This is a genomic window from Paenibacillus terrigena DSM 21567, from assembly GCF_000374845.1.
In the GTDB taxonomy this organism is placed as follows: Bacteria; Bacillota; Bacilli; order Paenibacillales; family Paenibacillaceae; genus Paenibacillus_K; species Paenibacillus_K terrigena.
Genome location: NZ_KB895413.1, coordinates 346,030 through 576,715 on the forward strand (window position 1 = coordinate 346,030; position 230,686 = coordinate 576,715).

Consider the following 230,686-nt stretch of genomic DNA (forward strand, 5'->3'; position numbering starts at 1 on the left):
TGGATATTGTGCTTCGGGAGTGCGGCGTTCAAGTGCTTGATAATGAGGCGATATGGCTGGAAAAAGAAGATCAAGGTGTGTGGCTCGTCGGTTTAGATGATCTGCTCACGGATCGGGCGAATTTGAGGCTAGCTTTTGCTGAGCCGAGATTACAGCCAGCCTTTACGATCATGCTCGTTCATGATCCCGGCATCATTCAGCAATTGCATGACGAACCGATTCATCTGATACTGGCGGGTCATACGCATGGAGGACAATTTCGTTTGCCTGGGATCGGCCCACTTGTAACACATGGGATATACCGTCAATATTCGTGTGGATTATATACACTAGACAGAATTATTCGTAAGGGAAGCGACAAGCTTATCCAGGTTTTCATTAGCAGAGGGTTTGGTACATCCCATCTTCCACTTCGTTTATTTTGTCCTGCAGAGGTCCATATCATTACGCTCCACCAAGAAGAAAAGCAATCCAAAACACCTTAATTAGAGGTTCTGGATTGCTTTTTTTATTTCATGACCTTCTCGAAATCAATGGCTAGCGGGTTGACGAACGTGTACCCTTTGTCTTCTAGTTTGGTCAGTAATTCATCCAAGGCTTCAACGGTCCAAGGCAATTCGTGCATCAGAATGTTGCTGCCAGGATGGAGCTGCTCCAATACATTTTTAATTACCGCATCAGGTTTGTTTTTGTTCTTCGAATCCCAATCGAGGGATCCATTCGACCATGTCATGAACAACATCCCGTTGTCCTTGACAATTTTGCGTACCGTGTCGTTACCAATACCGAATGGGGGGCGGAAGAACTTCGGTGCTTCTCCGATCGTATCTTTTACAATTTTCTGTACATCTTCAATTTGTTTTTTGATATTGGCCTCGGATTCCTTCTTCAGATTAATGTGATCCCAGCTATGATTGCCGATGATTTGTTCCCGGTCGTGGATTAACTTTAACAGCTCCGGATGTGCTTTGACACGATATCCATTGACAAAAAATATAGCTTTGGCTTGATGTTTGTCCAAAGTATCAATCAGACTATTGATCATTTTCTCATCTTTTGGACCATCATCGAAGGTCAGCAGAACTACCTTCTTCTCAATCCCTTCCTGTGCAGGAACAATGTTATAGACTTTGTTCATAACGTAAGATTTGGCGATTGGGGCTTCTGTGCTTGCAGGCTCGTCAGTTGGCTTCTCTGATGATGGGGTTTGGGTATCGTTCGCAGGTGCTTGAGTTTCAGTACTGGCAATTGGCTGCACCGGAATTTTGTCTTGTTCAACACTTTTTTGGCCGCAAGCCGTGAGGCTGATGACGAGGGTGAGCAGAATGAACCATTTTGAGGTTGCAGGCTTCATGTTTGTTAGCTCCATTTCCTTATTTTAAACGGGATGAGTTTTAACTGAAGGGTCACAATATGTAATGATCTTATCATAAAGAGGAGGTTTTCGTCGTGAAAATGACAGCTTTTATGATTGGCGGTGTGCTTGGTGCGGCTGCAGCCGTATATATTAGCAATAACAAGCAGATGATGATGGCCAAAGCAGGTGATATGGGTCAATCCGTGAATGACTGGATGAGTAAAGCGAAGGATAAAGTAATTGAAGTGACGCTAAGCCCAGCGTTCGGGGATGCGACAGCTTCCTCAGCAACTTCAACAATGTCATCCTCAAGCCAAGCCCCAAGTAGCTCTGCATCGTCTACACCTTCTTCATCAGCCACTTCCAGCTTTGCATCCTCAACCATGTCTGATACCGAATTCGGTTCAGATCAGTCGTCAGGAGCAAGCGCAAGCAGCCATACTCAGCTGAAGGATCTGATTAATAAATCAGCTTCTGTCAAACGTGAAGTGGACGCCATTCTGAAAGAAAATAACACCTCCTTATAAGATGCACCAAGAAGATACGCTTATCAGCCTTAGTCAGGCGATAAGCGTATCTTCGGATTTATAAGAACAGTTTATTCGTGAGTAGCGTAAAATCATATAGGTTGAAAAAGAATCATGTTGCACATGAGAAATGTGTGATATGATTCTTTTTTTGTGCGTTTTTATTTTATCCTCGGTTCGAACTTACTAGTGCAAACGAGGAAATTTAGTGTTACCATGATATTTGAGGGCGTTTGTGAGCACACATTATATGTAATTTCATAAGCTGTTATAACCGATGCTTTCAATGGTATAATGGAAGATGCATTTAATGATTTCTATATTATCAGCATGATTGTTTAAGGAGGATCCTGTCATGAAAATAGAACGTCTAAGTACAAATAAGATACGGATTTTCCTTACGTTCGATGACTTGTCAGAGCGCGGAATCCAAAAAGAAGATATGTGGAGAGAAATCCCCAAAGTTCATGAATTATTCAGCGAAATGATGGATCAAGCCTATACAGAGCTAGGATTTGATCCAACAGGACCGTTGGCTGTTGAAGTGTTTGCACTGCCTGCACAAGGAATGGTGGTCATCGTGACCCGTGGAAAATATGATGTCCCTTCACTAGGTGTGAATTTAGAAGATGAGTTAGAAGAGGAAGTCTATGAGATGGAAGTAACCATGGAGCAAAGCGATACCATTATGTATGCATTCGCCGACTTCGAGCACCTCATCGATCTGGCCCATTTGATAGCGTCGCATGTCGAGGAGGAAGGAAAGTTATATTATTACAAAGATCGTTATATTCTACATCTAGAGCCCAAGGATTTAGAACAAAGCGCTTATAATGCGCTTATTGCTCTTCTCGCGGAATATGGAGAGGCGACTTCTGTGACCCCAGCGGTACTTGATGAATATGCCAAAGTCGTTATGCCTTCCAATGCGATTGGTACGATTTGCGCTCATTTCACACCGCTGCAATAATCTTACGAAGTCAGTTTTGCTTCGCAAAACTTGGTTTATGCTTACGAAGTCAAAGTTTTACTCTGTAAAACTAAGCTCATGCTTACGAAGTCAGTTTTGCTTCGCAAAACTTTTAGGAGGTCATATTCGGTGCCTTTGTTCTCAATTCTAACGGCAGCAATCGCGCCGGGTATCGCGTTGCTTGTATATTTTTATCTCAAAGATCGATATGACAGTGAACCGATCTCCATGGTGGTCAAAATATTTTTACTCGGATTTCTCATTGTACTGCCGATTATGGTGATCCAACATGGGATACAGCTGTGGTTAGGAAATAATCCTTACTTGTTCTCCTTCGGTATTTCTGCCGGGGTTGAGGAAGCTGTCAAATGGTTCGTGATCTATCATATTGTCTATAATCATACGGAATTCGATGAACCTTATGATGGTATCCTCTATACTGTCGCGGTCTCGCTCGGATTTGCAACCATAGAGAATTTACTGTATGCATGGTATAGCCATCCTTCGTTTGGTACCTTGCTCGTTCGCGCTTTGCTGCCTGTTTCTGGACATGCACTTTTTGGTGTCATGATGGGGTATTATTTCGGTAAAGCGAAATTCTCAGAAGGAAAACGCAAGAGACGGTACTTACTCTATGCGGTGGTCATCCCGCTCTTCTGGCATGGTGTGTATGACTACGTCTTACTCACCGTCAAAACGTATTGGATTTGGTACATCGTTCCTCTCATGGTGTATTTATGGTATCGCGGAATGATGAATGTGAGGAGCGCGAACTCTCGTTCTCCTTTTCGTCTATTAAAACGTGAAGAAATACAAGATTAAACGATTAAAATCCGGTTATACTTCATAATGAGGTGATCGGATGCGGGTCAAAGTTAGAATTCGGTGCAGGAACTGCGGAGAGAAATTTGTCCTCCGAGGGAAGAAAGAACGCGGCCGTATTGAAACAGGATTCAAACAATGTCTTTGTAATAATACCCAAGATTTTGAAATCGAAGAAGACCGTTATTAGGGCGATCGATCGGGAAATGCATAAAGCTTCCTTTTTTGAATCACACTAACGTCAGTTTGTGATGAGAAAGGAGCCGTTTGTACAATGTATAAGCGAATGAGTGCAGTGTTATTTCCGATTGTCGCCCTAATTTTGATTGCGACTGCTTACTGGGGATATCAACAGTACAAGCAGAAAAATGCGGTCATTTTAAAGGCGGAGAGCCAGTATCAGAGAGCGTTCCATGATCTCTCGTATCATGTTGAGAAATTACATAGCGAATTAGGTAATGCGCTCGCAGTAAATTCAGCTTCTCAAGGGATGCATCGTAAGAGTTTGGCTAATGTATGGAGAATTACAAGCGAGGCGCAGAGCGAGATCAATCAACTTCCATTGACACTGCTGCCTTTTAGTAAAACGGAAGATTTTCTGTCCCATATTTCGAACTTCTCGTACAAGGCTTCGATGCGTGATATGACCAAGGAGCCTTTGTCGAAGGATGAAATGAAAATGCTCAAGACACTCTATAGCAATTCGGAGCAGATTTCGAACGATCTTCAAAAGGTGCAGGCAACGGCACTGAAGAACAATCTGCGCTGGCTGGATGTGGAGCAAGTCATGGCGAGCAAGACTCAGAAGCTGGATAATTCCATCATCGATGGATTTAAAACCGTTGACAAAAAGGTCGGTAACTATCCTGAGATTAACTGGGGACCAGCCGTAGCGAGCGTGTATAGCAAACGTTCCGTTACGATGCTGTCAGGCCAGAATGCGACGAAGGAAGAGATTAAGAAGAAGGCATCCACGTTCCTCGGCGATCATAAGATTACGGATGTCAAAGTGGTTGAGAACGGGGCAAAGACAGAATACGCCTCTTACTCGGTTACAGGGAAACGCAAAGATACGCAAACGGTCGTTCATTTGGATTATACGAAGCGTGGCGGACATTTGATCAGTTATATGGATACACGAGACATTGGCGCGAAGAAGATTTCGAAGGATCAAGCGATGGAAGCAGCGCAGAAATTTTTGAATGAGCATAATTATCCGGAAATGGTGCCGGTAAGCTATGACGAATACGATAATATTGGCAGCACGATCTTTGCGCACAAGCAGCAAGGGATTATATTCTATCCAGAACGTATTACGGTACGTATTGCGCTGGACAATGGCGAAGTGACAGGGATTCAAGCGAGTGACTATGAATACAAGAAGCATGTATTTGATAAGAAAAATACGAAGCCGAAGCTAAGCGTCGAACAAGCGCGGAAATATTTGAACCCGGATCTCAAGGAGAGATTCAACCGCTTGGTGATGATTGAGAACGAGCTAGGAAAGCCGACCCTCTGCTATGAGTTTGTCGGCGATGTCAACAGCGCCACCTACCGGATCTATCTCAATGCGAATACAGGCATGGAAGAGAACATTGAAGAGCTTAAAGGGATGAAACAGAAAAATCCTGCTTCATAAAAAGATCCAACAGAGCCTTTCGACAATCCTGTCGAAGGGCTTTTGCTATTGACGCAATATGTTATAATATGGCTAGATTTTTGTATTCATTGATCGAGGGTTAGACGAGAAGAAATTTAGATATGGCAGGTGATTCGGTTGTTACCTCGAGTAAGTGATCTGGTTTATATTCAAGTGGCTTCAACAGATGAACAGGAAGCGAACCACGAATATAAGTCCCGCATTGTAGAAATGGATGAGACTAATCTATTCATTGAAATTCCGTTAGATGAGCGAACGGGGCGATATAAGCCGCTTCATCTAGGTGATGAGCTCTCTGTATATTTTCTTACGGAAGGCGGCGTTAAGAACTACTTCAATACTTATGTGTGTGGGACACGTCAGGATGTTGTCCGAATGGTTGCCATTAAGAAGCCGGAACTCGAATCCATTTCGAAGATTCAACGTCGTAATTTCTTGCGCGTAACAGCTGAATTAGAGCTTGCCGTGAAATTAATGGATCAAGTGCAGTTCATCGCGATTACGGAAGATGTGAGCGGGGGAGGTATATCGTTTCGCTGTGACGCGAAATGGAATGTGAAGCCGGGTCAGCAAATATCTTGTTGGTTATTGATTCCTTATCGTAACGGTGCGGTTGAACACGCACAGTTCACTGCTGAGGCCGTACGTGTCAAGCCACTCACGCATGACAAGCAGCTCGTGATGATGAAGTTTAGTGAAGTCAGCGAGACGGAACAGCAGAAGATCATTCGTTTTTGTTTTGAGAAACAATTTGATTATCGTAAAAAATAACAGGCATAATTCATACATAATTTGGAAACAATAGCCTCCAATTCGTGTTGGAGGGTGAATTAGATGCGTAGGAATAAAGATCAGCAAGCGGAACAATATGTGCAATTATTTATTCAATTTGCGAACCGTATTGAGAAGCATTTGAAAAGATGGCTGTGGATATGCTGCTGCCTGCTCATCGTGTGTCAAATTCTGCTTCGAATCCCTATGGTACGCGGGTTTATCTCAGGTGTCGATCGTTTGGAAGGGGTTCCGATTTCAAGCCAAAAAATACCGAACAAATCGCTTCCATAGCGGATTATTTTTTGCATCTCTCTTCTTTGTGTGGTATAATTTTCACGTCGCAGGCAACGCCTGCTTTTTTCTTGAAATTTAAGGATGAATGAAGTCGTTTCGACTTGAGGAACGTTTTGAGGAGGAGCAACCTGTTGTTGAATGCGCAGCAAGGTACACTAGACAAGATCAACATTGCAATTGATGGCCCTGCAGGAGCAGGGAAAAGTACGGTAGCTCGTCAGGTCGCGAAGAAGCTTTCTTATGTGTATGTTGACACAGGAGCGATGTACAGAGCTGTAACATGGTTTATGATGGGCCACGGCATTTCAGCAAGTGATACCGATCGTGTTCTTTGTGCCATGAAAGAGCTACATATTGAATTAATTCCCGGTGAACTGACACAACAGGTTATCGTGAATGGTGAAGATGTAACAAGCTATATTCGTACGAACGAGATTAGTCAGCATGCATCCAGTTATGCGAAGATTGGTCCGCTTCGATCCGTCCTCGTCGACATTCAGCGCCAGATGGCTGCGAGCAAAGGCGTTGTGATGGATGGCCGCGATATAGGTACACATGTGTTGCCACAAGCTGAACTGAAAATTTTCCTCACAGCAAGTGTTGAGGAGAGAGCTCAGAGGCGCTATCAAGAGATTAAAGATAGTCAACAGATTACGCTGGAGCAGCTCATGCATGATATTGCTGCACGTGATCGCCAAGATGAACAACGCGAAATTTCACCGCTCGTCTGTGCTGAAGATGCGATTTCATTGGACACAACCTCTATGAACATTGATGAAGTTGTGGATCAGATTATTGACTATTGCATAACCAAAACGGATGGAGCGAAGTAAATTATGTTGTATAATTTTTGTAGAGGCCTTTTACGCGGATTATATCGGTTATTATTCCGTCTCGAAGCGATTGGCATAGAACATGTGCCGTCTGAAGGTGGCGTATTGCTCTGCTCGAATCATGTGAGTCTATTCGATCCGCCAACGGTGGGGATATGTTTGGAGCGCAAAGTGCATTTCATGGCCAAGCAGGAATTGTTCAAGATTCCGTTACTCGGGAAATTAATTCATGAGCTAGGTGCGTTCCCAGTTAAGCGTGGTGGGGTGAGTAAAGAGTCGATCAAGATCTCACTCAATATCCTGCGTGATGGCAAAGTAATGGGGATATTCCCAGAGGGTTCCCGGCATTCTGAAGGTGAAGGGAAGAAAGGGGCTGCAAGCTTTGCACTTCGAAGCGGCGCCGCTGTCGTACCTGTAGCTATTATCGGGAGCTATCGGTTATTCGGTAAAGTGAAGGTGGTATACGGCAAGCCAATTGACGTTACTCCTTTCCAGGAAGATCCGAAGACTGCAGTGGATACACTTACAGATGAGATCATGAATCGAATTGATCAATTAAAGCATCAATATCGATGATTTCATGCATGATTTTTTATTTTGGAAAGATACTACATTTTAATGGTTTTGAACGCTGCCCACTGTGGCAGGTTTAAATAAATGGGGCTTTGAACTGAGGAGGTATAACGAATGTCGGAAGAAAATGTGCAAGTTGAAGCAGTTGAGAATCAAGCAGATCTCGACAACATCGTATCCATCAAAAAAGGGGACACGGTGAAAGGAACAATCGTTAAGATTGAGGATAACCAAGCCATTGTTAGCTTTGGATATAAATATGATGGTATTATCCCGATTCGTGAGTTGTCTTCTGTACAAGTTGACAATGCAGCGGATGCGGTACAAATTGGCCAAGAAGTGGAGTGTAGAGTTGTGACAATTGATGATCAAAACGAAAAAATGGTATTATCCAAGCGTCAAATCGATAGTGAGAACGCATGGGAGCAATTGCAAGCAAAACTTGCCAGCGGAGAAGTCTTCGAAGTTGTTGTAGCAGATGTCGTTAAAGGTGGCCTTGTTGCTGATGTAGGCACACGCGGATTCATTCCAGCATCGATGGTTGAGCGTCATTTCGTTGAAGATTTCAGCGATTACAAAGGTAAGACGCTTCGTGTGAAAGTTAAAGAATTGGATCGGGAGAACAACAAAGTGATCTTGTCTCAAAAAGACGTATTGGATCAAGAGTTCGAAGCGAACAAATCAAACATCATTGCAAACATTCAAGAGGGCCAAGAAATTGATGGTACAGTACAACGCTTGACGCAATTTGGCGCATTCGTTGATATCGGTGGCGTAGACGGTTTGGTTCACGTGTCAGAGCTTGCTTGGACGCATGTTGAGAAGCCTGCTGATGTGGTTCAAGAAGGTCAAAGCGTACGCGTTAAAGTATTGAAAGTAGATCCTGCGAACGGCAAAATTAGCCTTAGCATCAAAGCTGCTCAACCAGGTCCTTGGGATACAGCAGCTGGACAATTCAATATCGGCGATATCGTAACAGGAACAGTTAAACGTCTTGTGAACTTCGGTGCATTCGTAGAAATCGCTGCAGGCGTTGAAGGCCTTGTACACATTTCTCAAATCGCTCACCGTCATATTGGTACTCCGCATGAAGTATTGAAAGAAGGACAAAGCGTTCAAGTGAAAATCTTGGATCTGAACGTTGCTGAGAAACGTGTAAGCCTCAGCATCAAAGAAACAGAAGAAGCTCCTGCAGAAGCTCCTAAAGCTGAGAAACAACCAAGATCTTCGTCTAGAGCGCCTAGAGAAGAGATTAAATTGAACAACCCTAACGTATCGCTTAGCAACGAAGGCATGAGCTTCTCTCTTGCAGAGAAATTCGGCGACAAACTAAGCAAATTCAAAAACTAGAACAATTCATACGGGGGGAATGGAGAGATGCGTGTTTCGCGCAAAGTTGAGCATTTGCAGCATGCGCTGCAAACGGGTCAGAGCGGAAAACACGGACTTTCGGATATCCGGTTTGTGCATCAATGTCTGCCTGAGCAGTCTCTCTCTTCCGTGTCACTCGAATCGTACATCGGCGAGCTCAAATTGAGTTCGCCGATTGTTATTAATGCGATGACTGGAGGAGCACGTGAGACAGAGGCAATTAACCGTGATCTAGCAATAGCGGCGAGAGAGACAGGTATTGCCATGGCGGTCGGTTCGCAAATGTCTGCGATTAAGCATCCGGAAGTACGGTCTAGTTATACGATTGTTCGAGAGATGAACCCGAGTGGTCTGGTATTCGCTAATTTGGGAAGTGAGGCAACCGTTGAGCAAGCGAAAATGGCTGTCGATATGCTTCGTGCGAATGCCTTGCAAATTCATATCAATCCGATGCAAGAGCTCATTATGCCGGAAGGGGATCGGGATTTTCGAGGTGTCCTTGAACGCATTGCTCAAATTGTGCGCGCCATCGATGTTCCTGTCATCGTGAAGGAAGTCGGATTCGGAATGACCGTTGAAGCGGGCAAAAAGCTTCGAGATGTTGGGGTATCCGTGATCGATATCGGGGGATTTGGCGGAACGAATTTCGCTGCGATCGAGAACGCTCGGCGTGAGGAGTCGATAGGATGGCTGAATGACTGGGGAATTCCGACAAGTTGCGCTTTGTTGGAAATAGGACAGGCTATTCTACCGAACCGGATTATCGCTTCCGGAGGCATTAACAATGCACTTGATCTATGCAGAGCGCTGTCGATTGGAGCCGGAGCTGCAGGACTTGCAGGAACGTTCTTAAAGACATTGAACCAAGAAGGAATAGATGCGGTAATTCAGCAGATTACCAATCTCAATGATCAGCTATCACTCATCATGACCGGGCTTGGCGCATCAAGAATCTCCGATTTGTGGGATGTACCGATGATCATTGGTGGGGAAACGGCGCATTGGTGTTACGCACGAGGAATCGATATTAGGGCTTACGCCCAAAGGCAGGATCCTCGGTTAAAATAGACTCGATTGACAGATAATAGGAGCAGTTGAGGTGATCCTATTGAACGCTGGTACAATCGCGTTATTGGTGTATTTAATTGTTCTGATATTACTTAGCAGTGGTTGGAGAGAAGTATTTATTTCATCATTGTCCTATCGATCTTGTTTGTTGTTTATGATTCTTTTTCCCATTGCTGCGTTATTTACGATACCTATTCACTCTACCTTGACCTTGAATATGGGGGTGGTGGTTCTACTTGTAACAGCAGTATATTGCTTGGATAAGCTGGAACCATGGTATCGTAAAATCTATGTCATAACGGTTACCTTATTAATTGGCGTCGTATATGCGCTGTTCGGGCATTTCGTCATCTTGGATCCGATCTTTATCTGGGTGTCATCGCGATGGGATCCCGTTATCGTATCGGTGGCTTGCGTTCTTCTTGCGGTACAAACCATTGAAGAACAGCTAATCATTATCACGGTTGGTTTCTTGTTTGGTGATGCTATTATGCAAGGAATGACAGGTGGGGCAGGAATCACGTTGGGGACGGCTGCATGGTACGATCAATGGTGGATTTCAATCATAACAGCAAGATTATGTGCGTGGTCTTTGGAGAGCGTCATGCTGCTCGGTAAGAATACGGCTGGTTTTTTCTACGAACGGCTTAAGAGCTGGAAGAAATAAAAAAGACCCATCAAAGTGAAGAGAAGCTTTGCAGTTGATTCCGAATACTTTGGCGGGGATCAGAAAATTTAGTAGGAATTTAGCTTCATGATAACAGTGAAGCATTCGATATAGGAGGAAATGGATTATGTCTAGACCCGTAGTAGCCATCGTGGGACGTCCTAACGTTGGTAAATCGACGATTTTCAACCGAATTATCGGGGACCGTCTTGCAATCGTTGAAGATAAGCCTGGGATTACACGTGACCGTATTTACGGTACAGCGGAATGGAATGGTGTTCCGTTTAGTGTAATTGATACAGGTGGTATCGAAATCGATGGCGAGGATGTTATTTTGAAGTCGATTCGTGTACAAGCTGAGCTTGCGATCGAAGAGGCTGATGTGATTGTATTTATGTGTGAAGCGAAGAGTGGCCTTACGAATGCGGATGAAGAGGTAGCTCAACTATTGTTCCGCTCCGGTAAGCCGATTGTTTTGGCCGTTAATAAAGTCGATAATCTAAGCCGTATGGATGAGATTTATGAATTCTACAGCCTTGGCTTAGGAGATCCTGTTGCACTATCGGGTTCGCATGGAACCGGGCTTGGCGATTTGCTCGATGTCGTTGTAGAGCTTCTACCTGAGAAAGAAGAAGAAGTATATGAAGAGGATGTCATCCGCGTCGCATTGATTGGGCGTCCGAATGTCGGAAAATCATCGCTCGTGAATGCAATTCTAGGGGAAGAACGCGTTATCGTTAGTGATATTGCGGGGACTACTCGGGATGCGATTGATACACCATTTGAACGTGATGGACAGAAGTATGTTCTTATCGATACGGCAGGTATGCGTAAACGAGGTAAAGTCTACGAATCGACAGAGAAATACAGTGTCATGCGTGCGATTAAAGCCATTGAGCGAGCAGATGTTGTACTCGTCGTCATCAATGGGGAAGAAGGAATTATCGATCAAGATAAGCATATCGCAGGATATGCGCATGATGCGGGGAAAGCGTCTATCTTTGTCGTGAATAAGTGGGATGTTGTCGAGAAGGATGATAAGACCATGCAACAATTTACGCAAAAGATTCGCGATCATTTCCTATTCATGACGTATAGTCCGGTTGTCTACTTGTCCGCGCTGACGAAACAGCGCCTTCACAAGCTTCTGCCTGTTGTTCAGCATGTATCCGAGCAGCATGCACAGCGCATCCAGACGCATATTCTGAATGATATTGTCTCAGATGCGATTGCGATTAACCCTCCACCGACAGATAAGGGTCGCAGAATGCGGATTAATTACGTGACACAAGTGGCCGTGAAACCACCGACTATTGTCGTCTTCGTCAATGATCCTGAACTTATGCATTTCTCATATGAACGGTACCTTGAGAATAAGATTCGGGCTGCATTTACGTTCGAAGGCACACCGATTCGTATCTTTACACGGCGGAAGACCGATCAAGAATAGAGGATTAAAGGGAGGAGAACCGTGGTTCTAGCGATTATCTCAATCATTCTAAGTTATCTCATCGGTGCGATTAGCTTCAGTGTCGTCATTGCCAAATGGCTGAAAGGCATTGATATTCGCCAGCATGGTAGCGGCAACGCAGGTGCAACGAACACGTTACGAGTCCTTGGTAAAGGGCCGGGAATTTGTGTATTATTGCTGGACATGGCCAAAGGTGTCTTAGCAGTATGGCTAGGCAAGTGGATGGGCGATATTTCGGCCTGGGTTCCCGTTCTATGTGGTATTGCGGCGATTGTCGGACATAATTGGCCTATCTATTTTCGGTTCAAAGGCGGGAAAGGGATTGCGACGACGATTGGTGTCATGGCAACCCTTGCCTTCTTGCCATCCTTATTCGCGGGAATTACGGCGATTATTGTCATTGCTGTAACAAGGTATGTATCACTTGGTTCATTAATACTCTCCGCGGTATTGCCTATTCTACTCATTGTGATGAATCGTCCGTATGAAATATTATGGGCGAGCCTACTCTTGTGTGTATTCGCATTCGTCAGACACCGTTCGAATATCGTGAAGATTGTTCAGGGTAAAGAGAACAAGCTGGGTGCGAAGAAAGGGGAACGTCGCGTTGTCTAAAAAAGTAGCTGTCCTTGTAGCAGGAAGCTGGGGTACTGCACTAGCCAGCGTCCTTGCCAATAACGAGCATCATGTCATGTTGTGGTCGCGAAATGCCGATCAAGTGAACCAGATTAATGAACAGCATCGGAATGAACGTTATTTGCCCGGGGTTGATTTATCGCCTCGGATCGAAGCGACGACTTCGATGGAAGAAGCTGTTCGTGATGCGGAGGCTGTCTTGATTGTTGCTCCGTCATCTGCAATGAGAGCTGTGGCACGTGAGTTGAAGGCGTTTCTTCAGGCTGATACCTTGGTTATTCATGCGACAAAAGGCTTCGAGACGGAGACGCTGAAGCGTATGTCTACCGTGATCGCTGAAGAATTAGAATGCGATGCTTCAGATATTGTTGTTTTATCCGGGCCAAGCCATGCGGAAGAAGTCGTACGGTTGTGTCCGACAACAGTTGTCGTCGCGTCGGCAAATCTTCAAGCAGCTGAAGAAGCACAAGATTTATTCATTAACTCCTTTTTCCGCGTCTATACGAACCCGGATGTGCTAGGAGTCGAGTTATCGGGTGCGCTCAAGAATATCATAGCGCTCGGGGCAGGACTTTCAGATGGACTCGGCTATGGAGATAATGCGAAAGCAGCGCTGATAACTCGTGGATTAGCTGAGATTGCAAGATTGGGTCTAGAGATGGGTGCGAATCCGATGACCTTCGCAGGACTTGCTGGTGTCGGAGATCTTGTTGTGACATGTACAAGTCAACATAGTCGAAACTGGCGGGCAGGGTCGAAGATCGGGCAGGGCAAATCGATTGATACCGTGCTGCAGGAGATGGGTATGGTCGTCGAAGGCATTCGAACCACCAAAGCTGCTTACGCGTTAGCGCGTGAGTATCATGTGGATATGCCAATCACAGATCAACTCTATCAAGTGCTATTCGAGAATAAACCAAGCAAACAAGCTGTGGAAGCGCTCATGGGTCGTGTGCGAAGGCATGAGATTGAGGAAATAGCGAAGACACAGAAGGAAGATTGGCTTAGAAAATTGTAGGCTCTGTTCGTACGCCTACACCAAGCAGCTTTCCCCCTCATATGATGTGTAGAAGTTACGTCAGAGGAGGGGTACGATGGCCAAAAATGTGTCTAAGGATATATTAAATAAAGTGAAAGAGAAGACCGGTAAAAGTATAACCGAGAATCAAATTAAAAAATTAGCCAGCAATGTGAAACCTAGTACGATGCAAAGCGAATCCCAGCTGCGGGAACTCATTAAGCAAGTATCGAACATGGCTAAAATTCCAGTATCGGAAGCAACCGTCAATGACATCATTAAATCCGTAAAGAACAGCGGCGGCTTGAGCAATATGGAGTCTGTGATGAAGATGTTGATGAAGAAGTAGGTTCCGAAGAACAAAAGTGGACTCTGAGATTGGAAGAGTCATCTTTTGTTCTTTTTTTTTGAGTGCTATAATGTTGTGGGGCCTGTATGATATAAATAGTTGACAGCAGAGAAATGGGGGCTATTATGGGACAAGCAATACAGTTAATCGGTAAAAAAGTCACAAAATCAATCGAAGCAGAAGTTGGAAAGTCGATCCTCGACTTGGCGATCAAGCATGATGTGGACTGGGGTTTCTCCTGTACACGGGGTACTTGTGCACGCTGCCGGTGTTCTATTGAGACAGGTACAGAGTTCCTGGAGCCGCCGACGGATGCGGAACGGAATCGTCTGGATGACGAAGAGATCGAAGAGGGTTATCGACTCGGCTGCCAAGCGATCATTCGTGAGGTAGGCGCCATTACCGCCAAGAACAAAACATACTTCTAGTCATGAAGTTCACAAAGTGAGGCATAACCGATGCAGTGCGAAGTAACATTTGAACCGGAACATCGAAAAATACAAGTGAGACCTGGCATTTCCATATTAGATGCAGCACGACGCGCCAAAGTCGCCATTCGTACGCGATGTGACGGAAGGGCTTCTTGCCTAATGTGTAAAGTTGAAGTGCTGAATCAAGAAGGGCTAATGCCTCCGACGAAACAAGAAAAATTAAAACTGGGCTCGCTCGTCGAACGTGGTATTCGGCTTGGTTGTCAAGCGCGAGTTAGCGGTGATACGTCGGTTAACGTCCCGGAAGATCCGCTCAAAGCAGCGATTCGGAAGCAGCTTGCCCGTCAGAAACAGGAGGATGACTGGTTGTGATTGCAAGAGCACGTATCAAGTACATACGAACAGCCGGGATCATGGTGGTGCTCATCATGCTGGCCTTATCAACAACGGGATGTCTGTATCCCAAGGAACTCCGCGCGGAGAACCAGGTCTCTTATCGTGAGACGGTTTTGCTTGTGCAGAATGCAGTAGAGGCATATCAGAAAGAGAAAGGTATATTACCCATTATGACGAGCGGTACAGATGTTCCGAAGTTCGAGAAATATCGGATTAACTTCGAACCCCTGGTAGATGGGAAATATTTGAGCGATGTGCCGAATGCTTCTTACGAAAAGGGCGGTCCAGGTTACTTCATCATTATCAACGAGGAAACCAAGCCTGCAGTAAAATTGATGGATCTGACGGTCTACCAACATATGAATGATATTCAGAAGCTCGTCGATCAGTTCGCGAAAGCGCATCCAGATACCTTGCCGCTGGGGAATGAATTGTATCCAGATTTCTATCAAATCGATGCAAAGCAGCTAAACGGTAAAATGCCAGAGATCAAGAGCGTCTATTCCGGGGAAGCGGCACCAATCATGATCGACAAGAAGGGGAAAGTCTATGTCGATTATGCTGCAGATATTGTAACTGCAATCCAGAAGGCAGGGGGAAATGTGAATGCTAAGGTAGACGATTTACGTGAATATTTGGTCGAGGCGTCCTTCTATTCACCGGTAAAATCAACAGCATATCATTGGGTGAATGAGCAGCCCGTTCCTGTGCGAAGTAAAGAATAAATCATTGGAGAGGTGACCAATATGGGCGAGAGCAAACTTAAGAAAAATTCGTCAACATATAAGGGGAATAAGTCAAAGTCGAAACCGAACAACAAATTTTTTGGATGGTTTCTAGGGATTGTCGTTGTGTTACTAATTGGAGCATTAGCAGCCATTAATGCCCTCTCCCCATCCAAAGCGGATGAGCCGCCAGTCGAAGGCAAGAAGTATGAGATCTCGACTGTAGGGCAGCCGGTCTTAGGAAATAAAGATGCCAAAGTAGAAATTGTGGAGTTCGGTGACTTCAAGTGTCCATCCTGCCGACAGTTCGAAACGGATGTGTTCCCGAAACTGAAAGAGCAATATATCGATACGGGTAAAGCGAAAATAAGCTTTATCAATTTCTCTTTCATGAGTGAAACATTTAAGCTGTCAGATAACGATTCGAAGCGTGCTTCACTGTTCGGTGAAGCGGTATATAAACAGAACCCAGAGGCATTCTGGACGTACTACCAACATCTATACGAGCAGCAAGGTGATGAACGTGAAATATGGGCAACAGAAGAGATGCTCTCGAATATCGTGAAGGATATCCCGGGCATTGATGTGGAGAAAGTCAAGAAAGAGGTTCAAGAAGGGCTGTACGATAAAGAATTGGAGAACGATCATAAGATTGTAGATCAGCTTGGCATTACGTCAACCCCGACCATTTTTGTCAATGGTCAACCGATTGACAAACCATCTCTAGAGAGTGTCTCCAAATTGATTGAAGCCGAGCTGGCGAAATAACGGAGGGCTCTTCATGAGACAATGGATGCTGAAGTATGGGCTCTATGTTGCGTGGCTCATTTCCATCATTGCAACCGTAGGAAGTCTATACATGAGTGAAGTACTGTTGTATGAACCGTGTCGATTATGTTGGTTCCAGCGCATCTTGATGTACCCACTCGTAATTATTCTAGGGATTGCCGCTTATGAACATAATACACGTATTACCCGATATGCACTGCCGCTTGTCCTGATTGGCGGCTCCATCTCGACTTGGCATATTCTCGAACAGAAGATTCCTGGAGTTGCACAGCTGGCACCATGCAAAGTGGGTATTCCATGCAATTTTGACTATTTGAATTGGTTCGGATTTATTACGATTCCTATGCTGGCTTTAACAGCATTTGTTCTTATTGCCATCGTACTTATCATTATCGGACGCGGAGCGCGTGACCAAGAGGCCGATAATTAATATTCTAGCAAGTCCTTCCTACGGGTAACCGTATGGAAGGGCTTTTTATTTTTCTTGAGGCAAATAAGATGAATATGGTTGCCATTCCGCTCATATATCATACTTGGAAGGCTTCATGGACGGTAACACCTCGAAGAGAGAGATGACGAGAATCTATTTTTTTACAAACAAACGTCATATTTTTTCCACTCGCTCATAAGATGTTACTAGTCCAAATGCATGTACGAGTTAACGTCGCATTGCGCGCATTTCGCATAGTTGATTCCTAGCGGCGGCAAACACTGGCGACAACGGCAACAGCTCATACGTTGCAGTGAATAGTGATCAAGTTTTCTGGTAGATTCGTCTATCAGAGAAATTTTAGGAGGGGATATCAGTGGAAAAAGTGGACATTTTTAAGGACATTGCTGAGCGTACCGGCGGGGATATTTACCTCGGGGTCGTCGGTGCGGTCCGCACGGGAAAATCAACCTTTATCAAACGGTTTATGGAGACGGTTGTTTTACCCAACATAACAAGTGATGCAGACCGCGCTAGAGCGATTGATGAGTTACCTCAGAGTGCTGCGGGCAAAACGATTATGACGACTGAACCGAAATTCGTACCGAACAATGCGGTACAAATCCGGGTCGCTGAAGGCCTTGATGTGAATGTGCGTGTTGTGGATTGTGTGGGCTATGCGGTATCGGGTGCCAAAGGATATGAGGATGAGAATGGACCTCGCATGATCTCTACGCCTTGGTTCGAAGAACCGATTCCATTTCAAGAAGCAGCAGAGATTGGTACGCGCAAAGTCATCCAGGAGCATTCGACGTTAGGCGTTGTCGTAACGACAGATGGTACGATTGCTGAAATTCCTCGCAGCTCCTATGTTGAGTCCGAAGAGCGAGTCATCGCTGAATTGAAGGAAGTCGGCAAGCCGTTCGTCTTAATCATTAACTCCACGCGCCCTCGAAGTGATGAGGCATTGCAATTACGCACCGAACTCGCTACCAAATACGATATTCCTGTTATGACGCTCAGCGTCGCCACGATGGGTGAAGAAGATGTGATGGGCGTACTGCGCGAGGTACTCTACGAGTTCCCAGTGCATGAAGTGAACGTCAATCTTCCGAGCTGGGTGATGGTGCTGAATGATAACCACTGGCTCCGGAGCAACTACGAGAACTCTGTTCGCGATACGGTGAAGGACATTCGCCGGTTGCGTGATGTAGATCGCGTTGTGGCTCAATTTATGGAATATGATTTTATCGATCGTGCAGGACTGAGCGGAATGAATATGGGTCAAGGAGTTGCCGAGATTGACCTATATGCACCGGATGAACTGTATGATCAAATCTTGATGGAAGTCGTCGGCGTTGAAATTCGTGGGAAAGACCATCTCTTGCAGTTGATGCAGGAATTCAGCCATGCGAAGCGGGAATATGACCGTTTCTCCGAAGCGCTGGAAATGGTCAAGACGACGGGTTATGGAATCGCAGCGCCGACGCTTGCTGAGATGCAGCTCGATGAACCTGAGCTCATCCGTCAAGGTTCAAGATTCGGTGTACGCTTGAAGGCAACTGCACCGTCCATTCATATGATCCGTGTGGATGTTGAATCAGAATTCGCACCGATCATCGGTACCGAGAAACAGAGTGAGGAACTGGTACGTTACTTAATGCAAGACTTCGAGAACGATCCGATCAAGGTATGGGATTCAGATATGTTCGGTCGCTCTTTGCACTCCATCGTGCGCGAAGGCATTCAAGGCAAAATTGCGATGATGCCGGATAATGCCAGATATAAACTGCAGGAGACACTTGGACGAATCATCAACGAAGGCTCAGGCGGTTTGATCGCAATCATTTTATAGGACCATTTCATTCTATATTTAAGCAAAGAGGCGCTTACATAAGCGTCTTTTTGTCGTTTTCCGGGAAAATTAGCCAAAAACTTTCATAAAACCAATTTACAAGGTCGGAATTAAAGGTTATAGTATTGCTTAACGAATCTATGGGAAATGGTTCCTGTAGATTACTAGATTAAGAACTTGTTACGGGGGGAAATGAAAATGAAAGCAAAGCTTGGAACAGTAAGTAAAAAGTTGACGTTAATTTCCTTGATCTTGATGTTGTTTATCATCAGTGCATGCGGTGCAAAGGATACAGCAAGTGATGTCAAAGCAGATGCCGGCTCAGAGAAAACAGCAGATGCATCGAAGGATCTACCGCTTAAAGGAAAGAAAATCGCACTCGTGATGCAATTTAACATCGGTACATTCTCGCAGCAATATATCGAAGGCGTGAAGGAAGAAGTGAAGAAGTTCGGCGGTGAAGTGAGCGTATTCGCTGCAGATAGTGACTTGACGAAAATGGCTTCGAATCTGAATGTTGCGATTACACAGCAGTTCGACGGGATTCTAACGGATCACGGAACGGCTGAAGCGCTTCAGTCGGGCATTCAAAAAGCTGTAGATAGCAAGATCCCCGTGGTTGCTTTTGACGCGGATGTCAAAATTCCCGATGTCACTGTGCTTCAGCAAGGCGATCAGAAGATGGCAGAAATGACGCTTGAGCAAATGGGCAAAGATATCGGCGGTAAAGGTAATATCGTTAAAGTATGGGTTGCAGGTTTTGCTCCAATGGAACGCAGACAAGTCGCTTATCAAGATTTCCTGAGCAAAAATCCGGATATTAAAGAGGTTGCAACGTTCGGTGCAGCGTCCGCGAATACAGCGCTCGATACGCAAGCTCAAATGGAAGCGATATTGAAGCAATACCCGAACAAAGGTGACATTTCAGCGGTATGGACAGCTTGGGATGAATTCGCGAAAGGTGCATCACGTGCCATTCAACAAGCAGGCCGCGATGAGATTAAAGTATATGGTATCGACATGAGCGACGAGGATTTGCAGATGATTCAAGACAAAGCGAATCCATGGGTAGCATCCGCTGCAGTAGATCCGAAGGATATCGGCCGCGTCCAAGTTCGTTATCTCTATCAGAAACTGCATGGTGACACGACAGATGATACGGTAGTACTTGACCCTGTATTCGTTCACCGTGATGCGCTTCCTGCGGAGCAAGTATCGACGACTGATCTGTCCAAATATATTAAAGGTTGGGGCAGCAGTTCCCAAGGATTACAAGATTGGATGAAAGATTACGAGAAATAAGGAATAGTACATTGAACAACAGAGCGAAATGAGGTTCGAATGCAATGACTGCAAACCAAGAGACGTTACGTCTAACGCGCATCACGAAGTCGTTTGCGGGAATTCCGGCGCTCAGCGAAGTGGATTTCACCGTTCATTGCGGTGAAATTCACGCGCTTCTCGGCGCAAATGGAGCTGGCAAAAGTACATTGATGAAAATATTGTCCGGTGCCTACACCCTAGATTCCGGATCGATCACGATTGGTTCACAAGAGATTCAGATGCAGTCGCCATCGGATGCGAAACGACAAGGCATTCATTGTGTATACCAAGAGGTAGATACCGCGCTTGTGCCGCAGATAACCGTTGCCGAGAATATCCTACTAGACCGACTTTCCAACAGGGAAGGCGGTTTATGGCATTCTTGGGGACAAATCTATCAGGAAGCAGAAGCAGCGTTAGCCAAATTAGGCGCATCGATCGATGTTCGTCAAAAAGTAGAAGGACTGAGTCTTTCCGAGAAACAAATGATCTTAGTCGCGAGAACGTTGGTGGAGAAAGCGAAGTTTATTATTTTCGATGAACCAACGGCACCGCTCAGCCATGAAGAGACGAATAATCTATTCCGTGTCATGAAGCAAATGAAAGAGGAAGGGATTGGTTGTATCTTTATTTCTCATCGATTGCCGGAAGTATTCGAGCATTGTGATCGCGTGACGGTTATGCGCGATGGCAAGCATGTGTATACGGAATCCACGTCGAGATCTTCCATTGATGAGGTGATCGGGCAAATGCTCGGCAAATCCTTCGATGAAGAGTTTCCGAAGCGGACGGTACCTATCGGTGAGGTCTTGCTCAAGACTTCTCAATTGACTTCGGGAAACAAGGTCAAGCAGGTCAATCTTGAGGTTCGTGAAGGAGAAATCGTGGGCGTGGTCGGACTTGTCGGCGCAGGAAAGACGGAGCTGTCGAATGTGTTATTCGGCTCATTGCGAAGTGACAGCGGACACGTACAGTTACGAGGGACTTCACTTAGGCTGAAAGATCCTACAGATGCGATAGATGCAGGGATCGTGCTCGTGCCTGAGGAGCGTCGCAAGCATGGGATTATGGTTGAAGACTCCGTACAGCACAATCTAAGCTTGCCGCTGCTCAAGCAGCTTAGCCGATTCGGCTTCGTTCGCAGCGCGATGGAACAGGTACATGCGGGTCGCCTCATTGAGCGTCTGGGTGTGAAGACTTCTTCCATGAAGCAGCAAGTGAAGTTTCTAAGCGGCGGTAATCAGCAGAAGGTTGCGATTGGGAAATGGGTAGAGACCAAAGCGGATGTATTTCTCTTCGACGAGCCGACGAAAGGTGTCGATATTGGGGCAAAGAGCGACATTTTCCGATTGATTGGGGATCTTGCTGAGCAAGGCAAAGGCATTCTTTATTTCACTTGTGAATTTGCTGAAGCCATCGGTATTGCGGATCGGATTTTTGTGATGTGTGAAGGCAGAATTGTGAAGGAATTCCGTCAAGAAGAGGCAACACAAGAGAAACTATTGTATTACGCAAGCGCAGGTCGGGAGGAACAGGCATGAAGAACAATGTGCTGCAATTATTATTTCGGTATGGATCATTATTTGTCATTTTTGGTGTTATACTCTTTTTCTCATTAACACTTCCACACTTTTTCAGTTATGCGAATTTGGCTGATATTCTACGTTCGATTTCAATCGTAACCTTCGTAGCGATCGGGGTAACCCTTTCGCTAATTGTGGATGGATTTGATTTGTCAGTAGGATCGACCGTTTCGATCTCGACCGTCGTTGCGGCATCCTTGATGGTATGGTACGAGCAACCACTCTATATCGTCATTTTGGTTCCGCTGTTGATCGGGGCCGTCATTGGTTGTGTCAATGCTTTCTTTATCGTGAAAATCCGCATTCCAGACTTACTCGCGACGCTTGCGGTCATGTATATCGTATCTGGATTGCATAAGACATACACGTCCGGCTACTCCATTTATAACAACATGCAGTTCCAAGATGGTACGAAAGCGCCGGGTAAATTCAGTGAATCGTTCTTATGGCTAGGACAAGGCGAATGGCTTGGGATTCCGATTCCCGTCATCTTGCTTATTATCGCCGTAGCCGTTGTTCATATTTTCTTGACGTACACGCGCTTCGGCAGACAAATGTATGTCACTGGTGGGAATGAAGAGGCTGCACGGTTGTCTGGGATTAAAGTCAAAAAAGTACGTACGCTTGCTTATATCGCTTCCGGGATGTTCGCAGCATTTGGAGGTGTCCTGTTCGCAGCACGGATTGGATCGGGGCAGATCGATGCGGGTGCGCCACTCCTGATGGAAGCTGTTGCAGCGGTATTCGTCGGATTCTCCGTAATGGGCGCGGGGAAACCAAATGTGATCGGGACATTTTTCGGCGCTGTCTTGATTGGGGTACTTGTGAACGGATTAACGATGATGAATGTGCAGTATTTTATGCATGATATTATTAAAGGTATCGTCCTTATCCTCGCTCTTGCAGTCACGTTCTATTACCTGCATCGGACCAGATCAGGGAAGAATTAAGCAAAGTTTTGGGTTTTTCAATCGTATTATGCGCTAAAACGGCCGTGGGCACTTGAAATTCTGGGCACAGTGTATTACTATAAGTTTGTTCCTGCCTGCACGAAGGTGCCGGGCCGTTTTGAGAAAGACGAATATCCAAGCAATATGTATAATTTTTAGCGAAACGGTAAAGACAGTATGATATTGGAGCATAATCCTTCTGGGGAGGTGAAAAGAGCATGAACAAATCTGAATTGATTGCACAAGTAGCTGAGGCAACTGAGCTTTCGAAGAAAGATGTGACTAAAGCAGTAGATGCAGTATTTGATGCCATTTCTGCAGCACTTCAAAGCGGCGATAAAGTTCAACTCGTTGGCTTCGGTAACTTCGAAGTACGTGAACGTTCCGCTCGTAAGGGTCGCAATCCGCAAACGGGTCAAGAAATCGAAATTCCAGCTAGCAAAATCCCAGCGTTTAAACCGGGTAAAGCACTTAAAGACGGAATTAAATAAACGATTGTACATATTAGAGTGTTTTAGAATTAGTCCGTGACTGTTGTTCACGGCTTTTTCTTTTCTATTCGATGGATGAGGGAGAAGAACCGAAGATTCGAAGGGAGTGTCATGCAGGTGGAAGAGAAAAATAACAGCAACGCCGAGTATATTATCGTCAAGGCCAAATCCCAAGGCGTCCAAGTCATTGGCTTAACGCGTGGACAAGATACAAGATTCCATCACACCGAGAAGCTGGACAAAGGTGAAGTGCTTATCGCGCAGTTTACAGACCACACTTCAGCGATCAAAATTCGCGGCAGTGCAACGGTATTGACCAAATATGGTACGGTGGAAACAGACAGCTAGAAAATTTGCAGGCATAGCCTGCTTTTTTTGATTGTACAATGCAGTAGGGGTTATTCATGGACGAACAGGTCCATGCGAAAGGGGCGCTATTTATGCGTTTAATTAGACCGATCTTACTTGCATGTACAGGATCACTGATGGTTACACTAATGATTTCTTTGCTCGTACATGGGGATATGCAACCTCCTTCTGATCATAAGACGCTGCCGGTATTTTCCGAGGCAGCACCGATCGACATTCAATCGAATAATCTGGTAGATGTCCTTGCAGAGCTGCCTCTTCAAATGCATATTGGTCGTGTGGTCTGGAGCGGAACTACGCTTACCCTCGATCTAAATGTGGGGAATACACCGGATACGGCTCAAGACATCTATAAGCATATGCATCAGATTATTTTATTCAGTTTCACCCAAACAACGAATGTGAAGCAGCTCTTTCTACGATTTGTAACGCCGGATGACGGATCCACCTCGACGAAGCGTCTACTTCTTGCAGCAGATGCAAGCCGAGATGATTGGGATCGTGCGGACTTGGAGATGCTTCGTACATTAACGATCGGACTTTCTCCTGAAGTTGAAGAAAAGCTGCATTTACGATATACCGCATTATGGAATAAAAAATTCGGATCTAAGGATTAATTTCTGTCAAAAAAAGCGAATGAGATTCAGTGCGTGGGTAAATAACTTATGCTATAATAATTTAGATTGCTCGGTCTACAGAATTTTGTACTCGCAGTATGCTCGGAGGCATCTTAATGAAACGATATCGGATTCCAGAATTGGCCGAAAAGGCTATGAAACATGATATGATCAGCAGCAACATGGAGATGCCCGATTTCCCGGACGCTCGCATTCGTCTGTTGTTTGTTTACTTGGATAAAAACCCAACTATCAAGCGGAATAGCGAGCTATATGCACTCGCTTCTTCTTTGGTGCAGATGGGTCTTGACACCCATGACCTGATCGATACCGATGACGAGAAGAAATCGGAGCGAGAGATGCGAACGCGTCAAGTTAACGTACTAGCTGGAGACTTCTTCAGTAGTCGATTTTACCAGTTGCTCGCACAAGCGGGTGAAGTGAATATGGTGAGGCAGTTAAGTGATGCTGTGTGTGAGGTGAACCGGCAGAAGATGAATTTATACATGCGTGTGAAGCAATTGCTGCTCTCAACCGATGAATACTTATCACTTCTCGTTCAGCTCAAGATGTATTTGCTCACCGCTTTCCAGTCCGTCATGGATGAGGTGAATCAGAAGACTTGGCCGGATATGCTCCGTGCTTTCACACAATGTGAAATTGTTCGTGAAGAAATGAACAAGAATAACGAATTACGTTCGTTCAAAGGCTCATGGGCCTATTGGCATATCCTGCAAGAGGGAACAGAAGAAGACCAACTGTTGCTGCGGGATAACAAAGTAGAAGTTCGTCATATCCAGTCCTTATGGACGAAATATAATATACACAATTTATTATTAGACAAGCTTCGTCAGACCATTGCTGATATTCAGAACATGCTTCGCGAGCCCGTCTCAGAGAAGATTCATCGAGACCTTATGAGTATTGCAGAGCCATTCCTTCGAATAACGCATGAGCCTCTGACAGTCGTGAAGGAAGGTTGAGGAAATGATGGATACGAATTCATCCAAAACAAAGGAACAATTCGTTCACGCCGTCTTCGAGAATATTGCACCGAAGTACGATATGATGAACGATGTCCTGAGTTTTAGGCGCCATAAGGCGTGGCGTAAATTTACGATGAAGAAGATGAATGTGAAACCTGGGGATACGGCGATTGATCTGTGCTGCGGTACCTGCGACTGGACCATTAGTATTGCAGAGGCTAGTCAGACAGGGAACATTGTCGGTCTTGATTTTAGTCAGAATATGTTGGATGTAGGTAAAGTGAAAGTGGATCGCGCAGGAAAAACCCGGCAAATTGATTTGGTACAAGGGAATGCGATGGAACTTCCTTTCGAAGATAATCAATTTGAGTATGCGACGATCGGCTTTGGCCTTCGCAACGTCCCGGATTTGAAACGGGTACTTAAGGAGATGCAGCGAGTTGTTAAGCCAGGAGGGATGATCGTATGTCTCGAATTATCCAAGCCGACCTGGCAGCCATTCAAAGGGATTTATTATTTCTACTTCCAAAAGGTTCTTCCACTCATTGGCAAATATCTTGTGAAGCGTTATGAGCAGTATAAATGGCTTCCAGATTCCTTAGTTGCTTTTCCAGGTCGATATGAACTAGCGGAAATATACCGCGAGATTGGACTGCATGATGTTCAAGCTTATCCACTGACCGGTGGTATTGCTGCGCTTCATATTGGGATGAAGGAGCGTAACAATGTTTAAGAAAATTGCTATATTTCTAGAAATGATCAAGTTCGAACATACATTATTTGCACTACCCTTTGCATTCATGGGCTCCATTCTTGGCTCGGTTGTCGTGCATCATCATTTACCTTCTTGGGCGCAGATTGGTTGGATTTTACTCGCTATGGTAGGGGCAAGAACGGCAGCGATGTCCTTGAATCGTCTGATTGATGCAGCGATTGATAAGAAGAACCCGCGTACGGAAGGTAGAGCTATTCCAGCGGGGTTGCTCAAAATCGGAGAGGTCGTATTATTTACCATCGTTTCATTCGGATTATTATTTTGGGCGGCAGCTGAACTCGAACCGCTTGCAATGCGCTTATTGCCAATTGCGGTCTTTTTTCTTGTGTTCTATTCTTATACGAAACGCTTTACTTGGCTATGCCATGTGGTACTTGGACTCACCATCGCACTCGCTCCCTTAGGCGGATGGGTGGCTGTTACGAATAGTGCTGATTGGTCGGCCATTGTATTCTATCTTACCGTCGCATTCTGGACAGCGGGCTTTGATATTATTTATGCGTGCCAGGACTATGAGTTTGATAAGTCGCAGGGTCTTCATTCTATACCTGTTCGCTTCGGGCTGAAAGGTGCACTATGGATCGCTCGCGGTTTTCATATTCTAACAGCGATTGGATTCATCTCGTTATACCTGATGACAGATTTGAGCTGGATGTACTTTGCCGGCATGATTATTGCCTATGCGATTCTTTTCTACGAACACAAATTGGTGAAGCCGCATGATTTAAGCAAAGTGAACACGGCTTTCTTCTCGATGAATGGAATCTTAAGCGTCGTCGTATTTGTGTTTACATTCCTTGATTTGGTGGTGTTCCACTAAGATGAACATCATGCCGCAATCGAAACGATGGGCTGTCGGAATCACGGGTGCTAGCGGCTCGATTTATGGAATTCGGTTGATCGAGGTCCTGCTTGCAGCGGGGTTTGAAGTGCATATCATCATCACGGATGCCGGATGGCGTGTGATCAAAGAAGAGCTCGGGTGGGAAGTTGTTAAGCGCCAAGATGTATTGAACCAGAAGTTCGGGCATTATGAAGGTCACTATATCTATCACCCGATACAAGACATCGGCGCGAGCATTGCAAGTGGATCCTTCCGCGCAGCCGGAATGTTTATTATGCCTTGTTCGATGGGGACGTTATCGTCCATCGCTCACGGAGCATCAGATAATCTGATGGGACGAGCTGCTGACGTGATGCTCAAGGAAGGGCGTCCGCTCATCATCGTTCCACGTGAGACACCACTGCACGCAATACACTTAGAAAATATGTTGAAATTGGCACGGCTGGGCGTTCGAATCGTACCGGCTATGCCAGCATTCTATTATGGGCCTCAGACCTTGGACGACATAGTGAACTTCCTTGTTGGTAAGGTGCTCGATCAGGTCCATATCGATCATGAATTGTACATCAGATGGGGGGATTCGGATGAGCAGCAAGTCAAGCAGTCCGATTCGCATCGGAGAGATTAATTATACGAATGTCTGGCCGGTGTTTTATCATTTTTGTCCAGAGCAACTAAGAATTAACGTGGAGACGACGCATCAAGTCCCAGCACAGCTCAATCAAGCAATGCTCGAAGGAAGAATCGATTTGGGCCCGATCTCGTCGTTTGCCTATGGCGCATCTTGGGAGAAATATGTTCTTTTCCCTGATTTATCAGTAAGCGCATTTGGTCCTGTTCGATCGATTCTATTGTTCTTGAAGAAACCGCTTGAAGAGGTGCTGCATGGTACGATCGCACTAACGAATACCTCAGCAACATCGGTAAATTTACTCAAGATTATTATCGAGAAATTCTATGGCGGTTCACCCACTTATCTCGTGATGGATCCGTCGCTCCCTGAGATGATGGAACAAGCGGATGCGGCCCTCCTCATTGGAGATCATGCGATTCGAGCAGATTGGCAGCATACCGATTATGAAGTGATGGATCTGGGTGAACGTTGGAATGCTTTTACTGGCGAGTGGATGACTTTTGCGGTCTGGGCTGTGTCTCGTCAAGTGACGGAGAACTATCCAGAAGAGATGCGTTCGATTCTGCGAGCATTCCATGACAGCAGAGAGCGAATTAAGCAAGATGTTGAGCCGATCGTACGTAAAGCTACCATTGAAATTGGAGGTACACCAACTTACTGGCGTCGATATTTTGGAGGATTATGCCATGATTTTGGACAATCGCAGCAAAATGGGTTAGAATTGTATTTCCGATATTGCAAGGAACTCGGGCTTATCGATAAGGAAGTTGAAATCTGCATTTGGTCAGATAATACGGTCACACAGGTGAAAGAATGAAACTAATGGAACTCTATACGACGATGAAGAAAGACGTGCAATTCATCGAGAATCAGCTTGAGTCGGAGATTCGCTGTGACCATGAGTTGCTGAGCGAAGCGTCATTGCATTTATTTAAGGCAGGGGGGAAACGGCTTCGCCCTGTCTTCGTACTGCTGTCTGGCAAGTTCGGGACCTATGATCTGGAGCAGCTGAAGTATGTTGCTGTTCCACTCGAGATGATTCATATGGCTACGCTCGTTCATGATGATGTGATTGACGATGCGAATACAAGACGGGGACAGCTCACGGTCAAATCCAAATGGGATAATAAAATTGCCATGTACACGGGGGACTACCTCTATGCCAAGGCATTGACCATTGTCACCCAATTACATAATCCAAAGGTTCACCAGATCTTGTCGAAGGCCATTGTCCAGATGTGTATCGGTGAATTGGAGCAGTTAAGAGATTTCTTTAATACGAATCAATCGATACGTAACTATTTGCTCAGAATACGGCGTAAGACAGCCTTGTTGATCGCAATAAGCTGTGAGCTAGGAGCAGTAGCTTCGGGCGCTTCTGAAAAAATTAGTGCAGCTTTATATCGATTCGGTTACAATGTAGGAATGGCTTTCCAAATCCGCGATGATTTGCTCGATTTGTGCGGGACGGAGAAGCAAATTGGCAAACCGCCTGGCAGTGATATGCGTCAAGGCAACATTACATTGCCAGTCTTGCTCGCGCTCCAAGAAGACAAGCTTCGGGAACCATTGCTGTCCGAGATCGCAGAGATTCAACGACAGGAAGGCAATTATGATGCGTCCACTGCGATTCGAATGATTCGTGGCAGTCAAGGTCTTGATCTGGCTGAGCAAATGGCGGATCGATATATCGCCAAGGCATTGCGTGCTTTGGAAGGATTGCCGAATAGCAAGGCGAAGAAGAATTTAACCGACATCGCTCACTTTGTTGCGAAGCGTTCCTACTAACATGAAGGTAGTGAACGATTGCATATATAGTTTTTTTTGACTAATTTGAGGGGTGAAAGTTGTGGAGAGAACATTTTTAATGGTTAAGCCAGATGGCGTACAACGCGGTCTCATTGGGGAAATCGTAAGTCGTTTTGAGAAGAAGGGGTTTCAACTTGTCGCGGCTAAATTAATGGTAATTCCGCGCGAGAAGGCCGAATTTCATTATGCAGAGCATGCGGCGAAACCGTTTTTTGGAGAACTCGTCGATTTTATTACGTCTGGCCCTGTTTTCGCCATGGTATGGGAAGCAGATCAAGTCATTCCATTAGCTCGTGCGGTGATTGGAAAGACGAATACATTGGATGCGCTTCCAGGGACGATTCGCGGAGATTTCGCTGTCCACACGGCTTTCAATTTAATCCACGGCTCCGATTCACCAGAGAGTGCAGAGCGTGAGATTAACAACTTCTTTGAACCTCATGAATTAGTCAGCTATGAGAGAGCAATTAAACCTTGGATCTAGTCCGAAAGGTGATGTTTGGATGGAGAACCTATTAGAGAGAGATGAAGACTATACTGTATTTATACGTAAGATTAAGGAGAAATCCGGTATTGATCTTGCGCAATATAAAGAGGCACAAATGAAGCGTCGTCTAACGACGCTTCGCCTTAAACATGGATACAACACGTTTGTCGCTTTTTATGATGCGATGATGAAAGACAAAGTGTTGTTCTATGAGTTTTTGGATCGGATGACGATCAATGTATCGGAATTTTGGCGAAACCCTAATCGGTGGGATGTTCTGCGAACGAATATTTTGCCGACATTATATAAAACTAACCCACGGTTGAAATTATGGAGCGCGGCGTGTTCCACGGGTGAAGAGCCTTACTCATTAGCGATGATCTTGGCCGAAGCGGGCTTGCTCCGGTCTAGTCAGATTCATGCCACGGATATTGATGATGGCGCTTTGCAGCGTGCGAAAGATGCGTTATATCAGGAACGGTCCCTAAAGGAAGTTCCGCCGAATTATGTAGAGCGTTATTTTACGAAGCAAGCCGATTATTATCATGTCAAACCTGAACTTATCCAATCCATTCAATTTAAAAAACAGAATTTACTCGAGGATACCTTCGATTCACAATATGATTTGATCATTTGCCGCAACGTCATGATTTATTTTACGGAAGAAGCGAAGTCGAAGCTGTATCACAAGTTCGCTAAAGCATTAAGACCAGGCGGCGTATTGTTCGTAGGAAGCACGGAGCAGATCTTCACACCAGCGCAATATTCGCTTGAATCCTCAGAGACATTCTTCTATCGAAAGAAATAATTCCACATGGATGTATAATACGCGGGATTCCTGCCAATACTATGGTCAAGTGCCAAATTTGGAGGGTTCGCAGAATGGACAAACGGAAAGTCATTGCTGCATATCGTCGTGGATTCCTTACGATTCAAGAATGTGCGCAAATATTAGGCGTTGAATCTGTGCAGATGAAAGGGATCATGAATGATCCGCAATTCGCGGATGTTCCGATTGCACTTAAGAAACATTCAGCTAACGGATAGCAAGGCCCTCATGGAAAATGAAATCGGATGATGAACACCTTCACTTACGCGAGTTTGCGTGGTGGAGGTGTTTTTGTATCGCTTGGTTGTCAAACGTATCCGCCTATACTATAATGAGTCAAGATATTAACGGATTTTAGCCAATTGCAGTTTTACAGTTTAAAGGGGGAAAGCAACGTGAGTTTACGTTATTTGACAGCTGGAGAAACCCACGGACCACAGCTTACAGCAATTATTGAAGGACTGCCTAGTAATTTGACGTTAGATTTCGAAGAATTGAATTTCCAATTGCATCGTCGTCAGAAAGGTTACGGCCGCGGACGCCGGATGCAAATAGAGAAAGATACAGCGAATATTGTAGGCGGTGTACGCCACGGGAAGACAACAGGAGCCCCTGTTGCGTTGGTTGTCGAGAATAACGACTGGAAACACTGGACGAAGATCATGAACATTGAGCCGATGGAAGGTACGGACGAAGAGAAGCGTCGTGTACATCGTCCACGCCCAGGGCACGCGGATTTGAACGGTGGCTTGAAATATAATTTGAAGGATCTGCGCAATGTGCTTGAACGATCAAGTGCTCGCGAGACGGCAGCACGTGTGGCTTGCGGTGCGATTGCTCGTCAGCTGTTAGCTGAGTTCGGCATTAAAGTAGGTGGGCAAGTGATCCGTATTGGGGAAATTGAAGCCCCTGCGAATGATTTGCCGCTCAATGAACTCATTCGACTTACAGAAGAGTCTTCCGTTCGCGTTGTCGATCAAGAGACAGAGAAGAAGATGGAAGCTTATATTGATCAGATTAAGGCGGAAGGCGACTCTATCGGCGGGATCGTGGAATGTATCATTGAAGGCGTACCCGTTGGACTTGGAAGCCACGTGCAATATGATCGTAAATTGGATGGACGCATTGCACAAGCGGTCATGTCTATCAACGCATTCAAGGGCTGTGAGATCGGAATTGGCTTTGAAGCTGGCAAGATTCGTGGTTCACAAGTCCATGATGAGATTCTTTATAACGAGGAACAAGGTTACCATCGTGCAACGAACCGTCTGGGTGGGTTTGAAGGCGGAATGACCAATGGCATGCCAATCGTCGTACGTGGTGTGATGAAGCCAATTCCAACGTTGTATAAGCCATTGGCTAGTGTGGATATTGATACGAAGGAACCGTTCACTGCACAAGTTGAACGTTCGGATAGCTGTGCTGTTCCTGCCGCAAGCGTCGTGATGGAGCATGTTGTTGCGTGGGAAGTGGCGAGAGCATTTTTAGAGAAATTTGGTGGCGATTCCATCGAAGAAATTCGTGCCAACTTGAACAATTACTTAGCACAGTTGGAGAGTTACTAATATGAGAGAACTGATAGTTGATTTAGGGGAAAGATCTTATCCGATCTATTTTGGTGAAGGATTGCTCCACCAAGCGGCGCAGTTCTTTACGAAACGTGGCATTACATCGAAGAGTCCAATCATGATCGTAACAGATTCATCGGTAGCGCCTCATTATTTGTCGGTACTCGAAGCTGCTCTTCAATCGGGTGGCTATCGTACGGTTAGCTATATTGTCCCATCGGGAGAGAAGTCGAAGTCGTTGTCTCAACTCGAAGAAATTGTGACCGTGGCGCTCGAAGCAGGGCTGGATCGCTCCTCGACCGTGGTTGCCTTGGGTGGCGGTGTTGTCGGAGATCTTGCAGGATTTGTGGCTGCGTCTTATATGCGCGGCATCAAATTCGTACAGGTGCCAACGACAATCCTTGCACATGACAGCAGTGTTGGCGGCAAAGTTGGTGTGAATCATGCACTTGCGAAGAATATTATCGGCGCATTTCATCAACCGGAGATGGTGCTCTATGATTTGAATACACTTCGCACCCTTCCAGCCCGTGAAGTGGCTTCGGGACTTGCGGAGATGATCAAGCATGGTCTGATCTGGGATGCTGAGTTTGTTGCATGGATCGATGGGCATGTGCAGCATTTGCTGGTGTTGGAACCAGAATCGTTAAGCTATGGATTGTACAAAGGATGCAGTGTAAAAGCGAGCGTCGTTGCTGAGGATGAACGTGAAAACGATTTGCGCGCGATTCTGAACTTAGGGCATACGATCGGTCATGCGCTTGAAGCGGTGTCCGGTTATAATGAGTTGCTGCATGGGGAAGCCATCGCAATTGGTATGGTGGGTTCCGCGCTGATTGCGAAGCACTTAGGATTTGATGCATCGATCCATGAAGAGACGAAGCGGATTTTCACGAAATTTGGCTTGCCGACATCGATCCCTCCGCATTTGAATGTGGAGCAGATCATGGATGCCATGATGCATGATAAGAAGTTCAAAGAAGGTTCGATGGTTTTCGTCGTACCGACTGCGATTGGACAGGTGGAGATTATGAAGGATATCTCTGCGGAACTCGTCCGTCAAGTGGTAATAGAATTGAAGGAGGAAATCTAAGTGATGGTACGCGGCATACGTGGTGCGACGACCGTAACGGCGAATGATGATCAAGAAATTCTGTCCGAGACAATTGTGCTGTTGAATGAAATTGTACGGGTGAACGATTTCGTTCCTGAAGATATTTGCTCTGTGTTTGTGACGATGACGACGGATTTGGATGCTACATTCCCCGCAAGAGCCATTCGGCAAATGAATGGATGGGAGCTTGTCCCTCTCATGTGCTCCATTGAAATACCTGTTAAGGGTGGATTAGAGCGCTGTATCCGACTCATGGTTCAAGTAAATACGACAAAACGTCAAGATGAAGTCCGCCATGTCTACTTGAATGAGGCGAAGCGTCTTCGCCCGGATCTCGTAGAACAGATCTAGCCTATTTGGAACCTGGTCCTTGAGGATCAGGTTTTTTTGTTATTTCAGGATGCATCAGATTTCACCCATTCATTTAAATTCTTGGGAACGGATTGACGGTATTCCTCAGATACGTTATAGTGTTCATATTATGTAAGTGTTTGTGAGCAGAGCCAGAGCAGAGCTAGTTTAGATGAGTTGAGATGAGCAGTGTCCAGTCGAGTTTAGTTATTTTTTGAGATGAGTACATGGGAATAATGTATAGTTATAGTTCTTGTCGTATCATGGCATGGGCTTAGCTTGTATTCCGCATACTCCTGGGCAATTATTATCGAAGTCTAACCAACCTCTACCTTTGGTAGAGGTTTTTTTGTATACCCTGCGGCAAATACCACGAATGTGAGGAGTGAATGGATATGACCAATACGAGTTTAGAACAAGTCATGCAATATGCTGAGAAGTATAACCTCATACCTGTGGTTCGTACGATCATGGCGGATACCGAGACACCCATTCGGATCTTCCAACACTTCTATCAAGAGCCGAGAGCGTTCTTGCTGGAGAGTGTCGAAGGTGGTGTGAAATGGGCAAGGTACTCTTTTATTGGAACAGATCCTTTCCTGATGATTCGTGGTAAGAATGGTTCAATTGAAATCGAGAAGAATGGTCATGTGGAACGGGTGAAAGAGAAGCCCATTGAGACATTGAAAGCTTATCTGCGTTCCTTCCGATCTCCAGCCAATGAGCAAATGCCTCCCTTCACAGGTGGGGCGATCGGGTTCTTCGGATATGACCTGCTGCAATACTATGAGAACTTACCGGCGCATGCTGTCGATGATATGAACATGAATGATATCCAGTTTATGTTCTGCGACCAGGTCATTGCGTTCGATCATATGAAACAACAGATTCAAGTTATGGCTAACATTCATATCCCGGAATTTGCCTTAGATAATGATATTAAGACGCTCTATGAGCAAGCGGTTCGCAAAATCGAATCCATGATGGATCGCTTAAGACAGCCCATTCCACATGCTATGATGAGCAGCCAACCGATTCCAGAACAAGTTGACCTTGGCGACGTCGCCTCGAATATTTCGAAAGAGCAGTATATCGCGAATGTGCACCAAGCCAAAGCGTTGATACGAGCAGGAGATATTTTTCAAGTGGTCTTATCGCAACGCTTCCATTTGGAGACAGAGGTTTCACCGTTGCAGGTGTATAGAGTGCTCAGGACGATGAACCCTTCTCCTTATATGTATTATTTAAAAATGGATGATGAGGTTATTGTAGGTGCGTCACCAGAGGCGCTCGTAAAAGTGAAAGATGGGCGGATCGAGACGAAGCCGATCGCAGGCACGAGACCACGGGGAGCGACACCGGAAGAAGATGAAGCATTGGAAAGCGAACTTCTCTCAGATGAGAAAGAGCGAGCTGAGCACCTCATGCTGGTTGACCTAGGTCGGAATGATATCGGGCGTGTATCCGAGTTTGGAACGGTACGTTGCGACACATACATGGAGATTGAACGTTATTCACATGTGATGCACATTGTCTCGAACGTATCGGGTCAGCTCAGACGAGATAAAGATTTCTTCGATGCGCTGCTCTCCTGTATGCCGGCGGGAACCTTATCTGGTGCACCTAAGATTCGAGCGATGGAGATCATAGCCGAGATGGAGCGGGAATCACGCGGTGCGTATGGGGGGGCAATCGGCTACCTTGGGTTTAACGGCAATATGGATACATGCATTACGATTCGGACGATGATCTTCAAGAACGGCAAGGCTTATGTGCAAGCAGGCGCCGGTATCGTCTGGGATTCTATCCCCGAAAATGAGTACCAAGAGACAGTCAACAAAGCCATGGGCTGTTTGAAAGCCATTCGGATGGCAGAAGCGATTTTCCCGAACCAACGTAAAGATGAAGTTCAATATACGAATTTGGATTATTTCGTAAGAGCATAGCCCGTAGCTGAGATAAGTTTGAGGAGGAGCAGAGATGAGTAGAGAAGATCAGGTTATTATTGATGCGATTGATAAACTGATAAGTGGTCATGATTTAACGCGTGAAGAGGCGCAGGGGATCATGAATGAGATTATGGAAGGGCGTGCGACATCAGCCCAAATCGGCAGCATTCTCACCGCTATGCGGATAAAAGGAGAGACGATTGACGAAATCGCTGGCTTCGCGGAAGTGATGCGGTCCAAATCGAACCGTGTGTTGACAGAACAGCACCAACTGCTTGATACTTGCGGTACAGGCGGCTCAGGAATTCATAAATTTAACATTTCGACGGTATCTGCAATCATCGCTTCAGCGAATGGCGTACGTGTGGCGAAACACGGCAATCGTACGGCATCCGGCCGTGTAGGCAGTGCTGATGTGCTGGAGGCGCTAGGCGTTAACATTCATTTGACGAGTGATGCTGCAGCCCAATGTCTCAATGACATTAACATATGTTTCATGTTCGCTCAGGTCTATCATCCTTCGATGAAGCATGCGGCTGGTCCGCGTCGTGAGCTGGGTGTTAGAACGATCTTTAATATACTCGGTCCACTGACGAACCCGGCAGGTGCTGACCGTCAATTGCTTGGTATCTATGATCGTTCCAAGACGGAGACGATTGGCGGAGTATTGAGTCAACTTGGACTTAAACGAGCGATGGTCGTGTCGAGCTACGATGGACTGGATGAGATTAGTATCTCAGCTCCTACGAGAATTACAGAGCTTCGTAACGGTGACCTACAGACCTATGATATTGATCCGGAGCTGCTGGGACTACGTACTCATTCGCTAGAAGCGGTGATGGGCGGGGATGCAGAGACCAATGCCATGATCATACGGAACATCCTTCAGGGTGAGCAGGGGGCATATCGTGATATTGTGCTTGCGAATGCAGGAGCTTGCATCTATGTGTCAGGACAGACTTCGACAATGCAGGAAGGCGTGAAATTAGCTGGTGATCTGATTGATTCAGGCAGAGCCCTCGCCAAATTAGAACAACTTATTAAGACGACAGGAGAAATCGCATATGTTTCTTGATCGGATCGTAGCAACGAAGAAGTTGGAAGTGGAACAACTAGCGGAATCATTTCAGTTATCGATTGCAGAGCGGCAGATTGCAGCCATGCCGGCATGTTTAGGGTTTGAGAAAGCTTTGTCGACGGGACGTCATCGCGCAATGGGATTAATTGCTGAGGTGAAGAAAGCCTCTCCGTCCAAAGGATTAATTCGTCCGGATTTTCATCCGGTCGCTTTGGCAAAAGGTTATGAAGAAGCGGGAACTGATTGCATTTCTGTACTGACCGATACGCCATATTTTCAAGGAAGCAATGCTTATTTAAGCGCCGTACGGGAAGCGGTAAATGTACCGATACTCCGGAAAGATTTTATTATCGACGAACGTCAAATTTATGAGGCACGCTTAATCGGTGCGGATGCCGTGCTCCTCATAGCTGCGATTCTTACGAAACAGCAGATCAATAGCTATCTTGCAACAGCGAAGTCCATCGGACTCGATGTGTTGGTCGAGGTACATGACCGTGCGGAACTTGAGACGGTACTTGATTTGGGGACAGCAACATTAATCGGGGTAAATAACAGGAATTTGCATACCTTCGCGACGAACATTCGAACGACGGAAGAATTGATTGGACTCATGCCGCAAGGGATTACGAATGTAAGCGAGAGTGGGATCTCAAGCTCAGCCGATATGACATATTTACAGTCTATCGGAGCCCATGCCGTATTGATCGGTGAGCATTTCATGCGTCAGAAATCAGTAGAACAAGCTATCGTTGATCTGATGGGCGAAGTACAATGAAAGGGGCTGCGCTCATGAATGTAGAACAACTCGTCCAAGTTCCCACCGTGAAAATTTGTGGACTTCAAAGCGTTGAAGTGCTAAAATCGATGATACACTTACCTATCGATCAAATTGGATTTGTATTCGCGAGAAGTAAACGACGAGTTAGTCTCGAGCAGGCCGCCCAGATGATCGCCTATATGCGTGAGCAGAATATGTCTAGACCCTTAGCGGTTGGCGTGTTCGTGAACCCCGATCTGCATGAAGTCGTGGAATTATTACGTACGGTTCCGCTGGATGTCGTGCAACTGCACGGACAAGAAAGCCCCGAGTTCTGCAAGGCATTGAAAGATAATTGCAATGTTCAAATTTATAAAACACATTCGATGAAATTAGATCAGGAGGATGACCAAGGAGCTGAAGCATGGGATGCCTACCGAGGTGTCGTCGATGCTTTTCTCCTGGATAGTTACGATCCTGTATATATTGGTGGATCCGGCAAGACCTTTAATTGGGAACTAATTGCTCCTTACCAAGCGTGGGCGAGAGCAGCAGGTATTAAATTGATCGTTGCAGGCGGGCTAGACCCAGATAATGTTCGGCGATTAATCGTAGAACGAGCGCCAGACGGGGTAGATGTATCCAGCGGCGTAGAGACGGATGGCGTGAAAGATATCGCGAAAGTGACAGCATTTGTAGAAAGGGTGAAGTTACAATGAACCAGGTACCAGATCAGAATGGACGTTTCGGTGAATTCGGAGGGAGATTCGTTCCTGAGACATTGATGAACGCATTATTAGAATTGGAAGCAGCTTATCATCAATATACGCAAGATCCAACATTTATCGAAGAGTTAAATTATTTGCTTAAGCAGTATTCCGGCAGACAGACACCACTCTATTATGCAGAGCGTTTATCTTCGCATTTAGGCGGAGCTAAAGTCTATCTGAAACGCGAAGATCTGAATCATACGGGAGCACATAAAATCAACAATACGATTGCACAGGCACTGCTCGCCAAACGCATGGGTAAGACGAAAGTAATTGCAGAGACAGGCGCAGGGCAGCATGGGGTAGCTACGGCAACGGTCGCAGCACTGCTTGGACTTGAGTGTAAAGTGTTTATGGGTGAAGAAGATACGAAACGTCAGCAATTAAATGTTTTCCGTATGAAATTACTCGGCTCAGAAGTGATTTCTGTGACATCCGGCTCGAAAACATTGAAGGATGCAGGAAATGAAGCGTTAAGATACTGGGTTAGTAACGTGCAGGATACCTTCTACATCCTCGGTTCTGTTGTAGGTCCGCATCCATATCCAATGATGGTTCGGGATTTCCAACGTGTCATTGGGGATGAGGCGAGAGCACAGATCCTGGAGGCGGAAGGACGTCTGCCGGATGCGATTGTGGCTGCGGTTGGCGGCGGCAGTAATGCGATGGGAATTTTTTATCCGTTCGTGCAAGACGAATCCGTTCGATTGATCGGCGTTGAAGCTGCAGGCCGAGGCGTGAACACAGAGTTTCATGCCGCAACGATGACAAAAGGATCCAAGGGTGTCTTCCAAGGTTCGATGAGTTATCTACTACAAGATGAATATGGACAAGTTATCGAAGCCCATTCCATTTCAGCGGGGTTGGATTACCCAGGCGTTGGACCTGAACATTCCTATCTCAAAGATACAGGAAGAGCTGAATATGTTCCAATTCGCGATGATGAAGCATTAGAGGCTCTGCAATTATTATGTCGGACGGAAGGTATTATTCCGGCACTAGAGTCAGCGCATGCGATCGCTCAGGTTGTTAAGGTCGCTCCGACGATGGGTAAGGATGAGATTATTGTCGTGTCTCTATCTGGGCGCGGTGATAAGGATGTTGAATCCATCATGAAATACTTGGGAGGTAGCGCGGATGCAAACGAATCGCATTGATCAATCATTTGAGAAGCTGCGGGCGGCAGGAGAAACAGCACTTATTCCTTTCTTAACGATCGGGGACCCCGATATCCCAACTTCGATTCAAATTATTAAGGAGCTGGAAGCAGCAGGGGCACATATGGTAGAGCTAGGAGTTCCTTATTCAGATCCTCTTGCGGATGGACCGGTTATTCAACGTGCATCGTCCCGAGCATTGAAACATCGGATTACCATTCTGGATTGTATTCATGTTGCGAGGGAAGCTAGAGAGCAGGGTGTAAATTTACCCTTCATTTTGTTCACTTACTATAATCCGGTGCTTCAATTAGGTCTAGAGCGGTTCTTCGAGTTGCTTGCTGAGAACGATATCAGCGGCATTATTATTCCGGATTTGCCCGTAGAAGAAGATCATCATGTCCGTGAATTGGCTGTTAAGACGAATATTCACTTAATTCCGCTCGTTGCACCGACATCGCAAGATCGGATTGAACGCATTGTTCGTAATGCTGGCGGGTTCATTTATTGTGTATCCTCACTTGGGGTTACGGGTGAGCGTTCGTCCTTCCATGAAGGGATCGAATCCTTTATTCAATCTGTGAAGGCAGCGTCGAACCTGCCTGTTGCTGTTGGCTTCGGAATTTCAAGTAATGAACAGTTCCGTATGTTCTCACAAATGTGTGATGGTGTCGTCGTAGGAAGCGCCATTGTGCGGAAAATTGAAGATGAGCTGCCGAACCTTGGTTCACCGTCGACAAGGAATGCAGCGTTCTTGCATATCCAAGATTTTGTGCGACAATTAAAGGCATAAATTTGAAAGGATGATTACGATGCAGCCTAAATCAAATATAGTAAATTTACCGGTGTACCAACCGGGTAAACCCATTGAAGATGTGAAGCGGGAGTTAGGCTTGGCGGAAGTGATCAAGCTGGCGTCCAACGAGAACCCATTCGGTTGCTCAGAGAAGGCGAAGCAAGCAATCGCGAATGAACTATCGCAAGTAAGTATTTATCCGGATGGCTTTGCCGTAGAATTATCCGCAGCGATAGCGGCGCATTTCAATGTGAACCCGAATCAGTTGGTGTACGGTGCAGGTTCGGATGAGATCATTCTTATGATTGCCCGCGCATTTATCGTTCCGGGTGACGAGACGATTATGGCGGACCAGACGTTCCCGCAGTATAAGCATAATACGGATATTGAGGGCGCCGTATGTATTCAGGTCCCACTTATTGATGGAAAGCATGATCTCCCTGGCATGTTAGCTCGGATCACAGAGAAGACGAAGGTTGTCTGGGTCTGCAATCCGAATAACCCGACAGGTACAATTGTATCCAAGGAAGAGTTAGTCACATTCCTGAATCAAGTGCCGAAGCATGTGTTGGTTGTACTTGACGAAGCCTACTGTGAATATGTGACAGATCCGTCTTTCCCAGATGGTCTTGAACTCTTGCCGCACTATGAGAACCTCATTACATTGCGTACGTTCTCCAAAATTTATGGCCTAGCTTCCTTACGGATCGGCTATGGAATCGGACATCCTGAGGTTGTGAAGCTGATTAATCAGGTTCGTGAACCCTTTAATACATCGCGTTTCGCTCAAGCTGCTGCTCTTGCTGCACTTGGTGACCAAGATTTCATTCGGCAGTGCCGTGATTCGAATGCTGCAGGAATTGCTTATCTGCAAGCAGAATTCGCTCGTCTTGGACTGTCGTCGTTCCCTGCACACGGGAATTTCGTTATGTTCGATGTACAGCGTCCTGCCATGACCGTCTTCAACGAGTTGATGCGTAAAGGGATCATTGTTCGTGCAGGGCATAAATATTATCCAACCTATATTCGCGTGACTGTAGGCAGTGAAGAACAGAATCGCAAATTTATTCAAGCACTAGAAGAAGTATTGCAGGAAGTTGCTGTAGAAGCATAGATTTCCTAGAATCTTTAGCGTGACTATATTTCATAAAAGAAGTGAACTGACATGTCGATCAAAATTGCAATTTACGGTGTAGGACTGATCGGTGGATCTCTGGCCTTGTGTTTCAAAGGCAAGCCAGGGATCACGGTGATTGGTCACTCCAATAACCCCAAATCAGCTCAGAAATATTTAGACCGCCATGTCGTCGATATAGCGACGACGTCGTTTGAAGAGGCGGCGCTGGATGCTGATTTTATTTTCATCTGTGTCCCTGTAGGTAATCTCGAAGAGTATTTGCGGCGGTTAAGCGAGCTGCCACTCAAGTCAGGCTGCGTTATCACGGATGTCGGCAGTACCAAGGCTTCCATTGCCACATGCGCGCGGCGGACTGATTGGAGCAGCATGGGTGTCACCTTCATCGGCGGCCATCCCATGGCAGGTTCGGAACGATCCGGCGTTGAGGCGGCTTCAACCTTATTGTTCGAGAATGCGTATTATGTGCTCACACCAGAAGAAGATGTCGAAGAAGAGGCTTACCATCGCCTAGAAGAACTTCTGAAATATACGAGAGCTCAAATTGTACGGGTAGATCCGAAGCTTCATGATGATATTGTCGGTGCGATCAGTCATTTACCGCATCTTATTGCGGTTGCGCTCGTGAATCAAGTTCGACAATACAATGACACCAACCCGTTATATCAGAGTCTGGCGGCTGGTGGTTTTCGTGATATCACACGCATAGCGAACAGTGATCCGTATATATGGCGTGATATTCTACTCAACAATAAGAATGTCTTGCTTGGGTTGTTGAAGGATTGGAACGATCAAGTGGCGTCCTTTATCGATATTCTGAATCGTGAAGATGGGGAGGGGATCATTCAGGAGTTCACGCAAGCGGGAGCCTTCCGCAGTCAGCTGCCTGAACGACGCAAGGGAATGATCACTTCGCTGTATGACGTCTATGTTGATGTGCCGGATGAGCCGGGTGTGATTGGTCATATAGCGACTGAGCTCGGGAATCAACACTTGAACCTCAGCAATCTGCAGATTATCGAGAGCCGTGAAGATGTTCCGGGCGTGCTCCGTTTGTCGTTCCGCAATGAGAAGGATTGGGACCGTGCTCAGCAGGTTTTGCCAATACTAGGCTTCACAGTATACGTCTAAATTTTTGAAGAAGTATTTTTTTGGCAAAAGTATGTTGACAAAATGAAAACGGATACATATAATAAAAGTACAGTATGGTTTCTCTCCACTCCTATCCAAATAATTGCACTTTGTGCAACCGCCTACAAGTTAGGCGGTCTTTTTTTTGTTCATTTACATAATTGATGTGATAAATTGCGATATCCGTGGTTTATTGGTTATATTTAATGCCTTTACATTGTGCGATATTTAAGATAACCTGTTGACTTACCCATAGCCATCATAGCTAATAGGTATCCGCGATTTTAACTCAGATCATGACCTTTATCTACGTCTTATAACCATCTTATGTATTTACTTCCATTGTCGCGGCTTTTTAGGTCATATCACGCAATAGTTACTATTTTTTCATCGAATGACGTGCAATTCTTAAAAAATCTTTATCTTTGAATAGGATAAGATATGATACAATAAAATTTAGGTATCTTACCCTAATATCTGGATTAAATTATCAAAAACGTAAATAAAAGTGCGGATTTCGAATAAAGTGATGAATGCACCGCAACTTTTTATACTCAGTTCGGTATAACTATGTAACGAGCTGGGATGTTCTTGGAAAGGCAAGGAGGGTCGTATTTCATGACCGATTCCCAGATTATTCGTGAAATTAAAGAGGGGAACGTCGAGCTCTATGCAGAGCTAATGAGGCGTTACCAACGCAAGATTGTTGCATTTATTTTTCATATGCTCAAAAGCGCGCAAATGGAATTGCTAGCTGAGGATTTATGTTCCGAGACGTTCTACAAGGCTTTTCGCAGCCTGCATTCGTTTCGTGAGGTGGATGCTTCTTTTTCGACATGGTTGTATACAATTGCTCGAAATACGGTACTAAGTGAATTGCGCAAGCAGAAGGCTGCGAGTATATCTCTAGATGAGAGCGGGTATGTGCCTGTTGCGTCCAGTGATATTGTTCCAGAGCAAGAGGTGCTGCGCAGTGAGAAAGTTAGCTTAGTCCGCGAGGCGATTAACAATCTTCCAGAGAAGCAGAGATCGGCCCTAATATTAAGAGAATACGATCAGATGGATTATCAAGAAATCGCTAATATTCTCGGGCAAACGGTGAGTTCCGTTAAATCCTTGTTATTTCGTGCACGAGCAAGTGTGAAGAATCAATTGGAACCCTATTTTGCTGAACCGATTTACGAGGAATATGAAGGGATGAAATCCAGATGAAGTGCGAAGAAGTCCAAGAATTGTTAGGGGAGTATTGGGATTTGCCTGAGGATGATGCTGTTCGTCTCCATGTAGACCGACATCTTGAACATTGTGTGGATTGTACTCAGCAATTCAGAATATGGGAAGAAAGCCAGACGCTGATTCAAGAATTTACGGCGCCCGTTGACACAATCTATGGAGCCGATATGGATTTAAGCAGAAATGTTATGGAGCGAATTTATACAGAGTCAGATTGGCTGATGCCTGTCTCGAGTCGAAGTTACTCGTTCTCAATGAAGCTAAGACGGAATGCAACGGCATGTATTGCTGGATTTATGGCTATATTCCTATGTAGTTTTCTATATTTAATGATTGCTGGCGGGCCATCGGATACAGACCAACTGAATCAGATTAATGCGCTCGTTGGTGGAGATATGAACATTTCAACCAATTTTAATTTGAGTCAAATTGCAGTAGCTTACGCCGGCGATCCGCCGATCCTAGAAGTTGTGCCTACATATCCGCATTATTGGATCGCTCTCTCATTGTTAGGAATTACTTTTTCCTTGCTGCTCTTGAACTGGTTAGCAAGAGTCAGAAAATAGGAATTCTTAGGACGACATATGCAAATAATCAATTTGTTTATATAGATATAGATTCAAGATCAGTTTAACAGCTGATTATTGATAAACTGTATAAGGGAGACGGAGATCTTGTTAATTGGCTTAATACGACACGGTCAGACCGACTGGAATTTAATTGGGAAAATACAAGGCCGGACCGATATTCCGCTGAACGAGAACGGAAGAAATCAAGCGAAATTACTGGCGGATCGACTCTCACAGGATACGTATACATGGGATTATGTCATCTCCAGTGGGTTGCAACGTGCAGAAGAGACGGCATCGATTATCGCCAAGTCATTGAATATTCCTTTACTTCCTCCGGATGGACGACTAATAGAGCGTTCCTATGGACAAGTTGAAGGGACAACGCAAGAAGAACGTGTTGCGCGTTGGGGAGACCAATGGCGGGACCAGGATCTTGGTCAAGAGACGAATGATGAGGTACGTGCTCGGGCGATGCAATTCCTGCAGGATATGAGCGGACAGCATTCGAATTCGAACATCCTCATGGTAAGTCACGGTAGTTTTCTTGCGCAGTTGTATCTCGCGCTCTTCCAAGAACGATTCCAAGAGAATATTAAGAATCTTTCCTTTACCGTACTGGAGAAGAGAGATCTTCAGTGGAGTCCAATCCTTTATAATTGCACGCGACATTTAGAAGAGACGAACGTCTAGCTCATGAGGAGCTGGACGTTTTTTTACGTTCTAGGGAATAAAATTCGATAAAAACCCCATAATGGTATGTAAAAGACCCTGTTTTACACGGAACATGAACCGTAGTTAGCGACCGACCGGAGGAACCCGAATGAATTTTGCAGACATGCTTAGTTATGCTGATATTCATCAACTCACGAGAATTGCACAACACTACCAATGCGAATGCAATGAGAACTCGAAGAATGAGCTAATCCAGTCCATTCTTTCCACCGTCAGCCGTAAGGACATCTTTGAGGATCATGTAACACGGCTAAATATAGAAGACTTGCGATTTTTGAATTCTATTCTGTTCGATCATCGCGAGACATTAAGTCTAGAAGAGCTGGTCGCCTATGTTCAGCAGACGAAATTCGATCTACCTGACGCGATACTTTCGTCGAATCCGAGGGATACCATTGTGAAATTTAAGTATTTAGGATGGCTATTTAACGGCTTCTCTCAACAGACGCGTTATTTGTTCCAAGTTCCTCTAGATCTTAAAGACCGCTTCCGCTCGGTTCTGGAACGTAAATTTCAGTCCGAGCTGCATTATACCTCTGAACCACCCGTCTATCGGGATGAGCAGATGCTGATTGTTGAAGATTTGCATTTACTGCTTAAATTCGTACATAACCATACGATCCCATTAAACGGAGAGGGCGTCATGTACCGGAGAAGTCAACAGCAATTGCTTGAGAGTCTCTCGGTAACAGAATCACTCGTCGGTAAAGGAGGATGGCGATTCGGTTACGGTCTAAGGTTTAAGGAATATCCCAATCGATTGTCATTTCTGTACGACTATGCGATTTACCAAGGGTTGCTGGAAGAGCGGGAGGAGCGCTTAATTCTGACTTCGGCCGGTCAAGATATGCTTGCACTCGGGAAGAAGGAACTGCTCACGAATATGTATCGATTCTGGCTCCGTCTCTATAAAAATGCTATTCCCAATTTGCTATCACTTGTCCATTGGATTGAGAGTTGTACTCGGGAATGGGTAACTGTACAATCCTTACAGCAAGTTATTGGACCGTTCATTAAGCCGTTCTATTATGACGATGCTGCTTCGATTATGGAACAGCGAATTCTGCGAATGATGATGCATCTGGGGCTGCTTCGATTCGGTGAGGATGAATCAAATGGCCAGATGGTCCAGATGACAACAATGGGAAGAGCTGTTGTACAAGGGGTTTACGTTCCCCATGAAGATAAAATTGTGCTGCCATCACATTTATAAGATTGTGTATCGCTTAGGCGAGAGTACATTCAAAGCAATGGGGGGCGAATGCACTAAACGGTCGTGGAAACGCTGAATATGCTTTATTAAGGGCAGTTGGTCGTGCCACCCGGTAAACGAATTTTCTGCCTATACTCTTTCTCTAGGTTCACCCGCCAAGGTCGTCCAAAAATGGCAGATGATGATTGGGCATAAGCGTCGAACAATGGAAAGATGCGGTGAGAGGAAAGGAATATAGGATCTCTTGGACGTAAGTGTGGAGGTGTATCCTATGGATAAAATGAAAGTTACTTATGAAGCGATGTTAAGTTTAACAGCTGAAATGGTGCTTGATGAGGCACTGCGCAAATATCGAACTGAACAAATTTATCTGGAGATTGACAAAGCTTTGGCAACCGGGGATCGGATCTCCTTCCGCATACTGACGGATGAGCTGAAATCCATGAATTGAAGAGTCGCGCCAGCGGCTCTTTATTTTTGTTAGAACTTCTATGCTAAAAATTTTATGAAGATCTGAATGGTCTATCTTGTCCCTGGGAAAATTATGTTTATAATGGATGGGAGAGGAGTGATACCATGAAATTTAGTGAAATAGCAAGCGATCAATGGGAAGAATTGCAGCCGTATCTTGACACCTGCCTCCTCCCTGTCACAGGATTAACCGGTAAGGAATCGCCATATGAAGCAACATTGGCATTAGAGCAGCTAAGGGATTGGATGGACGAGGTAGAAGTTCCGTTCAAAGGACGGATGGTAACTTATCCTGCTTTCCATTATGCTGAAGAGAAAGATTGTGAAAGAGTCAATGCATTTTGTCAACATCTCAAAGAAGGTGGATTTACCTACGTAGTTCTGATCTCAGCGCAATTATCTCTCACGGAAGCAATGGTTAAGAATGCTGATCTGGCGCTGTCTCCAGCCACTGTAAACCCATCCGAGGAAGAGAATATTAGCCATATCATGACCCGCAAAATCCAGCAACTTTGGCACAAAAATGTCTAGACTAATTGTGACAAATTCGCAACATTTACCTGTGGCTTTCCGTGAACTTCCTAGAAATGTATTGGTAAATTCTTGACGCTATACAGGTCCTAAGATATTATAATTATGTCCTAGTTAGTGTGTGATTTTATTCATTGAAACGTAAGGAACTATGGTTGGCAAAGGGGGTTGAACACAGAATGAGTAACCATAATGAACATGAGAAGAAGGGGAACGCAAGAAAGGAGATGACACGTCGTCAATTTCTTGCGTATACACTTGGGGGTACGACGGCATTTATGGCTGGCGGTGTAGCAATTCCGATGATTCGTTTTGCCGTAAATCCGTTATTGGAAAAGAAAGAAAAAGGGTCGTTCATTAAGGTTATCGAAGAAACCAAAATAACGAATGAACCTCAAGAATTCTCTTTCCAAAGACACCAAGTTGATGGTTGGTACGAAAGCGATGCCAAATTATCTGCTTACATATCTAAAAGTGAGGACGGTAAGATTTTTGCATTGTCCCCGATTTGTCAGCATCTAGGCTGTACGATTGGTTGGAACAATGATAAGAATTTCCCGAATGAGTACCACTGTCCTTGTCACGGGGCTCACTACACCAAAGACGGCAAGAACTTGGCTGTTGCACCTCGTCCGCTAAAAGAGTATCAGATGAAAATCGAGAACGGTTTCATCTACTTGGGCGATTTGATGGATAACACAAGAGTTAAATAAGGAGGCGTAAAATCAGATGGCTAAAGGTATCTACAACTGGATAGATGAACGTCTTGATATTACGCCGATGTGGAGAGACGTTGCAGATCACGAGGTTCCTGAACACGTTAACCCTGCGCATCACTTCTCCGCATTTGTATACTGTTTTGGCGGATTGACGTTCTTTATCACTGTAATTCAAATTTTGTCCGGTATGTTCCTGACGATGTACTATGTTCCGGACATAATTAATGCCTATGCGAGCGTTGAGTTCTTGCAGACCAAAGTCGCATTTGGTCAAATCGTTCGCGGGATGCACCACTGGGGTGCGAGTCTTGTTATCGTAATGATGTTCTTACATACGCTCCGCGTATTCTTTACAGGATCTTACAAAGCGCCTCGCGAAATGAACTGGGTAGTTGGCGTATTGATCCTTTTCGTAATGCTCGGACTTGGTTTCACAGGGTATTTGTTACCATGGGACAACAAAGCATACTTCGCAACAAAAGTAGGTATGCAAATTGCGGATTCCGTACCGGTCATTGGTCCGTACGTAAAAGAATTCCTGCAAGGGGGAACAATCGTCGGAGCACAGACGTTGACGAGATTCTTCGCTTTGCACGTCTTCTTCTTACCGGCTGGACTCCTTGCACTCTTAGGCGGACACTTCTTCATGATTCGTAAACAAGGGATCTCGGGACCACTATAAGAGAGGAGGAAGCACGCGTGGCACATGGTCATAATTCGAAAGAAAAAGTTGTCTATGTTGGAGATTCGCGTATTCGTAAAAGAAGCGAAATTGCGACTCCGCCGGACTATACATCCTATCCGGGTAAATCCGAAGCCTTCATTCCGAACTTTCTACTGAAAGAGTGGATGGTAGGCTGCGTCATGTTAGTCGGTTTCCTCGTACTTACGATTTCGGAACCGGCACCGCTTGGTTATCCAGCGGACCCAACGAATGCATCGTTTATTCCAGTACCAGACTGGTACTTCTTGTTCTTGTATCAGCTTTTGAAAATGCCCTATGCATCCGGAGACTTTGTCGTTCTTGGTGTTGTTGGTATTCCGGGCGTATTGTTCGGAGCACTTCTGCTTGCACCGTTCTTGGATCGTGGTAAGGAAAGACGGTTCTATAGAAGACCGATCGCTTCGTCGCTCATGTTCCTAAGCCTTATCGGGGTAATCTATTTAACGGTTACTTCTTGGATGGGATATGAAGATGAATTGAAGCTTACTGGAACAACGCCTGAGCATATCGTACGTGAAGAAGAAGCTAGAGAGCGGGCTCTCGAAGGACTGCCTCCGAAGAGCAATGCGGCAAAAGGCACGGTTGAAGTTGCCCTCGTTGCACCGGATGATCCTGCTATGGAATCGATGAAGACTGCAACCTGCTTGAGTTGCCATGGTACTGATTTGAAAGGTCAAGTAGGACCTTCCCTTCGCGGGATTGGCGATACGCTCACTCAAGACGATATTCTAGGTGTCATTAAGAATGGTAAAGGCAACATGCCTGCCATGTATGATACGGCGAAATCGAGTGGGCTATCCGATGAACAGATCACGGGTATTGCAGCTTGGCTTGCTAAGCAAAAAAAAGCACAGTAAACTTATAGTTAGACAGAACCTGATCGTATAGGCGGTCAGGTTCTCTTTGTATGGAAGGAGACGCGTACGTGAAATCTTTCTTGTGGTACTGCAAGCAGATCTTATTGAATCGATTGATCTTATGGGCCTTGTTTATTTCGAATGGGGTTGGGACGATCTATGGCTATTACTGGTATAAGAGTCAATTGATTGAAACGCTGAATAATAAGCCGTTATGGCAGATTATATTCGTTCCAGATAGTCCAACGGCTTCACTGTTTTTTACCATAGCTGTAGGGTTCCTGCTCTTCCCGCCAACGTCTAAGCTATGGCGAGGGATACGCAAGCTGGTTGAAGCGTTAGCTGTAGTGACTTCGGTCAAATACGGCATCTGGGCCATTACGATGATTCTTGCTGGAGCGGCACTTGGCGATCCACTTGTATGGCAACACTGGATGCTTATGGCTTCACATTTAACAATGGCTGTGGAAGCTCTGATTTATATCCCCTTTTTTACTTTTGGGCTAGCTACACTGGTTATCGCTTGTTTGTGGACGCTGCTAAATGACACCATGGATTATACTTTTGGCATATATCCATATCTTTCAAATCGTTTAGAGTCGTATATCACAGTCGTACGTAACTTTACATTTACCCTCACGATTGTTAGCTTTCTGATGGGATGGATGACATATTTTGTTGCTCGTCCACAACGGAGCAATCACCGTTCCAAACGCTAACAACCTTTCTCACGGTAAGTGTTCTAAGTGCGGACAACCTCACATAGGGTAAGTATGGGAGGGGATGTCCATGTTCTCAAGATTTTTTATGGTCATTATATTATGCGGTTTGTTAGTGGGCTGTCAGCCAAATGCTACTTCCAAATCGGATTCGAATACAGAACTCCGACCTGTTGTCGAACAAGTCGTGCCAACAAAGAAAGATCAGCAGGTGGTTTTGGAACAGTTCGCAGCAAAGGCGGAGAAGGTTTATAAGGGAGCCATATCAGGTGAAACGATTCAGGTTCGTGAGGAAATCGCGCAGATTGAACTCATGCTGAAGCAGATCCCGCTAGGTCAGTTGACTTCCGTCGAAGGTATCAGAGCATTGACGAACACCATTATAGAGACGAAGCGAACTGTAAATGCGGTGAGTCTAAATCCAGATCGTTGGTTGCTCACGACGGCCAAGATGAGGCTTGCTGTAGATGCACTGGTGAACGCTAAGCATGGGTTGTGGACACAATATTATAAGGCATTTATTGAGGATATGGATCAGTTAGAGGCTGCTGCCAAAGCACCGAGTAAGGAGAAGTTCGCTTCAGCCTTTAGAGGATTACAGCAGCATTACGAACTCATTCGTCCAGCTGTCATTATTGTACATCCAGCGGATTTCGTCGAGAAGTTCGATTCCTATGTGTCCTTCTTGCAGACGGCAACCCAAGCTGAGCCATTCCAGGGGCAACAAGCATCGGAGGCCATATCCATTGGCAAACCGTTAATCCAAGAGTTATTTATGAAACGAACGGATAAGCCGACATTTGTTCCGCCAGTTGGTACAGGTCAAGACCCTTGGATCTGGATCGTAGGCATTGGAGCGGTTGTTGTCACTGTTCTGACCTACGTGGGCTTTCGCAAATATCAGTATGAGCAGGAACTTGCCCGACAGAAGAAGTTACGTAACCGCACGGATCGTAATAAATAAATTTTATGATATAGAAAAAAGCCTCTGGAATGCCACTGTAAATCGTGGCTCCTGAGGCTTCTTTTTTTGGAATGCAGGACGGAGTCGTTATTCTTCTTTAAATCCTTCACCATGGACGTCATGCACATCATTAATAATAATGAAGGCGCGTGGATCTACGGACCGGATGATGCCTTGTAAGGTTCGCATTTCGGATCTGGCTATAACGCAATAAGCCATATGCTTCGCCTGCTTTGAATAGGCGCCAATCGCGGGGATTAACGTCACCCCACGCTCCATTTCCTTCGTAATAATATCGGCAATCGCAGGAGCCTCATCGCTTATTATGGTAAAGGCTTTGGCTGCATAAGCACCTTCTTGAATGAAGTCAATCAGCTTAGAAGCAATGAATACCGTCACGAAGGTATACAGAATTTTTTCTTTCGGAACTAAGAATAAGGCGGATCCAATGATGATAACATCGAACATGAGGATGATTTGACCCATGCTCCAACCAAAATTACGATTTAGAATTCGCGCGATGATATCTACGCCGCCTGTCGTTCCTCCGAATCGGAATACGATTCCAAGGCCTGCCCCAAGCGTTACACCCGCATATAAGGCAGCTAGAATGATATCATGCTCTGCGTTGAATGGATCGATGACACCGTTTGCAATGAGCAGTTCAATTAACCAGAGGAAGAAAGATAACGATAACACGCCAAGAATCGTGTAGGCCATAGAACGTTTGCCTAATATTTTTAGCCCCACGAAGAACAGAGGGATATTAAGCAGTAATGTTGATAATGATGGCTTGACGTTAAAGGCATAGTTCAGGATAAGCGCAATCCCTGTCAGACCGCCTTCCATCAACTGATTCGGAATAATGAAATACAGGAGTCCGAAAGCATAGATTGCCGTACCGCATAGGATTGGAATGACGGTCTTGATTGTGCTGCCTAAGTTATGTAATTTCATGGGATCCCTCTCTATATTGTTCATAATATCTTTAGTATACCTTCTTTATGTTGTTTAAAAAATGATTTGTTTTCAAAGGTGCTTTGAAGTAACATATGGATAATAGTACATGTTCATAAAGTGGTCAAAATGAGTTAAATGAATTGACAACAATGCGATAGGAGTAAAGAACCGGATGGAAGAGAAATCATTAGCTGACATTCAGCGTGAAGTCGATCAGTATATCTCGCAGTTTAAGGAAGGGTATTTCAGCCCGCTCGCACTACTCGCACGGATGTCCGAAGAAGTCGGGGAATTGGCGCGTGAGGTGAACCATGAATTTGGCGAGAAGAAGAAAAAAGCATCCGAAGCCGATAACTCCATTGAGCTGGAGCTCGGAGATATTTTATTCATTACGGTTTGTTTTGCAAATTCATTAGGCATTGATCTGACCGAGGCGCATAATAAGGTCATGCATAAATTTAATACACGAGATGCAAACCGTTGGACCAAGATTGAGAACGCAGCAAAAGAATAAGGTGGAGGATACACCGAAACCATCCTCGCATCATATGCTTAACCAAGTGTACTGATAGAGAGGTGAGCGTATGACTGCGGAGGAGTGTATTCATAAAGCATTTCAATCCATATTACAGAACGACTTCGAACAGGCGATCGATTGGTTCGAGAAGGCTATCAAGCTTGATCCGAATAATCCCAATCATCATTATAAACTCTCGATGACGTATATGCGCAGCAACCGTCTGTCGAATGCGCTCGAACAGGCGCGATTAGCTTTGCAATATGACCCGAGCAATGAAGGATTTCGCACGCATTTGAATTTCCTTCTGGCAAAGCAGCATACACAGGAGGCAGAGAAGGTGCTCACACAGACAGTTCGTGAGACCCATTATGCCATTCTGCTGCTGCGAGAAGCCGTTCAACTGGATCCGCTCGCAATTGAGTCATATATCATGCTAGCGATGGCTTATGCGGAGTTGAAGGATTATCACCAAGCCATTCAAGTGATCAAAGAAGCCCAGCAATTAGATCCTTATAATAGGGCGGTTGAAAATTTATTGGAACAGTATAAAGATCATTTACATTTGGATCTGAACAATATATCGAAGGAGAGTTACTATGTCACAGACGATTAGCGTGGCGGTTGTTGGAGCAGGCGGCCGTATGGGTAGAGAAGTCGTTAAAATGGTGTTAGAGGATGAGAAGCTGCAGCTTGTTGCAGCCATTTCCCCAAGCAAGGTCGGGCAAGACGCAGGAACGATGGTTGGCATGCCGGCTTGTGGGGTGGAGGTCACAGGGGATCTTGAACTTGCACTGGTGGAATCGAAACCTGATGTGATGGTAGACTTCACAACCCCACATACGGTCCTTGCCAATACTCGCTTAGCCATTCAGCATAAGGTTCGTCCGATCATCGGTACGACCGGGTTCACCCCAGAACAAATTGCAGAGTTGGACGAGCACTGTAAGCAGCAGGGCATTGGAGGACTCATCGCCCCGAATTTCTCAATTGGCGCGATTCTCATGATGAAGTTTGCTGCACAAGCAGCAAAATATTTCCCGAATCTTGAGATTATTGAGTATCATGGCGATCAGAAGCTCGATGCACCATCAGGTACAGCGGTGAAGACGGCGGAACTAATTGCGGAGGTTCGCGAGGAACTGCGTCAGGGCAACCCGAATGAGCATGAGACGATCGAAGGGGCACGTGGCGGATATTATAATGGATTCCGCATACATAGCGTACGCCTGCCGGGTGTATTTGCTCAACAAGAAGTCATTTTTGGCGGATTTGGCCAGACCCTCAAAATTCGTCACGATTCTTATGAGCGTGCGGGTTATATGCCGGGTGTCAATTTAGCCGTGCATAAAGTAATGGAATATACAGGACTCATTTACGGTTTTGAACATTTTATTGATTGATCCAGCATGAGGCTGGAAATAGATAAGAGAGTGGAGAGATGAGACATGTTGAAGATTGCATTTATCGCACATGACCGCAAGAAAGATGAAATTGTGAATTTCGTTATTGCCTACGAGCAGGTTTTTAAAGGACATCATTTATATTCGACTGGGACGACAGGACTTCGTATTATGGAACAAACTGAACTCGATATCCATCGTTTCATGTCGGGTCCGCTTGGCGGAGACCAGCAAATTGGTGCGCTTGTAGCTCAGAATGAGATGGATCTGATTGTCTTCTTGCGTGATCCATTGATGGCGCAGCCCCATGAACCGGATATTATTGCTTTGCTGCGTCTATGTGATGTACAAGGCATTCCTGTTGCGACCAATATTGCAACAGCGGAGATTCTTGTGAAGGCGCTAGGCCGTGGGGATTTTGCATGGAGAGAGCTTGTCCATAAATATAAACCAGGTGTAGAAGAATGAGTGTAGGTTTAGATATCCTCGTGTTCGGTGCGCATCCAGATGATGCGGAGATCGGCATGGGGGGGACAATTGCGAAGCATACGAAGGCAGGGCAGCGTGTTGGGATTTGTGATCTAACCTTTGCCGAAATGTCCTCGAATGGGAATGTAGAATTAAGACAACAAGAAGCACAGGCTGCGAGCCAAGTATTGCAATTGTCAGAACGAAGCATTCTAGGACTACCGGACCGAGGACTTCGTTCGGTTCTGGAGCAGATCGATCAGATCGTAGCAGAAATTCGTCGATTGCGTCCGCGAATCGTGTTCGCACCCTACTGGGAAGATCGTCACCCCGATCATGTTCAATGCGGACGGTTGGTCGAAGAGGCTGTATTTAATGCCAAGCTTCGTCGCTATATGCCTGAGGTATCTCCATGGACGGTAGAGCAGTTTTATTTTTATTTTATTAACGATCTAGGACCTGCGACGATGATGGTGGATGTTACAGAAGTGTACGATCAGAAGATGGACTCTCTACGTGCATATGGCTCTCAATTCGAAGCGCCAAAGGCAGGGAATGATATCGTTGCTACACCGCTGAATCAAGGGTATTTGGAGCGGGTGGAGGCTCGTGACCGGATGCTTGGGCAGAAGCGTCTTGTCGGCTATGCAGAGGGTTTTGTGAGCAAGCCACCTTATTTGGTTAATCTTTTTTAGAGAATGACGGAATATAATTTTGTAGCTAAGACCCTTTAGTTATTAGGAGGACCGAGAGTATGGGAGAATCGTTGAAAATTGGAATAACCTGTTACCCTTCTCTAGGCGGTTCGGGTGTTGTGGCGACAGAATTAGGAAAACTATTAGCAGAAAAAGGACATCAAGTTCATTTTATTACGCACAGCATTCCGTTTCGCTTGGGAGCATTTCAGAAAAATATTTTCTATCATGAAGTCGAAGTGAACGATTATTATGTATTCAAATATCCACCTTATGATCTTTCGTTAGCTTCGAAGATGGCTCAGGTTGCTAAGATGCAGCAGCTGGATATTCTCCATGTTCATTATGCTGTGCCTCATGCGGTATGTGCTTATCTCGCGAAGCAAATGGTTGGTGATCATCCTTTGAAAGTGGTCACGACACTACACGGCACCGATATTACGGTACTTGCTCAAGATGAGTCCTTGAAAGACCTGATTCGGCTTGCAATTAATCAGAGTGATGCCGTCACAGCGGTCTCCAAGGATCTGATTCGTGAGACGCATGAGTTGCTTGATATCACGAAGGACATTGATCTCACGTACAACTTCGTGGACAAACGTGTATATTATCCGCGTAACTGTAACGGATTGCGTAAAGAGTTTGCCTTGCCTAACGAGAAGATCATGATGCATATCTCGAACTTCCGTCCCGTCAAACGCGTTAGCGATGTAATTGATGTGTTCGCGAAGGTTCAGAGCAAGACCCCGACACGATTGTTGCTGGTTGGCGAAGGTCCGGATTTACCGAAAGTTCAGTCTAAAATTCGTGAGCTCGGCTTAGAAGATCGCGTGACATTCCTAGGTAAACAGGACGATGTCGCACAGGTGATCTCCCTTGCAGACCTGTTGTTGCTTCCTTCGGAGAAGGAAAGCTTCGGTCTCGTTGCATTAGAAGCAATGGCGTGCGGTGTTCCAACGATTGGTTCAATCGCTGGAGGAATTCCTGAACTCGTCACGCATGGCGAGACAGGTTACTTGGCAGAGATTGGCCATGTAGATGATATGGCAGATTATGCGCTGCGTCTCTTAACCGATCCGCAACTGATGGAACGATTCAGGCTAAATTGTCTCAATCGGGCTCGCAATGTCTTCTGTAATGATCTTATTACAGCTGAATATGAGAAAATCTATTATCGTGTACTTGGGCGTCCCATTCCAGAGTCCTTGATAAAGGTGGGCTGCACGTAAATGTGGGATCAAATTCAAGCGGATGCATCTTTGATTGCGGGAGCGAAATCCGTGCTTGTGCAGTTAAATGAGGCTGGATTTGAAGCCTATCTTGTTGGGGGCTGTGTTCGAGATACCATTCTCCATAAACCCATTCATGATGTAGACATTACAACCTCTGCGTTACCAGCAGAGGTTATGTCTATTTTCGACCATACCATTCCAACAGGGCTTCAGCATGGAACGATTACGGTGGTAATCGACGATAACTTGTTCGAGGTAACCACATTCCGCGAAGAATCTGAATATGAGCAATATCGACGACCAACGGAGGTTGCTTTTATTCAGAATCTTGATGGCGATTTGCAGCGCAGAGACTTTACCTTTAATGCCCTGGCATTAGATGTCAAAGGTAAGCTCCACGATCCTTTTCAGGGGCAGAGTGATTTGATGCATCGTATTGTCAGATGCGTCGGTGAGGCAGATGCGAGATTTCAGGAGGATGCGCTTCGGATGCTTCGTGCGATCCGTTTTGCAGCCTGTTATGATTGCAAGATCGACGAACCGACTTGGCATGCGTTGCAGATGCACCGAGATAAGCTGCAATTTATTGCAATGGAGCGCGTGCGTACGGAACTGGAGAAGATCGTAGAGAAGTCTCTTTTGAGCCTTGTACGAGGGATGAAGCTTCTCGTTCGAAGTGAATTATTATCTTGTACCAAGTCATCTCTATCCGAGCTTGTTATAGACGATGATATCTTCCAATCTCGGATTGAACTGGCCAGCGATACGGTATCTAGAGAATCATGGGATGGTTCAGCAGATGCTATTACGCGATGGGCTCTACTCTTCACACGCTGTGAGGTCTCACCCGGGACGGCAGGAAGTCTGATGCAGCGATTGAAATTTGCTAACCATACGGCTGCGAATATCGTCCAGCTGCTGCAGATGGTAGAGCGAGTCGAGTCTGCACAGCAATTAGGTGTACAGGGACTGGTACGTCCAATATGGACGCGTGCGATCGTGGACTATGGCAAAGTAACTGCAGGAAGAATGTTAGATCTACTTAAGGCTGATCAGCTATTTGTACTGCGCCGGTTCAAGGATAGTGAACAAGAAGGAACCTTGATCCATGAACTGAATGTACACGGAGCAGCATGGTTAGCGGCACTTGAGATCAGCCAGTTAGCTGACCTTGCCGTGCGAGGACAAGATATTGTTAAGCATCTCAAGAAATCGCCTGGGCCATGGCTTGGGAATCTATTGAAACAAATGTTGTACCGCGTTGCGACCGGAGAGATTCCGAATACTCGCAGCGCAATCCTAGACGAAGTGAATCGAGTGATCCATGAATATGAGTGAACCCTTATTACAATTGTTGTTAGCCAATACGAACTCGTACATCTCAGGTGAGGAAATTAGCCGACAGCTGCAAATTAGCCGTACGGCGGTATGGAAACAAATCAACAAACTGCGGAATCAGGGGTATGAATTCGACGCTATTCCGCGTGTCGGTTATCGTCTGAAGCAGAAGCCGGACCGATTAAATACACTTATGCTGCTCAGTCAGTTGAAATCATCGGTGATGGGTCAGCAGATCAAATTGTTGGAATCGACACCCTCAACTCAGATCATAGCTCAGCAAATGGCTGAGCAAGGAGCGCCGGAAGGAACTCTAGTCATCGCAGAAGAACAGACGTCTGGGCGAGGCCGTATGGGGCGAGCGTTCCATTCTCCATCCGGTAAAGGAATCTGGATGAGTCTGATCCTGAAACCGCAGACATCTTTACAGTTCACACCACAATTAACATTACTTATTGCCGTGGCATTATGCCGTGCCCTTCAAAGACTTGTTCCGATATCGATCGGCATCAAATGGCCGAATGATCTCCTCGTGGGAACGAAGAAAATTAGCGGAATTCTGCTCGAGTCAAGTGCAGAGGATGAGCGGGTCCGCTATTGTATCGCAGGCATAGGTATTAGTGTGAATTTGGATCCGGAAGACTACCCTGAGCCGCTGCGAGAGGTTGCCACTTCGCTTAAGATTGAATCTGGCTCTAAGGTAGATCGTACAGCGATTATTACGGAATTCCTGGCGGAATTCGAGACGCTGTACGCGCTCTATAACGAACAAGGCTTCGCGCCCATCCGTACATTGTGGGAGGCATTATCTATCTCACTGCACCGTCCGATTACCATTAATACGCTGCAAGGCAAGGTGATAGGGATCGCAGAGCAGCTGGACGAGCTTGGCGCACTATGGATTACCGAATCGGCAACAGGCGAACGACGCAAAATTTTCTCAGGCGATGTGGAATTTCACAGATGAAAATATGCATTGAATTTGTTATACTGGTCTGTATAGAGGCAGTATCAATCTCATATTGAACTGCACTCTGACAGATTCGTACTAGCATTCCAATTGAACTCTATATTTTAGTGGACTATGGATTCTGCTCTGAGCCGAAGGGACCGAGACAGAAGGATCAGCACCATGATTCTTTTTTGTACGGTGACCTTTTTAGTGGAAATGCTAAAAGGTTTTTTTGTTTTGCGCACAATACAAAAAAGAAGGGATGATGAACATGACAGAAATGAAACGTAAACAACGACTGACAATTCCGAAGTTCAAACAAATGAAGGTGGATAAGAACCCCATCACCATGATTACAGCGTATGATTATCCATCTGCGATTTTAGCGGAGGAAGCCGGGGTAGACATGATCCTCGTAGGAGATTCCTTGGGGAATGTGGTTCTTGGTTATGACTCAACACTTCCGGTGACGATCGATGATATGGTCTATCATACCCGTTCCGTCGTTCGTGGTGCCCAGGACACCTTTGTGGTCGCTGATATGCCGTTCATGACGTATCACGGCAGTGTAGATCAGACGCTTCGCAATGTGGCGCGGTTGATGCAGGAAGGTAGAGCGCATGCGGTTAAGATGGAGGGCGGGTCAGAGATTGCCCTTGCTGTGGATGCGGTCGTCAAAGCAGGCGTACCTGTCGTCGGACATATTGGCTTAACACCACAGTCGGTTCATCAAATTGGCGGATTCCGTGTACAAGGGAAGGTCCCGGAGGATGCAAAGCGATTGCTCGAGGATGCCAAAGCATTGGAACGTGCCGGTGCATTTGCCATCGTCTTGGAGCTTGTAACGGAAGAAGTGGCGACATACATCTCAGAGCAGCTAAATATTCCAACCATTGGCATTGGCGCAGGGCGCGGATGTGATGGGCAAGTGCTCGTATTCCATGATGTGGTCACCTATGCATCACCTTATCGAAATAAGAAATTCGTCAAAACCTATGTCGATGTTGGATCGTTAATCCGGCAGGGCATTTCACAATATGTGCAAGAGGTCAAAGAAGGCAGCTTCCCAGCGCCTGAGCATGTCTTTACAGCGGAAGATACCGTTGTAGAGAGCCTCTATGGCGCACGCAAGCAGGAACGAAAGGCGGAAACCGTGCAATGATCGCAATCGAGCAAATTACAGAGCTACGCCATCAGTTAGCTCATTTACGTCAAGAGCGTTCAAATGAAGGACGTATCTCAACAGTCGGCTTTGTGCCGACGATGGGCTATTTACATGAAGGCCATGCAAGTCTAATACAAGCAGCGAAAGAGCAGTGCGATATCGTAGTATTGAGCATTTTCGTCAATCCGATTCAATTTGGCCCGAACGAAGATCTAGATAAGTATCCTAGGGATGCGGAGCGTGATTTAGCACTCGCTAAGCGGTTAGGTGTGGACTTTGTCTTCTTGCCAACGGTGGATTCAATGTACCCGACACCTACGAAGACGAAAGTCAAAGTCGATGAAGTGACGACGCTCCTGTGCGGAGCTAGACGCCCTGGACATTTTGATGGCGTTACGACGGTCGTCTCCAAATTGTTCAATATCGTCCAGCCTGATTATGCTTTCTTCGGCATGAAGGATGCACAGCAAGTGGCTGTTATCCAGCAAATGGTCTCTGATTTGAATTTCCCAGTAACGATCGTGCCATGTCCGATTATTCGTGAAGAGGATGGCCTTGCACTTAGCTCACGCAATGTCTATTTAACGGAACAACAGCGTCAAGAAGCACTTGTCTTATCACAGTCCTTATGCCGGATTGATGCGTGGATGCAATCCGAAGAAGTCTCAACCGTATCCCAATTACGGGATCGTATTATCCAACATATTGAGACATCGCCTTTGGCCGATATCGATTATGTTGAGATCTTATCTTTTCCACAATTGACGGAGCTGGGAATTAATGCATCGCTTCAAGCACATAAAGGTCAAGCGATCATCGCACTCGCGGTTCGATTTGGCACAACACGCTTAATCGATAACCGAATTTTATAAGGGGTTGACGGAATATGATGAGAAATATGATGAAATCGAAGCTGCATCGGGCGACAGTAACCGAAGCGAATTTGAACTATGTTGGAAGCATTACGATTGACCGCGATTTAATGGAAGCAGCGGATTTGTGGGAGAATGAGCTTGTACAGATCGTGAACAATAACAATGGCGCACGACTAGAGACATATGTCATCCCTGGAGAGCGGAGGTCAGGCGTGATTTGTCTGAATGGCGCTGCCGCAAGACTTGTTCAACCAGGCGATCAGGTCATTATTATTTCGTATGCGATGATGTCGAATGAAGAAGCCAAGAATTATAAACCACAAGTTGTAATTCTTGGTGCGAATAATCAAATCGTAAGCCAGACCAATCAGGAAATTCACGCCACCATTCTTTAATCGTTGGTTTCCAGTATGAAAAGCCCCGCCTTTACGAAAAATGAACATGTAGCTGTTGTACATCATCATTATTTCACTTTCGCTAGAGGTGGGGTGCATTTATGTTTCAACATTTATTTGCGACGATGAACGAAATGTTGGATGAGATTCTTGTGCATTATCCAAAGGCTCAAGGTGGGGCTAAGCAGGACTTGCAGCAAAAATTAACCTTGCTGAAATCCATGAGTGACGGGATTGTCGAGGAATGGCTCCGGTTCGAAGAGAAGATGGGAGTGCTGCGTGAAAGTCAGCCTGATCATGCATCGGTGACAGTTCTTCCTGAGAGCCAGAGTGAAGCTTTTCAACGTGGACAAGGTTATTACAAATTATGTATGTATGATTTGTCCGCTGAAGCGTTCGAGCAAGTGATCCGGCATTATCCCGATTCATTGGTTGGACGTATTTATTTGGCCATGGCTTACCTGCAGCTGAATGAGTTCAATGATGCTTATCGACATTTTCAATTTATTATTCCCCTTACCGAGAGCAAGAAGCTGAAGGCCATCTCTTACAATGCTCTAGGCTGTATTCAAGCGCAAAATCAGAATATCGAGAAAGCGCAAGAATATTTCCATCATGCCCATCAAGCAGATCCGACCTTTCAAGAACCGCTCACCAATTTGAAGCTATGCGAAAGCACGGAATACGAAGGCGCTTATCAGTATGGCAGCGAATTAACTTCCTTTATGTAATCCATTCTGATTCCAAAATTCCGGGTGATCTGTTATGCTTAAGAGATCATTGGAACGAAGGGACCTTATTACGATGAAATTCGCAGTTCTCGATTTTGAGACAACAGGAAACCAGCCCACCGATGAAATTATTCAGGTTGGGCTTGTTATTATAGATCATGATTTATCCATAGATCGAATTTTCACTTCTCTTGTGAAACCAAGCACGAATATCCCACCTTTTATTACCCAGTTAACCGGGATATCAAATGATGATGTGGCTGATGCACCAACGCTAGATGATGTGATGATGGAGATGGTATCTCTCCTTGGTGATGTCGTGCTGGTGGCACACCATGTCGCATTCGACTTTAACTTTCTGCAGCAGGCACTGGATCAGACGGGTTATTTGCCATTCACAGGTCGAATCTTGGATACGATCGATTTCTTGCGGATTTGCTTTCCTGCATTAACGACGTATCAATTAAGCGCAGTAACATCGTGGTTCGATATTCCGCACGAGCGTCCTCATCAAGCGGACAGCGATGCCTTAGCTACTGCTCATGTATTACTGAAGTGTCTGGAGAAGTTGGATGATCTTCCGCTCTTAGCTATTCAACGATTAGCTGATTTGTTCGCGCAAGATGACAGCGATCTGAACTGGTTCATGCATGAACTGCTGGCTGACCGAGAGATGCGTCCGGTCATTACCGATGATAGTGGTCGTTCATTTCGTCAGTTCTCGCTCCATATTGAGGATTGGACGGAGATTCCTCCGCCTCGAGAAGAACTGCTTACCAACCCGCTAGAAGGTCAGACCTTCGAACAGTTCTGTACCGATTCGATTGATCGTCTACGACAATTCCTTCCTCAATTCGAACAGCGTGAAGCGCAGAATATTATGTTCCATGAAGTGAATTCAGCGCTAGAGGATGATCATCATCTTCTGTTGGAAGCGGGTACAGGAACGGGTAAATCCTTAGGGTATTTGATCCCTTCGATTTATTACAGTGTCAAGAATGACAATAAAGTGGTCGTCAGTACACACACGATTAATCTGCAAGAACAGATTCGACAGCGAGACGTGCCGCTTCTCAAGACGATATTACCGGTTGATTTCAGAGTATCGGTATTAAAAGGTCGCAGCCATTATTTGTGCTTGCGGAAGTTTGAACATAAAATAAATACAAAAGATTTCATTACGCCAAAGGAAGATATTATTACAGCAGCACAGATGCTGGTCTGGATTGCCGAGACAGAGCATGGCGATAATGAAGAGCTGCATTTTGGCAATAAAGGAGCCGATTTCTGGGATACGGTTGCTAGTGATACGGATTCTTGTCTGAATCGAGCTTGTCCTTGGTTCCGCAAATGCTTCTACCATCGCGCTCGCCATGAAGCAAATATCGCAGATGTGATTATTACGAATCATTCCTTATTATTTACAGATATCAAGGTGGATCATCGATTCTTACCTGCTTATGATCATCTTGTCATTGATGAGGCCCATCATCTCGAGGAAGTCGCCGGGAAGCATCTCGGTCTGCATGTGAAATATTTCAGTCTTGTTCATACCTTGCTGCGCTTGCTTAAGGATAGTAAGAATGGACAATTGCCGACGCTGCGCAATCGTCTCCATGTTATTCCTGATGAGAAGGCGCAAATGGCATGTGAAATTATTGAAGATTCCTATACGCAGCTTGTTGATGCCAAAGAGATGTGGGATAAGTTAACGGAAATTCTGTTCAGTATGATGCCGCAGCGGACAAGTGATGCGAATCAAGAGCAGGGCCAATATGTATATCGACTTCAGACAGAAAAAATGCCAAATGATTGGGATGCTGCTTCTGTACTCGAAGATCAGCTGAATGCCCTCTTGAACGAAATCGTTCGTAAATCTGAGCGATTGCTGCAAGATCTGCGGGATATACAGGAGGAATATGGGATTCAAGCGGCCGTGACGGATTTATCCGGAACGGTGAAGGATTTGGCGCGTGCGCGTGATGATATCCGATACTTTATGAAAATGAAGGAGCCGAATGTCGTATTCTGGATGGAAGCGAGCAGTCATTTCCGTAGTAAATCCTTGCAATTATTCGCTGTTCCAGCAGATGTCAGCGCTCAGCTGAAGGAATATTTCTTCGATGCGAAGAAAAGTATCGTGCTCACATCAGCAACCTTATCGGTTGATAAATCTTTCCAATACATGATTGAGCAGTTAGGATTGCAGGAAGCACAGGATCAAGGACGGCTTCAGAGCATGGTGCTCCCATCGCCCTTCCAGTATCGTAAACAGGCGCTAGTGGTGATCCCACGCGATTTCCCGATGCTCAAAGGATCGAATCCGGATGCACATTTCGTGCAGACCTTAGTGAAGTCTCTGGCTGACGCAGCCGTGGCTACGCATGGCAGAATGCTCGTCCTGTTCACATCGTACCGGATGATGAAGCAGGTGTACGATCCACTCAAGGAGCTTCTAAGCCCGCATCAAATTCAGGTTATCGGACAAGGCATTGACAGCGGGAATCGGAGTAAGTTAACTCGCAGGTTCCAGGATCAATCGGCGTCCGTTCTCCTCGGTACGAGCAGCTTCTGGGAAGGCGTCGATATTCCTGGTGATGCGCTAACCTGTCTGGCGATTGTGAGGCTTCCGTTCCAGCCGCCGAATCATCCGCTCATTGAAGCGAAGTCGGAGCTGCTACAGAAGGAGAAGAAGAATCCATTCATGAAATTGTCAGTTCCGCAGGCGGTTATTCGCTTCAAGCAAGGGTTTGGGCGATTGGTACGTACCGCGCAAGACCGTGGGATCGTCATTATTTATGACACACGTGTTATTGAATCTTATTATGGCAAGTATTTCTTATATTCTTTACCAGGTCCGAAGATGGAGCATATGCGGCTAGATCAAATCGTGCCTCGAATGCAAGAATGGCTGTCGGACGAGGAAGAGAGGGGAGTCATCCATGAAAACAATGAAAATATCTGAAGCAGTTGTACGCCGTCTTCCCATTTATTTGCGCTATTTGAGTGAATTGCAGCAGCGTGAAGTCCTTACGGTCTCCTCGCAGGATCTCGGATTGAAGCTGGATTTAAATCCAGCTCAAATCCGTAAAGATTTAGCGTATTTTGGCGAGTTCGGGCGTAAAGGGATTGGCTATGATGTTGCTTATTTAATTCAGAAAATCCGCCAAATTTTGAAGCTGAATCAGCAGATTAATGTCGCTCTTGTCGGGGCAGGTAATCTTGGCCAAGCATTAAGTAACTACAATACATATCTTAAGGATAATATGAAAATTGTAGCTGTTTTTGATGCACATCAGCCGAAGATCGGCAGCAAGATTAATAATATTGTTGTTCAGCCGATGGAGGATTTAGAAGCGACTGTTCGTGAGCATAATGTTCGTATCGGTATTATTACCGTTCCTGCGATGGAAGCACAAAATGTGGCAAACGCTTTTGTGAATGCGGGTGTAGAAGCAATTCTGAATTTTGCACCGGTCATCTTAAAAGTGCCTCAGCATGTGCGTGTGCACACAGCTGATTTTACAACGGATTTATTGAGCTTGGCGTACTACTTGCACAATGGGAAGGATATGGACGAAGATGAAGAAGAATCTATGGATCATTAAGAACGGCTATTTCGCCGTTATGAACGCAGATAAACCTGTAATTCACGGGGTTATGGTGATAGAAGGGGATCAAATTCGGTATGTAGGCGAGCAGCTTCCAGCGGATTTGGTGATTCCTGAAGATGTAGAGGTTATGGATGGCAAAGGGCTATTGTTCTTGCCTGGTTTAATGAATACGCATGGTCACGCAGCAATGTCCCTGTTGCGCGGTCATGGTGATGATCTTGCATTGCAAGTATGGCTCCAAGAGAAAATGTGGCCGATGGAAGGCAAATTCACCTCGAAGGATGTCTATTGGGGTACATCGTTATCTGTCCTGGAAATGTTAAAAGGTGGAACGACAACCTTCCTCGATATGTACGATCACATGGATCAAGTAGCAAAAGTGACAGACGAATCAGGTATTCGCGCGGTGCTGATGCGTGGAGCAATTGGTCTATGTCCTGAGGATGTCCAGCTGGCGAAGCTTGCGGAGGCGGTTCAATTTGCGAAGGATTGGCATGGCAAGGCGGATGGCAGAATTACGACGATGATGTCGCCGCATGCGCCTTATACCTGTCCTCCTGCGTTCATTGAGAAGTTCGTACAAGCAGCGCATGATCTAGACCTGCCAATGCATACGCACATGTCGGAGACGGCAGCGGAAGTACAGCAGAATGTGAATGAGTATGGGCTTCGTCCTGTGGCGCATCTAGAGAAGTTAGGTGTATTCACACGTCCGACGCTTGTTGCGCACGCGGTACATTTGACAGATGATGAGATTGAGACGCTTGCACGTTACAACGTAAGTGTATCGCACAACCCTGGCAGCAATTTGAAGCTAGCGAGCGGTGTTGCGAGAGTACCGGATTTGTTAAAAGCAGGCGTAACGGTATCGCTTGGTACGGATGGCGCAGCGAGCAACAACAACCTCGATATGCTTGAAGAAATGCGTCTTGCTGCACTAATTCATAAAGGGGTATCGGGTGATCCGACAGCTGTGCCTGCCTTGGAAGCCTTGCGCTTAGGCACGGAATATGGAGCGAAATCAATTGGGCTGGATAATGTGACAGGATTGCTTCGTGCAGGGATGAAAGCCGATTTCATCGCTGTTAACATTGATCAGCCGCACTATAAGCCGCATACAGATCTGATCTCCCATGTGATTTACTCGGGTGCAGCACAAGATGTTTGGCATGTATGGGTAGATGGCAAACAGGTCGTCAAGAACCGTGAATGTCTAACCCTCGACGAAGAGAAAATTATGCGTGAAGCACAAGCTTGCTTCGACGGATTGTTAGCGCGTTAAGGGAGTTACAGATGCAAAGAAGATGGATCGTTATTATCATATCTGTCATTATACTGATTTTGCTCGGACTACATTTATATTATCGGAATGTACAGAGCGGTGAATGGCTTGCAGAAGATCGGGCAACGAAAGCTGCCTTAGAGCAATCATCCTTGAAGAAGGTAACAGGGATACAGAAGTCTGTATGGGAAGATGTATATTATATCGTCAATGGACTGGATGAGCAGGATCAGAATTTAGTGGTGTGGGTCAATCAAGAGGGAACTTCCGTACATACGGAGCAACTGAAGCAAGGTTCGACGAAGGAAGCGATACAAGCGAAAGTATTAAGTCGATCGCCTGGCGCAGATATCATTACAATCGTACCAGGCATTTGGGAACAGCAGTATGTATGGCAAGTGTTCTATAAAGCGTCCAAACCGAACGAAAACGTACACTACTACTATGATTTTTACCGTTTCTCGGATGCAGGGTATTTGACAACGTATACCTTGCCTAATCGGTAAGAAAACCTTCGGAAAAAATGTATTCTAAAATAAGGATCTCGTCGATATACTAATCCCGACCGAGTAAGGTCATATTGATCGGAAGGGGTTGGTTCGATCCATGGGCGTTCGATTTCTGAAGATTGGCGTGCTGTACTTTATCTTGTCAATGGGTTTGGGGATGTATATGTCAATGGCCAAAGATTATGTGCTTGCAGGTGTTCATGCGCACGTAAATCTAATCGGTTGGCTATCTATGGCGGTATCTGGCGTGATCTATATATTATTCCCTAGGGCGGATAACAGTGCTCTGGCGAAGTGGCATTTTTGGTTAATGAATTTAGGTGTCATCATTATGATGGGCTCTCTAATCACCTTATTGCTTACAAAAGAAGAGACGCCGTGGGGACCGATTATTGGTGCAGGTGGTGCACTACTTATCCTTAGCGCCATTTGTCTCTTGATCAATCTCTTTAAAAATGTGAATATCAATGAGATGCGTACATCGAGAAATTCGAAGTGACAGCGGAATTTGAAGAGCTTGCCTTCTAAGGCAGGCTCTTTTTCAATTGTTCGAGCGATGGTTGGCAGGGCTTCCACACATTACATTCTTCAATCGTATATATCCTATGATATACTGTGTGATATACGAAATGAAGGAGGGCGTTACATTGAAAATACGTGTTAAACCACTTGTCCTGACACTGGTCGGATCGATGGCCGTCCTTTTTGGCGGCTGGTTCTTCTATCAGAATGTAGCTGTACAAAGTCCTGTAGAGAAGGTAGCCAAAGAAGTATCGACAGTATCTGCTGCGAAAGCAAACATTACGCGAAATGATGTTCAACTCGTCATTCAAGTTCAGCCCGATGCGAATTTGCGAGAAATCGTTCAACATATATATCAGTCCGGTAATAAAGTCATTGGTGATAAGAAATTGAATATTACCGTAAGTAATCCATCGTCTCCACTGCTTGATGATTGGTGGTCTCATGCTTTGTTCGGCGTCGCACAAGCGATGGAGAATAAGCAATACTCAGAGATTCCACAAGTATTAGAAAAGACGAGCAAGTCGTTAAACCTAACACAAGTTCACACATCTGCTGAGATGGATGAACGAAATGTATATGTTACCATTACCGATGGCAAGGCAAGCAAGTATATTATTCTTCCTCGCAAGGGTGAGCCCGTGGGGGTGTGGCCTAATGCTTAAAGGGTGGAGAGAAGTCGTTATTGGGTTTGTGATCGCGTTATTTATTTTTCTCGGCATCATTGGGGTGAACATCTTGCCTTTTGTTGGTGTCGCCCTTGTGATCGGAGTTATCTATTTAGCCATGAAGAGCCGTGGGGGCAGCTTGACGGTTGGAAGACAACAACGACGAGTAGGCGGGTCGTCTAAGCCTAGTTACTTGACCTTTGAACAGATTGGCGGTCAAGAACGTGCGAAGCAGGAATTGATTGAAGCGTTGGATTTCCTCATCAACCACGAGGAGATTAAGAAGTTCGGGATCAGGCCGTTGAAAGGTATTCTATTAACGGGCCCTCCGGGAACCGGGAAGACGTTAATGGCAAAAGCTGCAGCGCATTATTCGAATGCGGTGTATGCTGCAGCTTCCGGCAGTGAGTTCGTTGAGATGTATGTCGGGGTTGGTGCAGGCCGTATCCGTGATTTATTCAAGCAAGCAAGAGATCAAGCCGTGAAAGAGAAGAAAGAAAATGCGATCATATTCATCGATGAGATCGATGTCATCGGCGGGAAGCGGGAAGGCGGCCAGCAGAAGGAATATGATCAGACGCTCAATCAGCTTCTAACCGAAATGGATGGGATTTATTCGAATTCTACCCCTCGTGTGCTCGTGATTGCTGCGACGAACCGGAAGGAAATGCTCGACAGCGCATTGCTGCGTCCAGGCCGATTTGACCGCCATATTCGTGTCGATTTGCCGGATAAAAAAGGTCGATTGCACATCCTGAACATTCATGCAGAAAATAAACCAATGGATAATTCGGTGCAGCTGGACACGATTGCCGTTCAGTCGTTTGGATTCTCCGGCGCACAGCTCGAAAGTGTCATGAATGAAGCTGCAATCTATGCGATGCGGGAGAAGCTGGAGCAGATCGAGCAGCGCCATTTGACCATGGCGATCGATAAAGTCATGCTCGGTGAGAAGACGGATCGTGAAGCGACGAATGAAGAACGCAGACGTGTCGCCATTCATGAATTGGGACACGCGATTATCGCTGAAATTGTTAGACCTGGCAGTGTGGCACAAGTGACCGTTAGTCCGCGTGGACAGGCGCTTGGATATGTTCGACATAATCCATTAAAGGATCAATATCTGCACACCAAAGAGTTTCTAGAAAGTCAGATTATGATTGCGCTAGGCGGAGCTGCAGCGGAAGAAATTTTCTACGGCGGACGAAGTACAGGATCTTCGAATGACTTCGAGCAATCGCTGCAAATTGTCGAGACAATGATGAATGCGGGATTGACCAATTTAGGGATCACCAATGTTCAGATCGTGACGCAAGAAGAGCGAATGAAAGAAAATGAACGAATCATGAATGAGCTCTTCGAACGGACGCGCAATGAACTCGAATCCCATAAAATGGTATTTGAGAAGGCTTTGGAATTCCTTATTTCGGAAGAAGTAGTATCTGGCGACCAATTTAGAAGAATATTTTGTGACAACATACAATTACCAGCGTAAAATGTGCGCTGGTTTTTTGTCTAATTTTTTTCGACATGTTAAAATAGATGGCGGAGTTCTGAGAGATGATATATACAGAGTTGTCGGAAAGGATGGTTTATAACCATGCAATTTAAGAAAATTGGCGTCATTGGCGGGGGAACCATGGGTCAAGGGATCGCTGAAATGTTGGCGGTTCGTGGACTTGATGTATTATTAGTGGAGCAATCGGCTGAGAAATTAGATTACGCATACAGCATGATTGAATTAAGTCTGGATAAACAGCTTGAGAAGTGGGGCATTACGATATCGGAGAAGAAGATAATTCTCTCCCGCATTCAAAAAGTATCGCATTTTGCAGAGCTTGGAACGTGCGATATGGTCATCGAGACAATTTCGGAAGACTTGGAACTGAAGAAGCAAGTATTCGCAGAACTGGATGCTGTATGTCCAGGTCATATTATTTTGGCGAGCAACACGTCTACACTCAGTCTTACAGAGCTTGCGAGCTCGACGAAATATCCATCGCGTGTGATCGGTATGCACTTCATCTACCCTGTTGCGAAAGTGGATTTGGTGGAAATTATTCGCGGTCTGAAGACTTCGGATGATACATTCATCCAGACGAAGCACTTTGTTGAAGAAGTTGTGTCGAAAAAAGGCATCATGGTCTACGAATCTCCTGGATTCGTAACATCGCGTATTATTCTAACATTGATTAATGAAGCATTGCATGTCTTGCAAGAAGGCGTTGCAACAGCAGACGATATTGATGATGCGATGCGTATCGGTTATGCATTCCAACATGGGCCGCTTGAGATGGCGGATCGTTTTGGTCTGGATTCCGTATTAGCAGCGATGGAGCGTATGTTCCGTGAGTTTGGCGATTTGAAATACCGTCCATCGGTACAGCTGAAGAAGATGGTTCGTGCCGGTCATTTAGGCGTGAAATCAGGCGAAGGATTTTTCAAGTACAATAAGGATGGGGATCGAGTATGAAGATTTTAGTTATTAATGCAGGTAGTTCTTCGGTGAAATATCAGTTGTATGATATGACAGATGAGTCTGTTCTTGCGAAAGGTCTTGTAGAACGTATCGGAATGGATTCTTCAATCCTCACGCATGAGCCGACTGACGGCCAAGAAGTGAGCGAAGTAAGCGAAATTCTCGAGCATACAACAGCGGTTCGTAAAGTCTTGGATATGCTCGTACATCCGCAGCACGGTGTGATTAAATCCATCGATGAAATTGAAGCTGTAGGGCATCGTATCGTCCATGGCGGGGAATCATTTAGCAAGTCTTCAATTGTTACGCCGGAAGCGAAGTCAGAAATCCGCCGTCTGTTCGACTTGGCGCCTCTTCACAATCCAGCACATATGTCCGGTATTGTAGCGGTAGAAAAGAATATGCCGAACGTTCCGCAAACCGTTGTGTTCGATACGGCTTTCCATCAAACCATGCCGGAAAAAGCGTATTTGTATGCCATTCCGCGCGTATTGTATAAGAAGCATAAAGTTCGCCGTTATGGCTTCCACGGAACATCTCACAATTTCGTAAGTGCGAAGGCTGCTGAATTCTTGAACCGTGATATTAAAGACATGAAGATTATTACATGCCACATTGGTAATGGCGGTAGTGTAACAGCGATTTTGAACGGTCAATCTGTCGATACGTCGATGGGGATGACACCGCTTGAAGGCTTGATGATGGGTACACGCAGCGGGGATTTGGATCCTGCGATTGTTCCTTTTGTCATGAATAAAGAAGATCTAACCGTGAATGAAGTAAACTCGATGTTGAACAAACATAGTGGATTACAAGCCATCTCTGGCGTGAGCAGCGATATGCGTGAAATTATCGACGGCATGCTGGCAGGAGAACCTAATTCGACATTGGCTTTTGACATGTACGAATATCGCATTCGTAAATACATCGGGTCATACGCTGCAGCAATGAACGGTGTAGATACCATTGTTTTCACAGCTGGTGTGGGTGAGAATGCAGTTGTATTACGCGAACGTGTCCTTGAACAATTAACATTCTTGGGCATCGAGCTCGATATAGAAGCGAACAAAGTACGTTCGAAGCAGCCTCGACTGATCTCAACTCCTAATTCGAAAGTACAAGTGCTTGTCGTACCGACGAATGAAGAATTAATCATCGCTCGCGATACACATCGCTTGGTGTTAGAATCGAAGTAAGCAATATCAATTGTTGTTAAAGGGGAGAATTAGGATGGCTGCACAAACTGTCATTCGTCAAGTAAGTCAGCACGTCGGACAGCCTGTTAAAATCGGCTGCTGGGTGCACAATAAGCGTTCAAGTGGTAAAATTCAATTCCTGCAATTGCGTGACGGCACAGGCTATATACAAGGGGTTGTCGTTCGTAGTGAAGTGCCTGAAGAGGTATGGGATGCGGCGAAAAGCTTAACGCAGGAGAGCTCTCTGTATGTAACGGGTGAGATTCGTGAAGAGCCTCGCAGTCAATCAGGCTACGAAATGACGGTAACGGGGATTGAAGTGATTCATATTACGGAGAACTACCCGATTACGCCAAAAGAGCATGGCATCGATTTCTTGATGGATCATCGCCACCTATGGCTTCGTGCGCCGAAACAGCGTGCCATTCTGGTAATTCGTTCGCAAATTATTAAAGCGATCCAAGATTTCTTCGATAATAACGGATTTACGCTAGTCGATCCGCCGATTCTTACACCTTCTTCCTGTGAAGGTACTACGAACTTGTTCCATACGAAATATTTCGACGAGGATGCGTATCTGACACAAAGTGGTCAGCTCTATATGGAAGCTGCAGCGATGGCCCTTGGTAAAGTTTACTCCTTCGGACCAACGTTCCGTGCGGAGAAATCGAAGACACGCCGTCACTTGATCGAGTTCTGGATGATCGAGCCAGAAATGGCGTTCGTAGATCATGAAGAGAACTTGCGTGTGCAGGAGTCGTTCATTGCTTATGTGGTGAAATCCGTTCTGGATAACTGCCGCAGCGAGCTCGAGACGATTGGCCGCGATATTTCCAAATTGGAGAAAATCGTGGGACCATTCCCGCGCATCACGTATGATGATGCCATTAAATTCTTGAATGAACAAGGTCATGATATTCCTTGGGGTGAAGATTTCGGTGCGCCGCACGAGACAGCCATTGCGGAGAAATATGAGACACCGGTATTCATCACGCATTACCCAACGAAGATCAAAGCATTCTATATGAAACCAGATCCGAGCAATCCGGATGTTGTACTATGTGCCGATATGATCGCACCAGAAGGTTATGGTGAGATTATTGGCGGTTCGCAGCGTATCGATGATCCTGCATTACTCGAAGAGCGCTTCACCGAGCATGAGCTTTCTACAGAAGCGTATCAATGGTACCTGGATCTTCGCAAATATGGTACGGTACCTCATTCCGGCTTCGGTCTTGGGCTTGAGCGTACGGTCGCATGGATTTGCGGATTAGATCATGTTCGGGAGACGATTCCGTTCCCACGGATGCTCTATCGTTTGTATCCATAAGCCTCAATCGATGATATGATGAGGGGATGGAGGTGAGCTGACATGAGCAATGAAGCATGGCGGGCATTTGCCAAGGGGATTACGCTGGGTATGGAAGTGGGTACGATTCACTTACCATACGCGCTTCTTCGATATTATCGCCGCATGAAGCTCAGTGACACGGAAATGATGCTCATTCTTCAATTAACCGGGTTCCAGCAAATGGAGCAGAATGCATTTCCGACGATTGAAGAATTGCAGGATCGCTTGGGCGCTTCACCGGATACAGTCATCAAAGCCATACAGAAGCTCATGCGCGAGAAATACTTATCGATTGATGAAGAATTCGATCCGCAGACGGGGATTCAATATGAGCGTTACAACCTTTCAGGAATTTATGAGAAGCTGGGACAGCTTTTATCCGATGATGTAAAGGAAGAACGGAAGCAAGAACAGCGAAGCGGCAAATCTCAAGGAAGCGGTACAGCTTTTGCAGCAGGGGAGAGTGAAGAGAGTAATCTCTTCATTATTTTCGAACGCGAGTTCGGCCGTCCGCTGTCGCCGATGGAGTGTGAGACGATCTCGGGGTGGCTCGATCAAGATCAGTATCCTGAGGAACTCATCTTATTGGCACTGAAAGAAGCGGTATTCGCAGGGAAGGTTCACTTCCGTTATATCGACCGTATCTTGCTTGAATGGATGCGTAACCGCGTCCGAACGGCAGAGGATGCAAGAGCCTATGCACAGAAATTCCGCGGAGCACGAGGGAATTAAGAGACAGTCTGAGTCACATGGATCATGTGGTTCAGGCTGTTTTTTTGCATAAGGATGGATTATGATGGTAACAGGTATACAGATCATGGAGGGGGCAGAATATGAAACCGAATATTTATGTCGCACGACCGGTACCAAGTGAAGTAGCGCAATATTTGGAGACACATTGCGAGGTTCGATATTGGACGGGGGAAGAATCCATTACGAAAGATCAACTCGTTCATGAAATTGGCGATGCTGAAGGCTTGTTATTGAGTGGGACGCCGGTCACGGCCGAAGTGATCGAGGCTGCACCGAACCTGCGAGCGATCTCGAATATTGCCGTAGGCTACAACAATTTGCGGCTTGATCCCATTATTGCCCGTGGAATTCTGGCGATGCATACGCCTTATGTACTCGATGAGACGGTTGCTGATCTGGCGTTTGCATTGATTCTAGCTGCTGGTCGACGTGTCACGGAGCTGCATGAATGGGTACGAGAAGGCAAATGGGAGAAGGGGCAGGAAGAAGAATTATATGGACTCGATATTCACCATACCACGCTTGGCATTATTGGGATGGGGCGGATCGGTGAAGCGATTGCTAGACGTGCTCGACTCGGATTTGAGATGAATGTACAGTATTATAATCGGAATCGGAAGCCGGATATCGAAGAGAAGCTGGGTGTCACATATGCAGAATTGGACGAGCTGCTTGCGACCTCGGATTATGTGCTGCTTATGTTGCCCTTGACGCCGGAGACGAGAGGGTTGATCGGTGCGCGCGAGTTCGATCTCATGAAGCGGACTGCCGTATTCGTGAATGTCGCACGCGGTCCGATCGTCGACGAATCCGCCTTGTACGATGCGCTCGTGCAGCGTAAGATCTACGCCGCCGGCCTCGATGTATATGCACAGGAGCCGATCGATCCAGCGCACCCGCTGCTTACGCTTACGAATGTCGTAACCTTGCCACATATCGGATCTGCCACAGCGGCGACACGTCTTGAAATGGCAAGTCTAGCAGCCAGAAATCTAGTCCATGCGCTGCAAGGCAAGCCGGACATTGCGCTTATACCGGAATTGCGGAACGTATAAGGCAGAATAGAAATGAGACCCCCCTTGACTCTTGGTCGAGGGGGATTTTTGATATGCGCTTCGATTTTATTGTCCAATGGTTGGTGAAGAAAACGATGGAGTGGATGGTTACGATCATACCCTGATCCGATACGATCAATGAGCAACAAGCAATCGTTTTTGAAAGGAAGTAGAACCAACATGAATGACAACGAGACAATGCTATTGAGGGTATTCGCGCATCGTACTGTCGATGGAAGAGGGGGAATCATATGATATCTTCCCGTTATCGATGGTTAGCTTGGTCGACATTTATTGGGATGTTCCTCGTGCTGCTGGCAGGAGCCTTGGTGACGAAGACAGGTTCTGGCCGAGGCTGCGGTGATGATTGGCCTTTGTGTAATGGGAAATTTGTACCTGCTTATACACTAGAGTCTATGATTGAGTATTCCCATCGTATGGTGACGGGAATTGTGGGGATCCTTGTCCTCATCACATTTATATATACATGGCGTTACCTGAAGCATCATACCGAAGCCTTAATCTATGCTGGTGGAACGTTGTTGTTCACCGTGATCCAGGCGATCATGGGAGCGGCAGCGGTCATTTGGCCTCAGCAGCCAGCTGTGATGGCACTGCACTTCGGGATCTCATTGCTCGCTGTTTCTAGTAGCATGCTGCTGGTCGTCTGGATAAGGCGGCAGGAACGGGCTGGCGATTCAGATGTCTTCGTGACGATGCCGAGATCGATTTATCTGATGTCTTGGGGGATATGGATCTTTTGTTATGTTGTTGTCTATCTTGGGGCGTACATTCGGCATATGGATGTGGAAGCGGGATGTATGGGCTGGCCGTTGTGTAACGGGCAAGTCATCCCCTATTTGGAGGGTGCTTCAGGGATTGTCTTCCTCCACCGTGTTGCTGCAGCGATTTTATTCCTGCTCATCGCCGCATTCTATGTTCTTGTTCGCCGAAGTGAATCGGCAGGACAGCATTCCGTCATGAGGAGGGCTGGGATGTATGCACTTATTTTCGTGTTGGCGCAAATTTTAAGCGGCGGACTGCTTAATGCGACGATCAACAACGAAGATGTGTATCTATTTGCGAGTCTGCTCCACAATGTACTGGCCACGGCCTTGTTCAGCATTCTGACGGATATCGCCATCCGTTCGTGGAAACATCGTATACGATAAATCAAGAGAGTTCTTCATTTTGAATGAAGAGCTCTTTTTTTTTTGAAAATTGGGCCATGATTTGTTTCGAAACCTTGAACATGGTTGGTTCAACGGCTCTTGTAGTGGTTGGTGACATTTATCACAATCCCTCTTATCGTAAGACGTGGCTATAACGTACTTATGCAAATCGAAAGGAGCCGCAAACATGAAATTACCTAAAGCACGCCGCTGGTTCGCTTCTTTATCTATGCTGCTGATCCTGCTGCTTACGGCCACCGGATGCACGGAGAAAATGATCATTCTTAATCCGAAAGGGCCAATTGCCGAACAGCAGCGTGATTTAATGCTCACTTCATTGCTACTGACATGTATTGTCATCGTACCTGTACTGATTTTGTTCGCGATTATTGTATGGCGTTACCGAGATCGAAAGGGTAGAACATCGAAGTATACGCCGAACTGGGAGCATAGCACGAAGCTAGAAGTGATCTGGTGGGGGATACCGATCATTATTATTACCATTCTAGCGGTCATTACCGTGAAGTACACCTATGCGCTGGAACCCTCTAAGCCGCTAGCATCCGAAGAAAAACCGCTGACCATCCAGGTGACATCGCTGGACTGGAAATGGTTATTCCAATATCCGGAACAAGGCATTGCAACGATTAATTACATCCAGATTCCAGAAGATGTACCGATTCGATTTGAGATCACAGCCGATTCACCCATGAATTCATTCTGGATTCCGCAGCTTGGCGGTCAGATGTATGCGATGTCCGGCATGGCGATGACATTGCATTTGCAAGCGGATGAGCAGGGAGATTTTTGGGGATCAGGCGCCAACTTCACCGGGAAGGATTTCGCGAAAATGTATTTTGATGTGAAATCGACTTCGAAGGAAGCATTCAACACGTGGGTAAGTGAGGTGAAGGCGTCATCGCCTGCATTGACATTGGACGGTTACAAGAAGCTGGTTGAGCCTGCAGCATCGGATGTCAGAACGTTCTCGGCTTTCCCAGAAGGATTGTTCGAGATGACCGTGACGAAGTATGCCTCCTCGCACAACCATGGATTGTCTTGGAAGGACATTCAGAAGATTGACAAACAAGAATAACGGATTTTTGATCCGACACGTAAGGAGAGAGAATCATCCATGTGGGAAAGAGTGAAAACCTTTGCCTCTGAGTTTTTTGTAACGGGAGATCCGTTAATATATGGGGCAGATGTTAGCATCGTCATCACCATCTTAGGTATTGTAATTGGACTGACGTACTTCAATAAATGGGGCTGGCTATGGCGGGAATGGCTGACGACTGTCGATCATAAGAAGATTGGCATCATGTACATTTTAGCTGCCTTCATCATGTTATTCCGCGGTGGGGTCGACGCGCTTCTAATGCGTGCACAGCTGGCCGCACCAGAGATGAACCTACTGCCGCCGGACCACTATAATCAGATTTTCACGACGCACGGCGTAATCATGATTTTGTTCATGGCGATGCCATTTATGTTCGGATTGTTCAACGTCATGGTGCCGCTGCAAATCGGCGCGCGCGACGTGGCCTATCCGTTCCTGAATGCGCTAAGTTTCTGGCTATTCTTCTCAGGCGCCATGCTGTTTAACTTATCCTTCGTCATTGGTGGTTCACCAGATGCGGGTTGGCTGGCCTATCCGCCATATTCGGGCATTATGCATAACCCAGGCGTCGGACAAGACTTCTATATTTGGGGGATTCAGATCTCAGGGATCGGAAGTCTGATGACGGGGATTAACTTTATCGTCACCATTCTGAAGATGCGTGCACCGGGTATGAAGTTAATGAAAATGCCGATGTTTCCTTGGTCGGTACTATCCAGCTGTATCGCGATCATATTTTCGTTTCCGATTTTGACAGCAACGCTAGCACTACTATTCCTAGACCGCTATGCAGGTGCGCATTTCTTCACCTTGGATGGCGGCGGAAACCCGATGATGTATATTAACCTGATCTGGATGTGGGGACACCCTGAGGTGTATATTATCGTATTACCTGCCTTCGGGATCTTCTCGGAGATCGTATCTACGTTTGCGAAGAAGAAGCTGTTCGGTTATAAATCGATGGTGTATGCCATGATGATCATCAGTATTTTGTCGTTCCTCGTGTGGGCGCACCATTTCTTTACGATGGGTTCCGGCGCGGATGTGAATGCCTTCTTTGCACTGACGACCATGTTGATTGCAATCCCGACAGGGGTGAAGGTGTTCAACTGGCTCTTTACGATGTTCCGCGGGAAAATTACTTTCGAAACCCCGATGCTGTGGACGATGGGCTTTATTCCTTGCTTTATCGTAGGGGGACTAACAGGGGTTCTACTGTCGGTAGCACCGGCTGATTTTCAGTTTCACAATAGTTATTTCCTAGTCGCGCATTTCCATCAAGTCATCATTGGCGGTGTCGTATTCGGATATTTTGCAGGCTTATATTATTGGTGGCCTAAATTGTTCGGCTTCAAGCTGAATGAGCGGATAGGCAAATGGGCCTTCTGGTTCTGGAATATCGGCTTCTATCTCTGCTTCATGCCGCAATATGCGCTCGGACTGATGGGGATGACACGTCGTGTTGTAACCTATGGATGGGACAAAGGCTGGTGGGAAATGAACTTGGTATCCACCATTGGAGCGGGGCTCATGGGTATAGCGTTCTTGTTCCAAGTGTGGCAAATCGTATATAGCGTGAAGCATCTACGAAAAGATGAAACGGGAGATCCATGGAACGGACGGACCTTGGAATGGTCAATTCCTTCACCTGCGCCGGTGTATAACTTCGCAACCCTGCCTCACGTTACATCTCAGGATGAGTGGTGGGAGGAGAAGCAGCGAAGATTGCAAGGACATCCTGCTCCTGCACCAGTGAAGATAGAACCGATTCATATGCCGAAAAACTCTGGAATCCCAATCGTGATGTCCATGTTCTGGTTCTTCACCGGATTTGGCTTCATATTTGATTGGCTCTGGTTAGCGATCCCCGGACTTGTAGGCGTAGCGGCATGTATGCTGGTTCATTCCTTTAATTATGATACGGATTACTACATCCCTGTTGAAGAAATTAAGCGAACAGAATCTGCGATAAGGGGGGTTACGAGCTAATGGCTCAATTACACGATTCCGGATTAACCGGTCACCAGGTGTCTCATACGGAACATCATGACCATCCGGATATGGAAGAAATGCGCACCTTCGGCTTCTGGATCTATCTGATGACCGATGTCATTATATTTGGCACATTGTTCGCTGTCTACATTGTGCTGCAAGGTAACACAAATGGCGGACCCGGTCCGAAAGACTTATTTCAAATGGGAGGTATTATCGCAAGTACCTTCATTCTATTAACGAGCAGCTATACAAGCGGTCTAGCGGTGCTCGCGATGCACAAGGGGAATAAGAAAGCCTTGTTGGGTTGGCTTGGGGCAACCGTATTACTCGGTGCGACCTTTATCATCATGGAAATCAATGAGTTTACGCATCTGGTGCATGAAGGAGCGACGATCAGTACGAGTGCATTCCTATCCGCATTCTTTACCTTGGTTGGCACGCATGGACTTCACGTCCTGCTTGGATTGGTGTGGATGATTGCACTGATGATGCAGATTGCGAAGCGCGGGATTACACCGGTTACGAAACGTAAAGTCAATGTCATTAGTTTGTTCTGGCATTTCCTTGATGTGGTCTGGATTTTCGTCTTTACAATTGTTTATTTGATGGGGGTGAGCTAGATGCAGCATGACATGAGTCCTTCCCATGCGGACAAGAACCATGGCTCCTTAAAGTCGTACACCATTGGATTTGTATTCTCGATCCTGCTCACGATCATTCCGATTACCGTGGTGATGAGTGGTTGGCTCGCTGGGAAGGCAAGCGCGATCATTCTGATGGTAACGGCTGTATTGCAGCTCGTTGTTCAATTGATATTTTTTATGCATCTGCGCGAAGAGAAGAAGCCGCGATATAACCTGCTGACGTTGATCCTAGGTTTGATTATTTTACTAGTTATCGTCATCGGATCCATGTGGATCATGATGTACAATATGGTCGCACTATGATCAGAGATTGGATCGAGCTGACAAAGCCGCGAATTCTTCAGTTGAATCTCGTTGCTGCGTTTGGCGGGTATTGGCTAGCATCGAAGTGGACGGTGGATTGGGGTGCCCTGTTGTGGGTGCTCTTAGGCACCGTACTCACGATGGCCTCCTCGTGCGTCATGAATAATGTATGGGACTGGAAGCTGGACCAGCGGATGGATCGAACGAAGGATCGACCATTAGCAACGGGACGTTTGAATAAGTGGAGCGTACTGGTTTACGCCCTATTTCTAGGGATATTGGGTGAAATGATCTTGTTTATGAAAGTGAACGTCCTGTGCGGATGGCTCGGGGTCCTTGGGATGTTCGTTTATATCGTCGTATACACGATGTGGCTCAAGCGGACTTCAACTTGGAGCACATCCATTGGCGGCATATCGGGAGCGATGCCGCCGATCATCGGCTATTGTGCCTTTACGAATGAAATAGATGCCGGAGCCGTACTCTTATTCGCGCTGCTGTTTCTTTGGCAGCCCGCTCATTTCTGGTCGCTTGCGATTCGCAGGGTGGACGAATATCGGGCGGCAGGTTTTCCGCTATTGCCCGTCCATAAAGGTGTAAGGCGGACAAAGCTGCAAATGATTCCTTACGTCGTCCTACTACTTCCCACAGTCGTATTGATTTACTCGTACGGATACGCAGGCACTGTCTTTCTCACGGTCTCTGTGGCAGCAGGAATTGTATGGACTTGGCATACGTTAAAGGGTGCTGCATCAACGAACACGGAGAAATGGGCCAAAACGAACTTCCTGATTTCGGTGAATTATTTGATGGTTGTATTTCTGATGATGATTGTCGATACGGCGGGGCGTCCATTTTAATGCAGAAGGTTGGAGGAATCGGAATGAAGGCAAAAATGACAATATCTCTTATTTTGTTGACTTTACTCGTTCTTCCTGCGTGCGGACAAGGTACCAATTCGCAGGGGATGGATGTTGGAACAACAGCTCCTGAAGATGCGAATGCCGTAGCGTTGTACAAAAAGTCATGTCTATCCTGCCACGCTGCCGACCTAAGCGGGAGAATTGGACCGAGTTTACAGGAGATTGGCTCCAAATTGTCACAAGAGCAGCTGTACACGATCATACATGATGGCGCAAAAGGCATGCCGGCGTTCCAAAAATCGTTAAGCAACGAGGAAATTGATGCGCTTACCCAATGGCTCTCGAAAAATAAATAGCTGCAAGGGGGGATAAAGGTGAAAAAAGCAGCCTTGGGCGTGATATTTGGTCTGATGATTCTCGTTATTGCCGCGTGCGGCAATGGCAAGTCCAAACAGCTGAATATGCAGGTTCAACCCTTTGAATTCATCAATCAGGACGAAAAATCGGTCGCTTTGGCTGATTTAGAAGGCAAGGTTTGGGTTGCAGACTTTGTGTTTACCTATTGTTCAACGGTGTGTCCGACGATGACGGCAAACATGTCAGAATTGCAAAAGCGATTAAAGGCTGAAGGCGTAGAGGCGGAGTTGATCTCTTTCTCCGTTGATCCGGAGCGGGATGATCCTGTTGCACTGAAAAACTATCTATCGAAATTTAATGCCGATTTCTCGAATTGGCATGCATTGACGGGCTATGATTTTGAATCGATTAAGACATTTGTTCTTAAATCATTTCGAGCGACCATCGCCAAAGATATGGCATCGGATCAAGTCATACACGGTACATCGTTCTATTTGGTCGATCAAGCAGGTATGGTCGTTGCCAAATACGATGGGATGACAGATACGCCTTTCGATCAGATTATGAAAGACATCAAAGCGCTGCAAGAGTAACATAAACAAGAATAAAAAAGGTGAATGAAGCACTTGTACTTAGCGACAAGCTCTCATTCACCTTTTTCATTTAGCCAAGAACACTGCGAAGTGCCGCAGCAAACTTGGATATTCCTTGCACAATATCTTCCGTATGTGGTCTTGCATAAGTGAACCGAACATACCCTGAATCGGATCCGTAGACGCTGCCGGGTACGAAGATGATACCTTGTCGAATGGCTTCCTCCAACAATCGATGATCATTCACTTTGGGGATGATTTTGCACCACAGATGTAAGCCCCCTTGAGGAATAGAGAATTGGACAAGGTCTGGCAGCTCCTTCTGAAGTGCTTCGATTAATAAATCCCGCTTATACATGAGATTCATCCGCAATCGTTCCAGATGGGGCTGGAATAACGGAGAATTCAAGAACTGCGCAGCAACCTTCTGAGGAACAACACTGAGTCCGTAATCCATCTGCTGCCTAGCATCGGCGAGCCGCTCAACAACCGAATGCGGAGCAACCATCCATCCCACGCGTAACCCGGAAGCTGCGATTTTGGAGAACGAGCCAATGTACAGTACGGAACCGACGGTGTCCATCGATTTAAGCGGCATCGGGGGCACGCCGTCATAGGCTGTCAAGCTGAACGGATCATCCTCTACGACGGGCAGTCCGAGTTCACTTGCTACATTGAGCAGTTCGATTTTACGTTCTTGAGCCAGTCGAACACCTGTGGGATTCTGAAAGTTCGGATTTAGGAACACCATTTTAATCCGATGCTTCTTATAGAGCGCACGAACATCTTCAGGCCGGGCTCCATGTTGATCTACAGGAAGTCGGAACAACCGAAGACCTGCCGATTGGAACATCGGTAACGAATAGTTATATGATGGATCTTCAATCGCAACGGCATCCCCTGGGGTGAGCAGACATTGTGTGATCAAATACAAGGATTGCTGGGATCCGGATGTAATGAGGATGGAAGATTCTGCCGTCTGAATACCCCGATATCGACTTAGATAACTGACGAGTGCTTCTCGCAGGGGAATGAAGCCTTGCGGGTTGTTATATCCGAGATATTCGGTATGGTGGTTCTCAGCCATGAGCATATTGATTTCTGTAACGGGTGAAATATCTGCTCCCAACTCGCCACTAGCAAAATCAATCAATGAGTTGTCCTGTTGAAGTGCTTCCCGGATGCGGCGCAAGAAAGGTAAATTAGGCAAAAAATTGCCGCCTTCCACATACCGATGCCAGTTCGGGGTATGCTTTGGCGTTGCTTTCCATTTATATTTACTAACCCTCGTACCGCTACCCGTACGACTCTCGATGATTCCGAGGGCACGAAGCTCCGCATAAGCAAGAATAACCGTGCTTCGGTTCACTCCCAATTGCTCGGCTAATTTGCGTTCGGAAGGAAGCAGGCTGCCTGGTGGGAACTCCCCGTAAGATATTCTTCGTTCGATTTCATCGGCAATTTGTTGATAGATAGGAAGGCTGTTGTAACGATCGGGCTTCCACATGATTGCTCCTCCTAGCCTTGTGTTATGTGTGATGATTGTCACGAAATCATTCTCATCATAACATTCGGCAAGTGAAAAACGTGCTTTACTTTTCATCAAAAGCATGTCGAATATATAGCAATCTCATGAACATGGATGGTGTTTCGATGGATGAATTGGAGGGTCTCGATCAGCCAATTCATCGTCGGTATAGTGTGAGCGATATGGAATGAAATTACCCGGTGCATGGAAGGTTGGAAGGCTAGGGATTTGATTTTGAGGATTGAAGAGAAAATAGAAGAGGGCTGATCGCCCCCTCCTATTTGTGCTGTTATGGATTTGGTCTTCTTAACGCTTAAGTAGCTCTGAGCGGTAGACGTATTCGAATAGGAATTCGAACGCTTCGAGGTGACGTTTCGCTTCGAATGCATTGGCACCCCAGGCGTAGATGCCGTGATTACGTAAGATGATACCAGGAATTTGTGGATTGAGCTTCTCTGTCACATGAGGGACAATGCTTGGAATATGCGCGAAATTCGGCACAATTGGAATCTCAATCTCCGCATCTTCTGTCCAGATATTGAAGGCTTTGATCAATTCAACGCCTTTCACAGGGATGGATCCGCGTTCATGGAACAACTCCGAGACCAAGTTATTGAATACCGTGTGTACGTGGAAAATCGCACCGCAGCCTGTCATTCGATAGATTTCACAATGAATGAGTGTCTCAGCGCTTGGCTTAAGGCTAGTGGCTTCAGCAGGTTTGCCTTCAGCATCCACGAATAAGAAGTCTTCCGGCGTATTCACGGATTTATCTTTGCCGCTCGCGGTAATCGCAAAATGGAAATCATCCGGTGTATGCTCACCGACACGAATGGATAAGTTGCCGCTTGTGCCAGGGAACCAATTTCTTGCTGCGAACTGGGTCTTAATCTCACGCAGCTCATGCAAGGCGCGCTGCTTCTGTTCTAATGGGATCTTTGCAAATGTCATGATGATGCTGCACCAACTTTCATCGCTTCCATATGACGGATAATGTCAAAGAAATCGTTATAAGGTACATGTGCTAACCCAAGCTGCTCACATTTCGTCGTGAGGTGAGAGCGGGAGTAGACATGTTCAACCAATTTTGCTCCAGCAAAATCGGTAATGCTATCGCCAATAATATATCGATCATACTCGCTATTGGAGTAGGAACGAATAATCTTCGTCTTGCACATGCCGCAATCATTGTCGCAAACATCATCACAAGCATTAGGCCATAGAATTTCGATATGCGAGCCGGAGAAATCACTGGTATTGCAGAAGATGCGTTCCTTTGGAATATCGAAGCGCTCCAAGATCGGATAGATGAAGAAGTCAATTCCACCGCTTGTGACATAGAATTCGATTTGCTGCTCCTTGCAGAACGTAAGAAATTCAGCGAAGCCAGGACGGATTTGAACTTGGTCGATGGCGAAGCGGGTAATTTCTTCACGTTGTGAAGTGGGCAGCAATCGGAACATCTCGCCGACGCCGACGCGAACCGATTTACGCTCCGCGATGACATCGTCCACAATGGATTTCCAACCGGGTGGATCGAAATGTTGGATGATCGCAACGATATTATCATTGATTGTTATTGTACCGTCGAAATCACAGAAGACGATAGGTTGCTTGGATCCGTTCTGTATCATGATCTAACCCCCCAGATGTCAATCGCAGCATGGAGTTCAGGATGGGTTACGGCATACTCTTGCAACGAAATGCCCTGCAATGTCGCATCAATCGCTTGATTGAAGGCGCGTCCGCCAGCTGCAGCTCCTTGTGGATGACCGTGAACGCCACCACCAGCATTGACCACCACTTCACGTCCGAAATCACGCAGAATTAGGGGGACAAGTCCCGGGTGAATGCCCGCGGAGGGTACAGGCATTGTTGTGCGGAGTGATAACTTATCACTTCGCAGCGCATCTCGAATGCCCATATTCTCTTCTTTTGGCATGACGACAGAGCCATACGGTGAAGGGAAGAGGGATAGATCGGCTCCGGCGATACGCATCAGCTTACCGAGTAAGAGTGGAGCGGCAATCCCGTAATGCTGAGATGGATAGAATGCTCCAGCCAGCGCTGGATGCGCGGCGATGGGAATGTTAATCGACGAATCCGAACTTAACTCATGCAGGACGTCGAACCCATAGGACAACACATTGAATAATAGCGCATTTGCGCCTGCATCAATGGCTTTGCGCGCTTGAACCGCGAGCTTCGAAGTGGGCCCCGTTAAATTTACAGCATAGAGCAATTTCTTGCCTGTCTGTTGTTCAGCTTGCTTCGCTGCGTCCATACAGACTTGCACGCGCCGCTCAATTGGCGTTAGAGGGTTCTCGAATAGAATCTCGTCATCTTTGATGAGATCGACACCGCCAAGCGCCTGCTGATAGAACTGCTCCCGTAAGCCATCGAGATCATGGCCGATCACGGATTTGAAGATGCTCATGAGCAGAGGACGGTCATGAACGCCGAGTAGGCTGCGAATACCTTCGATCCCGAATTTCGGACCTGGGAAAGCGGACAAGAAATCTTCTGAGAGATCCAAATCCATCAATTTGATCTTGCCGTCCATCGACAGCTTGCCGAATACGGTAACCAATAACGCAGGGATATCGCGACTGAAGTTGACGTCAGGATAAGCAATTTGGATATCCGCATATCGCTCGTTACTTTCCATTGCAGGATGTTCTGTCACTTGGACCACTTGCCCCAAATGACGCTCCATTTCCTTTTTCTTCGCTTCAGGCAGCTCTGTCCAGCTTCCGACCGTTAATCCGACTGCGATGGATACAGCTTTCTTATGGAAATCTGCTTTATCGTCATAGCAGCGGTAGGTAGCGATGCATGTGTGTCTCATTTCCTTATTTCCTCCCGATCAGAGCGCCCATCTCACCTGCACGATCCGCAGCGCGGTGTATGGCAGATATTAATGCTTCGGTGAAATGGAACGACTGTAGTGTTTCAATAGCTGCCTGCGTAGTTCCTCCCGGGGAAGTCACTTTTCGTCTGAGTTCAGCTGGGTCTTCACCTGTTGATTGTACCATATGTGCAGCGCCAATCAGCGTTTGTATGGTTAAATTTCTAGCTTGTTCGGTCGAGAGTCCGCCTTGTATTCCGGCTTCGATCATCGATTCGATGAGATAATAGACGTAAGCAGGACCGCTGCCAGAAACACCCGTCACGATATCCATCTGCTTCTCCTCAACAATGCTGACGACGCCGATGGCTTCGAACATATTTAACGCGATCTGTTGTTGGATCGCATTCACGCTTGCTGAGAAGCACATGCCCGTTGCTCCAAGCCCAATCGTACTTGACGTATTCGGCATCGTACGCACGATTGGATTGTGAGACTCGAGCAGCTCCTGCATGGTTCCGATCGATAATCCAGCAATGACCGAAATGATAAGCTGTTGCGGATTTACGAGTGGGCGTATCTCCATTAACGCCTCGGCTGCATCTTTAGGTTTCATAGCTAGTACGATGATCGATGCTTCGCGTAGAGCTTGCTCTTTTGCCGCGGGTTCATTCGTCGTCTGCACGTGATAACGCGCTTCAAGCTCATGAAGACGTGCTTGGTTCTGCCGATTGAGCAGCGTCATTTGCTCTGGGGCAGCGATATTTTTATCGAGTAAGCCTCGAACGATTGCTTCCGCAATCGAACCTGCACCATAGAAGCAGATTTGCTGTCCTGCGATGGATGATTTCATAGCTACTTCACCTGATTCTTCTCAAAATAGTAGTTTCGATTACAACATAACTTGATATTATTGTCGGATCTGGCCCGTGCCGTAAATCCGATATTTCGTCGACGTCAACGCAGGGAGGCCCATCGGACCGCGCGCATGTAGTTTCTGGGTACTAATGCCGATCTCGGCACCGAAGCCGAATTCGTAACCATCCGTGAATCGTGTGGAAGCATTATGGTAGACCGCAGCAGCATCAACTTCTTGCAAGAAACGTTCTGCATGTGCTGCATTCTCCGTCACGATACATTCGGAATGCATGGTTCCAAATTGACGAATATGCTCCAATGCTTCGTCGAGATCGTTCACTACTTTAATGTTCAAAATATAATCGTTATATTCGGTCGCATAGTCTTGCGCTGTAGCGTTCTGATCGAGCTGGATATAACGCGCTGTACGCTCACAGCCACGTAATTCAACATTGTTGCTGCGCAATTGATCAGCGATCGTACCCAAATGAGCTCCAGCGAAATCTTCATGAACGAGTAGGGTTTCCATCGAGTTACAGACGGAAGGACGTTGGACTTTTGCGTTGATCACAATCGGCGCGGCCATATCAAGCTTCGCCGTTGCGTCTAGATACGTATGGCAGATACCTGCGCCAGTCTCGATCACAGGAACGGTCGCGTTCTGGACAACATTTTGAATCAAGGAGGCGCCGCCGCGAGGAATGACGACATCAAGCAGTCCGTTCAGCTTCAGCATTTCATCAACGGATGCGCGATTTGTATCTTCAATCAATTGAAGGGCTGCTACTGGGATGGCTGAATTCGCAAGAGCTTGCTGCAACACCTCGACGATGCGTTTGTTGGAGCTGATCGCAGATGAACCACCGCGCAGAACGACGGCATTTCCCGTCTTAAGACAGAGGCCTGCTGCATCGACCGTTACATTGGGACGCGCTTCGTAGATGATCCCGATCACGCCAAGCGGAACTCGAATTTTCTCAATCTTCAGTCCATTGGGTCTCTCGATATGCTCGAGTTCATCACCGATGGGATCCGGCAGTTCTACAATTTGACGTAACCCTTCCGCCATCCCCGCAATTCGGGATTCATTCAATGCGAGTCGGTCAAGTAGCGAAGAGCTGGTCCCATTCGCACGACCACGCTCTAAATCTTCTTGGTTCGCTGCAATAATCGAATGCTGCTTCTCGACTAGTGCGTCTGCCATTTTCATCAAAGCATCATTTTTCTCCGCTGCAGTCAAACGATTAAGTGTAACTAGCGTTCCTTTCGCTAACGACGATTTCTCCCGAACTTCACTCATATTTTTCAGCCTCCCTAATGGTTTATCCTAGTTCATTTCAATGAAATCCATTCATCTCGGTGGATCACTTCAATGCGAGGAACCTCGATACGTTTCTGTACTTCATCGGTGCTCAGCCCTGCGACGTTCCGCATTTGGTCGGCTGAATAATTGACGACCCCGCGCCCCACCAATTGGCTATGGAGATTATATACTTCGATCACATCACCCGCATGAAAGTCGCCATCCACTTCTCGCACACCCACGGGGAGCAGGCTTTTGCCTCCAGCTAACAGGGCTTGTTCGGCGCCTGCATCTACACAGACTCTTCCGCTCGGTGTGGAATGGAAGCCTAGCCACTGTTTCTTCGTGGAGAGCGAATGGAGCTTTGTATCGAAATACGTTCCACGTCCGTGTCCCTGCGAAGCCATATCGAGGTCACCCGGCTCAAGAACACGACCTACAAATGCCGGCACACCGCCACGCATCGCGATACGCGCTGCTTCAACCTTGGAGCGCATGCCGCCCGTACCTACGAGAGATCCAGAGCCACCGGCACCTGCGATAATATCCTCGTTGATCTCTTGAACACGCTCGATGCGCACTGCATCGGGGTTGTTTCGAGGGTCAGCGGTATATAGACCATCTGTATCCGTAATGATTATGAGTCCTGTTGCTCGAACGAGGTTCGCAACCAAGGCTGATAATGTATCGTTGTCGCCGAACTTCAGCTCATCCACGGAGACGGTGTCATTCTCATTAATGATCGGGATGATCCCTTGCTTCAATAACTCTTCAACCGTCATTTGAGCATTCTGGATACGTTGCCGATTACTAAAGTCCGATCGGGTTAGTAGAATTTGAGCTGCACCGATCTGCTGCGCACCAAATGCTTCCTGGTATGCACGCATTAGCAGTGCTTGCCCGACAGCGGCAGCAGCTTGCTTCTCATGCAGCAACTTGGGCCGTGTTGTATATCCGATTTGTCGAAACCCTGCGGCCACGGCACCTGAGGTAACGAGTAAGACCTGAGCACCTGAAGCATGGAGCGCTGCTAGCTCGCTGGCGAAGAAGTCGACTTTTGAGCGATTCAGGCCACCCTCGTCAGAGGTGAGGGAGCTGCTGCCAATCTTCACTACAATACGCTGCATTTCATCACATCCTTATTCATTTGAAAATCATTGCATATGAGAAAAACCTCTACCGAGGTCGATTCAAAGATGAGCGACCTACAAGTTTTGCTTGCAAAACTCGCTTCGGAAGCAGGTGGTTTTTATCGCCAATAGGAAAGTCATTATACGCTTCAACGCTTTAATAAACTTTCCTATGTGGTGACAAAAAAAGCCTTCGTCCTTTAAACCTAAAGGACGAAAGCTTCTGCTTCCGCGGTACCACCTTAATTGATGAATTGCTCATCCAACTTGAACGCCTTGTAACAGAAGGCACTGTTCAGCTTTTCAGCCGACCGTTCGAGGATAGGGTTCTGAAAGCGTGGGCGGCAAGCTCTTACAGCCGATGAAGCTTGCTCTCTTATCGTCACGTCTCTTTCATACTGGTCCTGTCAATACGTTTAGATCTTCATTTCCTAATAGGATACATGGAAAATTGAGGTTTGTAAAGGGACGAATTCGGCGCTAAAAAAGGCCAAGTCGACCGATCCGTTCCACCGCTTCTTCAAGTCGAGATTCTGATGCCAAAAGACCAACGCGGACATAACCTTCGCCATGTTCACCGAAACCAATGCCAGGTGCGACGACGACATGCGCTTGTTCGAGCAGCAGGTCAGCGAATGAACTAGATGTAAATCCTTCAGGAACCGGCAGCCAGCAGAAGAAGGATGCAGGCGTACGCACGGCTCTCCAGCCAATACGATCTAGCGCATCGTAAAGTGCATTCCGACGGTTTTCATACGTTGCGACAAGCTCTTCCACACAAGTCTGAGGAGCAATAAGGGCCGTCGCTGCGGCCGCTTGAATGCCACCGAAGAGACTCACATAATAATGGTCCTGCATGAGATTAATTAGCTTGATGACTTCCGAATTGCCAAGTGCAAAGCCAACGCGCCATCCTGCCATATTATACGTTTTGGATAGTGTATAGAATTCGACGCCGACTTCCTTGGAACCCGGTAATTCTAGGAAGCTCTTAGGTTTTTTGCCGTCGAAACCGATCGCGCCATAGGCGAAATCACTCGCTACAACGATATTGTGCTGGCGAGCGAATTCGATGGTCTTCGTATAGAATGCTTCATCTGCGATGGCTCCGGTAGGATTGTTCGGATAATTTAAAAACATCAATTTGGCTTTTTCCAGCGATTCTGCAGGGATTGCACTGAAATCCGGAAGAAATTGATTTTGCGCAACGAGCGGCATGAATACCATTTCAGCACCTGCTAGTGCAACACCGGACCAATAATCAGGGTATCCCGGATCAGGAACGAGACACACATCACCGGGATTGAGAAGAATTTGACTGATCTCGACAAGGCCTGTTTTGCCGCCGAATAGAATGGCAACCTCCGTCTCCGGGTCGAGCTCGACACCGTAATCTTCACGGTATCTTGTTGCTATGGCTTCCTTCAAGAAGCTGTATCCGCTAAATGGCGGGTATTTATGATACATCGGATTTGCAGCAGCTTCCTGCAAGGCCGATACAATGTGGGTAGGTGTAGGCTGATCAGGATTTCCTTGTCCTAAATTAATGACATCATGGCCTTCTGCTGCTTTCGCATTCGCGCGTTTCACGAGATTCGCGAAGAACTGAGCGGGCAGTCCTTGCATTCGCTTCGCGGGTTCAATGTGGACCGATGCTGCGTTATCGCGTCTATCCGGTTGCTCGCTTTTCTCTGTCGTTAACATGTCTTACTTCACTCCATATCCTTCGAGATGTACAATACACCTAATTTAGCACGATTTACCTAAGGTGTATAGAGTGAGGGACAAGCGTGAGACGCGGCATTACTGGGCTTTATCGACCATGGTAATGAACGGCTTCACATCTGCACTGAACGTGAGCAAGAAAGGTTTGCGTTCTTTATTAAAGACGAGGATAAGCGGATCTTTGGTTGGGCAATAGATCAAGAATATTTCGCTCACAACAAACGTAAGTCCTTTGAACTCTTTGGTGATTTCTTCCTTCAGCGGCACTTTGTAAATGGATCCGCATTTGTCATCCAAGCTGAGCTGAGTCGATAATCCTGTTGCGGAATTCAGCCAAGACAGTGCTTCCTTCTGAAAGGCGTCATTGTTCGGAACAACCTTGATAATTTTCTCTGATTTCAACTCGAACTGCTGGACGGGCTGTAACTCATTGGGCTGAGCGATCGTTGCGGCAGCGTAGGATGGAGGCATGAACATCCCCATGCCTAACGCCATCAATAAGAAGCATAGAGCTAATGATTTGTACCACGGATTTCGTATCATTACATAGTCTCCTTTAGTCAGGTTTACAAGCTTCGGTTCTATAGTACCCATCTTGACAGTGAACCATCACACGTTATGATTATTACAAAGCATATTGGCATTTTTTATAAGGAGTTCGTATGGAACTAAGGGAAGGACGAGATCAATGAGCGAGCAAAAATGGAAGTTGTCCGTTCTGCAAATGGATGTTGCGATTGGGCAGCCAGATGAGAATTATAAGAAGGTGGAGCAGCTATTACAACAAGCAGTTCAGACAGATGTGAAGCCGGATTGCATTCTATTACCTGAAATGTGGAATACAGGGTATGCCCTTGAGCAAATTCATGAGCTTGCGGATGTCCATGGGGAACGTACCAAGGCGTTAATTTCTTCATTCTGTAAGGAGCATGAAGTGCATGTGATCGCGGGTTCCATCGCAGAACGTCGTGGTGATCAGATTTACAACACGATCTATGTTTTTGACCGCGCTGGCGAAGTGGTGGCGGATTACTCCAAAATTCATTTGTTCCGTTTGATGGATGAAGAGAAGTATCTAGCGGAGGGTAATCATATCGGCACGTTCGAAGCTGAAGGCGTGCAGGCTGGGATGATGATTTGTTATGATATTCGATTCCCGGAACTAGCACGGAAATTAGCTTTATCAGGTGTGAAAATATTGTTCGTGCCTGCTGAGTGGCCTAACCCGCGTCTGCATCATTGGCGTACCTTACTTACAGCGCGTGCCATTGAGAATCAAATGTACGTTGTATCCTGCAATCGTGTCGGTACGAGTGGTACAACGGAGTTTTTCGGTCATTCGATGATCATCGATCCGTGGGGCGAGGTATTAGTGGAAGGGCAAGGTCATGAAGAGATCCTTACAGCGACGATTAATTTGTCCTTAGTTGATGAAGTACGTGGCAGAATTCCTGTGTTCGAAGACCGCAGGCCGCAGCATTATTAGAATCGTATTGTTCCACACCAAAAAAGCTGCAATCCGCTCGCGGATTGCAGCTTTATCTTTATCATTGTTGCTTAACCCAAGCGTTAAGCGCATCATGCTGCTGCCAGAGGTGCATATGTGATTGCACATATTGTACCATTTCATTTTTGAAGGCAGGCATTTTCTTCGATTGCAGTAAATATTCAGATACGATTGGATGAGCTTGAACTGCCTCAGTCCACAGCGCAGTAAGCTGCGGTGTAATGCCATTCGCTAAATATTCGACGAGTACACGATTATAGACGAACGCAACCGATTTGTCCGAAGCGTAGGTCTCAATGAGATGTGTTGCGGATTTCAATTGATTCATTTCGATAAAAGCTGTAATTAAAGGATTATGCACATGCAGATGATCTGTTGGATCAAGTCTGATAATTTCTTCGTTATGCAGAATTGCTTCTTTCATACGTCCAAGCTCCATGCACTTGCGAGCGAATCCTGCTTTGGAACGAAGGTATGGGCGAATTCGAACACTGCCCCATGCTTGTCCCTTGTTCTGTTCAATAAATGATGCGCCTAGTGCACTAACGCCAACGCGCATTCCTTCTTCATAATATCCGATAGCTTCCTCAGGTGTTGTCACAGCGCTCTCTGCAAGAATGTTGTATGCATCGCAACTATTCGCATCGAGCTCGAGCGCCTGCTTCGCAAGCTCCGTACGACGAACAGGTGAAGGCTCTTCCCAAGCTTCGTAGAGCAATTCTTGTGCTTCCTCAGCAACAGTTTCCGTCTTCATGCCTTGAGTTATCTTCCCTTGATTGATAAGCTGTAGCATATAGTCTTTGGCTTCATCAATCGAAGCGAATTTCTGCTCTGCAAGAAGCTTTTCGATATGATGCATTTTGGATTCCGTTAGCATATGTCGAAGTTGTGGAATGCGTTGATCTAACGGATCATAGCACGGATGCTCATTCATATATTCGCGAATTTGCTGAACGCGTTGGGACACGGTTCCTGGGGATATACTATATTTCGTGCCAAGACTGGATTGAGTCACTTGCTCAAGACCATGCGTCTGGGCTACATAATATTCGATCGCCGCGGTTAACGTTTCTGCTTTCCGAATCGTCGGAGACGTCTGGGTTGCATAAGCGTGCCAGATATGAAGTGCTTCTGTAATTTGATCCCAGCTGTAGCTGACTTGCATATGCTCGACAATTTGCTCTGCGACCGTGTGGTAGGAAGGAGATTCTGCGAACCATTCTTCCACAAGAGCTTGAACGCTTTGTGCATTCTTATGCGCGACAGGGATAATAATCTTCGTATCCTGACTTTGCTCTTCACTCTTGTTCATACAACATTTTTTGTACTTCTTACCGCTGCCGCAATGGCAAGGGTCATTTCTTCCAACTTTATGAATCACGAGTACGAGTACCTCCTAGAAAAAAGGGCTAAAAGGAAATTATAGCATATATTCCGTTTTAAATAAATTCATATCGTTAAATCTTGTCGAAGGATGTGGGGAAATTGCGAAAAATAATGCTTATCATCGCGAGTGTCTGTCTTATTGTCGTCATCTCGGCTATGGTTTATGTACAAAAGCCCGCGTGGATATTCGGTCAGACGTCAGCACAACAGGCAACAAATATAAATAACTCAGGTCATTCAGGCAACCCTTCAGAGACGAAATCTGAGGAGCCATCTCATACTGAACCATCACCAGATCCCGCGGATCTTGAAATCCAAGCCCAGCTTACGTCCATGACGCTTGCTCAAAAAGCTGCTCAAATGATGATCGTCGATCTAGACACGTTAGAACGCGAAGCCGATCAGGCGGTGGGATCCCAACTTAGGAAGCAGCAATATGCCGGGGTGATCTTGTTCCAACGCAATCTGAAATCAGCTGAACAGACCGTAAAGCTGATCACGGATTTGAAATCCGCTTCGACGAAAGTGCCGATCTGGGTTGCCATTGATCAGGAAGGCGGTGTCGTGACACGTCTCCCATGGCTGCCGCGATTTGCCGGCAATATGGCGCTAGGAGCAACAGGGAATGCGGACTACGCGGAGCAGACGGGTAAATTGATCGGGGAGCAGATCGAGTCGTTCGGGTTTAATCTCAACTTCGCACCTTCATTAGATATAAATAATAATCCCGACAACCCGGTCATTGGCATTCGATCGTTCGGCTCGGAGCCTGAAGAAGTTGCCGAGATGGGGATTGCTATGGTGAAAGGTTTGCGAGAGGTGGGGATGCCTTCCGTCGTGAAGCATTTCCCAGGGCATGGCGATACTTCGATGGATTCCCATCTTGGACTGCCGTCCATTCCATATGATCGAAATCGTCTAGACCAAGTAGAGCTTGTTCCATTTCGTGAGGCAATGAATCAAGGTGTAGATATGATGATGACGGCGCATATTACATTCCCAAAGATTGAGAAGAAGACGGTTATATCGAAAAAAGACGGTGCAAAAGTTCACATTCCTGCGACATTATCGCATACGTTTCTAACCAAGATTCTTCGAGAAGAGCTTGGTTTTGAAGGCGTAATCGTAACTGATTCCTTAGAGATGCAAGCCATCTCATCGAATTTCGGTGAAAAGGAGGCCATATTGCAGGCGGTTCAGGCTGGGGTTGATTTGTTATTGATGCCACCGAATCCTGATGCCTCCGTCAAGTGGCTAACAGACGCGGTAAAGCAGGGTGTCATTACAGAGGATCGTATCAATGCCAGTGTGGCGCGAATCTTGAAATTGAAACAAAAGTACGGCTTGCTAGAAGCCCATAAGCCAGCCTCCTATGTTGATCAATTCCGCTTAGCTCAAAAAGCGATGCAAGACCAAGAAGCAAGACAGACAGAGCTTGCGATTGCGGAGCATGCTGCGACACTGCTCAAGAATCAAGATCATCTCTTGCCTTTCACAATCAATACAAACACCACATTGTACATTCTAGGTCCATCGGCTTTACTGCCAGAAATGCAGCGACAGTTTAGTGCGATTATTGCGAAGGAAGGACAGGCACGATTCAAGAAAATTGTAACCCTTCCTATCACAAGCGGATTAACAGCCGCACAGCAGCAGCAGATCGGAGCATCGGATTCGATCCTCCTTGTAACAAGGAATCTGAACACGGATAAGAAGCAGCGAGATGCGGTGCGCAAGGTATGGAATCAGCTTCGAAAAGCAAAGCAAAAAGCGGCCGTCCTCGCAGTCGGCGCGCCTTATGATATTCGATATATCCCTGATATTCCTGCATTCGTCGCTGTCTACGGGGATCGTGCAACGGCGAATCTACCCGCAGGTGTTCGTACATTGCTCGGATTGAATATGCCGACGGGTAAGCTACCCGTTCGAATTCCTGATCAAAGCGGTCAGACGTTGTTTGATGTAGGTTCAGGTCTATCTTATGAAGATTGAAATTGTTGTTGAATGGTCGTCTTGAACACTTCAATGAATGCTTCGGCGGCTTTGGAAAGATAACGTCCCCTCCGATAGGCAATAACGAGCGTTCGTTTGGGCGACGGATCTTCCAGTGGCAGATAGGTTGGGATGAACTCACTACGGCGCGCACGTGCGATGAAGTGAGGGACGAATGCAATGCCCATGCCGGCGGCGACCAGCGACTGTACCGTCTCCATATTGCTGCTCTCAAAGACGATACGCGGTGTAAATCCGGCCGCTTGGCATAATTCAATCGTAATCTGACGGAAGCCTTGCCCTTTCTTCAGGATGATGAATGGCTCGTCCTTCAGATCTTCGATGCGGATGAGCCGTTCCGGATTGCAATTGGAGAGAGCAGCAAGGATGTGGTTCGGCGGCACGGCCAGATCGATTTTTTCCTCAATAACAGGCTCGTATGCCAAAGACGGCTCTTGGAGAGGCAAGGATAGCAGAGAGAAGTCGGTCTGACCGTTGGCCGTCAATTTCTCCAAATCTGCGGATGTATCCTCGACAAGAACCATTTCGATATCGGGATATTTCTCCTGAAAGACGGGCAGTACATGCGGCAAAATATGAGAACCCGTGATCGGCATGCTTCCAACGACAACTTTTCCTGTTCGTATATTGGAGATATCCGCCATTTCTTGCTTCAATTGATCGACGGCATCGATAATTTTCTGTGCTTGATTGATAAACGCTGCACCGGCATGCGTTAGCTCGACGGAGTTGGTGTTCCTTTGAAATAAGAGGACACCGATTTCCTTCTCGAGCTTCGAGAGCTGTTGACTAAGGGAAGGCTGTGCGATATGAAGCTTCTCGGCAGCCCGGGAGAAATTTCGCTCTGCGGCGATTTGAATGGCATATTGTAATTGACGTAATTCCATTATGGGGTGAACCTCCTATTTGAGACAAATAATTACGTGTTCAAAAAGTCGGCATTTCAGCACCTGAAAGTTTTCGAAGAAAACTTACCTCGGAAGCATATGCTAAGATTGCGAGAACCTGAAGCCATGCTTCCGTAGCGAGTTTTTCTTCGAAAAACTTTAAGGAGGAACGGAGTTTAGGCGAAACCTAAATGAGTACCGGACTTCGAAGGTGAACGCAAGATTCGATGTCGATAATGCTTCTTGAATGACTTCGTGATCAAATGATGACTTTTTGAACTTCCTCTATAAGTAAAACCTATAGCACTTATAGTTATTATATACTGGAGCAATCGAAATGGAAATGCTATGATTCATTCAAAGAAAAGATTTGCGTACGGAAATCAGCAATAACCGCAAATCTATATGGTTTCGATTCGATGAAGAGGTGAATGATAATGGCGAAAAAAACGATGTTTGAGAAAATTTGGGAAAATCATGTGATTCATCAAGAGGAAGGCAAACCAAGTGTTTTGTATATTGATCTTCATTTGGTTCACGAAGTAACATCTCCACAAGCATTTGAAGGACTTCGCTTGTCCAATCGTAAAGTACGCCGTCCAGAGCTGACTTTTGCAACGATGGACCATAACGTACCAACGAAAGACCGTTTTAACATTACTGATCCCATCTCGAAGCAGCAAATCGATACATTATCGAAGAACTGCGCAGATTTCGACGTCACTTGCTTTGACTTGAACAGCTTGGATCAAGGGGTTGTTCACGTAATGGGTCCAGAACTTGGATTAACGCATCCAGGTAAAACGATCGTATGCGGCGACAGCCATACATCAACGCATGGCGCATTCGGCGCATTGGCATTCGGGATCGGTACGAGTGAAGTAGAACACGTACTTGCAACACAATGTCTACAACAAGCGAAAGCCAAAACGATGGAAGTTCGATTTGTCGGCAACCGTAAACCAGGTGTAACGGCAAAAGATATGATTCTTGGCGTTATCGCGAAATACGGTACAGACTTCGCAACAGGCTATGTTATCGAATACACAGGTGAAGCGATTCGTTCCTTGACGATGGAAGAACGTATGACGGTCTGCAACATGTCGATTGAAGCGGGTGCCAGAGCGGGTCTCATCGCACCGGATGAAGTAACATTCGAATATCTGCGCGGCCGTGAATACGCACCGCAAGGTGAAGCCTATGATCAAGCGGTAGCGGCTTGGAAACAGCTTGCATCCGATGATGGCGCAACGTATGACCTAGTTGTTGACTTCGATGTCGACAGCCTGATCCCTCAAGTGACTTGGGGAACAAGCCCAGGAATGGGTACAGATATTACGGCAACGGTACCGAATCCGAATGACTTCTCTTCCGAGAATGAACGTAAAGCAGCTGAGAAAGCTCTTGAATATATGGATCTGAAACCAGGAACACCTATTTCTGAGATCGGTATTGATTATGTCTTTATCGGCTCTTGCACAAATGGTCGGATTGAAGATTTGCGCGCAGCGGCAGAAATCGCTCGGGGTTACCAAGTATCGAGCCATGTAACTGCGATTGTCGTTCCAGGTTCTGGTCGTGTTAAGATTCAAGCCGAGAAGGAAGGTTTGGACAAAATCTTCACAGCAGCAGGATTTGAATGGCGTGATGCAGGATGCAGTATGTGTCTTGCGATGAATCCAGACGTATTACAACCTGGACAACGTTGTGCTTCGACTTCGAACCGTAACTTTGAAGGACGTCAAGGACGCGGTGGTCGTACGCACTTGGTATCTCCAGCGATGGCAGCAGCAGCGGCGATCAAAGGACATTTCGTCGATGTGCGTGATTGGGAACTAAAAGCAGCGAACTAATAGAATAGATTCGGAAGATGATGGACGAGAGGGGAAATAATCGATGGAACCATTTAAACAGCTAACAGGGATTGTCGGACCGGTCGATCGCGTAAACGTGGATACGGACGCTATTATTCCAAAACAATTTTTGAAACGTATTGAGCGCTCTGGCTTCGGTCAATTTCTATTCTATGAATGGAGATTCCATGAGAATGGCGATGTGAACGCAGCGTTTGAATTGAACAAACCGCGCTACGAGGGAGCTTCCGTTATGGTCTCTCGCGTGAACTTCGGCTGCGGATCATCCCGTGAACATGCACCGTGGGCAATCTTGGATTATGGCTTCCGCTGCGTAATCGCGCCGTCTTTCGCAGATATTTTCTACAACAACTGCTTCAAGAACGGGATTCTACCGATCAAATTGTCAGAAGAGCAGGTGGAAGATTTATTCAAGCGTACAGCGGAACACGAAGGTTACCAGCTATCGGTTGATCTTGAGAATAAGAAAATTACAGATGAGTTCGGTCTGGAAATTCAATTTGACTTGGATGAGCACCGCCGTCAATTCTTACTTCAAGGACTTGACGATATCGGTCTAACACTGCAGCACGAAGATAAAATCTCAGCTTACGAGCAAAAGCGTAATCTTGCATAAACGATCAATTTTTATCTATTGAATAGAAAGAGTTTCAATCCTTTCACAATTAGAGGGTTGAAGCTCTATTTTTTTTGTTTTATATTTACTATAACGCGCAACTTTTGTAAAGTTTTGGATGTCTATTCTTGTGAGAAGGTGTCATGTCTTATCATTTTTGTGTTGATAGAATATAAATCTATGAAGATCAGGAGAATCGGATGAGAAAAATAGGCGCTATCGTATTGTTCTGTTGGATGTTGTTCTTGTTGCCGAGTATGATGCATGCGGAAGCGGGGTTGCAGTTATATCTCAATGGAGAGTCTGTCTCGCCGTCTGCAGAAGCGCAAATGATTAAGGGGTCAACCATGATCCCGATCCGGGTTGTCGTCGAAGAGCTTGGCTTCCAGGTAGATTGGAATAAGAAGACGCGCATGGCCTCTATACATAATGATAAGAAGACGATTCAGCTCGTCGTTGATCAGAAATGGGCGACAGTGAACGATAAGAAAATCACACTGGATATGCCGCCGTCACTCAAAAAGGATACGACGCTTGTTCCGCTCCGTTTTGTCGGAGAACAGATGGGTCTCGTCGTCAATTGGGAAAATGAGAGTAAATCGGTTTTTTTATTTTCCTCCGACTTTAGTTCCGATGTGACGCAGCCCACGCCACCGACAACATTGCCAGAGCCAGATCAGGGCGGTGTAGTAGATCCTGCAAATTCAGGAGCATCGAGTGACAAGGATTTATCTGAAGAGGTGAAGATGGGTGAACTCACAGACGTACAGTCTGTCACATTCGAGGATAACCGTCTTATTATCGGCGTCAGTAAAGGCAGTTTACTACCTAAGCAGGAACGGTTGACGAATCCGGATCGTGTTGTCATTGATCTACCGAACGCGAAATTTGCAGATTCGTACTTCAAAAGCGCTACTTTTGGCATGAACGGACAAGGAGAAATCCAAGTGCCAAATCATGCCGTTGTCAGTAAAATCCGTTTCTCGCTCTTCTCCAACAATCCATCGACCGTGCGGATCGTGCTGGATTTGAACCAAAACCAAAATTTTAGTCTATATACCGCGAATGATCCCAACACAATCATCGTTGATTTTAATCAAGCGAATGTTGACGTAGGGACAAACCCAGGTGCGGGACAGCCTGTTACTCCACCGCAATCAGGCAAATATATCGTCGTCATAGATGCAGGGCATGGCGGTAATGATCCGGGTACGAGCAGCCCGAACAACCGACGCGAGAAAGATTTCAATCTACCAGTAGCCCTTAAAGTCGCAGATTTATTCCGTGATGACCCGAATGTTCAAATTATTCTGACGAGATCAGACGATACATATCCAACACTGACTGATCGTGTAGCGTTAGCGAAGCAGGTTCAGGCGAACTTATTTGTGTCTATTCATGGGAATAGTATAGAGAACAAACCTACAATATCCGGGACAGAAACCTATTTTACGCGAGAGGATGCCAGTAAAGCATTCGCACAAGTCATGCATGCCAAGCTGGTTCAAGCGACACAGCTTCCTGATCGCGGTGTACGCCAGAAGAGCTTGCATGTGACGCGTGAGACGACTATGCCAGCCGTGTTGTTAGAGGTTGGGTACTTATCGAATCTCTCGGATGAGGCGGCGTTATTTTCGGAAGAGTTCCAAAATCGCGTTGCGCAATCGATTAAAGACGGGATAAATGTTTATCTAGGATTTCAAGCATAATTCGATTTGATAGATTATGGAAGAGCTTCAATTCCTTTGGAGATAAAGGGTTGGGGCTCATTTTTTTGTTGAGTTACCGCAACTTTTGTCGACAAATGGACGTCTAATTATTTGTTAGGTGTCGAGGCGTTCGATACCGTTGTTCACGCAAGTAAATCTATGAAAAGCAGGGGTGAAGGATGAAGAAAATTGGTACGTTGGTGTTTTTTTGTTTGATGTTGTTCATGTTACCGAGTTTAAGTCATGCGAGTGCGGGATTGCATTTGTATCTCAATGGTGTGTCACTCTCTCCGTCCGCAGAAGCGCAGATGATTAAGAGTACGACGATGATTCCAATTCGTGTAGTCGTTGAGGAACTTGGCTTCCAGGTTGACTGGAATAAGAAGACGCGCACGGTAACCATACATAATGACAAGAAGACGATAGAACTCGTAGTGTCCCAGAAATGGGCAACAGTCAATGGCAAGAAAGTAAACCTTGATGTAGCTCCAATCATTAAGTCAGATACAACGCTCGTTCCCCTTCGTTTCGTTGGTGAGACGATGGGACTTGTTGTAGATTGGGAGAATGAGACCAAGTCGGTATACCTCTTCACATCGGATTTTGGATCTGAAGTAACGCAGCCGAAGCCGCCGGTAACACAGCCGGACCCAGATCAAGGCGGTTCGACAGGTACAGGCAAAGATGAAGGAAATAATTCTTCGAACAATGGCAACGCAGGCAATGATTCAAAAGTGGACTTGTCCGAAATCCAGACGATGTCCTTTGAAGATAACCGATTGATTATTGGGGTGAGTAAAGGGGATCTGAAGCCAACGCAACAACGGTTGACCGGTCCTAATCGTATCGTCGTCGATATTCCGAATTCAAAGTTCTCGGATACCTTCTCGAAGACGCAGAATTTCGCCTCGAGTGGACAAGCTGAATTCATTGTTCAGGATCATCCTGTTGTTGAGAAAATCCGTTATTCGCAATATAGCGATAACCCAGCCACAGTTCGGGTCGTCATTGATATGAAACAAAGTCAAAACTTCTCCGTATATACAACGAAGGATCCTAACACCGTTGTCGTTGATCTGAATGGCAGCAGTCCGGACCCGGGAAAGGACAATGGAACGGGAACGCTCCCGCCGCACTCTGGCAAATATATCGTTGTGATTGATGCAGGGCATGGTGCGAAGGATCCTGGAGCGATCAGCCTTAATAAGCGGAATGAGAAGGATTTCAATCTGGCACAGGCGCTGAAGGTGGCAGAAGTGTTCAAGAACGATCCTGACGTAGAGGTCATTCTTACGCGTACGGACGATACGTTCTTGGAACTTAAAGAGCGTGTTGCATTTGCGAAGCAGCATCAAGCGAACTTATTTGTTTCCATTCATGCGAACAGTATTAACAAGTCATCGATCAGTGGTACGGAGACGTATTACTCCAGAGATGATGAGAGCAAGGCATTCGCGCAAGTGATGCACAACAACCTTGTAAAAGGCACCGAACTCCCGGATCGAGGCGTTCGCAAACAAAGTCTGCATGTAACACGTGAGACCAATATGCCGGCATGTTTGTTAGAGGTAGGTTACTTAACGAATCAAACCGATGAATCGGCTCTCTACCAGGAAGATTTCCAGTATCGTGTGGCCCAATCCATTAAAGATGGGATTAAACAATATTTGGGATTAAAGTCCTAATACGAGGTGAGAATTTTGAAGAAAACGATTCTAGTACTTAGCACACTATTATTAACGATAGCCATTGCGGCTGGATGCGGACAGAAATCTGCCGATCCACAGCCGGGAGATCAGACGGAGGTTGTGCAGCCAGCTGAGCAGACATTGAAAATTCAATCATTCTATACGGATGATCAGATCTTGAATCTCGTACCGAAGGACACGGAAATCAAGTTCAGCGATGCGAAAGCTAAGTATCTGGCTGCATTGAAGACGTTGCAACAGACGGATGACGAGAAGCTGATTGCATTGTGGGATAAATCCGAATTCCTATCTGCAACGCTGAAAGATGATGGTGCATTAACCGTTGATGTGAAAATTCCAGAAGATGCGCATTTGGGTGCATCAGGAGAAGATTTGGCACTTCAATCGCTGCTCAAGACGAGCTTTCAGTTCGATGAAGTGAAAACAGTGGATATTCTTGTTGATGGAAAATCTGTCGATTCTTTGATGGGTCATGTCGAATTAGAACATCCTTTTAGCAGAAATTAAGAGAAAGAAGCAGGATCTTCCTGCTTCTTTGTTGAATTTATTATACTTAGCATTTTTTAATAGGTTACATAGAGAGAGGAGTCACATCATGTCTAAAAAGTTCGTCACATTGTTTCTATCAGCGGTTCTCGTATTCGGTGCGGCAGGAAGTGCATACGCAGCGGTGACACCGGCTAATGGAAATTCATCTACTTCGACAACGAATAGCAAAGATAATTCGACATCAGATGCGAATAAAGGGAACACAGGAAATACAAATAACACAAGTAATACTGGAAATACAGGAACTACAAACGGATCTTCAACCAATACATCCGTAGGCAGCGGCAGTGCCCTGTTTAGCGATGTCAAGAGTGGGTTCTGGGCAGAAAAGCATATTACGAAGCTTGCGCTAGAGAAGATTCTTCTTGGAAATAACGGCAAATTCAGACCAAACGATCCGGTTACGCAGCAAGAAGCGGTCACGATGGCGATTCGTTATATGAATCTAGAGAAGGATTTGGATGCGACTTCGTCTGTAGCGTTCCAGAGCGGATTCGTAGTGGACAACTACTTCAAACCGTATGTCGCGCTTGCGTTCTCCAAAGGTCTTCTTGATAAAAATGAAGAAATGACACCTGCAGGTTCCAAAGAGGCATGGGGCTCGAAAAAAGCTTCACGCGAATGGATCACGAAAATTCTCGTTCGCGCATTGAACAAACAGGCTGAGGCAAAGGTTGCGATGAATAAAGCAACGACATTCGCAGATAACAGCAAAATCTCCCCTTCCATGCTCGGCTATATTAATGTAGCCCTTGATTTGAAGCTCACAACGGGGATGGAAGGTAATAAATTCAACCCAGCAGGGAATGTAACGCGTGCGCAATTGGCTACGTTCTTCAGTCGTGGGGATCAACATACGAATATCAAATATGACAATGTCTATCAGGGTGTCATTACGAGCTTGTCGGATTCCGAGCTTAGCTTGTATGGTGAGGATGGCAAGATTCATAACTTTACGTTAAAAGGAACTTCTTATTACACAGCTGATTCTGAGACATCCGTACCTGCAACGACCGTACAAGCCTATACGAAAGTGAAAGTGATTGATACCCAAGGTACAGCAGGCTATGTTGAAGTGATCGATTCGAAGATTCAACTGGAGTCCGTAGAGGGCAAATTCCAACGTCTGCATAGCACAGGTACGAAATTTACAGTTCTGAGCAATGATGATTATGTTACGTATGATTTTGATGCAGGCACAGCATTCTTAGATCAGAATGGCAAAGCGATGTCTGCGAAGGATCTTGCGCCAGACAGTACGTTAGATATTAAGCGTGAGACGTTCTCCGGTCAGAAGAAAGTTGTTCTTGTTCAAGTGAAATCTGCACCCGTGAATAAGACGGGTGCAGGTACTGTGACGTCGATCGATGTTGCGAAACAGACATTCAAAGTAAGAGATGCATCCAACGTGGAAGAGACCTTGACACTCTCGCCGGATGCCATGCTGCTCTATCAAGATCAACGTCTGAAAAGTCTAGCTGAATTGAAAGTGAATGACGTCATTTCCTATGTCGTGAAGAATGGTCAAGTGACGCAGCTTGAAGTGAAACAGACCAGTGCGAGAACCGTACGTGGTACATTAATCAACATCAGCACAGCGAATAAGCTGGTGACTTATGTGAAGGAAGGGACTTCCCGTCCGGAAGTGAATCTCCTCGCAGACAAAGTTGAAGTTGTAGTTGACGGCATCAAGACACCGACGATTGCAGATTTGATCGCGGATGATACGAATGGCGACGTGATTGAAATGACCATTACACCAGATGACCGTATCTCGAAAATCCAAGTGGTTGGTCGTAAAATGGAACAGCTGCAGGAATTAACGGTAGCTGGATACAATACCAAATTGCAATTGTTGACGGTAACGAATGCGAAAGGTAAAGCCTTCTCCTTCTACGCGACAGAGACGACGAAATTTGACTTTGGAACAGGGAATGTTACGCTCAAAGATCTTGAAGCACAGCTTCCAGAGAAGACGAAAGTCAATCTGACCGTTCTTGGCGATAAAATTCTAACGTTGCAAAAAGTGTATAAATATGATGGGAAATTACTCAGCTTGGATTCATGGAAACAGACGTTAACGCTTATGACGGATGCGGGTCAGACGATCACATTGCCATATGATAGCTCAGCCGTTGTATTCGTCTATGGTAAGAGCACTGGCACATCGTTATCGGATGTGAAAGTTGGCGATATGATCTCGGCACAACTTCGCACAACGCAAGATAAAGTCGGCCGTATCTCTATTAAATCGCAAGCGCAATTCGAAGTCTATTCGGTTGATGCAAGCAGAAATATGCTCAAAATTAAATCCAGCACGGGATATATCGAACAGGTGAATGATGGTGTATCACTGCTCGATGAGAACGGTACAGCGCTCAAAGCATCGGATTTTGCTCCGGGCCAAATCGTAAATGTGAATTTTTCAGGAAATGTTCCTGAATTGGTTCGCAAAGTAACACTCACTTATGGTAAAGTGGAATCTATTGATGCTGCGAACTCCAAGATTACGCTGAAAGACTTCTCCGGTCAGAAGAAAGAAATGAAGCTGACAGCGAGCTATCAGATTATTCGCAATCAAGCGATCAGTACGAACATCAATAGCTTATCGACATCAGATCGTGTCGAAGTGCGTCTTGATGCGGATGGAAATACGGTTGTGCGTGTCTTAGATACGTTAAGCCGCAAATTCGCTCGCTACACCGCTTCTACGAATGAAATTTATGTACAACGCGCGTCACTTTCGGATAATAACTATAAATTCAATTTTGTGACGAATGTTTATGTTCATAAAGGGGATTCCCTATTAAATCTGCAGTCCTTGACTGATGCAGATCAAATTCTACTCGTCTTCAACAATAATCAGGTCATCGAGATTGAGAAATTGTAGGAAATTAAATTACCTTTAGGCTGCATCTGAATGACCGTCTTGATGTGGTAGCCCCGCGTCAAGGCGGTTTTATGTTCAAGTAGAGGGGAGAATGAGACATGAATAACGCGACCGTGAGGCATATTTTGGATACCATTGGTGAAATGTTCCCTGATGCGCATTGTGAATTGAATCATTCAAATCCGTTCGAATTAGTGATTGCTGTATTGTTGTCAGCCCAGTGTACCGATGAAACGGTGAATAAGGTGACTGTGAATTTGTTCCAGAAATATCGGAAGCCTGAAGATTATATCGCGGTGCCGATCGAGGAATTAGAGCAAGATATTCGCCGCATTGGATTATTTCGCAGCAAAGCAAAACACATTCAACACTTGTGCATGATGCTATTAGAGCGTTATAATGGCGAAGTGCCCAAAGCGCATGATAAGCTTGTGGAGCTCCCAGGTGTGGGTCGAAAGACAGCGAATGTCGTCATGTCGAATGCATTTGGTGTTCCGGCGATCGCTGTCGATACGCATGTTGAACGTGTATCGAAACGACTTGGCCTTGCGAATTGGAAGGATTCCGTGCTTGAAGTGGAGAAAAAATTGATGCGACGTGTGCCCGAGGAAGAATGGACGCTCACGCATCATAGAATCATATTTTTCGGTCGATATCACTGCAAAGCGCAGAACCCGAAATGTGAAAGTTGTCCGTTGCTCAGCATTTGCCGTGAAGGCAAAAAACGTATGAAACCTATCCAAGTAAGGAAAGATAAGGATTAAAGCAATCTAACAAAGAAGAGGATGAATGACATGAAATGCATCTCAGTGTACACGGACAATTTCGAATTGTTCTCTGACATCTACGAGACCGTAATGGGGACGAACTTACAAGAAAACGAAGAGACTGAAATTGAAGGCGTAACGGTGAGTGATTCGGGAAGCGTGCCTGAAAATTACCTTGAGAAAATGAAAGCAAAGCCTGAAGTTGTCGTGATGAAAGTCAAAGCGGGCAATATTACGATTCTACAACATGGAAAAGTTTTTGAAATCTTTATTCCAGAAGAACAAAATATGGTACACTAGAAACCGAAATCTTACGGAAAATTCAGGGAAACCGAATGCCGTGAGATTCGGTTTTATTTTTTTGTCGGGGAGAATAGCGATGCGTGTACTTACTACTAACGAACTACAAAATGTTTACAAGTTAAGTCTAGAGCCGCTCGCAGCGCAGCTAGCAGAAGCGGGCGATGAGGTTCATGCAGGGAAAATGAAGGACCTGATGGAGAAGTGGGGACAGGCACAATTTACGATTGCGTTCTGTGGGCATTTCTCGGCAGGGAAATCGAGTCTGATTAACCGAATCTGCGGGAAACGTATTCTACCTTCGAGTCCGATACCGACAAGCGCCAACTTGGTGCGGATTCACAATGGCCAGCCACAAGCGATAATTACGAAGATGCCGACGAACCCAGGCGCAGTAGGGGAGAAAATCTCTGTACCTCTCAATGATCTGGAAGCGTACTGCGTGAACGGGGTAGAATTTGAATCCGTTGATCTTTATGAGCAAATTGCAATCCTTGGCGAACGTGGGACGTTGCTCGATACGCCTGGTGTGGATTCAACAGATGATGCGCACCGGATGTCGACGGAGTCGGCACTGCATCTGGCTGACGTTGTATTCTATGTCATGGATTATAATCATGTTCAATCCGAAATTAATTTTACGTTCGCGAAGCAATTGGCGGATTGGGGTAAGCCGATCTATCTGATCGTGAATCAAATTGACAAGCATCGAGAACGGGAACTGTCCTTCGATGCGTACCGTACGGGGGTGGAGCAGGCTTTTGCGGCATGGAACATTAAGCCGGCGGGTATTCTCTATCTGTCTCTGAAGCATCCAGAACATCCTCACGATGAGTGGGAGAAGCTAAACTGGTTGATGGGTGCCTTGATGACACGTCAGGAGGCATTGCGAGAGCATAGTATTGTAGGTTCTGCGGCACAAGTCGTTGAAGCACATTTGCGACTTTATGCTTCGCAGCAGGAGCCGAAGAGACAGGAATTGATGGATCGAATGGGCGGGTCCGAACAGGCATCTCGACTTGCAGAGGAGCTCGCAGCATTAGAGGCGGAAGAGCAGCGGTTAGCGGGTGAAGCAAGCCGCGTTCAAGCACAATTCAGGGACGATCTGAATCGTCTATTGGATCAGGCGAACATTATCCCTGCTCAGACGCGCGATCTGGCGGATACGTATCTGCAATGTCGTAAACCTGGCTTCAAGGTCGGATTCTTGTTTACGGCGGGGAAGACGATCGAAGAGCAGACACGGCGCTTAAAGGCGCTGTATGATCATTTCATGGAGCAGGTTACTGCCCATGTTGATTGGCATGTGGGGGATTTGCTGCGGAAGCTATCGGATCTATCCGGTGTGCCGGAAGCGGACTGGGCGTCGACGTTCGCACAGCTATCGCAGGAAATGACACCGGCGTGGCTTGCAGCCCGTGTCAGCGAGGGTGCCTCGTTCACGAATGAATATACAATGAATTATTCGAAGCAGATCAGCACAGACGCCAAGGCGCTCTATCGCAAGCAGGCGCTAGCGATTGCGGATGATTTGCTCGAGCAGCTGCGCCGAGGGCTGGAGGCGCAGGCTGCTGTTGTTCGCGAGCAGCATATGCAGCTGCTCGCCCGCTCGGCTGCGCTCGCAGAGCTGCGCAGCCTCGAGCACAGCGAGCGCACGCACGCGGAGCGCCTGCGTGCGCTTGGCGCGGCGCCGCAGGGCGCAGCCACATCCGGCATGCTGCCGGATGTGGCGCAGGCGCCTGCGCGCAGCAGCGCCGACGCGGCCGCAGCTGCGCAGGGCGCCGCTAGCGCTGCGGCACAGGCCGCGCCAGCGCCAGCGCAGCGCGCCACAGCGGCGCAGGGCGCGCCTGTGGCGGCGCCCGCGGCCAGCGCCGCGGCCCGCGCACGCGAGCACGCGCGCCAAGCGGCAGCGCGGCTGCGCAGCGCGAAGGCGCTGCTCGCGCCCTACCCCGCGATGAAATCGCTCGGGGCAGGGCTTGCGCGCAAAGCGGAGCGGCTCGAGGATAGCCGCTTCACGATCGCGCTGTTCGGCGCGTTTAGCGCAGGGAAGTCCTCCTTTGCCAATGCCCTCATTGGCGAGGACGTCCTGCCGGTATCGCCGAACCCGACGACGGCTGCCATCAATCAGTTGATGGCACCAACTGAAGACTTTCCGCATGGGACCGCGGAGATTATCATGAAGACCCGTGAAGCGATGCTCGAGGATATCGCCTTCTCGTTATCCATGCTGGGTCTTGAGATGCCGTCCGAAGGCCGCCTGCTGGAGACCATCCGCAGCCTGAAGCCGGAGCAGGTGCAGCCTGCGGGCCGTCCGCATTACAGCTTCCTGAAGGCTGTGGCCAAAGGTTGGGTTGCTTCGGAATCACTTCTCGGACAGAGCTTCCAAGCGGATCTGCCGCGTTATCGCGCTTATGTCGCAGAGGAAGATAAATCCTGTTTTGTGAGCGTAATTCATCTGCATTACAGCTGTCCGCTAACCGATCAAGGGATCGTCTTAGTGGATACACCGGGAGCGGATTCGATCAATGCGCGTCATACAGGTGTGTCGTTTAATTATATAAAGAACGCGGACGCGATTCTTTTTGTTACCTATTATAATCATGCATTCTCCCAAGCGGATCGGCAGTTCTTACAACAGCTTGGACGAGTGAAAGATGCATTTGAGCTTGATAAAATGTTCTTTATTGTAAATGCAGCGGATTTAGCGGGTTCTGATGACGAATTGCAGGGAGTATTAACTTATGTTGAGAACCAACTTTTGGAATATGGCATTCGGTTCCCAAGGTTATACCCTGTCTCTAGCCTTCAAGCCCTTGACGCGAAATTGAACAGCGATGAACCGGGATATATCGCATCGGGCCTACCTGCATTCGAGCAAGAATTTATTCGGTTTACGATTGAGGAGCTGGGACAATTGGCGATTCAATCGGGTGAGCAAGATCTAGTCCGAGCAGAGCGGATGATTCGTCAATGGATCGATGCAGCACAAGCGGATGAGCAAGAGAAGCAGCGCCAGCTTGCAGAGCTCCAACTTAGCGAACAGCAAGCGGGACAACATTGCGCCGGGTTACAACGACAAGCTGCAGTCGATGCGCCGCTGCTGACCAAGGAAACGCAGGAGCTGCTCTATTACGTGAAGCAACGGATTCGCTATCGGTTCAGTGATTTGTTTAATTATGCATTCAACCCGGCAACGCTGCGGAGTGACAGTCAGGATCTGAAGCTCGCGCTGAAGAGCTGCGTCCTCGAAATCCATCGACTGATCGCGTTGGAGCTGTCTCAAGAGCTGCTTGCAACGACGATCCGGATTGAGCAAGCTGCGTTAAAAATGGCTGCACGCCATGCCGAACAAGCGATCCAAGACGTTCAGGCCGTGCTTCCGTCCTTCGAGATGGGCGCGTTACTGTCACCACAGAGTTCTCCACCCGTTGTGGATGAGAACTTGCGTTCACCGGAAGTGGATTTCAGAGAAATCTGGTCCATTTTCAAAAACCCGAAGTCATTCTTCGAAGGGGAAGGCAAAGCGCGTCTTCGCCAAGTGATGGAATCGGCCTATGTGGATTCAATTCAAGCAGCTGTTCAGGAACATGAGCGTGGATTCGTCACCCATTACTCGGCATTCTCGGAACAAGTCCTTGAGCATTATGCAGCGCAAATGCATGATGCAGCAGCAGAGCAATGCGAAGGGATTCGAAGCTCGTTAGTCCAACAGACGGATACTGAAAGCCTTGAGGAGCTTATACGAGCTCTTCGAACGGCATCATGATTTTAACCCAATTTTCAAAATGTCAAAGCCTCGTACAAAGCGTGTATTTGTACGGGGTTTTGTGTTTTTATGAATTGAATGTGCCAAAGAAAGCGATGTATTTGGATGATTTAAGAGAACATCGTACATTTGTTCCTTAATTCGCCATCACAATCTGGTTACAGGGATTAAATGACCTCAGATGCTCTTTGAAGTGATCTGTGCATGATGTTAAACTGCATGAAGTTAAAGAAGTTTTAACGAAAAAAGGAGAGAGAGAATGGACGTTTTCAGGAGACTTAAAACTTTTTACTGGCCGGAAAGACGTTTTCTCGGGTTATCGATTCTTTGCTTGGTTGTAGCAACGGCGTTAGGTCTGGTGTACCCCAACTTGCTGCGGATCATGATTGATGATGTGATCGGGAAAGAGAATTATGGCATCGTGTTACCGTTATCCCTGACTGTGCTGGTTGTCGTGAGCATCAAAGGATGCTTGCAATTTCTACACGGTTACTTCGGGGGTCGACTAGGCAATCGAGTTGCCTATTCCATCCGAAATGCTTGTTATGAGAAACTGCAGTATTTATCTTACCAGTACTATAACACGGCGAAGACAGGCGACTTGATGTCACGTCTTACAGCCGATTTAGAAGCGCTGCGGAACTTTGTAGGTTTCGGATTTGCGCAGATTCTGAACATGATCTTGATGGTCTTGTTCGGTACGATTATGATGGTGTCGATTAACTGGCAGCTTACTCTGATCACGATGGTATGTATTCCGCTACTCGTCTTCACGGCCATTCGGTTCGAGAAGAAGATTCATCCCGCTTTCCGCGAGATGCGCCAAGCGATGAGTCAACTGACAACAGCGGTACAAGAGAATATTACAGGTGTTCGGACGGTGAAGTCGTTCGCTCGTGAAGCACATGAAGTCGATAAGTTCGGTACGAAAAATGAACTGTACAAAGCGAATCAAATTCGCACTGCGATGCTCTGGGGAACCTACTTCCCTGTGATGGAAATTCTCGCTTGTATGAGTGTCGTCATCTTGTTAGGGTTTGGTGGCGTACAGGTAATCCAGAAAAGCTTGACACTTGGTGAGCTGGTTGCATTCTTCAGTATGATTTGGTACATTATCGGACCGATGTGGGGGATTGGATACCATATCAACAACTACACGCAATCCAAGGCATCTGGTGAACGGATTCTCGAATTGCTCGATCATACGGTGGATGTGAAGAACAGCGAAGATGCGATTCAATTGCATCCTGATCAAGTCAAAGGGCATGTCCGCTTTGAGAACGTTTCCTTCGGCTACGGCAATGCGCCGCATGCGGTACACAATATCTCGCTAGATGCGTCGCCTGGCAAAATTATCGGTCTACTCGGCGGTACGGGCGCAGGGAAATCGACGATCATCTCGCTCATTATGCGAGCTTATGATGTGCAAGAAGGTCGAGTAACACTTGATGGTGTCGAACTACGTGATCTAGAAATCGAGAGCTTGCGCAGTCAAATTGCAACCGTATTCCAAGAAACATTCCTGTTCTCAGCGACCATCCGCAGCAACATCGCTTACGGGCTTCGTGATGTGACCGAAGAGCAAATCGAACGTGCCGCAAGACTTGCCAAGGCACATGAATTTATTACTGAACTTCCTGAAGGCTACGACACGGTTGTTGGCGAACGGGGGATGGGACTTTCAGGCGGTCAGAAGCAGCGGATTGCTATTGCGCGTGCGATCCTGATCAATCCGAAGATTTTGATTCTTGACGATGCGACAAGCGCCGTTGATATGGAGACAGAGCATGAGATTCAAGCTGGTTTCCGTGAAGTCATGCAAGGCAGAACGACATTTATTATCGCGCATCGGATTTCCTCGTTACGTCATGCGGATGAGATCCTCGTCTTGGATCAAGGTCACGTCGTACAACGTGGTGGTCATGAAGAATTGATTGCAAAATCGGGTCCTTACCGAGACGTCTATGATATACAGTATGCGGATCGCGCCGAACTTGAAGCGATTGCATTAGGGAAGCAGGTGATATCATGAGTGTACAGGCGGAGAAAGCACAAACGAAGCGAGGCGTGAATCAGCGATTCATCTATCAAGATGATGACCAGATCGAGAAGTCATTTAACTGGACGCAGTTCACGAGATTATTCGCTTTTATGAAACCGTATGCGAAGCAAATGCTTCCGGTCATTATCGTGATGATGATTCTAGGAACCATTACACGACTTGCCGTACCGCTCTTGATCAGTCTCGCGATTGATAAAGCGATAACACCACAAATCGGTATCGATAATCCGACTTATTCTTTGCTCTATACTTACACCGGTGTTGTGCTCGTGCTCTATATTATCCAATGGGCAGCGAATACGTACCGCATTAAATTTACGAACATTATCGGACAGCGTGTCATTTATGACCTACGTTCAGCATTGTTCAAGCATATACAGAAATTATCGTTCCGTTTCTATGACACAAGACCTGCGGGCTCCGTACTTGTACGGATTACGAATGACGTCAACTCGCTGCAAGATTTGTTCACGAACGGGGTCGTCAACTCGATGATCGATTGTGTACAGCTAGCTGGGATTATTGTCATCTTGTTGTTCCTGAACTGGAAGCTGGCGATCGCTGTTATGATTACGGTTCCGCTCATGTTCATCGTCTCGACGAAGCTGCGGAAGAAAATCCGTATGGCGTGGCAGGATGTTCGTGTGAAGCAATCACGTATTAACTCACACTTGAACGAAGCCATTCAAGGGATTCGTGTAACTCAAGCGTATACACAAGAGAAAGAAAACATCAGCTTCTTCACAGAAATGAATACTGTTAACCGCAAATCTTGGGACAGAGCTTCGGCGATGAACCAGACGTTCGGTCCTGTCATTGAGATCACTGGTGCGATCGGAACGTTCATCTTGTTCTTCTACGGGGCGTATCTTCTAAAGTCAGAAGCGATGACTGTAGGTTTGCTCGTAGCCTTCGCGAACTACGTCGGGAACTTCTGGGATCCGATTAACCGTCTTGGACAATTGTATTCGCAGCTGCTTGTTGCGATGGCTTCTTCGGAGCGGATCTTCGAATATTTGGACGAAGTACCGAATGTTGCGGAAGGCAAGGAAGCGAAGGAGTTACCGCCAATTCGCGGGGATGTGAATTTCAAGAACATTGTATTCGAATATGAGAAAGGCCGTCATGCCTTGAAAGGGATCTCCCTCGATGTCACAGCAGGTCAATCGATCGCTCTCGTCGGTCATACCGGTTCGGGTAAGAGTACGATCATCAACCTGTTAAGTCGGTTCTATGATCCGGTTGAGGGGCAAATTCTCGTGGACGGCATCGATATTCGCGATGTCACGATCGAGAGTCTACGCTCGCAAATCGGGATTGTGATGCAGGATACGTTTATTTTCTCCGGCTCGATCCGGGATAATATTCGATTCGGACGGTTGGATGCGACGGATGAGGAAGTAGAAGCAGCAGCTAAAGCCGTCAACGCACATGAATTCATTACGAACATGCCTGACGGTTATGATACGCAAGTTGAGGAACGTGGGAATGTCCTCTCCATGGGACAACGTCAGCTCTTGTCCTTCGCACGGGCTTTGCTAGCGAATCCACGTATTCTTATTCTGGATGAAGCGACTGCAAGTATCGATACTGAGACCGAAGTGAAAATTCAAGAAGCGCTGAAGACATTGCTGCAAGGACGTACATCCTTCATTATCGCGCACCGTCTCTCCACGATTCGTCATGCGGATCATATCGTTGTACTAGATCACGGTAGAATCCAAGAGCAAGGTACACATGAATCGTTAATGACGCAGCGGGGAACGTATTTCGGATTGATTGAAGCACAATATCGCTTCTTATAATTCATTGCTTCAACTTGACGCTTACCGCCCTTACAAGGGACGGTGAGCGTTTTTTTGTTGTGATGTCCTAAGATCGAAATCGCTGCCGATATTTGCTAGGTGAGATGCCTTCTAGCTTTGTGAAGCAGGAGGTGAAGTAAGCGCCTTGATTGAAACCGACTTCTTCTGCGACTCTCGCGATGGAGTCATCCGTCTGCAAGAGCAGCAGCTTGGATTGTTCGATGCGGTAGCGCTGCAAATACTCCGTAGGTGAGCAGCCGAATTGCCGATGCATACAACGAGCGATATAGACAGGATGGAAATTCGTATCCTCACCGAGCCTGGCTGCCGAGATCTCCTCACGATAATGCTGCCTTAGGTAAGCGGCGGCAAGCTCTGCACAGTGCGTTGAAGTATTCGATCCCTGTGCTTTCATGGAAGCATAGAGGTGCTGAAGCAATTCTTGAAATACGACCTGCTGCTGCCAACGAACCTGCTGTGAATCAAGCCCTTGATCTAATGCAATCAATTGTTCGATCATGCCAAAAACTTTACTCGGTTGATCGAGTAAGGTAAATTGCGGCAAATATAGGTCAAAAGTACGGGTAAGAAATTTGGATACGGGTTTTCTGGAGTTTTCGTCCGTGACCGGATCCATATGCTGCTGCTGCAAAAGTGACCAAGGCCCGTCCGTCTGGAAATGCAGCCAGTAATAATCCGTGGCTACGTCACACGCAGCTGTAGCGTAATGATAACGGTCAGGCAGAAGAATGAGTGCATGATCTTTGCGTACCTCGAATGTCTCTTGCTCCTCTCCCATATACAAGCATCCGCTTTTAATAACGAGTAGGTCAAATACTTGGATATTCGAGCGGCTCGGGTGCTTCTGGCCTTTCAATAGGGTATGTGGTCCGCTTATTATATAATGTGGCAGCGGCGGGGCAGTAAATTTAAGCATAGGCATCGGATCCCCTTTTTCGAGTCAGTTGCTAGGTTTGAAATTTATAAATATGCGTTGGTATCTTAATATTCAATCCACAGTATACCATTTATAATTTAGACGATCTATCATGTGCAAGATGAACATCAGGAGGTTTGTATTATCGATATGGAAGATAAGAAATTTACATTGTGGGTGTTAGCTTGGCCTATATTTATTGAGGTTTTCTTGCAGTTTCTGCTGGGTACGGCAGACACGTTAATGGTGAGTCGGATATCGGACGATGCTGTTGCCGTTGTCGGCTTTTCCAATCAATTATTTAATGCGCTCATGATTCTGTTCACGACGATTGCGAGCGGTGCTGGGATTCTCATAGCTCAGAAAATCGGCTCAAGGCAACAAGAGCATGCACGCACCATCGGCATGATGGCCCTGAATGTCGGGACTGTGATAGGGCTGCTGCTTAGCCTGCTGCTTATTTTCTTTCCAGTTCCGATTGCAAGAATGCTCCAAATGCCTGAACCATTGCTGCCGCTAGGGAAAATCTATATCTCCATCGTTGGCGGGGGGATGGTCCTGACGGCGATCATGTCGACGTTAAGTACGGTCATTCGCAGTATGGGGAATACGAAAGGCCCAATGTTCACGGCCATTGGGATGAATGTTGTTCATATCTTTTTTAACTATGCGTTCATATTCGGCGCGTTCGGCTTCCCACAATGGGGGTTAACCGGAGTTGCGATCTCCACCTTGCTGAGCCGTATATTGGGCACGATATTGCTGTTCATGATGTTCTTGAATGCGTTTGAACGGCGGGTAAATTGGCGGGATATATGGAGTTTCGATTCGAAGCTGTTCAAGGATGTCATGCGAATTGCTTGGCCGTTAGGCGTGAATATGGCAAGTTGGGTATTCTCGCAGCTCATTATTTTTTCCTTTATTTCGATGCTGGGTCCTAAAGAAATGGCAGCACGAACCTATATGAACACCCTTGAGTCATTCTGCTTCTTGCTTGGTTCCTCCGTCGCGATGGCATTGCAAATTCAAGTTGCACATCTGTTTGGTGGTAAACGTACGGATGAGGCCTATCGGAGTGCGTACCGGGCACTGGGAATCGGGCTTGTACTCGTAACGGTGAATGCGTTCATTATTTATTTGTTCGGGCGACAATTTCTTGGCATTTTCACAACCGATCATGAAATTATTGCGCTTGGCGCATCGCTTCTTGGACTGAACCTGATCTTGCAGCCAGGCAAAATGATGAATATGGCGATGGGGAACTCGCTGAATGCAGTGGGTGATTCGAGGTATACGATGACGATTGCGATCCTCTCCATGTGGTCGATTGCGACAGGATTATCTTATGCGCTCGGCGTACATCTTGGATGGGGACTTATCGGAATTTATTGTTGTATGATCACAGATGAGTATTTGCGAGGCATTCTGGTACTGTTTCGTTGGAAAGGACAGAAGAAACTACGTAATGCGGAACGGCCGGATCCTGTTCCACGTACGAAACGTATGCAATCGGAAGTGTTATAAGGCTTGCGCAGATGATAGAATAAGAGAAATGTAAATCTTATCAATGCGAGGAACTTATGAATCAAATGAATCGAACAAAGATGACAAGTGAACTAATTATGGAGTTATGCGGGACGGCGTCATGGAAGCGGGGACAGGATGATTATGAAGCAGGGCGTGTCCAGCAGCTCACTTACCATGCTGAGATTATGAGTTATGAAGCCATCGTCTCTGGCAAAGCGAAATACCATGTACAAATCCAGCTGGATCCATTCGGAGATATGGAGGCTGCGTGCGAATGTGCTGCATTCCAAAAGTATTATACCAACTGTCAACATATCGCGGCGGTAATGTTCGGCATGATGGCCTCTGAGCAGAACGGGGGAATGATCGACAATAGAGCAAATGACAGTCGGAATTCTATTCCGTCGCAAGGGCAGCTTATCCAGCAGAGGGATTTGCAAGGGAAGCGTCTACTGACGGATCAATTTCTAGCATTATTTGATTCACAGGAGCGGAAGGATTCGAACATCATGCCGCTTGAGATGCTGCAAGTTGAATTTGTATGTCATGCGATAACAGATCCTTTGCGGCCGTCGATTGTAACCCTTCAAATGCGGATGGGTCCCAAGAAGCTGTATGCGGTGCAGACGATCAGGGAGTTCCTGAGACATCATGATGAAGGAGAACCTTTGGAGTTTTCTCGCATGTTCACGTACGATCCAGCACAGCATTTCTTTCATGAACACGATCAAGCCGTCATTCAAATTTTAATGGAAATCGAACGGAATGAACGAATTTACCGAGACAGCTGGGGTGTTGAGCCTGCGTTGACTTCTTATGATCAGGAGCGGGAACTAATCGTTCCGCCCCATCTGTGGGAGCAATTACTGCCTAAACTAGTGGATGCCGGAGCGATGTATGAACAGAACCATGTTAAGAAGGGTCAGCTCAACCTCGCGCAACCGGATGAACGACTACCGATGACGTTTCTGTTTCAAGATGGGGCTTCGAAGGGGTATTATTTGAATGCACTAGGGATAGATCAACTCCTGGTGCTTGCGCCTTATGGATATGCCGTCATGGATGGAAAATGGTACGCCCTCAGGGATAGAGACGTGCAGCAGCTTGCGAGATTGCAACAGGTGATTCAGCACGAATCCACACTTCTCATATTGAAGGACCAAATGGGTTCGTTCATGGAACGCGTACTGCCATTTTTGGATCACGTAGGCACTGTGCAGATTGAGGAGGGAATGAAGGACAAGCTCCAATACATCCCTCTGCAAGCAAAAATGTATTTGGATCGCAGCGCAGAAGATCAGTTGATTGTGCGTGCGGAATTTGTCTACGGCAGTCAGGTCATTGCACAGAAAACAGGCGAATCAAAATCTGCCATAGGCTCAGACGTCATTTTGTTACGCGATTCGGACAAAGAACGTTTGATCACGGCCTTAATCGAAAGTATTCCGGCGAAGCCATATCGGCAGGGATATTTGTTCGAGCATGAAGAAGATACGTACAACTTCTTGTATCATGTACTTCCTGAGCTTGAACGTTATTGTGAGATCTATGCGACAACCGCGGTGCAGGAAGTCATGTACACACCAAGTCGCTCTACAGCAGGTCCGCGAACAACTGTGAGCATAAAAGGGGAAGGGTCGTGGCTTGAAGTTGGGTTCCAAATGGATAATGTGGATCGGGAGGAAATACAGCTTCTGGTGCAAGCAATTATAGAGAAGAAGAAGTATTATCGTCTGCGCAAGGGAATGTTCGTGAATTTGGATCAAGAGGCATTCCTTGAAGCAGGTCGTCTACTTGATCAATTGGGCGTTACCACAGCCGATGTCCGCGGACCTCAAATTGCGCTGCCAGTCTTACGCGGATTGCGATTACACAATGAAGAAGAATACCAGGGTGTTCGATTCGGCAAGGAATTTCGTAACTTTGTGGACCAACTCCGGCATCCAGAAAGGCTGGAATTTGAAATTCCAACGGGACTTGCTGCGACGCTCCGTGATTATCAGCACGATGGATTCCAGTGGATGAAGACGCTAGATATGTATCAATTTGGAGGGATTCTTGCGGATGATATGGGTCTTGGGAAGACGCTACAGAGCATCACCTTCATGTTATCTGAACAAGAGCAGGAGGAGGCGTTGCGGCGACCGATCTTAATCGTATGTCCAGCGTCCCTCGTCTATAATTGGGAACGAGAATGCAAGAAGTTCGCACCGAGTCTGCGTGTATCCGTCGTTGTTGGTGACAAAGAGGAGCGTGGAGCGCAGATTGATGCGTTGAACTCCGATCTGATCGTAAATGGTGGTCAGCGTCCTGATGTACTCATTACTTCGTACCCGCTCTTGCGTCGTGATATCGATCAATACGAGCAGCATACGTTCAGGGCTCTTTTCCTTGACGAAGCTCAAGCGATTAAGAATCATGCGTCATTGACATCGAAGACCGTACGGCAGTTGAAGGCGCAGCAAAGATTCGCATTAACAGGTACGCCGATTGAGAATTCGCTTGAAGAATTATGGTCGATATTTGATGCGGTTTTCCCGGAATTATTCGGTTATAAGCAAAAGTTTCAAGAGCTTGCAACGGAGCAAGTTGCGCTAATGGTTCGACCATTTATCTTGCGTAGGATGAAGCGGGACGTTCTAACTGAACTGCCAGAGAAAATTGAGACGCTGCAGGTCACAGAGTTGTCTGCGGAACAGAAGAAATTGTATACGGCTTATTTGGAGAAGCTGCGCAAGCAGACGAAGCAAGACATGCAACAGGAAGGCTTCCAGAAGAATCGGATGAAAATATTAGCCGGTCTAACGCGGCTCCGGCAATTATGCTGCCATCCGGCGTTATTCGTCGAGGATTACGAAGGTTCATCGAGCAAAATGGAGCAGCTTTTCGATATTATTGAGGAATGTCTTGGCAGCGGCCGCAGAATGCTCATTTTCTCGCAATTTACAGGAATGCTCGATCTGATCAACGACATGTTAGGCCGAATGGGATTATCTTGCTTTTATTTGGCGGGCGATACGCCCGTGGAAGAGAGGCTGGACATGTGCAATCGATTCAATGACGGTGAACATGACATCTTCTTGATTTCGCTCAAAGCAGGGGGGACCGGACTCAATCTGACAGGCGCAGATACGGTGATTTTGTATGACTTGTGGTGGAATCCTGCCGTCGAACAGCAAGCGACTGACCGAGCTCATCGTATGGGTCAGAAGAATGTGGTCCAAGTGATTCGCCTCGTATCGCAAGGCACGGTTGAAGAGAAGATGTATGAATTGCAGCAGAAGAAGAAAGATCTCATCGACGAAGTGATCACGACTGGCGAAGGTTCAGTTTCTTCTTTAACCGAAGATGATATTCGTGAATTATTGATGATATAGCATTATGTAGCCCCCTCCTATCTTAGTGAGATAAGCGGGGGCTATTCGTTGTTAACTAGCACGAATCAATCATTAAAGTCTACCCGGTAGATGAACTCGAGCTGTTTGTTGTTGAAGGAAGCGGGAACCATGGGCATAACGAAATTGCGCACGGACGTAATGAATTCGTTTTCAATTTGTGCTACAACACCAAGCATTCGTGATATGCGGGTGATCTTGTTCACACGCTTCATACGTAATAGTTCGAACCGTCTCAGCGCTTGCTCTACGGTTGACTGACGCCCTATTTCTTTGGCTAGTATGACAGCATCTTCGATGGCTTGGCACGCCCCTTGGCCTAAATTTGGTGTTGCAGCATGCGCTGCATCCCCGATCAGAGCAATTCGCCCTTTCGTAAATTGAGGCATCGGCTGTAAGTCCATGATCGGCTGATAAGAGACTTGATTCGGGTCGCTGGCCCGCAGGACGTCGATCACACTTGAATGATACCCTTTAAAATGTTCAATTAACTCATCTAATGTCTCGATTGCCTTTTTGCCTATAGGATCGTTGATACAAATGAACCAATAAGCTCTGCCACCCGAGAGCGGCACAGTCCCTATACGACCGGCTGGTCCCCATATCTCTGTAGCATACGTATCATCAATCCCGTCTGGTAATTGTGATATGACGCCTGTCCAACAGCTGTACCCTGCCGAACGTATACGGGAAGTCGGGAATAATTGACTTCGAATCGCAGAATGGATGCCGTCAGCGCCAATGACAGCGTCTGCTTCGGCTGTTGTACCATCCTGAAAGCGTAGTATGGCTTTATGATGGTTTTGTTCAATTCCAATACATTTTTTCTCATATATGATCGTATTCTTCGGATCGTCGATTTTACTTCGCAGCAATTCAAGCAGCTCCGATCGTAAGATGGAGATGTATTGCGCTTCATTCGAAGGCAGCAATGCGAAATTCGTTGTGTTCAGTTTGCGGCCTTTGGCGGAAATGAATTGTATTGAAGAAAGAGCACGTCCCTGCTGCATGAATGCGCTTTTAAGATTAAGTTTATCAAGGGCTTGAATGGCGTTTGAGCCGATACCGAGCCCTGCGCCTGGAACGAAATTCGGATCCTGGGCATCGTAGATAGTGGCTTGTATTCCTTGCTGCTGGAGCGCAATCGCGGTGCTTAACCCTGCAATGCCGCCGCCAGCAATGACGATGGATGGTTTTATGCTGATCGCCCACTTTCTTGTCAACGAAAATCTATAATTCTATCATATCATGAACTTGCAATTTTGGGGCATTCGAAGCACAATGGAGAATATTACGGTGTGGAGGTTCAGGAACAATGCTATCATCGCCTTATTCGAAATCCGCTACAAGAATGTTATTGCTCGGCTCAGGTGAGCTCGGCAAGGAAGTGATTATTGAAGCTCAACGTCTCGGGGTGGAGACGATTGCTGTGGATCGTTATGCGCATGCACCCGCCATGCATGTCGCGCACCGCAGTTATGTTGTGAATATGCTGGATGGCGAAGAAATTCGCCGCATTATCGAAGCCGAGAAGCCAGATTTTATCGTCCCGGAGATTGAAGCGATCGCCACGGCAACATTAGTGGAGCTAGAGCAAGAAGGATATCGTGTCATTCCTACAGCGAATGCAACGCGTCTGACGATGGATCGGGAAGGGATTCGTCGATTGGCAGCGGAAACGCTGCAGTTGCCTACTGCGAAATATGAATTCGCAGATAGCCTTGCTGAGCTACAAGAAGCTGTGGCTAAGATTGGAACGCCATGTGTGATCAAACCGCTCATGAGCTCCTCCGGCAAAGGGCAGAGCGTCTGCAGAACGCCAGAAGATGTGGAAGCTTGCTGGAATCTTGCCATGGAAGGCGGACGCGCGAAGAAAACCCGCGTTATCATCGAAGAATTTATAGCATTTGAATCGGAAATTACGTTACTGACGGTTCGTTCTGTATCGGGAACAACCTATTGTCAGCCGATTGGGCATATTCAGAAGGATGGCGACTATGTCGAGTCATGGCAGCCGCATGCGATGACACCGGAAATGATCGCAGAAGCACAGCAGGTTGCGAAGACGATCACGGATGCGCTTGGCGGGTATGGATTATATGGTGTTGAATTGTTCGTCACGAAGAATGGCATCGTATTTAGTGAAGTATCGCCGAGACCTCATGATACGGGTCTTGTTACGCTTGTGACCCAAGATCTCTCAGAGTTCGCACTGCATGTGCGTGCTATTCTTGGGTTTCCAATTCCTTCGATTCGCCTTCTAACGCCAGGCGCGTCAGCCACTGTAAAAGCAGATCGTGAATCGGATACGTTTTCTTTGCATGGTGTTGAAGAGGCGCTAGCGGGTGTGAATACGCAAGTCCGGCTTTTTGGCAAGCCGCAGACGAAGGTTGGTCGCCGGATGGCTGTCGCGCTTAGCTCGGCAGAGGATGTTGAGACAGCACGGATACAAGCGAAGGCATCAGCGAGCAAAATAGAAGTAAAGTATGAATAATTAGTTATTTGCGATTAGAGGAGCGATCTCAAGAAGAAACAGTGCTTGGATGGCTCTTTTTCTTTTGCAAAACGGGAATGTATGTTCTATACTAAAAACCCAGACCTTTATTCTTCAGCAGAATTTGCAAAATGCTGAAATAACGATTATTTTTAAATTCAAGTGCGTGTTCAAAAAGTCGGCTTTTCAGCACCGAGAAGGTTGCGAGAATCCGAAGAAGGAGGAACGCAAGATTCGATGTCGAATACGCTCCATGAAATACTTCGTGATCAAAAGAGGACTTTTTGAACAACCTCTTAAGAGATGGAATAGTTTAGTGTTCATTGATGTGCTAGGAGGGATAAGATGAAATCGAATCGGATTTGGCGGTTGACGGCCATTACCGGTGTTGTATCAACTTTGCTATTAATGGTTGGATTTGGTTATGGTGTGAATGATATCCTGAACCCTAGGGGCGTCACGATGACAGATGAGGTGGCCCCGAAGCCGCAAACGCCAACAACATCTGATTTATCACAGAAATCCACGATTCAAGTCACCTCGATCGGGGATTCCTTGACACGCGGCACGGGTGATTCAACAGGGAATGGCTACGTTCGCAATGTTATCAAAATGCTCGGGGATAAATGGAATAAGCCTGTAAAATTGCTTAATAATCTAGGTATCAATGGACTGCGTGCGGATGAACTTGTACATAAATTGCAAGAGAAGGGCTTTAAGAATGCCATCATGGAATCGGATCTTATTTTGCTTACGATTGGCGGGAATGATCTGTTCAGTGGTGCAGTTGAGGGAGACTTTTCCTCTGAGTCCTTTGAGCTTGACAAGATGCTGGAGAAGGTCGATGACAGTGCGAAAGATTTGAAAACGATTCTGCTACAAATATCAGAACTAAATCCGAATGCCCGAATTGTCTATGTTGGATTATACAATCCATTAGCCGATATGAAAGATATGCGCCAAATTGGGAACACGGTTGTACAACGATGGAACAATCTCGCGTATGCGACGATTAATAAACATCCGAATATGACATTAGTACCGACAGCGGATCTGTTCCAGAGCACGCTCTCCCAGGTGATTTCATCAGATCACTTCCATCCCAATGCGCTCGGATACGAACAAATTGCTACACGAATCGTACAAGGCATTGCGCCGTGAGGAGGGGGAAAATCTGTGCTTAAGGACGAGAATCCAGTTGTATTACAAGTTGATCAGGTGAAGAAACGGATCGGGAAGAAATGGATTATTCACGGTGTTTCCTTTGATGTGCGAGCAGGAGAAATCTTTGGATTTCTAGGCCCGAACGGATCGGGCAAGACAACGACCATTCGAATGTTAGTCGATTTGATCAAACCGACGGAAGGCCAAATCGAACTATGTGGTTACAATGTAAATCGTGACCCGGAACAAGCCCTCCAATATGTTGGTTGTATCGTAGAAAATCCTGAAGTGTATACCTATTTGACAGGTTGGGAGAATTTAGAGCATTTCGCGCGGATGCAGCCCGGGATTGATCATGTTCGGATTCAAGAAGTGGTCGATATCGTACGACTGGAAGGCCGTATTCATGATAAAGTGAAGACATACTCGCTCGGGATGCGTCAGCGTCTTGGTATTGCACAGGCATTGCTCGGTAGACCTAAGCTTCTTATCTTGGATGAGCCGACGAACGGACTGGATCCGAAGGGTATTAAGGAACTTCGTGCATTTATACGTGAGCTCGCAGATCAAGGGATGGCCGTGTTCGTCTCAAGTCATCTCTTGTCGGAGATTCAGTTGATGTGTGATCGCGTTGCGATCATTAATCAAGGTCGAGTCCTTGCCGTAGGCGAGGTGAACGAGCTCATCGAAGAAGGAAGCAATTATGTGGTGTGGCATCTTGAGCCGGCACAGGAAGGTCGAGTGGTACTCCAAGCGCAACAAGGTATAGAGCTCGTCCATGTGGCAGATATTCAGCTGGATGAAGCGATGCTCGCTGGGATGGATAGCGATGTATGGGTAACCCAGATGGATCCAGATCGCATCTCCGATGTGGTGAAGGTCCTTGTTGGATCAGGAATTCAGGTGCACTCCGTACAGAAGATGAATCCCACGCTTGAGCAATTATTCTTGCGAATGACAGAAGGTGAATCCATTGAATAGAATCTTGCCTCTAGTCCAGAACGAGACCATCAAGATGATGAAGAAAAGAAGGTTTCTTGTTGTTATTCTAATCTTGCTCGTGCTTATTCCGGTGTTTACCTATGCACAGATGAAGGTTGCGCAGAATAATCGAGAGAAATTCAAAGATTGGCGTCATACGTTGCAGCAGCAGATTACAGACAATCAGAATTCCTTAGCAAGTGATCGTGTGCCAGAGGAATGGAAAAAGTTCCGCCGGATTATGGTGCAGCAATGGCAATATTATTTAGATCATGATGTTGATCCGAGCTCACCGAATGGCGTTACATTTGTGAAGTCTTTTATGGAGAACTCTTCATCGTTATTTATTCCCTTACTCGTGATGGCGATAGCATCAGATATTGTATCCTCGGAACGGACGACGGGGACGATTAAAATGCTTCTAACGAGGCCAGTCCGCAGGTGGAGAATTTTGCTTAGTAAATTATTGACGTTGACGATCTTCGTCGGATTGATTATATTGACAACATTCGTACTAAGTTATTTGATCTCAGGCAGTGTATTTGGATATAATGGCTGGAATCAGCCTGTATTTACAGGATTTCAGATCACCGGTGTCGAAGTGGATATTTCAGGCGTTCATCCCGTGCCGCAATGGCTGTATTTGATTATGCAAACTGGACTCATCTGGTTCTCCAGTATGGTCGTGGCGATTCTGGCATTCATGATTTCGGTGTTGGTGCGTAGTACCGCAGCGAGTATTGTAACCATGATGGCAGCGATTATCGCAGGCAGCATTCTGACGAATATGGCTTCATCCTGGCCGAGTGCCAAATATTTATTTATGGTGAACTTACAATTAACGACTTATTTGGCTGGTTCGCCGCCACCGATTGAAGGAATGACATTGCCATTTTCCTTGATGGTTCTTAGCATATGGGCATTGGCAGCGCTCTTCATTAGCTTCCGTGTCTTTACGAAACAGGATATATTGAATTAGAATGAACAATTATGACGTTTAAAGGGGGAGCATGAATGGTCGAACAGATCGATTTTTTCAACAGTGAATCTGCACAGGGCGGAAATTCCGTAACTGGCTACGATGCTGACGACATTCAAGTGCTCGAAGGGCTGGTTGCCGTACGGAAAAGACCGGGTATGTATATCGGCAGTACCAGCACATCGGGATTACATCATTTGGTGTGGGAAATCGTCGACAATGCGGTCGACGAGCACTTAGCAAAATATTGTTCGAAAATTGACGTTACATTACATAGAGACAATTCCATTACTGTCTTTGATAATGGTCGCGGTATTCCTACGGGGATGCATAAGACAGGGATTCCAACCCCGCAGGTTGTCTTCACGATACTGCATGCGGGCGGTAAGTTTGGCGGCTCTGGTTATAAGAAATCTGGCGGGTTGCATGGGGTTGGTGCTTCGGTTACGAATGCATTGTCTGAATGGCTCGAAGTCGAAATTTATCGGGACGCGAAGATTCATCGTCAACGGTTCGAATATTGGGTTGATGCAGATGGGAAAGAACATGTCGGCGAACCACGTTTAGGACTTGAAGTGATCGGGAACACGAACCGTACAGGGACGAAAGTAACGTTCAAGCCGGATATTCGTGTATTCCAGGGTGGAATACAGTTCAATTACGATACATTAGCGGAGAGATTGCAAGAAATTGCTTTCTTGAACTCGGGATTGAAAGTAACGATCAAGGACGAGCGAAATGATAAGCAAGACGTGTTCTATTATGAAGGCGGTGCGAGTCAATTTGTTCAATACTTGAATGAAGATAAATCGGTATTGCATGATGTCATTCACTTTGCTGCGGAGAAAGAGGAAATCGAGGTCGAAGTCGCACTTCAATACAATGACGGTTATACCGAGACGATTGCTTCATTCGTTAACTCCATTCCGACGCGGGGTGGGGGAACGCATGAGACTGGGTTTAAGACCGCATATACACGTGCGATGAATGAGTACGCGCGTAAGAATAATTTCCTGAAGGAAAAAGAGAAAAATCTCGATGGGAATGATCTTCGTGAAGGTATGATGGCGGTCATTAATATTAAAATGTCTGAAGTTGAATTTGTCGGACAGACGAAGGACCAACTCGGAAGCGTATCAGCACGTAGTGCGGTAGATGCTGTCGTATCAGATAAGATGGCATTGTTCTTAGAGGAGAATCCTCAGGTCGCTCAGACACTCATTAAGAAAGCTGTTCAAGCTTCGAAAGCCCGTGAAGCCGCACGTAAAGCTCGCGAGGATGTTCGTAATGGCAAAAAGCGCAGTGAAAGCTCGAATCTGAATGGTAAGCTGACACCAGCGCAATCCAAAGACTATACACGAACAGAACTCTTTATCGTCGAAGGGGATTCTGCGGGTGGTTCAGCGAAGCAGGGCCGCGATTCGAAGCTGCAAGCAATCCTTCCGCTTAAAGGGAAACCGATGAATCCAGAGAAAGCAAAGCTAGCTGATATTCTGAAGAACGACGAGTATCGTGCCATTATTAGCGCGATTGGCGCTGGCGTTGGAGCAGAGTTCGAGAGCGAAGAGAGCAACTACTCCAAAGTCATTATTATGACGGATGCGGACACAGATGGTGCGCATATTCAGGTATTGTTATTGACATTCTTCTATCGGTATATGAAGCCGTTGATTACTTCTGGACGTGTATATATTGCTCAACCGCCGCTATACAAAATCACGCGGAAGACTGGAAAGCTGGAGACGGTGCGTTATGCGTGGACGGATGAGCAGCTAACGAATTATTTGAAAGAATTCGGCAAGAATTACGAACTGCAGCGATATAAAGGACTTGGGGAGATGAACCCTGATCAGCTATGGGAGACGACGATGAATCCAGAGTCGCGTACCTTGCTACAAGTGCAGATCGAGGATGCTGCGAAGGCAGAGCGCCGCGTATCGACGCTCATGGGCGATAAGGTCGATCCACGTAAACGTTGGATCGTTGAGAACGTTGATTTTACAGAGTTTGAAGAGTAGAAGGGGGAGAACTGATGAGTTTATCGGAACAGTTTTTACCTGCATTATTAGAAGAAGTTGTCGGTGATCGATTTGGCCGATATTCCAAATATATTATTCAAGACCGTGCGATTCCTGATGTGCGTGACGGGCTCAAGCCTGTACAACGCCGGATTCTGTATGCAATGTATGATTCAGGCAATACGCCGGACAAGCCATACCGTAAATCTGCGAAGACAGTCGGGGACGTTATGGGTAACTATCACCCACACGGGGACTCTTCGATCTATGATGGTATGGTGCGTATGGCACAGCCATGGAAGATGGCGCATATGCTCGTGGATGGACACGGGAACTGGGGATCGATCGATGATGATCCACCAGCAGCGATGCGTTATACCGAAGCAAGACTTTCGCCGATTGCGATCGAGCTGCTTCGTGACATTGAGAAACGTACGGTTCAATTCAAAGATAATTTTGATAACACGACCAAGGAACCTGTCGTCTTACCAGCCCGCTATCCGAATTTGCTCGTCAATGGGGTGAGCGGGATTTCAGCGGGTTTCGCGACAGAGATCCCATCGCATAATCTACGAGAAGTCATTGATGCATGTATCGCGCTGATGGAGAAAGAAGATATGACGGTTGAGGATCTGATGCAGATCGTAAAAGGTCCAGACTTCCCAACCGGCGGGATTATTATGGGTGAGGAAGGAATCCGTGACGCTTACCGTACAGGGAAAGGCCGGATATACGTTCGCTCGAAGACAGAGATTGAAGATTTACGTGGCGGCCGCCAACAAATCGTGATTACGGAAATTCCTTATCAGGTTGTGAAGGTACGCCTTGTCACGGCGATTGAGAACATTCGACTCGAGAAAAAGGTTGAAGGGATCACCGAAGTTCGAGATGAGAGTGGACGCGATGGGATGCGAATTGTAATTGAGCTGAAGAAAGATGCGGATGCGCAAGGCATTCTAGCCTACCTGCTGAAGAAGACGGACCTACAGGTTACATACAACTTCAACATGGTTGCGATTGTGAACAAGACGCCAATGCAGCTTGGCATTCGGTCTATTCTGAGCGCGTACATCGATCATCAGAAAGAAGTTGTGACGCTTCGGACACAGTACGAGCTTGAGAAAGCAGAAGACCGGGCTCACGTGCTCGAAGGCTTGGTGAAGGCGCTCGATATTCTGGATGAAGTCATCGCGACGATCAAGGCATCGAAGAATCGTCAAGATGCGCAGAACAACTTGGTAGCTAAATTCCAATTCACAGAACGCCAAGCAGATGCAATCCTGACATTGCAGCTCTATCGTCTGACGAATCTAGAGATTACATCGCTTGAAAAAGAACATAAAGAATTGATGAAGAAGATCGCTTACTTGCGTTCGATATTGGATAGCAGCAAGAAGTTGATCGGTGTGATCAAGAATGAATTGTTAGAAATTCGCGAGAAATACGGCATTGATCGCCGTTCTATCATTCAAGGTGAAGTGGAAGAAATTAAAGTGAACCTTGAAGTGATGGTGACACCGGAAGATGTCCTTGTGACCTTGTCGAATGAAGGGTACTTGAAGCGGACGAGCATGCTCTCCTTCACCCGTTCAGGAGGCGAGCTTGAGAGCTCAGGGGTCAAAGAAGGCGATTACGTGAAGTATCTGATGGAAGTGAATACGATTGACTCCATGCTGTTATTTACGGCGAAGGGGCAATACTTCTCCCTGCCTATCCATCTAATTCCAGAGTTCAAGTGGAAAGATAACGGAACGGCTATCGTCAATGTCATTCCTATTGCCAAGGAAGATCGGATCGTGAATATGATCCCGGTCAAGAACTTCGAAGAAGCAGGTCAATCGCTTGTATTCGTCACCAAACGGGGACAGGTGAAGCGGACCGAGCTGAAAGAATATATGACGAATCGTTCGAGTGCGATTGCGGCATGCAAGGTGAGCGATCAAGATGAAGTGATCTCGGTAACCCTTAGCGATGGTGCGAAGGAACTGCTACTTGTTACGAAGGAAGGCATGAGTATTCGCTTCAAAGAATCTGAAGTGAACGGCATGGGTCGTGTATCCGGCGGTGTTCGAGGCATTCAGTTGAAAGACACAGATGAAGTGGTGTCTGCGTTATGGGTCGATAGTGACGAGGGTGAAGTGATTGTTGTCTCAGACCTAGGGTACGGCAAGCGGTCGTTACTCGCTGATTATCCTGTGCAAGGCCGCGGTGGCAAAGGGATTATTACGTTTGAATTCAAAGAGGGCAAACGTGTGCGTCCGAACGGAAGTGAGATCGTAAGGGCATTCTATTGCAGAGAATCATATGTATTGACGGTTGCAACAAGTGAGCATAAGTTGCATACCTTCTCAACCGAGCAGCCACCGATTGATGAACGCAAGTCAGTTGGTAAATCGTTGGTGCCTCTGGATAAGAAAGAGACCATCATTGATATCTGGCGTGTATAGACAGCATTCCATGTCATGAAGAACCCCTAAGTAGGTTTGGGTTAGAGCATAACGTTCTAGCTCCAAACCCGACTTAGGGGTCTTTGATGTTCATCGTTTGTTTATGTTTTACCGATATATTAATCAAATGGTTTGTGCGGAGGGTCCAAATCTTCTTTCAGCTGCAGTGCAATGTTTAGGATGAGCCACAACGGGGCTGGTTCATCCAATCGATCTAACCACTCAGGGTCCTTAATGAGTCCGGCTTCGATGGCTTTTAAGCCGATTGTACGCTTCTTCAGGTCCATATTGTGAGCCCTCCTTTAACCTTCGACTGATGCGTTTAAAAACTTTATTACAGCGTTAATGACCTCGATATAGGTTTTTATCACATCTTATGTTAAAAAGTTCAGTTATGTTCCAGTGACACCTTGTGGTATAATTTGGAGAATAAGACGAGCTAGAGCTGCCGCAGAATATGTTCTAGGGGGAGAGGTATCAAATGCATACGTCGGACTTTGTAAAGCTTTGGTCTAAATTATCCAAAGACTATCAAAATCATATGGAGGATCATCTTGCGCCTACATTGACGGAATCTCAACTTGAAGTGCTGGAAGTGGTTGCGCAGCATGAGCAGATGAAACCATCCGATCTATTACCGTACTTAGAAACAACACCAGCTGCGATCACGACATTGCTCGACCGGATGGAGAAGAACGAATTAATTGAGCGTGTGCGGGATTCAAATGACCGTCGTATCGTATGGATTCAGATTACAGACCGCGGCTTGCATGAGAAGAGCCGAGGCTCGCAACTTCGCAACGAATACATAAGTAACGTCTTGAATCGCATCTCGGCTCATAATCAGCAATTATTTATTTATCTATTAGGCAAAATATCGAATAACGCTTAAGTCTCAGCTTGGACTTGCACTGGAACTGCAAGAGAATGAATGTGTTGGTCTAGTTCCTTCTGTTTCTTTTTCAATGCTTGATATGTTGAAACGGATAAGTTGAGTTGATGTTCTTGGATTGTTTTTTCTACCGGCAGGACAACGTATTTACGTGCGTTTCCTTTGCCGGTTTTTTGTGTCCAGGTAAGCTGGGTATCAACATTGCGGATCTCGATTTTGCCGCTAGGGAAGGTCTTCTGAATATCGGCGCTAAAGATGACACCATAGTCCGTATATTCGTCTTTCATGTTCGAGATGAAGTTGCCCATGGAGTAAATGATATATCCCTTACGAATCGATCCATCGGATTCGGTAACTTTGACTTGTTCTAACGGTTGAATGACGTGCGGATGTGATCCCAAGATGATATCTGCACCAGCTTGAATCAGTGACCTTGCAAGCTGTTGCTGGGTGCTATTCGGCTCCCGTTGATATTCAATACCGAAATGCAGCGCAATTACGACGACGTCAGCTCCTGCTTCTCGGAGTGCTCGAATATCTTCCTTGATGCGAAGGGGGCTTAGATGAGAGACGAGATAAGGTTTATCTCTGGGGAGTGTAATCCCGTTCGTTCCGTATGTATAAGCAAGAATGCCCATTTTGATATCGTTTTTCGTCATGATAGTTAATTTCTTGGCTTCCTCCTCGGATGCAGCGGTGCCTTTTGTCACAAATCCTTGTTCTTTCAGTCGCTTTAATGTGCGGATCACACCTACTTCCTTACGGTCCATGGCATGATTATTCGCAGTTGTAACGATGTTGAACCCCGCATATTTGAGCGCTGAGGCCAGCTCTGGCGGTGCATTGAACATCGGAAAACCTGAGTAACGTAAATCGGCACCAGCGATTGGGGTCTCTAGATTTGCCCAGACGAAATCGCCCTGCTCCAGAATCGGCTTTACTTGTGTGAAATAGGGATTGAAATTGTATTTCCCTGTCGACTTGTTATAATATGCAGGCATTTGCGGCATATGCATCATGACATCACCGACAGCGACAAGTTTGGCTTCCGTCGTATAGGATTCAACAGGTTGATCTACCTCGGACGAGTCAGGCTGAATGGCCGTATCATCTGGCTCCTGCGTCTCAGCCGGTGTTGGAGGCACAGGAAGAGGCTCGACCTGCGCACTTGCATTTGCCTTAGGTTGAGCCTCTTGAGAGGGCATCTGACAGCTTACTAGCAGCAAGATCATCCCTAGAAAGATACAAAAAAGCGCAAGTCTGGACTCGCGCTTATTATGGTTGTTCAAATTAGACATGCAATTCACTCCAACGATTCCATGGGAACATGTCTGGAGGCGAGGAATGAAATAGCAATGGTTCTTTGGTGACCGGATGTGGAAATCCAAGTTCATAAGACCATAGTGCAATTTGCTGCCCCGGCTTATTGAGATGTGCCCCGTATTTTTGATCGCCAATTAATGGACAACCGATTGTATTCATTTGTACACGGATTTGATGAGGACGACCCGTATGAAGCGTAATACGTACCAGACTCATCTGATCCTGTGAGCCCAGTACTTCATAGTCCAAGATCGCTTCCTTGGCATCGCGTGTGCCCTTCGGAACGACGGATACGATATTGGTTCGTACATCTTTGAGTAAATGATGAACCAACTTGCCACGCATGGCAGGGGGGGCTCCATGAACGACTGCCAGGTATTGCTTGTGCAGTGAACGATTGCGTACGTTCTCTGATAATCGTGATGCTGACTTGGAAGTCTTCGCGAAGACCATCGCACCGCCGACAGGACGATCCAAGCGGTGAACGAGCCCGAGATAGACGTTCCCAGGCTTGTTGTATCGTATCTTAATATCCTCTTTAAGGAGGGTTAGCAGGTCGGGATCGCCTGTTGCATCCTCTTGCGAAGGAATATTAACGGGCTTCTCCACGACGAGCAGATGGTTATCTTCAAATAATATATGCACAGGCTTCAAAATTAAGCCTCCCAACGACCCAATATACCACAAGGCAAAGTGAGTCCGGAACGGGAAATTGGTAACCCAATCTCACCGGATGTAAGCGTGCCGCCATAGCGTGATTTCATTGTCATGCTAAGCAGATTATGCAATACGGTTGGAGATAAGCCTGTCGTATACGAGTTCACGAGTACAAACAGAGGGTTGTCCGACATAATCTGTGTGCAGGATTGCAGGAATGGATAGAGGTTGTTCTCTAACTTCCACATTTCTCCGTTAGGTCCTCTTCCATAGGAAGGAGGGTCCATAATAATCGCGTCGTATTTATTGCCGCGGCGCTCTTCACGCTGCACGAATTTGAAGACATCGTCTGTAATGAAGCGAACAGGGCGCTCGCCAAGTCCAGAGAGTTGAATATTTTCTTTGGCCCATTGAACCATGCCTTTAGCCGCATCGACGTGGCATACTTCAGCACCTGCCGAAGCGCATGCAACAGTCGCACCGCCCGTATAGGCGAATAGATTCAAGACTTTGATTGGTCGTCCTGCATTCTTAATTTTGTCCATCATCCAGCTCCAATTCACCGCTTGCTCAGGAAATAGACCGGTGTGCTTGAAGCTTGTTGGTTTGATATGAAAGGCAAGATCGCCGTAGCGAACGGTCCAGCGTTCTGGAATTTGCTTCTTCCAATCCCATTGACCGCCGCCTGATGAGCTGCGATGATAGTGACCATGAACTTGACGCCATTCATTCGTTTCTTGTTCCAGAGGCCAGATGATCTGAGGATCCGGACGACGCAGGATGATATCTCCCCAGCGTTCCAGCTTCTCACCGTCCCCCGTATCGAGTAGTTCATAATCTTGCCATTGATTTGCTAAATGCATGTTATTGCCCCATCCTTCAGTTAAAGTAGTCTTTGTTGTCATCTGTTTAAGATATTTCGCTATTGAATTTGTAGCCTACACCGCGAACGGTGATTACATAAGTAGGGTTAGCTGGATCTGGTTCAATTTTTTTGCGCAAATTGCTGATATGTACCATGAGTGTTCGAGTATCTCCAAAACTCTCCGAGCCCCAGATATGTTGGAAAAGGTGATCGATTTTGACGACGGTGTTCGGTGTCTGTGCTAAATAGACCAATAAATCGAATTCCTTCGTTGAGAGCGATACCGCCCGGCCTTCCTGTCTGACGGATCGACTTGCAAGGTCAATCTCCAGTTGTGGAAAAGATAACACTTGCTGCGGCTGACGTTCACGGTTGATATATGGGAAACGATTGCGTCTTAATTGTGCCTTGACCCTAGCGACGAGTTGGCTTGGGCTGAAGGGCTTTGTAATATAATCATCCCCGCCAACGGTTAAACCGTGAATAATATCTTGATCCTCGCTCTTACAACTCAGAAAGATGATTGGTACCATGGAGTGTTCACGAATTTCTTGACAAATTTCGATGCCGTCCTTATCTTTCAGTAGAATATCCAATATAATTAAATCCAGCTCGGATGTATTCACAATGTTGAGGGCTTGATCACTGTGATGCGCTACATAAACCTGATATCCTTCTCTTCGTAAATATAAAGAGATGAGTTCTGTTATTTCGATTTCGTCATCGACGATAAGAATGTTCATGGGACCCAATCACTACACCTCCGCTAAAACATTATAGCGAATTGTGGGATGGGAAGGCAATGTATACGTCGAAAATTTAAATAAATTGTGGAAATTCAGGTTTATTCTATTACAATAAGTAAAATGCAGGAGGGGAAAACGGGATTGATCAGACGTTATCTAGGACTATTTGCATTGCTCTTGGTTTTCTTTCTAGCGGGCTTAACCAGCTGCAGTGCAAAGCAGCATACAACACCATTCCCTGTTGCAGAGTCGGGGGTTCTTGATTTAAGAGGCTGGAATTTCGATCAGCAGGGTACCGTGATGATGAAGGGGAAGTGGGAATTCGTGTGGAACAAGCTGCTGGAACCGACGGATTTCAAGACACAACAGCAGCAGAATTTCATCCAAGTACCAGGTTCTTGGAAGTTCCAGGGCAAGGAGGTATCTCCACAAGGTTATGCTACCTATCGGTTGACGATACTGCATCATCCGATGGATCGTACCCTTGCAATTCGCATTCCGAATATTTTGACTTCGTATCGGATGTGGTTGAATGGGAAGGAAGTGGCTTCGGCTGGCACAGTAGGAACGTCGGTAAACGAAGCGATTCCGGAGCAAATGCCCAAACTTGTATTTATGTCCGGGGACCGTGATCAAGATGAGCTTGTGATTCAAGTTTCTAACTTTCATCACCGAAGAGGTGGTATATGGAAGGAATTTGAATATGGAGCAAGTGAACAAGTCGTACATCATCAATACATTGTCACATCACGAGACATGCTGATTCTCGGCATCATCCTCATGATGGGTGGATACCATTTCTGGTTGTATTTCTTGCGTAGACAAGAGCGAGCGGCGCTATACTTTGGTCTCGTCTGTATTATAATAGGCGTTCGGATGCTCACATTAGGAGACTGTTTCCTCGTTCAATGGTTCCCTTGGATTCCGTGGCAAGTATCTCTTCAAGTGGAATACATTTGTCTTGCGTTAGCACCGGTATGCGGGATGTACTATGTTAGCGATATGTTTCCGCAGGAAGCCTACCCGCGAATGAATAAGATCTTACTCGCTGTGGCAGGAACCCTGAGTTTATTCGTTCTGGTCACAGAACCGATCGTTTTTTCAAAATATATTATTGTTTTCCAAGCATCACTCGGAATTATTTCGATTGTATCTGTCATCATCATGATCCGTGCGGTCAGACATCGTCGTCCTAATGCCGTTCTTGCGCTCGGGGGAGTATTCATCTTCGCAGCTTCTACAATCAATGATGTGCTCTATTACAATGAAATCTGGTACACCGGTGATATTACACATTACGGACTGCTCCTATTCGTTATCATGCAGAGTATGATTGTCTCGAAGCGTGTCTCTCAGATGATGGATGAGTTAGAAGATGTAACAATCGAGTTGCGAGAATTGAATAATAGTTTGGAGACACGGATTGAGAGCCGAACCGTGGAATTGCGGCAGATGAATGCTAGCCTAGAGCAGTCGAATCTGGATTTAGAGCGTATGGAGGATGCAAGGCGAAGGTTGCTTACGAATATATCGCATGATTTGCGTACGCCGATGACATTAATTCAAGGGTATCTTGAAGCGCTTCATGATGACATAATCGTAGACCCTGATGAGCGGAAGAAATATATGCAGCTCATGCTGCGCAAAATGACGGGACTGAATCATTTGATCTACGATGTGTTCGAATTATCCAAATTAGAATCAGGACAAGTACCGATTCATATCAAAGAAATGCCCATTGAAGAGTTCATGGATCAAGTAGAACAAACCTATGCATTTGAAGTGGAAAATCGGGGGTTGCATTTTTATAGTGTAAGGCATTTCGAGAATGTCGAGCGAAATTGTCAATTGGTTATCCATATCGATCTGGAGCGGATGTTCCAGGTATTTAACAATTTAGTCTATAATGCGGTGAAATTTACACCGATCGGTGGCGAGATACGCATGCATTTCAGTTATTTGGAGGAGGAGCAGAAGTTCTGTATTCAATGTATGGATACCGGGATCGGTGTGTCGAAGGAAGATACGGTCAAAATATTCGAGCGTTTCTATAAAAATGATTATTCACGTAATTCGAAGGGTGGGGGAAGCGGGATTGGATTATCAATCGCCAAAGAAATCATAGAGTCCCATCATGGTGCGATTTGGGTCCAGAGTGAACTGGGACAAGGCTGTCACTTCTACATCACGCTGCCAGCAACGTCTCATAAGCCTATTACATAACATTATTATTCTTTTTTAGTACGTCCATCAACAAGTTAATGGTGTTCTTACGTTTTACATGATCCATCGTATCCAGCATGCGGATCATTTCATGTGTATCTTTGGAGGCTGGGCCGAATGTATCTCCACCGACAATATAATCAAGAGACACCTCGTAAAAAGTTGATAGTTTGATGAGCGTCTCATAGACAGGCTGGCGATTGTTAATCTCGTAATGGCTGTAGGCAGAGCGAGTGATTCCGATCGTGCGTGCGACTTCTTCTTGCGAAATTTTCCGTTGCAATCGTAGTTGTCTGAGACGTTCACCCATTGTCATGATTGGCATACTCCTTCATCGTTATTAACGAAAACCTACTATTAGTAATTTATGATACATTTTGTATCATGTCAAGTGTAAATTCATATAAAATTCAAAATAATATAGCATTAGTTACGTAATGTATCACAAAAAAGAGAGCTCTTTGAAGAGCTCTCTTTTTCACGTGAGACTATAGTTTCTTGCCAAGGACATGGGAGAGTGGAATGAAGCCAATATCCCGGCTATCTTTACTATGATTGCGATTGTCACCCATAACAAAGATGTGATCCTTAGGAACAACGAAGGTTTGTTCCGATAGGTCTAACATCATCTCCTTAATATAAGGTTCCTTCAGCAATTGGCCATTACGATACACATGATGATCTCGAATCTCCAACGTATCGCCTGGCTTGCCAATCACACGCTTGATGAAGAATATCTCGTGTTCATCATTATGGGTTAGGAAATTGAAGAAAGGGTTGTCCAGAAACTCGTCTGAGAAAGTACGATTTCGGTCGATCCTGCTATCAATAACAACAATATCTCCATAATTCGGGGTCATCGAGAAGGTATGTGTCCATTTGAGAATGAATAACCGCTCGGTGTCGTGAAGGGTCGGCTCCATGGAGTGTCCGCTCACTTTGGTCGGTTGGATAATATACGTGCAAACGAATAGAGCTAGGATGAAGGACACCGCGATAGAGAAAACCCATCGCATGGCCTCTCGAAAGATACGCATACGTAATTGTGCTCCTTTCCACGAGGATAATTATTCTTTATACGTTTCGTACACCAATTAAGTTTCGCAGATCCCGATATGAATTTGGTATTGAAATCAGAAAGAGATGGCGTTATAATCCTAATGAAAATGATAATCATTATCAATCACATATAAAGAGGAGTTTGGATCGATGAATAATGTGTTAATGGTGTTTGCGAGTATGACGGGCAATACAGAAGAAATGGCGGATGCGGTAAGGGAAGGGTTAGTATCCGGCAATGCAGTGATTACGGTCAAAGAAGTGTTCGATGCGAATGCATCAGAACTTGAAGCATACGAGGGAATCGTGCTTGGTGCGTATACATGGGGTGATGGAGAGCTGCCGGATGAGTTCTTAGATTTTTACGAAGAAATGGATGATGTGGATCTAAGCGGCAAAAAAGCCGTCGTATTCGGCTCGGCGGACTCCAGTTATCCGCACTTTGGGGCAGCTGTCGATATCTTGATCGCAAAGCTGCAGGAACGTGGCTGTACCGTTGTCGCAGAAGGGTTAAAGGTAGAATTCAGCCCATCGGCAGAAGAGAAAGAGCAGTGTAAGGAACTCGGCAGACGCTTGCTCGGTCTGGAATAAGAAAGGATATGTCATGATGTATAATCAGCAGTGGATTGTTGGTTCCGTGTATGACAGGGTCATTCATGAACAGGATGTCGAGTTGTATCTTCGCTGCCCTTGCTGCTATGAGCGGAAATTGAAAGAGCAGTCGAAGTCGCATATTCGATGGGAAGAGCATGTCGAGAAGAGTATTCAAGATGTATTGCTTGATTTCTACGCGATGATACCGGAACAGAGGACAGAAAGAACCATCGCGCAGATCATCGAAAGAAGATGGACGAAGAAAAACCTTTCATTCGAATCGGAAGAACAGCATCATCACATCAAAACCTACATTACAATGCATCTGAAAATGCTGCTTACCGACCTTCGACGAAGTGAGAATCCGATGTATCTGCTAACGGAAATGACGACGATGATCGAAGAGCTTGGGGCACACCTGACGATGCTGTTCCAGGTCATTGAATGGAGAGGCGCCCCGCAGGAATCATCCTACATTGTGCGGAAGCTATTCATTCATGATGAACCTCAGCTCATCAAATCGTATCTGCACATCTGTCTCTTGTTCACAACGCGAATGTTCGGTGTGATGCCGCAACGTATGGAGGTTTTTACCCTCTTAACAGGCAAATCGTATATCATTACACCTGAACTGTCAGATATAGAACGTTCACTGGATTATGTTCACGTCGTGAGCCGGTTGATGCAGGAGTGTGTGAGTAACCATCAGAATTGCTTGCGACATTGAACATCACGGTTAAGCCCGCTTTTTCGTCGGATTAACAGATAGATCAGGCAGAAGAGGAGTAAAGCGACGAATTCTTCAGCTATTAAATAATAGGGATAGGGTCCCAGAAAATCCAAGATGGATGGTGTATTGGGCTTGTAGGCAAGGAACATATAGTTGGCATCCAAGATCCAGTTCACCGTTCCAACGACAATGACAAGGATATTCAAGAAGAGCATCGTGATGCCAATCGAACGAAGTCGCGGCCGATAATCCTCGACCCAAGTCATATATAATGAAGCTAGTACAATGGCAAGATGACAGATAAAGAAGTGAAAGTAGATGAAATGCGGATAAGGTACGAGCAAATTGGGGGTCAAGATCGCTTGCATTGCTCCACCGATCCCTGCAAACACCATGATCTGATACAGAAAATAACTGCGAGTCATGAGCATGAGGCACGAAAGATATAACGAAATACTACATAATTCAAGCGGTAAATGAACTTTCAGGTCCCATGTTCCATGTATCGAGTAGATGCTATATAAGATGAGTTCCGGAATAATCATAGCGCCAATTATGCCCCAGCGAATTAAGACACGGATAGGTTGGTTCTGCTGAATGACCCTTCTGGAGAGCCATAGGATAAGCATGAGGGCTAACAGCAGGATGATCCAGACGAGATGCGGCCAATGATACATTCGAAAGCTGGGATCGGACTGAACCGAGGTGTAAATCATAGGATTCAGTTGCACAATAGTTCACTCCTTTTCATTGAATTCAACTCATTCTTTACAGTTATTGTAGAAGTTCCGTCAGGATGGTGACAGTCCTAACTTTGCATGGTACCTCTTAGGACTTTATCAGCATGCATGCTTAGGGTTGAATGGAACAGGAATGGGTACACTAGGCAGGAAGTACAGTGATGATGAAATGAAGGAGGCATAGGGATGAACACTCATTCCACACACCTGATCCCCGCGGACCTGGATGAATCGATGATTACAATGCTGCAATCCCTCGAGTCGAAGATTCGGGATAAGACAGGATCTGAAGTTGTCCTGCTTGCTTATCGTTCTACGGAACACGATGCTTCTGATGCAAAGGCACATGTGTAAATTCGAATAATGAAGATCAGGGGTTCAAAGCATAAGTTTTTCCACCAAAAGCAGGAGTCATCCATGTTTCATGGGATGCCGCTTGCTTTTTTGCGTGAGAATGAAGTACTTCAGGTTTGCGCTTTTCGTCAAGGTGGGTTAAAATGATCCTTTCTAACCCTATCATATTGATACAGACTAAGGACGCGCAGGTGACGAGCATGATCGAGATTAAGCAATCCAAGTTAAGCAAAGGCGAATTCAATCGAGGTGTATTCGCAACTTGTGATATACCAAAAGGTGTTATTTTTCATGAAGCACCTGTTCTTCCATATCCGGAAGAAGAGCATAAGCACATCGAGCAGACCGCTCTCGCAGACTATGTATTCGAATTTGGTGTGAACCATTCGGCAGTTCTGTTAGGATACGGAAGTTTATTTAATCATTCTTATGAGCCCAATGCCTCGTATGATCTCAACTTTGATCAACTTACCGCTGATTTCTATGCGTATACGGACATTAAGGCAGGGGATGAGATTCTGATCAACTATAACGGCGAAGAAGACTGTATGGACCCATTGTGGTTCATGGAGGACGCTGCGAAGTCTGAATAGAAATAAAGCATGATGCGAAGAGGCAGAGGGAGATTCCCTTTGCCTTTTTTGTTATATCTTGAATATTACCGATTATAACTGAATAAAAATGAAACTGTTTTTGCGTATATAGGAAATATTTGGTTGATAAAATGAACAAAACAGAATATAATTGAGATTAATCAGGGAAAATATGGAAATACAGGAGGAATACTGCATGACAATTGAAGGTACAGGCATGTTCGCTGAGGAGCGTCGTGAGAAAATTCTTGCTTTATTGCACCAGCAGAAGCGGGTTTTGGCGAAGGAATTGGCCGAGACCTTCCAAGTATCGATTGATTCAATTCGTCGCGATCTGTCGATGATGGAAGAGCAAGGACTGCTGCTGAAAACACATGGCGGAGCGATACCTGCGATGAAGGTTCGGCAATCGCCCCAGCCGCCGGAACAACGATATGGAGAAGGTTCACCTGAAGCGAATGCGATTGCGAAATTAGCGGTGTCGTATATACGAGATAAAGATACGATATTTATCGGGAGCGGGTCCATTGCTTATGTGCTGTTACAACATTTGCCTGATCACATGCCGCTTACAATCGTGACGAATTGTATGCGTGTAGCTGACGAATTGCGTGAATGGGAGTGGATTAATACGTATTTTGTTGGCGGCTTGGTCAAGGCATCAGGCAATATTACAGATGTGCTCGCTACTGAATTTATACGGCAGTTCAAGTTTGATATGAGTTTCGTAACAGGTGGAGGTATATCCGATGAAGGGATTTTCGTGGCTACGCCAGAAGTCGCCGCCTTTGCGAGAACGGTATCGTCGTTATCTCGAAGACGTATTGGTATTGCGACACATCAAGTCTTAGGAAATGATGGGTTTGCGAAAGCGGGTAAGATTGAGGATCTAGACGTCCTCATTACCGATGATAAGGCGGATCGGGAAGTCATTGAACGAATTCAATCGCTGGGCGTGAAGGTGATTACTACGCAAGGGATGGAGAATGATAAGCTCGAATTTACCGTGGAATTCCAGGATCTTAACGGAGTCACGTACTACGAGAATGTATGGGCGCCAAGTTCAGCGGATGCGCAATTGCAAATTCAATTCAGACGCTCTGATGTTCAAGTTCGGGCGGTGACACAAGTGAGTCAACCATAAATCCTAAGTCTCTGCAAGGGGGATCTAATCATGAGTGACAATCTATACCATTTGGAAATTCAAAAATTGTGCGACAAGCTGCATCTTGGCGCGCTGATACAATCTCCTGAAGCGATATCGGGCGGGTTCCTACATCGCGTGTATTCGATATCGACCACACAAGGAAAATACGCAATAAAAGCCTTAAATCCCCAAATCATGCGAAGACCTGCTGCAATGCATAATTTCATTCGCTCAGAACGTATAGCTACGATGGCAGAGAGCCATATACCAGCACTTCCAGCGATTCAATCGAATGGATCAGCTATACACGAAATCGATAATCAATTCTTTCTCGTGTTTCATTGGATGGAAGGGAAGAGTCTAAAACCTAGTGAAGTTACGGGTCTCCATTGCGAAAAAATAGGTTCTATCCTGGCAGATATCCATCTTACGGATTTCTCAGCGTTATGCTTATCGCAAGAGGAGTTTCATGCAACGTTAATACCTTGGGATGATTATGCTCATCAAGGAAATGAAAATAACTCGGTTTGGGCGAACCAACTGCTTCAAATCAAGGACTCGTTGTACGAATGGGATGCTGGGGCCAATCATTCAGCACAATTCCTTGCATCAGATCGAATAATTAGCCATAGGGATTTAGATCCTAAAAATGTATTGTGGGATCATGACAAGCCTATCCTGATTGATTGGGAGTCGGCGGGGGAAATCAACCCTATGCAAGATTTGATTGATACGGCGCTATATTGGTCTGAAGATGAATTCGGCGACATGGATAAAGAAAGATTTTTAATATTTATCCGTAGCTATAAAATGAAAGTTGGAGCCATTCAAGCGGATTGGCGCAAGGTGTTAGAACATGGTTTTATTAGCAAATTAGAGTGGTTGGAATATAGTTTGAAGCGGTCTTTGTGGTTGGAGTGCTCGGATGAGGAAGAACAGCAGATGGGGACATTGCAAGTAACAGCGACGATCAATGCGATTATGCGCTATGCGGAAATGATTCCTCATATAGAGAGTTGGTTACATCAGGAGAGTGCTACAGTTATACACGAAAGTAACCAGTCGTCATAATATCTGATTAAGCTGGTCCAGATCTGTACTGGAACCAGCTTTTTTGAGATTTTCGACCCTTCAAAATGGTGCACGTAATGTCGGACCTGCGCAGATGACTTCTGCTATGCTAGAAATGTAGAAGGGAGCTGATCATGAATTTGTTGGAGAATATGAATAACGCATTACGGTATGTTGAAGAACAACTGACGCAGGAGATCGATTTTAAGGAAGTCGCGAGAATCGCCATGTGCTCGGAGTACCATTTTAAACGCATGTTTTCATTCTTAGCTGGGGTATCGCTATCGGAATATATTCGCCGCAGACGACTTACGCTTGCTGCATTTGAGCTGAACAATCCGCAGAACCGAATTATCGATATTGCGTTGAAATTCGGATATGAATCACCTGATTCTTTTACAAGAGCGTTTCAAAGTTTACATGGCATTACACCATCTGAGGCTAGAAATCGAGGTCAATTGCTCAAATCGTATCCCCCAATGACCTTTCAATTAACGATTCAAGGAGGCAGTGAAATGAACTATCGGATTGTGGAGAAAGAAGCATTTCGTATCGTTGGGATCCAGAAAAGAGTTCCGATCATCTTCCATGGCGTGAACCCGGACATTGCTGCGATGTGGAATACCTTAGACGAAGCGGCAATTCAAGCGTTGAAGGAGCTGTCGAATATCACGCCACATGGCTTGCTTAGTGCATCCACGAATTTCTCTGAAGAGCGAATGGAGGAGAAGGGAGAGCTCGATTATTATATCGGCGTGGCAACAACGCATCCTTGTCCAGCCCATCTGTCACAGCTTGAAATCGCATCTTCGACATGGGCTGTCTTCGAAGCAGTAGGTCCATTTCCGGAGACGCTTCAGAACGTATGGGGGCGTATCTATTCGGAATGGTTCCCATCTTCAAACTATGAATTGGCCATCGGGCCAGAGATGTTATGGAACGAGCATAAAGATATGACATCGCCGAATTATCGAAGTGAAATATGGATTCCTGTCGAGAAAAGTTCATAGTAGTATACGTGAGAGATGCCTGGTTCCAGGCGTCTCTTTTTTAGTTCGATCTCCCGCTGGAAGAATACGCTCGTTCCACTTTACAAATTTTCACCTCATAGTGCTCATACCATTCTTTCTTACCACGCTGCTGGGCGACGAGATGAGATTCTTCTTGTTTCCAATTGCGAATGGCTTCAAGGCTGTCCCAATATGAGATTGTAATCCCTGCGCCTGAAGCGTCTCTTACACTATCTGCGCCGAGAAAACCTGGCTGCAAGGAAGCAAGACGGTCCATTTGTTCAGCCATGTCATGATAGCCGTTATCCCCAGGCGTGCGCTGACTCGTAAAGATAACCGCATAATGTGATTCGTTCGGTGTATGTTCGTTGTGATTCAATGGTAGGACTCCTTTTATAAGAAAATAATTGATAAATTCGATTATACCGATACAATATAGATAAATAAAATGAATGTTTATCAAGTTATACATGAATAATTTTCATAAGTCATATGGAGGTAAGTGTGAATCTGATCAAATACGAGATCTTCAGCAAGGTTGTTGAATGTGAAAGTCTTACAAAAGCCGGAGAGCGATTGAATTTAACTCAATCCGCAGTGAGCCATGCGATTTCAAGCTTGGAGCGTGAATTTGGCCTTAGCCTTCTGATGAGGAATCGATCGGGTGTTCAGTTAACGAATAATGGAGAACGACTCATTCAACCTATTAGAGAGATCTTACAATTAAATGAGAAGCTAAATCAAGAGATTGCTGCGATTAAAGGGATTGAGAGGGGGACGGTGAAAATAGGAACCTTCTCCAGCGTATCCATTCAGTGGCTGCCTGGGATCATAAAGCAATTTCACGAGCTATTTCCGCTGATCGATATCAAGTTATTCGATGGCAACTATCATGAGATTGAAGCATCGATTGCAACGGGGATCTCGGATTTTGGATTCGTTAATCTGCCGACGACAGATACATCGCTCGAAGTGATTCCTCTACAACAGGATCAGATGCAGTGTGTATTGCCTATCGACCATCCGTTATGCAATGAATCCTCCATTCGTATCGATCAAATAAAAGATGAGCCTTTCATCATGCCTATTGCAGGATGTGATAACGATATTAAGCGGATTTTCACCCAGAACCACATCAATCCTACCATCAAGTTCGAATTAGAGGACGATCAGGCGATTTTGGCGATGGTGCAGAATGGATTAGGCATCAGTATCCTTCCAGAATTAATGCTTTCCAGCTGTCCACATCATGTATGTATTCGCCCCTTAGAAGGAGAGTATCATCGTTCGATTGGGATCGCGGTAAAATCATTGAAAGACTGTTCACCAGCAGCTCGCAAAATGATTGAATTTATTACAAGTTGGGTTGATCGATCATACGATTATTAAAATACAGCTATAAGTAGGAGGGCGGTAAGTCATGGAGAGAAACGAACTTTCACCTGCACAATATGCAGCCTTGGCATATGTGACGGATTACGCGAGAAACCGTACAGAGGGGGCCCGTCACACAATTCATGACATTCTGCAAATGTCGAATATCGGCCTTGATACCTTCGAAGATGCTGTCGCTAAAATAAAGTCTCATGCGAGGATTGCGATGCACTTCCATCCTGATCGCTTAGACCCAACGGATAAAAGTGTTGCAGAAGCGTTATTGGAGCAAGGCGTGTATAAGAGCCAATTTGAGACTTTATTATCCAGTGGCAGTGTATCAGCCTATCCTGGTGGGCAACGTGATTTGTGGGAGGATAGATTATTTGGCGGCGCATATCAACAAGAGGGTACAACGAAAAGCGAACGTCCTAAATATGGGGCCCTAGATCTGATGCGTCATCCAGATGGGCCGGCTCCGCGCTTTGGCTCATGCTATTTCCTCCTATCACCGAAGGTTTCTTACCGTAGTACATACACCTATATGGATTCGCATCAAAATCCTGTGCAGAAAGGGACATATGCAGCATTTGATGATATGATGGCGGCGTTACTAGAGGAAATTTTCTTAAGAGATTCCGCGCTAGGTGAAGCAAATCTTCGACCACAAAAATTAGTCGACCACCTGCGTGTGAACCTCTTGAACGCTTTCCTTGATCCTTCTGAAATGGAGCCCAAACGTAATCTTAATCACTATATTGAAGCGCAGGTGCATGGGGATATTCGTCTAGAGAATGATGTTGAAATACTTATTGCTGATCCTGCATTCCAGGGTATGCCGATTGGGCGAATCTTGGAGCAATTATGTGTGCAGTATTCCATTGATCTTTATTGGCATGGGGGTTTTGCGTTGTCGGTGGACGAAGTGTCTTCAAATTTTAGAGGTCCTGCGATGCCTTCTCTGGCTGCGCGTATTGCTCATCACGGTTATATCGATGCAAGCATGATTGGCTCAGCTGCTAAGCACTTAAGGCAAGATCCTGCAGCATGGCGCGATCGGGGCACGCATGCGGAAGTGCTACAGGAATTAAAACTCCTGTGGCATGTTCTAGTGAGGTACGGGAAGCCGCTTCGGAGCCTTCGTTGGTAGAATACATTCCCTACCGACGTGAACGGGTGACGAGCATGAGAACTTTTACGTTTTCACCTCCGAATTCTTGGTGCTTGATTAATCTGACTTTATGCGATTTCATCCGAACTGCTATGAGCATACCGAGATGCACTTATTGGCTCCGAATGACTGGTTGACGCGTTTTACCTAATACCCGTTTGATTGCCGACACAACGGTATGCCAGAGGTTAGCGGCAAGGAGGCCTGCTAGCAGGAACGACAAACCACCGAACATCAAATTGATCCAGATGCTTACGCCAGCCGCAACGATCGCAAACAGTATTTGTTCAATAGGTTTGGCGGGTGACGTAGGGGGATCCGTCAGCATGAAAAACGTAAGAAACAATACCGAGTTAAGAAAAGGAACACGGAACATGTCGCTCACATCTGCTGCGCCGAACAAGGCAATTATTAGATAGACGGAAAAATAGATTCCGAGAAAAGTAAACGTAAGCGGGAATTTACGCACCCTGAATGTGATCCAGTAACCGCCCGTGAGAAGCAGAGGCAGCCACCAGATTGGTAAATCAGGCAGCCCACCCCACCAATCCTCACCAGTCGAGAAAAGCAGAAATACGGCAAGCAGTCCGAAAGCTGCAGGATTGAAAATCGGCTTTTTACGGATCGTGAGCACATGCTTGGAGACGATCGCGATCACCGCTGCGAGAAAGACGATCGGCCAAGAGGTGGCGGGACTTACAATCAACCCGATAATAATGCCAGTGAGCAGGGCGCCGCTTAGAACAAGCTGCTTTCTTCGCTGTATGCGAATGATTGCATAATCAAGCAGGGTTGAAGCAGCGGCTGTAATCCCTATGTTCACCAAACCGTGATACGAGGCAGTCGCCGTGGAGACAATTACGGCAAGCCCTACGAGCACGTTCAGGAGGATTCCTTTTGGTGTGCCGAAGAAATTCGGATTCTTTTTTTTGCGTTTCTGATCGTCCGTTAGACGGGTCTGATTCTTCAAATTGTTGTTATTCATAAACATACCTCTTCATTTGAGTTGTCATAGTAAGGTCTAAAGTTGAAGAAACAGTCAATCCCTCAAAATTCATGGATTCGAGCATCTCCAGTCCGTGCCGCTGTTCCAACAGAAATACGGCAGTGGAAAGACCGTCGGCGAGCATAGTAAACGGCGCGACTACCGTACAACTAATCAGTTCACCGCTAGATTTCTCTGTGTAAGGATTGAGCAGATGATGTGTAGCTCCGTCCAGCGGACTTCTTCGCTCGTAGCTGCCAGAAGTACATACTGCCATATCTGAGATTCGTAGGACGCAGATATTTTGGTCTGTTTGCAGTGGATGTTGAATGCCGATCTGCCAGGGTTCGTCTCGTTCATTCCGCCCGCCGGCAAATATATCACCGCCAGCATCTATTAGATACCCATCGTATTTCTCCAGTTCCCGTGTGGCTAAATCGACAGCTAATCCTTTAGCGACAGCCCCCAAATCAAGAAGTAAAGGTTTTATTAGGGTGACGGTCTGTTCATACTCGTCTATTACAATATCCTGATAAGAAACAGGAGTAGGTGGTATAGTAGGCACTGGCGCAGGGGGGAACCCGGTCAAATAATGTCGGGCAAAGCCTTTGCGCTCTAGCAACTGACCGACGGTCGGATCGAAGATTCCGCCAGTAATCTCGGCTAGCTGTCTAGCGAAGCGAAGAGCTTCAAATAACAGTGGGCTTATGGGTTGTGAAACTCCAGGCTTTAGCGAGAGTCGTCTTAGTTCGCTATTGCTGTCAAATCGGCTGCACGTTTCCTCTACATAGCGGAATGCGGCAAATGCACGGTCGATGCTTGCATTCACCGCCTCCGTCGATATCGAAGAGACCGCTTTGATGTGGATGATCGTATCCATACAGACGAAGGAGCGGGTGACGGTGCGTAGCGTCCCCATTACGATCGCTCCGCTTGGCTGAGCGCGTTGAGCACGGCATTGATGAAGTCCTGTGAGCTGCGCGTTGCTCCGCTTACCGTGTCGATATCAGCGCTTTGGCTTGCAATGACTTCTTCAGGTAAAGAGTCGATGTAACGCTGAGGATATCGTGTTGCGCTGCGTGTAATTTCGACCGCAGCGATTTTCCCATTCGTGATCGTCACATTCACTTCAACCGTCCCAAATCGGTTGGTCCCGGAGCCGGAGAAAGTACCGTCCTTATATTTCGACATAGGTGTGGATGGCAACGATGTCGATTGTGTTGCTTGTGTAGCGAATGACTGTTGAGAGTCGTTTCGCGACTGGGTGACCGAATACCCGGCGGCATAAATGATGCCGATGGCGGTCGAGCACATTAAGATAAAAGCTTTGCCATTGGCGGCCATGCGATCCTCTCCATTTCAAATTTTGAATATCACTAATCATAGGATTCGAGTATGAAAAAATCATGAAATTCCCGATACTAAAAATAGAGAAAAAAATAAGACATATCGATCAATTTTTCATTATTTTTTCATGTTCGTTCTTTTATACTATTCCAATAAACAAGCTTGAAAGGGGTAGACATGCACATTCTATTGGTTGAAGATGATGCCAAACTCGGCTTTATGATTCAATACAAGCTGGGCTCTGAAGGACATCAAGTGGATTGGGCGCAAACTGCTGAGGAAGCAGAAGCTTTTCATGATACAGGGGGCTATGATCTTTATATATTGGATTGGATGCTGCCCGGAAAAAGCGGTCTCGACTTATGCAAAGCGTGGAGAGAGGGGCAGGACAATACGGCGATATTGATGCTAACCGCTCGTGATGCGATTCAGGATCGAGTGAACGGTCTAATTCAGGGGGCTGATGATTATTTAATCAAGCCTTTTGCTTTCGAGGAGCTCTTTGCCCGAATTTTTGCGCTGGATCGGCGCAAGCAGTTAAGCGGCTATCATGAAGCTTACTCAATAAGTGGACTTACGCTAAATCTACGAACACAGGAAGTGGTCAGAGATGGGGAGTCTATCTATTTGACGAAGCGGGAGCTCGATTTGCTGGCTTACATGATGAGACATCCGGGAGAAGTGCTGTCAAGGGAACGTATTCTGAACTACGTTTGGGGCAGTGGCGCCGAAGTAACGCTGAATGCGGTTGATGCTACGATTAAGCTTCTGCGCAGGAAGATCGACGAGCCCTTCGATTTCAAATTGGTCCAAAGCATTCACGGTAGAGGTTATCGATTGGTCGATATGGGAGCAGACGGCCATGATTAAGCGTACACGCCAAAAATTATTGTTCATCTATAGCGGCATCATTGCGCTGATTCTCGTTATTATGGCGGCTTCTTTTTACTTCATTTTATCGGGTGTTGTGAACAGGGATGAGCATAGTCGTCTAGAAAAGGCGGCAGAAAAAACGGTGCAGGAGTGGCTTCACCACACGACGGGCATCGGCAAGAGAGAAATTGATGATCATCGCCGTCCAGGCGGAATGGAATGGGAGTTCTTGCAGAATGACCAATTCGCCGTTGTGCACGATGACCGGGGGAAAATAATCTCCACATCAGGCGTCCGCAATCCCCTTGTTGATGATGAAATCAACAAGCAGCTCGTCATGGGAGGGGATAGCTCTTCTTATATGCATATTGAGCGACAAGTGTCCGAATGCCGTAAAGTATATGCCGTTTACCAAGTAGCCGCCAATGATGGGAAGGGAAGCGTTATCTACATTGGTGAGGATATTAGCAAACAGATGAATTTGCTGCGTGAAATGAAGTGGCTGTTATCGGGGTTAACCATCGTCCTTCTGCTTATTGCATCGGTGACAGGGTATATATTTGCAGGTCGGGCGATGGTCCCGATTGTACGCTCGCTCAAAAGACAGCAGGAGTTTACTGCAGACGCCTCGCATGAACTTCGTACGCCACTCAGTGTGCTGCAATCATCTGTGGAAATTCTAGAAGAGCAAAAAGAGAAGCTGCCTGATGTCCATCAGACCGTTTTGTACCATATGAAGGACGAGATTGTCCGGATGATTCGCCTAACCGAGCAGCTTCTAATGCTTGCTCGTGCAGATTCCGGGCTGCAGCAGATTAGACAGGAGTCTTTCGATTTGCGTCTGATGGTGAATGCAGTGACAGAACGAATGAAGACGATCGCCAAGGAACATCGGGTTGAAATTTGTGTTGAGGACATGCTGCCGGAAGGAATGGTTTTATATACGGGAGATCCCGACCAGATCAATCAATTGCTCTACATTTTGTTGGACAATGCAATCAAATATTCGTTTACCGGTACGGCTGTAACGGTGCGAGTGTGCAAATACGGAGAAATGGAGTTGGATATTTCTATAGAAGACAAGGGATGCGGGATCCCGATGGAGAGTCTGCCGCATTTGTTCGAGCGTTTTTACCGCGTTGATAAGGCGAGGTCACGGCATTGGGGGGGGACAGGCCTAGGTCTGTCGATCGCCGCCCAAATTACGCGTAATCACGGGGGGCGAATATTTGTAACAAGTGAAATCAATCAAGGTTCAACGTTTATCGTGAGATTACCAGAGCGAAGAAAAATTCAAAGTCAAAGGAGCACCAGCCATGATATCTGAGATTTTCAACCATCTTCATCCAATAATTGTTCACTTCCCGATCGCAATAATAGTCATCGCATTATGCTATGACGTCATTCAAATAATGAAAAACCGCGCCCTCATGCCGAATCAGGGAATATGGTTGTGGTTAACGGCCGCCTTAGGCGCATGGTTGTCAGTAGCCACGGGTCCAGAGGATGATGCAAGAGGGAACACAACGTATCTCGATGTTCACTCGACATTAGCAGATTTGACGGCTTGGGTGGTAACGCTCCTCGTTGTATGGAGGCTATGGCAGACCTTTCGGGGCAACCGGCCTTTTACGAAGTTCATTTTGGTTAGCTATCTCATCCTATCCATCGCTTCCTGTACACTGGTTCTTGGTACAGGTTACTATGGAGGGAAAATGGTCTACTCGGACGGGATTGGCGTAAAAGTTAACGGCACCGATGTGAACCCGCCAAAAGCTCATTAATCTAGGTAGTGTTGTTCGAAGGTGTTCGAAATTGCAATGGAGAGCCTGTGTCTACGTGGTAAAGACACGGGCTCTAGTTACTTGCCCGAGTAACTTACGCCGTTTTTTTCAATCCAAGAAACGAGATTTCACCGTCACGCTCATAAGTAAACGTACATTCCCAATCGTACCAAATATGATGAAATGATGTCTCCGATATAGGATAGAAGGGTATAACGGTTTCCTCGTTCCATACAAAATATAATTGATCTCCATTCCGCGCGACGGTAGCTTTGCATCCATATCCTTCGTAAGTACCCATATAGTTCGCGTAGATTTTTTCATCGAGTGAGTAAGGGTGTGGGCGAGTCGGAACGGATATTTGCTCTCCGAATAGGATCCCTGGTAATGATTCGGTAAGTTTAAATAGGGGAACAAAATCATAATTTGTCAACATCATTACGGATGTATTTTCATCCGAGTATCTTATCGCATATAAAGTTATCAAAAGTAAAACCCGTGATGTTCTCAATGAGCATACCAAGCAAAAAATAGCCTGAATTATTATAGGCAAAAGAAGTACCTGGTGTAAAAGCTAGTGGTATATCAATGAATAGTTGAAGTACGTCGTGATGGCTGAGCCTTAGTTTATTTAATCGTTGGTTGTACTCTGGGAGACTGGTGTAATTGGCAAGTCCAGATGTGTGAGTCAACAAATGTGCAACCGAAATATCTTTCAAAGGGTTCAGTTCAGGCAAGTAGAGGCTGGCGCTATCTTCGAAATCCAGAAGCTTTTGTTCATAAAGCATCATAATGGCCATTGCGGTAAATGATTTCGTTAAGGACCAAATTCTGAATTTGGTGTCAATGGTGTTAGGAATGAGATGTTCAAGGTTTGCGTAACCATAGGCTTTCTTAAAGACGACTTCCCCATGTCTAGCAATCAATATGGTTCCACCGAGTGGCCAGTTGCGTTCATAGCTGGATAAATAATCATCCAGAGATTGCGTATTACTCAGTGTGCAGATCTTTTGTTAAATTTGACAGAGATGCAGGAATAGGATACTCTATGGAAAATGAAGAAAACATAATATTTTCCTTAGTTTATCTTGTGAGGTGTATTTGTTTGAAGAATAGAATCATGCAACAAGCGCAACAGGAAATTAATAAATCAGGCTTTCGATTCACGATGGCCGATATGGCCAAACAATGCGGTATAAGCACAAAAACCATCTACCAATGGTATCCTTCCAAAGAGGATCTGATTCGCGATATGGTGCAGCACGCTATCGATGAAATCAAAGAACTTGAACAGGCTATTTTGAAGGATCATACGTTGAACAGAATGGAGAAATTGAAGGCATTACTTGTCATGCTTCCTCGAGACTTTCAGTTTTTTGATATGAAGCGACTGTATGAACTGCAGCGTTTTTATCCGGAAGTATGGGAGTATTTAAATTCTTTTATGGAAGAGCAATGGGACGGGGTGGATCAAATCGTTGCAGAGGCTCAAGCTGAAGGGTTGCTCGGGACATTCAATCGGATGCTGTTTATACAGTTATACCTTGGAGGGTTGAATCGACTAATGGAGCAAGCTTATGTTAATCAGATCGGATTAACGATTAGAGAAGCTTTAAATGAGATGGTAGACATGATGATCGATGGGATAAGGATGAGGTGAGTCCATGCATTGGATATTGTTAATATTTGCGATTGCGGCTGAGGTGGCGGGTACTACGTTCATGAAGCTTTCATTGGGATTTACGAAGCTGGTGCCATCCTTGCTGCTCATCGTCTTCTATTTGCTCAGTTTGACCTTACTGAATCTAGCGTTAAAAGGGATTCCAATCGGCGTGGCGTACGCGATTTGGTCAGGCATGGGAACGCTACTCGTCGTAGGCATTGGCTGGGCATTGTTTGGAGAACCATTGTCCATGTTGAAGCTCATTTCCATATGCCTGATCATAGCCGGTGTCGTGGGATTAAATCTCGGGAGCAATAGCCATGGGAATGCTGAAAGTTCAATGCAACAAGAACAATCGCTGCATACAACCTAGATGAGGGAGTTGTAAAAATGAGCGGTAAACTAAGGAAATTACTTTTATTTACGGATATATCCTTCCTGGTGTATTGGTTTGTCACCTATTTTCATCTGATTCCTCCTAGTTATGCGTATCAGGATTATACCAATGTGATGCTCGTGGTTTGGAACTGGTCTTTCTTTCCCCTTGATGTTCTCATCTCAGTAACCGGGTTATTGAGTCTTTATTATAATCGTAAGTCGAATACAGTCTGGAAGCCGATGGTACTGATTTCACTGGTTCTTACTTCTTGTTCAGGGCTGCAAGCGATCGCATTCTGGGTGATCAAGCAGGATTATGATCTGATGTGGTGGATTCCTAATCTGTTTCTGCTGATATACCCACTATTCTTTATCCCTGGACTCATGCGAAGCGGGTTCATCGGCAAAAGCGTTTCATAGCTCATTCGATTACTGAACCCAAAATGATTGGACAGCGAAGTAGACAGCGGCAATCATCAATATCACACCGCCTAGCTTGCACATGAAATAGTGAAAATCGCTAGGTTCCGCGTTGTTCACCCATATCCAGCGCAGCGAAATAAAGAATAGAAAATTTTGAAATTTCTCGTATCGGAATCCGCACCACCCATAAATAAATAACAGGAGGGAGAGGATAAAAAGGCCCGAACTGCCTTGTGCGGTATGATATTCCGAATATGCTGCTGTAACAAGCTGACTTGGGTAATATTTCTCTTCTCCATCCAGAAGACGTCTCTCTCTGCCAATATAGACGGGCGGCCCCACGATTTCTCCCTTCGCATCAAAGCTCATAAGGTAGCCGGATTGATCATTGACTGTGTATTGATGCCCGTTCGGGTAAGTGAGGCGATATTGGTTGCTTTCATAGAGACCTATGCTCTTGTGAATCGAATAGGTTTCTTGATGAATAATGACATTACGATTCTGGCCATCGATTTGCACGTCGATGGATGGAACGGATCCGGCCGTATAACGCACCAGATTCCCTTGTTCATTCGCTTGTTTATATTTGTAATCATTGACATAAAACACGGATTCGGAGAAATAAGTGTTGGCAAAGGCCATGACGCAACCAACTAAAATGACTAGTCCTAGGATGATGAGCGCACGGGAGAACTTGATGCGTTTGAGACTTTCCAGATTCACAAAGATCGACCGCCTTTTCCGTATATATCCATTAAATAACGCTGAAATAATGGAAAAAGTTGCTGCATTGACGTTGGCATGAAAAGTTCAAAAAGTTTGTGCGTGTAATCACAATTCACGCTCGGGTGCTCTGCTAAGCTGTGGGTAACAAATGATGTTCTTGAAGGAGGACAATGATATGTTCTGTTACCAATGTGAACAGACGCCAAGCGGCGGTTGCACCGTCGTTGGGGTATGCGGCAAGGATGAGACCATCGCGAGCTTGCAGGATACGATGATTTTTGCGCTAAAAGGGATTGCAGCCTATGCGACCCATGCGAGACAGCTAGGATACACGGATCCCGAAGTCGATCGGATTACACACGAAGCCTTATATATGACCTTAACGAACTCCAACTTTAATCTGCAAGAGCATCTGGACATGGCGATGAAAGTCGGAAATGCTGCGGTTCGGATCATGGACGTCTTGGATCATGCCCATACGACTCGGTTTGGTATTCCACAGCCGATTACGGTTAGTCAGAATAAAATTGAAGGTCATTGCATCGTCGTCACAGGACATAATCTATATGCGCTGGAGGAATTGTTGCGCCAAACCGAGGGTAAGGGGATTAACATTTATACGCACTCGGAAATGCTCCCTGCCCATGGCTATCCAGCGCTCAAGAAATACTCCCATTTGAAAGGCAACATCGGTAAAGCTTGGTACGACCAACGCAGACTGTTCGAACAGTTCCCAGGTGCGATTCTAGCGACCACAAACTGTGTCATGCCGATTAAAGGCACGTACGCAGATCGCTTCTACTCTTATGAAGTTGCAGGCCTAGAGGGTGTTACGAAGATCGTTGAAGACGATTTCTCTCCACTTATTGAACGGGCATTATCACTGCCTGTGGCGAATATCGAGTCCGAGCAAGTGCTCACGACAGGATATCACCATGAGACGGTGATTGGCCTTGCGCCAGAGATCATTCAAGCCGTCAAAGACGGGCATATTCGCCGCTTCTTCGTCATTGCAGGCTGCGATGCACCGGGAACAGGCGGGAATTACTATCGTGAACTCGCGACCTCTTTACCGAATGAAACGGTCATCTTGACAACATCTTGCGGCAAGTTCCGCTTTAATGACGTCGATTATGGTACCGTGGGAGATACTGGCATACCACGTTATATCGATCTTGGTCAGTGCAATAACTCCGGTTCTACGGTCAAAATTGCCCTTGCATTAGCAGATGCTTTTGGTTGTACGGTGAACGAGCTCCCGGTCAGTATCGTATTGTCATGGTTCGAGCAAAAGGCGGTTGCGATTCTTCTTGGCCTATTCAGCCTTGGCATTCAAGATATTCGGATTGGACCGAAGCCGCCGGAGTTTATCTCGCCCGGTGTACTCGATGCCCTTGTAGAGTTGTTCGGATTGAAATTGATTACAACCGCTGAGGAAGATATGCAGGCAATGTTGGCTTTGTCCTAAGCGAGTTGTAGTACCAAAATCATTAGCAAGACTCTGACGAATTGTCAGGGTCTTGTTTTTATTTGCGCGCTTCATAAATTTCCTTGGGTTGGCACAAGGTAATCGAGGAAGGAGTGAGGGCGTTGAACGATCAGGAGGACATTGTCAACATCGTAACGAAATCGAAAGGCAGAAAATCGCTATATCATTTTACAAGGGGACGGAATTTGAAGACGATAGCTCAATTGGATACGCTGTGCTCCAGTTATCACATACACTCACACGATGCAGGAGAGCGCCGATTACATCCTAAGGAAGTAGCATTTCGTGAAAATCTTGTCATGATCAATGCCCATCTTCGCATTCCTGAGCAATTGATCGATGCATCGACCACCATGCAGGAATTCCGGGCAACACTGGATCGACATGTCTTTTTCTGGCCTACCATGAGGGATTGTCTGAAGATGCTGGATACCTATACCCGAAGGGAACCGAGCGAAGCATTTGCGATTCTGGAATTCGATGCTCACGATCTATTGTTAGCTCATTTTTCAGCGGTGAAGCTGTCCAAATATGACTCCGGAAGCTCGCCGAGGTTCCCCAAGCATTGTACTTATAAGAAAAGCCCGAACATGTTCCTTCCTTTGAACGAATTCCTTCATGTAGATGGATCGAATACAACTTGGCCTTCCAGAGCATCCGACATCAAAGAAATATTAATAGAGGAGCGGGTGACGAATATATCACAGTATATACGAAATGTTTATGTCCATGATCGTGCATCGATCCCTGAAAGCTGGAAAGGTTTTGCGAAGCCTCTGCAAGATTTTATAGCAAGTCGATGACGACCGTTAAGGTCTTGTTTTTTGAGTGGGGAGGTTTACAATAGTTACGATTCGATAACGTCATGGAGGATAACATGTACATCAATCATTACTATTTTCACATTCATTATTGCAATGGCAGGAAATTGAAAGATACAAGAAGACTACTTCGCCCAATGACGCGAACTCTTCAGCATCATGAGCTCGTATTTGTGACAGGTGGGAATGGGAACGTGGTCATCGGAGGGCGCAAATATCCGACTCAAGCAGGCATGCTGTACTACATTGCTCCAGGCGTACTGCATTCTTTTGAACCTGATACGAAAGTGCCGCCTAATTTCCTAACGGTACATTTTAGTTATGCGTGGGTTACCTTCAATGATACGCGCCTGGATATTACGAATGAGGCGCCAATGCTCGCACTGCCCGCGGGACAAGCATTAAAGGATTATTATCAAGTAGAGGATATCTTCAAAAAATTAGTGGACACCTGGAACGCAAAACTGCCGGGATATGAGTTTATGACGAAGACGCTGCTTCAGCAATTGCTCATCGCCATTTGGCAGAACACGAGAAAGCAAGATCGGAATTATGCTATTTCGCATAAGGTGGACAAAATTATTGATTATATGCGGCAACATATAAGTAAGAAAATCACTTTAACCGAGCTGTCAGATATGGTGCAGTTGTCATCTACTTATTTATCAAAAGCGTTCAAGGGAATTACAGGTTATTCGATGATTGAGTATTTTAATAAGATGAAAATTGATCAAGCGAAAGAATTGATGCTAGAAGGCGATAAAAAAATAAAAGAGGTCGCAGAGGCCGTCGGATTTACGGATGAGTTCTATTTCAGCAGAATATTCAAAAGGATGGAAGGAATGAGTCCATCGGAATTTTATAACAAAAATGTCCATGGGGTTTAGAATCGTGCATAGTATATAGCCATTCTGGTGGATAACATGAGGATAGGATTGTTCAGCAGAAGGAAGGCTAACGATGATGCCGATATGGAAAAGAAATCTTATCGTGTGTTGGTTCGGGATGTTCGTAACAGGCGTGGGGATGAGTCAGATTGCACCGATTATGCCGCTCTATATCAAGCAGCTCGGTGTCGACGATCCAGCATCCATTGCACAATTATCCGGCATCGCTTTTGGGATTACCTTTATCATTTCAGCTATTTTCTCACCTATATGGGGACAAGCGGCGGACAAATTTGGACGCAAACCGATGCTCCTGCGGGCAAGTCTTGGCATGGCGATTGTTGTAGGCTGTATGGGCTTTGTGCATCATGTTTATGGATTAATCGGACTTCGAATGCTGCAAGGCACCATTACAGGTTATAGCACAGCTTGCACGACGCTAATTGCAACGCAGACGGATAAGGAACATGCGGGGTATGCACTAGGCACCCTCTCAACGGCCAATATTGCAGGATCACTCATTGGACCCACGATTGGCGGCTTTGTTGCAGAGCATTTTGGGTTGCGGAATTCTTTTTTTATTACCGGTGCACTGCTGATGATCGCTTTTATTACAACCGTCTTATTCGTGAATGAATCCTTTATCCGAGAGCATAAGAAGACGCTCCGCATGAAGGAGGTATGGCGGGCTGTGCCTGAAAAAAGCTTGACGGTGACTTTGTTCGTCACGTTCTTCGTGCTGACAGTGGCCTTATATTCGGTAGAGCCGATCATTACCGTCTATATCACTCAATTGTCCAGTAATACCAGTCATGTCACGCTGTTAGCCGGACTAGCCTTCTCGGCCTCGGGTCTTGCGAATATTCTTGCTGCTCCTAGGCTTGGGAAGCTGTCGGATCGAATTGGGGCGAATAAAGTGATACTTGTCGCATTGATCGTAGCAGGGGTTCTATTCATCCCGCAGGCCTTTGTCCAGAACCCTTGGCAGCTCATGGGTTTACGATTTCTATTCGGATTAGCTGCAGCGGGCTTGATCCCTTCCGTGAATATCTTGATCAAACGGATTACACCGGATTCACTGACGGGCAGAGTGTTCGGGCTCAATATGTCAGCAGGGTATTTAGGTATATTTGTTGGCTCTGTATTAGGTGGGCAAGTGGCAGCCTGGTTTAGTATTCGCGATGTGTTCTTTATTACAAGTGCATTGCTGCTGATCAACGCGGTATGGGTGTATTACAAAGTAAATAAAAGGTATGGGAGAGATGAACATGGAAGCGTTGAAATCAAGAGAGGCTGAGGGATGGAGCGCAGACAAAACGGCACTGGTCGTTATTGATTTGCAAAAAGGAATTGCGAGCAGCGGCCGACCGATAGCACCGCATACGGTTGAAGAAGTTGTTCAGAATGCAAGCAAACTCGTCAAAGCGTTCACGGAGAAAGGTGCTTTTGTCGTACTTGTTAGAGTCTCTTCATTGGATGGAAAAGATATGTTAACCCCAAAAACAGATATGAAAATGAATCCTACACAATACGCAGCAGGTTGGGATGAATTCATTCCAGAAATCGCGGATACGCCCAATGCGCATACCATTACGAAGCGGCAATGGGGAGCGTTCTATGGTACGGACCTCGATCTACAGCTTCGTCGCCGTGGCATCGATACCATTGTGCTGTGCGGGATATCCACTTCCATCGGTGTGGATACGACGGCAAGAGAAGCTTATCAACATGGATATCATCAAGTATTCGTGGAGGATGCCATGACGGCTTCAACGGAAGAGGAGCATGATTATGTCTGCCAACATATCTTCCCTCGCATCGGTCAGATTCGTTCAAGTGAAGAGGTCGCTTTATCGTTAAGATAAATAGAGCGGCGTGGCATTTACGATGACAACGTGAATACAAATGAATAGAGCTCCTGTGACTGGGTCACAGGAGCTCTGTTCATTGCGTTGTTTTATTTCCGATATCTATCTGCGAACTTACTTGTAATCGTGATCATTAATCCAAGCAGCGTGACCAATGCGGCTACCCAAGGAAGGGCTTGGAGTCCCAAAGAGCTATCTATCACGATCCCACCGAGCCATGCACCTCCCGCACCTCCGAGATTAAATGCACCAATATTGAGTGCTGATGCTAAGTTAGGAGCGGATTTCGCCTTATCCAATACGCTTTTTTATGTGAATGTAGTCGTGTGCAAAGCTATCCAGCCAGTAAAAATTGCGCCCCCCGTCTGACTGTGATTCTGAGCCGTAAGATCGCCTTTGTGTGCTCTTAGAATACGCTGTGCAATCGTGAGTCCAAGCCCGGTACCGCCGTATTCTGGATTCCTTGAATCATCGCCCCTGTAGAAGGCTTCAAAAATATGAGGCAATGCGTGCTCAGGAATTCCCGGACCCGAATCTGCAATGGTGAAGAGGACTCGTGTGTCCTCCACGTGCAAGCGGATGACAATGATACCGTTGATATGTGTATAACGAAGGGCATTATCGATCAGATTTCCGATCGCTCGCCTTAGCATATGAGCATCGCCATAGAGTACATGTTCCGTCGCCGATGCATTGTACACCAAATCTATTTCTCTTTCCTTGGCTACCGGCAAATATTCAGTAACCATGTCTGTGAGAAGAGCAGCGATATCCAAAGGCTCATGTCGAAGCCGTTGCTCCAAGGATGCCAGCTGGCTATAAGAAAAAAGATCGGATACAAGATGCTCCAACTGTTCTGCCTTTTTGCTGCAAATGGCAGCATACCGAGAAGCCTTCTCTGGATGGCTTGCTAGACCGCGTTCCAATCTATTTAAGAATCCTCGCAAAACAAATAATGGCGACCTTAAGTCATGTGCAATCGAGCTAATAAAGAAGCGCCGTTCTTCTTCTAATTCCGACTGACGAATTAGTGAATCACGAAGCCCCTTGCCCATCGCATGGAATGCGGCACGTACATCGGCTACTTCCAGAACGGTAGATTCGGGAAGATGAAAATCCAGATCCCCGCCAGCGATTCGTCTAGCAGCAGCACTCATCGCTTCCAATGGCTTCACGACCACACGTCCCATTTGCCATCCGATAAATAGAATGGCGCATAATCCTGCGATGATAGCCAATGCTGTCGCCAAGTGGCTCGTCTGCATCGGAACGTAGAAGAGAGCTTTCCCCCGCAATTGCCCTTGCTCCATGACGCTTAATTCACGATACGCGGTAGATTCAGATCCTGCAGGGACGGAATGATAGATTTCATGATCAGAAGCGTCGAGTAAGATGATTCCCACATGCGAGGTGGCGAGCATGTTCCCGAGTGCTGACTGCCAGCTCGGATCGCGCCAGCGTGCGATGTCTTCCTTGCCAACCTCACGCATTAAGGTGTCCATGGCCGTCTCTTGCCGTGAATGCTTATTACTCTCTCCGACAGAACGATCGAATAGACCTGGAATTTCATAGAATAACCGCGGTAGGATGAGTACGATGAGCATACCGATGACCATCCATTGGCGAATTCGGAGCGCCTTCATCTTCGCACCCCTTCAAACCGATAACCCACGCCCCACACATTGGTAATAAATGCTGGCTTTCTAGGGTCTTCTTCGATTTTTTCTCGAATCCTTCCAATATGTACAGTGACGGAATGCTTGTCGCCGATCCCCTCCCAGAAGCGTTGCAGCAGCTGTTCATACGTGAATACTTGACGAGGATACTCTGCGAATAAGCAGAGAATATCGAATTCTTTGGGCGTCATGGATACTGGATGACCATCAACTCTTGCTTCATGTGCCTTTACATCAAGGACAAGTCTGCCGAAGTCGAGCACGAGTTGTAGACCTTTTTCATGCTTGCCAGACCGGCGGAGCACTGCTTTAATGCGGGCGACGACTTCCTCAGGCGTAGCGGATTTTACGATATAATCGTCACCACCTATGCTGAGGCCGCGGATTTTGTCCACATCCTCTCCCCGTGCACTAAGGAAAAGGATCGGCGTATCTTGTGTCCTCCGAATTTGTCTGCATAGCTCCAGCCCACTCTGTCCGGGCATCATCACATCCATCAGGATGCAGTCGACACGCTGACGATCCAATGCTTCTATCGCTTGTGCACCGTTGTACGCTTCAACCACTTCAAATTGCTCATCTTCGAGGAAATCCCTCATTAATTCCACGATTTCTTTATCGTCGTCAACGATCAATACCGTCCGTCTGCTATTCATGTCGTTTCCTCCAACCATGTAGTAAAAAACGATTTGGCAATATTGTAGCATATCCGTTATCGCTCGTGGTCTGATTGACTGGAATGTACCTGTTCGTTGATCGTTTTGTGACTTTTTCACCCCGTATTTCGTGATTTTCAGAAGGTATTGTAATACCTATTGATACACGAAAATCTGAGGGGGGAGGGGTTATCATGCAAGTCGGGAGCACCATTTACAAAATATTAGCTTGGTTATTTTTAGCTTGTATTGTGGCGCAAGTATTCATTGCCGGGATGGCGACTTTCTCAGATGCCGCAAATTGGTCGGTGCACAAATCGTTTGTGAAGATGTTCGCTTTGGTTCCATTCATCATGTTCCTGCTAACGTTCGTAAGTGACATAAAGGGTCTTAAGCGATGGATCAGTTTGGGTTTATTTGTGCTCGTCGTGGTGCAGTTTCTAACGATTCAAGTATTCTCATCCGTCGATGTGATTGCAGCGCTTCACCCGGTCATCGCATTGCTAATGTTCTGGGGCTCAGTCAGAACGGTAAGAAGAGCATCGTAAGGAAAATAGCGAGTCCATTTTACAGGGAGGGTTAAAGATGAATATACATTTAGACGGACAACTGGTACTTGTAACGGGAGGAAGTGGAGGCATCGGAAGCGCAATCGCAGAGCGACTCGCGTCCAGCGGAGCGATTGTCGCTGTCCATTACTTCCGGAATAAGGAGGGGGCAGATGAGACGGTTCGTATGATCCGCGAGACTGGTGGAAAGGCTGAGGCCTTTCATGCCGATCTTACCGCGATTGATCAGATTAACAACTTGGTGATTCAGGTTCAAACTGCATTCGGAGCGCCTATTGACATTCTGGTTAATAATGCTGGTCAGATGAGCCGCCGGACACCGTTGATTGAATTGACGGAGGACGATTACAACGAGATGCTCAATGTCAACTTCAAGTCTTGCGTGTTCTTATCCAAGACAGTACTTCCTGCGATGATAGCAAAAGGAAGAGGGAATATCGTGAATATCGCTTCGCTTGCAGCTGTGAGTGGTGGAGGTCCGGGTGTCGCGCTGTATGCGGCTGCGAAAGGCGCAATGCTCACCTTTACGAAAAACATCGCAAAAGAATACGCAAGTAAAGGCATTCGCGTAAACGCCATTTCTCCCGGCGTGATTGCCAATACTTCGAACGATCGGTTCAAAACGGAGGAGATTCGCAAGTTCATTATTGACGGTATCCCGCTCGGGCGGGAAGGGCTGCCAGAAGACGTGGCGAACGGCGTGCTCTTCCTGACTTCAGGCCAGTCCTCTTTCGTAACTGGAGAGACGCTTGAGATCAACGGCGGCATGTACATGCGATAATCCGTTAATTCAAACGAATAAAAGAGATTCATATAAAAAGGAGAATCGTGAGCGATGGAAACTTCATTAAACCCGCAATGGGCCAAACTGATTCAAATGCAGCATCCTGATAAGCTGCTGAGCTTTGCGCGTCATCTCGACGACAAATTGTTAGCTGCCATTTACGGTATGGATTTGGCATCGTACCAGGCCGTCAAAGATCAATTGGTTCAACAGGCAAGAGATGCAGCGGAGCAACTGCTGGAACTCCCTGATTTTGCCGATCGGATCGATCGATTACCATTCAAAGCAGGTGAAACCGTTATCGGCGTTGGCGAGAGTACGACAGATGATCTGCTATCATGGTTTGAAATTCTTAGGCACCTGCTTGAACTGCAAAGACCACAGGACGAGATACAACTGATCAATGAAGGGATATCAGGCAACACCTCAACCCAAGTGCTCGGTCGGTTCAGCGGCATTGCCCAGAAGCAGCCGAATTGGATCCTTTGTATGATCGGGGGCAATGATGTGTTGCGCGTTGGGCCTGAGTCAACCAAAACGCAAGTCAGCTTAGAAGAAACTACCAAAAACTTAGTTGAGATTCGGCGGATTGCTGCAGCGCGTACCAATTCTCAATGGGTATGGATTACGCCGCCGACTTTCGATGAAGAGAGAATGGACGCGTTCCCATATTTTAAGATGGGGCAATTAAGCTGGCGTAACAAAGACATCCTATCGGTCGGCGACATGATACGTAATATGCCTGATGCTGTCGTAGATACGCAAGCAGGATTCGGGCAACCGGCGCTGCCGAAATTCATTGGATGGGATGGACTCCACCCTACGATTGAAGGACATCAAGCCATCGTGCGCTGGCTTGTTGAAGAACTTACCGGTGGAACAGCGGGATGAAAATCGTCGTATTCGGAGCTACAGGCGGCACCGGGCGTCAAATTGTCATGCAGGCACTTGAGTTCGGTCACGAAGTGACCGCAATCGTTCGCAACCCAGAAGCGGTTGACATTCGCCATGAACAGTTGGTAGTCGTTCGGGGAGATGTTCTGAACCTATCTTCGTTCAGTCCATGGATCATCGGCAAAGATGCGGTTCTATCGGCGCTTGGCGTAAATCATCGCAAGCCTACGACCGTATACTCCGAAGGAACAGGGAATATCGTCAAGGCGATGGAGGGAGCAGGCGTACGTCGGTTGATCGGCTTATCCTCGGCGGGATTGGTGGTTCCACCCGATACTCCTTTGCTGCAAAGGCTAGTGATCCAGCTTGTAATTCAGCCTATGTACAAATACGCTTATGAAGATATGACTCGAATGGAGGCTATATTACGGAAATCATCGCTGGACTGGACCGTCATTCGTCCTCCCCGGTTAACGGATGGATCGAAAACAGGAACGTACCGGACGGCTCTTAATAAGCCACTACTTAAGGCACAAGGGATTTCACGCGCGGACTTGGCTGACTACATGATGAAATCGATTCCGAATTCGTCGTCATTTCACGCCGTTGTTGAAATATCAAATTAGTCAAGGAGGAGCATATGTCGAACGTCTCTAAAAACAAGATCGGGTGGATGATTATCGTTGTGCTTACGTTGGGTGCCGCCGGTTTTGCCATAGCTCCTTATGTCTTATTTGATCCTGTGCAAAGTCGAGTATCGCTTAACCCTTCGTTTAATCTTCATTACCCGTTCCTGCTCGTCCATATTTTCGCATCGCTGTTTGCTCTTATTGTAGGGTGGCTGCAATTTCTTCCCGGCCTGCGAGCCAGACGACCCCACGTCCACCGGATCGTCGGACGAAGTTATTTGGCATTCGTAGCCATTGGCAGCATAACCGGTTTGATTGTGGGGATGTATACATCAAGTTATATCCGGCAAATGGCTTTTTTGAGCTTGGTGGCGTTATGGCTATTTACCGGGTGGCAAGGATATCGGTCAGCCCGTCATAGAAAATTCGAGGCCCACAGTGTATGGATGACCCGCAATTATGCCATGACCCTTGTCGCCGCAAGTGCACGCATCGTTACGCCGGTGTGCATATTGATCTACCTCGCAGGACATAGGGGTGTGCCGTTCCAAGGCGTTGAACCTATACTGAATCAAGTGCTTGAAGTCAATATCTGGGTTGGATTGGTCATCAATATCGTCATTACGGAATGGGTGATCGTAAACCGTTTCAAGAAACGTTAGGACATGATTAACGATCTACAATCTGTGAGGATTCTATGACTTTATATGACAGCCTCTCGTCCTTAATTGGATGGGGGGCTTATATGCGTTTGTTTCTCCTTCTTTCTTAGGTTTTCGGTGTTTTTACAATGGGACATGGTGAGGAATATTTTGGTTGTCACGATTTCGTGACTATGGTAAAATTTTCATGTTCTATTACCATTACTTGGAACGATCATGGAGGAGTTTATGGGGCATCTGTTGTGTTATCAAGTCATTTTGTCGAATGGAGAAAGACTGTGGCCCGCATCCATTTTTCCTACCCAGGAGGAGAATGCAGCGTTAATAGATTTGCTGACAGTTCGTCAATGTGTAGAACGTGATGGAGAAGTTAGTATTTCTGTTATTGCTTACGATCCGCAAGGGGAAAGGTTGCAAGGCCATACACGGGTATATGCGCAAAATGAGCTCTCGATCATTCAAGGTCCTATTCCGTCCTACCCCCCGAATGGCATCAGCGTCAATGAAGTGTTCGGCTTATCGGAAGCGGCCCGGTTGTGGGGGATTGAAGGCGGGGGTGCGACCATTCGCAAAGCGCTAGAGCGAGGGGAATTTAGCCCGAGCGAGATTCGTAAATCAGATGGCATATTACTTGTGACTTTTTCTGGCATGCAACGTAGATACAATGCAGTGATGAAAAACCAATGGATGGAAATACATACGTACTTCGTTCAGGAAGGTGCTATTCTCGAAGAACCTGTGTATCATCAGGGATCCAGTATGGAATCTTTATCGACCATCGCAAGGCGCCATCGTAAGGCAACGGAAGTCTAGCATATTTGAAGTTAACCCATCCTGAAGAAAGGCAGAGGAGGATTGAATATTGTCGAGTACAAATATCATTAAACTCATTGGTCTTATGGTTAGCGTAGCTGCTGTGAACATCCTCGTGCTCTCACCAGGATTTTTAGGTGTTCAGATTGGAGCAAGCGCCCTATCCACAGCAACGGGAGTCACCTTATTGTTTGCCAGCGCAGGTGCTCTTATCTATGGCATTTATCATTTATTGTTCAAGAAACCTGTTATTATCCCTGTTAAGGAAATCAAAACGCACGAAGAATATGTCGATAATTTATCTCGATATCGCCATGTCAAAGGAATAGAAAGCGATATGAACCTAGCCTTAGAGCAAATGGAGCGGCTGCAGAAGCGGAAGAGTACCTTGCTCCAGGTTCTGAAGCAGCGATTTGAAGAGACGGAGTTGAGCTTTAAGAAGTTCGCAGCCGTATCCCAAGCCGCCCAGAATCTATTCTATCTGAACATCAGGAATATATTGAACATCCTTAACGTCTTTGATGAATCGGAATATAATCGTATGATTCAACGCAAGTCATCCAGTTTCTCCACTGAACTTCTCCAGAAAAAAGCGAACGTGTATAACGATTACCTCACATCCATGAAGAGCTCCATTGCGAATAACGAAGAAATTCTAGTAAAGCTCGATCAACTCCTCTTAGAAATTTCCAGCCTAGATCAAATTGAGCCCGGTGAAATTGAACAACTGTCCTGCATGCAGGAATTGGACGCATTAATCAAGCAGACCAAATACTATAAATCGTGAGAGGTGCAGCGAATGACTGGAAAGAGTAAGTTTCTATTATCTGTCTTTATTTTGGTAGTTGTATTTATCCTTGTCTATCTTGGGGTGAACTTTACCTCGAACTTGGGCAAAACGAAATCTCAGGTTACTACGGAAGACGCAAGCAAGCAGCTCAACAAGCTCTACAACAACATATCTGTGACGACCGATACCCCGGTAAAAGGTCAAATCGATATCAATCCTGCGGATATTGGGGAGACGCTGCCGGATATTTCGAAGTTTCCGGTTACAGTGAACAATACGACCAATAATTTCGTTGAAATATTCTCTTCGACGGAAAAGTCAGGAACAGGGATGGATAGTTGGCTAGCGGATGTTGCAACAGAATTCAATCAGGCGAATATCCAAGTGAACGGGAAGCCCGTCTCCGTCAAAATTCGTAATATTGCGTCTGGTACAGCTGCCGATTATATTAAATCCGGCAAATATATTCCTGATGCTTATACCCCTTCGAATGAGTTATGGGGCGAAATGGTCAAGGCGAGTGGGGTTAAGACGCAGCTTATAACCAAGCGGCTTGTTGGCAACGTTCCTGGGATTGTGATTACGAAAGCCAAGAATGATGCGCTTGTCGCTTCTTATGGATCTGTGAATGTTAAGACCGTGACGGAAGCGATCGCGAATAATGAATTCGCAATGGGCTATACGGATCCTTTTGCAAGCTCAACAGGGCTGAACTTCCTGATCACAGCCCTTAATACGTTTGACAGCTCGAATATTCTAAGTGAAAAAGCGATCCAAGGCTTCGAGAAATTCCAAGCGAATGTGCCTTTTCTAGCCTCGACCACGATTCAAATGCGCGATGCAGCGAAGTCCGGAATGTTAGATGGGTTCGTGCTCGAATATCAGTCTTACCTGAACACAGCTGATTTGAAGAGCGGGTACGTATTTACCCCCTTTGGGATGAGACATGACAGTCCGTTATACGCGCTTGGCGATCTCCCGAAGGACAAAATTGATCTTATTAAGAAATTTGCTGAATTTGTGACGCAAGACAAATATCAGAAGATGGCGCAAGACAAAGGATTCAATCAATTAAATGATTATAAATCCGAAATTGCAGTCGTGGAGGGTGGACTTCTCTCCTCCGCACAGAAGGTATGGAAAGAGAAGAAAAACGGAAGTAAACCGATTGCCGCTGTGTTCGTAACGGATGTCTCGGGCAGCATGGCCGGAGAACCGATTAATCGATTAAAGGAATCGTTACTCAAAGGACAAAAGTATCTAGGAAAAGACAATAGCATCGGGCTTGTCTCTTATTCTAATGATGTCACGATTAATCTGCCAATTAAGAAGTATGACACGACACAGCAGTCGATGTTCGTTGGAGCGGTAGAGAGTCTACAAGCAGATGGCGGTACGGCTACATTCGACGGCATTATCGTTGCGTTAAAAATGCTCCAGGATGAGAAAGCCGTAAATCCATCGATTAAGCCGATGATCTTCGTGCTGAGTGATGGGGAGACCAATCGCGGGAATTCCCTCAAAGATATCAAGGATCTGATTGCAACCTACAAAGTGCCGATCTACACCATTGGCTACAATGCCGATATTCAAGCGCTGCAGAGCATATCGAGCATTAATGAAGCAGCGAGTATTAATGCCGATACCGATGATGTTGTCTATAAAATTGCAAACCTGTTTAACGTTCAAATGTAACTTTTTATAATCAAAGGAGGATTCCTATGTCATTTTCGATGGAAGTCGTAAACCCGGAAGAAATTCAAGCAGCGATCGAGCAAGAGGTTAAACCCGTTCCCGAGGAAGTCGCGAAGCTACAAGCATTGGCTGATTCCAATGTTGCCTCCATTATGTCGTTAGATCTGGATTCACTGGAGAAGCGAAAAGAGATCTTGCAATCGATCGATACGTTCGGGATGAATACGATGCGAACCTCTTCGAATAAAAACAATCTGCTTCAGGTATCGGTAGGTAACTTGTCCAAAACGGGAGACGACGGCGGTCAAGTCGCCAAAGGATTAACCGAGCTGCATATGCAACTAAAAGATCTCGACCCCAGCGTCATTGATTTTACGAAAACGGGATTTCTCGGTAAGCTATTCAATCCGTTACGCGCATATTTTCTGAAGTATGAAAAAGCCGATGCGATGATCGCCGATATTGTCGTCTCGTTAGATAAAGGTAAAACGACCTTGAAGAATGACAATACGACGCTTGAAATTGAGCAGCAGGCGCTGCGCGATCTGACGAAGAAGCTTCAGAAGGAAATCGAGCTCGGTACATTAATGGATGCATCGATTGAAGCACAGATCGAAGCGGCCAAGGCACGGAATGAAGACCCGGATAAAATTCGCTTCATCACCGAAGAAGTGCTGTTCCCACTTCGTCAACGGGTCATGGATATGCAGCAAATGATGGTCGTCAATCAGCAGGGGATAATGGCAATTGAAGTGGTCACCCGCAACAACAAAGAATTGATTCGCGGTGTCGACAGAGCCAAGAACGTGACCATCTCGGCCTTGAAAATTTCTGTAACGGTTGCGAGCGCACTCTACAATCAGAAGATCGTCTTGAAGAAGATTGAGCTTCTCAACCAAACGACCAATGAACTGATTGCCGGCACATCGAGGATGCTCAAAGATCAAGGGGCTCAAATCCATAAACAAGCGCTCGAAGCCAATATCAATGTGGAGACGTTGAAACAAGCATTTACGGATGTGTTATCGGCGCTAGATTCCATCAGCACCTACAAACAGGAAGCACTGCCGAAGATGCGAGAGACGATCAGCCAGTTCCGGGAACTAGCAGACACCGGGGAACAGCAGATTCAGCGCTTGGAGAAGGGGCATAAGTTGGGGTTATAAAGATTTATGAATGAACAGGAGGCTTCTGCTGAATGAATCGGCGGGAGCCTTTTTTTCGCATATATGTTGCTTAGCACCCGTAAAATTCTCCATTTCATCGTACGTGGAAATTGCGATAAGAAAAATGGTGGGCTAAAATGTTTTTAGCTAAGATGGGGACGGTGAGATGGCTTGGTTGAGATAGAAAAGAACTTTAAACATAATGAATATGTATCGCTCGAAGGAATGTGTTTCAAACTTCGAGAAATTGAGCATATCAGTAACCAAGCAAATGATTGGGAATTAAGACTGCAGTTTATCGAATCCCACATGATTCTTGTAGCGGCAAGCGGTCAAGGTTGGCTAACGATGCTTCGAAGATAGAACTTCTAATAAAGGAGCACGGCGTCTCATTCTACCTATAAGGTAGTCCACACATTGAGTCATCATCGGCAGCAAGTTAAATCAGGAATGGGACATCCAATCGAAAGGGATAGCGAGTTGACGAGCGGATATCCCCCTAGGCTCCACCATAAAACAACCGCGTAACGCTTGGGTTCCCAAGCGTTTTTTTGTTTTTTATGGAGGAAGAGAAGTATGAATATAGTACATAATGTGATTAATTTTATGGTCTCTTTGTGGACATCAGGTAAAACATGGCTATACATATCCAGAGTGGTTCGGATATCGGCATGACCAAGATCTCTGTGACAATTTTTGGGTTTGTGTTCTGGCTTAACATGAGTGTTGCAACGGTATGCCTAATCTCATGAAAACGAATCTTTGTTACATTTGGCTTTTACCAGTAAAATACACGAAGTAAGTTCCATGTATTTGAGTTCAAACATAGACAAGTCTGAAACCAATCAAATACTGTTTTTGCGCAAGAGCACAATGACGCCCCTTATTATTACTCATTATGCAGTATAATTGTAACTTCTTCGAATCTTTTTAACTTATTAATTGAAGTATTAAATGTTATTTGGATTGGCAATTGTTTTCACACAATTTCACATAATTTTTTAATAATTTTGCGATAATCATTTGTTAGACTAGGCACAGTGAGATGAAGGAGATCATGCGATGTACACAATTTACCTTGTTGAGGATGATATGAACTTGAATCAGATTCTTGCTTATTACTTGAAGCAGGAAGGCTGGCAGGTTAGCAGTTTTAAGGATGGTGAAGAAGCGCGGCGAATGATTCAGCAAAAGCCGGATATGTGGATTCTGGACATTATGCTCCCTGGAATGGACGGCTATCAGTTGCTGAAAGAAATTAAAAAGGACAATAACGGCACGCCAATCATTTTTATTTCCGCCAGAGATGCTGATCTGGATAGAATTGTTGGTCTGGAGCTTGGGAGCGATGACTATTTGTCTAAACCATTCCTGCCTCGTGAATTAGTCATCCGTACCCGTAAGCTGTTGGATCGTGTCTATGGCCATCTCGTAAAGGAAATCGCACCGATTCATAGCATAGAGATCGCACCCTATGTCATCGAAGGTCAAGCTCGAATTGTGAAGTGCGGGTTGGATGGGACAATTGATCTAACATCAAAGGAATTTGATTTGTTAATGTATTTTGTCCTTCATATCGGACAACTGATACAGCGCGAGCAGGTTTTGAAGCAGGTTTGGGGAGATGACTACTACGGCACAGACCGTGTTGTCGATGATCTAATCCGGCGTTTGCGCAAAAAAATGCCGGAACTGCGGCTTGAAACCGTATACGGCTCAGGCTATAGGCTGGTGAAGACATGAAGCATTGGCCGATGGCAGTAAAAATCTGGACTGTATTTGCAGCAGTTATACTCTGTCTATTTTTAGCCGTATCGCTGTTGATGCCTTCTATGCTCAGAAGTTTTTTTACCGGGCAGATCTATGGGATGATTAAAGATTCGCAAAAGCTATTCGCTGGATTTACGGTAAGCGAGGAAGATGGTAGCCTAGCCATCACGATCTCAGCCGATGGGAACGAGAAGAAATCTTTTCTGACGGTATCTATTGCTAAAAGGCCTAAGTTAGAAGTGGGCACTAACTCGGATATAAGTGCTCCGGCGACGCCATCACTTGGTAGAACAACTATCGTACACAGAGGAGCAGATATTAATCATTTGTTTTTCTATAAGGATAAGTTAATTCCTGTGGTAGGCGGCATAGAATTGCCTGATTCTTTTATCCAGAAGCTCAAGCTGGAGATGGCATCGCAGAAGAATCCATCGGAGACTTATGAAGGGGAAATTAGCGGACAAAAAATATTATATATCATCCAAAAGTCGGAAGATCGTCAATCAGGCTCCCTAATCTCGTATACATGGAACAATTATCGGGAGGAACAAATCGGAACGTTATTCCGAAATCTCAGTCTGCTGCTGATCGCTTTAATGCTGGTAAGCTGGCTTCCATGCATGTGGCTCGCTCGTTATTTGTCCAAGCCGTTTTCTGTTATGGAAAAGCAGATAAACCGCATTGCGGAACATGATTGGCATGAGCCATTCGATATGGAACGGAAGGATGAAATCGGAAGACTAGCAACAGCTTTTGAGACGATGCGTCAGCGGCTCGTTCAACAGGATCAAGCACAGCAATCTTATTTGCAAAATACTTCCCATGAATTAAAAACGCCGGTGATGGTTATCCACAGCTATGCTCAATCGATTAAGGACGGTTTTTATCCTAAGGGATCTATTGAAAATAGTATTGAAACGATTATCTCAGAAGCAGAGCGCCTGGATAAGCAGATTCACAGCTTGCTGAGCTTGAACAGGCTGCAATACATCAGGTCCACATCCCGTCAATCAACGATGAAACCAATGGATATAAAGGAAGTGCTGGTGGATGTTGTAGAACGGCTTCGTTATCGGCGTCCGGAACTCAAATGGTCTGTTGAAATGCCCGTTTGGTTTATGAATGGAAACGAAGAACAGTGGAAGGTGGTCTTCGAAAATATTATCGACAACCAAATCCGTTATGCTTCCAGCGAAATTTTGATTTCAGCGCAGAGGAGTACGACATCCCGGGCATTAACGTTAGAAATATACAATGACGGTCCGCCTATGGAGGAGTCACTGCTTCAGGACGTGTTCGACCCTTTTAAAATGGGACCTCATGGTAGATTCGGGCTTGGCCTGGCGATAGTTAAGCAAATTTTAAATAACATTGGAGCGCAGATCGAGATTATTCATAAAAATAACGGGGTTGCATTCAGGCTGACGCTGCCAGAGGAGGATGCTGCTGATGTTCTTGGGAAAGATCGGTAATCTTAGACGCTGGGTTGTAAGAATGATCCGATCGGATGGGACACATGCCGCCATATTTCTGATCCCGAGCTTGGTGGGAGTAACTATTTTTTTCTTCCTGCCGTTTGGAATCGGGTTTTATTACTCGCTGGTGGATACACCGATTGACGGGAAGTTCGTAGGGATTCGGAATTATGTTGATCTTCTTGGAAACAATTCTTTTCGCAGAGCGATATGGAACACGTTTTTGTTCACCGTCCTGTGCGTGCCCATGAATATGCTGCTATCACTCCTTCTCGCTTCGTTGTTAAATGGGCGGGTGTTCGGCCAACGATGGTTTCGAATTGCGTTTTTATCGCCGCTTGTTATTCCGGTAGCATCCATTGTATTGATTTGGCAAATTTTTTTCGATTTGAATGGAATTCTGAACAATTGGATGAATGCATGGGGCGTGGCATCTAAGGATTGGATGGAGGGTGGTTCAGCGCTTTACATCGCGATCATGATCTATGTATGGAAAAATGTCGGCTATAACATGCTTTTGTTTCTCGCAGGGCTGCAAAACATTCCAATCGATCATTATGAAGCTGCGCGTATTGACGGCGCGGGAAGATGGAGGCAATGGCGATCCATTACGCTTGTCTATTTGACGCCCACGACTTTTTTCGTCTTTATCATGTCGATTATCAATTCGTTTAAGGTGTTTCGAGAAACGTATATGCTCGCTGGCCCTTACCCGCATCCTAGCTTGTATATGCTTCAGCATTTTATGAACAACATGTTTCAACAGCTGGATTATCAGAAGATGACATCGGCTGCTTTTATGATGGCGACCGTAATCGTAATGTTAGTTATGATCCTCTTTATGGTGGAACGGCGCTTTAGTCGTTGGCTCTAGTCGCATGACAACTAGATTCGTGGAAGGAGTGATAGATGGATGGATATCATAAGGCGTTTGCGAGAACGGAAAGCAAGTATTGGAAGTACGATCTACAAAAGCTTGCTAACGCTGTTGCTACTGATGCTTGTTGTCGTTATCGTTTTCCCTATCGTCATTACGGTCACCCATTCATTCATGTCTCCAAGCGAATTAAAAATAGAGCTTGCGCCGATTTTGGGGGCACAATCCGATGAGGAAAACGCAGACTCTCTCGTGAAAATGCTGTCTGAAGGTGAATATGTTCGCTTGCACTGGGTTCCCTTTCAAGTAACTCTGAATGCGTACTATGACATATTGCTAAGGCAGCCGCAATTTTTGTTTCTTTTTTGGAACTCCATGAAGATGACTATACCGATTGTTGCCGGGCAGCTTATTGTCTCCCTATTAGCTGGATATGCGTTCTCTCAGCTAAGGTTTCGCCTGAGAGAGCCTTTGTTCTTCGCTTATATCGTTGTGATGCTGATGCCTTTTCAGGTGACGCTTGTACCGAACTATATTATGGCGAATTGGATGGGACTGATAAACAGCGAATGGTCGATTATTTTGCCCGGCATATTTAGTGCCTTTGGCGTGTTCCTGATGCGGCAGTTTATGCAAGCTGTTCCTTACAGCTATGTGGAAGCCGCTCGTATGGATGGGGCAGGTCACTTCACGATCATGTTAACCATCGTACTTCCGATGTGTCGATCCGGCATGGCGGCGCTAGCGGTACTGGCATTTATCGATAATTGGAACATGGTGGAGCAGCCTCTTATTTTTTTAAAGGATGCTATGAAGCAGCCGTTATCTGTTTATCTCAGCTATATCAATGAAGCGGATATTGGCATTGCCTTTACGGCATCGGTCTTGTATATGCTTCCGGCGATTCTCCTTATGTTGTATGCGGAGAAAGAGCTTGTTGAAGGCGTCCAACTGTCAGGAATAAAAGGATAGAAAGGAGATCATAACGATGGCAGCAGCTACTGCAGAAGAAACTGTCACTTCAGGCAAGTCAACGAGGAAAACAACAGGTCGGCTAATCATTGCTTTTATTCTGATGATGCTGGTGCTCACGTTGATGTCCAACACACTGCTTCAATATTCTTTGCCGAGGATTACCGCTAAAATGCCGACTTTTGGCGGCTTGAATTTTAAGGTGAATGGATCGGGAGCTGTTGAATCGGCAGAAACGGTCAAAATAAATTCCGCACAATCGTCAGGGCCGGTAAAAGAAGTCAAGGTAGCGGTCGGAGACCAAGTCAAAAAAGGACAAGTGTTGATTGAGTTCGATACGAAGGGTGCTGAGGAAGCGATCGCGAATGAACAGCTCAGCTACGACCAGCAGCAGATTAATCTGGAAAAGCTGCAAACCAGCTACAAGGAAGCGAATCAAAGCGGTGACGAAAAGCTACTAAACAGCATCGCCCTTGATATCGAAAGCGCCAAATTGACGCTTAATGCACAGAAGCGCAAAATAAATGATTTGCAGAAACAAATCGAACAAAACTCAAAGCTCACTTCGACCGTGAACGGAACGGTTGAAGAAGTTCTGGCGACGGTTGGGATGACTATTCCTCCCGGTACAGCGGCTTTTACCGTGACAGAGAAGTCAATCGGAGGATTTGTCTTCAAAGCTGATGTGTCCGAAGAACAAGCAAAATATCTTAAGGTTGGTCAATCAATCGATATTACCTTCCCAGGCTTGGACGATGCCATAGTTCAAGGGAAAATAAGCGCCATTGAAACCAAAAAGCAAGAAGAGTCTGACAAGTCGCGGCCTCCAAGCAGGCAGAAGGAGATTCGCGTTGCTCTGAATGACAAACGACTTCAAGGAGGTGAGTATGGGGATTTTGAATGGAAGAAGGAAACTGATGCGGATGTCGATATGATGGGACTTCTCATTCCTAATGATGCTATAAGGAAAAGCGAGGAGGATGGTACGTTTGTATATTACATCGGTGAAAGGGAAGGTTCACTTGGCAAGGAATACTTCATTCGCAAAACAAAGGTGGTTGTAAAGGATTCTGACGATCTGAATTCTCAGATCAAAGATGGCCTCAATGGAAGCGAGCGAATCGTCATATCTAGCAACAAACAGCTCAAAGAAGGCCAAAGAGTATTGTTTGCAGGTGGAGAGGGAGAGGAGTGAGAACGATGCGCTGGGGAACATTTCTAGCGGCTATCGGCATCTTGCTGATGTGCTTCAGCAGCGGGTTCTCCGAAGCGGCAATCATGACATGGAAGCAATCTGGCGGTTCGGTTGGTTCCAATAGAATTATCATGCAGGTGAACTCCGTGCAAGGCAACGATGGAGCTCCAGGGTTTACGAATGGTGAGGCGAACAAGCTTATTGAAGCTTGGCAACGAAAGGCTTCCTATAAAATGCAGGCGGATGTATTCGTGCAAGCAGGGAAGCGTTCAGAAGCGGTTCAAGTTGCGGGAATCGGCGGGAAATATACTGATTTTACAACGTTATGGCTATCGGAAGGCAGCATGATGACGGAGAGATCCATGTCGGAGGATTCCAATGTTGTTGTACTAAGCGAAGACTTGGCAGAACGACTCTTTGGCTCTACTGACGTCATTGGTATGGAAATCACAATACGGAATAAAAAACTCCGAATTATAGGTGTTTATCAGAAGGATAATCATTTACTGGAATGGATGACAAGTGGCACCAAGCCGGAAGTGTTACTACCAGCAGGGGTTTTGAGCGATGTATTGCCAGATTTGCGAGTGGGAACTATCGAGCTTGAAGCATCCGATGCCATCGTGAGCGGTGAGCGTGATGTGCAAGTGGTGCTGCAGGCAAACCAATTGCCGCTTAACAGTTATACGATTCAAATGGGGGAGCACAAAATGCGCTTGATGCAACAATTGCCGCGTTTACTTCCATCCTTGGCGGGTTTCTTGGTTATTGGGCTAACCTTGCTTCTGATGCGTAAGCTGCTCCTACACGTATTTCGACGTTTACGTTCAGCCTTGCAAACGGGTTATGCTAGTGATGCTCTGAGACAAGAACGCCGATTTATATGGACGCGGGTCACAGCTTGTTTGAGCCTTGCAGGGATGGTGGTTATGCTATGGCAGTACACCCGTTATTCCTTCTATATTCCTTCTGAAATGATACCAGAGCGATGGATCGATTTAAATTTCTTTAAAACGAAGTTGTTCGAATTTTGGAGCGAAAAGCCTGTACTCGCTGAGCAAGCTTTTCAATTTCAGCTAATGGAGTCAAGACTTCGTTCATTTGTACCTATACTTACTGTGATCGGTCTTCTTCTTGGATTGCCGTTGTTTCTTATGGGCATTCGCGAATGGCGACTGGTCGGTCTTTCGCAGCAAGGTCAAATCACTCGACTTTTTTATTGCATGGCCGCCTGTTACGCCTTTACGGCATTTACCTTAATACTTGCTGGAATGCCGCAGGTGATTCAGCCCGGACTATGGATTACCGTATTCGGATTTTGTATCATCGCCGCTATTTATAATCAACCCAAACGAAAGGATGTTTGAAATGAAACATAAAATGATTGGCAAGAAAGGTTTTATTTTAAGTCTTATTACCCTTATGCTAGTGCTCTCGGCATGCAGCTCTTCAAATCCTTCTGCAAGTAGCCCAGTAAATAGTCTTTCAAATGAAGAAAAAAGTGCTACAGATAAACCAAACTCGAATGAGAAAAAAGTAATTACGCTTTCGGTTATAAAGTCCACTCGTTTCCTTGAACTGGCAAAAGAGAAGTTTGAAGCTGCGAATCCGACTATTAAAATTGAAATCAAGCCCTCTTATACCGTACCAGAAGTCAGTGGCAGAATTACAGTTGCACGAGGTGGCGGGATCAATCCCGTTGAGGTTGAGAAGTTTGTGACGACTGTAAATGCAGAGCTGATGAACGGCAATGCTTCTGATATTATTGCGGTTGACGAACTGGCTTATAACAAATATGCAGAAAAAGGGCTGTTGACTAATTTAATCGATTTCATGGACAAAACAAACGGCTTTAACCAAGATGACTATTTTATGAATGTATTAGACGCATTAAAGAATAAAGATGGTTTATATGCGCTGCCTTATGGCGTAATGACTAGCGTATGGTTTGGCAATCAGGAACGTCTCGCTGGCTTGAATCTCGATCCTGCTAAAGCATGGACGTGGGATGAGTTCGAGAAAAAAATGAAAACTCTTGCAAATGACGGCAGTAAAGATCCTCTCGTTCGCTATTTAAACCCAGATAAACTGCTCCTAGAAATGGTTAGTAAGGATATGGACAAATTTTTGGATGTCAACGAGAAGAAAGCCAAATTTCAAGATCAAGCCTTTATCGACATGCTTAAACAAGCGAAGTCTTTTTACGATTTGAAAATTATTAGTCCACTAGAGCAACCAAAGGGGCCAGGCAAGGCGATAAAAATGGGAGAATCGCTGGGACTTAAGGATGCACTCTCTCTGTCTGAAATAACGACCTATTCAAGTCTAAGCTTCGCATCGATGTTTTACGACAAACCATTGCTTTATCAAGCTCCTACAAGCGAACCCAAAGATGGAAATTCGTTTGAGTCGAATATGCTGCTCTCGATTAATAATAAGTCGGAGAATAAAAAAGAAGCTTGGTCGTTCCTGCAATTTTTAATCTCGGAGGAGATGCAATCCTCGCCGGAGCTGGAAGGACTGCCTGTGAATAAAAAAGCAAGTCAAGCTCAAATTGATGCTTCGGCAGCAAACAAAGATATGAAGCTGAGCCCTGAATTTATTGAAGCGGCAAAGGAACTTCTTCCGCAGTTGAAGCGTTATAGTGGACTCGATCCGAAAATTAAGAAAATTTTAATCGACGAAACAGAACCATTCTTTAGCGGGCAAAAATCGGCTGAAACGGTTGCCAATAGTATTCAAAACAAAGTAAGTCTCTATCTGGAGGAATAGTCATAAAAAAGGCCGGGTACAGCTCCATTTTGGAGTAGTACCCAGCCTTTTTTATAACGATTGGACATTTTCTTATTCATATCGTGGCAACACTTGAAAATGTTGTGAGAGGCCTTATCGGCCAATATGAATAAGATTGATGTGCTCCACGTTTATTTATTCTTCAAATTAATTTTAAATCGATCCCCCTTATTACCACCAAAAACGATCATCCCACCTTCAGGTAGGACTATCGAATGATTGTTCGTTACCTTTGAAAAGTTCACAACCATTCCATTCGCGTCATAAACGGCAAATCCTCCACTTCCCGGAACCTTAACGGTCATGACTCGATTGGCTGTTTTTTTATCAATCTTATACCATACAGCCTGACCACTTACTGGTATGGTGCAAATCGAGGAGTTTCCTTTATCAATGGGCTGAATACCGTCTTCACTGATATAGGTTCGTCCGCCGAGCCTTAAATGCTCTGTATCGTTCACGTTATAGAATAACAAATCAAATGCATCTGTACCGTTCAATATAGGAATATCGAATACATTTACGGCTTTATTCTCGTCAACAATTTTAGTGCCGGATGCGTATCCATGATCGATATTAATCGACACATTCAGCCCTGAGGGTAGATAATAGAAGATTGAAGATATCTTTTCATCCAAAGCGTAGTACTGTTTCCCATCTCGATGTTCCCATACCGTTCTCATTGTCTGACTAAGAGGATTGGGATCTAACTTCTGATATTCATACGTTGCCTTAACCGCTTGACCCAATCCTGGTTTATTGATATAAGCAATAAGCTTAACATAGGTTTTTCCGTTCTTCTGTTTGTCAAAACTTATGGTTACATCCCCATCTTTGTTTTTGAATTGTCCATTGCCTGTATAGACATATTTTTGAGGCGGTATCGGTGCACCTGCTAGAGCGGGTAAATCAATCTCTCCATTCTTGATCTCCAGATTTACAGTCTTACCTACCGAACCGTATAATCCGGTGTATGACTGCAAGTCCGATGGCATATCCACTTTCAAGGAAGGCTTAAATGTTTTTTCAGGTAGCAGCTCTTTAATGATGCCTTTGGATCTTGCGTATTCTAATAAAACATTAGAAGCAAACAAACTATTCACGAAGGAACTGCCTCTCGTTGAAAGTACAGCAATAGAAATTTCATGTTCTGGTAGGGTAGTTAATGCAGCGTGATACATGATTGAATCCCCGCCTTTGGATAATGCCGTTATTCCGTAATCACTAAACGGTGCTAAACGAACGGCATCCCAACCAAGCCCGTAATTAAAGGTGTTTGTCTCTTCAGAAACCCATACGCCCTTTCTATACTCATGACTTTGCATGGACTTTGCTGATTTCTCAGATAAAATATCCGGTTGTTTCCCGATTAATACTTCCGCGAACTTACTTAGTTCTTCTGCAGTTGAGTAGATGCCTCCTGCTCCAATTGTATTGACATTCTCAACGGGTAAAGCCTGTTCCATCATAGGAAAATAAGTTTTTACGAGCCTGCCTCTATCAAATGCATCAAGTGGTGTTTTAGTAGAGCTTAAATGAAGAGGTGTGCTAATATAGGTTTCAAGGAATTTGCTATAACTTAACCCGCTCACTCGTTCAATCAAGATTTCAAGCAGTTGAAAACCATCGTTACAGTATACCGAGGATTCGCCTGGGTTTGACTTTAAATTTTCTGTCTGTAATCTTGCCAATAATTTATCATGATTTTCCGTATCATTGTCATCAAACAACACGCTATTCCCATAGTGAGTACCGTAAAGTCCTGAAGAGTGATTCATTAGCATGCGTGGCGTAATCTCTTTATATCGATCATCAGCCATTTTAAATTCCTTAATATATGTGATCAGTGGTTTATCAATATCAATTTTATTAGAATCAGCTAGCATCATCGTTGCAGCAGTAACATACATTTTGCTTACCGAGCCGATGCCAAACATCGTGTCTTTCGTTATTGGTGCCTTGGTAGCTCGATCGTATACACCAGCACTATCGGATAAAACAATAGATCCATGATCCATAATCGCATACTGCATTCCACTTACACCATAATCGGACACGATCTTCGAAGCCAGCCCCTGTGCCTTTTCTTTTACAGTATCTGGACTCGTTTGAGCCAAAGCAGGGGTGATCGGTATTGCAATAAGTATCGCGGTCATTAATACAGAAACCATCTTCTTCTTCATGTTCATTTCTCTCCTCGTTATTCTTTCTATATTTACTTGCTGAATTCATCATACAAGGGAGAGGGCTGATATATGAAAAAGCACCCTGAAACGAAAAAAACAATCCCTAAACAACATGTTGTCTAAGGATTGTTCGTTTAAAATGGCAGTAGGACCATATTATGAAATACGTTATGTTTCGTCTCAATGGTCATATGACCACCGTACTTCTCGCAGATTCTAGCGATATTGGTTAATCCAATACCATGATATTCAGGGTTGGGTTTATGGCTGTGCAAGTGAGCAACTTCATTCTCCATATGATTCAAGATGTGAATGAGTAGAGTTGATTCGGTAGCATGTATTTTGATATGAATGTACCTATCCTCTGCAAGGTTTACTTTTTTAGAAGCTTCTATTGCGTTATCTAGCATATTTCCAATGACAACACATAAGTCATAACGGTCAATGGGGACGGATTGTGAACATAAGTTAAGTTTGGTATCTATTCTGATGCCATTCGCTTGTCCAATATTAAGGGTATTTGAGACAAGGGCATCGATAACCAGATTCCCCGTATTCACCCGTTGGTAGGCTCCTTCGACTTTATTTAATGTTGTCTTGATATGTTCCATGGCTGCTGCTAACTCATTTCGCTTAATACACTCTTCAATATACAAAAACTGTTGATTCGTATCATGAATGATTCTTTTAATGGATTTGAAGCTGTGAACGACTTTTTCGTAATTCGCATCCTGATAGTCCATCTGATGCTGCAGTTGAACATTCTCATTCATAAATTGAAATTTATCAATGATATTATCAATAATATAGACGATCATCACATTCAAGAAAAGAAGTCCAATGACGGAAATGAAAGAATAGACGTTCTCATAAGTAATCATATTGAGTTCGAATATACTTACGATCGGAATAACCAAAAACAATAAGTGGTAACGATAATGCAAAGAGAAACTTCTACGCTTGGCAAGCAGTCGTATGATCGGAATGATCGCAAACATGATCATGAAATTGAGTATAATAGCCTTCATGTAGGTTATTTGTTGATTCACAGCTTCATTAAAGTCAACGGAATCTAGGGTGTGAATAATATAAAGAGATATAGAACTGGTGATAGACATTAAAACACCGTAAAGCATAGAAAACACGATTTTAGTTTTAAATTCTACTGTATAAGATTGCGCAAAACTAATGATTACAAGCAAAGGTAGAAACCAACTTATCATCGGAGAGATGGGAAAAACCAAATATACGTAACTGAGCAGCCCAAAGATCATGAAGCAAATCATTCGGTTCTGTTTTTTAGCTGATTTATCAAATACCGAGTTGAAGAAAAAGTTCATTTGAAAGCCCATCACAAGGATAATGCTCAAGACAATTGGCACATTATGCTGAATCATATCATTCGACCTTCATGATCATAAATTTGGTGTAAACATCTTTAACCTCTTTAACTTTGGAACGGCCTATAGGTAATTCCAACCCATTGGACATGAGAACGACTCCGCTAGCAAACTTCCTCACATGAAGCAGATTAATAATAATGGAACGATGGATTTGCAAGAAGTTACAGTCTTTTAAGGCCACAGCATAATCTGAAATGATGCCTTTGCTTTCATAGGTATGATTCGTGGTAATAAAATGCAGTTTACTTTTTATGGTTAAGCTTTTGGCAGCTTCAATACTGATGAGGTCATCATATTTTACAACGATTTCTTCATAGGCTGACTTGATGATCATAAACTTTTTATCAAGTGCTTGAAAGTATTGGCACAGCTTGATGATTTTCTCCTCCAAGATGATGGGGGCTATGGGTTTAATCAAGTACTGGAATGTCATGACATCAAAGCTTTCCACCATATATTCGGGGTAGCTTGTCAGAAAAATAATTTGTTCATCTAGGTTATTTAATCCTCTGATCTTATGGGCTGTTTGAATCCCGTTCATTCCATCCATTTCAATATCCATAATTAGAATATGGAATGGAGTGCCATATTGCTCATAATAGGATATTAACTGCTCTCCCGAGCCGAATAATTCGATTTCAAAATCGATATTTGTCTTTATCGACAAAGTAATCAGAATGTTTTTAACGAGTTCTCTTTGTTTGTCCTCATCATCACAAATAGCCACTCTATACATCAATGATACACCTCTTATTCCCATTCCATTTATTCTAGAACTCTATGTAAGCATAATACAACGTTTTGACTCTATATTGATAACTTTTGGTTGAAATGCAAATTTGAATCCCTCAAATGACTTCTTCCGCAGTTGAAGCGGTATAGTGGACTCGATCCGAAAATCAAGAAAATTTTAATCGACGAAACAGAACCATTCTTTAGCGGGCAAAAATCGGCTGAAACGGTTGCCAATAGTATTCAAAACAAAGTAAGTCTCTATCTGGAGGAATAGTCATAAAAAAGGCCGGGTACAGCTCCCATTTTGGAGTAGTACCCGGCCTTTTTGTAACGATTGGACATTTTCTTATTCATATCGTGGCAACACTTGAAAATGTTGTGAGAGGCCTCATCGACCAATATGAATAAGATGCTCCACGTTTATTTATTCTTCAAATTAATTTTAAATCGATCCCCCTTATTACCACCAAAAACGATCATCCCACCTTCAGGTAGTACTACCGAATGATTGTTCGTTACCTTTGAAAAGTTCACAACCATTCCATTCGCGTCATAAACGGCAAATCCCCCACTTACCGGAGTCTCAACGTTCATGACTCGATTGGCTGATTTTCCATCAATTTTATACCACACAGCTTGACCATTGGATGGTATGTTGCAGAATGAATCATTCCCATCATAAATGGGGTGAATCGCATCTTCTCTGATATAAGATTGTCCGTCGATCACTAAATGCTCTGCATGGTTCACGTTATAGAAATTCAAATCAAAAGTATCTCTTCCCTTCATAATAGGAATACTCATTACGTTTATTGCTTTATTCTTATCAACAATTTTAGTACCGGATGCGTATCCATGGTTGATATCAACGGATATATTTTTGGCCACCAGTGCTTTGGTAAGATACATGCCTGAAGTTATCTTTTCATCCAAGGCGTAGTAACTTTTTCCATTTCTATCTTCCCATACCGTTTTAGTTGACTGATTTAGAGAATTAGAATCTAACTTTTGATATTCATACATCACCATAACCGTTTGACCTAGTCCTGGAATATTGATGTAAGCGTTAAGCTTTAAATAGGTTTTTCCATTCTTCGGTTGGTCAAAGCTTAGAGTTACATTCCCATCGTTGTTTTTGAATTGTCCATTGCCCGTATATACATATTTTTGAGGCGGCAGCAATCCATTTCCTAGAGCTGGTAGATCAATCTCTCCGTTCTTTATCTCCAGATTTACCGTTTTACCTACGGTACCGTATAGTCCAGAGTAAGCAATCAAATCCGATGGCATATCCACTTTCAATGGAGCTTCAAATGTTTTTTCAGGTAGGATCTCTTTAATGATGCCCTTGGCTCTTGCATATTCCAATAGAACATTAGATGCAAGCATACTATTGTACAAAGAACTCCCACCCGATGAAAGCACAGCTATAGAAATATCATGTTCGGGTAGGGTAGTCAAAGCCGCGTGATACATCAACGTATCTCCACCTTTATATAATGCGGTTATTCCGTAATCACTAAACGGCGCTAAACGGACGGCATCCCAACCAAGACCATAATTAACGGTGTTTGTCTCTTCAGAAACCCACACCCCTTTTCTATACTCATGACTTTGCATGGCCTTTGCTGACTTCTCGGATAAAATATCTGTTCGATTCCCGATTAATACTTCTGCGAACTTACTTAATTCCTCAGCTGTGGAGTAGATGCCCCCTGTCCCAAGGAGATTGGCATTCTCAACGGGTAAAGACTGGTCGATCCCTGGAAAATAAGTTTTTGTGAGCCTGTCTCTATCAAATGAATCACGTTGTGTTTTGGTTGAGGTTAATTGAAGAGGTTTGCTAATATAGGTTGCAAGAAATTCGCTATAACTTAAACCGCTCACTCGTTCAATCAAGAGTTCAAGCAGCTGAAAACCATTATTACAATATACCGAAAACTCGCCGGGGTTTGACTTTAAGTGTTCTGATTGTAATTTGATCAATAATTCATCATGATTTTTCGCATCATGATCATCAAACAATACACTATTCGCATAGTGACTACCGTAAATTCCTGAAGAATGATTCATCAACATGCGTGGCGTAATCTCTTTATATCGTTCATCTGCCATTTTAAAGTCCTTGATATACGTGGTTAGCGGTTTATCAATATCAATTTTTTTAGAATCAGCTAGTATCATCGTTGCAGCAGACACATACGTTTTACTTACCGAGCCAATTCCAAACATCGTGTCTTTGGTGATCGGACTTTTGGTCGCTTTATCGTATACACCAGCGCTATCGGATAGAACAATGGATCCATGATCCATAATTGCATATTGCAATCCACTTACACCATAATCAGACATGATCTTCGAAGCCAGCTCCTGTGCCTTTTCCTTTACAGTATCATGGTTCGTTAGAGCAAAAGCAGGGGTGACCGGTATTGCAATAAGTACAGCGGTCATGAATACAGAAACCATCTTCTTCATTAATAATTCCTCCTCGAATTCTTTCTAGATGTGACTTGCTGAATTCATCATACAAGGAAGAAGGCTGTTATATGAAAAATCACCCTGAAACGAAAAAAACAATCCCTAAACAACATGTTGTTTAAGGATTGTCCGTTTAAAATGGTAGTAGGACCATATTATGAAATACGTTATGTTTCGTTTCAATGGTCATATGACCACCGTACTTGTCGCAGATTCTAGCGATATTGGTTAATCCAATACCATGATATTCAGGGTTGGGTTTTTGGCTGTGTAAGTGCGCAACTTCATTCTCCATATGATTCAAGATGTGAATGAGTAGGGTTGATTCAGTAGCATGTATTTTGATATGAATGTACCTATCCTCTGCAATGTTTACTTTTTTAGAAGCTTCTATTGCGTTATCTAGCATATTACCAATGACAACACATAAGTCATAACGGTCAATATGGACTTCTTGTGAACATAAGTTAAGCTTCGTATCTATTCTTATGCCATTGGCTTGTCCAATATTAAGCGTATTCGTGACAAGAGCATCGATAACCAGATTCCCCGTATTCACCCGGTGATAGGCTCCCTCGACTTTATTTAATGTCGTCTTAATATGTTCCATGGCTGCTGATAACTCATTTCGCTTAATACACTCTTCAATATACAGAAACTGTTGATTCGTATCGTGAATGATTCTTTTAATGGATTTGAAGCTGTGAACGACTTTTTCATAATTCGCATCCTGATAGTCCATCTGATGTTGCAACTGCGAATTCTCATGCATGAATTGAAATTTATCAACGATATGATCAAAAATATAGACAATCATAACGTTTAAGAAAAGAAATCCAATAACGGAAATGAAAGAATAAACGTCCTTATAAGTTAGAATACTCAGCTGGTATATACTTACGATAGGAATAACCAAGAATAATATGTAGTAACGATTATCCAAAGATAAGCTTCTGCGTTTTGCAACTAGTCGTATGATCTGAATGATTGCAAACATGATCACACAACCGAGTATAATAGCTTTCGTGTTGGCTATTTGATCTTGTTCATTTACAGGATCAAAGCTAAAGTCAACTGAATCTATGGTATAAAAAAGATAAAGGGATATAAAATTAGTGAGAGTTATTAATACAGCGTAAAGTATTGAAAAAGTGAACTTGGTTTTAAATTCTACTTTATAAGATAGCGAAAAACTAAATATCATTAGCAAGGTGAGAATCGAAGATAAAATAGGAGTGACGGGAATAACTAGATATAGGTAATCGAGCAACCCAAAGATAATGAAGTAAATGAATCGGTTTTGTTTTTTAGCTGATTTATCAAAAATCGAGTTGAAGAAAAAATTAACTTGAATACCCATCAGAAGTACAATGCTAAAGACAATAAGAAAATTATTTTGAATCATATCAATCGACCTTCATAATCATAAATTTGGTGTAAACATCTTTAACCTCTTTCATTTTGGAACGGCCTATGGGTAGCTCCATCCCATTGGACATGAGAACGACTCCGCTAGCAAACTTCCTCACATGAAGCAGATTAATAATAATGGAACGATGGATCTGCAAGAAGTTACAGTCTTTTAAGGCCACAGCATAATCTGAAATGATGCCTTTGCTATCATAGGTTTGATTCGTGGTAATAAAATGCAGTTTACTTTTTATAGTTAAGCTTTTGGCAGCTTCAATACTGATGAGGTCATCATGTTTTACAACGATTTCTTCATAGGCTGACTTGATGACCATAAACTTTTTATCAAGTGCTTGAAAGTATTGGCATAGCTTGATGATTTTCTCCTCCAAAATGATGGGGGCAATGGGTTTAATCAAGTACTGGAATGTCATGACGTCAAAACTTTCCACCATATATTCGGGGTAGCTTGTCAGAAAAATAATTTGTTCATCCAGGTTATTTAACCCTCCTATCTTATGGGCTGTTTGAATCCCGTTCATTCCAGCCATTTCAATATCCATAATTAGAATATGGAATGGCGTGTTATGCTGCTCATAATAGGTTACTAACTGTTCTCCCGAGCTGAATAATCCGATTTCAAAATCGATATTTGTCTTTATCGACAAAATAATCAGAATGTTTTTAACGAGTTCTCTTTGTTTGTCCTCATCATCACAAATAGCCACTCTATACATCAATGACACACCTCTTATTTCCATTACCTTTATTCTAGAACTCTCTGTAAACATAATACAACGTTTCGACTTTATATAGATAACTTTTGGTTGAAATGCAATTTTGAATCCCTCAAATGACTTCTTCCGCTTGGATAACAATGAAGGGATTTTTCCGCAGATGTAAGGGCATGAGCGCTGAAATTGTGGAGGAAGGTCGAAGGGCGATTGATTGGATGGTTTGCCATTATTCATCTAATTTTCTTCAAGGAAAAATGCAAATTTTTTACCCGTTGGCCAAACATATGTCAGCATTTGTTTGGCCAACGGGTAAGCTACAGTCCAACTCGGTTAAAGAAAGATTAGGCTCTTTTTGCTCCATCAATCCTCAAGATCATTATCGAATTCCATTATTTTAGCCGTGTCAGCAGCAACGTGTTTGCCGAGCAACCGCTGAACCATATGGAATGCCATATGTATACTCGCCGAAATGCCCGCAGATGTGATAATCCGGTCTTCGTCCACAAATATTTCCTTTTGGTTAACGGACAACAAGATACCCAAGCCATACAGCATCAAGAGGGATGGAAAAAACAAGGGCTGCTCGAACATTACGGTGTAACGTTTACGGCGATTGAAATCCATTTGGGTTACATTACTTATGGCAGAACCCGTTCCAAGTGTGGTTAGGTGGAGCTTGTACCCGAAGAAGTGCGGGTTAAAGTCATGTGAACACATGAAAAGATGGAAACGCCGGAAGAACATGAAGCGATTATGGAGCGGCTGCTTAAGTATTGAGTGCTGAACCCAAATTCAAGGCGTAACATTTTTCCTTTGTCAGGCTTTCTGTTTTGAAATGCGGTTCACGGATGAGATTTAGAGTAGGTGAGAATAAGAAGCAAGTGCAGCATGGAGCGCATTATGCTATCACCAGTACAAAGATGGCAGCAAATGTGAGCATTTTGGCAAAGAAATGGATGTTGATTTTTTTCAATGCTCTTTATAATCGGATTATCAATGTAGATCCGAACATTTTACGGGAGATTAAACTGCATGGAAGTAGGTACAATGATACGCATTCGATCATTGAGGTGAAGGAACAGATATTAAAGAAACAGAAACGGGCATTGGACAAGCCTACATGAGTCATACGAAGAGGACATGATAACGAAGCAAGTATTTTTGGAGCGTAAAGCTATCCGGTCTAGGCAGATACAGAAGCTGGAAGAAGAGTTGAAGGATTTGCGGAAAGTTGTAGTAGATGAAGATAATTATCCGAATGTGGAGCAGATATATGAGCGAGTTGGTCAGTTTAGGGAGTTGTGGAGTGATGCGGTGACAAGTGAAGAGAAGAATCGGGCATTGAAGAAGCTGTTGGAGCGGAATGTGTATGATAGGGAAGGGAATCGGGTGGAGTTGACTGTTTGTTATAAATAAGAGCGAGGACTTTTGGAGGTCATTTCCACTGTCTCTACACATGTGGAGTGCTGTGTGTTGTTGGTGAGAAGTAATTGATTTTAAGCCACATTTACCTATTTGTAAAAAGCCTTCCTGCCCGAATTCTCTTGAGTTCGGGCTATATTTGTTATAACCCAAGTAATTAATTGTGCGTAGGGTATTCGATGGGGGTTCCATTCAGCAGTAGAAGATAGTGTTTTATATAATCATTGGCAGAGTTGAGTCACTGCTGGTGTGCTAGTCTGTTTGTACTAAACTTGATGCTAGAAAAAACTAGCAAAACCAAGGAGGTGATGCCCCATGACAACTCAAAAAGTACCCAATAGATTAGCCAAGGAAAAGTCCCCATACCTGCTGCAACATGCTCACAATTCGGTGAATTGGTTCCTTTATGTTAGGAAAGGGACATTGTGGTTAATTAACAACGCTCTCATAGTAAAATCATGCTGACTTGAGAATGATTTTTCGTCTGTGCCATATCAGCTTAATCTATCGTTAAAAATTTCTGTTCTTCGTGCGTTTGCCAGTCACAAACAAAACCCAATTTAAAAGATTCCCCAGTATAATTTGAAGCTAAATGTATATAAGAATTTAACGGTTCACGATAAAAACTTACATATGCTTTTATTGTAGTCTCACTTCCGTGAATAACTACAAAGTGTGCTTTTGCAGGAACATTTATATTTACCCAATTGATTAACCATTGAGGCATTACACTGTTAGCCCAATACTGGTCTAGATTTTCTGTATTGCGAATACTAAGACGTAATCGGTCGAAAATCGATTGTAATGCAAAAGAGTGGCCCATTAAATAGGTAAGTGTATTAAATGCAGTCTTTATATATACCATTGGAAAAGCCGGATCATTGATATCCCCCAATGTGTAACTGTAATGATAGTCGGAAGCTGAACTTAATAGATATGGGGATAATTCAGGTAAAGGGCGTAACTGCAAAAGACTAGCAAAGTTATCTAATCGAAAGGGTTGTATAGAGGAGCAAATGAAATACTTTTTGTTATAGTTTCCTATACTAACAAATCTGGTAGATACAGAGTGTGGTGCTTCTATAAAAATGAATTTTCTATTCTTGTCATTAAGAAATCCCCCTAACATAGCACGAAATTGTGACAAGGATTCTTCGGGATTCTGTGAATAATTATCAGCTACATAAAGCGGACGTTTCATGTTCCACATTTCATCAAAGCGAATATATATTTGTGGTAAGATTCTTACTATCCCCGAAAATAAAAAACCTAATCGAAATGGTACGAGCATAGTATCCAATTCTTTATCGGGAACCACCGCATCAAAGATCTGAATAACTGGGTTACGAACATTTTGTACATTCAAAGAACCTCTTCGTCCTGGACCATTGTTATTACGATTAATTGATAAGAACGAATTTCTAAATGCTCGCAATTCATACGGTGAAAAAAACTCATTTGCTTCATTAGAGACATATCCATGAGGCAGTTTCGTAATGCCGCCCAATCCTGCGGGGATAATGTGCTCTTGTTTTGAATATTTTAAATTTTCTGCATTATTAGTAAAATAAATACATCTGTTCATGGTTACTCCTTTATTTTGAAAATAACACTTATTGATTACTTTTGTCTATAAAGATTTGCTAGTATGCTATATTTTCTCTATGGTCTCTGATGAAAATTTATCATGCTTATTTGTCTCAAACTATTGTATAACTAACATTATAGACCCCCACGTACCTCTCATTGATGTCAGGTACGTGGGGGTCTATTTATTAGAAACTTTAGTGATTTTGGAAGGCGGATGTTATTTGTAGGATGAGGAGACCTAACGCTCGTAATCTCCTTCCAAATAATAGTATAATAAGAATTTAATAGGGTCTGATTCATTCATAATCATTTAATGAAAGATAAGGAGATGAGCTCATGACTTCAAATATCACCGCGGAACGCATCCGCATTATCGAATATGATCCTTCCTACGCTGGAGCGCTTGCAGAGATGTGGAACCGCAGCAACGAAAGTTGGGGCGGTGGAACCGATCAGAGAACAGAGGACAGTGTGCGTCGAGAGTTGGAGATTTCTTCTCACCTGCACCTATTTATCGCCGTCGATGGCGAAGAGGTAGTTGGATTCTGCAGTTTCTCGCACTATCGTCATGACGAAGGCGCGTTGTATGTACCGCTGTTGAATGTGCGCCCCGATTATCACGGTCACAAGGTCGGTCGCAATTTGATTCTGAACGCCGTCCGCAGAACGGTCGAAGCGGGGTGGCCTCGCCTTGATCTGTTCACTTGGCCAGGTAATACCAAGGCAGTGCCGATGTATAAGAAATGCGGGTTCTTCTGGGAAAAAAGTGATGATTACGTCCATTTGATGAACTTCATTCCTACCGTACTGCAAACCGAAGCCCTTGCTCCCTATTTCGAGAAATTCGATTGGTATGCCGACAGTACGCGCGAACTCGTCATTGAGCCGGATGGCCGCCAGGAGCGGGGGTTTGATTATTTTGATTATACTTGGCAAAAGGGCGATCTTTTCTTGCGAGCATCATTTGAGAAGACGGGTCGCGGATTAACTGCCCTCGACACACCTGACTATGCAATTTTCACAGAGATGGATGATCATGATCTTGTGTTTGGCTCCGCTTATAAGATTCGCTACCACATCACGAATCGTTCTGCATCGGATCTGGCGATTGAGATCAATGGTCAGAACGACAAGAATATTCGGTTTGACCTAGAGGCTGTGCGAACACTTGCCCCAGGCGAGACTGTCATCGTGGAAAGCGAGTTTGCACTGGATCCCGTTCGGGAGGAACAAAACGCGAAGAAGACACATCCGGTCGTAAAGAGTGAATGGGTTATCGGTGGTAGACGGGCGGCGTTCCGCATCGGTGTCGCGCCCAAATTCCCGCTCAAGATGAAAATGGAGCTTCCAACCCGTGAATTGTATCCGGGTTCGCCGGCCGAATTGTATCTGAACGTGGAGAATAATTTCACCTCGGACGCGGAGTTCGCTCTCAATTTGCCGGAAGATGAATGCATGGAATGGACTGACCGCGCGGTACGCTTCAAGGTTCCGGCGAAGAGCAAAGCCTCTATCCCTGTACCCTTCATCCTGCGTTCTTATGGGCTCTACGCACACGATATTGAGGTGACGGCCGTTCCTGTGGGTGAGCGCGCGGTCTCTTTCAATAGCAGACTATCCGTTCTCGTGAAGGGAAGATATGGGCGCTATGGAGGGGAGAACGGAGATCAGTGGGTCGCCGTGAACGGCGCATATTCTCTCCACCTCAACAAGATCGACAATAGCATGTGGATCGAATATCCCGGCTCAAGCCACAACTTTTGGTGGACCTATCCGAAGCTAGGCAAGCCGTTCGCTGAAGAATTCTCCAAGAAACAGGCCAGCGAAGTGAAGATTTATTCGGAAAACGAGAGCCAGGTGCTCGAAGCAATTTACGCGTCGGAAGAGTTCCCGGGCGTAGAGATCAGAACGGTGGTCAAGCTGTATGCTAATGGAATCGCCGAGTTTCATAACGAAATTTGCAATAACAGCGGAAAAGCGCTGGAAGAGCCTATGTACGCTTTAACGAATTTCGGCTTCTTCGGTAAGCGCCTCATCCTGCCATATCAGGGCCATTACGTGGATATGGGCGATGCTTATGCCAGCGATCCGAGTCATTGGGACAGCGCACAGATCACGGAGAATTGGCTGTTCTGCAAGGAAGAGAACATCACCTGCGGGATTTGCTGGGATGATTCTCTGAAGCTGCTTCGACCAGAGTACACACTTGGGCTTGAGCATCATCTTGACCTCATTGCCGCTGGAGAAGTTGTGCGAACGAAGACAACGGTGTTTGCACTGAATACCTTTGCGAATTGGTCGGATTTCCGCTCCTTCGCAAGGAAGCAGCGGGATAAAGTCACCCCGGTGCTCGACGATCATCTTGCATTCACGATCGGTGGCGGGAATCCGTTCGCTGCGGGAGTACTTCAGGCAGAACTACGCGAACGGAAGATGATTCCGCTTGCTGGGAGCCTTGAATTGTTCATCCAGAGCGATGACGGAGAGCAGAGGAAGGTCGCTGACATGGATTTGGGTCGTGAGAAGGATATGCGCGCAGCAAGCTGCGAGTATATGCCTCTGCCATCGGAATTGCAAAAACATAGCGGATCTGCTTGGAAGGTTCGGGCCGTATATCGCGGTGAGGATCGCGTTCAGAAGCGGTCGGGCCTGTGGTTGCCTCAGACGGCATCGACCATTGCTTGCGACATAGAGGAAGGACCAGGAGGGCCCGTCTACGCGGTTAGCAACGGCGTGATCTCTATTGCGGCTGCGCCTGCTTTCGGGAGCTGCGTGCATTCCCTGAAGTATGGTGGGGAAGAATGGCTTGATAGTTCCTACCCGGAAGCGGTCCCGCGTTCCTGGTGGAATCCGTGGTACGGCGGACTTGGTGTCGATATTCCTGGTATCAGCGGATTCAGTCGGCAGCAGGAGCCGAGAACGATGAGTTGGGCGGAGCGCACAGATGTTCACGGGAACACCTGGAAGGGACTCCGAATAACGACTTCCATTGAGAAGCAGGAAGCTAACCGGGGGATGACAATCAACCAGCATTACCTGATGCTGCCTGGCGTGCCGGTCCTATGCATCCTGCATTCGGCGACGAACAGAAGTGGAATGGCTTTGCCGCAGTTTAATCTTTCGGATGAGCAGTACTTTAAACCATCGCCAGTCTATTCTGAAGGATGGATGGAACTTCCGAACGAAGGCAAGTTTATTCTCGGACAGGTGGAAGGTAATCTTGAGTCCAAAGGACTCTTGCGAATCGGTGCGGATACGCGTAAAGACATGCTTCATACGATCATTCGTTATCCTACTCAATCTGCTTCTTTCTACGTGAACAATCAGGTGTTTAATTATGGCGTAAATCACCAGCTACCAATACGGAATGGAGAAACCGCTTGGACACAGCCGACCTTTATACTGTGTGGGGAGAAGACGTTGCATCTAGAAGATCTCCATGACCTGCTGAAGCTGACCTTCACTAATCCAACTGACGATAAGGAGATTTCCAATGCCGATCATTGACATTCACATCCATTTATCGGATATCGATAGCTTTCATCAAACGGCGAGGGACCTGTCCAAAGTCGATTACACGGCGGCAGGCCTCAAGGCCGAGTTTGATAAGAACGACGTGATTCTCGGGATTGGCATGGGTGTTACGGAGCAAGTGAAAGGAGCCTTTCCTGACTATACCTCACCTAATCCCATGGGCCTTGACTTGGAAGGTACGGTTCCACCGTTCTTAATGGAATGCGTAGGCATCAATCCGAACATGCTCATAGGGAAGAACGCGCAAGAGGAGTTGGACCGAATCGAAGCGCGGCTAAAGGCGCCTGAGGTTGCGGGAATAAAGTTGTATGCCGGGTACTATCACCATTATGTCTATGACAAAATCTATACCCCGATCTATGAACTGGCGGCTACATACGGACTGCCGGTGGTCATTCATACCGGTGATACATACTCCAAGAATGGATTGCTCAAGTATTCGCATCCGCTCACCGTGGATGAATTAGCCTATCAGCAGCGTGACGTGAACTTTATGATCTGTCATCTGGGGGATCCATGGGTGATGGACGCTGCGGAAGTCGTCGCCAAGAATCCGAACGTCTATGCCGATTTGTCCGGTCTCGTCGTCGGTGATCGACCTCATTTTGAGCGGTTTATGAAAGAGCCCCTATTCATGGATCATTTCCGCCGGGCTCTTGTATACTCCGATCATTACGAGAAAATGTTGTTCGGGACCGATTGGCCGCTTGCGCCAATTGACCTGTATGCGGAATTCGTCCGCCGTCTCGTGCCTGAGCAGCACCACGAGAGAGTATTTTACGAGAATGCCTTTGAACTGTTCCCGCGCATAGAGCAGCGAATTGCTGAGCTCTGAGACGAGAGGGGATAACGCAATATGCTTATCCGAAGAAGACGTTAACGGATGTTATACATCTGACTAACGTCTTCTTCATTTTCAGCAGCATTTTACTATCCAAGTCGAACTTATTGCAGGATTTCTTCAATGCGATTGAGCACGTCTTCGCTCAGTTCAATGCCTGATGCTTTCGCATTTCCAGTTATCTGATCCGGACGGCTGGCTCCGACAAGTGCACTTGCTACGTTGTCATTGCGTAGAATCCAGGCCAATGCGAGATTTCCAACGGAAATCTCGAGTTCCACAGCAATTACTGCAAGCTGCGCTACTTTAGCAATTTTCTCATCCGTGATCCCCTCGCGCACCCATTCCAACTTGGCGGCACGACTGTCCTGCGGGATGTTGGTGATGGACGTATATTTGCCGGTCAACAAGCCTTGTGCAAGTGGACAGAACACGACTTGACCGATGCCGGAACGTTCGCTAAGTGGGATGATTTCCTTTTCGATATAGCGATCGAACATATTATAGATGGGTTGATTAACGATGATACGGTCCAATAAATATCGGTCGGCAACACCGAGTGCCTCCGCGATCTCGGATGCTTGCCACTCGCTTACGCCGGCATAGAGCACTTTGCCTTGGCGAATGAGATCGTCGATGGCCCGCAGTGTCTCGTGCAGCGGTGTTTCTGGATCGTGGCGATGGCAGTAGAAAATGTCGACGTAATCGTGATCGAGACGTTTCAAGCTTGCGTTCACTTGCTCCGTGATGTGTTTTCGTGATAATCCACGGTCGTTAGGACCGTCTCCCATGGGCCAGAATGCTTTGGTAGCCAGTACGTAGGATTCACGCGGATAATCCTTGAGTACTTTTCCGACGAGTTCTTCCGCGGCTCCATTCTCGTAGACATTCGCCGTATCGAAAAAATTAATACCCAGATCGTAGGCGGTTTTAATCGAATTCACTGCATTTTCGCGTTCGACGTAACCTCCATAGGTAAGCCAGCTTCCCAAGCTGATTTCACTGACTTTAAGTCCGCTTCCGCCTAATCTTCTGTATTTCATTGGGTAGTCCTCCTTAACTCGTATTCCTCGTGTACTATACCAATTTATATACAATTGAAGAGGCGAGATGCTCAAAAATCGTAGATATGCTTAAAATAATATTTTTTTCTGTACCTTCAAACCTCTTGGTTCATTCCAGCGTTACCTTTTAATAACATCATATTTTCATAGGAGGTTGTCAAAGGATGAAAAAAATGGGGAAGCTGCTTCTTGCAGTTACGCTAAGCGCAATGCTGCTGGTACCGGGGCTCGCTATGGCTGAAGAGGCTACAGTAGGTAAAGGTGACGTAAAAACGGACGCACCGACGGCGGCTGAGTTTGGTTTACTTAACGGTGACCGTAATGGCGTTGACGCTGAATATTTAGCCAAGAGCACGACGCGTATGCAAGCGGCTATTATCTCGCTGCGGCTGCAGGGGAAGCTTGATGAGGCAAGCGCATATACGGGGAAGAAGAACTTTGACGATGCGAATCAGGTAGGAGCAAACAACCAAGCTATTCTTGCTTATCTGAACAGCAACCCTCAATACGGTTGGAAGGGCGATGGAGCGAATCATTTCAGTCCACTAGCACCTGTAAGCTCACAACAGTTGTATAAGGTGCTGCTTGAGGTTCTAGGTTATAAATCGGATAAGGACTTCGCTTACGAGGATACAGAATCCTTTGCTGCCGACAAAGGGATGAACCAAATCTCTGGTGTCTCCGCGTTGATAAATAATCATGTCTCCACAGCACTTGTTGAATCCTTATATGGATCGATGTCTGATGGACAGAAGCTTTTTGATAAATTACAGAAGGACGGAATCATTCCTGCTTCCGCGAAGCTACCTGAGCGAATTGGTATGCGTACGGACGCCAAGCTTGGAACTGTCCTCGTAGACGGTAAAGGCCGTACACTATATTACTTCTCCAAGGATGCTCAGAATTTAGATGCCTGTCAAGGGCCGTGTCTTGCGAATTGGCCTATCCTAAGTGCGGATCAACTGCAGATTCCAGCTTCGATGAATCCTGAAGATTTTACCGTTGTGACGCATGCGGGAGGTGCGAAGCAGTGGATGTACAAAGGCTGGCCTCTCTATACGTTCGCAAAAGATAAAAAAGCTGGCGATACGCTGGGTGAAGGCGTTATGGGCGTATGGTTCGCGGCTAAGCCGGACTACCGTGTTATGCTTGGTTCCAACGCAGAGTTAGGTCCGTATCTGACAGACGATCAAGGTCGGACATTATACTATTTTACGAAAGATAAGCCGCAAATGAGCGCTTGCGAAGGCGAGTGTCTTGCGATTTGGCCGGTATATGGGACCATAGAAGGCAGTGTGCCATCAACCCTGAATAAGGAAGACTTCGGCGCCATCACACGTCCTGACGGCACCAAGCAAGCGACCTTCAAAGGCTCCCCGCTGTATTACTTTGCGAAAGACGTCAAGCATGGCGACACAATGGGTCAGAAAGTGAAGGATGTATGGTTCGTGATTGATCCCGGTAAATTCAATGGTGTACCAGCGGCTAAGTAGACCGTAACCAGAACATAAACTAGTGATATCATAGACTTGCCAGAATCGTAATTACCCACATCAGCAGGGGAACTGTAACATCGGTTTCCTTGCTGATGTCTTCTTGTTTTTACCCATAAAAATATTGCGCGTGTAAAACCAGGTTGAAATATTGAACCGGTGCGACCAAGGAGGCCTCGTCCGTATGCACCATCTATCTGACTACGAATTAATGCTGCTCGTGAAACAGAAGGAACAGGAAGCGTTGTCCATTTTATACGATCGCTACGTGTCCCTTATTTATTCCTTCGCCTGCAAAGCGACTCGAGACGAACAAGCCGCACGGGATATTGTCCAATCCGTTTACGTCCGGCTGTGGACGACGGATTCGGTATTCAATCCAGATAAGGGAAAGTTCACAAGTTGGCTAATTACAATCACCCGAAATTTGACGATGGATTGGTTGCGCCAGCAGCGCAGGCACAGCAATGGGCTTATTCCTTATCTCCCCGAAGAAATGGAAAGCATCCCTGATCAAGCGGCCACGCCTGAAGTACATGTGGAGAGAGAGTCACTCAAGGAGCAAATTCGCAACGCCTATCGCTTTTTGTCTAAGCAACAGATCGAGCTTCTAGAGGATTTTTATTGGCGAGGTTACAGCCTGAGAGAATTGGCCGAGCACTATAGGGAGCCTTTGGGCACCGTGAAGAACAGACTGCATCAGTCATTGAAAATATTACGCAGACATCTGGTCGTAGAAGGAGAGGGATGACCTTGGACGAGAAAACACAATCCGTTTGCGAATTGTACCTGGATTATTTATCTGGTGTATGCACTGAGGAAGAGCGCATTGTCTTTGAGCGTCATCTGCCAGGCTGTGAAGCCTGCCAAGCGGAGACCGCTGAACTACAACCCGTATGGGAGAGGATGTCCGCAGATATGGAACAAATCGAACCACCAGAAGATTTGAAGCAGCAAGTGATGAAGGCGGCTTTTGCTGCTGAGGATACGACAAAAGCTCAACCTGCTGCTGAGACAAACCGTCGAAGTGTAAAAATACGCTGGTTGCGAAAAGCTCCAGCCGTTGCGATGATTGCTATGTTCCTTTTCGGTTCGGCATGGAACTTCTGGTTGTATCGTGAACGTATAAACATGTCAACGACTGCTGAAATGCAGTATGTAGACCCATCACAGATCAAAATAGCTATTCCGCTGCAATCTCAATCTCTTGATGATTCCAAGGCTTCCGGCATCGCCTACATCCTCGACAAAGGGAAGAGCAAGCAGTTCGTGGTATATGTCTACGGAGCCACACCAACGACCGGTGATCAAGCCTATCAGGTCTGGCTCATTAAGGATGGTATTCGCTCCAGCGCAGGGACGTTTCGGGTTGTATCTGAAGGTGCCGGTGTCGGCATGCTGACGTTGCCGATGGAATCTGATACTCCCAATTTTGATCGGATCGGGATTACGCTTGAACCGGACGACAAGGGAGATCAGCCTCGTGGTAAAAAAATGTTCGGATCAGTGTAACACATTGAAAATGAAGCCCTTAGAGGAGTCACAAGAAACGTTTGCAGCCAATGTGGTTGGATTCTTCGGGAATATGCCGAAGACACTGGTAAGTATAGTAGAACTTGAGTTGGAGAATAAGAAAGTGAAGGAGCTGCTTGCTTGCAGCTCCTTTCTCGTTTATTGAAGTAAAGGGCAGGAGAGCTGAATAACTGAGCGAATACAACTAAATACGATTAATTTGAAAACTAAACTTAGATGGAGACATTACAATGAAGATTTTATTAGTAAGGCACGGCATGGATGAAGATGGTTTTCGAGGAGGTTGGAGTAACAGGGGGTTAATTGACCAGGGCGTCCTTCAATCGAGGAAACTTGGTGAGGATCTATATCGTCATCCAGGGAAATACGGTATCAATACAATTCTGAGCAGCGATCTTACACGTGCTGTTGAAACGACAAGGGAAATTGAACAGATTCTTAAAATAGAGGCCATTTACTCAGAAGAATGGAGAGAAATGAATAACGGAGTGCTAGCTGGAATGCCTAATAAAGAAGCCGAGGAAAAGTATCCAGGGATTTACTTTAATACTCTTCAGATGGATACTCCTTTTCCGGGAGGCGAAACTCCATTACATTTTTATAACAGAATTAGAAATTCATTTGATAACTTATGTATGAAGCTTGAAAATCAAGAAATCCAGTCGAATGTATTGATAGTCACACATGGAGGTGTCATTAATGTCTTGTATTATCTTTTAAACGGTCAGGAATGGACCAACCAATGTTCATTCTTTCCTATTGATAATACAAGCGTACATACGGTTGAGAAGATATGCAACAAATGGAAAATTACTGAAAAGAATATAACTAAACATTTATATTTTTGAAAGCTTCTGAAATTCGTTAGTAACGGGCCAATCGACAGAGGAGAAACGATTAAATGCTTGCCCATTAATGAACTGGCTTCGGGTCAAAGGGACGAATGTACCAAAAGTCATCGGCGTCCACATGCTGGCACTTAGCTTGATTGGTGTTTTATTCATACCGGTATCCGGCTTCTGGCTCGTCATTCCGTAAGCAGTCATTATAATACGCAGGCAAGAGTCTATCTTTGTCGCGTCAGGTGAAAACACGAAGACGAGATCAAATAAGTAACGAAGACGGGGCTGCCGGCATGGATCGGTATCCTATTTACGCTAACTGGCTGGTTAATGTAGTATGATTGAATTTGTTTATTCTGGAAACATTTTCATGTATCTAACGTCTAACATTTAAACGTAGACCGCTATATATCGACTGATTGGACACAATTTGATGTGATAACTGGGACGTTCCATTTATTCGATGGGGGATAAACACAAGTGAAAAAGTTGCTATATACATTTGCAATGATTGGCGCAATATCTATCGGTTCAACTGTATTCGCTACGGGGGGAATATGCATTACGGTAAAAAATAAACAATTACCAACCGACAGTCCGCCCATTTACGATCAAGGCAGAGTACAGGTTCCACTCCGCGCAGTCTCTGAAGCACTAGGCGCCACGGTAGATTGGAATCAGAAATCCAAAACCGTGACAGTCCGCAAATGGTCGGAGATCGTTATGCTAACCGTAGGAAAAAAGACAGCTTCAGTTGGAAAAGAAGGAGGCACAGGGGATTCATCAGAGAAGATCAACTTGGATGTTTCTGTAAAAACCTTCAAAAATCGTGTGTATGTTCCTCTTCGGTTTGTATCGGAGCGATATGGCTATAAGGTCGATTGGAACAACAATACGGTCTCCATTCAGTCACCGCTGGATCAGAATCAAAAAGCCGCGCTTTATTCAGGTGACCTGCAGACGAGTAGAAAATTTGTCATGGATGCGATGCACTCAGGATTTGGTCACTACGAGCATATGCCATTACAAACCTTGCATGCGCACGAGGACTACAGTACGACCTTCATCTTCCCCGAGGGAGAGGTATTGCGATTTTTTGCAATTGAAGGGAATGAAACGGTAACACATTTTGAATATCAGGACGATTTGCTCGTGGCGACCTGGCAGGCTCATCTCAATAAGAACGGAGAGGATTCCATTCAGCAATTATTGAAGGATAATCTCATTGATCGTACAGGACCGACACCGAAAATCAATAAATCCTTTTTATACTACAGCCACGGCATTATGGGGGATAGCAGTTGGGAGGAATCCGGCCAAATCAGTATAGGTGGTAAAGCTACCCAAACAGGCTTTATAAGTGAGGTGGCAGGAGGGGTGAAGGACTCTTCCGGGACAATCACACTGACACGACAGGATGAAATTCGGAAGGAAGTTATTAAAATACCGCAATAATTACGAGTCATTGGCCATGAGACACTCGTGGGAGCGCAACGAATACCTCATACTTATCTGAAAACCGGCCGAGCATGCACCAATCCTGCGTGCCCTTAATGAACTGTAAGATCGTTTGGCAAGCCTGCCTTTTTCCCGCTAACGGGCAGGAAAATTGAATAAAATCCCGAATAATACAATAGTGATATGTTCCTCATTCAGGTCAGGAGGGATAGAGTGGTACAAAGGCATGAAAATCTAAAAAGTGTATCTGTTAGCACCCGCTTAATCGCCTTTTTGTGGGATTATGTTATCATTTTGGGTTATCTCTTTCTGTTGTTCGGAGTATCTTTTCTGGTAAAACCGTTGCTGATTCCACTGTTTAGGGCAAGCCCTTTATCAGGAGAAATTACAGGGTTTCTATTGATTACGTTGCCTGTATATCTTTATTTTGCCTTAAGTGAGGGGTCGAAATCGCATGCGACATGGGGAAAACAAAAAATGGGGATTGTGGTTACGGACGTGATTGGTCAACCAATCGGACTTGGAAACTCTCTTTTACGCTCTGCCATAAAATTCATCCCATGGGAACTGGCTCATTTCACCATTTGGCATATTGTCATCCCTTCTGATTATCCAGATTATTTAATATATTCATTATTTATCGCGGTTTATGGACTGGTGTTTATTTACCTGATAAGTCCCTTAATGAACAAAAATAGACAAACTATTTATGATTTTATTGCGGGGACCGTTATTAGGCACAAGGATTAAGTGATCTTTAGGGCAAAAAAAAATAATAGGTAAAATCCAAAAGGAACCGTTACAAAATGGCGGTTCTTTTTGCCAAGAAAAATTGAACGTATTTAGGGAGTGCTATTATGCTTAGTTATAAGAACACGACAACGGAAATTTCAAATAGTGGGATTGATACAGTTGTTCTATCGGTTGGAGCAACGGAACAGTTTGGACCTAATTTGCCAATGCATTTAGATACGCTTATCGCAGAGCTATACGCCGATGCTTATGGAAGAGAATTAAATGCTTACGTGTTACCTACAATTCCGTTTAATACCTCTGAAGAACATGCCAATTTCAAAGGAACAGTTACGGTAAGCCCCAATATATTAACAGCCATGCTCGAAGAAGTTATGATTAACTTGATAAGACAAGGTTTTAAGAAGTTTTTGGTCTGCACTGGACACGGTGGTTCATATTGGGAGGGAGCATTCGTCAAGCATATGAATTACAAGTACCCACAGATTATCTTAATTTCCGCAAATCATAACAATCATAGTGCATGGGAAGAAGCAGTTGAAACGGCAGGGTTACAAGGCTTAAACGAAATGCACGGTGGGCTATTGTCCGTTTGTACAGCGATGTGGCTTTGCCCAGAACTAGTTAAAACAATATCAATGGGTTCAGATATACCTTCAGAAAACCGTCTTTATGCAGATTACTTAGGATGGGATAAACTAACTCAGGATGGTTGTTGGGGAAAGTTTGGAGAAGGAAGTTATTCACACGAGGAACTGGCTGAGAAAGGAAAGCTATTTTGGAACACATTTATTAACAAAAGGACTCAAGGCCTGAAACAAATCCTAGATGAGGGGTACCGTCGAAAAACTCAAGCATGATACATCAAGACACGATAGTTAATCAAAACAAGGATCAGAGCGCCGCGCCATCTGCTCCTTGTTTTATTAGCGAACGTGCAGTTATAAGCGGTTTGATATCTTAAATAAAATTATATATTAAAATATTGATTTTCTTTGTCGCTCTTTAGCATGGAACCTTTTCTAGTAGATTGTTAATCGAACTTTATTTTTAACCAAAAGTATGTTAATATATAACCGACAGGCAGTCGGTCTATAGATTGGAGATGTAAAAATGAGAGTTGTAAAAGAAGCGGAGGAACGCAGGAACGAAATACTTGACGCGGCGGATGAGCTTTTCGGTCAGAAGGGCTTTGACGGCACAAGTACAAACGATATTCTCGAAAAGGTCGGAATTGCGCGGGGAACGCTTTATTACCACTTCAAGTCGAAGGAGGATATTATGGACGCGCTGATTGAGCGGTATAATGTCCGTATTTTAGGTGCGGCGCAGGAAATCGCTGTAGATAAAAGCATACCCGTAATCGAGCGCGTGATCCGCGCTGTAATGGCACTGAACATAAGTGGCGGAAGCAGCAAGGAAATTATGGACCACATTCACAAGCCGCAGAACGCGCTTATGCATCAGAAAATACAAAAGGTCATCATCAACGGACTTCCGCCGATACTAACGGGAATCATCCGCGAGGGCATTGAGCAGGGAATGTTCAGCACACCGTTTCCGTATGAATGCATGGAGATGGTTGTGATCTATGCGAATACCGTTTTTGATGATGATATGGTTACAATGACGAACGAGGAGCGCGGTTCACGAATGCTGGCGTTTGTTTGCAACGTAGAAAGGCTGCTCGGTGCAGAAAGCGGAAGTCTTATGGAGACTATGCAGATGTTTGGTAGAGGTGATGGAAGCAGCGATGAATAAGTCAGGAAAATCTTTTAGAAAATTTCTTCTCTTGTGGTCGGGACAGCTTATTTCAGCAATAGGAAGCGGGCTTACGTCGTTCGGGCTGGGGATTTATGTTTACCAGCAGACGGGAATGGCATCGGCAATGGCACTTGTAACCTTGCTTGCGTTCATGCCTTCGCTTCTCTTAAGCGCCTTTGCGGGAGTGCTTGCGGACCGCTATGATCGTAGACTATTAATGGTGTTAGGTGACGGTCTTTCCGCGATAGGACTTGTATTCATCCTAATTTGTATGCTTCGCGGAGAAGCACAGCTATGGCAAATTTGTGTGGGAGTTACAATAAGCTCGGTGTTTGCATCGCTGCTTGAACCCGCCTACAAAGCTACGGTTACAGATTTACTTACCGAGGAGCAGTACACGAAGGCAAGCGGTCTTGTCCAGGTGGCGGGCTCGGCCAAATTTTTGATCTCTCCTGTAATAGCGGGATTTTTGCTTACTGTTTCGGATATAAAGCTATTGCTTGTCATTGACATTTGCACTTTTTTTGTCACCGTTACTACGACTCTTGCTGTACGCAGTGGTCTTGCTTCCAAGACAATCGCACAGGCAAAATCATTTATCCACGAATTCAGAGACGGTTGGAGCGCAGTTTCTGAAAACAGAGGTGTGCTTGTTCTTGTGATCATGACATCGGTGCTGACATTTTTCCTTGGAGTTATTGAAACACTTTCCATACCGATGTTGCTTACTTTTACGGACAGCTCCGTCGTAGGAACGCTTGAAACCATTGTCGCTTCGGGAATGCTCGTATCCAGTGTGATTATAGGATTTCTTCCAATAAAAAAAGGCTATGTGAAAATCCTTTCGATTTCGCTGTTTTGTGTAGGAATATTTATGGCAGCGTTCGGATTCCGCGAAAATATTATCTTGATCTGTATTTCGGGATTTCTCTTTTTTGCAATGATGCCGTTTGCAAACGTAAGTCTGGATTTTCTTGTTCGCACCAACATTGATAATTCCGTTCAGGGCAGAGCGTGGGCACTTATCGGAATCATTTCTCAGCTTGGATTTGTTGCCGCTTATGCACTTTCGGGTGTGCTGGCGGATTATGTGTTCACTCCTTTATTCGTTGAAGGTGGCGTGCTTGCTGACAGTGTGGGAAAGGTCATCGGCACGGGCAATGGCAGAGGAACGGGATTTCTCATTATCATCGCTGGGATGCTGTTATGTGTGACTTCGGTCATTCTGTATAACTTAAAATCGGTTAAAAAGCTTGAATACAGAGGTGACTTATGTATTTCAGAATAATTCGCAATGACATATCAAAAAGCAAACTGATCACGTTGACAACCATGATATTTGTTGCTGCCGCGGCGATGCTTGTTTCTCTCGCGGTGATACTCGTCGTCAATCTATCGGGCGCGATAGATACGCTTATGACGCGGGCAGAAACTCCGCATTTTATGCAGATGCATTCGGGTGAAATGGATACTGATCGACTAACGGAATTTGCGGAGCAGAACAGCAATGTCGATGAATTTCAGGTGCTAGAATTCCTCAATATGGACGGCGCGCGGATTATATTAGGCGATAATTCGCTTGCGGATAATGTTCAGGATAACGGATTCAGCTTCCAGAGCGAAAAATTCGATTATCTTCTTGATCTTGACGGAAACATCATAAACGTATCCGACGGCGAGCTTTATGTTCCAATAAATTATATGAGGGATAACACCACAAAGGTCGGCGACAAGGCAGTAATAAGCGGGAAGGAATTTACCGTTGCGGGATTTCTCCGCGATTCGCAGATGAATTCCACGCTCTCTTCCTCAAAGAGATTTCTTGTAAGTAGAAATGATTACGCGGAAATTAAAAACCTTGGAAGTATGGAGTATCTGATTGAGTTCAGGTTAAAGGATTTGTCGGCACTCGGCGCATTCGAAACCGCTTATGCCTCCGCAGGACTTGAAGCGAACGGACCAACGATTACATATCCGCTTTTCAAAACGATCAACGCAATTTCCGACGGGATGATGATTGGGGTAATCCTTCTTGTTAGCGTGCTTGTCGTTGCTATCGCATTTATGTGCATACGCTTTACGCTGCTTGCGAAGATCGAAGACGACTACCGCGAAATAGGCGTTATGAAGGCAATAGGGCTGCGTGTTTCCGACATAAAGAAGATTTATCTTGCCAAATACGCGGCTATTGCGGCGGCAGGCTGTATTCTCGGTTTTGCACTCTCGTTCGTATTCAAAGGCATGCTTCTCGAAAATATACGGCTTTATATGGGTGAAAGCGATAATTCTTCTTTTGCCGTGGCTTTCGGAATAATCGGCATACTGCTTGTATTCCTTGCAATTATTGCTTATGTAAGCGGAGTGCTGAGACGTTTTCGGAAAATATCCGCTGCGGAAGCCATACGCTTTGGCACTTCACAGGAAAAAACCGCAGGTGCAAATCGTTTTTCCCTAAGCGGAAACAGGCTTTTTGGCACGAATATTTTTCTCGGTATCAAGGATGTTCTCGCAAGGAAAAGACTTTATGCTACAATGCTTGCGGTGCTGGTGATTTCGGCATTTATCATGATTGTTCCTCAGAACCTCTACAACACGATTTCCTCAAAAAGCTTCATCAACTATATGGGGATAGGAAACTACGATATGCGTATTGACATTCAGCAGACCGACAATATATCTGAACAAGCCGCTGAAATATTAAAGACGATGAAAAGCGACAGTGCCATTTCACAGTATGCCGTGCTTACAACAAAAACTTTCAAAGCAAAGACGGCGGACGGGTCGGAAGAAAATATAAAAATTGAGCTCGGCGACCATTCGATATTCCCTATAGAATATTCCCAGGGCAGAGCGCCCGCCGCAGAAGACGAAATTGCGCTTTCGGCTTTGAACGCCGATGAGTTGAGCAAAAAAGTTGGCGAAGTCATTCCTCTGGTCATTCAGGGGAAGGAGAAAAATCTCACGGTAAGCGGAATTTATTCCGACATCACTAACGGCGGGAAAACCGCAAAGGCTGTTTTCACCGACAATTCGGCCAACATCATGTGGTTTGTTATCTGCGCGGAGCTTTCGGATCCATCTCTTGTCGACGAAAAAACTTCGGAATATGGGGATAGGTTTGTTTTTGCAAAAGTTTCAGACATTGATAAATTTGTTGCACAGACATTCGGCTCGACAATAAGCTCCGTCAAAAAGGCCTCTAATGCCGCAATTGCTGTTGCACTGATGATAACGGTATTGGTTACACTGTTGTTTATGAAAATGCTTGTCGCAAAAGACAGGTATTCCATTGCCGTCATGAAAGCGTTCGGTTTTACTAACTCGGATATTACGGCGCAGTATGTTTCGCGTTCGGTATTCGTTCTGATTGTCGGAATTGTTCTCGGCACGCTTCTGGCGAACACGCTCGGAGAGATGCTCGCGGGCGCGGTCATCTCCACGTTTGGAGCGTCGACATTTCATTTTGCGGTCAATCCGCTTTCGGCGTATCTGCTTAGTCCGCTGATGATGATAGGCTCGGTACTTATCGCAACCATGATCGGCACATCGGGCGCAGGACAAATTAAAATTCCCGAACATATAAAGGAGTAGGCATATGAAGAAGATTATTATCGGTGATCATATCGTAAAATCTTTCGGCGAGGGCGATGAGAAGCGCAATGTTCTCGACGGAGTGTCCGTTGAAATAAACGAGGGCGAGTTCGTTGCGGTTATGGGACCTTCGGGCTCGGGAAAATCGACGTTGATGTTTGCGCTGAGCGGAACGGATGACGTTAATAGCGGAAAGATCGTTTTTGACAGCAAGGATTTATCGGCGCTCGGGGAGAATGAGCTTGCAGATATACGCAGAACAAAAATGGGATTTGTTTTTCAGCAGCCAACGATGCTAAAAAATCTGAATATCCTCGACAACATCATTCTTCCATCCATGCGCGGTAACAGAAAAAACGCTGCAAAAATAACGGAGAAGGCAAGAGCGCTTATGAAAAGGACAGGCATTGCGGAGCTTGAAAAGCGCAACATTACACAGGTATCGGGAGGTCAGCTTCAGCGTGCGGGAATATGTCGCGCGCTTATGAGCAATCCGAAAGTTATTTTCGGTGATGAGCCGACTGGCGCACTTAACTCAAAATCTGCGCAGGAGATCATGGACATCTTTTCCGAAATCAACGCGGAAGGTACTGCGGTTATGCTCGTAACTCACGATGCAAAGATTGCAGCGCGGACAGAACGAATTATGTTTATGCGCGACGGAAAAATCGTGGGCGAAATGCGACTTCAGAAATTCAGCGGCACAGATATTGATGACAGGATGGAAATAGTCACAGCGAAAATGCGGGAAAAAGGAATCTAATTTGATGTTTCACGATCATTGCCGATTACAATCAAGGTTTGATTCCTGAGTCCGAACTTGCAAAGGCTGAAAAATTACTTAAAAAGCATCCGGAACTAAAATATAAGAATCCTAAACCTTACAAACAAAAATAAAAATCAAGTTAACACTAAAGAGGCTGCCTCAAACGTCATCTCGGATGACTTTGAGGCAACCTGCTCCTTAATCCCTTATCATTTATGGTTCTGGCATACCGTAATCACATTAAAATCATCATCACGCATATTGAAGAAAGATACGAACTCGTTCCGGATGATCCCACCATAAATGATTTGGAATCCCAAACTTTCTATTAAAGCAGCCGCTTCATCAATATCATCAGCGGGTACGAAGCAAAGCGGCGGAGCCTTATCTGGAATTGGAACATTGTCCATTCCATTGGCATCGATCATAACGTCCGTTCCGTTCGGCAAATGCAGGATATGCATGTGACCGAAACGCTCCTGTTGCTCGCTTGAAAGGTTAAATAGCCTGCTGTACTGCTCTGCCGAATTATCCAGATTTCTGGACCATAGAATTACGGAACTGATCTGACTACGAATGGGATTCTTACTTTCTACAGGTCTCATCATTGTGGTCTTCCTCCTTGTTTTGAGCTTAAAAGACTGCTTTACTCGCGCCAATCTAGGTTTGGAGCTTTCTGCAGCTGCACCGGTACGCCAAGTGTTTTCCCTGCTTCGAGCAACAAGTCTTTGCAAAAATAATAACCTCGATGATACACAATCTGATTGCTTTCGAAATCAAATTCACGAATATCGTGAAGAGCAAGCCCTTGTTCGGTTTCAGCCAATACCACGAATACTTTCCGGCCCCACAAAAGTTCCAACGAAACATGCAAAACCGGCCCTCTGTGTTTGAAAGAACCATTAAGCATTTCTCTCTTCGAATATTCCTGAAATCCGGGTTTTGCATCATTATGAATACTTTCCTCAAACATTCCAAGAATACTGTCCACATCGCCGGTTCTCATTGCCTGAAGTAAGGTATCGAGTAACAAAGCGTTTGATTCAATATTTTCTAGGTGAATTTGATCCGGTAATATGTTGCGTTGCTTGCGGATATTGGCTCTCGCACGGCTAAGAGCTGCATAGACTGATCCTTCGGTCATTCGTACCATCCCGGCTACGTCGGAAGCGGTAAATCCGTATACTTCCATGAGCAGGAAAACAGCGATTTGCCTTTGCGGCAAATATTGGACCAATACTTCAAGTGCCTCAATCATTTCCATCGGATCAACCGCTTCTTCGGGAAAATCGTTGGAGTCCAGTTCTGAATACGTATCCATTGATATCTTTTTCTTCCGAAGCCCGTCAATTCTCGTATTTGTAGCAATTCGGAACAAGTAAGATTTTAATGCGAGTGGGTGCCAGATCTGGGCCATTGTTGCAAAAGCTTTCAATAACGTTTCTTGAAATAGGTCCTCTCCATCCCAAGGAGAACCCGTTAAATAACGGCAATATCTCCAAAGTGATGGGCGGTGCGGCTCGATCAGCTCCTCGAATTTCTTATGTAATGCTCGAGTCTCTTCAATAATCGGATCGTAAGATTCGGACATGGTATCCATCCCTTCCTGTTTTCCTTATGTAAGACGTGTACAATGTTGAAAATCATACGGTCACATTGAAAAAATTTAATTAGCATGATCGCAGTATAATTTCGTCACATAGAAAGGAATCCCCTGCATATTACTTGGAGGCCGCTCCTTTTTGCTTTATTGAAGTAACGGACAGGATTTTTTTGAAATAATGTAGAAAGGGTAGGTAAACTAATTAAGAGATCATTCAAAACACGTGAGGTGCGATTTGAACTTAATACAAACCATCATAAGAAGATTTAACCTTAATGTTTTAAGTATAGATAATGTTCCTGAGTCCTTTAGTTCACAAGTATACAAATTGGATCTTACCAGTGGAGAAACTGTATACGCGAAGATTCCTTATAATAGGGATAAACTGTATCGTGAATATCGTATGCTTGAAATGTTGAGCGAGGTATTACCGGTTCCAAAAGTATTAGACTTCTGGAGTGGGGATGACTTCATTTCTGGTGCCTTACTTTTATCTCAGATTCAAGGAATACCGTGTACAGGTAATATTGACGATGAACTGGCATTTCAAATCGGAGTACATCATGCAAAGTTGCATGATGTTAAAATGCCGAGGTATGGTGTTGAAGGAATAGACGGTTTTCAATTTCTTCATCAGAACAATTGGAGACTTTACATAAAAAATAACTTTGAAAAGTTGACAGAACCTTGTAAGGAAGTCCTTGAGAGAGGGCTTTTTGAAAAATGTATTAATCACTTTGAGAGTGCTTTCTCCGTATTACCTCATCCTGATGGACCATGTGTCGTACATATGGATTTCCGACCAGGTAATATACTTACAAATAATAATGAAGTCGTTGGAATTATTGACTTTGAGAGTGCACGGGGAGGATCCTCTGAAATAGATTTCACAAAACTTAATCGATATGTTTGGGAAGTAAATCCTCAAAGTAGAGTTTCGTATAAAGAGGGGTATTCAACAATTCGTCCCTTAATGGAGTTGGAGACAATACTTCCCTTTTATGATTTTTACGACGCATTTAGCGCTGTTGTATGGTGTAAAAACAGGGGAATTGAAAAAAATAAAGCGTTCCTCCAGGAAAGTATTTCTGTGTTGCAGAAATCCGTAGGTTGTTGAGCTAACGGGCAGTTTAGTGCGTTGGGAGGATTAATTAGAGGTAAGCGTATGGTGTGATTTTACAAAACGGTGATTTGGGGTGTATGACGAATGAATGCTGGTTTAATTATGGCTGCATGTGTATTAATTGGTGGTGCGATTGGATATTTAACAGGACATGTTGAAGTATGGAGGTATAGTGTATGAAGAGTATGTTTACAAGAAGAATAGGAACGGTGAAACGTTTTACTCTATTTGTAGTCTTTTTCCTCTGCACAGCGATGTTGATTCCCATCACAGCCAGTGCAGCATATTTCAACACCTACACCACCGTCGCAACGCTCGACAATGCAAATAATTCTTACGCCGCACAGGGATTTGCAGTGGGATCTACCTACACCTATTCCGTAAAAGTCAACAGTGACAACACTAAGGCAGTCATTTACCGTACCAAAATGAGCGATGGAACCACTATGCTCATGACAAACGGTGATAATGGGACATCTTATACTACCTACTTGGGCCATGCCAACGATTTGGTGCTTAGCACAATCGACGGAAATTATTATATGTTCGTCGTCACCATGAACGCCGGCAGTATGAGTCTCGTGAAACTGAAGTATGTAGGAACGACATATTACAAAGTTGGTAACTACACAATCAAATACAAAGGTGTAGACAAGTCAATGTCGGGTGTGAAAATTACTAGCAAAGACGCTAACAGCATATACTTTCTCTTCAAATCCGGACGAACCTTATACAGGGGTTCACTCCCACTGACCGCAAACAGCGGTACAATTAATGTAACCGATGGCTTTAACCTAAATATTGAAGATGCACGGGTCAACGGCAGTACCATATCTAACATCACCTCGTATGCTTTCCAGGGTTTTGGTTATTATAACGACACAATATATGTTCCCCTGACATATAAAAACATCAGCATTGTACTTGTTTATCGTAATATATCTACTGCCTCGGGTACAAAAAATACAGATAATAACCTGTCATTCCGCATTACGTCCGCTGCATACCCTGACCTTTTTGAGATAGAGGGCGTCGGAATCGCCAACGGAGATAAACTCTGGTTCAACACCAATCGAAGAACAAAACCGGGTGATACCGCTCACGACGGAGTGCACTATTTCAACGATTACAGCGCCTTCAAATAATAAAATAGCCTCCCGGCATTCGCCGAGCAGATGGTGATCGAACTATACAAACACCCTCTTTAACGGCCCTGGCTTGGGTTGGATTCATTTAACAAAAGTATCACTAGTCATGGAGATGTTGTTCAGCTAACGGAGTACGCTAGTTCAATACAACAGATTAAAACCTCTCATTAGAAGAAAACCTAGATTTAATAGGACTAATGAGAGGTTTTATTATGAATATAAGCCAATTGTGGAAACTGTATGAAGCCGATAAGCGTATAAAATGTTGGTTAATAAACTTGGCGAAATCCATATTTCAGATGTTACTCTACAGCTGTTAAAGGATACTTAGCAAAACAATCTGATCGATTGAAGCCAAGTAGTTTAGGGCATCGTATCCAAAAGCGTATTCTGAAGTTTTTAATAGAGGAAGATGTGATCCATCTGAACGTTTAATTCTGAAGGTACATTCACCGGCATCCTGTTCCAATATAGCAATGTTTTATTCGGTACGTTTCTGATCGATTACTATATATAACAGAATTATAATTGGAAATTAGTGGTACAATGTTCTATGTACGATTATCATTACGGGGAGGTCAATACAGTGTTACAAATTGTCCTGCTGGTTCTACTGCTTGTTATCATTATACTGCCGCCGATCATTTTTATCGGTTATATGTATGCCTTATCCAAAAAACCGAAGCATTCCATCATTCGCTCACACCCGTTTCTTGGCTGGGTACGTTATTTGCTTGAAAAGTTGGGGCCTGAGTTCCGTCAATATTGGTTTGACAGCGATACGGAAGGGAAGCCGTTCTCGCGGGCCGACTTTGTCGGTCTCGTATATGCTGCGAAATACCGGACGGATCTTATCTCCTTCGGCGGCAGGCGCGATTATGAAAAGCCCGGCTTCTATTTATCCAATGCCATGTTCACGAAATTGACAAGCGAGCTAAGGGTGGATAACGAAGTCCTCGTACCAGGAAAGAAATATGTCATTACCGACGAAGGGCTGTTTACAAGGAAGGAAAAATACGTAGAAGAACAGGTCAAACTATGGCTTCTACATGACGATGATGTCATTATGGTCGGCGAAAACAGTGAACACCCATGGCGGCTCAAAGGCATGTTCGGCGCTTCAGCTACTTCCTACGGAGCAGTAGGTGAGCATTATATTCAGTCTACCGGAAGTGGCGCATTCATGGCAGGCGGCTCATGGATCAATACAGGTGAAGGAGGAGTTGCGGATGTACATCTTGCCACAGGCGTCGATATCGTCTCGCAAATCGGGCCAGGCTTGTTCGGCTTCCGTGATGACACTGGCCGCTTCTCCATTGAAGTATTCAAGCACAAAGCTAGCATCCCGAACATTAAGGCGTTCGAACTGAAATTTCATCAGGGTGCCAAAATACGCGGCGGGCACCTCGAAGGATCTAAGGTCACCGAAAAAGTCGCTGCAGCTCGTTTAGTGCCTATCGGGAAAACAGTGAATTCACCGAACCGGTTCGAATTTCTAACCAATCCAGAGGAAGCCCTTCGTTTCATAAGCACCTTGCAAGAAGAAGGCGGCAAACCCGTGGGCATCAAAATCGTTGTCGGCGATCCGAAACGGCTCGAGCCGTTTTTTCAGACTATGGTTGAGCTAGAGATTTTCCCGGATTTTATTACCGTAGACGGTTCCGAGGGAGGTTCTGGAGCTACGTTCAAAGCAATGGCAGATGGCATGGGATTGCCGCTCTTTAACGCGTTGCTCATCCTTGACGACATCGCAAGGAAATTCGGCGTGCGCGAGCGTTTCAAAATCTTCGCTTCCGGCAAACTCATTACGCCTGACAAAGTGGCAATCGCCCTGGCGCTGGGCGCGGACTGCGTCAACTCTGCACGCGGCTTTATGATGGCGAACGGCTGCATCATGGCTCTGCAATGTCATACGGGCAAGTGCCCAACAGGGATTACGACTACGGATTCTAAGTATCAAGAGGCACTGGCGCCCGAAGAGAAACAGTGGCGCGTAATGAACTATATTCTTCAGATGAGGGAAGGCTTGTTTTCGCTGGCTGCCGCCTGCGGCTTAGAGAGTCCCCGCGAATTAAGGCGAGAACATGTGGTGTTTACGAACGAAAACGGTCAAAGCTTCCGAATCGTGGATTTGTTTCCTTATCCGGTGCTTGCAGAATCCGGAGATATATAGGGCGATATCCTCCGCCTACTCTAGGAACACACGCTCCGATTATCCCCTACTGAAGACGGTCGGCTCGGTTATCAGCTGGCCGTCGGCTCCCGTCTTCTCTGATGCCATATTTCGGATCAACGCCTCCGCCATTCTGCCTGTTAGAATCAAAATTCGCTCAAAAAGTGGAATTCCTCGATTTTGGAAAGGACTTGTCGGTACAGTCGGGATAAAAGAAATGGAGAACTAAAACGGGGAACGAGAGTTGAGGAGCTTGCTTGGAGGCAGCTCCTTTTTGCTTGTTGAAGTAACGGGCAGCATAGTTGCAAAGATACCCTTTCAGTTATTAATATGACACAAGGTGACATATTAAAGGTCTATAATAGGTGGTAGATCAACGAAAGGAGTAACCACTCATGAAACGAAAAATAATTCTGGATCTAGCCGTTACTTTAGATGGTTTTATCGAAGGGAAAAATGGTGAAGTTGATTGGTGCATTATGGACGCTGATATGGGGTTTATTGATTTCTTAAATCAAATTGACACGATTCTATATGGGCGGAAAAGCTATGATGTATGGGGACAATTTACAACAGAAATGGAACATTCTGGTAATGAAAAAGAAATGTGGGGGTTAGTTCATAGTAAAGAAAAATATGTGTTTTCCAGAACGCAAAAAGGGACGGATAGTAAAGCAATATTCATAAACGATAATATTCTTGAAGAAGTAATAAAATTAAAGAATAAGCCTGGTAAAGACATCTGGCTATATGGTGGAGCAAGCCTTATTACAACTTTTATCAATTTAGGACTTGTTGATGAATTTAGATTATCTGTTCACCCTGTTGTTTTGGGAGAAGGGAAACCGCTGTTTGTGGATATAAAACAGCGGTTGAATTTAAAAATGGTTAATACAAGAACGTTCTCCTCAGGCGTTGTACAACTAATTTATCATTTTGATGGGAACTAATAATATTGCACATTCCAATAATAAAATATCATCAGGAAATACTCGACAGTAACTGTCACTTCTTCAGCTAATAGGACACGATAGTTCGATACATAAGGGCTGCCAAGTGGCAGCCCTTTGTTCCGCTTACGGGAGAATTTTACGATCTATACCCGGATCCGCTGGCGGGAGGAGGGAGCCGCTATAGCACTTACCTCTTACCTCTTACCTCTTTACGCCCCGCCACGCATCCAACTGCTTCTGCACTTCTTTCCGTACTTCTTCGATGCCTGCTTGCTTGAGCTCCTCGTTAAACTTAGGGAGGATCGTGTCAACATCGACGGTACCAGTCATGAGGCTTGGATAGTATTTCTTCCAAATCATCTCGATGTTATCGGTTTGGGCGGTCAGCTTGGATAGATCAGGCGTAAAGCCGAGAACGGTGGACTTGATTAATTCAGCGTTGTATTTGCGGAACTGATCCCATTTGTCGAGGGGTTCCGGGTTATCACCGCCCATGGTTTTCAGGATAAACCAGTTGCCGAGTGTGTATTGTACTCCTGCATAGCTTGCTGGTGCATCCGGGATCGGGTCTCCGTGGCTGTCTTTGCCGGGAATTGGGGCAACTTGCCCATGTTCATCTAACGTGTAATGGACTCCTTCAATACCATAATTAAATAAATTTCGTATTTCAGGGTCGGTATTGAGTAGATTCAGAAACTTAATACACGCAATGGGATGCTTGGTATTAGCATTAACAGCCATGATTCCTCCACGGACTGATTCCGTGGTGACGACGCTAGGGGTTACGGGATTCGATACAACCTTGTAGCCGCGATCCTTACTCCAAGTCGTCTCTGAGAGTGGGCCACCACCTGAAGACTTCCAGAACACTTTATCCCAACGCTTAAGTCCGCCAGTCTCCCGCAGCGCGGCGTCCTTGTTAATGAAGCCCTCCTTATAATAACGCCGTAATGTGTTTAATACCTGCCGTGCTTCCTTTGTTTCGAAGATATTCACGACCTTAGCGTTAGGGTCCAGTGATTTCACCATCAAGGGAACTTTATGGTTCACAATATATTCATAGCCATAGAGAGCGAAGAAATTCTGTGAATCCCGATCTAATTCCATAGGGACATATGAAGGCTCATTCTGTTGAATCATCCGGAGCAACGGTTCAAGCGATTCCAGCGTATTGTATTTGGTAATATCGATATTGTACTTTTTCACGATTGAAGCAGGGTACATCCAATGATCACGCACGGCCAGCTCTTTATTGGTCGGTACACCATAAATGCCTCCATCATTCATTCGTACTCCTTGCCAAAAGGTTGGGTCAATGGTGTCGTACAAATCCTTACCCAGACTCGTAAGATAGTCATCAAGTCTCAGCCATGCGCCGCGCATAGCGGTGGTTGCATAATTGGGTGCAAAAGCAATGTCGAAAGGACTTCCTGCTGATATAAGTGTGTTCAGCCGATCTTCATACTCCTGCCAACCTACCTTGATATAGGTGACCGTCACGCCAATTTTACGAGCCATGATTTCATTGATTTTATCATTTACGAGCTGCAGATCCTTGTCAGGCTCTCCAATCGTGTAATAAATCAGATTTTCAGTGTCACCTTGATATTTATCATTGGTGTTTTTGCTAGGCTGCCGGGAGCAACCGGTCGTATACGCTGTGAGCAGCAGTATAAGACTGATTGTCATGAAGATACATCTGTGTCTAGAGTGCTTTAGCATCGATATCCTCCTTTCTGCCAAGTTCGTTGTTAACCTTTTCCCCGCAGATCAGAGGGAGATCTTCCGAAAAAGCTATGGAAATGCGTATAAAAATAATTGAGGTTGTTATAGCCAACGGAAAGTGCGATATAAGAAATCTTCTCGTCTGTCGATTGAATTCGTTCTTGTGCGAGGAGCATTCGGTAAGCCATGAGGTATTCTGAAAATTTCATGTTGGATTCTTTAAGAAATAATTGTCCAAGGTAGGTACTGTTCATCTGGAAGCGTTCTGCCACTGATTTTAAGGTGATATTCTGAGCATATTCCGTCTTGATCATCAGCAGGATGCGGTTGACCAGCTTGGATAAGTTGTCATAACTTACACCCAGCACCGGATCCTTGTTCAGACTCTCGCTGTTCATATTTCCTACCGTACCATGGAGATCTTCCACGATAATCTTCTCAATCACTTGCTGCAGCTTTGTACGTTCTATAGGCTTGAGTAGATAGTCTTTGACACCACAGCGAATGGCTTCTTGGGCATACTTGAACTCACTATAGCCGCTCATAATAACATATTTCGTAGGGATTTGGAGCTCGTTGAGTCTATGGATCGTTTCATATCCAAGATTCTTGCCAATACAGACATCAAAAATTGCGACATCTGGCAGCAGGTCTACAGCCTTGGATATGGCCACCTCCGTAGATTCGCAGGTTTCGATCCGACTGAAGCCGTATCGTTTCCAGTCCAGGATTCGCTTCATCCCCTCCAAAATCTGAGGTTCGTCATCCACAATCATCAGCTTGTACATGTTCAATCACCTCTTTTGAAATACGTACTGAAATCTTGACTCCAGCTTCCTCATTATTCGCAATCTCTATAGAAAAGTTGTTCCCATAGAAGTAATGAAGTCGTGTGCATACGTTGCGCAGACCAATACTATTGGAAGAGGTATCATCATGGCTCAAGAGTGTGCTTCGAACTGTATTTAAACGCTCGGCGTTCATTCCACGTCCATTGTCTACGAATTCCAATACATAATGATCTTCAGCTTCCCAGCCGTTAACGACATACAGGTTAAATTCATGACTGGCGTTAAAGCCATGGATGAAAAAATTCTCAGCTAAAGGCTGCATCCAGAATTTCACGGTAGGGATCGAGAGGAGGGCCTGCTCTACATTGACTTGATAATAAAAACGCTCTGGATACTTAAACTCCATAATCTCTAAATACTTCTGAAGCAATTCCAGCTCACTAGCAATCGAAATAATATTCTCCTTTTTGACCATATCACGATAGAGCGCCCCTAGGGTAGCAATGGCATCAGCGGTGTCCATATCCCGGTTAACAAGAGCAGTGGAGCGGATAACCTCTAACGTATTGTAAAGAAAATGGGGGTTGATCTGGTGTTGAAGCGCTTTCATTTCGGTTTCTTGCTGCTTAAGCTTAAGTAAATATTCATTACGGATATGTTTATCTAATTGTTGAATCATATCGTCTAATTCCCTTGCGATCATGCCGTATTCATTTCGACGATAACGAGCAGGGCGATTAGGGGTGAAGTTGGCTGTTTTCACACGTCCAATCGATAGAATAATGCGGTGCAGGAAGCGGGAATCATCTCGCAAATTGTACACAATGAGCAACAGTACGCTAATGATGGTCGTTAATACGATTAGAAAGATGGTGATTAGCATCCTAGCATGCTGCCGAATCAGCATTGATAAATCAACGATGCTAACGAATTTGAAATTGAACTTGGTGGATGGAAAGGTGACGAAAAATATATGCTTGAAAAAACCCTTCGATATATAACCATGACTGCGTCCATTCGCCGTCGCAAGACGGGATAGTTCCATCAAGTCTTGGTCCGGTCCATTACCGATAAGGTATATCTCACCAGAAGCACTGACTGCAGCAGCCTTTCCTAATCGATGATTTTGTATAGATTTAAAGATTTGATCACTGCTGACCAAGAAGCGCAGCTCCCCGAATTCCTTAGGGCCCAGTACTCCATCCGATAGTTTCTTGCGATATACGAATCCCTTTAGAATGGTATCGTGAAAAGCCTCATCTGTATTTGGAAGACCGAACATGAAGCTTGCAATTCCGTTATCGTTAAATCGTACGACATTGCCATACTGGTTGGTATGCAGACTAATCTGCGTTATTTCACCTCGCGCCCAGCTGTACAGGTAGGTTTTAATATCCTCTGGAAAGGATACCAGCGGCTGCGAGAATTGGCTCTTCTGCAGACTATTGGTTAAGTAGCCTTCCACACTGCTACTTAGGAAGCTGCGAGCATCCGCCATCAGACTATGATTGGAGTATATCCGCTGCATGTAGGATTCAATGCGGTCGGCATCATACTGCAGCTCATTCTCTACACCAGCGAAAGCATTAGCAGCCTCTATACGGGCGTCACCAACCCATTGATTCAGCAGCATTGCACAGGTCAGAATGCCAAGCGTGAGTCCAATGGTCACGACGAAAATGACATAAGCAATAAACTTGTGACGATAAATTTTGATTTGTAAAAAGGAGCTCATACGACACCTCAATTGCAGTAGCTCGTTGAATGTAAGCAGTTACATTACCACTTTAACATGATTCAGCAAAGCTTCATAGATAGCAAGAAAAAAGCATCCCATACTGAGTGTTTCAATAAGGGATGCTCTCTTGAATTTAATCTTACTTGAAGTAATTATTTATTTGCTCTTGAGCCGTTTTCATAATCGTGTCCATCCCAGCGGATTTCAACTCAGCCGTAATCTTCGGAATCATCTTCTCTGGATCGGATGCGCCCGTAATGAGTTCATATTTGTATTTATCCCATACCGCTTGGCAATTCGCCACTTCGGTCTGAAGATTGCCGATATCCAGTGCGAAACCAAGTATCGTGGAAGATGTTGCAACATCATTCAGCTTTTTAACTTGTTCCCATTGATCTACGGGAGCACCTTTGGTTACAGCTAGATTAAAGAATGTGCCTTGCGTGTAGGCAGCTAGCGGCCAAGTATCGGAGGTACGCTCAATGACCTTTTCGCCATCAACATTCTTGTAATCTACCCCAAGCTCACCGAAGGCCAACATATTGCGCAGTTTTGGATCTGTGTTGACGAGTTCGAGGTATTTAAGAGCTTCCTTCTTATATTTCGAATTCGCAGAGATCGCGTTAAGGGAGCCTTGGATCGTGCTCGTCGTATAAATTGGCCCATAGTGTTGAACCATATCATACTTTTGAACCGCATCATTGATTTGCCAGCTTACTTCTGCACCTGGGAATGCCTGTGCTGCGAAGAATGGTCTGCCTTTCTGATTCTCTGTTTTCGTCGGAGCATCCGGGTTGATGATACCAGCCTGATACCATTGATGCAGGAGCTTCAGGTTAGCCATCACATCTGGCTGCTCGAGAACGGAGACTACCGTGCGCGATGCATCGTCAGCCTTGACACCAACTGGAGCGAAGCCGAGGGTTAAATCGTCATAATCGTTAAAGAAACCATTCAAGCCTTCACTTTGCGTCATTGGCAACGGGTAGAAGCTCTTGCCTTCGCCAGCTTTCATCGCCTGCAGCGGCTTATCCAGATCCTGCAATGTTTTGATATTGTTGATGTCGATATTGTATTTTTGCACGTATTTATCATCGTATACCCAATACTGCGTTAACGATGAATCCTTATAGGTAGGAACCGAATAATACTTGCCGCCAATTTTCGTGCCTTCCCATACTTTTTGAGGGATCGTTTTGTATAATTCAGGCGTCTCGCTCTGCACCAAATCCGAGATATCGGCAAAGGCTCCCAGAGCAACTTGTTTGCTGTATTTACCGCTATTCGTGAACATGATGTCGAATGGTTCGCCCGTGTTGACGATCGTGTTTATTTTGGTATCCCATTCACCCCAGCTGGCGACCTTGATATCAATTTTTACGCCAATCTTCTCGGCTGTGTATGCATTCATTGCATCAATCGCTTTACTGAAGTTATTAGGGACTTGGCCGCCGATCGTCCACCAGACCAATGTCGGAACTTCCTTGCTGACTGCTGGGGTGTCCTTTGGTGTATCTGTCGTCTTCGTAGAACCTTCTGTTGTAGAATCAGTCTTCGTACCGCCGCAAGCCGCTAAAGCCGTCGCCATGAGTGTAAGAATACACATTGTAGAAATTGATTTCCAAGATTTCTTCATTTCATTTCCCCCTTTTTGAAGTTATATCACCGTGAATGTTGTACAGTGATCTATCATAAACCAAGCTTGCTTGGCTTACTTCGTACCTTATCCTTTGACAGCGCCGATCGTTAATCCTGAAATAAAATACTTCTGGAAGAACGGATAAGCGAAGGCGACAGGCAGAACAATGAGAATGGCCACAGCCATGCGAGCAGATTCCTTCGGCATCGTCGCGACAAGTACGGCATAGCTGACGCCCATGCTTGCAGCATTCTTTGCTAGCGCATCCACATTGCTCATCAAGCTATTGAGAAGGGCTTGCAGAGAATATAGGTTCTGGTTGTCGATATAGAGCATCGATTGGAACCAGTCATTCCAGTAGGCGAAGCAGAGGAACAGTCCGATGGTCGCGAGTACGGGCAAAGAGATCGGCAGGATGATAAAGAAGAAAATTCGCAGCTGACTTGCGCCATCCATCTCAGCGGATTCGATCAGCCCATCAGGAATCGTACTCTTGAAGAAAGTCTTACAAATGATTACATTGAACGATGAGACAGCAAGCGGGAGAATAAGTGCCCAGACGCTATCTTTTAACCCTAATAGGTTCGTATTGATGAAATAGCTGGATACCAGACCGCCATTGAAAATCATGGGGATAAACACAACCCAGGTCAGAAATCCCCTCAGCTTGTAGGATGGGCGAGAGAGCACATAGCCCATGGAGGTCGTTAGTAATACGCCGAGTACCGTACCAACGGCAGTCACGAGTACTGATACGCCAAGCGCCCGCAGAATCATGGAGCCTTGATTGGCAATATAGGCGTAAGCCTCTCCGGACCATGCAACCGGAATCAAGTGATACCCTGATTCACGTATGGAGGCCTCACTAGAGAACGAAATCGAGAGAACGACAATGACGGGAATGATGCAGATCAGCGCCAATAGGATAAAAATGAGATGGAAGAAGACGTTAACGACGTTACTGGTACGGTTAAATTTATCTAGGCCTGTGGTATATTCAATTTGAGTTGCCATCGATTTACCTCCTTACATCATCGCGCTCTCAGGATCAATTTTTCGTACAATCCAGTTTGCGATTAGAATCGTTGCACAACCCAGGACGGACTGTACGAATGCAGCAGCAGATGCCATACCTACCGTAGCGGACTTCAGTTGTTTAAATACCATGACATCGATGGTGGTCGATACGTTGAATAGTGAATTGGAATCTCGCGTGACCTGATAGAACAAGCCGAAATCGGTGTAGAATATGCGTCCAACGGCCAAAATGAACAGCATGACGATGACGAGCTTGAGCATAGGCAACGTAATATATCTCGTCTGCTGCCAGATGGAAGCGCCATCCATTACAGCGGCTTCATAATAGGTGCTGTCAAGGCTTGTAATGGTTGCCAGATAAATGACCATGCCATAGCCTAAGCCTTTCCAGACATTTAAGAGAATCAGAAAGAATGGCCAGTATGCCGGTTCCATATACCAGTTAATCGGATCGCCGCCCATACTGACGAGCATCTGATTGACAATCCCTTTATCGAAGCTCAGGAACGCCCAGCCTACAGCGGATATGACAACCCAAGATAGGAAATAGGGGAGGAACATCATCGTCTGATAGACTTTGCTGGCTTTGCGGCTGTGGAGCAGTCCGATCATAATCGCGAAAAGAACGGGCAGCACAATGCCTAGGACGATAAAAATAATGTTATATCCAATGGTGTTCCGAATAATGATCCAAGCGTCATTCGACTTGAACAGGAACTCAAAGTTCTTGAAGCCGATCCAGGGACTATTGAACACATTGCTGAAGAAGCCGCCGCTAATTCTGAAGTTTTTGAAGGCAATAATGATCCCGAACATCGGTAAGAAACAAAATAGGATGTACCAAATCGTCGTCGGCAATGCTAGGAGGGTTAATTCCGTATCCTGCTTATGCCATCGGATTTGTAAGCGCTTTCGTTTATTTTTTTGTTCAGCTGCAGAGCTCATGTTTGTCACTCCTTCCGGTGTTTTCTCGTTTGTATTTCACTTGTTAAGTTCATTGTATATTAGGAAGATTCGATGCTTCTAGATAACAAACTTGATACTATAGTCAACAAACGTTAGATTCGAAAAATTAAGAATGGGAAACGAGAGATACAAGAACCATTAGATGGAGTAAATTAACTTTTGACTATTCCATCTAGACTGTGTAATATGAAGTTAACTTCATGTGAAATAAACTTCACATTGTACGATGTTAGGGGTGACTTGCTTGAAAAATAGATTTACTGAGCTATATTTATGCTCATCAGCCCTTCTCATCATGGGGTTATTTGAAATCATTTGGAATCACACGAAAGCTAATACAACAGATGGATTGGTTTCCGGGGTTTCAATATTGTTGGTAGGAGTAGGACTTATAGCTTTCGCTATAACTTCTCACGTTAAATATAAGGCGAATAGAAAACAGATGGACCGAGAAATGTCCAAAGAATATGACGAACGAGATGATATCATTGATGGAAAAGCTTCACTATTTACGATGAGAATTATCATGTTGGTGACGCTTCTGATGATGTTTCTTTCAAATTGGCTTGCAATCCCAACGAATACTGCCTTATTTGTGATTATCGTATTGTGTGCGTGTACGAACTTTTTAGCTAAAAAATATTATAATCATGTTCTTTAATTAGGAGTAGGCTATGAGAAATAGAATAAAGGAGTTACGTATAGAACGTGGTATCAAACAACAAGAACTAGCTGATCAAGTAAGTGTTTCTTCAAGAACAATAATATCTTTAGAGAAACAGCAATATAATCCATCTGTTTTACTAGCCTATCGAATATCTTCAGTGTTTAACTTATCGATCGAAGAGGTTTTTATATTTGAGGAAGATGACTGATCATCGTATGCAAAAATAATTAGTGGGAAAAATTATATAAAGAAATCATACATCATGGGGGTCAAAAATATGGCATTAAAATTATTATTTATACTATTTGGAGTAGTCTTAGTATTATGGGGCATCTATAGAATGAAAACGGATGATGCGTTTGTCGGAAAGAATCAGAAGAGAAAAAATTTATTTAATCTATTAATACTTGGACAAGCCTCAGGGATTGGACAGTTCTTAAGTGGGATTTTATGCATAATATTAGGGATTGTATCCTTTATCATTAAATAATGAAACACATGGTGCCCTCGGGCTGTCGAGAATTTGAGATTATCCCCTTTAAGTAGACACATACAAAGTAAGGCTGTATGGTGTTCACTTAAGGGGGATTTTTTATTTTAAGGATATAAGTTATTCTCCAATATTTCATGGAAATACATGTTAAAAAATCATTTACAATTCGGAACATACGTTCTAACATGGAGTGGTGATCGTATCTCATAGGAGGTTCATGATATGATAAACCGGATTTCAACACCATTTAGCTACTCAGCAGCTGTTTCGGCAGGAGATTATGTGTTTCTTGGATTACATAGAGGTTTTGGACAAACCTTTACTGAGCAAATACATGATACTTTTTCACATTTAAAAGACACACTTATTCAACTTGATGTACCACTTCAAAACCTTGTAAAAGTTAATGTCTACCTCAAAAGTATTAAGGATCTACCCGAAATGGAACAAGTATTTTTTGATTACTTTGAAAAGGATTTCCCTGCAAGAATGACATCCACAACAGAGTTCATTGATTCAGACTGTCTTATGATGATTGACGGTATAGCATACAATGGATTGGGACGGAAAACGATAGCATAATGAGAACAGGCTGTCGGCACAATTGGCAGCTTATTCAGCTAACTTATAGATAAAATGGGATTTGCAGTTTGGGAAATCGTTAAGGATTAAAAAATGGAGGTTACCCAATTGAAATACTTCATAATTACTGGATCATCGCGTGGTATTGGAAGAACTTTGACTGAAAAGCTTTTGTCACCAAACCACCATCTATTTTGTATATCAAGAGAAGTAAATAATGAGTTACTTTCTTTAGCAGAATCCAACAATGTTTCAATGGATTACTTTGATGTTGATTTAAAGGATGTCCATAAGCTCGACGATTTAATGAATCAAATTATCCAAAAAATTAATGCATCTATTATTGAGTCCATCTACTTAGTTAATAATGCTGCAGTGGTTAAGCCAGTTGAATTCATAAGCCAGAGTGAACCTAATGGGATCATAGATCATATGAATGTTAACTTAATTGCTCCTATGCTCTTAACGTCAAGCTTCATAAAGTATACTAAAACATTAAAGGTAGACAAACGTGTCATGAATATCTCTTCTGGACTATCATTTAATTTGAAACCAATGTTAAGTTGTTACTCAACATCTAAAGCAGGTCTCGAAACATTTGTGAAATCAATTGGAGTAGAACAAGGTGATGTTAAAATTATGGGTGTTAGACCTGGGGCAACAGATACACAGATGTATGAAGAATCAGTGGTAACTGATGAACGTGCGAGTAAAATCAAGTTAGCTAAAACAAATTATGCTGCGGAAAGAATACTAACATACCTATTTGATAGATTCGAACATGGGAAAGTAGTAAAAGCATGGTGATGGTGATTATCATTTTGGATAAGTGATTCAACTAACGAGACACGATAGTTCAATAAAGACTTTTGAAGGCAGTCGGCTTTTTGTGTCGGCTGCCTTTGCTTAATTAAAGGGCAGGATAGTGAAGTGCGCCCGGACGCTCGTCCATTTCTGATTTTCCTTCCTCTACGGATAAGTGATTTCCTCAATAGGTTCACCAAAACTAGCAATCGAAAAGAAATCACGCATTTCTTTTTTGGTGTATAATGAATGAGGTTGTCCAAATTATTCCAAAGGAGATGTTAAATGATGTCAATCAGTTTGAACCCGTATTTGATTTTTGACGGTAACACGAAAGAAGCGGTCCATTTTTACGAGAAAGCGCTGGGCGGGAAAGTGATTAGCATCATGACGTACGGAGATATGCCGGCGGACCCGAATCATCCGTTGACGGATGACATGAAGGATTGCGTTATGCATGCGCACTTGAAAGTCGGCGACGCGGATCTCATGTTCACCGATAACTTCCCAGGCACGCCTTATCAGCCAGGCGATACGGTTCAGATTGCCATCCATCCCAGAGAAGAGGCAAGAGCGAGAGAAATCTTCGCCGCTTTGGAAGACGGCGGACAAGTCGTCTTGCCCATTCAGAAGATGGATTGGAGTCCCTTGTACGGGATCGTAAAGGACAAGTTCGGGGTTACTTTCCAAGTGAATGTCCCAGGAGAGCAGCCGCAGTAATACCACACAAACTTCCGCTCCACCTTGTTGCGCTAACGGGTCACGATAGTTGAATAACAAACCATTATTGAGCAGGCTTCCGCAGTCTGCTCATTTTATTAAGTTAACTTCCCGATCTTACGGATGTTGCCACTTTGCGGAAATTGGGAGTCAGACGGCTAAGTTTAGGAGGAGCATTGTACCGTAAAATGGCTACGTTATTGGAGCAGTGTTCGTTAGAGATGCTTGATTCTCGAGATACCTCCATCTTGTTCAAATAATATCGAGGGATGTCCTATAGTATGCAAAAAGCGGTAAGACTAACGGGACACGGGAGTTGAATAACACACATTGTTGAGCAGGCTGCTGATGCCTGCTTTTTATTAACCTCACGGGCATGATGCTTCAACTAATAATTCCCAAAACATGAAATCTGTTGTGCAATTTAAGCGAACTAACGTTCTGTATAATGAGAGGGGAGAAAAATGAATCTAAATAATAATATATTTAGCACTTTAGACGAGTATACGGAGCAAATTCAAAATCGAATTGCTGCATCAGCAGGAGCATTATGCGTAATTAAGGATAACAAAATCATACATGAATGGTATTCCGGGTTTCATCACTTCCATAAAGGTGCGAGAAAAACGGGAGCAGAATCACAGTTTAATGTTTATTCAACGAGGGTTACATACGTGGGTCTTGCTGCCGCAATCGCTCTTTATGATGGTTATATAGAAAGCTTGGATAGTTTGTTAAGCGAGTATCTTGTTGGTTTTGATAACGATATTCTTGGTAACACGACACTAAGGCATTTAGTCACACGCACAACAGGTCTGCAATTTAAAGGGAAAAGTGTAGTAAAAGGTTTTGTATCGGGTACAGCATTCGAAGGAAAAAAACCTGAAATCCTTGCCGCTATTGTTAAGAATGCAACTGGAAAAACGGTTTCTGAAATCATAAATGAAAGAGTCTTTAAACCTATGAATTTTACACGGACTGAATGGAGGACAGAGGGAAAAGAAACTTTAGTATGCGATATTAATGATCCCCATAGTTTCCCTACTTTGAGATTAGAATCTAATGAGGGTAGTGACCGTAATCTTTACGTAAGTGCGAGAGAACTAGCTCATTGGGGAAATTTACATTTAAACAAGGGGATGTATGAAGGTAAACAACTGCTTCCGGAAAAAGTATTCGATATTGTTACATCGGTTCAGACCCCAGATTCATTGCCAGTTCATTTACCCAGACTTGGCTTCTTCTGGTGGATTCAAAATTCAATGGTGGAGAGTTGTGAAATTGGACCAAGTTTACCGGAACAAACTTTTCAGATTCTCGGGGCATCGGGATGTTCATGTACAGTGATTCCGAAACATAATGCGGTGGTAGTAAGGATGACAAATAGCCTTTGGACTTTTGGTGGAAAAAATAATTTTGATTATCTTTCGGATATTCAGGAATTTGGTAATCTTGCCGAAGATGCATTAAGAAAATGGTCATGATATCAATCCAATGTGAAATGCAAAGGAGGTCCTCTATTTGTGCTTTGGAGTCCTTGACAAGTTAGGTGGAAAGAGGAACAATATGAAAATCAAAAGTAATTTTAACCAACTTTTGAACTAATGGGACACGATAGTTCAACAAATACATGGAGCAGATTGCCGGTGGCAGCTGCTCCATGTATTTGTTGATGCATTTATGCGTGGTGACGGAAAGAAATTACCACCGGCTGCAACCATTTCTTACTCTACTAATAGTAAGTTTAAGCGAGTAATAAGCGACTATTCAACTAACCTTTAAATTCCCTAAAGATTGTTAGCCGCGCGAACATTACGAGATAATAGGCATCGGAATGATAGATATGATACGACGAGTAGTATAGAGACGATTATAAATAATACAGCGCCACTTGTCTGGATGAATACTATACCGCCTAAATAAGGTCCAATGGAACGAGATATATCCCAATGTGTTCCATGAATTGAGAAGTATAGCCCTCGATTCGTAACTGGTGCAATACCAGCGACGTACTGATGAAGCCTGGTAAGTCCTAAGCTTTCTCCGATTGTCATCGTCAATTGAGCCACCAGTAAA

At 45.3% G+C, this 230,686-nt stretch carries 228 protein-coding genes, 1 pseudogene and 1 other annotated feature (2 of these 230 running past the window's edge); of the genes and pseudogenes, 179 read left to right on the forward strand and 50 right to left on the reverse strand.

Features of this window, described 5'->3' with window-relative positions; translation table 11 throughout:
* Window positions 1-485 carry the 3' portion of a metallophosphoesterase gene (locus C558_RS30475; RefSeq protein ID WP_018755283.1) on the forward strand. Its footprint begins 364 nt before the window's first position, so the window shows 485 of its 849 coding nt (coding positions 365-849); the start codon falls outside the window, past its left edge; it ends in the stop codon at window positions 483-485.
* Between the two features lie 23 nt (window positions 486-508).
* Here the strand turns inward: C558_RS30475 and C558_RS0105715 are convergent, their stop codons facing one another.
* On the reverse strand, window positions 509-1,354 hold the full coding sequence (locus C558_RS0105715) for a polysaccharide deacetylase family protein (RefSeq protein WP_018755284.1): 846 nt from the start codon (window positions 1,352-1,354) through the stop codon (window positions 509-511).
* A gap of 95 nt (window positions 1,355-1,449) precedes the next feature.
* Between C558_RS0105715 and C558_RS0105720 the strand changes: the two genes are divergently transcribed.
* The 58 genes from C558_RS0105720 (at window position 1,450) to C558_RS0106005 (ending at window position 51,257) form a co-directional block, all read left to right on the forward strand.
* Window positions 1,450-1,884: a hypothetical protein gene (locus tag C558_RS0105720; RefSeq protein ID WP_018755285.1), complete on the forward strand. Its 435-nt coding sequence runs from the start codon at window positions 1,450-1,452 to the stop codon at window positions 1,882-1,884.
* 355 nt (window positions 1,885-2,239) lie between these two features.
* A complete protein-coding gene (locus C558_RS0105725; protein WP_018755286.1) occupies window positions 2,240-2,854 on the forward strand; it encodes a genetic competence negative regulator in 615 nt (204 codons plus the stop codon).
* 129 nt (window positions 2,855-2,983) lie between these two features.
* Window positions 2,984-3,676: a glutamic-type intramembrane protease PrsW gene (gene prsW / locus C558_RS0105730; RefSeq protein ID WP_018755287.1), complete on the forward strand. Its 693-nt coding sequence runs from the start codon at window positions 2,984-2,986 to the stop codon at window positions 3,674-3,676.
* A gap of 274 nt (window positions 3,677-3,950) precedes the next feature.
* On the forward strand, window positions 3,951-5,315 hold the full coding sequence (gene ypeB, locus C558_RS0105735; protein WP_018755288.1) for a germination protein YpeB: 1,365 nt from the start codon (window positions 3,951-3,953) through the stop codon (window positions 5,313-5,315).
* A gap of 138 nt (window positions 5,316-5,453) precedes the next feature.
* Window positions 5,454-6,107, forward strand: coding sequence for a flagellar brake protein (locus C558_RS0105740; RefSeq protein WP_018755289.1), 654 nt, complete (start codon window positions 5,454-5,456; stop codon window positions 6,105-6,107).
* A 63-nt stretch (window positions 6,108-6,170) separates the two neighbouring features.
* Entirely contained in the window at window positions 6,171-6,401 is a 231-nt protein-coding gene (locus C558_RS0105745; protein ID WP_018755290.1) for a hypothetical protein, read from the forward strand.
* Between the two features lie 134 nt (window positions 6,402-6,535).
* Window positions 6,536-7,237 carry a (d)CMP kinase gene (gene cmk, locus C558_RS0105750; protein WP_018755291.1) on the forward strand — a complete coding sequence of 234 codons (702 nt, stop codon included), beginning with the start codon at window positions 6,536-6,538 and terminating at the stop codon, window positions 7,235-7,237.
* A gap of 3 nt (window positions 7,238-7,240) precedes the next feature.
* Window positions 7,241-7,813 (forward strand): lysophospholipid acyltransferase family protein, encoded by a 573-nt coding sequence (locus tag C558_RS0105755; protein ID WP_018755292.1) that lies wholly within the window; start codon window positions 7,241-7,243, stop codon window positions 7,811-7,813.
* A 111-nt stretch (window positions 7,814-7,924) separates the two neighbouring features.
* On the forward strand, window positions 7,925-9,160 hold the full coding sequence (gene rpsA / locus C558_RS0105760; protein ID WP_018755293.1) for a 30S ribosomal protein S1: 1,236 nt from the start codon (window positions 7,925-7,927) through the stop codon (window positions 9,158-9,160).
* 27 nt (window positions 9,161-9,187) lie between these two features.
* On the forward strand, window positions 9,188-10,249 hold the full coding sequence (gene fni / locus C558_RS0105765) for a type 2 isopentenyl-diphosphate Delta-isomerase (protein WP_018755294.1): 1,062 nt from the start codon (window positions 9,188-9,190) through the stop codon (window positions 10,247-10,249).
* A gap of 31 nt (window positions 10,250-10,280) precedes the next feature.
* Window positions 10,281-10,916 carry a YphA family membrane protein gene (locus tag C558_RS0105770; protein WP_018755295.1) on the forward strand — a complete coding sequence of 212 codons (636 nt, stop codon included), beginning with the start codon at window positions 10,281-10,283 and terminating at the stop codon, window positions 10,914-10,916.
* 127 nt (window positions 10,917-11,043) lie between these two features.
* On the forward strand, window positions 11,044-12,366 hold the full coding sequence (gene der, locus C558_RS0105775; RefSeq protein WP_018755296.1) for a ribosome biogenesis GTPase Der: 1,323 nt from the start codon (window positions 11,044-11,046) through the stop codon (window positions 12,364-12,366).
* Between the two features lie 21 nt (window positions 12,367-12,387).
* On the forward strand, window positions 12,388-13,002 hold the full coding sequence (gene plsY / locus C558_RS0105780) for a glycerol-3-phosphate 1-O-acyltransferase PlsY (protein WP_018755297.1): 615 nt from the start codon (window positions 12,388-12,390) through the stop codon (window positions 13,000-13,002).
* Window positions 12,995-14,041, forward strand: a complete 1,047-nt coding sequence (locus C558_RS0105785) for an NAD(P)H-dependent glycerol-3-phosphate dehydrogenase (RefSeq protein WP_018755298.1) — start codon at window positions 12,995-12,997, stop codon at window positions 14,039-14,041. Before plsY ends, C558_RS0105785 begins: the two co-directional genes overlap by 8 nt.
* Before the next feature lie 76 nt (window positions 14,042-14,117).
* Window positions 14,118-14,390 (forward strand): stage VI sporulation protein F, encoded by a 273-nt coding sequence (locus C558_RS0105790; RefSeq protein WP_018755299.1) that lies wholly within the window; start codon window positions 14,118-14,120, stop codon window positions 14,388-14,390.
* A gap of 125 nt (window positions 14,391-14,515) precedes the next feature.
* Window positions 14,516-14,818: a 2Fe-2S iron-sulfur cluster-binding protein gene (locus tag C558_RS0105795; protein ID WP_018755300.1), complete on the forward strand. Its 303-nt coding sequence runs from the start codon at window positions 14,516-14,518 to the stop codon at window positions 14,816-14,818.
* Between the two features lie 30 nt (window positions 14,819-14,848).
* A complete protein-coding gene (locus tag C558_RS0105800) occupies window positions 14,849-15,193 on the forward strand; it encodes a 2Fe-2S iron-sulfur cluster-binding protein (RefSeq protein ID WP_026263745.1) in 345 nt (114 codons plus the stop codon).
* Entirely contained in the window at window positions 15,190-15,942 is a 753-nt protein-coding gene (locus tag C558_RS0105805; protein WP_018755302.1) for a hypothetical protein, read from the forward strand. The genes C558_RS0105800 and C558_RS0105805 overlap by 4 nt, the downstream gene beginning before the upstream one ends.
* 21 nt (window positions 15,943-15,963) lie before the next feature.
* Window positions 15,964-16,710, forward strand: a complete 747-nt coding sequence (locus C558_RS30480) for a DsbA family protein (RefSeq protein WP_018755303.1) — start codon at window positions 15,964-15,966, stop codon at window positions 16,708-16,710.
* A 13-nt stretch (window positions 16,711-16,723) separates the two neighbouring features.
* Entirely contained in the window at window positions 16,724-17,161 is a 438-nt protein-coding gene (locus tag C558_RS0105815; protein ID WP_018755304.1) for a disulfide oxidoreductase, read from the forward strand.
* 376 nt (window positions 17,162-17,537) lie between these two features.
* Entirely contained in the window at window positions 17,538-19,016 is a 1,479-nt protein-coding gene (spoIVA, locus tag C558_RS0105820) for a stage IV sporulation protein A (RefSeq protein ID WP_018755305.1), read from the forward strand.
* A gap of 198 nt (window positions 19,017-19,214) precedes the next feature.
* The gene (locus tag C558_RS0105825) at window positions 19,215-20,318 is read left to right on the forward strand and encodes a sugar ABC transporter substrate-binding protein (RefSeq protein WP_018755306.1); all 1,104 of its coding nucleotides are present in this window, start codon (window positions 19,215-19,217) and stop codon (window positions 20,316-20,318) included.
* Between the two features lie 44 nt (window positions 20,319-20,362).
* The gene (locus tag C558_RS0105830; protein WP_018755307.1) at window positions 20,363-21,880 is read left to right on the forward strand and encodes a sugar ABC transporter ATP-binding protein; all 1,518 of its coding nucleotides are present in this window, start codon (window positions 20,363-20,365) and stop codon (window positions 21,878-21,880) included.
* The gene (locus C558_RS0105835) at window positions 21,877-22,872 is read left to right on the forward strand and encodes an ABC transporter permease (protein ID WP_018755308.1); all 996 of its coding nucleotides are present in this window, start codon (window positions 21,877-21,879) and stop codon (window positions 22,870-22,872) included. Before C558_RS0105830 ends, C558_RS0105835 begins: the two co-directional genes overlap by 4 nt.
* Before the next feature lie 218 nt (window positions 22,873-23,090).
* Window positions 23,091-23,363, forward strand: coding sequence for an HU family DNA-binding protein (locus C558_RS0105840; protein ID WP_018755309.1), 273 nt, complete (start codon window positions 23,091-23,093; stop codon window positions 23,361-23,363).
* A gap of 111 nt (window positions 23,364-23,474) precedes the next feature.
* Window positions 23,475-23,711 carry a trp RNA-binding attenuation protein MtrB gene (gene mtrB / locus C558_RS0105845; RefSeq protein ID WP_018755310.1) on the forward strand — a complete coding sequence of 79 codons (237 nt, stop codon included), beginning with the start codon at window positions 23,475-23,477 and terminating at the stop codon, window positions 23,709-23,711.
* Window positions 23,712-23,767: 56 nt separating this feature from the next.
* Window positions 23,768-24,349: a hypothetical protein gene (locus tag C558_RS0105850; RefSeq protein WP_018755311.1), complete on the forward strand. Its 582-nt coding sequence runs from the start codon at window positions 23,768-23,770 to the stop codon at window positions 24,347-24,349.
* Between the two features lie 116 nt (window positions 24,350-24,465).
* Entirely contained in the window at window positions 24,466-25,332 is an 867-nt protein-coding gene (locus C558_RS0105855) for a heptaprenyl diphosphate synthase component 1 (RefSeq protein WP_018755312.1), read from the forward strand.
* A 4-nt stretch (window positions 25,333-25,336) separates the two neighbouring features.
* Window positions 25,337-26,068 carry a demethylmenaquinone methyltransferase gene (locus C558_RS0105860; protein ID WP_018755313.1) on the forward strand — a complete coding sequence of 244 codons (732 nt, stop codon included), beginning with the start codon at window positions 25,337-25,339 and terminating at the stop codon, window positions 26,066-26,068.
* Window positions 26,061-26,930: a UbiA-like polyprenyltransferase gene (locus C558_RS0105865; RefSeq protein ID WP_018755314.1), complete on the forward strand. Its 870-nt coding sequence runs from the start codon at window positions 26,061-26,063 to the stop codon at window positions 26,928-26,930. Before C558_RS0105860 ends, C558_RS0105865 begins: the two co-directional genes overlap by 8 nt.
* Window position 26,931: 1 nt before the next feature.
* A complete protein-coding gene (locus tag C558_RS0105870; RefSeq protein ID WP_018755315.1) occupies window positions 26,932-27,582 on the forward strand; it encodes a UbiX family flavin prenyltransferase in 651 nt (216 codons plus the stop codon).
* Window positions 27,539-28,405 carry a menaquinone biosynthesis protein gene (locus tag C558_RS0105875; protein ID WP_018755316.1) on the forward strand — a complete coding sequence of 289 codons (867 nt, stop codon included), beginning with the start codon at window positions 27,539-27,541 and terminating at the stop codon, window positions 28,403-28,405. Before C558_RS0105870 ends, C558_RS0105875 begins: the two co-directional genes overlap by 44 nt.
* Window positions 28,402-29,376 carry a polyprenyl synthetase family protein gene (locus C558_RS0105880; protein ID WP_018755317.1) on the forward strand — a complete coding sequence of 325 codons (975 nt, stop codon included), beginning with the start codon at window positions 28,402-28,404 and terminating at the stop codon, window positions 29,374-29,376. Before C558_RS0105875 ends, C558_RS0105880 begins: the two co-directional genes overlap by 4 nt.
* 61 nt (window positions 29,377-29,437) lie before the next feature.
* Window positions 29,438-29,881: a nucleoside-diphosphate kinase gene (gene ndk, locus C558_RS0105885; protein ID WP_026263749.1), complete on the forward strand. Its 444-nt coding sequence runs from the start codon at window positions 29,438-29,440 to the stop codon at window positions 29,879-29,881.
* A gap of 19 nt (window positions 29,882-29,900) precedes the next feature.
* Complete coding sequence (locus C558_RS0105890) at window positions 29,901-30,692, forward strand: CheR family methyltransferase (RefSeq protein WP_018755319.1); 792 nt, start codon at window positions 29,901-29,903, stop codon at window positions 30,690-30,692.
* A 74-nt stretch (window positions 30,693-30,766) separates the two neighbouring features.
* Window positions 30,767-30,931: a hypothetical protein gene (locus C558_RS34200; protein WP_018755320.1), complete on the forward strand. Its 165-nt coding sequence runs from the start codon at window positions 30,767-30,769 to the stop codon at window positions 30,929-30,931.
* Between the two features lie 177 nt (window positions 30,932-31,108).
* A complete protein-coding gene (gene aroC, locus C558_RS0105900) occupies window positions 31,109-32,278 on the forward strand; it encodes a chorismate synthase (RefSeq protein WP_018755321.1) in 1,170 nt (389 codons plus the stop codon).
* A 1-nt stretch (window position 32,279) separates the two neighbouring features.
* A complete protein-coding gene (gene aroB / locus C558_RS0105905; RefSeq protein WP_018755322.1) occupies window positions 32,280-33,374 on the forward strand; it encodes a 3-dehydroquinate synthase in 1,095 nt (364 codons plus the stop codon).
* Window positions 33,375-33,746, forward strand: coding sequence for a chorismate mutase (gene aroH / locus C558_RS0105910; protein WP_018755323.1), 372 nt, complete (start codon window positions 33,375-33,377; stop codon window positions 33,744-33,746).
* A gap of 395 nt (window positions 33,747-34,141) precedes the next feature.
* Complete coding sequence (gene trpE, locus C558_RS0105915) at window positions 34,142-35,692, forward strand: anthranilate synthase component I (protein ID WP_018755324.1); 1,551 nt, start codon at window positions 34,142-34,144, stop codon at window positions 35,690-35,692.
* Window positions 35,693-35,726: 34 nt separating this feature from the next.
* Complete coding sequence (trpD, locus tag C558_RS0105920) at window positions 35,727-36,770, forward strand: anthranilate phosphoribosyltransferase (protein WP_018755325.1); 1,044 nt, start codon at window positions 35,727-35,729, stop codon at window positions 36,768-36,770.
* Window positions 36,760-37,551, forward strand: coding sequence for an indole-3-glycerol phosphate synthase TrpC (gene trpC, locus C558_RS0105925; RefSeq protein ID WP_018755326.1), 792 nt, complete (start codon window positions 36,760-36,762; stop codon window positions 37,549-37,551). The genes trpD and trpC overlap by 11 nt, the downstream gene beginning before the upstream one ends.
* Before the next feature lie 14 nt (window positions 37,552-37,565).
* A complete protein-coding gene (locus C558_RS0105930) occupies window positions 37,566-38,252 on the forward strand; it encodes a phosphoribosylanthranilate isomerase (RefSeq protein WP_026263750.1) in 687 nt (228 codons plus the stop codon).
* The gene (trpB, locus tag C558_RS0105935; RefSeq protein ID WP_018755328.1) at window positions 38,249-39,460 is read left to right on the forward strand and encodes a tryptophan synthase subunit beta; all 1,212 of its coding nucleotides are present in this window, start codon (window positions 38,249-38,251) and stop codon (window positions 39,458-39,460) included. Before C558_RS0105930 ends, trpB begins: the two co-directional genes overlap by 4 nt.
* Window positions 39,441-40,253: a tryptophan synthase subunit alpha gene (trpA, locus tag C558_RS0105940; RefSeq protein ID WP_018755329.1), complete on the forward strand. Its 813-nt coding sequence runs from the start codon at window positions 39,441-39,443 to the stop codon at window positions 40,251-40,253. The genes trpB and trpA overlap by 20 nt, the downstream gene beginning before the upstream one ends.
* A 19-nt stretch (window positions 40,254-40,272) precedes the next feature.
* Window positions 40,273-41,370 carry a histidinol-phosphate transaminase gene (gene hisC, locus C558_RS0105945; RefSeq protein WP_018755330.1) on the forward strand — a complete coding sequence of 366 codons (1,098 nt, stop codon included), beginning with the start codon at window positions 40,273-40,275 and terminating at the stop codon, window positions 41,368-41,370.
* 51 nt (window positions 41,371-41,421) lie between these two features.
* Window positions 41,422-42,522 (forward strand): prephenate dehydrogenase, encoded by a 1,101-nt coding sequence (locus tag C558_RS0105950; protein WP_018755331.1) that lies wholly within the window; start codon window positions 41,422-41,424, stop codon window positions 42,520-42,522.
* Between the two features lie 618 nt (window positions 42,523-43,140).
* The gene (locus C558_RS0105955; protein WP_018755332.1) at window positions 43,141-43,734 is read left to right on the forward strand and encodes an RNA polymerase sigma factor; all 594 of its coding nucleotides are present in this window, start codon (window positions 43,141-43,143) and stop codon (window positions 43,732-43,734) included.
* The gene (locus C558_RS0105960) at window positions 43,731-44,321 is read left to right on the forward strand and encodes an anti-sigma factor family protein (RefSeq protein WP_018755333.1); all 591 of its coding nucleotides are present in this window, start codon (window positions 43,731-43,733) and stop codon (window positions 44,319-44,321) included. The genes C558_RS0105955 and C558_RS0105960 overlap by 4 nt, the downstream gene beginning before the upstream one ends.
* Before the next feature lie 108 nt (window positions 44,322-44,429).
* Complete coding sequence (locus tag C558_RS0105965) at window positions 44,430-45,017, forward strand: histidine phosphatase family protein (protein ID WP_018755334.1); 588 nt, start codon at window positions 44,430-44,432, stop codon at window positions 45,015-45,017.
* A 130-nt stretch (window positions 45,018-45,147) separates the two neighbouring features.
* Entirely contained in the window at window positions 45,148-46,272 is a 1,125-nt protein-coding gene (locus tag C558_RS0105970; RefSeq protein ID WP_018755335.1) for a hypothetical protein, read from the forward strand.
* A gap of 271 nt (window positions 46,273-46,543) precedes the next feature.
* A complete protein-coding gene (locus C558_RS0105975; RefSeq protein ID WP_018755336.1) occupies window positions 46,544-46,723 on the forward strand; it encodes an IDEAL domain-containing protein in 180 nt (59 codons plus the stop codon).
* A gap of 125 nt (window positions 46,724-46,848) precedes the next feature.
* Entirely contained in the window at window positions 46,849-47,274 is a 426-nt protein-coding gene (locus C558_RS0105980) for a DUF2487 family protein (RefSeq protein WP_018755337.1), read from the forward strand.
* Window positions 47,275-47,453: 179 nt separating this feature from the next.
* On the forward strand, window positions 47,454-47,987 hold the full coding sequence (locus C558_RS0105985; RefSeq protein WP_018755338.1) for a Rieske (2Fe-2S) protein: 534 nt from the start codon (window positions 47,454-47,456) through the stop codon (window positions 47,985-47,987).
* 16 nt (window positions 47,988-48,003) lie between these two features.
* Window positions 48,004-48,675 carry a menaquinol-cytochrome c reductase cytochrome b subunit gene (gene qcrB, locus C558_RS0105990; protein WP_018755339.1) on the forward strand — a complete coding sequence of 224 codons (672 nt, stop codon included), beginning with the start codon at window positions 48,004-48,006 and terminating at the stop codon, window positions 48,673-48,675.
* 17 nt (window positions 48,676-48,692) lie between these two features.
* Window positions 48,693-49,574 (forward strand): menaquinol-cytochrome c reductase cytochrome b/c subunit, encoded by an 882-nt coding sequence (locus C558_RS0105995; RefSeq protein WP_018755340.1) that lies wholly within the window; start codon window positions 48,693-48,695, stop codon window positions 49,572-49,574.
* Between the two features lie 68 nt (window positions 49,575-49,642).
* Window positions 49,643-50,293: a DUF1405 domain-containing protein gene (locus C558_RS0106000; RefSeq protein ID WP_018755341.1), complete on the forward strand. Its 651-nt coding sequence runs from the start codon at window positions 49,643-49,645 to the stop codon at window positions 50,291-50,293.
* Between the two features lie 70 nt (window positions 50,294-50,363).
* The gene (locus C558_RS0106005; protein ID WP_018755342.1) at window positions 50,364-51,257 is read left to right on the forward strand and encodes a sporulation protein YpjB; all 894 of its coding nucleotides are present in this window, start codon (window positions 50,364-50,366) and stop codon (window positions 51,255-51,257) included.
* 87 nt (window positions 51,258-51,344) lie between these two features.
* Here the strand turns inward: C558_RS0106005 and C558_RS0106010 are convergent, their stop codons facing one another.
* Window positions 51,345-52,214: a YitT family protein gene (locus C558_RS0106010; RefSeq protein ID WP_018755343.1), complete on the reverse strand. Its 870-nt coding sequence runs from the start codon at window positions 52,212-52,214 to the stop codon at window positions 51,345-51,347.
* Window positions 52,215-52,389: 175 nt separating this feature from the next.
* On the opposite strand from C558_RS0106010, the gene C558_RS0106015 reads away from it, so the two are divergent.
* The 32 genes from C558_RS0106015 to C558_RS0106175 all read left to right on the forward strand — a co-directional run bounded on the left by C558_RS0106015 (window position 52,390) and on the right by C558_RS0106175 (window position 82,464).
* Window positions 52,390-52,731 carry a nucleotide pyrophosphohydrolase gene (locus C558_RS0106015; protein ID WP_018755344.1) on the forward strand — a complete coding sequence of 114 codons (342 nt, stop codon included), beginning with the start codon at window positions 52,390-52,392 and terminating at the stop codon, window positions 52,729-52,731.
* A 70-nt stretch (window positions 52,732-52,801) separates the two neighbouring features.
* On the forward strand, window positions 52,802-53,350 hold the full coding sequence (locus tag C558_RS30485) for a tetratricopeptide repeat protein (protein WP_018755345.1): 549 nt from the start codon (window positions 52,802-52,804) through the stop codon (window positions 53,348-53,350).
* Window positions 53,334-54,137, forward strand: a complete 804-nt coding sequence (gene dapB / locus C558_RS0106025; RefSeq protein ID WP_018755346.1) for a 4-hydroxy-tetrahydrodipicolinate reductase — start codon at window positions 53,334-53,336, stop codon at window positions 54,135-54,137. The genes C558_RS30485 and dapB overlap by 17 nt, the downstream gene beginning before the upstream one ends.
* Before the next feature lie 45 nt (window positions 54,138-54,182).
* On the forward strand, window positions 54,183-54,605 hold the full coding sequence (gene mgsA / locus C558_RS0106030) for a methylglyoxal synthase (protein ID WP_018755347.1): 423 nt from the start codon (window positions 54,183-54,185) through the stop codon (window positions 54,603-54,605).
* Window positions 54,602-55,300 carry a bacillithiol biosynthesis deacetylase BshB1 gene (gene bshB1, locus C558_RS0106035; RefSeq protein WP_018755348.1) on the forward strand — a complete coding sequence of 233 codons (699 nt, stop codon included), beginning with the start codon at window positions 54,602-54,604 and terminating at the stop codon, window positions 55,298-55,300. The genes mgsA and bshB1 overlap by 4 nt, the downstream gene beginning before the upstream one ends.
* Before the next feature lie 59 nt (window positions 55,301-55,359).
* Complete coding sequence (bshA, locus tag C558_RS0106040) at window positions 55,360-56,529, forward strand: N-acetyl-alpha-D-glucosaminyl L-malate synthase BshA (RefSeq protein WP_018755349.1); 1,170 nt, start codon at window positions 55,360-55,362, stop codon at window positions 56,527-56,529.
* The gene (locus C558_RS0106045; RefSeq protein ID WP_018755350.1) at window positions 56,530-57,870 is read left to right on the forward strand and encodes a CCA tRNA nucleotidyltransferase; all 1,341 of its coding nucleotides are present in this window, start codon (window positions 56,530-56,532) and stop codon (window positions 57,868-57,870) included.
* A complete protein-coding gene (locus C558_RS0106050; RefSeq protein WP_018755351.1) occupies window positions 57,857-58,837 on the forward strand; it encodes a biotin--[acetyl-CoA-carboxylase] ligase in 981 nt (326 codons plus the stop codon). Before C558_RS0106045 ends, C558_RS0106050 begins: the two co-directional genes overlap by 14 nt.
* A 265-nt stretch (window positions 58,838-59,102) precedes the next feature.
* The gene (gene panB, locus C558_RS0106055; protein ID WP_026263753.1) at window positions 59,103-59,984 is read left to right on the forward strand and encodes a 3-methyl-2-oxobutanoate hydroxymethyltransferase; all 882 of its coding nucleotides are present in this window, start codon (window positions 59,103-59,105) and stop codon (window positions 59,982-59,984) included.
* Complete coding sequence (gene panC, locus C558_RS0106060; RefSeq protein ID WP_018755353.1) at window positions 59,981-60,859, forward strand: pantoate--beta-alanine ligase; 879 nt, start codon at window positions 59,981-59,983, stop codon at window positions 60,857-60,859. Before panB ends, panC begins: the two co-directional genes overlap by 4 nt.
* A 14-nt stretch (window positions 60,860-60,873) precedes the next feature.
* Window positions 60,874-61,257 (forward strand): aspartate 1-decarboxylase, encoded by a 384-nt coding sequence (gene panD, locus C558_RS0106065; protein ID WP_018755354.1) that lies wholly within the window; start codon window positions 60,874-60,876, stop codon window positions 61,255-61,257.
* Window positions 61,258-61,358: 101 nt separating this feature from the next.
* Window positions 61,359-61,988 (forward strand): tetratricopeptide repeat protein, encoded by a 630-nt coding sequence (locus tag C558_RS0106070; protein WP_018755355.1) that lies wholly within the window; start codon window positions 61,359-61,361, stop codon window positions 61,986-61,988.
* Between the two features lie 73 nt (window positions 61,989-62,061).
* Window positions 62,062-64,953 (forward strand): ATP-dependent DNA helicase DinG, encoded by a 2,892-nt coding sequence (gene dinG / locus C558_RS30490; RefSeq protein WP_018755356.1) that lies wholly within the window; start codon window positions 62,062-62,064, stop codon window positions 64,951-64,953.
* Complete coding sequence (locus C558_RS0106080) at window positions 64,931-65,596, forward strand: redox-sensing transcriptional repressor Rex (protein ID WP_018755357.1); 666 nt, start codon at window positions 64,931-64,933, stop codon at window positions 65,594-65,596. Before dinG ends, C558_RS0106080 begins: the two co-directional genes overlap by 23 nt.
* The gene (locus C558_RS0106085) at window positions 65,571-66,884 is read left to right on the forward strand and encodes an amidohydrolase (protein ID WP_018755358.1); all 1,314 of its coding nucleotides are present in this window, start codon (window positions 65,571-65,573) and stop codon (window positions 66,882-66,884) included. Before C558_RS0106080 ends, C558_RS0106085 begins: the two co-directional genes overlap by 26 nt.
* Window positions 66,885-66,895: 11 nt before the next feature.
* Complete coding sequence (locus C558_RS0106090) at window positions 66,896-67,390, forward strand: cell wall elongation regulator TseB-like domain-containing protein (protein WP_018755359.1); 495 nt, start codon at window positions 66,896-66,898, stop codon at window positions 67,388-67,390.
* 100 nt (window positions 67,391-67,490) lie between these two features.
* Window positions 67,491-67,892, forward strand: coding sequence for a cbb3-type cytochrome c oxidase subunit I (locus C558_RS0106095; protein ID WP_018755360.1), 402 nt, complete (start codon window positions 67,491-67,493; stop codon window positions 67,890-67,892).
* A 148-nt stretch (window positions 67,893-68,040) separates the two neighbouring features.
* Window positions 68,041-68,580: a hypothetical protein gene (locus tag C558_RS0106100; protein WP_018755361.1), complete on the forward strand. Its 540-nt coding sequence runs from the start codon at window positions 68,041-68,043 to the stop codon at window positions 68,578-68,580.
* Window positions 68,573-70,078, forward strand: a complete 1,506-nt coding sequence (locus tag C558_RS0106105) for an AAA family ATPase (RefSeq protein ID WP_018755362.1) — start codon at window positions 68,573-68,575, stop codon at window positions 70,076-70,078. Before C558_RS0106100 ends, C558_RS0106105 begins: the two co-directional genes overlap by 8 nt.
* A 105-nt stretch (window positions 70,079-70,183) precedes the next feature.
* A complete protein-coding gene (locus C558_RS0106110; protein ID WP_018755363.1) occupies window positions 70,184-71,056 on the forward strand; it encodes a 3-hydroxyacyl-CoA dehydrogenase family protein in 873 nt (290 codons plus the stop codon).
* The gene (locus tag C558_RS0106115) at window positions 71,053-72,258 is read left to right on the forward strand and encodes an acetate/propionate family kinase (protein ID WP_018755364.1); all 1,206 of its coding nucleotides are present in this window, start codon (window positions 71,053-71,055) and stop codon (window positions 72,256-72,258) included. The genes C558_RS0106110 and C558_RS0106115 overlap by 4 nt, the downstream gene beginning before the upstream one ends.
* 34 nt (window positions 72,259-72,292) lie before the next feature.
* A complete protein-coding gene (gene asnS / locus C558_RS0106120; RefSeq protein WP_018755365.1) occupies window positions 72,293-73,588 on the forward strand; it encodes an asparagine--tRNA ligase in 1,296 nt (431 codons plus the stop codon).
* Window positions 73,589-73,630: 42 nt separating this feature from the next.
* Window positions 73,631-74,341: a DnaD domain protein gene (locus C558_RS0106125; protein ID WP_018755366.1), complete on the forward strand. Its 711-nt coding sequence runs from the start codon at window positions 73,631-73,633 to the stop codon at window positions 74,339-74,341.
* 101 nt (window positions 74,342-74,442) lie between these two features.
* Window positions 74,443-75,417 carry a 2-hydroxyacid dehydrogenase gene (locus C558_RS30495; protein ID WP_018755367.1) on the forward strand — a complete coding sequence of 325 codons (975 nt, stop codon included), beginning with the start codon at window positions 74,443-74,445 and terminating at the stop codon, window positions 75,415-75,417.
* Between the two features lie 251 nt (window positions 75,418-75,668).
* Window positions 75,669-76,589, forward strand: a complete 921-nt coding sequence (locus tag C558_RS0106135; RefSeq protein WP_018755368.1) for a COX15/CtaA family protein — start codon at window positions 75,669-75,671, stop codon at window positions 76,587-76,589.
* Window positions 76,590-76,776: 187 nt separating this feature from the next.
* The gene (gene cyoA, locus C558_RS0106145; protein ID WP_018755370.1) at window positions 76,777-77,685 is read left to right on the forward strand and encodes a ubiquinol oxidase subunit II; all 909 of its coding nucleotides are present in this window, start codon (window positions 76,777-76,779) and stop codon (window positions 77,683-77,685) included.
* A 39-nt stretch (window positions 77,686-77,724) separates the two neighbouring features.
* Window positions 77,725-79,698: a cbb3-type cytochrome c oxidase subunit I gene (locus C558_RS0106150; protein WP_018755371.1), complete on the forward strand. Its 1,974-nt coding sequence runs from the start codon at window positions 77,725-77,727 to the stop codon at window positions 79,696-79,698.
* Window positions 79,698-80,324, forward strand: a complete 627-nt coding sequence (gene cyoC, locus C558_RS0106155) for a cytochrome o ubiquinol oxidase subunit III (RefSeq protein WP_018755372.1) — start codon at window positions 79,698-79,700, stop codon at window positions 80,322-80,324. The genes C558_RS0106150 and cyoC overlap by 1 nt, the downstream gene beginning before the upstream one ends.
* Window positions 80,325-80,651 (forward strand): cytochrome o ubiquinol oxidase subunit IV, encoded by a 327-nt coding sequence (gene cyoD / locus C558_RS0106160; protein ID WP_018755373.1) that lies wholly within the window; start codon window positions 80,325-80,327, stop codon window positions 80,649-80,651. It abuts the gene before it with no gap.
* Window positions 80,648-81,511 carry a heme o synthase gene (cyoE, locus tag C558_RS0106165; RefSeq protein WP_018755374.1) on the forward strand — a complete coding sequence of 288 codons (864 nt, stop codon included), beginning with the start codon at window positions 80,648-80,650 and terminating at the stop codon, window positions 81,509-81,511. Before cyoD ends, cyoE begins: the two co-directional genes overlap by 4 nt.
* A gap of 23 nt (window positions 81,512-81,534) precedes the next feature.
* Window positions 81,535-81,870 carry a c-type cytochrome gene (locus C558_RS0106170; protein WP_018755375.1) on the forward strand — a complete coding sequence of 112 codons (336 nt, stop codon included), beginning with the start codon at window positions 81,535-81,537 and terminating at the stop codon, window positions 81,868-81,870.
* Window positions 81,871-81,888: 18 nt separating this feature from the next.
* Window positions 81,889-82,464, forward strand: a complete 576-nt coding sequence (locus C558_RS0106175) for an SCO family protein (protein WP_018755376.1) — start codon at window positions 81,889-81,891, stop codon at window positions 82,462-82,464.
* A 70-nt stretch (window positions 82,465-82,534) separates the two neighbouring features.
* Here C558_RS0106175 and pdxR read toward each other — a convergent pair whose 3' ends face one another.
* The 9 genes from pdxR to C558_RS0106220 all read right to left on the reverse strand — a co-directional run bounded on the left by pdxR (window position 82,535) and on the right by C558_RS0106220 (window position 92,399).
* The gene (pdxR, locus tag C558_RS0106180; protein WP_018755377.1) at window positions 82,535-83,971 is read right to left on the reverse strand and encodes a MocR-like pyridoxine biosynthesis transcription factor PdxR; all 1,437 of its coding nucleotides are present in this window, start codon (window positions 83,969-83,971) and stop codon (window positions 82,535-82,537) included.
* Window positions 83,972-84,298: 327 nt separating this feature from the next.
* Window positions 84,299-84,943 (reverse strand): methylthioribulose 1-phosphate dehydratase, encoded by a 645-nt coding sequence (locus C558_RS0106185; protein ID WP_018755378.1) that lies wholly within the window; start codon window positions 84,941-84,943, stop codon window positions 84,299-84,301.
* Window positions 84,940-85,626, reverse strand: coding sequence for a 2-hydroxy-3-keto-5-methylthiopentenyl-1-phosphate phosphatase (locus tag C558_RS0106190; RefSeq protein WP_018755379.1), 687 nt, complete (start codon window positions 85,624-85,626; stop codon window positions 84,940-84,942). The genes C558_RS0106185 and C558_RS0106190 overlap by 4 nt, the downstream gene beginning before the upstream one ends.
* Window positions 85,623-86,840 (reverse strand): 2,3-diketo-5-methylthiopentyl-1-phosphate enolase, encoded by a 1,218-nt coding sequence (locus C558_RS0106195; protein WP_018755380.1) that lies wholly within the window; start codon window positions 86,838-86,840, stop codon window positions 85,623-85,625. The genes C558_RS0106190 and C558_RS0106195 overlap by 4 nt, the downstream gene beginning before the upstream one ends.
* 4 nt (window positions 86,841-86,844) lie before the next feature.
* Entirely contained in the window at window positions 86,845-87,693 is an 849-nt protein-coding gene (proC, locus tag C558_RS0106200; protein WP_018755381.1) for a pyrroline-5-carboxylate reductase, read from the reverse strand.
* Between the two features lie 57 nt (window positions 87,694-87,750).
* Window positions 87,751-88,998, reverse strand: coding sequence for a glutamate-5-semialdehyde dehydrogenase (locus tag C558_RS0106205; protein WP_018755382.1), 1,248 nt, complete (start codon window positions 88,996-88,998; stop codon window positions 87,751-87,753).
* A gap of 32 nt (window positions 88,999-89,030) precedes the next feature.
* Complete coding sequence (gene proB / locus C558_RS0106210) at window positions 89,031-90,128, reverse strand: glutamate 5-kinase (RefSeq protein ID WP_018755383.1); 1,098 nt, start codon at window positions 90,126-90,128, stop codon at window positions 89,031-89,033.
* Between the two features lie 209 nt (window positions 90,129-90,337).
* Window positions 90,338-90,551: a binding site (T-box leader), on the reverse strand.
* 60 nt (window positions 90,552-90,611) lie between these two features.
* Window positions 90,612-91,835, reverse strand: a complete 1,224-nt coding sequence (locus tag C558_RS0106215; RefSeq protein ID WP_018755384.1) for a pyridoxal phosphate-dependent aminotransferase — start codon at window positions 91,833-91,835, stop codon at window positions 90,612-90,614.
* A 99-nt stretch (window positions 91,836-91,934) separates the two neighbouring features.
* Entirely contained in the window at window positions 91,935-92,399 is a 465-nt protein-coding gene (locus tag C558_RS0106220; RefSeq protein WP_018755385.1) for a hypothetical protein, read from the reverse strand.
* Between the two features lie 145 nt (window positions 92,400-92,544).
* Here C558_RS0106220 and C558_RS0106225 point away from each other — a divergent pair, with 145 nt between their 5' ends.
* Complete coding sequence (locus C558_RS0106225) at window positions 92,545-93,342, forward strand: carbon-nitrogen family hydrolase (RefSeq protein WP_018755386.1); 798 nt, start codon at window positions 92,545-92,547, stop codon at window positions 93,340-93,342.
* 61 nt (window positions 93,343-93,403) lie between these two features.
* Here the strand turns inward: C558_RS0106225 and C558_RS33625 are convergent, their stop codons facing one another.
* Window positions 93,404-94,744, reverse strand: a complete 1,341-nt coding sequence (locus tag C558_RS33625) for an SEC-C metal-binding domain-containing protein (RefSeq protein ID WP_018755387.1) — start codon at window positions 94,742-94,744, stop codon at window positions 93,404-93,406.
* A 104-nt stretch (window positions 94,745-94,848) separates the two neighbouring features.
* Here C558_RS33625 and C558_RS30505 point away from each other — a divergent pair, with 104 nt between their 5' ends.
* On the forward strand, window positions 94,849-96,741 hold the full coding sequence (locus C558_RS30505; RefSeq protein ID WP_018755388.1) for a glycoside hydrolase family 3 protein: 1,893 nt from the start codon (window positions 94,849-94,851) through the stop codon (window positions 96,739-96,741).
* Here C558_RS30505 and C558_RS0106240 read toward each other — a convergent pair.
* The gene (locus C558_RS0106240; protein WP_018755389.1) at window positions 96,729-97,649 is read right to left on the reverse strand and encodes a LysR family transcriptional regulator; all 921 of its coding nucleotides are present in this window, start codon (window positions 97,647-97,649) and stop codon (window positions 96,729-96,731) included. The genes C558_RS30505 and C558_RS0106240 overlap by 13 nt on opposite strands.
* A gap of 431 nt (window positions 97,650-98,080) precedes the next feature.
* On the opposite strand from C558_RS0106240, the gene leuC reads away from it, so the two are divergent.
* The 11 genes from leuC (at window position 98,081) to C558_RS0106295 (ending at window position 115,696) form a co-directional block, all read left to right on the forward strand.
* Window positions 98,081-99,502, forward strand: coding sequence for a 3-isopropylmalate dehydratase large subunit (leuC, locus tag C558_RS0106245; protein WP_026263756.1), 1,422 nt, complete (start codon window positions 98,081-98,083; stop codon window positions 99,500-99,502).
* 43 nt (window positions 99,503-99,545) lie between these two features.
* Entirely contained in the window at window positions 99,546-100,139 is a 594-nt protein-coding gene (gene leuD, locus C558_RS0106250; protein WP_018755391.1) for a 3-isopropylmalate dehydratase small subunit, read from the forward strand.
* A gap of 200 nt (window positions 100,140-100,339) precedes the next feature.
* Window positions 100,340-101,848: an N-acetylmuramoyl-L-alanine amidase family protein gene (locus tag C558_RS0106255; RefSeq protein WP_018755392.1), complete on the forward strand. Its 1,509-nt coding sequence runs from the start codon at window positions 100,340-100,342 to the stop codon at window positions 101,846-101,848.
* Window positions 101,849-102,027: 179 nt separating this feature from the next.
* The gene (locus C558_RS0106260; protein ID WP_018755393.1) at window positions 102,028-103,533 is read left to right on the forward strand and encodes an N-acetylmuramoyl-L-alanine amidase family protein; all 1,506 of its coding nucleotides are present in this window, start codon (window positions 102,028-102,030) and stop codon (window positions 103,531-103,533) included.
* Between the two features lie 15 nt (window positions 103,534-103,548).
* Window positions 103,549-104,064 (forward strand): GerMN domain-containing protein, encoded by a 516-nt coding sequence (locus tag C558_RS0106265; RefSeq protein WP_018755394.1) that lies wholly within the window; start codon window positions 103,549-103,551, stop codon window positions 104,062-104,064.
* An 88-nt stretch (window positions 104,065-104,152) separates the two neighbouring features.
* On the forward strand, window positions 104,153-106,996 hold the full coding sequence (locus C558_RS0106270) for an S-layer homology domain-containing protein (protein ID WP_018755395.1): 2,844 nt from the start codon (window positions 104,153-104,155) through the stop codon (window positions 106,994-106,996).
* Between the two features lie 98 nt (window positions 106,997-107,094).
* Entirely contained in the window at window positions 107,095-107,760 is a 666-nt protein-coding gene (gene nth / locus C558_RS0106275) for an endonuclease III (RefSeq protein WP_018755396.1), read from the forward strand.
* A 30-nt stretch (window positions 107,761-107,790) separates the two neighbouring features.
* The gene (locus C558_RS0106280; protein ID WP_018755397.1) at window positions 107,791-108,063 is read left to right on the forward strand and encodes a hypothetical protein; all 273 of its coding nucleotides are present in this window, start codon (window positions 107,791-107,793) and stop codon (window positions 108,061-108,063) included.
* A 79-nt stretch (window positions 108,064-108,142) separates the two neighbouring features.
* Window positions 108,143-111,829 carry a dynamin family protein gene (locus C558_RS30510; RefSeq protein ID WP_018755398.1) on the forward strand — a complete coding sequence of 1,229 codons (3,687 nt, stop codon included), beginning with the start codon at window positions 108,143-108,145 and terminating at the stop codon, window positions 111,827-111,829.
* A 259-nt stretch (window positions 111,830-112,088) separates the two neighbouring features.
* Complete coding sequence (locus tag C558_RS0106290) at window positions 112,089-113,861, forward strand: ABC transporter ATP-binding protein (RefSeq protein ID WP_018755399.1); 1,773 nt, start codon at window positions 112,089-112,091, stop codon at window positions 113,859-113,861.
* Window positions 113,858-115,696, forward strand: a complete 1,839-nt coding sequence (locus C558_RS0106295) for an ABC transporter ATP-binding protein (RefSeq protein WP_018755400.1) — start codon at window positions 113,858-113,860, stop codon at window positions 115,694-115,696. The genes C558_RS0106290 and C558_RS0106295 overlap by 4 nt, the downstream gene beginning before the upstream one ends.
* Window positions 115,697-115,763: 67 nt before the next feature.
* On the opposite strand, the gene C558_RS0106300 is transcribed toward C558_RS0106295, so the two are convergent.
* Window positions 115,764-116,639, reverse strand: coding sequence for a helix-turn-helix domain-containing protein (locus C558_RS0106300; RefSeq protein WP_026263759.1), 876 nt, complete (start codon window positions 116,637-116,639; stop codon window positions 115,764-115,766).
* A 144-nt stretch (window positions 116,640-116,783) separates the two neighbouring features.
* On the opposite strand from C558_RS0106300, the gene C558_RS30515 reads away from it, so the two are divergent.
* Window positions 116,784-118,157 (forward strand): MATE family efflux transporter, encoded by a 1,374-nt coding sequence (locus tag C558_RS30515; protein WP_018755402.1) that lies wholly within the window; start codon window positions 116,784-116,786, stop codon window positions 118,155-118,157.
* 80 nt (window positions 118,158-118,237) lie between these two features.
* Window positions 118,238-121,537, forward strand: a complete 3,300-nt coding sequence (locus C558_RS0106310) for a DEAD/DEAH box helicase (RefSeq protein ID WP_026263760.1) — start codon at window positions 118,238-118,240, stop codon at window positions 121,535-121,537.
* Window positions 121,538-121,602: 65 nt separating this feature from the next.
* On the opposite strand, the gene C558_RS0106315 is transcribed toward C558_RS0106310, so the two are convergent.
* Window positions 121,603-122,778: an FAD-dependent monooxygenase gene (locus C558_RS0106315; protein WP_018755404.1), complete on the reverse strand. Its 1,176-nt coding sequence runs from the start codon at window positions 122,776-122,778 to the stop codon at window positions 121,603-121,605.
* Between the two features lie 92 nt (window positions 122,779-122,870).
* Between C558_RS0106315 and purT the strand changes: the two genes are divergently transcribed.
* The 6 genes from purT (at window position 122,871) to gyrA (ending at window position 131,638) form a co-directional block, all read left to right on the forward strand.
* A complete protein-coding gene (purT, locus tag C558_RS0106320; RefSeq protein ID WP_018755405.1) occupies window positions 122,871-124,049 on the forward strand; it encodes a formate-dependent phosphoribosylglycinamide formyltransferase in 1,179 nt (392 codons plus the stop codon).
* Between the two features lie 345 nt (window positions 124,050-124,394).
* Entirely contained in the window at window positions 124,395-125,210 is an 816-nt protein-coding gene (locus tag C558_RS0106330) for a GDSL-type esterase/lipase family protein (RefSeq protein ID WP_018755407.1), read from the forward strand.
* Between the two features lie 15 nt (window positions 125,211-125,225).
* Window positions 125,226-126,194 (forward strand): ABC transporter ATP-binding protein, encoded by a 969-nt coding sequence (locus C558_RS0106335; protein WP_018755408.1) that lies wholly within the window; start codon window positions 125,226-125,228, stop codon window positions 126,192-126,194.
* Entirely contained in the window at window positions 126,187-127,173 is a 987-nt protein-coding gene (locus C558_RS0106340) for an ABC transporter permease (RefSeq protein WP_018755409.1), read from the forward strand. Before C558_RS0106335 ends, C558_RS0106340 begins: the two co-directional genes overlap by 8 nt.
* A 35-nt stretch (window positions 127,174-127,208) precedes the next feature.
* A complete protein-coding gene (parE, locus tag C558_RS0106345) occupies window positions 127,209-129,191 on the forward strand; it encodes a DNA topoisomerase IV subunit B (RefSeq protein WP_018755410.1) in 1,983 nt (660 codons plus the stop codon).
* A 14-nt stretch (window positions 129,192-129,205) separates the two neighbouring features.
* Complete coding sequence (gyrA, locus tag C558_RS0106350) at window positions 129,206-131,638, forward strand: DNA gyrase subunit A (RefSeq protein ID WP_018755411.1); 2,433 nt, start codon at window positions 129,206-129,208, stop codon at window positions 131,636-131,638.
* A 119-nt stretch (window positions 131,639-131,757) separates the two neighbouring features.
* On the opposite strand, the gene C558_RS34205 is transcribed toward gyrA, so the two are convergent.
* Window positions 131,758-131,925, reverse strand: a complete 168-nt coding sequence (locus tag C558_RS34205; RefSeq protein ID WP_018755412.1) for a hypothetical protein — start codon at window positions 131,923-131,925, stop codon at window positions 131,758-131,760.
* Between the two features lie 194 nt (window positions 131,926-132,119).
* Between C558_RS34205 and C558_RS0106360 the strand changes: the two genes are divergently transcribed.
* The gene (locus C558_RS0106360) at window positions 132,120-132,530 is read left to right on the forward strand and encodes a MarR family winged helix-turn-helix transcriptional regulator (protein WP_018755413.1); all 411 of its coding nucleotides are present in this window, start codon (window positions 132,120-132,122) and stop codon (window positions 132,528-132,530) included.
* Here C558_RS0106360 and C558_RS0106365 read toward each other — a convergent pair.
* Genes C558_RS0106365 through C558_RS0106380 form a run of 4 tightly spaced genes read right to left on the reverse strand, consistent with a single transcriptional unit; the run spans window position 132,527 to window position 136,127 of the window.
* Complete coding sequence (locus C558_RS0106365) at window positions 132,527-133,828, reverse strand: CapA family protein (RefSeq protein ID WP_018755414.1); 1,302 nt, start codon at window positions 133,826-133,828, stop codon at window positions 132,527-132,529. The genes C558_RS0106360 and C558_RS0106365 overlap by 4 nt on opposite strands.
* A complete protein-coding gene (locus C558_RS0106370; protein ID WP_018755415.1) occupies window positions 133,821-134,507 on the reverse strand; it encodes an RluA family pseudouridine synthase in 687 nt (228 codons plus the stop codon). The genes C558_RS0106365 and C558_RS0106370 overlap by 8 nt, the downstream gene beginning before the upstream one ends.
* A 2-nt stretch (window positions 134,508-134,509) precedes the next feature.
* Window positions 134,510-135,373, reverse strand: a complete 864-nt coding sequence (locus C558_RS0106375) for a class I SAM-dependent methyltransferase (RefSeq protein ID WP_018755416.1) — start codon at window positions 135,371-135,373, stop codon at window positions 134,510-134,512.
* A gap of 46 nt (window positions 135,374-135,419) precedes the next feature.
* Window positions 135,420-136,127, reverse strand: coding sequence for a response regulator (locus C558_RS0106380; protein ID WP_018755417.1), 708 nt, complete (start codon window positions 136,125-136,127; stop codon window positions 135,420-135,422).
* A 135-nt stretch (window positions 136,128-136,262) separates the two neighbouring features.
* On the opposite strand from C558_RS0106380, the gene C558_RS0106385 reads away from it, so the two are divergent.
* The gene (locus C558_RS0106385) at window positions 136,263-138,344 is read left to right on the forward strand and encodes a sensor histidine kinase (RefSeq protein WP_018755418.1); all 2,082 of its coding nucleotides are present in this window, start codon (window positions 136,263-136,265) and stop codon (window positions 138,342-138,344) included.
* Here C558_RS0106385 and C558_RS0106390 read toward each other — a convergent pair.
* Window positions 138,337-138,660, reverse strand: coding sequence for a helix-turn-helix domain-containing protein (locus C558_RS0106390; RefSeq protein WP_018755419.1), 324 nt, complete (start codon window positions 138,658-138,660; stop codon window positions 138,337-138,339). The two genes, C558_RS0106385 and C558_RS0106390, sit on opposite strands and share 8 nt — an antisense overlap.
* A 172-nt stretch (window positions 138,661-138,832) precedes the next feature.
* Window positions 138,833-139,381: a signal peptidase I gene (lepB, locus tag C558_RS0106395; RefSeq protein ID WP_018755420.1), complete on the reverse strand. Its 549-nt coding sequence runs from the start codon at window positions 139,379-139,381 to the stop codon at window positions 138,833-138,835.
* A gap of 172 nt (window positions 139,382-139,553) precedes the next feature.
* On the opposite strand from lepB, the gene C558_RS0106400 reads away from it, so the two are divergent.
* A complete protein-coding gene (locus C558_RS0106400; protein ID WP_018755421.1) occupies window positions 139,554-139,994 on the forward strand; it encodes a flavodoxin in 441 nt (146 codons plus the stop codon).
* A gap of 13 nt (window positions 139,995-140,007) precedes the next feature.
* Window positions 140,008-140,724, forward strand: coding sequence for a hypothetical protein (locus C558_RS0106405; protein WP_156826002.1), 717 nt, complete (start codon window positions 140,008-140,010; stop codon window positions 140,722-140,724).
* Here the strand turns inward: C558_RS0106405 and C558_RS0106410 are convergent.
* Complete coding sequence (locus tag C558_RS0106410; RefSeq protein ID WP_018755423.1) at window positions 140,703-141,458, reverse strand: YwaF family protein; 756 nt, start codon at window positions 141,456-141,458, stop codon at window positions 140,703-140,705. The genes C558_RS0106405 and C558_RS0106410 overlap by 22 nt on opposite strands.
* A gap of 195 nt (window positions 141,459-141,653) precedes the next feature.
* On the opposite strand from C558_RS0106410, the gene C558_RS33630 reads away from it, so the two are divergent.
* The 5 genes from C558_RS33630 to C558_RS0106440 all read left to right on the forward strand — a co-directional run bounded on the left by C558_RS33630 (window position 141,654) and on the right by C558_RS0106440 (window position 145,642).
* Entirely contained in the window at window positions 141,654-141,821 is a 168-nt protein-coding gene (locus C558_RS33630; protein ID WP_018755424.1) for a hypothetical protein, read from the forward strand.
* Window positions 141,822-142,021: 200 nt separating this feature from the next.
* Window positions 142,022-142,414, forward strand: coding sequence for an SET domain-containing protein (locus C558_RS0106425; RefSeq protein WP_026263765.1), 393 nt, complete (start codon window positions 142,022-142,024; stop codon window positions 142,412-142,414).
* Window positions 142,415-142,610: 196 nt separating this feature from the next.
* On the forward strand, window positions 142,611-143,558 hold the full coding sequence (locus C558_RS30520) for a DeoR family transcriptional regulator (RefSeq protein ID WP_018755426.1): 948 nt from the start codon (window positions 142,611-142,613) through the stop codon (window positions 143,556-143,558).
* A gap of 51 nt (window positions 143,559-143,609) precedes the next feature.
* Window positions 143,610-144,632, forward strand: a complete 1,023-nt coding sequence (locus tag C558_RS0106435) for a phosphotransferase (RefSeq protein ID WP_245583735.1) — start codon at window positions 143,610-143,612, stop codon at window positions 144,630-144,632.
* 134 nt (window positions 144,633-144,766) lie between these two features.
* Window positions 144,767-145,642: an AraC family transcriptional regulator gene (locus tag C558_RS0106440; protein WP_018755428.1), complete on the forward strand. Its 876-nt coding sequence runs from the start codon at window positions 144,767-144,769 to the stop codon at window positions 145,640-145,642.
* Between the two features lie 40 nt (window positions 145,643-145,682).
* Here C558_RS0106440 and C558_RS0106445 read toward each other — a convergent pair whose 3' ends face one another.
* Window positions 145,683-146,021 (reverse strand): antibiotic biosynthesis monooxygenase family protein, encoded by a 339-nt coding sequence (locus tag C558_RS0106445; protein ID WP_018755429.1) that lies wholly within the window; start codon window positions 146,019-146,021, stop codon window positions 145,683-145,685.
* Window positions 146,022-146,146: 125 nt separating this feature from the next.
* Between C558_RS0106445 and C558_RS0106450 the strand changes: the two genes are divergently transcribed.
* Both C558_RS0106450 and C558_RS0106455 read left to right on the forward strand, forming a co-directional pair.
* Window positions 146,147-147,031 carry a LysR family transcriptional regulator gene (locus C558_RS0106450; protein ID WP_018755430.1) on the forward strand — a complete coding sequence of 295 codons (885 nt, stop codon included), beginning with the start codon at window positions 146,147-146,149 and terminating at the stop codon, window positions 147,029-147,031.
* A gap of 31 nt (window positions 147,032-147,062) precedes the next feature.
* Complete coding sequence (locus C558_RS0106455) at window positions 147,063-148,166, forward strand: DUF3626 domain-containing protein (protein ID WP_018755431.1); 1,104 nt, start codon at window positions 147,063-147,065, stop codon at window positions 148,164-148,166.
* Window positions 148,167-148,299: 133 nt separating this feature from the next.
* Here C558_RS0106455 and C558_RS0106460 read toward each other — a convergent pair whose 3' ends face one another.
* Genes C558_RS0106460 through C558_RS0106470 form a run of 3 tightly spaced genes read right to left on the reverse strand, consistent with a single transcriptional unit; the run spans window position 148,300 to window position 150,486 of the window.
* Complete coding sequence (locus tag C558_RS0106460) at window positions 148,300-149,172, reverse strand: RnfABCDGE type electron transport complex subunit D (protein WP_018755432.1); 873 nt, start codon at window positions 149,170-149,172, stop codon at window positions 148,300-148,302.
* A complete protein-coding gene (locus tag C558_RS0106465; RefSeq protein ID WP_245583736.1) occupies window positions 149,165-150,052 on the reverse strand; it encodes an FAD:protein FMN transferase in 888 nt (295 codons plus the stop codon). The genes C558_RS0106460 and C558_RS0106465 overlap by 8 nt, the downstream gene beginning before the upstream one ends.
* A gap of 38 nt (window positions 150,053-150,090) precedes the next feature.
* Window positions 150,091-150,486, reverse strand: a complete 396-nt coding sequence (locus C558_RS0106470; protein WP_245583737.1) for an FMN-binding protein — start codon at window positions 150,484-150,486, stop codon at window positions 150,091-150,093.
* A 210-nt stretch (window positions 150,487-150,696) separates the two neighbouring features.
* Between C558_RS0106470 and C558_RS0106475 the strand changes: the two genes are divergently transcribed.
* From C558_RS0106475 to C558_RS0106485, 3 genes are all read left to right on the forward strand, one after another.
* Window positions 150,697-151,389, forward strand: a complete 693-nt coding sequence (locus C558_RS0106475; RefSeq protein WP_018755435.1) for a response regulator transcription factor — start codon at window positions 150,697-150,699, stop codon at window positions 151,387-151,389.
* Between the two features lie 577 nt (window positions 151,390-151,966).
* The gene (locus C558_RS35175) at window positions 151,967-152,719 is read left to right on the forward strand and encodes a sensor histidine kinase (protein ID WP_425413917.1); all 753 of its coding nucleotides are present in this window, start codon (window positions 151,967-151,969) and stop codon (window positions 152,717-152,719) included.
* Window positions 152,709-153,176 (forward strand): DUF2231 domain-containing protein, encoded by a 468-nt coding sequence (locus C558_RS0106485; protein WP_018755437.1) that lies wholly within the window; start codon window positions 152,709-152,711, stop codon window positions 153,174-153,176. Before C558_RS35175 ends, C558_RS0106485 begins: the two co-directional genes overlap by 11 nt.
* A 452-nt stretch (window positions 153,177-153,628) precedes the next feature.
* Here the strand turns inward: C558_RS0106485 and C558_RS30530 are convergent, their stop codons facing one another.
* Complete coding sequence (locus C558_RS30530) at window positions 153,629-154,183, reverse strand: serine hydrolase (RefSeq protein ID WP_083927102.1); 555 nt, start codon at window positions 154,181-154,183, stop codon at window positions 153,629-153,631.
* A 113-nt stretch (window positions 154,184-154,296) separates the two neighbouring features.
* Here C558_RS30530 and C558_RS0106500 point away from each other — a divergent pair, with 113 nt between their 5' ends.
* From C558_RS0106500 to C558_RS0106510, 3 genes are read left to right on the forward strand one after another with little or no spacing between them, the layout of a single operon-like run.
* On the forward strand, window positions 154,297-154,836 hold the full coding sequence (locus C558_RS0106500) for a TetR/AcrR family transcriptional regulator (protein WP_051106834.1): 540 nt from the start codon (window positions 154,297-154,299) through the stop codon (window positions 154,834-154,836).
* Between the two features lie 4 nt (window positions 154,837-154,840).
* A complete protein-coding gene (locus C558_RS0106505; RefSeq protein WP_018755441.1) occupies window positions 154,841-155,212 on the forward strand; it encodes a DMT family transporter in 372 nt (123 codons plus the stop codon).
* A 17-nt stretch (window positions 155,213-155,229) separates the two neighbouring features.
* Window positions 155,230-155,637 carry a YvaD family protein gene (locus C558_RS0106510; protein ID WP_018755442.1) on the forward strand — a complete coding sequence of 136 codons (408 nt, stop codon included), beginning with the start codon at window positions 155,230-155,232 and terminating at the stop codon, window positions 155,635-155,637.
* Between the two features lie 9 nt (window positions 155,638-155,646).
* On the opposite strand, the gene C558_RS32415 is transcribed toward C558_RS0106510, so the two are convergent.
* On the reverse strand, window positions 155,647-156,363 hold the full coding sequence (locus C558_RS32415) for a DUF6199 family natural product biosynthesis protein (RefSeq protein ID WP_018755443.1): 717 nt from the start codon (window positions 156,361-156,363) through the stop codon (window positions 155,647-155,649).
* 178 nt (window positions 156,364-156,541) lie between these two features.
* On the opposite strand from C558_RS32415, the gene hcp reads away from it, so the two are divergent.
* The 5 genes from hcp to C558_RS0106540 all read left to right on the forward strand — a co-directional run bounded on the left by hcp (window position 156,542) and on the right by C558_RS0106540 (window position 161,428).
* A complete protein-coding gene (gene hcp / locus C558_RS0106520; RefSeq protein ID WP_018755444.1) occupies window positions 156,542-157,834 on the forward strand; it encodes a hydroxylamine reductase in 1,293 nt (430 codons plus the stop codon).
* Between the two features lie 122 nt (window positions 157,835-157,956).
* Window positions 157,957-158,658, forward strand: coding sequence for a DUF7002 family protein (locus C558_RS0106525; RefSeq protein ID WP_018755445.1), 702 nt, complete (start codon window positions 157,957-157,959; stop codon window positions 158,656-158,658).
* Window positions 158,659-158,813: 155 nt separating this feature from the next.
* On the forward strand, window positions 158,814-159,563 hold the full coding sequence (locus tag C558_RS0106530; RefSeq protein ID WP_245583738.1) for an AraC family transcriptional regulator: 750 nt from the start codon (window positions 158,814-158,816) through the stop codon (window positions 159,561-159,563).
* A gap of 76 nt (window positions 159,564-159,639) precedes the next feature.
* Window positions 159,640-160,860 carry a multidrug efflux MFS transporter gene (locus C558_RS0106535; RefSeq protein WP_026263766.1) on the forward strand — a complete coding sequence of 407 codons (1,221 nt, stop codon included), beginning with the start codon at window positions 159,640-159,642 and terminating at the stop codon, window positions 160,858-160,860.
* Window positions 160,832-161,428 carry an isochorismatase family protein gene (locus C558_RS0106540; RefSeq protein ID WP_018755448.1) on the forward strand — a complete coding sequence of 199 codons (597 nt, stop codon included), beginning with the start codon at window positions 160,832-160,834 and terminating at the stop codon, window positions 161,426-161,428. Before C558_RS0106535 ends, C558_RS0106540 begins: the two co-directional genes overlap by 29 nt.
* Window positions 161,429-161,520: 92 nt before the next feature.
* Here C558_RS0106540 and C558_RS33635 read toward each other — a convergent pair whose 3' ends face one another.
* From C558_RS33635 to C558_RS0106550, 3 genes are read right to left on the reverse strand one after another with little or no spacing between them, the layout of a single operon-like run.
* Window positions 161,521-161,730, reverse strand: a complete 210-nt coding sequence (locus tag C558_RS33635; RefSeq protein WP_156826006.1) for a hypothetical protein — start codon at window positions 161,728-161,730, stop codon at window positions 161,521-161,523.
* Between the two features lie 9 nt (window positions 161,731-161,739).
* Entirely contained in the window at window positions 161,740-163,074 is a 1,335-nt protein-coding gene (locus C558_RS0106545; RefSeq protein WP_018755449.1) for a sensor histidine kinase, read from the reverse strand.
* Window positions 163,071-163,763 (reverse strand): response regulator transcription factor, encoded by a 693-nt coding sequence (locus C558_RS0106550; protein WP_018755450.1) that lies wholly within the window; start codon window positions 163,761-163,763, stop codon window positions 163,071-163,073. The genes C558_RS0106545 and C558_RS0106550 overlap by 4 nt, the downstream gene beginning before the upstream one ends.
* Before the next feature lie 194 nt (window positions 163,764-163,957).
* Between C558_RS0106550 and C558_RS30540 the strand changes: the two genes are divergently transcribed.
* The 16 genes from C558_RS30540 (at window position 163,958) to C558_RS0106635 (ending at window position 180,826) form a co-directional block, all read left to right on the forward strand.
* The gene (locus C558_RS30540) at window positions 163,958-164,311 is read left to right on the forward strand and encodes a DUF6220 domain-containing protein (RefSeq protein WP_018755451.1); all 354 of its coding nucleotides are present in this window, start codon (window positions 163,958-163,960) and stop codon (window positions 164,309-164,311) included.
* A 37-nt stretch (window positions 164,312-164,348) separates the two neighbouring features.
* A complete protein-coding gene (locus C558_RS0106560; protein ID WP_018755452.1) occupies window positions 164,349-165,113 on the forward strand; it encodes an SDR family NAD(P)-dependent oxidoreductase in 765 nt (254 codons plus the stop codon).
* A 54-nt stretch (window positions 165,114-165,167) separates the two neighbouring features.
* Complete coding sequence (locus tag C558_RS0106565; RefSeq protein ID WP_018755453.1) at window positions 165,168-166,007, forward strand: SGNH/GDSL hydrolase family protein; 840 nt, start codon at window positions 165,168-165,170, stop codon at window positions 166,005-166,007.
* The gene (locus C558_RS0106570) at window positions 166,004-166,636 is read left to right on the forward strand and encodes an NAD(P)-dependent oxidoreductase (protein ID WP_018755454.1); all 633 of its coding nucleotides are present in this window, start codon (window positions 166,004-166,006) and stop codon (window positions 166,634-166,636) included. Before C558_RS0106565 ends, C558_RS0106570 begins: the two co-directional genes overlap by 4 nt.
* A 14-nt stretch (window positions 166,637-166,650) precedes the next feature.
* Window positions 166,651-167,301: a DUF2306 domain-containing protein gene (locus C558_RS0106575; protein WP_018755455.1), complete on the forward strand. Its 651-nt coding sequence runs from the start codon at window positions 166,651-166,653 to the stop codon at window positions 167,299-167,301.
* Window positions 167,302-167,529: 228 nt separating this feature from the next.
* The gene (locus C558_RS30545) at window positions 167,530-168,114 is read left to right on the forward strand and encodes a helix-turn-helix domain-containing protein (protein WP_018755456.1); all 585 of its coding nucleotides are present in this window, start codon (window positions 167,530-167,532) and stop codon (window positions 168,112-168,114) included.
* Window positions 168,115-168,163: 49 nt separating this feature from the next.
* The gene (locus tag C558_RS0106585) at window positions 168,164-168,901 is read left to right on the forward strand and encodes a hypothetical protein (protein ID WP_018755457.1); all 738 of its coding nucleotides are present in this window, start codon (window positions 168,164-168,166) and stop codon (window positions 168,899-168,901) included.
* Between the two features lie 12 nt (window positions 168,902-168,913).
* Window positions 168,914-170,599, forward strand: a complete 1,686-nt coding sequence (locus C558_RS0106590) for a vWA domain-containing protein (RefSeq protein ID WP_018755458.1) — start codon at window positions 168,914-168,916, stop codon at window positions 170,597-170,599.
* 26 nt (window positions 170,600-170,625) lie between these two features.
* On the forward strand, window positions 170,626-171,765 hold the full coding sequence (locus tag C558_RS0106595) for a toxic anion resistance protein (protein WP_018755459.1): 1,140 nt from the start codon (window positions 170,626-170,628) through the stop codon (window positions 171,763-171,765).
* A 1,062-nt stretch (window positions 171,766-172,827) separates the two neighbouring features.
* Window positions 172,828-173,508 carry a response regulator transcription factor gene (locus C558_RS0106605; RefSeq protein WP_018755461.1) on the forward strand — a complete coding sequence of 227 codons (681 nt, stop codon included), beginning with the start codon at window positions 172,828-172,830 and terminating at the stop codon, window positions 173,506-173,508.
* Between the two features lie 11 nt (window positions 173,509-173,519).
* The gene (locus C558_RS30550) at window positions 173,520-175,007 is read left to right on the forward strand and encodes a HAMP domain-containing sensor histidine kinase (protein ID WP_169445312.1); all 1,488 of its coding nucleotides are present in this window, start codon (window positions 173,520-173,522) and stop codon (window positions 175,005-175,007) included.
* Window positions 174,985-175,884 carry a carbohydrate ABC transporter permease gene (locus C558_RS0106615; RefSeq protein WP_018755463.1) on the forward strand — a complete coding sequence of 300 codons (900 nt, stop codon included), beginning with the start codon at window positions 174,985-174,987 and terminating at the stop codon, window positions 175,882-175,884. Before C558_RS30550 ends, C558_RS0106615 begins: the two co-directional genes overlap by 23 nt.
* A gap of 39 nt (window positions 175,885-175,923) precedes the next feature.
* A complete protein-coding gene (locus C558_RS0106620; protein WP_018755464.1) occupies window positions 175,924-176,859 on the forward strand; it encodes a carbohydrate ABC transporter permease in 936 nt (311 codons plus the stop codon).
* A gap of 16 nt (window positions 176,860-176,875) precedes the next feature.
* A complete protein-coding gene (locus C558_RS0106625) occupies window positions 176,876-178,054 on the forward strand; it encodes an efflux RND transporter periplasmic adaptor subunit (RefSeq protein ID WP_018755465.1) in 1,179 nt (392 codons plus the stop codon).
* A gap of 5 nt (window positions 178,055-178,059) precedes the next feature.
* The gene (locus C558_RS0106630; RefSeq protein WP_018755466.1) at window positions 178,060-179,421 is read left to right on the forward strand and encodes an ABC transporter permease; all 1,362 of its coding nucleotides are present in this window, start codon (window positions 178,060-178,062) and stop codon (window positions 179,419-179,421) included.
* 1 nt (window position 179,422) lies between these two features.
* The gene (locus C558_RS0106635; protein WP_018755467.1) at window positions 179,423-180,826 is read left to right on the forward strand and encodes an ABC transporter substrate-binding protein; all 1,404 of its coding nucleotides are present in this window, start codon (window positions 179,423-179,425) and stop codon (window positions 180,824-180,826) included.
* Between the two features lie 152 nt (window positions 180,827-180,978).
* Here C558_RS0106635 and C558_RS0106640 read toward each other — a convergent pair whose 3' ends face one another.
* From C558_RS0106640 to C558_RS33640, 7 genes and pseudogenes are all read right to left on the reverse strand, one after another.
* Window positions 180,979-183,030 carry a serine hydrolase domain-containing protein gene (locus C558_RS0106640; RefSeq protein WP_018755468.1) on the reverse strand — a complete coding sequence of 684 codons (2,052 nt, stop codon included), beginning with the start codon at window positions 183,028-183,030 and terminating at the stop codon, window positions 180,979-180,981.
* Window positions 183,031-183,167: 137 nt separating this feature from the next.
* Window positions 183,168-184,430 (reverse strand): sensor histidine kinase, encoded by a 1,263-nt coding sequence (locus C558_RS0106645; protein WP_018755469.1) that lies wholly within the window; start codon window positions 184,428-184,430, stop codon window positions 183,168-183,170.
* Between the two features lies 1 nt (window position 184,431).
* The gene (locus C558_RS0106650; RefSeq protein WP_018755470.1) at window positions 184,432-185,172 is read right to left on the reverse strand and encodes a LytR/AlgR family response regulator transcription factor; all 741 of its coding nucleotides are present in this window, start codon (window positions 185,170-185,172) and stop codon (window positions 184,432-184,434) included.
* 419 nt (window positions 185,173-185,591) lie between these two features.
* Entirely contained in the window at window positions 185,592-187,646 is a 2,055-nt protein-coding gene (locus C558_RS0106655; protein ID WP_018755471.1) for a serine hydrolase domain-containing protein, read from the reverse strand.
* A gap of 136 nt (window positions 187,647-187,782) precedes the next feature.
* Window positions 187,783-189,054 (reverse strand): sensor histidine kinase, encoded by a 1,272-nt coding sequence (locus C558_RS0106660; protein ID WP_018755472.1) that lies wholly within the window; start codon window positions 189,052-189,054, stop codon window positions 187,783-187,785.
* 1 nt (window position 189,055) lies between these two features.
* On the reverse strand, window positions 189,056-189,796 hold the full coding sequence (locus C558_RS0106665; RefSeq protein ID WP_018755473.1) for a LytR/AlgR family response regulator transcription factor: 741 nt from the start codon (window positions 189,794-189,796) through the stop codon (window positions 189,056-189,058).
* Window positions 189,797-190,156: 360 nt separating this feature from the next.
* A pseudogene (locus C558_RS33640) lies at window positions 190,157-190,303 on the reverse strand (DJ-1/PfpI family protein); the annotation flags it as partial.
* A 341-nt stretch (window positions 190,304-190,644) separates the two neighbouring features.
* Between C558_RS33640 and C558_RS0106675 the strand changes: the two are divergent.
* The 3 genes from C558_RS0106675 (at window position 190,645) to C558_RS33025 (ending at window position 191,683) form a co-directional block, all read left to right on the forward strand.
* The gene (locus tag C558_RS0106675) at window positions 190,645-190,920 is read left to right on the forward strand and encodes a hypothetical protein (RefSeq protein ID WP_018755475.1); all 276 of its coding nucleotides are present in this window, start codon (window positions 190,645-190,647) and stop codon (window positions 190,918-190,920) included.
* A gap of 16 nt (window positions 190,921-190,936) precedes the next feature.
* A complete protein-coding gene (locus C558_RS0106680) occupies window positions 190,937-191,212 on the forward strand; it encodes a hypothetical protein (RefSeq protein WP_018755476.1) in 276 nt (91 codons plus the stop codon).
* A gap of 321 nt (window positions 191,213-191,533) precedes the next feature.
* Window positions 191,534-191,683, forward strand: coding sequence for a DUF255 domain-containing protein (locus C558_RS33025; protein WP_018755477.1), 150 nt, complete (start codon window positions 191,534-191,536; stop codon window positions 191,681-191,683).
* Window positions 191,684-191,717: 34 nt separating this feature from the next.
* On the opposite strand, the gene C558_RS0106690 is transcribed toward C558_RS33025, so the two are convergent.
* On the reverse strand, window positions 191,718-192,803 hold the full coding sequence (locus C558_RS0106690; RefSeq protein ID WP_018755478.1) for a hypothetical protein: 1,086 nt from the start codon (window positions 192,801-192,803) through the stop codon (window positions 191,718-191,720).
* Window positions 192,804-193,144: 341 nt separating this feature from the next.
* Between C558_RS0106690 and C558_RS0106695 the strand changes: the two genes are divergently transcribed.
* Window positions 193,145-196,315 carry a GNAT family N-acetyltransferase gene (locus C558_RS0106695; protein ID WP_018755479.1) on the forward strand — a complete coding sequence of 1,057 codons (3,171 nt, stop codon included), beginning with the start codon at window positions 193,145-193,147 and terminating at the stop codon, window positions 196,313-196,315.
* Complete coding sequence (locus C558_RS0106700; protein ID WP_018755480.1) at window positions 196,302-197,177, forward strand: amidohydrolase family protein; 876 nt, start codon at window positions 196,302-196,304, stop codon at window positions 197,175-197,177. Before C558_RS0106695 ends, C558_RS0106700 begins: the two co-directional genes overlap by 14 nt.
* A gap of 110 nt (window positions 197,178-197,287) precedes the next feature.
* Here the strand turns inward: C558_RS0106700 and C558_RS0106705 are convergent, their stop codons facing one another.
* Complete coding sequence (locus C558_RS0106705) at window positions 197,288-198,226, reverse strand: aldo/keto reductase family protein (protein ID WP_018755481.1); 939 nt, start codon at window positions 198,224-198,226, stop codon at window positions 197,288-197,290.
* A 185-nt stretch (window positions 198,227-198,411) separates the two neighbouring features.
* On the opposite strand from C558_RS0106705, the gene C558_RS32420 reads away from it, so the two are divergent.
* From C558_RS32420 to C558_RS0106770, 13 genes are all read left to right on the forward strand, one after another.
* Entirely contained in the window at window positions 198,412-199,740 is a 1,329-nt protein-coding gene (locus C558_RS32420; RefSeq protein WP_018755482.1) for a hypothetical protein, read from the forward strand.
* Window positions 199,741-199,924: 184 nt separating this feature from the next.
* The gene (locus C558_RS0106715; protein WP_018755483.1) at window positions 199,925-200,491 is read left to right on the forward strand and encodes an RNA polymerase sigma factor; all 567 of its coding nucleotides are present in this window, start codon (window positions 199,925-199,927) and stop codon (window positions 200,489-200,491) included.
* A 2-nt stretch (window positions 200,492-200,493) separates the two neighbouring features.
* The gene (locus C558_RS0106720) at window positions 200,494-201,252 is read left to right on the forward strand and encodes an anti-sigma factor (protein WP_169445314.1); all 759 of its coding nucleotides are present in this window, start codon (window positions 200,494-200,496) and stop codon (window positions 201,250-201,252) included.
* Window positions 201,253-201,262: 10 nt separating this feature from the next.
* Window positions 201,263-201,418, forward strand: a complete 156-nt coding sequence (locus C558_RS0106725; RefSeq protein ID WP_156826007.1) for a hypothetical protein — start codon at window positions 201,263-201,265, stop codon at window positions 201,416-201,418.
* Window positions 201,419-201,503: 85 nt separating this feature from the next.
* Window positions 201,504-202,121, forward strand: a complete 618-nt coding sequence (locus C558_RS0106730) for a histidine phosphatase family protein (RefSeq protein ID WP_018755486.1) — start codon at window positions 201,504-201,506, stop codon at window positions 202,119-202,121.
* A 67-nt stretch (window positions 202,122-202,188) separates the two neighbouring features.
* On the forward strand, window positions 202,189-202,311 hold the full coding sequence (locus tag C558_RS34615; protein ID WP_018755487.1) for a DUF6463 family protein: 123 nt from the start codon (window positions 202,189-202,191) through the stop codon (window positions 202,309-202,311).
* A 284-nt stretch (window positions 202,312-202,595) separates the two neighbouring features.
* Complete coding sequence (locus C558_RS0106740) at window positions 202,596-203,570, forward strand: copper amine oxidase N-terminal domain-containing protein (RefSeq protein WP_018755488.1); 975 nt, start codon at window positions 202,596-202,598, stop codon at window positions 203,568-203,570.
* Between the two features lie 216 nt (window positions 203,571-203,786).
* Entirely contained in the window at window positions 203,787-204,323 is a 537-nt protein-coding gene (locus C558_RS0106745; protein ID WP_018755489.1) for an RDD family protein, read from the forward strand.
* Between the two features lie 107 nt (window positions 204,324-204,430).
* Complete coding sequence (locus C558_RS0106750; RefSeq protein WP_018755490.1) at window positions 204,431-205,186, forward strand: creatininase family protein; 756 nt, start codon at window positions 204,431-204,433, stop codon at window positions 205,184-205,186.
* A gap of 253 nt (window positions 205,187-205,439) precedes the next feature.
* Window positions 205,440-206,087 (forward strand): TetR/AcrR family transcriptional regulator, encoded by a 648-nt coding sequence (locus C558_RS0106755; RefSeq protein ID WP_018755491.1) that lies wholly within the window; start codon window positions 205,440-205,442, stop codon window positions 206,085-206,087.
* Window positions 206,080-207,378 (forward strand): MFS transporter, encoded by a 1,299-nt coding sequence (locus C558_RS0106760; RefSeq protein WP_018755492.1) that lies wholly within the window; start codon window positions 206,080-206,082, stop codon window positions 207,376-207,378. The genes C558_RS0106755 and C558_RS0106760 overlap by 8 nt, the downstream gene beginning before the upstream one ends.
* A complete protein-coding gene (locus C558_RS0106765) occupies window positions 207,363-209,681 on the forward strand; it encodes an ABC transporter permease (RefSeq protein WP_018755493.1) in 2,319 nt (772 codons plus the stop codon). The genes C558_RS0106760 and C558_RS0106765 overlap by 16 nt, the downstream gene beginning before the upstream one ends.
* 4 nt (window positions 209,682-209,685) lie before the next feature.
* Window positions 209,686-210,444: an ABC transporter ATP-binding protein gene (locus C558_RS0106770; RefSeq protein WP_018755494.1), complete on the forward strand. Its 759-nt coding sequence runs from the start codon at window positions 209,686-209,688 to the stop codon at window positions 210,442-210,444.
* 212 nt (window positions 210,445-210,656) lie between these two features.
* Here the strand turns inward: C558_RS0106770 and C558_RS0106775 are convergent, their stop codons facing one another.
* Window positions 210,657-211,055, reverse strand: a complete 399-nt coding sequence (locus C558_RS0106775; RefSeq protein WP_018755495.1) for a VOC family protein — start codon at window positions 211,053-211,055, stop codon at window positions 210,657-210,659.
* A 38-nt stretch (window positions 211,056-211,093) separates the two neighbouring features.
* Window positions 211,094-212,047: a sigma-70 family RNA polymerase sigma factor gene (locus C558_RS0106780; protein ID WP_026263770.1), complete on the reverse strand. Its 954-nt coding sequence runs from the start codon at window positions 212,045-212,047 to the stop codon at window positions 211,094-211,096.
* A 238-nt stretch (window positions 212,048-212,285) separates the two neighbouring features.
* Between C558_RS0106780 and C558_RS0106785 the strand changes: the two genes are divergently transcribed.
* The 4 genes from C558_RS0106785 (at window position 212,286) to C558_RS0106800 (ending at window position 217,444) form a co-directional block, all read left to right on the forward strand.
* On the forward strand, window positions 212,286-213,167 hold the full coding sequence (locus C558_RS0106785; protein ID WP_018755497.1) for a phosphotransferase family protein: 882 nt from the start codon (window positions 212,286-212,288) through the stop codon (window positions 213,165-213,167).
* Window positions 213,168-213,349: 182 nt separating this feature from the next.
* Complete coding sequence (locus C558_RS0106790; RefSeq protein ID WP_018755498.1) at window positions 213,350-214,318, forward strand: hypothetical protein; 969 nt, start codon at window positions 213,350-213,352, stop codon at window positions 214,316-214,318.
* A gap of 556 nt (window positions 214,319-214,874) precedes the next feature.
* Window positions 214,875-216,494 (forward strand): FMN-binding glutamate synthase family protein, encoded by a 1,620-nt coding sequence (locus C558_RS0106795; protein ID WP_051106836.1) that lies wholly within the window; start codon window positions 214,875-214,877, stop codon window positions 216,492-216,494.
* 395 nt (window positions 216,495-216,889) lie between these two features.
* A complete protein-coding gene (locus C558_RS0106800) occupies window positions 216,890-217,444 on the forward strand; it encodes a dihydrofolate reductase family protein (RefSeq protein ID WP_018755500.1) in 555 nt (184 codons plus the stop codon).
* A gap of 204 nt (window positions 217,445-217,648) precedes the next feature.
* Here C558_RS0106800 and C558_RS0106805 read toward each other — a convergent pair whose 3' ends face one another.
* From C558_RS0106805 to C558_RS0106830, 6 genes are all read right to left on the reverse strand, one after another.
* Window positions 217,649-219,136, reverse strand: a complete 1,488-nt coding sequence (locus C558_RS0106805; RefSeq protein ID WP_245583739.1) for an ABC transporter substrate-binding protein — start codon at window positions 219,134-219,136, stop codon at window positions 217,649-217,651.
* Window positions 219,137-219,198: 62 nt separating this feature from the next.
* A complete protein-coding gene (locus C558_RS0106810; protein WP_018755502.1) occupies window positions 219,199-219,960 on the reverse strand; it encodes a response regulator transcription factor in 762 nt (253 codons plus the stop codon).
* Window positions 219,935-221,698 carry a sensor histidine kinase gene (locus C558_RS0106815; RefSeq protein WP_018755503.1) on the reverse strand — a complete coding sequence of 588 codons (1,764 nt, stop codon included), beginning with the start codon at window positions 221,696-221,698 and terminating at the stop codon, window positions 219,935-219,937. The genes C558_RS0106810 and C558_RS0106815 overlap by 26 nt, the downstream gene beginning before the upstream one ends.
* 142 nt (window positions 221,699-221,840) lie before the next feature.
* Window positions 221,841-223,337, reverse strand: coding sequence for an ABC transporter substrate-binding protein (locus tag C558_RS0106820; RefSeq protein WP_018755504.1), 1,497 nt, complete (start codon window positions 223,335-223,337; stop codon window positions 221,841-221,843).
* A gap of 87 nt (window positions 223,338-223,424) precedes the next feature.
* A complete protein-coding gene (locus C558_RS0106825) occupies window positions 223,425-224,354 on the reverse strand; it encodes a carbohydrate ABC transporter permease (protein WP_018755505.1) in 930 nt (309 codons plus the stop codon).
* Window positions 224,355-224,366: 12 nt separating this feature from the next.
* Complete coding sequence (locus tag C558_RS0106830) at window positions 224,367-225,323, reverse strand: ABC transporter permease (protein ID WP_018755506.1); 957 nt, start codon at window positions 225,321-225,323, stop codon at window positions 224,367-224,369.
* A gap of 256 nt (window positions 225,324-225,579) precedes the next feature.
* On the opposite strand from C558_RS0106830, the gene C558_RS0106835 reads away from it, so the two are divergent.
* The 7 genes from C558_RS0106835 to C558_RS0106865 all read left to right on the forward strand — a co-directional run bounded on the left by C558_RS0106835 (window position 225,580) and on the right by C558_RS0106865 (window position 230,094).
* The gene (locus C558_RS0106835; RefSeq protein ID WP_245583759.1) at window positions 225,580-226,005 is read left to right on the forward strand and encodes a DUF2178 domain-containing protein; all 426 of its coding nucleotides are present in this window, start codon (window positions 225,580-225,582) and stop codon (window positions 226,003-226,005) included.
* A gap of 13 nt (window positions 226,006-226,018) precedes the next feature.
* Window positions 226,019-226,219 (forward strand): helix-turn-helix transcriptional regulator, encoded by a 201-nt coding sequence (locus tag C558_RS0106840; protein ID WP_018755508.1) that lies wholly within the window; start codon window positions 226,019-226,021, stop codon window positions 226,217-226,219.
* A gap of 69 nt (window positions 226,220-226,288) precedes the next feature.
* The gene (locus C558_RS0106845; protein WP_018755509.1) at window positions 226,289-226,501 is read left to right on the forward strand and encodes a hypothetical protein; all 213 of its coding nucleotides are present in this window, start codon (window positions 226,289-226,291) and stop codon (window positions 226,499-226,501) included.
* A 225-nt stretch (window positions 226,502-226,726) separates the two neighbouring features.
* Complete coding sequence (locus tag C558_RS0106850) at window positions 226,727-227,086, forward strand: RidA family protein (RefSeq protein WP_018755510.1); 360 nt, start codon at window positions 226,727-226,729, stop codon at window positions 227,084-227,086.
* 108 nt (window positions 227,087-227,194) lie between these two features.
* Window positions 227,195-227,893 carry an SDR family NAD(P)-dependent oxidoreductase gene (locus C558_RS30560; RefSeq protein ID WP_018755511.1) on the forward strand — a complete coding sequence of 233 codons (699 nt, stop codon included), beginning with the start codon at window positions 227,195-227,197 and terminating at the stop codon, window positions 227,891-227,893.
* Between the two features lie 285 nt (window positions 227,894-228,178).
* Complete coding sequence (locus C558_RS0106860; protein WP_018755512.1) at window positions 228,179-228,610, forward strand: VOC family protein; 432 nt, start codon at window positions 228,179-228,181, stop codon at window positions 228,608-228,610.
* 464 nt (window positions 228,611-229,074) lie between these two features.
* Window positions 229,075-230,094, forward strand: a complete 1,020-nt coding sequence (locus tag C558_RS0106865) for a serine hydrolase domain-containing protein (RefSeq protein WP_018755513.1) — start codon at window positions 229,075-229,077, stop codon at window positions 230,092-230,094.
* A 303-nt stretch (window positions 230,095-230,397) separates the two neighbouring features.
* On the opposite strand, the gene C558_RS0106875 is transcribed toward C558_RS0106865, so the two are convergent.
* Window positions 230,398-230,686, reverse strand: the final stretch of a protein-coding gene (locus tag C558_RS0106875) for an MDR family MFS transporter (RefSeq protein WP_018755514.1). The gene runs 983 nt beyond the window's last position; 289 of the gene's 1,272 nt are visible here — the last part of the coding sequence; the start codon falls outside the window, past its right edge; its stop codon occupies window positions 230,398-230,400.

Bases quoted from the DNA above. Each gene is read 5' to 3' on its own strand.
- C558_RS0105715 (WP_018755284.1), bottom strand. From the start codon at position 1,354: ATGAAGCCTGCAACCTCAAAATGGTTCATTCTGCTCACCCTCGTCATC.
- C558_RS0105725 (WP_018755286.1), top strand. From the start codon at position 2,240: ATGAAAATAGAACGTCTAAGTACAAATAAGATACGGATTTTCCTTACG.
- ypeB (WP_018755288.1), top strand. From the start codon at position 3,951: ATGTATAAGCGAATGAGTGCAGTGTTATTTCCGATTGTCGCCCTAATT.
- C558_RS0105745 (WP_018755290.1), top strand. From the start codon at position 6,171: ATGCGTAGGAATAAAGATCAGCAAGCGGAACAATATGTGCAATTATTT.
- C558_RS0105755 (WP_018755292.1), top strand. From the start codon at position 7,241: ATGTTGTATAATTTTTGTAGAGGCCTTTTACGCGGATTATATCGGTTA.
- rpsA (WP_018755293.1), top strand. From the start codon at position 7,925: ATGTCGGAAGAAAATGTGCAAGTTGAAGCAGTTGAGAATCAAGCAGAT.
- fni (WP_018755294.1), top strand. From the start codon at position 9,188: ATGCGTGTTTCGCGCAAAGTTGAGCATTTGCAGCATGCGCTGCAAACG.
- der (WP_018755296.1), top strand. From the start codon at position 11,044: ATGTCTAGACCCGTAGTAGCCATCGTGGGACGTCCTAACGTTGGTAAA.
- C558_RS0105790 (WP_018755299.1), top strand. From the start codon at position 14,118: ATGGCCAAAAATGTGTCTAAGGATATATTAAATAAAGTGAAAGAGAAG.
- C558_RS0105795 (WP_018755300.1), top strand. From the start codon at position 14,516: ATGGGACAAGCAATACAGTTAATCGGTAAAAAAGTCACAAAATCAATC.
- C558_RS0105800 (WP_026263745.1), top strand. From the start codon at position 14,849: ATGCAGTGCGAAGTAACATTTGAACCGGAACATCGAAAAATACAAGTG.
- C558_RS30480 (WP_018755303.1), top strand. From the start codon at position 15,964: ATGGGCGAGAGCAAACTTAAGAAAAATTCGTCAACATATAAGGGGAAT.
- C558_RS0105815 (WP_018755304.1), top strand. From the start codon at position 16,724: ATGAGACAATGGATGCTGAAGTATGGGCTCTATGTTGCGTGGCTCATT.
- C558_RS0105825 (WP_018755306.1), top strand. From the start codon at position 19,215: ATGAAAGCAAAGCTTGGAACAGTAAGTAAAAAGTTGACGTTAATTTCC.
- C558_RS0105830 (WP_018755307.1), top strand. From the start codon at position 20,363: ATGACTGCAAACCAAGAGACGTTACGTCTAACGCGCATCACGAAGTCG.
- C558_RS0105835 (WP_018755308.1), top strand. From the start codon at position 21,877: ATGAAGAACAATGTGCTGCAATTATTATTTCGGTATGGATCATTATTT.
- C558_RS0105840 (WP_018755309.1), top strand. From the start codon at position 23,091: ATGAACAAATCTGAATTGATTGCACAAGTAGCTGAGGCAACTGAGCTT.
- mtrB (WP_018755310.1), top strand. From the start codon at position 23,475: ATGCAGGTGGAAGAGAAAAATAACAGCAACGCCGAGTATATTATCGTC.
- C558_RS0105850 (WP_018755311.1), top strand. From the start codon at position 23,768: ATGGACGAACAGGTCCATGCGAAAGGGGCGCTATTTATGCGTTTAATT.
- C558_RS0105855 (WP_018755312.1), top strand. From the start codon at position 24,466: ATGAAACGATATCGGATTCCAGAATTGGCCGAAAAGGCTATGAAACAT.
- C558_RS0105860 (WP_018755313.1), top strand. From the start codon at position 25,337: ATGATGGATACGAATTCATCCAAAACAAAGGAACAATTCGTTCACGCC.
- C558_RS0105865 (WP_018755314.1), top strand. From the start codon at position 26,061: ATGTTTAAGAAAATTGCTATATTTCTAGAAATGATCAAGTTCGAACAT.
- C558_RS0105870 (WP_018755315.1), top strand. From the start codon at position 26,932: ATGAACATCATGCCGCAATCGAAACGATGGGCTGTCGGAATCACGGGT.
- C558_RS0105875 (WP_018755316.1), top strand. From the start codon at position 27,539: ATGAGCAGCAAGTCAAGCAGTCCGATTCGCATCGGAGAGATTAATTAT.
- C558_RS0105880 (WP_018755317.1), top strand. From the start codon at position 28,402: ATGAAACTAATGGAACTCTATACGACGATGAAGAAAGACGTGCAATTC.
- C558_RS0105890 (WP_018755319.1), top strand. From the start codon at position 29,901: ATGGAGAACCTATTAGAGAGAGATGAAGACTATACTGTATTTATACGT.
- C558_RS34200 (WP_018755320.1), top strand. From the start codon at position 30,767: ATGGACAAACGGAAAGTCATTGCTGCATATCGTCGTGGATTCCTTACG.
- aroB (WP_018755322.1), top strand. From the start codon at position 32,280: ATGAGAGAACTGATAGTTGATTTAGGGGAAAGATCTTATCCGATCTAT.
- trpE (WP_018755324.1), top strand. From the start codon at position 34,142: ATGACCAATACGAGTTTAGAACAAGTCATGCAATATGCTGAGAAGTAT.
- trpD (WP_018755325.1), top strand. From the start codon at position 35,727: ATGAGTAGAGAAGATCAGGTTATTATTGATGCGATTGATAAACTGATA.
- trpC (WP_018755326.1), top strand. From the start codon at position 36,760: ATGTTTCTTGATCGGATCGTAGCAACGAAGAAGTTGGAAGTGGAACAA.
- C558_RS0105930 (WP_026263750.1), top strand. From the start codon at position 37,566: ATGAATGTAGAACAACTCGTCCAAGTTCCCACCGTGAAAATTTGTGGA.
- trpB (WP_018755328.1), top strand. From the start codon at position 38,249: ATGAACCAGGTACCAGATCAGAATGGACGTTTCGGTGAATTCGGAGGG.
- trpA (WP_018755329.1), top strand. From the start codon at position 39,441: ATGCAAACGAATCGCATTGATCAATCATTTGAGAAGCTGCGGGCGGCA.
- hisC (WP_018755330.1), top strand. From the start codon at position 40,273: ATGCAGCCTAAATCAAATATAGTAAATTTACCGGTGTACCAACCGGGT.
- C558_RS0105950 (WP_018755331.1), top strand. From the start codon at position 41,422: ATGTCGATCAAAATTGCAATTTACGGTGTAGGACTGATCGGTGGATCT.
- C558_RS0105955 (WP_018755332.1), top strand. From the start codon at position 43,141: ATGACCGATTCCCAGATTATTCGTGAAATTAAAGAGGGGAACGTCGAG.
- C558_RS0105960 (WP_018755333.1), top strand. From the start codon at position 43,731: ATGAAGTGCGAAGAAGTCCAAGAATTGTTAGGGGAGTATTGGGATTTG.
- C558_RS0105970 (WP_018755335.1), top strand. From the start codon at position 45,148: ATGAATTTTGCAGACATGCTTAGTTATGCTGATATTCATCAACTCACG.
- C558_RS0105975 (WP_018755336.1), top strand. From the start codon at position 46,544: ATGGATAAAATGAAAGTTACTTATGAAGCGATGTTAAGTTTAACAGCT.
- C558_RS0105980 (WP_018755337.1), top strand. From the start codon at position 46,849: ATGAAATTTAGTGAAATAGCAAGCGATCAATGGGAAGAATTGCAGCCG.
- C558_RS0105985 (WP_018755338.1), top strand. From the start codon at position 47,454: ATGAGTAACCATAATGAACATGAGAAGAAGGGGAACGCAAGAAAGGAG.
- qcrB (WP_018755339.1), top strand. From the start codon at position 48,004: ATGGCTAAAGGTATCTACAACTGGATAGATGAACGTCTTGATATTACG.
- C558_RS0106005 (WP_018755342.1), top strand. From the start codon at position 50,364: ATGTTCTCAAGATTTTTTATGGTCATTATATTATGCGGTTTGTTAGTG.
- C558_RS0106010 (WP_018755343.1), bottom strand. From the start codon at position 52,214: ATGAAATTACATAACTTAGGCAGCACAATCAAGACCGTCATTCCAATC.
- C558_RS0106015 (WP_018755344.1), top strand. From the start codon at position 52,390: ATGGAAGAGAAATCATTAGCTGACATTCAGCGTGAAGTCGATCAGTAT.
- C558_RS30485 (WP_018755345.1), top strand. From the start codon at position 52,802: ATGACTGCGGAGGAGTGTATTCATAAAGCATTTCAATCCATATTACAG.
- dapB (WP_018755346.1), top strand. From the start codon at position 53,334: ATGTCACAGACGATTAGCGTGGCGGTTGTTGGAGCAGGCGGCCGTATG.
- mgsA (WP_018755347.1), top strand. From the start codon at position 54,183: ATGTTGAAGATTGCATTTATCGCACATGACCGCAAGAAAGATGAAATT.
- bshB1 (WP_018755348.1), top strand. From the start codon at position 54,602: ATGAGTGTAGGTTTAGATATCCTCGTGTTCGGTGCGCATCCAGATGAT.
- bshA (WP_018755349.1), top strand. From the start codon at position 55,360: ATGGGAGAATCGTTGAAAATTGGAATAACCTGTTACCCTTCTCTAGGC.
- C558_RS0106045 (WP_018755350.1), top strand. From the start codon at position 56,530: ATGTGGGATCAAATTCAAGCGGATGCATCTTTGATTGCGGGAGCGAAA.
- C558_RS0106050 (WP_018755351.1), top strand. From the start codon at position 57,857: ATGAATATGAGTGAACCCTTATTACAATTGTTGTTAGCCAATACGAAC.
- panB (WP_026263753.1), top strand. From the start codon at position 59,103: ATGAAACGTAAACAACGACTGACAATTCCGAAGTTCAAACAAATGAAG.
- panC (WP_018755353.1), top strand. From the start codon at position 59,981: ATGATCGCAATCGAGCAAATTACAGAGCTACGCCATCAGTTAGCTCAT.
- panD (WP_018755354.1), top strand. From the start codon at position 60,874: ATGATGAGAAATATGATGAAATCGAAGCTGCATCGGGCGACAGTAACC.
- C558_RS0106070 (WP_018755355.1), top strand. From the start codon at position 61,359: ATGTTTCAACATTTATTTGCGACGATGAACGAAATGTTGGATGAGATT.
- dinG (WP_018755356.1), top strand. From the start codon at position 62,062: ATGAAATTCGCAGTTCTCGATTTTGAGACAACAGGAAACCAGCCCACC.
- C558_RS0106080 (WP_018755357.1), top strand. From the start codon at position 64,931: ATGAAAACAATGAAAATATCTGAAGCAGTTGTACGCCGTCTTCCCATT.
- C558_RS0106085 (WP_018755358.1), top strand. From the start codon at position 65,571: ATGAAGAAGAATCTATGGATCATTAAGAACGGCTATTTCGCCGTTATG.
- C558_RS0106090 (WP_018755359.1), top strand. From the start codon at position 66,896: ATGCAAAGAAGATGGATCGTTATTATCATATCTGTCATTATACTGATT.
- C558_RS0106095 (WP_018755360.1), top strand. From the start codon at position 67,491: ATGGGCGTTCGATTTCTGAAGATTGGCGTGCTGTACTTTATCTTGTCA.
- C558_RS0106105 (WP_018755362.1), top strand. From the start codon at position 68,573: ATGCTTAAAGGGTGGAGAGAAGTCGTTATTGGGTTTGTGATCGCGTTA.
- C558_RS0106110 (WP_018755363.1), top strand. From the start codon at position 70,184: ATGCAATTTAAGAAAATTGGCGTCATTGGCGGGGGAACCATGGGTCAA.
- C558_RS0106115 (WP_018755364.1), top strand. From the start codon at position 71,053: ATGAAGATTTTAGTTATTAATGCAGGTAGTTCTTCGGTGAAATATCAG.
- asnS (WP_018755365.1), top strand. From the start codon at position 72,293: ATGGCTGCACAAACTGTCATTCGTCAAGTAAGTCAGCACGTCGGACAG.
- C558_RS0106125 (WP_018755366.1), top strand. From the start codon at position 73,631: ATGAGCAATGAAGCATGGCGGGCATTTGCCAAGGGGATTACGCTGGGT.
- C558_RS30495 (WP_018755367.1), top strand. From the start codon at position 74,443: ATGAAACCGAATATTTATGTCGCACGACCGGTACCAAGTGAAGTAGCG.
- C558_RS0106135 (WP_018755368.1), top strand. From the start codon at position 75,669: ATGATATCTTCCCGTTATCGATGGTTAGCTTGGTCGACATTTATTGGG.
- cyoA (WP_018755370.1), top strand. From the start codon at position 76,777: ATGAAATTACCTAAAGCACGCCGCTGGTTCGCTTCTTTATCTATGCTG.
- C558_RS0106150 (WP_018755371.1), top strand. From the start codon at position 77,725: ATGTGGGAAAGAGTGAAAACCTTTGCCTCTGAGTTTTTTGTAACGGGA.
- cyoC (WP_018755372.1), top strand. From the start codon at position 79,698: ATGGCTCAATTACACGATTCCGGATTAACCGGTCACCAGGTGTCTCAT.
- cyoD (WP_018755373.1), top strand. From the start codon at position 80,325: ATGCAGCATGACATGAGTCCTTCCCATGCGGACAAGAACCATGGCTCC.
- cyoE (WP_018755374.1), top strand. From the start codon at position 80,648: ATGATCAGAGATTGGATCGAGCTGACAAAGCCGCGAATTCTTCAGTTG.
- C558_RS0106170 (WP_018755375.1), top strand. From the start codon at position 81,535: ATGAAGGCAAAAATGACAATATCTCTTATTTTGTTGACTTTACTCGTT.
- pdxR (WP_018755377.1), bottom strand. From the start codon at position 83,971: ATGTGGAAGCCCGATCGTTACAACAGCCTTCCTATCTATCAACAAATT.
- C558_RS0106185 (WP_018755378.1), bottom strand. From the start codon at position 84,943: ATGACATTTGCAAAGATCCCATTAGAACAGAAGCAGCGCGCCTTGCAT.
- C558_RS0106190 (WP_018755379.1), bottom strand. From the start codon at position 85,626: ATGATACAGAACGGATCCAAGCAACCTATCGTCTTCTGTGATTTCGAC.
- C558_RS0106195 (WP_018755380.1), bottom strand. From the start codon at position 86,840: ATGAGACACACATGCATCGCTACCTACCGCTGCTATGACGATAAAGCA.
- proC (WP_018755381.1), bottom strand. From the start codon at position 87,693: ATGAAATCATCCATCGCAGGACAGCAAATCTGCTTCTATGGTGCAGGT.
- C558_RS0106205 (WP_018755382.1), bottom strand. From the start codon at position 88,998: ATGAGTGAAGTTCGGGAGAAATCGTCGTTAGCGAAAGGAACGCTAGTT.
- proB (WP_018755383.1), bottom strand. From the start codon at position 90,128: ATGCAGCGTATTGTAGTGAAGATTGGCAGCAGCTCCCTCACCTCTGAC.
- C558_RS0106215 (WP_018755384.1), bottom strand. From the start codon at position 91,835: ATGTTAACGACAGAGAAAAGCGAGCAACCGGATAGACGCGATAACGCA.
- C558_RS0106220 (WP_018755385.1), bottom strand. From the start codon at position 92,399: ATGATACGAAATCCGTGGTACAAATCATTAGCTCTATGCTTCTTATTG.
- C558_RS0106225 (WP_018755386.1), top strand. From the start codon at position 92,545: ATGAGCGAGCAAAAATGGAAGTTGTCCGTTCTGCAAATGGATGTTGCG.
- C558_RS0106240 (WP_018755389.1), bottom strand. From the start codon at position 97,649: ATGGAATTACGTCAATTACAATATGCCATTCAAATCGCCGCAGAGCGA.
- leuC (WP_026263756.1), top strand. From the start codon at position 98,081: ATGATAATGGCGAAAAAAACGATGTTTGAGAAAATTTGGGAAAATCAT.
- leuD (WP_018755391.1), top strand. From the start codon at position 99,546: ATGGAACCATTTAAACAGCTAACAGGGATTGTCGGACCGGTCGATCGC.
- C558_RS0106255 (WP_018755392.1), top strand. From the start codon at position 100,340: ATGAGAAAAATAGGCGCTATCGTATTGTTCTGTTGGATGTTGTTCTTG.
- C558_RS0106260 (WP_018755393.1), top strand. From the start codon at position 102,028: ATGAAGAAAATTGGTACGTTGGTGTTTTTTTGTTTGATGTTGTTCATG.
- C558_RS0106270 (WP_018755395.1), top strand. From the start codon at position 104,153: ATGTCTAAAAAGTTCGTCACATTGTTTCTATCAGCGGTTCTCGTATTC.
- nth (WP_018755396.1), top strand. From the start codon at position 107,095: ATGAATAACGCGACCGTGAGGCATATTTTGGATACCATTGGTGAAATG.
- C558_RS0106280 (WP_018755397.1), top strand. From the start codon at position 107,791: ATGAAATGCATCTCAGTGTACACGGACAATTTCGAATTGTTCTCTGAC.
- C558_RS30510 (WP_018755398.1), top strand. From the start codon at position 108,143: ATGCGTGTACTTACTACTAACGAACTACAAAATGTTTACAAGTTAAGT.
- C558_RS0106290 (WP_018755399.1), top strand. From the start codon at position 112,089: ATGGACGTTTTCAGGAGACTTAAAACTTTTTACTGGCCGGAAAGACGT.
- C558_RS0106295 (WP_018755400.1), top strand. From the start codon at position 113,858: ATGAGTGTACAGGCGGAGAAAGCACAAACGAAGCGAGGCGTGAATCAG.
- C558_RS0106300 (WP_026263759.1), bottom strand. From the start codon at position 116,639: ATGCCTATGCTTAAATTTACTGCCCCGCCGCTGCCACATTATATAATA.
- C558_RS30515 (WP_018755402.1), top strand. From the start codon at position 116,784: ATGGAAGATAAGAAATTTACATTGTGGGTGTTAGCTTGGCCTATATTT.
- C558_RS0106310 (WP_026263760.1), top strand. From the start codon at position 118,238: ATGACAAGTGAACTAATTATGGAGTTATGCGGGACGGCGTCATGGAAG.
- purT (WP_018755405.1), top strand. From the start codon at position 122,871: ATGCTATCATCGCCTTATTCGAAATCCGCTACAAGAATGTTATTGCTC.
- C558_RS0106330 (WP_018755407.1), top strand. From the start codon at position 124,395: ATGAAATCGAATCGGATTTGGCGGTTGACGGCCATTACCGGTGTTGTA.
- parE (WP_018755410.1), top strand. From the start codon at position 127,209: ATGGTCGAACAGATCGATTTTTTCAACAGTGAATCTGCACAGGGCGGA.
- gyrA (WP_018755411.1), top strand. From the start codon at position 129,206: ATGAGTTTATCGGAACAGTTTTTACCTGCATTATTAGAAGAAGTTGTC.
- C558_RS34205 (WP_018755412.1), bottom strand. From the start codon at position 131,925: ATGGACCTGAAGAAGCGTACAATCGGCTTAAAAGCCATCGAAGCCGGA.
- C558_RS0106360 (WP_018755413.1), top strand. From the start codon at position 132,120: ATGCATACGTCGGACTTTGTAAAGCTTTGGTCTAAATTATCCAAAGAC.
- C558_RS0106365 (WP_018755414.1), bottom strand. From the start codon at position 133,828: ATGTCTAATTTGAACAACCATAATAAGCGCGAGTCCAGACTTGCGCTT.
- C558_RS0106375 (WP_018755416.1), bottom strand. From the start codon at position 135,373: ATGCATTTAGCAAATCAATGGCAAGATTATGAACTACTCGATACGGGG.
- C558_RS0106390 (WP_018755419.1), bottom strand. From the start codon at position 138,660: ATGACAATGGGTGAACGTCTCAGACAACTACGATTGCAACGGAAAATT.
- lepB (WP_018755420.1), bottom strand. From the start codon at position 139,381: ATGCGTATCTTTCGAGAGGCCATGCGATGGGTTTTCTCTATCGCGGTG.
- C558_RS0106400 (WP_018755421.1), top strand. From the start codon at position 139,554: ATGAATAATGTGTTAATGGTGTTTGCGAGTATGACGGGCAATACAGAA.
- C558_RS0106405 (WP_156826002.1), top strand. From the start codon at position 140,008: ATGATGTATAATCAGCAGTGGATTGTTGGTTCCGTGTATGACAGGGTC.
- C558_RS33630 (WP_018755424.1), top strand. From the start codon at position 141,654: ATGAACACTCATTCCACACACCTGATCCCCGCGGACCTGGATGAATCG.
- C558_RS0106425 (WP_026263765.1), top strand. From the start codon at position 142,022: ATGATCGAGATTAAGCAATCCAAGTTAAGCAAAGGCGAATTCAATCGA.
- C558_RS30520 (WP_018755426.1), top strand. From the start codon at position 142,611: ATGACAATTGAAGGTACAGGCATGTTCGCTGAGGAGCGTCGTGAGAAA.
- C558_RS0106440 (WP_018755428.1), top strand. From the start codon at position 144,767: ATGAATTTGTTGGAGAATATGAATAACGCATTACGGTATGTTGAAGAA.
- C558_RS0106455 (WP_018755431.1), top strand. From the start codon at position 147,063: ATGGAGAGAAACGAACTTTCACCTGCACAATATGCAGCCTTGGCATAT.
- C558_RS0106460 (WP_018755432.1), bottom strand. From the start codon at position 149,172: ATGAATAACAACAATTTGAAGAATCAGACCCGTCTAACGGACGATCAG.
- C558_RS0106465 (WP_245583736.1), bottom strand. From the start codon at position 150,052: ATGGATACGATCATCCACATCAAAGCGGTCTCTTCGATATCGACGGAG.
- C558_RS0106470 (WP_245583737.1), bottom strand. From the start codon at position 150,486: ATGTGCTCGACCGCCATCGGCATCATTTATGCCGCCGGGTATTCGGTC.
- C558_RS0106475 (WP_018755435.1), top strand. From the start codon at position 150,697: ATGCACATTCTATTGGTTGAAGATGATGCCAAACTCGGCTTTATGATT.
- C558_RS35175 (WP_425413917.1), top strand. From the start codon at position 151,967: ATGGTCCCGATTGTACGCTCGCTCAAAAGACAGCAGGAGTTTACTGCA.
- C558_RS0106485 (WP_018755437.1), top strand. From the start codon at position 152,709: ATGATATCTGAGATTTTCAACCATCTTCATCCAATAATTGTTCACTTC.
- C558_RS0106500 (WP_051106834.1), top strand. From the start codon at position 154,297: ATGCAACAAGCGCAACAGGAAATTAATAAATCAGGCTTTCGATTCACG.
- C558_RS0106505 (WP_018755441.1), top strand. From the start codon at position 154,841: ATGCATTGGATATTGTTAATATTTGCGATTGCGGCTGAGGTGGCGGGT.
- C558_RS0106510 (WP_018755442.1), top strand. From the start codon at position 155,230: ATGAGCGGTAAACTAAGGAAATTACTTTTATTTACGGATATATCCTTC.
- hcp (WP_018755444.1), top strand. From the start codon at position 156,542: ATGTTCTGTTACCAATGTGAACAGACGCCAAGCGGCGGTTGCACCGTC.
- C558_RS0106530 (WP_245583738.1), top strand. From the start codon at position 158,814: ATGACGCGAACTCTTCAGCATCATGAGCTCGTATTTGTGACAGGTGGG.
- C558_RS0106535 (WP_026263766.1), top strand. From the start codon at position 159,640: ATGCCGATATGGAAAAGAAATCTTATCGTGTGTTGGTTCGGGATGTTC.
- C558_RS0106540 (WP_018755448.1), top strand. From the start codon at position 160,832: ATGGAAGCGTTGAAATCAAGAGAGGCTGAGGGATGGAGCGCAGACAAA.
- C558_RS0106545 (WP_018755449.1), bottom strand. From the start codon at position 163,074: ATGAAGGCGCTCCGAATTCGCCAATGGATGGTCATCGGTATGCTCATC.
- C558_RS0106550 (WP_018755450.1), bottom strand. From the start codon at position 163,763: ATGAATAGCAGACGGACGGTATTGATCGTTGACGACGATAAAGAAATC.
- C558_RS30540 (WP_018755451.1), top strand. From the start codon at position 163,958: ATGCAAGTCGGGAGCACCATTTACAAAATATTAGCTTGGTTATTTTTA.
- C558_RS0106560 (WP_018755452.1), top strand. From the start codon at position 164,349: ATGAATATACATTTAGACGGACAACTGGTACTTGTAACGGGAGGAAGT.
- C558_RS0106565 (WP_018755453.1), top strand. From the start codon at position 165,168: ATGGAAACTTCATTAAACCCGCAATGGGCCAAACTGATTCAAATGCAG.
- C558_RS0106570 (WP_018755454.1), top strand. From the start codon at position 166,004: ATGAAAATCGTCGTATTCGGAGCTACAGGCGGCACCGGGCGTCAAATT.
- C558_RS0106575 (WP_018755455.1), top strand. From the start codon at position 166,651: ATGTCGAACGTCTCTAAAAACAAGATCGGGTGGATGATTATCGTTGTG.
- C558_RS30545 (WP_018755456.1), top strand. From the start codon at position 167,530: ATGGGGCATCTGTTGTGTTATCAAGTCATTTTGTCGAATGGAGAAAGA.
- C558_RS0106590 (WP_018755458.1), top strand. From the start codon at position 168,914: ATGACTGGAAAGAGTAAGTTTCTATTATCTGTCTTTATTTTGGTAGTT.
- C558_RS0106595 (WP_018755459.1), top strand. From the start codon at position 170,626: ATGTCATTTTCGATGGAAGTCGTAAACCCGGAAGAAATTCAAGCAGCG.
- C558_RS0106605 (WP_018755461.1), top strand. From the start codon at position 172,828: ATGTACACAATTTACCTTGTTGAGGATGATATGAACTTGAATCAGATT.
- C558_RS30550 (WP_169445312.1), top strand. From the start codon at position 173,520: ATGGCAGTAAAAATCTGGACTGTATTTGCAGCAGTTATACTCTGTCTA.
- C558_RS0106615 (WP_018755463.1), top strand. From the start codon at position 174,985: ATGTTCTTGGGAAAGATCGGTAATCTTAGACGCTGGGTTGTAAGAATG.
- C558_RS0106620 (WP_018755464.1), top strand. From the start codon at position 175,924: ATGGATATCATAAGGCGTTTGCGAGAACGGAAAGCAAGTATTGGAAGT.
- C558_RS0106625 (WP_018755465.1), top strand. From the start codon at position 176,876: ATGGCAGCAGCTACTGCAGAAGAAACTGTCACTTCAGGCAAGTCAACG.
- C558_RS0106630 (WP_018755466.1), top strand. From the start codon at position 178,060: ATGCGCTGGGGAACATTTCTAGCGGCTATCGGCATCTTGCTGATGTGC.
- C558_RS0106635 (WP_018755467.1), top strand. From the start codon at position 179,423: ATGAAACATAAAATGATTGGCAAGAAAGGTTTTATTTTAAGTCTTATT.
- C558_RS0106640 (WP_018755468.1), bottom strand. From the start codon at position 183,030: ATGAAGAAGAAGATGGTTTCTGTATTAATGACCGCGATACTTATTGCA.
- C558_RS0106645 (WP_018755469.1), bottom strand. From the start codon at position 184,430: ATGATTCAGCATAATGTGCCAATTGTCTTGAGCATTATCCTTGTGATG.
- C558_RS0106650 (WP_018755470.1), bottom strand. From the start codon at position 185,172: ATGTATAGAGTGGCTATTTGTGATGATGAGGACAAACAAAGAGAACTC.
- C558_RS0106655 (WP_018755471.1), bottom strand. From the start codon at position 187,646: ATGAAGAAGATGGTTTCTGTATTCATGACCGCTGTACTTATTGCAATA.
- C558_RS0106660 (WP_018755472.1), bottom strand. From the start codon at position 189,054: ATGATTCAAAATAATTTTCTTATTGTCTTTAGCATTGTACTTCTGATG.
- C558_RS0106665 (WP_018755473.1), bottom strand. From the start codon at position 189,796: ATGTATAGAGTGGCTATTTGTGATGATGAGGACAAACAAAGAGAACTC.
- C558_RS0106675 (WP_018755475.1), top strand. From the start codon at position 190,645: ATGAGATTTAGAGTAGGTGAGAATAAGAAGCAAGTGCAGCATGGAGCG.
- C558_RS0106680 (WP_018755476.1), top strand. From the start codon at position 190,937: ATGATAACGAAGCAAGTATTTTTGGAGCGTAAAGCTATCCGGTCTAGG.
- C558_RS33025 (WP_018755477.1), top strand. From the start codon at position 191,534: ATGACAACTCAAAAAGTACCCAATAGATTAGCCAAGGAAAAGTCCCCA.
- C558_RS0106690 (WP_018755478.1), bottom strand. From the start codon at position 192,803: ATGAACAGATGTATTTATTTTACTAATAATGCAGAAAATTTAAAATAT.
- C558_RS0106695 (WP_018755479.1), top strand. From the start codon at position 193,145: ATGACTTCAAATATCACCGCGGAACGCATCCGCATTATCGAATATGAT.
- C558_RS0106700 (WP_018755480.1), top strand. From the start codon at position 196,302: ATGCCGATCATTGACATTCACATCCATTTATCGGATATCGATAGCTTT.
- C558_RS0106705 (WP_018755481.1), bottom strand. From the start codon at position 198,226: ATGAAATACAGAAGATTAGGCGGAAGCGGACTTAAAGTCAGTGAAATC.
- C558_RS32420 (WP_018755482.1), top strand. From the start codon at position 198,412: ATGAAAAAAATGGGGAAGCTGCTTCTTGCAGTTACGCTAAGCGCAATG.
- C558_RS0106715 (WP_018755483.1), top strand. From the start codon at position 199,925: ATGCACCATCTATCTGACTACGAATTAATGCTGCTCGTGAAACAGAAG.
- C558_RS0106725 (WP_156826007.1), top strand. From the start codon at position 201,263: ATGAAGCCCTTAGAGGAGTCACAAGAAACGTTTGCAGCCAATGTGGTT.
- C558_RS0106730 (WP_018755486.1), top strand. From the start codon at position 201,504: ATGAAGATTTTATTAGTAAGGCACGGCATGGATGAAGATGGTTTTCGA.
- C558_RS34615 (WP_018755487.1), top strand. From the start codon at position 202,189: ATGAACTGGCTTCGGGTCAAAGGGACGAATGTACCAAAAGTCATCGGC.
- C558_RS0106750 (WP_018755490.1), top strand. From the start codon at position 204,431: ATGCTTAGTTATAAGAACACGACAACGGAAATTTCAAATAGTGGGATT.
- C558_RS0106755 (WP_018755491.1), top strand. From the start codon at position 205,440: ATGAGAGTTGTAAAAGAAGCGGAGGAACGCAGGAACGAAATACTTGAC.
- C558_RS0106760 (WP_018755492.1), top strand. From the start codon at position 206,080: ATGAATAAGTCAGGAAAATCTTTTAGAAAATTTCTTCTCTTGTGGTCG.
- C558_RS0106765 (WP_018755493.1), top strand. From the start codon at position 207,363: ATGTATTTCAGAATAATTCGCAATGACATATCAAAAAGCAAACTGATC.
- C558_RS0106770 (WP_018755494.1), top strand. From the start codon at position 209,686: ATGAAGAAGATTATTATCGGTGATCATATCGTAAAATCTTTCGGCGAG.
- C558_RS0106775 (WP_018755495.1), bottom strand. From the start codon at position 211,055: ATGATGAGACCTGTAGAAAGTAAGAATCCCATTCGTAGTCAGATCAGT.
- C558_RS0106780 (WP_026263770.1), bottom strand. From the start codon at position 212,047: ATGGATACCATGTCCGAATCTTACGATCCGATTATTGAAGAGACTCGA.
- C558_RS0106790 (WP_018755498.1), top strand. From the start codon at position 213,350: ATGAAGAGTATGTTTACAAGAAGAATAGGAACGGTGAAACGTTTTACT.
- C558_RS0106795 (WP_051106836.1), top strand. From the start codon at position 214,875: ATGTACGATTATCATTACGGGGAGGTCAATACAGTGTTACAAATTGTC.
- C558_RS0106800 (WP_018755500.1), top strand. From the start codon at position 216,890: ATGAAACGAAAAATAATTCTGGATCTAGCCGTTACTTTAGATGGTTTT.
- C558_RS0106805 (WP_245583739.1), bottom strand. From the start codon at position 219,136: ATGACAATCAGTCTTATACTGCTGCTCACAGCGTATACGACCGGTTGC.
- C558_RS0106810 (WP_018755502.1), bottom strand. From the start codon at position 219,960: ATGTACAAGCTGATGATTGTGGATGACGAACCTCAGATTTTGGAGGGG.
- C558_RS0106815 (WP_018755503.1), bottom strand. From the start codon at position 221,698: ATGAGCTCCTTTTTACAAATCAAAATTTATCGTCACAAGTTTATTGCT.
- C558_RS0106820 (WP_018755504.1), bottom strand. From the start codon at position 223,337: ATGAAGAAATCTTGGAAATCAATTTCTACAATGTGTATTCTTACACTC.
- C558_RS0106825 (WP_018755505.1), bottom strand. From the start codon at position 224,354: ATGGCAACTCAAATTGAATATACCACAGGCCTAGATAAATTTAACCGT.
- C558_RS0106830 (WP_018755506.1), bottom strand. From the start codon at position 225,323: ATGAGCTCTGCAGCTGAACAAAAAAATAAACGAAAGCGCTTACAAATC.
- C558_RS0106840 (WP_018755508.1), top strand. From the start codon at position 226,019: ATGAGAAATAGAATAAAGGAGTTACGTATAGAACGTGGTATCAAACAA.
- C558_RS0106845 (WP_018755509.1), top strand. From the start codon at position 226,289: ATGGCATTAAAATTATTATTTATACTATTTGGAGTAGTCTTAGTATTA.
- C558_RS0106850 (WP_018755510.1), top strand. From the start codon at position 226,727: ATGATAAACCGGATTTCAACACCATTTAGCTACTCAGCAGCTGTTTCG.
- C558_RS0106860 (WP_018755512.1), top strand. From the start codon at position 228,179: ATGTCAATCAGTTTGAACCCGTATTTGATTTTTGACGGTAACACGAAA.
- C558_RS0106865 (WP_018755513.1), top strand. From the start codon at position 229,075: ATGAATCTAAATAATAATATATTTAGCACTTTAGACGAGTATACGGAG.